We start from the raw sequence: 230,686 nt of genomic DNA, 5'->3' as shown, positions 1-230,686 counted from the left end.
CCAAGAAGAGCAGCAGTACTCAATCTGGTTGTGGTTGTGCTGTGAGTTCTAGCTCTAGCTGTTTTTGCTCTTGGCTATTGGATAATAATTGGGGAAGTTGCTCAATTTGGAAATATTGCTGAAATTTAGGCGTGACTTGTAACGAATACGAGCGAGACTCACTATCTCGGCGTTTTTTGACAAAACCGAGTTCGACGAGTTCTGAAACGTGTTGATACGCACCAGAACCGCGCAAGTTGATCAAGTCGCTTTGCAGTATTGGACTATTTAGGGCAATGGCTGCCAAAGTCCGCAATGCTCCCAGACCCAATTCTACTGGAATCAAAGTTTGTACCAAGTCATGAAAGTCTGACCTAAGTTGCAAACTATAACCATCTGAAGTTTCTACGACTTCTAAGGCGCTATCGCGGCGGGCATACTCATCAATGAGTTCGATGATGCCTTCCTGAACTGTGGTGCGATCGCAAAGGGCATACTCGGCAATTTCACTTATGGACAGGGGTTTACCCTTCAAATACAGAATTGCTTCTATCTTCGTCGATGCATTCATCACGGCATTATTCATCAGTCATCAGTCATGAGTTATTGGGAGGCAGTGCGGTGGTGAACCAGTGCTGCGGGAGGGTTTCCCTCCGCAGGCAACTGGTGAAAGGGTTTCCCGGCATAAAGCACCTGCCGTTCATTAGTCACTTGTATAAATAAAAAATGATGAATGAAGGATAATTACAAGTGTTTGGCACTTTAACATAATATTTGAAAAAAATCAAGTTTTATGCTGAAAATACCAAAGGTGAGCCTTCGGGATCTTCAAGAATTGTTATAACCCAGCTCAGTGCTGATCCAGTCTAGTTTTTAGGATGAATTCAGCGATCGCTAAATCTTGTGGAGTGGTCAACTTCAGATTCGTCTCTTCTCCCTCAACAATTCGCACACTATAGCCGCATTTTTCAAACAAAGCAGCATCGTCAGTCACTTCCCAGCCCTGACGGACTCCTTCGGCGTGGCACTTTTTCAATAATTTAACATCAAATCCTTGAGGAGTTTGTGCCGCCCACAATTGCCGTCGGTCAGGCGTGCTTTGAATTATGCGATTTTCATCTACGACTTTGATAGTATCCTTAACTGGTACGGCGGCAATTAAACCAGGACAATGTCGAATAGCTTCAGCACAAGAGTTGAATAAATTTGGTGTGGCGAGGCATCTGGCTCCATCGTGAATTAACACTTGCTCTGCGGAGCCGCTCAGCGCCTGCAATCCATTGTAAACCGATTCTTGACGGGTAGAACCCCCTTGAATCAGTTCCACTGGCTTAGTTAGCTTTAGAGAGGCAAGAATGGTTTTGAAATCTTCCCAGTCATAAGGTTGGGAGATAATGCCTATCCAACTTATTTGACTTGCTGCTTCAGCGGCAAGAAGAGTCCAAGCGATAATAGGCTGGGAGCCTACCACAAGCAGGAGTTTATTGCGGTGACTTCCCATTCTTCTGCCTGTTCCTGCAGCTGGAATTAATAAATGCACAGAATTCCTCAAGTTTGATATTAGGGACTGGGGACTGGGGATTGGGGATTGGGGACAGTTATCAGTTATCAGTTACCAGTTATCAGTTATCAAGTACCATGCTGGTACTGTTCACTGTTCACTGTTCACTGTTGACTATCCCTAATCCTCAATCTCTAATTTCCAATCCCTATCTTCCCCTAAAATAATGAGCGAGTAAGCGTGAAGATATATTATGCGAATAGTAGCCCTTGTTCCCGGCGGAATTGGCGACCAAATTCTCTTCTTCCCGACCCTAGATGACCTGAAGCGCTATTACCCCAATGCTCAGGTAGATGTTGTTGTGGAACCCCGTTCAAAGGCTGCTTACCGGGTGAGTAAGTCAGTTAATGAGGTTATTGGGTTTGACTACAAAGACCGTAACAGTATGGCAGATTGGGGCAACTTGGTAGGCACGATACGCGATCGCGAGTACGATATTGCCATTGCCCTAGGGCAAAGCGCTTTAGTGGGTCTTTTCCTCTGGTTAACCGGAATCCCCACACGAATTGGCTATAGGAGCAAAGGAGGTGCTTTTCTCACCAATCCAGTTCCTCTGAGAACAGAACAGTATGCTGCTAGTATGTACCATGACTTGCTGCAAGGGTTGGGTATTAACTCCTCTTGTCCAGAGTTAGCAATCAATGTGCCAAAACCAGATATTGACTGTGCAACTGTGGAACAACAACGGTTGGGAATAAAAGAAACTGGTTACATTTTGATTCACGGTGGTTCTAGCAAGCTAGCCCAGACCAAAGGTCTAGATAAAATTTACCCTGTCAGGAATTGGCAGCAAATTATTCAAGACATCCAGCAAAAGCAGCCGGAAATGCCTGTGGTGGTTATCCAAGGACCAGAAGATGAAGAGTTTGTGCGTAGCCTCAAAGAGTCCACACCCAATATCAAAGTCACTTCTCCTGATGATATTGGCAAGTTGGCGGCGATGATTGCTGGGGCAAATTTAATGCTGTGTACGGACAGCGCCCCCATGCACTTGAGTGTGGCGGTACAGACTTATACCATTGCCTTATTTGGTCCAACAGACCCAGCGAAGTTATTGCCTAGAAGCGATAAATTCCTTGCCATTAAATCCCCCACGGGGAAAATGGCAGATATCGTGCCTAACACTGTGTTGGAGAAAATTTGGGGTGGCTAAACCTGCTGTATTCCTTGACCGCGATGGCGTGTTAAATGTTGAGGCTGGCTACATTCACTCGGTAGAAGATTTACATTTAATTCCCGGTGTTGCACTTTCCGTGCGCCAGCTCAATGACCAAGGTATTTTTTGCTGCCTTGTTTCCAATCAATCTGGACCAGCTAGAGGTTATTATCCAGACACTCACGTACAAGCGTTACATGATCGACTTTGCCAATTGTTGGCACAAGAGGCTGAGGCAAAATTAGACGCTTTGTATTATTGTCCCTACCTCAGTCCACCAGAAGGCGGTAAAGACCCAGCATACACTCGCTGGTCTACCTGGCGTAAACCAAACACAGGAATGTTGGTCGCGGCGGCTTGGGAACACGATTTGGATCTCAGGCACAGTTTTATGGTGGGAGATAAAGCGACTGATGTTGATATGGCACACAATGCTGGTTGTGTGGGAATTTTGGTGCAAACAGGGTTTGGCGATCGCGTTTTGGCTGGTGATTACCAGCACCACACAAAACCCGATTACATTGCCAAAGATTTGGCTGTAGCTGTTGAATGGATTTTGCACCAGCTACAAATTTAAAAAAAATACAACAAATCAAGCGCTACTGAGCTTCACCTCGGTACCACTTGTAGCAAAACTTTTGCGAACGCCCGTATATTGCCAAGCCTGTTCTTCCAGAACAGGCTTCCTGAAAGCTCCGCTTTGAGGCAACCGCACGGAGTGCTGTTGGGCAATAGGGCGCGCTACGCGATCGTCTCTTGGGGGCGATCGCTATTTAAAATCTGAATCAGGCAATTCTAAATTATTTCTGAACAACAAAATTCCCGACTACTTCAAAAAGTCAGGAATTTGAGCGAATTGATTTTCACAACTCTTGACTTTTGGTTCCTCTTAACGGTTCTGTATACAAATTAAATATCTAAAAATATGTAACAGGTGAGGAATTTAGAAAAAAGATTTTTTGCTAAAGGCTAATATAAATCAAACTTTTATGTAAAATTTTGTAAATAACGAATAACTATGTGTAACCTAGTACACATTAGTTGTGCCTTATCATAATGAAGAATAGGTTAAAAGTTAAGCTTGGGCGCAACTTCGAGCCTAATTTTTGAAGGTCACACTGAGTGATTGAATAGAAAACCTGACAATAGCTCTTGAAAATCAAAGAAACAGGGAGTTTAAAGCTTTGTTACGAAACTGATCAGCTGCAACTAAAAATTTACGTTAGAACAAAGATTAATGACCTCAGTGCAGCAGGCTGAGGATTCTCGGCTACATGGCATCTGCTTGTTGCCATTATTATTAGGTGTGAATAGCTTACAGCTGGATCTAGCACGCCATGTTATGTGTTCCTTCACTTCCCTCTTGCTGTCAGGTTGGTGCATTGAAAAAAGAATGTGAAGAAAGATTACAAGGAAAAACAGATGGCGATTCGATTACATAGCTTTGTGAGCAGTGGAAAACGTTACATCCAAGTAGAGAGCCAACCTCACCACATTACTGGCATTTTTAGAACGCTTATGCGCTTTTCAAAAAATATGCATCACTGTACGTTAACAGATGCAGAAAGTGCATATTTTCGCTGTGAAGAAGATGGAACAATGACCTTCTACCAAGCTGGAAGTTCCGATGTTGGTGATTCAGAAGGAATTTGGACGTATCTTGTCTATGAATGTCCAGAAGGTGAGGAAAAAGTTTTCCCTGACTCATCTATTGATACAAGTGCAAATTCTTTAAAGCAATTGTTTGCTGGTTACAAAATAGTTCAAGTCGCTGTAGATATAAAGGAGTATCTTAAATATCAATACGTCGAAGATGAATATCTGGATGTTCAACTACCTTATGATTGGAATACTCTAGAAGGAAGAAAAATTGCTAACCTTCTGTTAGAAGAATTTCAGGCGTTGAAATCATCTCCTGTGTTTGCAGAACGTGCTGGTAGAGAATACATGAAAGCCGTTTTGAATGGCTTTATTAAAGCTGGACAAGAAGTATTGGAAAATGGTGGCATCTTGAGAGATTTTGAATCGACTCAATACGATGTCCTAAAAAAGACCAAAATTGATGAGATGGCTAATTTGATTCTTGAATATAATGATTATCGTATTTGGAAAGCGGCATTACCGAGTAAATCGAAAGCAGTAGAATACGCTTTTAGTACAGCATTAAAACTTATATGCCGTATTAAGTGATAAGAAGAGTGCATGTACAAATTGCATAATGACTCTTCATGGTCGTTGAGTGTTAAGTGTTAACAGTTAACACTCAACACTCACAACAAGTTAATTTTGATTCCCATAGCATCTAATAAAATGCTTTATAAGACATTTTATTAAATGCTATACTTTCTCTTTGTTCTGAGCCAATGAGGGCATCCGCCGCCTTTTGTTCACCAGTTACCTTTTCAAAACATCTCAAATAAGGCATCATCTAACTCATAGCCCAGAAGTTGCGCCATCGACTGGAGGCGAGATTTACTGGGAATGCCTTGCTGTTGTAACCAGTCGTTTAAAACAAACAGCTTGTGCATCAAAAAGATTTCTAAAGCTTCAGGATTATACTGAATACCTTCTCTGGTACTGAACTGGTGCGGTACAAGCATAGCTGCATAACGAGCGAATTCCCCAGCTTTCCAATCTAGTAGAAATGGCAACCAGGGATACCGAGTATCCAGGCGGATGAACCACATCCGCACTTCTGGGATTTCTGAAAGTTCCCGTGGATCGCCTGGTTCCAAGGAATAGTCAATATCAAAACGCAGCTGCTGCTCTTCGGATGCGATCGTCCCGTCTTGCAGCAGTTTTTCAATCTCTGTGACTATAGGGGACAGATCCAAGGAGTTAATGTGGTCAGTATTGATTGCGATGGTGATTGTCATCGAGTCAAAAAATAGCCTCGACAATTCATACTACTCTTTTCCTGCATACAAATCACAAAATCAATCGGCACGTATGTTTTGAACCACAGTTAAGCACTCAAGGCTTGTGGAATGGGGACTCATGGGGGGAATAACTCAAGGCTCTGAAGAAACACTGTTGAGGGAAGGAGTGAGAAACAGAGGGAGGGAGTGAAAGAGGGAAGCGTTTCTTTCATTCGTAGCGGGTGGTGGGCCGCCAGTGCGCCTGCTCCTAACTAAAAGTAAATGAATCATAAATCGTGGCTCTTGACAAGACAAAAGCCTTCAGGTAGACGTTGGCAACCATTTTAAGCTAAAGTTGTAATGAGTTTGTTTTAGAAGAGAGTGTGATCGAGCAGTTAAAAAGTATAACCATCCCCTTAAACCAACCTGTAATTTCCTCAAGCAAAAAAGCAAAAACACAGGCAAAGCGGAACGTGCAGGGTGCAAAACCTTTGAATATATAAAATAACAAACAAACTTTCAAAAGGGAAAATTAGCCCCTAAGTTAAGAAACTTATAAAATATGCAAAAGCAAGAGATATCTACAAAACCAATTCGTTCACTGGAAGATGCTCTTGAGCAGTGTCAGGCATTAGGTATGCGCGTGAGTCGTCAGCGTCGCTTTATTCTGGAACTGCTTTGGGACGCAAGAGAGCATCTTTCCGCGAGAGAGATTTATGATCGCCTGAACCAGCAAGGCAAAGAGATCGGACATACTTCTGTTTATCAAAATTTAGAAGCGTTATCCAGTCAGGGCATCATTGAATGTATTGAACGCTGTGATGGACGTTTATACGGCAATATTAGTGATTCCCACAGTCATGTTAACTGTTTGGATACAAATCAAATCTTGGATGTTCACTTAGAATTACCAGAAGAATTTCTCCGCAAAGTTGAAGAACAAACAGGGGTGCGGATTACTGACTACAGTATTAACTTTTACGGTTACCGTAACTCACAAGAAACCAAATGATGGTTGTGATCAATTGCGGTGCTGATGGAATTAGGCGATGGCGCTTTTCTCCGGGTGAGTCCTCCGGACACGCTACGCCTGCGCTTTGCGCTTAGGCTCCGGAGCAAAGCCCCGCCTTGGGCGATTGCGCAAAGCGCACCTAGAGGAGGCAATCGCAATCACCAACCTATCACCGATGACCATATTTAGTTATACTTCTCGTCTACAGCTGTTTCATCATCAGCATAATTGTCGTACAAATCTTCTGGCATCATCGGTTCACCTTCTGCGCTTTCAATTAGCCCTTTCTGGGGTGCATTCTTAGACCAAGCTGCTGTGTCTTCTGTTGCCTGAGCAATGTAAAAATGAGACTGCTGGGACAGTAAATTTTTGATGGCTTGAAACTGCTCTAATGAGAATAAGGCGGTAGTTCATCGAGACCATCCAAAATCAGCAAACACCTTGGATGCTCTAGCTCTAGCCACTCTAAAAGACTGAGGTGAAAATTATTTCCTTTAAAACCAGAATCTGCTTGTGTGTCAGTGAGTTTCCCTGGACGGAGAGTTTTGAGTAGCTCTTGCAGTTGAGCATCTTGCAGGGGACGCATCAAAGATGAGGGAGATGAGGAGGATGAGGGAGATGAGGGAGAAATTTCGCTCTCTACTCTCATTCTTTGTGTGTCCCATACGATTGCTCGGTCTAGCCAAGGTCGCTGTAGGCTTTTTTCTTGGTTAAGAACTTGTTGTAGACCAAGAAGATAGGCAATTTGAAAGGCTAGCCATGTGCCTTCGTTGCGTTTCAAGGGTTTTTTCTTGCTCAGCGCATTCACCAAGCTTTGAGTGATGTGGGCGAATACACTGATTTCCTAGCAAACACTCCCTAGGGGTAGTTCTAAAATTTCTGCTAAGGTACAAATATCAAAAAACATAAGGCTTTTGACTTCCATATCCTGAACAATACGGAATGCCAAGCCTGCTATCTCCCCTGGTGAAAACTCTCTTATTTGGGGTAGTTCAATGTGGTGTTCTGCTAAGGTGTGCCGAATACTCAAAGTCATTGAATCAAAGGGTAAATGCCTGCCTATGGCAATTATGGTTCATTTATCTGTCTACGGAAACAACTCCTAGTCAGGTAACAAAGCTAATTTGTCAAGGTTATTTGTTACCAAAAGAAAAAAAGCCTGCGTTTTTAAGCCGATTATGAGCGATCGCCCTCTAAAACTATTGTTAGTAGACCAAGACCCTATCTTCCGGCTAGGGCTACGAGTGGCTTTGGAAGAATTTCCTGATTTGCAAGTGGTCTCGGAAGCTCAAACAGATACTGCTGCATTGCAAATTTTAGCCAAACTTGCACAAGAAGACCCTAATCAAGTGAACTTACTTGTTTTGGAATTGGGAAATGGTCGCTCCCTCTCTAGTCAGCAGCTCGGTTTACAACTTTGTCGGCATTTGAAAATCCAGTACCCCAATCTGCCCTTATTGCTTCTAAGTTCTGTTCAAGAACAAGGGTTGCTTTTAGCAGCAAGATCTGCTGGGGTTAATGGTTACTGTCCCAAAGGTACGCCTGTTTCTGAATTAGTCACCACTATGCACGAGATAGTAGCAGGTGGCTCATGCTGGGGTAGGGAGATAAGAGAGGACACAGGGTATGCTCTTGAAAACCTTTCCACTTCTTCTCGACTGCCTTTCGCTCAAGTGCGGAAGCATCTACGCTTATCAGGAATCGGTTACATTGACGCTACCTTGGCAGAAGTAACGGCACAATTACAAGTCCCCGGGTTACCTTTACTTGATAGAGCAGTTTTAGCTGGGCAAAGACGAGAATTGCTAGCAGCTCGTTGGCTGCTGAATCGATTATTAGCTTCAGCACTGGAAAGGCGAGAGGTACCACGTTGGCGTAACGTTCCTACAGAAAATAATTTCGCGTCTGTACAGTTGCAGCCTCCTGCAAATCCCCGAGTCAGTACTTCTATTTCCAAATCTGAACCAAACAAGCAAAATACCCCTTCTCTACTCAGCCCGCGATCGCTGCAAGCGGCATTGTTTGCATCTTGTATTACCAAACTTCAGCTTCCTTTACAAAACTTGACAGCTACCCCTCTAGAAATTGATATTTTACGTGAAGACAAAAAACGTGATTTACTTTATCTAGTTCTCCAAAAAGTTGCTGATACCCTAGATGAAATACGAGCTTCTCGGGTAGAAATCAACCAATTATCGGAATTAAAAAATACTTTACTCATTGATGCCTGGGAAGCTGCAACTACAGAGTTCTTTGGAAAGTTTGCTAGGGTAAGAGTTGGCAATAACAATTTAGAAATCGTCAATTTTCTACTACAAAATTCTGCAATTGTGCAAACAGAGATTTTTCAGAAAATTCCTCTTGCTGAGGAGTTATTTTCTTATCTGTTATTTCAAACTGATTTGCAAATTGATAATGCCTCATATCCAGCAGGAAGCTCTGAAGCAAAAGAGTACGCAGAAATGCTCCTAGAGAATTTGTTAATTCAGATAGCAAATGGTGTGATACAACCGCTGCTCAACTCTTTAGCGGATGTCGAAGAAATTAAACAAAGTTTTTATGATCGCCAATTGATTTCTACGCGGGAAATCGAACGTTTTAGAAATAATTTGTCGTGGAGATATCGCCTAAGGAATTATGTCAATGAGCCTCAGGCAATTTTTGAAAGCCGCTATGAGCTATTTGTTTTTGCACCTCGCGGTATTGCGACAATTTCTATTTATGCGCCGCGTCGACAAGAGCTAGCTCAACTTTCTGGTATCCCGCTAGTTATCACCCTAGCGATAGAATTTCGTGATGCGATCGCCCCTCGTCTACAATCATTATTATCTTTTTTAGGAAGTGGTGTTGTTTTTGTTCTGACGCAAGTTATTGGACGTGGTATAGGTTTGGTTGGTCGTGGGATTCTTCAAGGAATTGGCAGTGTTTCTTTAACCGAAAAAAAGAATAAAAAGTTATGATTTGGGTATCAGCAATGTAGAGACGCGGTGTTTGAAGCGTCTCTATACATCACCAAATCTCACTAAAAATCCTTAACTGAACCGTATTGAGCTATCACTAATCAACAGAATTTGATATTAAATGCGTAGCTTCGCTTGCAGGTACTTTTGCATCCAAGTTGGGTGTAGGGATATGCTTCATTTCCCAAACTTTTAGCAGAATCAGGTATTCGTAGAAAGCTTGCAAGGTACACCAAGCAAAACCAGCGCGTCCATCTAAGCAGCCGCCTAAAAGAAAATACATATACAAAAAACGTGTGAGTGGTCTGGCTGGTAAGCGTAAGGACAAATCTTTTAAAGCGCGGCGTCGTTCGACTTCTGACTTCCCAAAAAATAAGCTGCGCCAGCTGACTGTTCCATTCTCTAATTGATGCAGGGTTTCTCTGGCTTCATCTGTGGAGTAACGATTGTGCTTTTCAATCCACCGGCTTAAACCCTTGCTAGAAGTGTAATGGGGATATGTTTCTTTTAAAAAGCCTGTTGAACCGTCACAAACTTCTCGTTCTGTGTGACCGTAGTCTGTAAACCAAACTTTACCGTGGCGGAAAAGGCGCAACTGGTAACGGGGATACTGGGTACTGCGGCGAATCCAACGATTCATGAAAATCACGCGTTCAGCGACGTAGTAACCGATGTAGTCTGGATTCTGACTTGCTTTTTCGCATTCTGCAAACAGTTCTGGCGTCATGCGTTCGTCAGCTTCTAAAATGTAAACCCATTCATGCTTGGGAGGTATATTTTCTAGCATCCAAGTACGCTGACGACCGTGGCTTTCAAAAGGGTGCTGAATGACACGAACCGGGTAGCGATTGGCGATTTCGACGGTGCGATCGCTACTGCATGAATCTACAACAATAATGTCATCTGATAGCATCGCCGACTCAATACAAGCGGCAATATCGATTTCTTCGTTATAAGTCAATATGTAAATTGAAAACATTCCCAACGTTAGTCATATAAGTTCTCTTGTGCCAGATTATACTTTTTTATAGTGAATATCTGCAAGAAACACGAATTGATTTTCATCAAGGAATGAGTCAAAGTGGCAGTATGAGCCTTTGTTAAATTTTTGATGCGTCATACCGCCTTTGAGGATAATGAACTAGCGTGCAGGTACTTTGCGTTTTGCACTTTGGAAAGCACCCATACTTCTTAATCCTGACCAGCCAATAATGATGTAAGCAACAGACAACAGCAAACTATTCACGACAATCCTTAAACCAGGCTTCCAATTTTCTTGAGCTTGTTTTTCCAGTTCTTCCCGGCGAGTGCGAATTTGAGCTAGTCTTTGATTGGCAAGTTGCTGTGGATCTGTTTGTTGGGCGATAAATTTGTCAAGCTCCTGAGGATTTGCCTTAAACTTCTTAAGTAAATCTTTTGTAGCTTGGGGAACATTTGGGTTATTCAGTGCTTGGTTGTACCGCTGCTGATCTTGAAGGAGTTCACTGTACTGAGTTTTGACTTGAGTTCTCTGCTTTTCTACAGCTGCTTTGACTTGATCATTACCCAGTTGAGCTTGCACTTGGTTGAGCTGGGTTTTCAATTGGTTTTCTGCTACTTGCGCATCCCTAGTGATTTGGTCCACGACTTGAGTTCTTTGGTTAATAATATTCATCGCGTGGACAGGAGCAATAACCAAAAAGAGTAACCCCAAGATACTTGATATAATCAGAGCCGGCATTCTAAAGTCTAGGGGCTGTGGTTGATTGCCATCATCAAAACTGTCAATCCAATACGCCGCGAATAGCATACCCAAACCTACTAATGGTACGACTCCCCGCTCAACCATACTTGCTGCCCATCTTAGTTGCAACTGTTTATCAGTAGGGCTGAAGTCAAGGCTGAGAATGATAAAGTCAATCAAAAAGGACAATATTAAGATTATCCCAATTACCTTAAGTGTACGGGCGGCGATCGCAGCAGCAAAACGGTTATTCATAGTTTTTTGTCTCGTAGTCAATCAGAGTGAATATTCTATATAAAGGTACTGGAATATTGTTTCCATGACGCTATCTATTGTTTATGATTCCGAGATTCTTTTTTGGGTGATATATTTTCTACCCTTTGGATTGAGCTACACCACGGTAGCATCTGTATTCTAGCTTGTCTTCTGGAGATCCCTGTGTTAGAAAATACCAGATATAGATTGACACCATTGATAACCGTAGTAAATACTCCATTAGAGGGGTTTCGTGTGCATTTTTGTGGTGTATGAGGTAGGGTGTGAGCAAAGAAATGATTACACACCCAGCTACCAGACACAAGTTTAGTGCGTAAGTCCGAGAAGCTTTTCCCAAATTGGCAAATCCTCCGGACGATCAATATCAGCCAACAAAGCCAAGTAATCTACCAATAAATTAAGCGTCTGGGCAGTATCTATAGTCTGTTGCAATACTTGAGAGGTTCCCCAATCTATATTGATAAATAATTCTGGGACAGGACGCTGCAAACCAATCAAGTAATAGCCACCATCTACCGCTGGACCAAGCACAAGGTCGCACTGCTGAAGTTGCTCAAAAGCTTCTGCTAAAATCTGGTCATTGACATCAGGGCAGTCAGTACCGATAGTCAGGACTTTTTCTGCACCTGATTGAAAAGCATTGTAGAAAGATTGTGCCATCCGCGAACCCAAATCTCCCTCACCTTGAGGTTGGTAAGCGATGTCATATCCCAGCCACTCTTGCATGAGTTGCAAATGACCGCCCGCAAACCGCACCTCAAAAGAGATGGCAGAAGTCTTTTGCAACTGTTTCACTTGAGATAGGGTGTGTTCCGTCATTTGACGCTGAAGATTTGCCGCGCCTTCAGCTCCCAAAGCAGGTATGAGTCGGGTTTTCGTTTTACCTGGTTCTGGATAGCGGGTGAAAATAATGAGATGCTGTTTTGCTGTTTCTGGTAGATTTAGCACGGGGTACCTAATTTAAATTAACCAGAAATATATTAATAGCAATAATCACCATCGCTGTCAGGTGTATCCTGTTCTTTTGCGGTTCGCATTGCGCCTAAAATTGTAGAAATATAGACGCAACGCTTAGCTTTACCACCATTTCTGTTAGATAAAGTTATGTGTTGTAGTGGTGCTTGACCTCTGTCATTAAATTGGATGTACCCGTCCTGTTGTAAGTTTGTTTCCGCATCTAAGCGCACATTTGGATCTAAATTATTCCAGGTACTGTCAGATGGGTTGGCTGTCGTAGCAGGATGAACTGCCCATTGCACAATACCGTTTTGTTCACGAAAACTAACTTGCCAGGTTAATTTGTTTGTACTCGCTTGTCTTTGAGCTTGACGTATAGCAAGATAAACTTCTTGTTGTGCAGTGTTGAGGCGCACAGTATTAACAAAACCTAGCCAACTGGGAACTGTGATCGCAGCTAAGATACCAATAATTATTATACTTACCAAAACCTCTAGCAGCGTGAAGCCACTGCTCGAAGGATTCTTAATTCGTAAATAAGAATCTATTTCCTTGGACTCGTATGCTTGCTTGAGGAAAATATGTTTTATTATTGCCATTGAAATCTATATTATTATTTTGAAGACGAGCCAGAGCATTACCACGCAAATAAACTTCCGCTACAACGTTTTGTGCATCCACACAAACGTAAAAACCTCGGGTTTTTACCTGACCAGTGGCAACAGAATCTCCAGTCTCAGAAAAAGTTGGCACCTGTTGACCTATTGTGCAATTAGGAGGTGCTGGATTTGTATTATTATTTGTTAGAGTTTGATCAATGTAATCAACTAAAGGTACAATATCTTGTGTGTAAGATTCGCCACTCCTTTTTGTCCATTGATTCATCTTAGTTTTAATATTTCCTGAAGCTTGCATATTAAACATCTGAAAACCTTTGCTTCGCCAAAATTTTTCATCATTAGCTTCAGTCTCTTCATAACCGTTTTTTATTTGAAATCTACCAATTCGAGCCGCGTTAGACCATGTAGAATCATGAGCTTTAATTAAATAATAGGCAACTAAAGAGTAGACGAAGCTATCATCTCTCACTTGTCTTCGTTTAGAACTAGAAATGATAAGTCCATTTGAAACAAACTGCCGCTTCCAGAATACAAGAACAGGAAAAAAAATATTTTTATTTTTATCATCGTATTTTGGTAGTTGCTTTCTAATTGCATTAATACCATCAGCATCATATATGTATATTGCCTGCTGCAAGTCTCGCGCAATATAATCAAGTGCTGCTTTGATTTCTTGCTCAGTAGTTGCCTTTGCTTGCTCTTGTCGGTCAGTTGTCATAATGTTAATCATGAATCCTAGTAAAGGCGTGACAACAAGGGTAGCGATGACTATGCCTACCAGCAACTCAACTAAGGTAAAACCATCACATTTCTGTTTCACGCTAAAGAGTTTTAGCTGATTAGGGTATTTCAACAAATAAATTATCCAATTTTTTGGGATGGGCATCTTGCCTGCCCAGTTTATAGGACGGGCAAGATGCCCATCCCACAAGAAAAAATTGGATATTTTTTTATTTAGAAGTTCCTTAATACCAAGCCATTTAAATGGACTCATAATATTAAACCTCTTTTCATTTGCGTCCATCTGCGTTCATACTGCGGTTAATTATTCATTTTGTTACATTTTTGTAATCTATTAATTTGAGCTAAAAAAAAGCATATATTTAGCAATTAGATTGAGGATTAGGATTACTGTGTAGAGGTTTCAGACGCGCACAGAAATCACTAAATGTCGTTACTTTACTTGATATTTCTGTAGTTGTTTCTAGTAATGGCGCTTTACGATCGCCCACTCTTCCAGTAAAAATCAATTGTTTATTTGGTGCTTTTTCTAGTAGGTTTGTGCCGTCAGTAGCAAACCCATCTGCCCTGTAGATACGTATTCCTAACTGGTAGTCGTCTTGAGGAGCGATAGAGCTTATGTTACGCCGAAAAGCTTGAATAACTAAGTCTCTGATGCTGCTCATCGTACAGCCACTTCCATCAGCATCACCATCGACACAGTATAAATTAGTTGCTGGTGCCGAACAGTAAGTATTTGCGGTGTTACAGGTCAAATTTCCTACTGTAGGAGCAGGGTAATTTCCTGATCTGTCAGTAGTGTCGGTGATAGGAGGAGGTGGAATTGTTCTTGATCTAACGCCATCAATATAGGTTTTAGCAGCGTCAGTTGCCAACTCAACGCGCCTTGCTTGCACTCGTGTGGCGACAGATAAGACAATAATAGGTGCGATCGCTGCTAGTAAAATGCCAACAACAACGATTGCTACTAATGACTCGATGATGGTAAAACCTGACTGATTGGATTGGATAAATGCTTGCTGCTGTTTTTGGTAAATCATATTTCAGCAATCAAAAGTAGAACTGAGTCAAATCAAGGACACGTACCGCGTTGGTCTTGGCTAACAGCGTATTTGAAGTTAGTACCATACCCAGAAGGAGCGTTTTCGTAACCGCCAACATTTCCATTTTGGGCAGCACATAGCAAAGTTTTCACCCAAGCATCGTCTCGCCCGACTTCCCTGTAAAACTCACTCGGCTGTTTTGTGGATGGTGTAGTAAAGCGTTGAGCAAACAAATCAGGTAACTGACTCAGCAACGCGACATCATAGCTCCAATAACGGTTAGGCGGAGTAAAGAAGGGTGTACGACCTAGAGTTTGACCGCTAGCGTTGGTTACAGTCAGTCTATAGCCTTGCGGGTATCCGAAAATCGTTTCTGAATTGCTGTAACCCGTACTAGTAAGCACTTGCCAAGGAGCTGTGGCATAGCTACTACGTTTAAACTGGATGAAAGAACCAGCTACTCTGTGATTTATACCTTCCCAGCGTTCTAAGTAACGCACAAAGTTTTCTAAACCACCATTGGTTTCGTTAGGGCGTCCTGGTGTGTTACCTTGAGCGAATATGAGATTTGTTTCTGTGTTTGTGGCGGTTTGCATCCAGTTGCCACTATTTTTTACATCTCTATTTTCGTTGAGGGTCGATGAGTCAGTTTGTTTTATAAACGAGTACTGAATTTGTAATACTGGCACTAAAAGCGGCTGTTCTGTTGGTCTTTTTCCAGTTAAAGTTAAGTTAGTGCTATTTTCAATCCGATTTGCAATCCATAAAGGATACTTAGGATCATAGTTTTCTTTGGAAGGGTTAGCATCTTTGTTAAATGTTCTAAACCAAAGAGTACTATTTTGTGTGCGAGGTGGTTTAGTGGAATATTTCTCATATAACAAACCGTTTATTTTAAGGTCGTTAGAGAACGGGACATATCCGACTTCTTGTTGGTTAACGGCACTATTAAATATCGCTAGAGGAATTGGAGTTTGATCCACTGGGTCTAGTACTAGTGTGTTTGGATCTCCAGGTATGGCATTACCATTACTGTTTTTTACTGTTAGATCAGCGGAGTGTCTTAGAAATGCAACTCGACGTGGATAGCGTTGAATTGCTGGCTCATCAGAATCTGTTGCGGGTACTGCTGTTGTCCCCGCTCTCAGCTTGTTTGTCTTAAAAGTAAAGTTAGCATTATCTGCCTTGGCATCAGCCAAAGCTCTAACTAATTGATTTGCCTTAATCTGTTTCTCATCGTAAGTTTTACTGTTGACAGTTACTGTTTTATATTTTCCATCCTCATCTAAGTCATAACCAACCACCCAGTCCTTAAATGTGCAAGCTGTGACTGTTAGCTTGGGGCAAATTTCCATAACATACTCTGAAAAGGGCACTCGACGCTGAATTGGAGTAACGAAGTTATTGAAGTAAGAGCTTTTAATTAAAGAAGGACTCACTGACACCTCAGATGGAAAACCATAGCCACTAGAACCACCAGCGTTAACGTTATCCTGCCAAGGGAAACTCGTAACAAAGTTATTATCCCAAAAGCCATTGATCTTAATAGCAGCTGACGCAGTAATGCTAGCTTCTGAAATATCATTAGGATCAATTGCGTCGTTACCATTGAGATCAAAGCCAAAATCAGATTCATTAACAGTTTTAAGCGAGCCGTCACCATTAGCATCGAAAGAGAGAGGAATCAGCTTACTGTCTTTATCAATTACGTCATAGTTATTTCTTAAGTCATAGTCTCCTTCATTACGGAAACCGAAGCGGAAATTATCAGATAAAACTGTAATGGCATCAGCAATAACTACTGCTTGTCGCCAAGTTTCACCAGTGTTGCAACCAGTAAATTGACCTGAGCGACAGGCGAAATGAGGATTCAACGATTGACGTGCGTAGAATTTGTTACTCCAATCCTTTTCGCCTTTTAAGGAGTTGTCTGTGAACTCTTCCTGGGTGTGAATATTGAAATTTCCTTTAATGTAAACTGGTAGGTTGGATACCAAAATTAGACCCTTTTCATTTTCCTCTGGCTTGTCTAGATTGTAAGTAGCGTTACGGCTTAAGTTACTGCCATTGATTAGCATGATGGCATTAGGTCGCCGAGTCGGGTCTAGGTTGAAGTCAGTAGCACTAACATCTATATTTTCTCGTTCACTTTTGTCTTGCAGTGCATCATCACCGGTAGCGTAAATAATTCCACTATTTGGAAATAGAAACTCTCCATTAGTTCTTGATTGTCTTCGTAACAAATCCAGATCCAAAACAGTGGCACGAATTTCTAAAGGCTGACGCAGTTCAACATCCAAATTGTACCTTCCTGGAGTTGATGCAGGTTTATCAATTGTTTTAATTTGTCTTGCATCAAGAAAAGCGGTTTCCATAATAGCGCCATGAGGAATGGCAGTGTCTGTCGGACTGCCGATAGTGCCGTCTAATATTTTTAAGGCGCACATAGCAGAATCAACTGCTGATTGTTCTGAAAGAGATCTATTAGCTGGAATTTTTACCAAAGCTTTTTTAAGTGGTTCATTTACCCAACGTCCACTTGAGTATTTCAACTGTGCTTGGTAATTCAGCACTGCCTCATAACCTGTTGTTGACAGGGAAGAAGGTAAGTAGACAACACCGTTGTTGGAGTCACCTGCATTACTAGTAGTAACATTGGGTAGCCCAGTTAAGTTTCTGTTTGTATCTCTTAAGCTAACGTCTGGCAACCCACCCCCGTTTTTAGCTGTAGTGCTATTTGTGGGGTTGTAGTAGCTGCTGACACAGGCAATTGGGCTTTGGTGGTAATAAACTGCCGTACCCCGCATTTGCAGGAAGGGTGTATATGCTTTATTAGGCAGAATATCAATGACACTCGTATCAGATGAATTCAGACGCATTGGCATCGAATCTGCCCACACTTTATCTGTAGCTGCGATCGCACTATTGAATTGAGCTTGGCTACTTCTAGGAGTGTAAGCGTTAGGTAAATAAATTCCTGCACCTGTGACGACTCGCAAGCCCCCAACAACATCCAGAGGACTTTGAGGTTTTTGTGCTGCTGACTTTTCCCAAAAGCCGTCTCGGTTCGCCCCTAAATCTTTTAACTGATAATCTTCTAATTGATATGCTTGAGAAAAGCGATCACGAGTCGCAGTGCTATTATCTCCATTATTATCAACATCCCATTGCTTACCAACAATAGTCTGTCCTTCTGGCGAACTCACAAATCTGCCTTTGGTTGTGTCAAACCACAATTGCGGTAAATTATTGCCAACCAAAATGCGATCGCCAATTTTTTGTTCTCTACCTGCTTTTGCTTGTTCTACTGGTTCTGTAGCAGGCAGGTAAATTTTACTACCATTTTCTTTAATCCCTATTTCTGCATAATTATTAGCAGTTTTCCCATCAGCAGGATCATAAGGAAATATCCATGCATCTACTGGTCGTAGAGAGTTACCACTTCCTTGAAGAGGACTGTTTGTCTTAAAGTCATAACTTCCATAGACAAGAGGTTCATCACCAGATACGATTTCAGGAACTTCAGCGTATGGAACGCGGCGTGTTCGCTTTCTGAAGTAAATTCTTAACTTTTCATTACGAACATCATCACGATTTAAAGTGGGGTCAGTACCTAAATCTCGTTCTACTTGCTGTGTAACTTCATCTGGGAGACCTGCAATATTTGTTGCTTGCACTAAACGTTCAATTCGTTTGGCATATGCCTCATCGTTATATGCTGCTGTATTTCCATAAACAGATGGAGGTACAGTTTTATTTGTGTTATTTATAAATTCACTTCTAATTCTGCTGCTAGGCGTATAAGATTGGTCAAATAAATCTATCTGTACATTATTACCGCCAGAAGTTCCTGTAATAGTACTATCTATTACATTTCCACCGATAATAATCTTGCTGTTTTCTTCTTTGAAATAGCAAGAGTTAGGACTACTGACTAGATAATACCTAATAGGATTTGTTCCCGCTTTTGTTAGTAAGTTACCATTAGTGAAGACGCGTCCATTGAGATTGATACCTTGTTCAACAGCAATTTCTAAATCATTGTTAAAAACAACAAAAATATTATTAAGAGGTATTCTTTCTCGGTCTTGCTGATATTCTAGAGCTATAAAAGTATTATTACCTGTAAATTGTTCATATTTAGAAATATCTAGCCCTGTTAAATCAGTAATCGGTACAGTTGTGGTAAAAACAAAAATGCTTTTTTTTAGGTTATCACCGACTTTGTACCAACCTTGAGTACTGACCAAGTTTCCACTAGTGGCAAACAAGCTCTTACATTGAGTACTAAAACTACTCTCGTCCATCGGTGGTGTTCTTGCTTCTAAAACAGTTCTGGCTCTGTTAGTAGTTGGAGCCCGGAAGTAAATCCCATACAGAGTATAACTATCAAATTTACTGTTATTATCCGTATCTACGGGATACTTCCAAGCACTTTTTAAAGTCTCTTCATCTTCTTGAATATTCGTTTTACCGTTAAATTCTTTAACAAGTTTTAACTGTATTTCATCACCAAAAGTGAACTGGTTAAGATTGCCGTTAATAACTTGACTGAGTAAATCGTCTGAAGGAGTTGTGCTTGGTAATCTCGGGTCTCTAAATAACTGTTCTATTTTTGCTTTTGCTCTTTCAATAGCTGGTGATGCTGCGTTTAAAACAGCCTCATTCACTCGGACATTACTAGCATTCTTTGCACGTTCAAAAGACCGAAATAAAATAGCCGTTGTCAGTAGCACAACTACGAGCGCTACCATTGCCACAGTTGGTAAGACAAAACCAGCATTCGCACTTGCTCGTCGTCTTCTTTTAGTGACCAACAAAGTCCTTAACAGCCAAATAATTTGCTTTTTAATTGCAGATACATTTTTTTTTATAATTTCTCTATAAAATTTATCTATCTTGTTTAATATCCGACAGTGGTGAGACATAGTTGCTTCCCTGGCAAGTTTTATAATGATAAAACAAGAGATAAACACAGATGGTCAACTTATAGTACCCACTTGTTAGATAAAACGTATCAATCACAAATTAATATTAGGTAAATAAAAACCTCCCTGGAATCGGGAGGCGTAAGAGAAAATGAAAATTTGAAACAATAACAAAGCCTATCTCCTAGTAGGAGATGGGTTGGGGAGAGGTTACAGTGTTAGTAATGATTCAGGTTAATTCCAGCTTCTTTCGCCATTGCTTCTAACCCTTTGAGTTGTAGGGTTTTGATTGCTTTAGTAGATATGCGCAGTTTGACCCAACGGTTTCCACTTTCCCACCAAATGCGCTTAGTTTGTAGGTTCACTTGCTGAAGACGCTTGGTGCGGCGGTGGGAGTGGGAGATTGCAAAGGCGTTATTTGCCTTTTTGCCTGTTAATTCACAACGACGGGACATTATTTGAAACTCCTATTTTTTTCTTTAGCACAATCTCTCATTATATAAAATTGCCTTCCAAGCGGGATGCAATTTATCCTTTTGCTAGGCTCAGCCTAGCAATGCATTTTCAGAGGCTTTGCCTCCTGTTAAGATGAGGGGGAGCCTCACTGTAGGGATTCCCCGGCGGAGCCAGGGAACGAGAGAGTATGGTTCTTTTACTTTGTAGCTTCCTGTGTCAGCTTGGTAAGTACCTCATTGGAACGCTCAACGAATGATTTCATTCCTTCAGCGTCAAAACCCTTTTGAGACATCAGCGCCAAATCATATATATGTTGGCAAACTAAGTTCACGAGCTGTCCGGTAGGCGATTGAACATCACCTTGAATAATACTACCTTGACTCAGATCCGCTAAATTTTGAATCAGTGGGTGAGCAGTATTGACTAGGAAAATGTGGTCTTCGGGAAACTCTGCTGTTTGCTGCTGCATTAAAGCGTTCATTTCCCGCAGGCGGCGCAAAATCTCTGGTAAAAGCACCATTGCAGGTGGTGTCCCTTGCGGATCGTCGGCTTTCAAAGCTTCGGTGCGGATATTCAGCTTGGGTTTGTTGAGAGCTTTCTCAAATAGCTCTTTGATAACCTCAGTTCTAGTTTTATTCGTCTTCGGATCAACAATTTCCCCAGCTTTGTCTTGATCGAGCAGAGTGCTATCTAAGTCGGAGTCTACCCGCGTAAATTTGACATCCTGATGTTCCCTCTCCAAGAAGTTGATGAAGTGGGTGTCAATAAAGGAGTCTAGAAACAGGACTTCTAAACCTTGATTTTTGTGCAGTTCTATGTATGGAGCTTGCGCCGCTTCATCGGTGGCGTAGAAGACACGGTTTTCGTGACGTTCTTTATTGCGTTCTAGGTACTCCTTCAGGGTTGTGTACGGCAATTTTGGAGTGTCTTTCTCCTCGTTTGCTGAACTCACATCTTGCCAAACATCGCCTTCTTGAGATTGTACCTCAACTGCTGGGGCAGGTGTTGACTGTTGAGTGCTGCTTGGTTGATAGGTGCTGCGGAAGACAATGATATCTTCGACTTGTTTTTTGAATTTCTCGTCGTTGAGAACGCCGAATTTTACGAAGGTACCCAAGTCTTTCCAAGTGCTGATGTATTGTTCGCGGTTGTCGCGGTAAAGTTCTTTGAGGCGATCGCCTACTTTCTTGGCAATGTAGTCACCAATTTTGCGCACAGTGCGATCAGTTTGCAAAGCACTCCGCGATACGTTCAGCGGAATATCTGCGCTATCAATCACACCCCGCATGGGTAGAAGAAATTGTGGGATAATTTCCTCACAGTGGTCACTCACAAAAACCTGGTTGCAGAAGAGCTTGATTTGCCCCTTGGTGACATCCACATCCGGTCTCATTTTGGGGAAATACAGAATACCGTTGATGATAAAGGGATAGTCAGTATTCAGATGCACCCAAAGCAACGGCTCTTCTTGGAAAGGATACAGGTAGCGGTAAAACTCTAAATAATCTTCTTGACTCAGGCTATTGGGAGTCTCTCGCCATACTGCTCTTTGCTTATTTAACACCTCGCCATCAAGTTTGATGGGTACTGGCATGAAGTCGCAGTATGTTTTAATAAGCTGCTTAATACGTGCTGCTTCTAAATACTCCTGTTCTTCCTCTTGCAGAGTCAGGGTAATCGTAGTACCACGAGTTGTACGAGAAGATTCTTCTAGGGTGAACTCTGGAGAACCGTCGCAACTCCAGTGAACCGCTTGCGCCCCTTCTTTGTAGGACAAGGTATCGATTTCTACCTTTTGTGCCACCATGAAGGAGGAGTAGAAGCCAAGACCAAAGTGACCGATTATCGGTTGGTCTGATTTGCCTTCGTACTTCTGTATAAATTCCTCAGCACTAGAGAAGGCTACCTGGTTAATGTATTTCTTGACCTCCTCTGCCGTCAGTCCGATACCATTGTCGGTAATTGAGAGGGTCTTTTTGTCTTTGTCTATAGCAATTAGAATTTCCGGTTCGCCGATTTCATCAGAATACTCCCCAGCGCGAGATACCATTTTCAACTTTTGGATGGCATCTACAGCGTTGGAAACCAGTTCCCGCAAGAAGATTTCATGGTCGGAGTAGAGGGACTTCTTGATAATCGGGAAAATATTCTCAGTATGAATACTGATTGTGCCTTGTTCTAACATAACTGACATAACTGATAATCTTCAATGCAAGTATCTGAATGATAACTGAGGCAAAACCCCGTAGCACCCCTATCTACACCTAAAGCCTAATTTAGGTGGTTGGTTAATAACTACCCTCATCTGAAAGGGCAGATATGGGATTCTACTCATTAGGATTTTATGGTGCGTGTAAGGGCGATCGCTCTTAGTTTGCAGCATTGATTACCCGATAGCAGTGATTCGGATTTCCCTACCAAATGGGTAAAAGCTACTAATATCACAACACACCCAACAACGCCTGTTTGAACTTAGTCGCACTCTTAAAGTAAAGTTCTGGCTTCTCCACCAACGCTAAATCAATCACCTCCGCCAGCTTTTGCGGAATAGACGCATCACGCTGACGAATAGGTACGGGGTCATTTTCCAAGACTGCAATAAAGAGGTCTTTTCCAGTGAAATTACGGGGTAAAGTTCCTGTAAGCATATAGTAGAGACAAGCCGCAGCAGCCCACACATCGACTTCTGGCTGCACATGCTTAAAATGTAAGAGTTGCTGGCGACACATAAAAACGGGAGTACCCGCTTTACTACCTGTTAAAGTTTGACCGCTTAAACCTGCTAAATCAAAAGCCTTTGCTAAACCATAATCTCCAATTTTTACTGTTAGTCTACCATTAACATTGCCCAGGAAAATATTACTTGGTTTGAGATCACGGTGAACCAAACCCCTACCTTTACCAAATCCACCATTACCTAATTTGACATTAGGAATTTCTGCGTTGTGGGTGTATTCTAAACCGTCTAAAACTTGGAGAATAATTGGGACGGCAATATCTATTGATAACTTTCCTCCCTGTCGCTGCATTAAATCAGCAACAGTACCACCTTCACAATACTCCATTGTGAAAAAGAAAATGCTATTGGAGTAACCATAGTCAAGCAATTTCACCACATGAGGATGTCGCAACGCTTTCGTATTTTCTGTCTCCCGCAGAAACATTTGTATTGCCCTGTCATTAGCAGCAACGGCTGGTAACATGACTTTTAGGGCGACAAAATTGTTGGTTTGATTATGCTGTGCTAAATAAACTTCGCCAAAACCACCTTTTCCTAATAGTTTGATAATACTATAACCACGAATTGCTATGAGATTTTCGTCGCCTTTCTCTGCTAAACCCAACAAGCGTTTAATCAATTCCAAGAAATTAGGCGAGTGTGTTGGGCGTTGGTTGACATTATGGATGTTAGCTGTACCAGGGACGAAAGCAGGAATGTTAAGTGATTCTAATTCAACTTCAATTCCAACGACAAATACTGTATTACCGAGTTTAATTTCATCTCCATCTTGCAAATCATACTCTGTCAATTCCAACTTTGCAGCTTCTTCTGGAGTTTGCTTTGATGGGCGTTGTCCAATTTTTTTACCATTTACATAAGTTCCATTTCTACTACCAAAATCCCGCACGCGAATATTTGGCGGGTTGATATCTAATAAGCAGTGATAGCGGGAAATGGTAAGATGATCATCATCATGTGGTAGTTGCGGGTTGCAGTCTTTTGCTCTGCCAATTATACAAGTTGTGCGGGAGTCGAAAGTATATTGTCGTCCTGGTGATTTGCCTTCAGTAATTGTGAGAGTGACTTTGGCCGGCATATTATATTTTTATATGTATTTTTACGGCTTTGATTTTTTATTATAGTCATTCTTCGTTCCATCCTAGACTCGATATACAGTAATAAGTAGGTCAACATAAAAAAACATAAGATACGATTCTTGCGATTGCTTTGCTTCACTGCGTTCCGCTCGCAATAACATTTCACGTTTAATTAGGTTGAGCTACTTAATAACTTTGTTGAGATTAGTGCAAAATATTATAAGAAGATAAGCTGACAGACTTTGGGAGGAAAAATGAAAGCACAAGAAGTCATGGGAAGCGTTGACGAAAACGGTACACTGTGTTTGGATGAACCGCTGACAGTTCAAAAGCATAGCCGCGTTAAAGTGATTGTGCTATTTGTGGAAGATGAGATGGATGAAGATGATGAACCAAAAGAATCTGTGTTAAACAGTCTTCGCACTTCATTGCAACAAGCAAAAACAGGAAAAACTAAACCTGTTTCAGAACTGTGGGATGGAATTGATGCAGAGTGAACCACCCTCAGTTCAAGTTAATTTTACAGATGAATTCCAGCGCCGACTACGCACCCTATCTAAAAGGTATCGCCACATTCGATCTGATATTCAGCCGATAATTGCACAACTACAAGCAGGAGAGTTTGTTGGCGATCAAATATCTGGAACAGGAAACACTGTTTTCAAGGTACGAGTTCGTAATAGTGATATCCAAAAAGGTAAAAGTGGTGGTTATCGCCTCATCTATCAGCTGGAATCACCTACAAAGGTGATCCTCCTGTTAATCTATTCCAAAAGTGAACAAGTAGATGTTACAGCAGAGGAGATTAAGTTAGTTATCGAAGAGTTTCACCAAAGAGAGTGGTAGTTCGTCTGAAACATTGGGATAACTGGGAAGTAAACAACGAAGAAATAGAGAAAGTCGCAGAACAATTTATCCTCGCCAACTGCTACAATCCGCAGTTCGTTGGTGGCGTCGTACTACAAAACTCATCATAAATTACGAGAGTACACAGTGCCAGGTATCCCAAAGCCAGAACCCGCAAGACTTCGTGGAAAGCGACTCGTTTAAAAAACTTAATAAAAATCTGTAAGCTCTAGATGTTACACTTTACAAGTCTCGACGCGAGAGAAGAGACCACCACCCCCCCACTGATCACCCATCCACCCCACCCACCTAACCATAACCCCGACTCCTCCGGGAGGTGTCCTTGGGGTGCTCTTAGATCAAAAGTAATATCGTGGTGGTACAACCACTTTCCTCCTTTTCTCCAACCGACGCGATCGCCGAAAGCCTGCCAAATTTTCTCGTCGTACTGTCTGGTTCCACCCAGACTTTGATAAATGCGCTTTTGCACAGAAAAGCCAAAGTGCCCATTGCTGTATTTTACCCAAAGTTGGTCAATCGTGCGGAGGTCTTCACAAGGAAAAATATCAATATGTTCAACATCAAGCCAACCTTCCTTTTCTCTCCCAGCTACCGCTAGCATAACTCGCCTTGTTTCTTCATCAGCTTGTTTCCACGTTCGTACTGCGAGTAAATCCCGCAGTCGGGTGTAGTCCATCTTCGCTGTGATTAACTTAATCTCACCATCTGATTTCGGCGGGGTTGCAATATTTTTTGATGGTTGATTTTGGATTTTCGGTTGTGGATTGGAGATTGGTGCTTGAGGAATTGGAAGATTTACCTTTCTGGGTAACACTAATTCTACCCACTCCCGCACTGTCTGCACTCTATCTTGTGGTTCCAACGTCATCCCGAGGAGAATCGCCTCATTTACTCTGTCGCTAATCTGCGAATTAAATTGTTTTGGCGGTGGTAATTGCGCGTACTTACGAAAATTAGCAGGAATCGGAACCTCAGCAGTCAGCAAAGTATACAGCGTTGCGGCTAAAGCATAAACATCAGTGCAAGGAGCAAAGTTACCGCGTCGTTCGTACTGTTCAATTGGTGCATAACCTTCCGTCTTTGCATTCGTCATGCTTCCTGTTTTCCCAAGGTTAAACTCACGCGCTAACCCAAAGTCAATTAATACTGCTTCTTGCGTCCCTCGTCGTAACAGAATATTATTCGGTTTGATATCCCGATGTAAAAACCCCTGTTTGTGGACATCTTCCAAAGCTTGCCCAACTTGGTCAATGTAGCGTAGAGCTTCATCTTCTGGCAACTGTCCGCGCCGATCAATATAAACTGCTAAATCTTGCCCTTCAATATATTCCATCACCATGCCCCACAGTCCAACTTCCCGTATCATTTCGTAAACTTGGACGATGTGGGGATGAGTACACCCTCGTAACCGCAAAGCTTCGTTGACAAATTTTTCTTGTTCTTCCTCAAAGTCAGGCTGACTTTGCTGCATGGGGTTAAGGGTTTTGATAGCGATGATTTTATTTGTGTTATTATCTATCGCGCTGTAGGTGACACCATAGCCACCACCACCGAGAATTTTTTGAATGATGAATCTACCGTTTTTGATAGTTTGGTTTGGTTGCCAGTATTGCATTATTCGCTGCTTGCAGCTGAGAGACTATACTTAGAGCTTAATACGATCGCGTGGAAAAATGTTTCCTGACAACAGGTTTGTGATTCAAGATATGGCAAAGCCTGTATGTTGACGTAAATTCTCTGGATGAAAACCCAAAACAATCTCTTCACGAGGGATACCAGCTTCCATGAGTGCTTCTGCTACTGGGTAAGAACTACCGTCATACTGAATCCAAACTTTATCACCAATAATGTCGATATGCACCGTACAACCATGTACACGACGGATTCCATCCCAACCTACTTGTAGGACTTGGTAACGATCGCGTTCAGAATCTATAATAGCTCCAACATCAATTTGACCGTGATAAGGCTTGTGGGTGGTATATTCGGATATAACTTTCCGGACTATTTCACGATACTTTGCTAGTTTATCCATCGCACAATCCTCGCTTGTTGCTCATCAAAAACAATTAAGCAAATTTGTATCCGATTGAGGATTAACTGACCAAAGCGTTCTGAAAATAAACTTTCATAGACTCGCTGGGGAATTGCCAGATAAAGTAAGCGTTCTGCTTCTAATTCTAAAAGTACAGTGCGATAGATATCATATTGTCCCACTGCCTCCTGAAGGTCACGTATAGGGGAAAGGCTGAGAAAACTTTTAATTTCAACGGCGATTTTTTGAGAATCTTTTTCAGCAGCTATCGTATCACGTTCTGCACCCAGGTCTACATACAAATTTCGACCCCCATAAGCTAAATATAAGGGGTCATCGGTAATTGTCCAGCCATCCGCTATCAGTGCCTGCACAACTACATCATGATATATATCTTTTGCAGGCATTGGTTTGCGAAGGTTCTTTGGCTCCTAGAATACAGCTTGGAATAATGTAGCTTATATAGCAACAGCCAAGGTGCGTACGACGCTAACAGATGATAAAACCTAGACACAAAAAGACTTTTCACCCAGTCCCCAGTCCCGAGTCCCTAGTCCCCTGCTATATCACGGATATGCAGGATGTGAATCAAGCAATGCGCCTTACACACCCTGCTACTGCTCACACCTCTTGGGATGCCTCAATTAAGAAGGTCTTATTTTGCTGGGCTGGCACTTTAACCACCACTTTCTTACTAAATGTCAACCCATGTTCGCCCTTGTCAATCACAATCGTGTCGCCAAGGACAAAAGTGTTCTCCAACAACTTGGTAGCAACGGGATTTTCGACTTCTCGCTGAATTGCCCGTTTGATGGGACGTGCGCCGTATACTGGGTCATAACCCACTTCCACCAAGTAATCGCAAGCGGCTGATGATATTTCCAATGAGATTTTTTGTTCTTGTAGAAGATTTTCCACTCGGTTGAGTTGGATGCGGACGATTTGCCGCAATTCGCTGCGGTTGAGGGTGTGGAAGAGAATAATGTCATCAACGCGGTTGAGAAATTCGGGGCGGAAGTGCGATCGCAAAGCATCCATTACCCGGCTGCGCATTTTTTCATACTTGGAGTCATCACCCGAGACATCTAAGATATATTCGCTACCGATGTTACTGGTCATCACAATCACAGTGTTCCGAAAATCAACCGTTCGCCCTTGCGAATCCGTAATTCTGCCGTCATCCAACACTTGCAACAGAATATTGAACACATCGGGGTGAGCTTTTTCTACTTCATCCAACAGCACCACCGAATAGGGACGGCGGCGAATCGCCTCAGAAAGTTGACCGCCTTCTTCGTAACCCACGTATCCCGGAGGCGCACCCACCAAGCGGGAAACTGAGTGTTTCTCCATATACTCGGACATATCCAGACGCACCAAGGCGTCATCGGAATCAAAGAGAAACTGTGCCAAAGCACGGGCGAGTTCCGTTTTACCAACTCCTGTTGGTCCCATAAACAAGAATGAACCAATTGGGCGACCAGGGTCTTTCATTCCTGCACGGGCGCGACGAATTGCCGCTGAGACCGCAGAAACGGCTTCCTCTTGTCCAATAACTTTTTGGTGGAGGTGATTTTCAAGTTGCAGCAACTTTTGCCGTTCAGATTCCAGCAGCCGATTTACGGGAATTCCCGTCCATTTGGCGACGATTTCCGCAATATCTGCTTCTGTCACCTGTTCTCGTAGCAGGGTTTCCCCTTTACTTTGAATTTCCAGCAACTGCACTTCTTTTGCTTCGCGATCGTGCAGGACACTCTCCAACTTGCCAAACTTTAACTGAGCAGCTTTGTTAAGGTCGTAGGCGCGTTCTGCTTGTTCAATTTGCACCCGCAGCTTTTCTTCTTCTTGCTTTAATGCACTAATCGCTTCCAAGAGCTGCTTTTCACCTTGCCACTGGTCATTAAATTCCTGCTGTTTTTCCGTCAAATTGGCAATTTCTTGCTCAATTCGCAGCAAACGCTCTTTCGTCTGGGCTGTAGCTTTCTCTTCTCCTGCCAAAGACAGCTTTTCCATTTCTAGCTGCATCAACCGTCGGTCGATGGTTTCCAATTCCGCTGGTTTGGAGGTAATCTCCATTTTCAACTGCGCGGCTGCTTCATCCACCAAGTCAATTGCCTTATCTGGTAAGAAACGGTCAGAAATGTAACGCGCAGACAGTGTTGCTGCTGCTACCAACGCCGAATCAGAAATTTTGACGTTGTGATGAACTTCGTAGCGTTCTTTCAAACCTCGCAGAATGGAAATTGTATTTTCCACACTCGGCTGATCGACAAAGACTTGCTGAAAACGCCGTTCTAAAGCCGCGTCTTTTTCAATATATTTGCGGTATTCATCCAAGGTGGTTGCGCCAATACAGCGCAGTTCTCCCCGCGCCAGCATGGGTTTGAGCAAATTTCCTGCATCCATCGCCCCTTGTTGGGTGGAACCAGTCCCCACAACGGTGTGCAGTTCATCAATAAACAGCACAATTTGACCATTCGATTCTGTGACTTCTTTGAGGACGGATTTCAAGCGGTCTTCAAATTCACCCCGGTATTTTGCCCCAGCAATCAAGCTGCCGATATCTAAAGCCATGAGTTGGCGATTTTTCAAAGATTCTGGAACATCGCCATTGACAATACGCTGTGCCAACGCCTCGGCGATCGCCGTCTTACCTACCCCAGGTTCACCAATTAGTACAGGATTATTTTTGCTGCGACGGGACAATACCTGTATAACTCGGCGAATCTCATCATCTCTTCCGATAACGGGGTCTAGCTTACCAGCTTTTGCCTGTTCTGTCAAGTCTCTGCCAAACTTTTGCAAAGCTTCATAACGAGATTCTGGGTTTTGGTCTGTCACCTTTTGACTACCACGAACGGTTTTAATACTAGCTTCTAGCTTTGCGGTGTCTAGGTTAACGCTTTTGAATATCTTTCGTCCGATGCGTTCATCCTCAACAAAAGCTAAGAGTAAGTGTTCAATAGATATGTAGGAATCTTTCATTCTAGCTCTAGCTTCTTCCGCTCGGTCTAGCAATGTGTCTAAACTACGACCGAGGTAGAGTTGATCGGCTTTACCTACTTTAGGCTGACGTTGGGTAAATGCTTCTAGTTGCTGTTGCAAGCGCAAGGCGTCAACTTCACAACGACCGAGGATGCGTGTTGCTAGCCCAGTAGGTTCTTCTAATAAAGCAATCAGTAAATGTTCGACATCAAGTTGCTGTTGTTGATACGCTCGGACAATATCCTGTGATTTGACAATTGCTTCCCAGGCTTTATCAGTAAATTTATTTGGATCTGTAGGCTGCATCTTTACAATTTTGGATTTTAGATTTTGAATTTTAAACTATGGATGTAGGTATTTCTTTGAACGCACTCCAACGAAATTAAGGATGGTACTATTGTTTCAAAAGAGAAATTGTTAGATTCCTCTGTTAAATTCCTCAAGGTTTCCAGAGTTACTGGCGTTCTCAGTGCGTACTTAGTAATTTTGCTAACAAACGCTTTAGAAATACTTTTATCTGCTAACGGCAGATAATATCAATATCTTAGTTTTTGAGTTCGTTCTTTTGTGACTCACGGTTTCGACCTCAACCTTAACTACACTAAAATGTTACTTCGCTTTTCTAGACTGATTCACTCACCCTACCTAAATCAAAGATTATAAATAAGGACTGCACTCAACAACTTTGTTCAAATTAATATCCAACCATCATTGGAGTGCATTTGCTTGTATCTGCGGTTGCAATTTGGCGAAAGTTTGTAGTAAGGGCTTAAGCCCTTACTACAAACCTACTCTAATTTAAAATGAAATCACTGTTCTGAAGGTGCCTTGCCAAATAGTGTTGTTGGAGCTATCGTTATCTGCATTTGTTACCACCGAAAGCGTGGGGGTAATACTAACATTGTCGCTTAGCTCCAGATTATAGAATGCCTCATAATTTATCTGAGTGGCATTTCCCAGACCATCAGTGATGAAAGGTTGACCAACGGCGATACCCCCAACAGTACCGGGAAGCAGGAGGTTACGAATACCAAATCCTACCGTCCAACTAAAGGGATGTAAATCTAAATCCTGGTTAATGGCGTTGTTGAACCCTTGGTAAGTACCAAATCCCACACGAGTAAAAATCCCTATGTTTCGATTAAGGGCATATTCGGCATTAACCCCAAAGGCGTTAATGTCGGTGTTGTTGATTTCAGCTTTAGTATATTGTAGTCTTAATGCAAACTGATTGCTAAGTGAGTATTCCAGTTCTGCACTCGCTTGATATCTATCTTTAAATAAGCCACCGCTGGCATTTGAATTGACAAGATTTGCATCAGCGGCGATGTAAAGAGAACGCAAAGTCAATTGACCACCGCCTGGATTCCAAGCTAGCGCCACTCCTGCACCGCCATTTCGGTCAATTTGGTTTTGGACAATCAGAGGGTTATTGAGAAAAAAGCTGGAACTAAAATCAATCGCCTCGTTGTTAGCATATCTGTTACGGTCAATAAAATCGCGTGGAGACATTTTTGCCCCAACAGTCACAGCCAAATCTGACACGGGATGAAACGAGTAGTACAAGCGTCTGAGTTTCAAACGATCATCAACTTCCGCATAATCAAGTCCGCCACCATTGGCGATTAAACCAGTCGTTCCTAACAGGTTAAAGTTCTTCTTTTGTTTTCGACCAATAGCATCATCGCCATTGTTACCAGCTTCTAGCTGAGTGAGGAGTAAATCTTTGCTGTCGAAGCTTGTTAAAAGATTTAACCGTAGGCGGGCGACAATGGTAGCGTTTGCATGACTACCTTGTGTTGAAGCAACAATAGCTTGACCTTGGAGTTTTGTTGTGGTCGAAAATTCATTTGCTTCGAGTTGAGGGACGCGATCGCCAATTCTCTTGACACTCTGCTGCAATTCATCCAAGGCGGAACGATATTCTCTTTGTAACCGTCGTAAAGTCATCAAGTCTTGTTGAATAAACTGATTGCCAATACGATTAGCAATCAAGCTATCGACTTTATCTAAGGTAGCCGCCAAGCCAGCAGCAAATTCATAACGAGACACAGGGCGGTTACCACGAAAAGTGCCATCCTGATAACCAGAGAGGACACCATAACGTTCCATGAGCGATCGCAATGCCTGATAAGCCCAGTCTGTGGGTTGAACATCAGACAATTCAGAAACCGCAGGCTGCTGAGGTGACGGTTGAGGATTCATCTCAAGATTACCAGGCTCATTTGCACCAGGCGATTGTGTTAATGACTGGTTCTTTCGCAACTCCCCGTTGCTAGCGGGGCGCGTGGAGTCTTCGTATTGTGGTTCCTGAGACGAACTTGAAACAACAGAGGCAGCAGATTCTGTAGCGGATGTCACAAATAAGTTATCTGCTGCACCCGCAGACAGTTCAAATTTCTCTGGTATCTTGCCATCACCGAGGTCATCCTGGTGATCAGAAATTGCAATAGCAGTTTCTGGCTGCTGTAGAGAAGGCAAAGAATTCGCTGCTTTTGGGAAGCAGATAATTTGGCTGAGAATTCCACAAATGAGTAAATTTTTAGCCAACAATTTTCGAGAACGAATTCTTTGCCGTAGACATTGCTTTAGGCTGAACTCCATCACACCCATGTTTTTAATTAGATTTACTGAGCAATCATTTGCTGCTCCGTTTCTTGTTTAACACTAGAACTGTGACTACTCAGTTGAATAAGTTCTACCTTATATCCATTTGGATCTTCCACAAAAGCAATGACCGTAGAACCGTGTTTCATGGGTCCTGGTTCGCGCACAACTTTACCACCAAGTTTTTTGATGTTCTCGCAAGTGGCATAAATATCATCAACACCAATGGCGATGTGACCGTAAGCATCGCCCAAGTCATACTTTTCCACACCCCAGTTATAAGTAAGTTCTAGCACCGTATTTTCACTTTCGTCACCGTAGCCAATAAAAGCCAGAGTAAACTCTCCCCCGGGGTAATCTTTTTGACGCAGTAGCTTCATTCCCAAAAGATCACAGTAGAACTTCAGAGATTCCTCAAGATTACCTACCCGTAGCATCGTGTGCAGGAGTCGCATAATTATCTCCTTTGGCTTAATTTTTTGTGCTTCCGCTCAATATTGTAATCTGGTAACCGACTCCATATTGGGAGGATGAGGCGAATGAGGAGGATGAGGGGGAATCATAATTGTTCTTTTGCTTGCCCTGCCCCCTGCCCCCTGCCCGCTTATCCCTCAGACAACTCCAACCCTCCTCGGTAGCCAGTGATCAGACGGCTACCATCTTTGAAAATATGAACTTCTATTTGGTCGCTTGCCCAGGTAATCTGGTCTTCTAAGGCGGGATTAAAGACGTGAACCCGTTGATTGCTGGACGAAACAGGAGAATCAGGTGAGTTAATTGCTAGCGACTCGATGTAAGGACCATCAATCAGGATGTCCAACTGTTCCAATAAGTCTTGAGCGCCAGCTGGTGGATACTGGGATTGTAACTGTTCCAAAGTAAAACCAGAAAAAGACATCACATTCAATCCACCCGCTTTTACCTTGCGTGCAACAGCAGCCAATGCAGGGGCTTGCCAAAAGGGTTCCCCTCCAGAAAATGTCACTCCTTGATTGCGAGGATTGCTAAGAATTTTTTCCGCAAGGCTGTCAACGGATATCAATTGATTCATTTCAAATGACCAGGATTCAGTATTAAAACAACCAGGACACTCCCGCAAACACCCTTGCACCCAAACAACAGCACGACATCCAGGACCATTCACCTCTGATTCATCGATATAGCCCATAATGTTGAGGTATCCGGCGGGAATTTCCATCAAAGCTGGGTAAGGGTTAGTTTTCTTTTGGGTCATTGTTTTTCTCTCTCTATGTTGGGGAAGGATTTACTTGCAGGCTAGAGGGAAAATTTGAGGAACTTTTGAGGAACTAGAGTAGAATCGGCATTGCTGACTACTCCCTTCCCGCTATAAGATTACCGAACCTTCGTCTTTTCTTTCTTCGTGTCCTTCTCCTGACGGAGACGCTGCGCGTATGCCTAGCGGCACGCTTTGCGCTTACGTGCCTTCGCGGTTCGTTACATTAGGTATTCTTAGGGCGGGAAGGGAGTAAAAAAGGTGTAGATATAGTCGGCAGTGCCTAGCCTAGGAAAATTTCATTCGACTGGTCGCAAAAATCCGCGTTTAGTATGTGACGTTCTCTCCCGTTAAGCTTGCGCTATAACAACGGGAGCTTCTCAAGATTAAAATAGAGAGAGCTGCACTCCATTCAAACCCCAAGCTTCTGGCTTCACGGGCTGTCTATTGACTAAGCCTCCACCAGCAGGCAAAATGAGTCCCACCTCGCTTAATGCTCGCTCCTTAATGTTCAGAGCGGCATTTTGGTCTCTATCCATTTGCAGTCCACATTTATCGCACTCATGCAATCGGATAGAGAGGGTTTTCGGTACTTTCGCGCCACATTTAGAGCAATTCTGGGTTATACCATGAGGACTTACTTTCACTACTCGGACTCCGCATTTGACTGCCACTGATTCCAGAATTGTGATGAACTGACCCCAGGCTGCATCTAGAATTGACTTGCTCAATCGTGTACGCGCAAGTCCCTTGATATTCAATTCTTCAACCGCAATTAAATCATACTTTTTTGCCAGTTTGTGTGCTGTGTTGTAATGAAAATCTTTGCGCTGCCTACCAATACGTTGGTGGATTCTGCTTATTTTGTTCTGTTGAGCAGTAAACCCTCTAGATCCTTTCTGCTTGCGTGCCAAGAAGCGTTGCTGACGAGCTAGGTGAGACTGGGCTTTCCGATAGTGTTGCTTAATTGGGACTGTTTCACCTTCGGACGTAACAAGAAACTCCTTCAACCCTACATCAACGCCAACAGATGTCTTGACTTGTTCGAGCGGTAGTGGCTCTGGTATGGTGTCGTCCGCCATAGAAATACAGGCATACCAACCATCAGCTTTGTGGACAATCGTACAGGTCTTTAAAGTAAAACCATCCGGAATAGGGCGATGCACAATAATTCGCATTTCCCCTATTTTTGAGAGCTTTAAAATGCTGTTATTGAGATATGCTGCAGCTTTTGGGCAGTTAACTCGCGGGTAAACAAATGACCGTAATTCTCCAATTTTCTTGTATTTGGGTCTCCCGCCTCGTTTCCCTGATTTATCTGGGAATAACCAACGTTCCCATGCTTTATTTAACCGTTGCAGATTAACCTGCTGTAATTCTGCCCAGATGTTTTTGTACTCTGGGAACAGTTCCTTGGTTTGCTTTAAATCAGCTTGTTGAGTGTAGTAGTTGACAGAAACAGGAATTTCCCCGATAGGCTCGCTTACAAGGCTACATCGGTCTAGTTGACAACGAGTTCGTCGCAGCCAATCTAAACGCTGACCAAGTGCATAATTCCAATGGCGACGTAATAGCTCCAGTGTGTGGAGCATTGCCGCTTCTTGTTCTGCATTAGGTTTGATTTTGTAGCTGTAAGTTAAAATCCTAATTGCTATTTTAAAACTTACCGCTAATTATGACAAGTCTATACGATAAGGGTTTTAGGTCTGTATACTCTCTTGCCGCTCATATAGTATTTGTTACAAAGTACCGAAAGAAAGTCATCAATAAAGATATTCATAGTAGACTTGCTACTATTTTTGATGAAACTTGTTCCAAATGGGAAACAACACTGCTAGAGTTTAACGGGGAGGATGATCATGTACATCTACTAATTCGCTATCATCCTCAAATTGAACTGAGTAAGTTTATTGCTAATCTAAAGACCGTTTCCAGCCGCCTGATCCGCAAAGAGTTTGGTGACTATCTAGACAAAATTTACTGCAAACCCGTTTTCTGGACTGGTTCGTATTTTGTCGCTAGTTGCGGAGGAGTAACTGTTGAACAACTTAAAAAGTATGTTGAGCAACAAGCAACACCTGAATAATGATTCGCTATCGCTCAGTTTATTAACTGGTCGGTATTCCCCTCCCGCTAACACGCGCGGGTATAACAGGAGACCCCTACCGACATTTAGTTGGAAGCACAGATGGACACAGATGGACGCAGATAATTTATCGGTGTGCATCTGTGTTTATCTGTGGTTTCATAGACAAAAATCTGCTTTTGCAAGAGGGGTTTTGCCTCACAAGTCCATATTTTTTCTGCCAATCTCCTGTTGATCCCAGACTTAGATAGACCATATCGCTGGAAATCTTCCTTAATCTCAGCCTATAAAGTCACTTAAACGCCCTATGCTAGATTCTCGGGTTAACCATTGGACTATTAGCCATTTGTCATTATTCCTTAACAAAAGAGTAATGACAAAGGACGAAGAACAAAGAACAAATGACAAAGGACGAAGAACAAATGTTTGACACTGCCATAGAAGCTATTGTCGCCCGCGAAATTCTTGACTCTCGCGGTAGACCAACAGTTGAAGCAGAAGTGCATTTGGTCAACGGTGTTGTAGGATTGGCGCAGGTTCCCAGTGGTGCGTCTACTGGCACTTTTGAAGCGCACGAACTGCGCGATCAGGATAAGGCGCGTTACGGGGGTAAGGGCGTACTCAAGGCGGTGCAAAACGTTAAAGAAGCACTTGCTCCAAAATTGATAGACTTGGATGCCCTCAACCAGGAATTGCTCGATCGCACGATGATTGCCTTGGATGGTTCTCCTAACAAATCCCAGCTTGGCGCTAATGCGATTTTAGCGGTTTCCCTGGCAGCAGCCAAAGCCGGTGCTGAGTCCTTGGGAATTCCCCTTTATCGGTACTTAGGCGGTCCACTCGCGAATTTGTTACCTGTACCGCTGATGAATTTGATTAATGGTGGTGCGCACGCAGCTAATAACGTGGATTTTCAAGAGTTTATGATTGTCCCCGTTGGCGCACCTTCTTTCCGGGAAGCATTGCGTTGGGGTGCGGAGGTGTTTGCCACCCTCAGTTCTGTGTTGGATGAGAAAGGTTTATTGACTGGTGTGGGGGATGAAGGCGGCTTTGCCCCCAATTTGGAGTCAAATCAGGTGGCTTTGGAATTGCTGGTGGCGGCGATTGAGAAGGCTGGGTACAAACCGGGTGAACAAGTGGCTTTGGCGTTGGATGTTGCTGCAAGTGAATTTTACAAAGATGGGCAGTATGTCTACGATGGCAAACCTCACTCTCCTGCTGAGTTTGTTGACTACCTCGGGCAACTGGTTGACCAATACCCGATTGTGTCAATTGAGGATGGCTTGCATGAGGAAGATTGGCAAAATTGGCAGTTACTGACTCAGAAGTTAGGTTCCCGCGTGCAGTTGGTAGGGGATGACTTGTTTGTCACCAACGTCACGCGCTTGCAAAAAGGAATTGAGACCAAAGCTGGTAACGCGATTTTGATTAAACTTAATCAAATTGGTTCGCTGACAGAAACGCTGCAAACAATTGACTTGGCAACTCGCAGCGGTTTCCGGTCAATCATCAGCCATCGTTCTGGAGAAACAGAAGACACAACTATTGCTGATTTAGCAGTCGCAACTCGTGCCGGTCAAATCAAAACGGGTTCCCTGTGTCGCAGCGAACGGGTAGCAAAATACAACCGTTTGCTACGAATTGAGGATGAATTAGGCGATCGCGCTGTTTATGCCGGTGCTGCGGGATTAGGACCGAAGTAAGAGCAGCTTGGTGACAGTTATATCTAAACGCAAGTCGATACATTGTTAATGCATCGGCTTGCATTGTTTAGTGAACAGTTATCAGTTATCAGTTACCAGTTAATCCCCATGAATGAATTGCTGGGGATTTTAAGGCGGAATAACTTTTCTTTTTTTCCACAAATCAATTTGGGGGCAAGACCCGGAATGTGAACAGCTCAATTGTGCTCCCGTTATCTGATAACTGCGGCTGGTACTGTTCACTGATTTGGTCACAAAGGGTCATAGTGCTCTTACTCATTATTCAGATCGAATAACTGGACAAAACCCTTCCTTTGCAACCCCTCTTTAAGTTTTTTATCTCCTGTCCAAAGCAAGCCACCTAATTCTATCGTCGCAGCGAACGGGTAGCAAAATACAACCGTTTGCTACGAATTGAGGATGAACTGGGCGATCGCGCAAAGCAACAGACGCAATCATGGGTATCGCCAACAAGCAAGGAAAACATTTGCCTCGTTTCCAGCCCAAAAGCTGGGAATGTATTTCGAGAGGCTCTGCCGAAGCAAGTTTTGCCTGGTGGAGGCGGAGCCTCCGGTGGATGGGTTCCCAGCCTGGAGGCTGGGAACCAGTCAAAAACATACAGCAGATTGCAGGTTTATGAGGTACAGGTTTTCAACTCAAAAGCCAGATATAGAGCCAAGTTTACTTCTGACTCCTGACTCCTGACTCCTGAATTCTGCTGTAATTCTGATGAGATTGCTTCCCCACACTGCGTTTCGGTCGCAATGACATTTTACGTTTAATTTGGTTACTCTACTTAATAAACCAATTTTCAACCCTTAAATCATTAAAAAACTCAAAATCAGAAACATTATTAGTTACCAAAATTCAATTATTACTGTAAGCAATACTCGCAATTTGACCATCTACAAAAGCAGGAGTTTTACCAATCTTGCATAATCTAGCCCTTTCTTGAGCGTGCCATTGTGCCGTCTTTAAGTCATAACCAAAGACTGGTAAATTTAAGATAAACTCATGAATATAATTCCAAAGAAACTCTCGCCGCTTAGATTATGGCAACCGCAAACAACCATGTAGAAGATCATGAACAATAACACTCTTAACGACAAGTTCTAACTTATGAATATCTAGTTTGTGCAAAACATTGGCATTAGGAATAGGACGTGCTGGTTCTGAAAGAATATTGGTATCAAATAAGAATTTCCAGAGCATAGATCAATTTCTCTTCCCACACTAGGATCTCGTAAATCAGCGAAATCCTCATCAGTAAAGATAATCCCCTCGCTTTCGATTACCTTTCTAAATTTTTGTAATCCCTCCCAAAAATTATCTCCTCTAGATTCCTCCTTTTTTTTCCGCAGAAACTCAAATAAATAGTCCCGTTCTTCTGTGGACAAAGTGTTAATAGAATTAATAATTTCTTGTAAAGTCATCAAGTGAAGCTCCTCTAAACTGAACTCCCATCTTATACCGTTTCACTTTAAGGTAAATACAAATGGGCAGCAGGGGGAGCACCCGGTGCAGGGGAAGCAGGGGGAGATGAGGGAGATAGGGGAGAAATCAATTCAAAATTCAAAATTCAAAATTCACGCATTAAAAGTTTCTCCCTCATCCTCCTCATCCTCCTCATCTCCCTTATCCCCAATTACGGATAAAACCCCAATTTTGGCAAGCCCAGTGTCTCATCCCAGCCCATCATAATATTGAGGCACTGGATGGCTTGACCCGCCTGCCCTTTGATTAAGTTATCGATCACTGACATGACGATCGCCCGACCAGTACGGGGGTCAACTTCTATGCCTATGTAACATAGGTTACTGCCGCCTGCCCATTTAGTTTGGGGGTAAACTCCTGGATCACAAACTGTCACCCAAGGAGAGTTACGGTAAAAGGCTCGGTAAATGGTGATTAAGTCATCTCGCACCAAACCAGGATCCCGTAGCGTAGCATACACTGTTGCTAAGATGCCCCGCACCATCGGAATCAGGTGTGGTGTAAATTGGATGGTGACTTCGTGTCCCGCCAAATCACTGCAAATCTGCTCTATTTCTGGCGTGTGGCGATGACGGGCAACATTGTAAGCACCCAAGGAGTTATCTGCCTCGGCAAGTAACATATTGACTTTCGCTTGACGCCCGCCGCCAGATGTGCCTGATTTGGCATCAACTATGGCTGTTTCTGGGACAATCAGCCCTTGCTTGAGGAGTGGTGAAAGTGCCAGGAGGCTAGCGGTGGGGTAGCAACCAGGACAGCCTATGAGTTGTGCTTCTGCAATGCGATCGCGGTACAGTTCTGGTAATCCATAAACGGACTGTGCTGCGGTTGCAAGATCTGTTCTCTGGACACCATACCAGCTTGTGTAAGTTGTTAAATCGCTAAAGCGATAGTCGGCACTCAGATCGAGGACTTTACATCCTTTTTCCAAGAGTTGCGGAGCCATCTTGCAAGCCAGACCATTTGGCAAAGACAGAAAAACTACCTCACAACGCCCTGCAATTGTTTCTGGGTCAACAGGCTCAATCTGTTGGTTAATTATATGAGCCAGATGCGGGTAGAGATCCGCCAACGGTTTTCCTGCGCTACTCTCTCCACCTAAGTAAACCAGTTCGACTTCTGGATGATCCATCAATAGTCGCACTAACTGAACTCCGCCGTAGCCTGACGCGCCAACAATCCCAACGGGTACGCGTCTAAAATTACCCATAACTATAAAATCCTTTTTGAATCTGGACAACTGTCATTACCAGTATTCTGCCGCTAAAGGCTTATTGCTGTTTCACTGTTACTACCAAGAGCGATCATAAATCCTACTTTAGCCGCAGATATTTATCGGTATGTTACCGAATCTTTGCTTCTGGTGCTTCTGCAATATTCCAAAAGAGCTACAATCAAAAACAAGGATTTATTAAAAAAAATTTACGTTTGGTAGCTGGAAATTCTCTGTGTCGCAGCTTAACACGACCTTAAACCCAAGCTTTGTATTTGACTCGATTGACGCCGCCTTGGCTGACTTGAAAGCTGGTCGCCAGATTGTGGTGGTGGATGACGAAAATCGAGAAAATGAAGGCGACCTGATTTGTGCTGCTCAATTTGCTACCCCTGACATCATTAATTTTATGGCAGTGGAAGCCCGAGGGCTCATTTGTCTGGCAATGACGGGCGATCGCCTGGATGAATTAGACTTGCCATTGATGGTGACTAACATTACCGACACCAACCAAACTGCTTTCACCGTCAGTATTGACGCTGGACCTCACCTAGGGGTAAGTACTGGCATTTCAGCAGAAGATCGCGCCCGGACGATCCAGGTTGCTATTAACCCAGCAACACAACCATTAGATTTGCGTCGTCCCGGTCATATTTTTCCCATTCGCGCCAAGGAAGGAGGCGTACTCAAACGGGCAGGACATACAGAAGCTGCTGTTGATTTAGCCCGATTGGCTGGATTATACCCTGCTGGCGTCATTTGTGAGATTCAAAACTCCGACGGTTCGATGGCGCGGTTACCCCAGTTGATTTCCTACGCCAAACAGCACAATCTGAAAATTATTAGTATCGCGGACTTAATTAGTTACCGCCTCCAGCACGATCGCCTGATTAAGCGCGAAACTGTTGCTGATTTACCCACCCAGTTTGGTGTTTTTCAAATCTACGCTTACCGCCATACTCTTGATAATACAGAACACGTTGCAATTGTCAAGGGGAATCCTGCTGAATTTCAAGACAACCCAGTTATGGTGCGGATGCATTCCGAATGCCTCACGGGAGATGCTTTGGGTTCTTTGCGCTGCGACTGTCGGATGCAGTTACAAGCAGCACTGAAAATGATTGAAAATGCCGGACATGGTGTTGTCGTTTACCTGCGGCAAGAAGGACGGGGAATTGGGCTGATTAATAAGTTGAAGGCTTACTCGTTACAGGATTTGGGACTCGATACCGTAGAAGCGAATGAGCGATTGGGATTCCCCGCTGATTTGCGAGACTACGGTATGGGAGCGCAAATGCTGATGGATTTGGGGGTGCATAAGATTCGCTTGATTACCAATAATCCCCGTAAAATTGCTGGGTTGAAGGGATACAAGTTGGAAGTTGTGGATCGCGTGCCGTTGTTAATTGAAGCAAACGACTACAATTCTTATTACCTAACAACAAAAGCGAAAAAGCTGGGTCATATGCTGTTGCAGACTTATCTGGTGACAGTGGCGATCAACTGGCAAGATGATCCCGAAGCAGTGACGGAACGCTACGAACGCTTAGAAAAATTACGGCATTTAGCGAAAAGTCATGACTTATTGTTACAGGAAGAAGCACGTCCGTTGGCGATCGCCCTGTTTGATAAGCCATCGTTAATCGTACACTTGGGTTTCGATCAAGCGAACGTTGCAACACACGACTGGTATCAGCAGAAAGGTCATCCTTACGTACAGGCGATTAGTCAAATCTTGGATCAACTCGTCAGTTTACCTGACATTGAAAAGCTAGAATTTCTGATGTCACCAGGGGTTGATCCTTTGAGTAACCTGCAAGTGCAATTGGATCGACAGACGTTCCCCCTAGGGACATTGCCTTCGTCTATTTGTTGTGAGCAGTTGGGCACGCAAAAGATTTATAGTTTTAGTCGGTCTAATTGAGCTTTCGCTGCCTTAAACGATACTGTTGGCAATAATGTAGTAGGGTGAGCAATGCCCACCCTACAATGAAAAGTTTTCATAATTCGCCGACAACCTTTTATACCATTTCACTTTCAGGTTGCTACAAATTGGTAGCAGGGAGCAGAGGAGTACAACAGCACAACAGCATAACAGCATAACAGCAGGGGAGAATTATTTGTAGCCCTAAGTTAAGGAATTGGTATTAGAAGGAGAATTCAAGCCTACCCTGCCGGAGCAAAGATTTGAGACAGTGGTTAATAACCAATACAGTTTGATTAACCGCGTCTGTGATCTGACCATGATGCTTTTTCGTGATCTGTGTTGGCGTAGCGGCTGCTTTGCAGCATCGTTCCTCACAATCTCACCTTGGCATTACCCCTACCTTGTCGATAAAAGTTGTGGTGCTTCTTGCCCTTGCAGGAACGGGGCACTCACCACTTCAGCGAGTTCTGTACCCTGTGTCTTTAACAATGCTTCCCAATCAGCTTTTAATTCTGGATCATTGGGACGAGAGGTACGCAAACTGGCTAGGCTGGCAATACTGTCTTGCCAAATTCCAGCGTTTGCATACAAATGGGGAAGCTGTTGTGGGCTAGCATTTTTGAGTTGTGTTGCCAGTTGAGCTTGCGGTTGAATGCGTTTGATGGCTCCATCGACGACGCGATCATGGGAACGTGCTTTGGCATCGCAAATCACTGAGAATGACCAACGATACTGCTTCCCTACTTCTAGTGATGCCGTAGTTACAGGAATACTGACAACTCCAGCTTTGCCACTCGGTTTATAAGACTGCTTACTTACAACATTATTTTTATTCTCGTCCAAGATTACCAGTTCTAGTGCTGCTTGCGTAGAGGTTTTAGGAACATAAAATAGCAACACGGGATTTGCTACTGTTGTTAACCCTACGTTACTCTGAGGCATTATAGCTGTTAGACGCTTACTATTTGTATCTGTTAGGCATTGACTATCCCGTGCAGCACCAGCGACACGTCTAGCTGGTATTCCTAAAGCAGTTGGAGCCTTGAATGTTATCCGAGCTTCTGCAGGTGTAAAAGCGATCAGGACAGACGATAACCCTAAGGCGGCAGTCAAGGTGGCTGCTGTTAAAGAGCGGTCTTGTAAAAAGGTCTTCATAAGAATCACTGGTAAGGTGAAAACCTTGGTGGTAGATGCTAAAAAAAAGCTTACTCCACCATACGTTTTTTAGCTAACAATATTATTAGCTATAAGTATTATACGGGGAGTTCCTTAGAGATTATGCATCTCAAACTTTTGCTCTGACGTCTCCCAAAGCGTACTATTACTTGCTGCTATGGAATTTTAGCAATATTTTGTAGAAAGTTAGCAATATTCATGAACAACTATTAAAAGATTTATACTTTACTGTCATTTTGCAACTTGACACGTAAGAGAAATTGCGGTTAGTTAACCGTAATACTACAATATCAAACCCTCACACCTTTAAGCACGCTGAATTGATTTTTACCGAGCAGCGTTGGCACCGAGGGCATTTTTGATAGGTGATTAGTACCAACATAGCTACATATAGAAGCCAAAACAATGATTAGTCAAGTTTCAGAAACAAAGATGCACTTCATCAGGTGGCTGCTTGCTATCGGCTGGCTGATGCTAATCTTCTCTTTATTTTACGATCCAATTTCACCTTGGTTGACAAATCCCAGTGGTTTCGTCAGTTCTGTTGATCTTGATGCCAACAAGTACGTAGATGCATCAAATTGCTTGAAAGTTCAGGGAGCTTGTTTATCAAAACAACCCTACAGTATCGGCGCACGCATCTTTTGGACAGTCGTTATTCCAAGTGCGATCGTTATTTTGCTGGTGTTCGGTCATGAATTTTGGCGGCGGATTTGTCCATTGTATTTCTTCTCCCAGATTCCAAGGGCGCTAGGAATCCAACGCAAACGCAAAACGGTTTACTCAGATACAGGTAGCGTTCGTTCGGAATTGGCAGGTATAGAAAAAGAGTCTTGGCTAGGTCGCAATTACCTATTCATGCAATTTGGTTTATTTTACTTGGGATTAAATATCCGCATTTTGTTTGTGAATGGCGATCGCATCGTGATGGGGTTTTTCCTGCTATTTACGATCGCCTCAGCCATTACTGTGGGTTTTCTTTACAAAGGAAAAAGCTGGTGTCAGTATTTTTGCCCAATGGCACCTGTACAAATGTTTTTCACAGGACGACGGGGCTTACTAGGCAGCGAAGCTCACCTCCAGCCGCCACAAAGTATAACTCAGTCAACTTGTAGGACAGTTGATAGTTCTGGTAACGAGAAGAGTGCCTGTGTCAGTTGCCAATCTCCTTGTATTGATATTGACGCAGAGCGTTCTTATTGGGAAGGAATTACCAGACCAGATCAGAAGCTAGTCTTTTACGGTTACTTCGGTTTGCTGGTGGGATACTACGTCTTTTTTTACTTGTATTCTGGGAACTGGGAATATTATTTTTCTGGTGGATGGCTGTATGACCAAAATCCCTTAAGCACACTCTTGGGGCCAGGATTTTACATCTTTGATCGCCCAATTCCGATTCCCAAGATCATTGCAGCTCCCCTCACACTCGCTGTTTTTTGCGCTGCTAGCTATTTAGGATGCGAATTTTTAGAAAGACTTTATAGAGCTTATCTGAAAAAGAAAAACAAATACCTCAATGAAGAACAAGTCCTGCACGTCTGTTTTGTCTTGTGTACTTTTGTATCCTTTAATGTCTTTTTTATCTTTGGCATTCGCCCGATTTTAAACCCACTGCCAAATTGGCTAATCATCGGATTCAACATACTCAGCGTGCTCGTCAGTAGCTTATGGCTGGAGCGCAGTTTAGGGGGTAGCAAAGAGCGTTATGCTCGTGAAAGTCTGGCAAATAGTTTGCGCCGACAGTTGAACAAACTAGCAGTAGATTGGTCTAAGTTGCTTGAAGGACGTTCATTGCAAGACCTGATTCCCGATGAGGTATACGTTTTGGCAAAAGTCCTCCCGGGTTTTAGACGTGTAGACCAAGTGCGAGTGTACCAAGGAGTTTTGCGTGATGCTTTAGAAGAGGGGAATGTGACTTATGGAGAGAGTTTACAAGCCCTCAAGGATTTGCGAAACCAATTGAACGTCACCGATGAGGACCATTACTCTGTTTTAGCAGAACTTGAGGTGGAAGACCCAACCTTACTCACTCCGCAAAAGCAACCCACCCGCGAAAATAAATTGCGTATTGAAAGCTATCGGCGGGCGTTAGATTTGCTGATCCAAAAAATGGTGGAAAGAGGGATACCTCTACCAGAGGTAATTGATCGCAAGCAAAAGCAAATCCAGGCATTGAGACAGGAGTATGCGATTACTGTAGATGAACAGGAACAAGTTTTAGCTGAAATGTTTAATCAAAACGGCGTACTACTGCGGACAGCAGAAACACTTTTGGCTCAGTTGCAAGAATTGGCAGTACGCGATCAGATCCTGTACAACTCAGTAGGAAACCCTCAAGCACCTGTTTATGTTTTGCTACGCAAAGCAGTGCAGGAAAAGAAAAAACTGATTGCCACCCAGTTACTGCGCATCTTAGAATTTTTAAAAGAATCTCCGGAAGCTCTCAATATTGCTCGTTCAACAGGTGTACTGGCGGCAAATGTGATTGCAGAAATTCTCGAAGTCAACGATGAGCAGCCAAGCTGGCAAAAGCGTTTAAATCCTAGAGTTCTCGCTTCATTACGACAACAAGACCAGCTCAGCCCGCCTCTGCAAATATCTACACAACTTGGTATTGACGCGAACATTCATCAGGACCCACAAAAAAAACGCTATTCTCTGGATGTGACCAATCCTTTAACGAATATGCGTCTATCTCGTTCAGAAGCAATTCATCAAGTCTTGGTCGAACTCTTAGAGGACTTAGATCCCTTAGTGCAAGCCGCCAGTCTTTATGCGTTGTATCAGCAGAATCATGCTGTTGGTATGCAGTATGCTCGTCAAATACTGAATGTTAAGCAAAATAAAGATTCACTCGTACAAGAAACAGCTCGAAGCATTCTTGGTCAAAGTCAGCACCAGAAGCAGCAGGATCATGTACCGACTTTGATTGTTCAGATCAAAGTCATGGGACGCACAGAAAGGCGGGTTTTCCAACAGCCGACAATTCAAGTCGGACGAGGACATGAGAATGATATTGTGATTTTGGATAACCGTGTTTCCCGACAGCACGCCATATTTTATTTAGATGAAACAGGAGTGAGTGTTAAAGATTTGGGAAGCAGCAATGGTCTGCGTATTGGTAAAGAAAATATTCACGACCAGCAAAAGCAACTCAAACAGGGAGAAATTATTCGCCTCAGCAGTGGAGATGACTTGGTTATCCTTGTGCAATGGCAAATGCAACCCGCACAAGATCAGGCGATCGCCCACTCAGCAGGAACTCTAGAAAAGCTGTTATGGCTATATGACAGCAGTTTCTTCCAAGGGCTGAAGGCAAATGTTTTGATTGAACTTGCTCGCAATGCAACTGTGCGGGAATATCAGCCGCAAGAAGAAATTTGCCGGATGGGAGCCACTGCTGTTGAACTCATAGTCCTGATTGATGGCGAGGCAATGGTACTCTCAGGCAATACAGCGAATAATCAGACGATTCTGCGTGGGCAGACTATAGGTGAACTAGAAGTCCTGACCCACAGCTATTATGTGGTAACAGTCGTAGCAGTAGCGGAAAAGACTCGAGCCTTAGCTATCAAGGCAAAAGACTTCGAGGCGGCGCTTTCACATAATCCACCACTCGCGATCAATGTCTTAGAAATGGTCAGTCATCGTCTTCAAGAAAGTTTAGGGCAAGCTGCAGCTGTGACTCAACTTTAAAGATATTGCCGCCGTTCAAAGTCCATACTTTCGCCTTGGGCTTTGGGCGGCGGCGTTTTTGACTTTTGAGCCACACGAGCTAGGGTGGATATGAGTATATTGCTAAAGACAAAGAAAATTTATATTCATTATTAACATTAACGTTTTTAAATACACATTAAGTATGCTCAAAATCAAGCTAGTAGATCCTAATACACCAGACCAGCTAAAAGAGGTAGACTTAAAACCAGAAACCAAGCCAAATCATGAGTGCCTGATTGGTCGCTTTGTAAACTGTGATTTAGTTCTAGACAGTGCTGAAGTCAGCCGGATGCATGGAAAAGTTTCCATGAAAAATGGAAATTATTATTTTGCTGATTTAGGTAGCAGGGGTGGTTCCCGGATTAATGGCGAAAAGGTGCAAATCAATCAGGATTACCAGCTCAACCCAAGCGACACGATTCAAATCGGTCGCTTTGTCCTGATGATTTCACAAATTGGGTCACAAGAAGACAAAACAGTTGTTGAAAAAAAAGGAGAACAACTCAGTCTTCGTCAGCCGAACTCTCAGGCAGTACCACTATCTTCTCCTGTCTCTGCCAAGAAATATATGCCTCTAGCGATGCTAGAACCAACCGAGTTGCAACGCTGGGTAAAGGGAGAGTTAACAGTAACCTGCATAAGTGTGATCGATGAAACAGATGATGTCAAAACCTTTCGCTTTGTGGCAGATCCTCCGGTATTGTTTACTTATAAACCAGGTCAGTTTGTCACCATCAAACTGGAAATCAATGGCAAACAGGTTTCGCGTTCCTACACCATTTCATCAAGCCCCTCTCGTCCCCATACCTTAGAAATCACCATCAAACGTATTCCTCCTCCTTCCGCTTCGCCATTGGCTGAACCAGAGGGTTTAGTTTCTCAGTGGTTGCACGATAATATCACCATTGGCAGTAAAATAAAGCTCTCAGGACCAGTAGGCAAGTTTAGCTGCTTAGCCAACCCCTTCCCAAAAATCTTATTTTTAAGCGCAGGTGTCGGTATCACACCGATGATGTCCATGTCCCGGTGGGTGTGTGACACTGGTTCTGATTGTGATATAATATTTTTCCACAGTGCTCGTACTCCGCGTGATTTCATTTTCCGGCAGGAACTAGAACTGATGTCAGCACGACATCAGAATTTTCATCTGGCGGTTTCCACGACTCGTAGAGAACCCGGACAGACATGGTTTGGTTTAACTGGCAGGTTGGATGCAACCATGCTCCAAGTTGTGGCACCGGATTTTCGGGAGCGTAGTGTGTATGTCTGTGGTCCACACGGTTTTATGGACAACGTCAAAGCGATGTTGCAAGCTCTTGGTTATCCAATGCAAAACTACCATGAGGAAAGCTTTGGACCTGTGCGTAAGACTTCCAAATCTACCATTTCCATGCACAAACAGACTGTGGTGGACAGTTCGCCTCATATTGTCAGCCGTGATATTGAGTATAACTCAAAACATAATTTTATACATCTGCCACGAGAAACTGTTTCTGACTCAAGTGTGAGCGATGCTGCAAGATATCGCACCAGCCAATGTTCTGTTCTTTTCTCTAGGTCAGGAATAGAAGTCAGCAGTGATGGGGAAGAATCAATTCTCAATTTGGCTGAACAGCAGGGATTAAAAATTCGCAATAGTTGCCGTTCTGGAGTGTGTGGTAGCTGCAAGAAGTTGAAGTTACACGGACAAGTCGATTTAGAAGGCGAACCTGAAGGCTTGGAAGAGAGTGAACGTCAGGAAGGCTACATTCTGACTTGCATCTCTTACCCTATTGGACGAGTTGTCATTGATGCATAATGATATGGAACAATGGAAACACGCAAACCCTGGAAAAGGAAAGCTCCGAACTGCTATGATCTTTTGGGCGATCGCCCGAGACTTCGCCGTGAAGCTTCGACGGTGAGATCAGCCGAACCGCGCAGTGGCAAAGCTAATCGCACGTAGTTCCCGCTTTTTGGAGGATGCTCCCTTTAAGAGCCGCCTGCCTACAAATCGCACTTTTGTTGAAAATTTATAACAGTCAAAGAAATATAATAATTTTTTTTATATTAAATTGATAATTGCTTATGCTTGCTAGTTTAAGAAATCTACTGACACAGCCTGCGGTTTTTGCTAGCGCAATTGTAGGTGTGTTGCTGGTTACGGCTCAACAGTTGGGAGTACTAGAGCACCCAGAATTAATAGCTTTTGACCAGATGATGCAAAGGCGTGCAGATGTGAATCCAGATCCTCGCCTTCTGATTGTGGCGTTTACTGAAAATGACATCCAAAAATTAAAGCAGTCATCGCCCAATGGCAATGTTTTGAGTACAGTCTTGAGCAAGCTAGAGCAATATCAAGCAAAAGTTATCGGTTTAGACTTTTTTCGTGATGTACCAGTGGAGCCAGGTCACAAAAAGCTCCTGACACGCCTCAAACAGAGTTCGCAGATTGTGAGCATTTGCAAACTTGGTGATGAAAGGGAGCCTGCTGTACCACCTCCAGAAGGTGTAGCACCCGAAGGCGTAGGATTCGCGGATCTGTTGGAAGATCGAGATGGGGTGATTCGCCGCAATCTACTTATTGTTTCCCCAGATGAGAAGTCAAAATGTGCAACTCCTGCTTCCCTTGGATTTCAACTGGCTCTCAATTACTTAAGGATTGAACCAAAATTCATCGACAAAGGAATGCAACTGGGTAATACCCTGTTTCAACCTCTAGAACCTCATTCAGGAGGGTACCGAAATATAGATACCCGAGGTTTTCAAATATTACTCAACTACCGTTCAAAGAAAAGCATTGCTCAGCAAGTCAGCATAACAGATGTGCTAGAGAACCGCATTAATCCTAGTTTGGTAAAAAACCGTATTGTCTTGATTGGCACAACTGCACCCAGTTCCCAAGACATTCGCGTCACACCTTATAGCGGTGGTTTACAGGATAATTCCGGCAAAATGCCTGGAGTTATCATCCATGCTCACGTAGTCAGTCAAATTCTGGATGCCGTTTCAAACCAACGACGACTTTTTTGGTTTTTTCCTGAATGGGGACAAATTCTCTGGATGTGGGGCTGGACTTTAGTAGGTGGAGTGGTAGCGTGGCGCATTCAGCATCCACTCTATTTGGGGCTAGCAACGATCACTTCCTTAGGGATACTGGTTTTAAGCTGTTTTGCTATCTTGACTCAGGCAGGGTGGGTACCGATAGTCTCTCCGATTTTAGGGTTTCTTGTGGCGGAAGCGGGTGTTGTTGCTTACACGGCATTCCAAAACAAGCAACAGAAAGAAAAAGTTGCCTTGCAGATTCAAGAGCAAAAGGAAACCATCTCGCTATTGCAAGCGCTGCTGCGGGACGGTGGAAGTCAGGGAACGCAGACACAAGCGGGAATGAGCGATGGCTTACAACTACAAGCAATACTGAATAAGCGTTATAAAATCGTTGAATTGCTTGGTTGTGGAGGATTTAGTTATACCTATCTGGCTGAAGATACTCATCGCCCTGGGAATCCTCAATGTGTGGTCAAGTACTTGCAACCTGCTCGTAAAGATGAGGTCTTTTTAGATGTAGCAAGACGTCTTTTTAAAAGTGAAGCAGAAATTTTAGAAGTTTTGGGTCAACACGAGCAGATTCCACAATTGATGGCTTATTTTGAAGAAAATAGGCAATTTTACCTTGTACAAGAGTATATTCAAGGGCATTGTTTAAATGAAGAACTGATTCCCGGTAAACGCTTTTCTGATGCTCAAGTGGTGGATTTCCTGAATGATGTTTTGCAGATATTAGAGTTTGTTCATACTCACGGTGTCATCCATCGAGATATAAAACCTAGCAACTTGATGCGTCGAGAAAAAGATCAACGAATTGTGCTGATTGACTTTGGCGCTGTCAAACAAATTCAGCCTCAGCACCCAACAGAGAACCCTACAGTAGCAGTGGGTACTGTAGGGTATGCACCTCCTGAGCAGTTTATGGGACAGCCAAGGCTGAATAGCGATATCTATGCTTTAGGAATGATTGCTATCCAAGCTTTAACTGGGACACCAGCTAAATACCTCGAACGAGACTCTACTACAGAACTTGTTTGGCGACATTTTGCAGAAACTACGCAAGAATTAGCTGGGGTTTTAGACAAAATGGTGTGCTTTGACTTCCAAAAGCGATACCAATCAGTAGAAGAAGTTTTATATGCTCTGCAAAGTTTCTAACCTGACTTGGGACTGGGGATTGGGGACCACCCCTTCGGGGAAGTCAAAATTCAAAATTCAAAATTCAAAAAAAGAATTTTACTTTTGACTTTTGACTTTTGAATTGTTTGGTCCCTAATCCCTAACCCCCAATCCTCTTTATAGCCAGTTGCCTACCAAAACATAGGGTGCCCAATAATACGGATGGTTGTACGAAGGATTCTTCAACAAGGACAGTTGAGCATCCTTTAAGGCTTGTGCTTTACTGATATCGGGTCTGCTTAACTGTTTGTAAAACTCACCCATGATGTCAGCAGTTGCTTGATCATCTACAACCCAAAGTGACGCTAATGTACTACGTGCCCCAGCCTGGATAGCAACTCCAGCAATCCCCAATGCGGCTCGATTGTCTCCTGCAGCCGTTGAGCAAGCACTCAGAACAAGTAGCTCAATTGCACCTCGTTGGTTGGTTGCTCTAGTTTTGAGTAACTCACTCAACTCGTTGACCTTGACGCGACCATCAAATGTCAAAATGAAGGTATCTTCTGCCTTAGAACTAAACTGACCATGAGTTGCCAGGTGAACTACTGGTGCATTCAAGGACTTAACAGCCTCTTTAATAGCTTCGGTGGTAAATTGCTTATCAAGCAGCACCTCACTCTGACGAACTGTTGATTCGATTTCCTCAAGTTCACGTTTGACAGCAGGGAGTGCTGGAAAGTTTTGCCTAGCTTCGCTGAGTCCACCTGCAATAGTTCGCCGTTCAGTACGTGCAAAAGGTTGGGGGTTTAATAGCTCTAAACCTGGTGTCAAAGCAATATTATATTTCTCGACAAGATAGCTCTTTCCATCATACAACGCCGCCATAGGGATGCTTCGCATCGGACCATCCAAGACAAACACCAAGTTTTTGATTTGGCGTTTTTCCAATTCCGATTCAATTGGTTGAATGATCCATTGATAAACTTCTTGGGACGGAACCAGAAACTCTGGAGTCTGGCGGGTTTCTAATTTTTGCCGCAGTTCCTCCAGCTTGTCTTCAACTTGGTTTTGGGGTAGATTCTTTGTGTAATGACGTAAGTCCTGATTCTGATTCTGTTTCTGTTTGGTTGAGGAGGAAGGCAGGGAGACGATAACTTCCAGGCGATCCGCTAAAATCACTGGATAAATGACTGCTGCTGTGCGATCAATTTGGTCAATCTGCACTGGTGTTGTGTCTACACAAGCTCTGCGGAAGAAGTTGTCTAACTCTGCTACTTTCAGTGATTCTATGACATTTCTAGCTGTGCTAAGGTCATCTTGGCTGGGTTGCTTATTTCCTGACTGCAACAACAAACTCACCAGTTCGCGATAGATTGGCTCAACTTCTTCTTGAAAAGAATATTGCACCTCGCGCATGGCAACTAAATCGCCGCGTATAGACTTGAGGTTACTAACAGCTTTGGTGTATGCTGCTTTCGCCGCTGTTTCATCTCCTCTAGTTTTCAAAATACGGCCCAACTGCCACTGCCAACGATAGCCAATATCCGGTGCTGGAATATTTTCAGCTAGTGCTGAGGCTTGCTGAGTGAGTTTTTGTGCATCATTCCACTGCTGAGTCTGCTCGTACAGTCCGCCCAAAGTCCCCAAGGCATAAGCTTCAGCACGCTTATCTTCCAGGCTTTTGGCTTGCTCAACAGCTGTTGCCACTATTTGGGCGATCGCCTTCCATTCTGGAATGTTGTTTGTTGTGATATTTTCTGCCGATGTCTGGTGTTTGGGGCAATTTACACTTGTTGCATTTATTGCCGTTCCTCTTGCCTCACTTTTTTGCCTCAGACAAGCCAGAGTTTGGGCATAATTAATCCTCGCATAAACCGTCTTACGACTAGGTGCTAAGCTGTCAAGCTGAGATTGAATTTCAGGCAATAAAGTTTGCTGCAAATTTTGGTAAGAAACCTTTTGCCCGACTTCTTTGGGCTGTTGTTGTGGCTCTTGTAAAGATAACCGCAGTTGATTAATTTGCGCCACCACCCGAGTTGTCGGCGAAGCAGAAGACGCAGCAGCTTGTCGGTAATCCTCCATTGCTTCATCAGTTCTTTGCAACGCTTGGGCTGTGTTTCCCAAACTCAGGTAAATTTGTGATACGAGTTCTCTAGAGTTGAGTTTAGAAGCTACATCCTTACTTTGCTCTAAAGCTTGTTTGGAACCAAAGTTTTCTATTTCCTGTGGCTGTGGCTGTTTCTGTTGCTGTTGCTGTTGCTGTTCCTGTGGTGTCTGGTCTAAAACTCCCACGACTCGTAGAGCATTACCCAAGCTCAACAGTCCTTTTGCCTTAAGCAGAGAGTCGGGTTGTGCCTGCAGCAGTTTATTTATATCTGTTAAGTTTAGGCGAGCGCGACGGTAAAGCCCTAACGCTTGCAGTGCCTGAACCTGGTTCATTTTGCTACCAATCTCGCCTTCTGAATCCCGGATTTTAGCGTAGAGGCTAGTTGCTTCCTCCCAACTGGCAAGAGCTTTTTCAGATTTCCCTTCGGCTAGTTGAATCTGACCTAAGTTATTAAGTGTCTGGGCGCGAACTTTTATGTATTCTTTAGAATTTCCCCGATTTTTTTGTAACAGATCCAAACTCTGTGCTATGGCTGTGTTTGCTTGGGGTAACTGTCCCAGCTGCTGATATGCCAATGCGGCATAGTTTAATGCTAAGACTTGATTCAGGAAATCGCCTTGAGTTTGAAATGTTTTAGCTGCTTGTTGTAAAATCTGCACAGACCTTGAGAACTGTTCTGTCTGGTAGAGTTGCAAGCCTTGCTGCAACAGTTGTCTGCCATCCCTTTGCTGTACTAAGTAAGTCGGCTGGCTTTGTTGATGGGGATAATTACCGCGATCAGCTGCCACAAGTGGGCTTGTAGCAACTGCAATTTGGGCAATTGCAGCTAGAAGAATAAGTCTAGACATAAGCTGTTAAACATTTGATTTTTATAGTGGTGGTTATGAGTGGTGGTTATTATTCAACCAGTACCAGCCGCGCCGTGCGCCGTGGGTAGTAAATTCGCTTGGTCTACCCATCTACCCAACTGAGAACTATTAAAATGATTGAGTATAAACAATGGAAAAATATAGACCCTTCTCTTGTAAACTTTCATCATCGCGTGATCTGACATACACAAGAGGAATGCCGTAGTCAAATCTGGCAGTTAAATTATTGCTTTGCCACAGTAATCCTACTCCTACGGAAGCGAGGTTACTAGGGTCGATATTGGGGTTTCCATACTGATTCGAGGCTGTTCCATAGTCAACAAATGGAGTAATTTGTAATATGCCACCCACTTGGGGAATTCGTAAAATAGGATACCTTAATTCAGCAGAAGCTAAAAAAGCATTATCTGTTAACAGCAGGTCTTGACGATAGCCGCGTACCGTGCGTTGTCCTCCCAAACCAAACTGCTCTAAAGGAACTAATGGTCTGTCGGCTATTTGAGCATCTGCACGGAGTAGCACTATGGTATCTCGAGCTAAAAGCCGCACCCACTGTGCCTGTCCTCGCCAGGAAAAAAAGCTACCATCTGGTCCGCTGTTGTTGCTGGTAGCATCGAAGACATCTAAGCCAAAGCTAAATTGCGATCGCGCCGCTAGCACTTGTTGACTACTGCGCTGAGTCCACTCTTGAAAAAACCGCAGTATTGATAAGCGAGTTTCTCCATTCCTATTAGCTCCTGGTTGAGGAAATCCCTGCCGGAAACCGATGAGCGATTCCAAATAGCCAACGTCACTTTCCCGCCGATTTATACTCAGCCCGAGGGCAAATTCTTCGGTGGGGGTTTGCACTATTGGTTGACGTAGTGTTAAAGCAAAATCTTGTGAGGTTCCTTCGATATCTAATACATCAAAGGGTTTTTCAATAACACTGCTGTCTGTATAGTTATAGGCAAATTCCAGCGTTCCATTATAGGCATTTATAGGAAAGGTATAGCGGGCTTCGACATCGTTGCTACCATCAGTATTGGCGTAGCCGACACTTAAACTATCTCCTTGTCCCAGCAGGTTGGCTTGGTTAAGTTGGATTTGCCGCTGAAAGCTCCCAATACTAGGGTTACGATTGTTGTCTAAGCTAATTTGGGCAGAAAATGTTTTTGCCTCCGTCACCGTGACATCTAGCACGTTACCACCAAGTGTTGAGCCAGCTGCAAGTTCCGCAGAGATATTTTGAATTAATGGATTGAGCTGAAGCAGTCGCAGTGCTTCTAGCAATCTATTCAAGTTCAGGGGTTTACCAGTCGCGATCTGCAAACGGCTGCGAATATAGTTGGGGTTCAACCGCTTCAACCCTCTAACCTGGATATTTTCCAAGCGACCTTCCACAACCTGAATTTTAACGACACTTCCTTTAACGTTGTAGGTTTGCTCTGCTGGAAGGAAAGCTGCAGAGGTGACGTAACCTTTGTCGCTGTAAAGTTTCGTTATAGCTTCAGAAGCCTGGAGCAATTCAGCAAAGGTAATCGGTCTGTTGATGAATTTTTTGGTTGCCTCAGCTAGTTTTTCACGGCTGAATACTGTGCTACCAACCACTTCAAAACGCTCAACTTGGATAGTTCCAGGAAAAGCATTCGGAACTCCTTGGGGACTGGGAGGAGATGGAAGTAAGTTTTCTGGAGGTGGGAGGACTGGAGGTGTTTCGGGTAGTAGGGGAGGATTTTCTCGTTCTGGTCGGTTGAAGATGTCTGATGGAGGTTCGGTTTGGGCAGTTTCCAATCCTGGCTGAGGAACAGCCAGCGTATTCACCGTTTGTGCTGACAACGGCTGTTGCTGCCAGCTGCTAAATAGCATCATGGTGAGTATAAATAGGCTGGACGAATGCCAGTTGTGATAGAAACTTGGGACGCTTTTATTTAGCATAACAACAAGCAGATGCCGGAAGGTCACAGAGATAAACGGTTGTAGCAAAGTTAGTCATAAGGACACATTGGCTTTCTTTAAAAGCCCAATGAGTCGTTGCTACAGTTAGCACAACATTAGGATGAGAGATGTTCTCTACCCTAAAGGGGTTTTTGAGGAAAGCCTGTTTCCTTGTGGACGCAGAAAAGCCCTTATATCTGCTACTTAGTGTGAGGTTTTCCTACACTACATTACTAGTTTTCGCTGTTGCACAAACAGCAGAAACGATATAAATAATGACTATAGTGTATTCCAACAGAATGCGGTTTCTTGTTAAAGAAAATATAAACAATTTTACTCAATAGGGATAGAAATCCCTTAAAAATTATCTCAACGGTAGTATCTTACTGCTAAAAACAGATTTACGCAATTCTACCGTGTTAGGCAGCAGGGTAACCTGGTATTTTCACGGCTGTATGCAACTAGTAGCAGTACTCAAACGCTCAGGAGTAGCACCAGATGCATGAGAAATCAGGGTAACTTGCCGTTTGCCGTTGAATACCCAGCCGGTAGCAGGTACGATCACAATTTCTTCGCTGGTTTTTATAACCCCAACCGATTGCACTTCTGTCTCCAGCCTCCAGCCATATCAGTCAGGTCTCCCTATGATACTTCAGTACTTTCACTTATTGCCTGAACTTGAGCAAGTTTGTAGTTGCAACTGGTATAAGTAATGCTGGCAGTATATCCTGGAGCTTGAAAATTTTTGTTAAAAATTTTGAAGAATGTTTCAAAAGAATCTTTCTATAGATAGGTGAAACATCGATAAGTTTTATAGATTTAGCTTTCCTCTTTATCTAAAAAGTTGTTTATTTACTAGTAGTAATCGTTCGTTTCGTGCAGTTAATAACACCTGCATTGTTGGAGGAGGGTGCTATGTCCAGAAAGAGTACTTGTTGGGGTTGGTACTTAGGGCTGGGGATGATCATCGCTAGTGCGTACGCTGGCTGGGCAAAGTGTGCGATTGGGCAAAGCCCAGTGCCTTCGGCAATCGCTCAAATCCCCCCTAATCAAATTACCCCTGATGGGACTCTACCCAATAATTCCACCATCAACATCAACGGGAATATCTTTAATATCACTGGCGGAACCCAAAGAGGAAATAACCTGTTCCACAGCTTCAAAGATTTTTCCGTTATCAATGGTAGCGAAGCTCACTTTAACAATGCAGTTGATATTAACAACATCATTAGCCGAGTCACAGGTTCATCAGTCTCAAATATTGATGGTTTAATCAAAGTTTTGCAAGGGAATGCCAACCTGTTTCTACTGAATCCTAATGGCATCGTCTTTGGACAAAATGCCCGTTTGGATATTCGCGGTTCATTTGTTGCAAGTACAGCAAACAGCATCAAATTTGCGGATGGCTTTGAGTTTAGTGCCAAGAATACTCAAACTACACCGCTACTGACAATCAGCGTTCCCCTTGGTTTGCAATTTGGGGCAAATCCGCAAAAGATTCAGGTGCAAGGCGATGGTCAAGGTGTAAGGAGTTTCAATGATCCGATTATTGACAATAATCAGGCTGCTGTGCGGGTGCCTGAGAATCAAACCCTAGCTTTGGTGGGTGGTGATGTCAGCTTAGAAGGAGCAACGCTCAAAACTGCTGGGGGACGGATAGAATTGGGCAGTGTTGCAGGTGAAGGTTTAGTTAGCCTCACGCCCATCAACAAAGGCTTTGCCTTGGGTTATGCCGCCGGGCAAAACTTTGGCAATATTGAACTATCCAGCCAGGCAACGGTTGATGCTTCTGGTGCAGGCGGTGGCGATGTCCTGTTAACAGGTAGGCGCGTCACCCTTAAAGGGGGTTCCCAGATTGAGGCAAGTACTCTCGGATTACAGCCTGGAGGAACTGTGGCACTGAACGCTAGTGAATTGGTGGAAGTAAGTAATCCTGGCAGTGGCTTATTTGTTGAAGTTTACGAAGGTGCCACAGGGGCGGGGGGAGACCTAACGATTAACACACCTGTGCTGCAAGTTCTAGACCGAGCAATTGTCAGTGCTAGCACATTTGGTGCAGGGGCAGGGGGAGACCTGACGATTAACACTGGTACTCTGCAACTGGAAAATGCCTCACAGGTTAGAGCTAGCACTTTTGGTGCAGGTCAGGGAGGAAATTTGTCTGTCATTGCTGACTCTGTCAAACTTTCAAACAGCTACTTGAGCGCACAAGTTCGCCAAAATGCTACCGGGAATGCAGGAGACCTCACAATTAAGACTGGTACTCTGCAACTGGAGAATGGAGCACAGGTCAGTGCTGGCACTTTTGGTGCAGGGAACGGAGGAAAGTTGACGGTAGATGCTTCTAAAACGGTGGAAGTGATTGGCACTTCCGCCAATGGTCGGTTTTCGAGTGGCTTGTTTACTCAAGCTGATCCAAACGCAACAGGGACGGCAGGAGACTTGACGATTAACACACCTGTGCTGCAAGTGAAGGATGGAGCAATTGTCAGTGCTAGGACTTTTGGTGCGGGCAAAGGAGGAAATTTAACGGTGAATGCTTCTGAAAAGGTGGAAGTGATTGGCACTGCTGCTAATGGTCGAAGAGCTTCATTGTCTAGCGATACTGATTCAGAGTCAAAAGAGGCGACAGCGGGAAATCTGACGATTAACACACCTGTGCTGCTAGTGGGGGATGGGGCATCTGTCAGTGCTAACACTTATGGTGCGGGCAAGGGTGGAAATTTAACGGTGAATGCCTTACAGGAAGTGCAAGTAATTGACACCAGAATTGATGGTAAAAATGGCAGCGACTTGGAAGCTGACACTTATGGCACAGGAAATGCAGGAAATTTAACTATCAACACTCGGCGTTTGGTTGTCAAAGATTCACAAGTAGGAACTACGACTTTTGGTCAAGGAGATGCAGGAATTCTCACAGTTAACGCTTCTGAATCAATAGAACTGAGCGGATACTTGTTTGATGAAGTTGATGAATATCCTGCTGGCTTGTTTGCTCAGGTAAACTCACAAGGTAGCGGTCGTGGGGGTACGCTGAACATCGAAACAGGGCGCTTGAGTATCAGTAATGGAGCCAAAGTGCAAGTTGCTACTTTTGGTCAAGGCGATGCTGGAGATTTGTTCATTAATGCTTCGGAAATAGACATATTTGAAACTTCTCAACCCAGATATACTTACTATCCTACAGGTATATTTGCTGGTGTTAGAAGTACCCGTTCAGCTACGCAACCACCTAAAGGTAACGGAGGTAGCGCAAAAATTGAAACGAATCGCTTGACAGTCAGAAATGGCGGAGTAGTCACAACAACTACTCAAGGGGTGGGCAATGCAGGATCATTGCGAATTCGTGCGACTGAATCTATAGAAGTTTTTGGTACAGCCCCAGGCGCACAATTTAGAGACTCTGAGGAGCCGCGTAATAGTGAAATTAGTGCTGCAAGTACATTCCGAAGCACAGGTAATGGAGGTTTGTTGAGCATTGACACTGGCAAGTTGATTGTCAGGGATAGGGGTACGGTGAGTGTCAGGAGTGAAGGAAAAGAGCAGGCAGCAGGTAACCTAGAAATCAACGCTCGCTCTATCAACCTAAACAATCAAGGAAGCATTACAGCTACCACCAACTCGGGTAACGGTGGGAATGTATTCTTAACAGTCAAAGATTTCTTACTCTTACGCAATCAAAGTACAATTTCCGCCACTGCGGGTACTGCACAACAACCTGGCGATGGCGGTAACATCAATATCCAGGCTCCCAATGGCTTTGTCGTCGCTGTTCCCAATGAAAATAGCGACATCACCGCCAATGCTTTTAGTGGCAGCGGTGGTAATATAACTATCAATACTACTGGTATATTTGGGTTTGCACTACGCAGTGGAACAGACATAGCGAGGTTGTTGGGAACAACTGATCCAACCCAACTAAACCCAGTTAACCTACAAACAAATGACATCACGGCGTTTTCTCAACAAAATCCTGACGTCAGCCAGTCGGTAAGAACTGTAGAAACAGATTTTAATTTTGAATTAGTGGAACTGCCCACAGTAGTCGTCGATACCTCAAACTTAATTGACACTAGCTGTGGTGCCCTTGCTAACAGAGAAGGCAATCAATTTACCGTTACCGGACGCGGCGGTTTGCCTCCTACCCCATACGAACCCCTCACTACTGATGTCGTTTGGTCAGATACTCGTTTGCCAGCTACCACAGCGCGGCAAGATCGACAGCAGACACCCAGCGCAAAACCAACTTCTAAACCTGAAGCTGTGGCAATTGTACCCGCCACTGGTTGGGTGTTCAACGGTAAGGGTCAAGTCACGCTGATCTCTCATACGTCAAGTGCTGCCAATTCCGGGTCTAGTGCTACTAGCTGCGCTCAACGGTGAAACAATATATTATCAGTTATCAGTTAATTATTCTGTAATTATTCTGGGTGTTCACTGTTCACTGTTCACTGATAACTGATTCGCTCAGCGTGTTAGTGAGTTTACGCTTGTTGGCGAGAAGTGATATACGGTGTCGTCAGGCGCAAGACGAATAGCTGTGTTATAATCTGTCATGGCTTTTAACATATCCCCTATTTCATGGTAAAGCTGACTGCGCCAAAGGTAGAAAAGGGCGTTGTCAGGATGGAGATGAATAGCTTGGGTGTAATCCTCAAGTGCGCCCTCTTTGTCCCCTAGATTCTTGCGACGAAACTTAGCTCGTTCAGTATAGAGGTAAGCATTCTGGGGATGAAGACGAATTGCATTATTCAATTCAGCAACCGCTTGTTGAACATCTCCTTGTCGCCAGGAAGTATAAGCTTTTTCAATGTATGTAGCCGGAGTAATCTGTTGACTACTAGATGTAGTATTTTCTGTAGTAGCAGGTATATGTTTCTCTTCTGCTGTACGCACAGAATCTGCGGTGCTTGAAGAAGGCTTGCTCGAATTAAGACTCGAATTAAGAGCTTTATGTACTACACAAACAGTCGAGCCTAGGGCTAATATAATTCCAACTGTCACAAGTACTGCTGCAAAATCATTCCCAACAGTGCTACTAGAGCTATGAAAGTCTTTTATATATTTTCCCACCAGAGGCTTTTCTTCAACTGTACTGGCTTCTGCCGATTGGAGAACACCCGTACCAATTAGTCCTGCTGTAGTTAGCAGTGGTTCGGTAGCAAGGATTTTTTGCTTTATCATCTGGTGTACTCCACTACATTGCACAGCGTTTGAATAAGTAACATAACTAAAAAATAATTGATTTGATAAGAAAATACTTTAGCCAGATTACACCTGATTTTTCACCAAACTCTTTATGCGGTAGGTCGCCATAGGATCTTATTCTCCCAAAGTCGGTCTTATTTGACTTCTCTAAATCGAACTAGTCCGAAGGAAAAATTATGACTCTATCTAAGGTAAGCTCTACCACCCTAGGGCAGGTATCACAGTATAGTCTCTGATAGACCATTATAGAAACTTGAGAGTTGATAAATAAAGTGCATCATAAATATATAGGGTACGTTAACATCCTCTGATGCACAGACTAAAATGGTGCGTTACGTCGCTGCAAACTTAGTCAAGAAGAAAAACTCTTGCATGAAAGCGCCTAAGGCACCCTGTAAAAATTTAATCTTTATTTTATAAATGACCTGCAAGGAAAAGATTTAGTTTCAATTTTAATCTTAATAGCAGCTTTGTATATATGAAGTCCTATTTCTCTAGTTAAAGATTTATAAGGAAATGTTATAAGAAAGAAATAAAACTGTCAAAGAAGACAAAGATTATTCTGAGCGATCGCAATAAACGCAATAAAGAATAAAAGAATACAAAGATTCTTCTGAGCGATCGCAATAAAGAACAATAGCCGTTCTCACTTGCATACAGTACAAGGTAGGGCATAGCTTCTTATTGTACCTTGTAGTATATAATACTAAATACAAAACGGCTATATATATAAAGTTAAAGTTCGGCTTGCTCTAAACCTTTAAAGAGAAAGTGAAACTAGCGAGATGCACAGGAAGCAGAATTTTGCAAACAAGGGTGAGGATTATTGGTGGATGCACTAGAGATGAGAGTGACTTCCGCTTTAGCGCTAAACACCCAACCAGTCGCAGGGACAATTTTTACAGCATCAGCTTGTTTGGATGGTGGTTTAACTACGGCGACTTCTGAAGGTTGCGGCTGTGCTGTAATCTTTGGAATGCTAGTATCTGACCAAACCACATCACAGCTGAGGGGTTCGTTAGGGCTGGGAGGCAAACCTCATGCACGTAAAGTTTATACATCCCTGATGACATTCGATTGTTCCCAAATACTAAAAATTCTGGAAAATAGTATATGTAGTCGAACATTTTAAGACTAACCCAATTTTCTGTTGGAGAATATGACTTCTACCTTCTTAGAACGCTTGCACAGTCCAACACACCCAGTCATCGTCTTCGACGGTGCAATGGGAACCAACTTGCAAACCCAAAACCTGACTGCTGAAGACTTCGGTGGCGCACAGTACGAAGGTTGCAACGAGTACCTCGTCTACACCAAGCCAGAAGCGATCGCCAAAGTTCACCGGGACTTTCTCGCCGCTGGTGCAGATGTGATTGAAACGGATACCTTTGGCGCTGCGTCGATTGTCTTGGCAGAATACGACTTAACAGATAAGGCGTATGAACTTAATAAAGCAGCGGCGGAACTGGCAAAGCGCGTTGCTGCAGAATTTTCCACTCCAGAAAAACCCCGGTTTGTAGCGGGTTCTATGGGACCAACCACGAAACTGCCAACTTTGGGACATATCGATTTTGACACGATGAAATCATCCTTCGCTGAACAAGCGGAAGGGCTATGGGATGGTGGCGTTGATTTATTCATCGTTGAGACTTGCCAAGATGTGCTGCAAATCAAAGCGGCGCTGAATGCTATCGAAGAAGTTTTTGCCAAAAAAGGCGATCGCCGTCCGCTCATGGTTTCTGTCACAATGGAATCTATGGGTACTATGCTGGTGGGGACGGAAATCAACGCCGTGCTGACAATTCTGGAACCTTACCCAATTGATATTCTCGGTCTGAACTGTGCCACAGGTCCAGACTTGATGAAACCACATATCAAGTATCTCTCGGAACATTCGCCTTTTGTGGTTTCCTGTATTCCCAACGCTGGTTTACCAGAGAACGTCGGCGGTCAAGCTCATTATCGCCTGACACCAACGGAATTGCGGATGTCATTAATGCATTTTGTTGAAGATTTGGGTGTCCAAGTGATCGGGGGTTGCTGTGGGACACGTCCAGAACACATTCAACAATTAGCAGAAATTGCCAAAGACTTAAGACCAAAACAGAGACAGCCTCAACAGGAACCAGCAGCAGCGTCAATTTACAGCACCCAACCTTACGACCAAGATAACTCTTTCTTGATTGTCGGCGAACGTCTCAACGCCAGTGGTTCCAAAAAGTGCCGCGAATTACTCAACGCCGAAGATTGGGATGGACTGGTGTCAATGGCGAGGGCGCAAGTCAAAGAAGGCGCACACATTTTGGATGTGAACGTGGATTATGTCGGACGCGACGGCGTGCGGGATATGCACGAACTCGTCTCACGCCTGGTAAATAATGTCACTCTGCCATTGATGCTCGATTCCACCGAATGGGAAAAGATGGAAGCGGGACTGAAAGTGGCAGGAGGTAAGTGTTTACTCAACTCCACCAACTATGAAGATGGAGAACCGCGTTTCTTGAAGGTGTTGGAAATTGCGAAGCAATACGGTGCTGGTGTCGTTATTGGTACCATAGATGAAGAAGGAATGGCGCGGACTGCTGAGAAAAAGTTTGCGATCGCCCAACGTGCATATCGTCAAGCAGTTGAATACGGCATCCCAGCGTACGAAATTTTCTTTGACCCCCTAGCACTCCCAATTTCTACGGGTATTGAAGAAGACCGGACCAACGGCAAAGGCACAATTGAAGCCATCCGCCGCATTCGTCAAGAATTGCCTGGATGTCATGTTATTTTGGGTGTTTCTAATATCTCCTTCGGGTTGAACCCAGCGGCGCGGGTTGTACTGAACTCAATGTTTTTGCATGAGGCGATCGCTGCTGGGATGGATGCAGCAATTGTCAGCCCTAACAAGATTTTACCACTGGCAAAAATTGAGGAACGCCATCAAGAAGTTTGTCACCAGTTGATTTATGATGAACGCAAGTTTGAAGGCGATGTCTGCGTTTATGACCCCTTAACACAACTGACAACACTGTTTGAAGGGGTGACAACGAAACGCGACAAAGGCGTTGACGAAAATCTACCCATCGAAGAACGCCTCAAGCGCCACATCATCGACGGCGAACGTATCGGTTTAGAACAACAACTCACCAAAGCTTTAGAAAAATATCCCCCTCTAGAGATTATCAACACCTTCCTGCTAGATGGCATGAAAGTGGTGGGTGAATTGTTCGGTTCTGGGCAAATGCAGCTACCTTTCGTATTACAATCTGCGGAAACCATGAAAGCAGCGGTTGCTTACTTAGAACCGTTCATGGAAAAGTCAGAATCTGGTAACAATGCTAAAGGGACATTTATCATTGCCACGGTGAAGGGGGATGTTCACGACATTGGTAAAAACCTGGTGGATATCATCTTGTCGAACAACGGCTACAAGGTGATTAACCTGGGAATTAAGCAGCCGGTGGAAAACATCATCGACGCGTACGAAAAGCACAAAGCTGATTGTATTGCTATGAGTGGCTTGCTGGTGAAATCCACCGCGTTCATGAAAGAAAATTTGGAAGTCTTCAACGAGAAGGGAATTACTGTGCCGGTAATTTTAGGCGGTGCAGCGCTAACTCCCAAGTTTGTCCATCAAGATTGTCAGAACACTTACAAAGGTAAGGTAGTTTACGGCAAAGATGCGTTTTCTGACTTGCACTTCATGGATAAATTAATGCCAGCGAAAGTGGCTGGTGAGTGGGATGATTTGCAGGGATTTTTGAATGAAACCACAGATGGACACAGATTAACACAGATAGAAGAAGCTCCTGAGCTATCTGTATCCAGCAATGGTTCTGCATCCAAGGTAGAACCGCAGGAAGTTGATACCCGCCGTTCCGAAGCTGTGGCGGTGGATATCGAACGTCCGACGCCGCCTTTCTGGGGAACGAAGCTACTCCAGCCGCAGGATATTCCTTTGGAAGAACTGTTCTGGCATATGGATTTACAAGCTTTGATTGCTGGACAATGGCAGTTCCGCAAGCCGAAGGAACAATCTAAGGAGGAATATCAGGCTTTCTTGGATGAGAAGGTGTATCCAATTTTGTCGGAGTGGAAGCAACGGGTTATTGAGGAGAATTTGTTGCATCCGCAGGTGATTTATGGGTATTTCCCTTGTCAAGCTGAGGGGAATACTTTGTATGTTTATGAAACGAACCGCACAGACGCAGAGGTAAGAGCAAGTTTTGAGTTTCCGAGGCAAAAGTCTATGAGGAGGCTGTGTATTGCAGATTTCTTTGTGCCGAAGGAGTCGGGAATTATTGATGTGTTCCCGATGCAGGCGGTGACGGTGGGGCATATTGCCACGGAGTTTGCTCAAAAGTTGTTTGCAGATAATCAATACAGGGATTATCTGTATTTTCACGGCTTAGCGGTGCAGGTAGCGGAAGCGTTGGCGGAGTGGACACATGCCCGTATTCGTCGTGAGTTGGGCTTTAGTGCTGAGGAACCGGATAATATCCGGGATATTTTGGCACAGCGTTATCGCGGCTCGCGGTATAGTTTTGGGTATCCGGCTTGTCCGAATATTCAGGATCAGTACAAGCAGCTGGAGTTGTTGGAAGCAGGACGTATCAATTTGTACATGGATGAAAGTGAACAAATTTATCCTGAACAGTCTACGACTGCGATTATTACTTATCACCCAGTAGCGAAGTACTTTAGCGCGTAACCTCACCCCCCTCCCCTCTCCGAACTCACGGAGAGGGGTGCCCGAGGGGTGAGGTAATTAAACGGATGCCAAAGCTAAATTGATCTGAATTGTGATAACCATCTGTGCAATTATAGATATCCCTATATGGCTAGCTGGGGTAAAGACTAATTTATAAATGTTTACAAAGTTGAGTACAATGACTTTATTCAAATATAAGTATTTTTGCTCTGTGTTATGGAAGTGGATCAATTTCCCTGGCTCACCATGATTGTGGTGCTGCCACTCCTTGCTGCCCTGCTTATTCCCGTACTACCCGATAAAGATGGCAAGCGCGTGCGCTGGTATGCACTAGGCGTAGGAATCGCGGATTTTGTCTTGATGTGCTATGCCTTTTGGAAGCATTACGATGCAAGCAACGCGACTTTTCAACTTGCACAGAAGTATGCCTGGGTGCCTCAGTTAGGTTTTAGCTGGGCAGTTTCAGTTGATGGACTATCTGTTCCACTCGTGCTTCTAGCAGGATTAGTAACGACACTTTCGATCTTTGCAGCTTGGCAGGTTAATGTTAAGCCCCGACTGTTCTATTTCCTAATGCTGGTGCTCTATTCTGCACAAATAGGGGTGTTTGTAGCCCAAGACTTGCTGCTGTTTTTCATTATGTGGGAGCTAGAATTGGTTCCCGTTTACTTGCTTGTCTCGATTTGGGGCGGGCAAAAGCGCCGCTACGCAGCAACTAAATTCTTATTGTATACCGCAGCTGCTTCTATATTTATTCTGGTGGCAGGGCTGGCAATGGCTCTTTACGGCGACAATATAACCTTCGATATCGCCGCGCTCAGCATGAAGAATTTCCCACTAGCGCTAGAATTGCCACTTTATGCAGGATTGCTGATTGCGTTTGGCGTCAAGCTGGCTATTTTCCCTCTGCACACTTGGTTGCCTGACGCACATGGTGAAGCTTCTGCTCCCGTATCGATGATTTTGGCTGGTGTGCTTTTGAAGATGGGCGGATACGGATTGATTCGCCTGAATCTGGAACTTCTGTCTGACGCACACATTTACTTTGCACCGATTCTAGCCACTCTGGGCGTTGTCAACATTATCTATGGTGCGTTGAACTCCTTTGCCCAATCGAACATGAAACGTCGCCTAGCATATTCGTCAGTTTCCCACATGGGTTTCGTACTGCTGGGTATTGCCTCCTTTACCGACTTGGGAGTCAGCGGGGCAATGTTGCAAATGATATCGCACGGTTTAATCGCAGCAGTGCTGTTCTTCCTGGCAGGCGTAACCTACGATCGCACTCACACGATGGCGATGGACAATATGGGTGGTGTTGGTCAGGTGATGCCCAAAGTGTTTGCTCTGTTCACAGTAGGTGCGATGGCGTCACTAGCTCTCCCCGGTATGAGTGGTTTTGTCAGCGAACTCTCGGTCTTTGTTGGCGTGACGACCAGTGATATCTACAGTTCGTCTTTTTGCACTGTGACAGTCTTCTTAGCCGCAGTGGGAGTCATCCTCACGCCGATTTATCTGCTGTCGATGTTGCGACAGGTATTTTACGGTTCTGGTGTCGCACTTAAGTGTGACATTAACAATGCAGGCTTAGAGAATCAAGAGGATGAGGGAACAGTTTGCTTCGGTACGGACTGTCTCCTACCTACCGAGGCAGTCTATATCGATGCTAAACCACGTGAGTTGTTTATTGCTGCCTGTTTTCTGCTGCCGATAATTGGCATTGGATTCTACCCTAAGCTGGCTACGCAGATATACGATGTGAAAACTGTCGCTGTGAATGCTCAACTTCGCCAATCCTATTCTCAAATCGCACAAACAAATCCGCAGATTTATGCTAAGGGATTCTTGGCTCCTAGAATTACAGAGCCTGAAGTAGCGCCCGTTTTGGGAATTGTCAAGTGAACTTATCGACTCTTACTTCTATGGAACATCGAGCGCTCGCCATGCAGGGCGGGCACTCTGTGCCATCGCTCTTTCAGGGGTGCTGGCAGGGTTTGAGCATTTTTGCAACTTTAGGTATGACAAAACTTTGCTCAAAATCTAGCAAAATATACACAAACATCTGAATTTTGCTAGACTAATTCTGAGAGTTCTACTACAGAACCACCTCGAAAAAGATTAAGTAGACCTTAATCTAAAACCAAAAGTAATCCCAAATAATTTAATTAATTAAGAGGGAATTAGGGTGTCTGGTAGTACATCCGAGGCGTAGAACTCAAAAGTTCCGTACAAAATTACGTTCTTCTTTTGAGTTGCTTAAAGCCGATGAACAAATGTCTGTTTATATTTGACTATGTGATTCGGAACTATAACGATCTGACTTTTCACGGGATGTGGAAAAGAAAGAGTGGTTCGCGACCTTCAATCGCGAACCAATCAGTTAATCTTTCTTATATTTAGAGGTTTTTTCAGCCAAATCTTTTAAACCTTGCTTGAGCGTTTCAAGGGAACGATCTATTGCTGAAGGGGAATTGGTTATTTACTCATTTCCGTCCTGGTTCTGACCCGTTTTACGCTTTGGCTGAAGCGCTGATTCCTCTTTATACCCCAAACTTAAATGCTACCAGGCGGATGGCGCAAACACCTAAGTTAGCTGACTATCTTGATAAAGGCGAAGTGACCCTGACTAAATCGAAAGAACGATTTGCTATCGGTTCGTTAACCAACGACCACAAGCGAACTGAAGAGTTGTAATTCGGGTGAGTAGGCGTTTGCATATACTCCAAGTGCAAACCCAAAGGAATCTCTAAATCTTTACTCGTATGCCATCCAGCTCGAGCAAGAGTTAATACGATGTGCTTATTTTCACGTAGTTGAAATTCCCGTGCGAAGTCGGCTAAAACTTGATTAAAAAGCTCGACGTTAACTTTGGGTAAAATCCAATAATACGTTTTTCCTTGGCATGGCGATTGCGCTCCGCGCACTGCCCTTTGGGCAATCGCCTGAATTATGCACCCTTTACTTCTTAGTTGCAATCATATCAATTCAAAATTCACGCATTTAAAATTCAAAATAAAGAAAGCTAGATCTAACCAGGGTTTAGCAGTGTGTATCTGTCGCATTCTTTTTTCACGCTTGGTATTACGGCTGCGCCTAATCTACTCTACAAAGTTTAATTAGCTACTATTTGTGTATAGGCTCCATTGTTTCTAAATTTAGGCAAGCCTAAAAACTTTATCCGCGCTTCAACCAAGCAAAGACTTGATCAACGGATAGTATTAGATTTATACCTTCTAATACTGGTAAAACATCTGCTCCAGCTAATAAATCGGGCAAGCGATCGCGATGATAAATAAAGATAGAGCGTTCACTCGGATCAATCAACCATCCTAGTTGGCTGCCATGTTTGAGACAATGTAGAATATTGCCTGTTACCTTCGTCTGACTTTGAGCGGGGCAAAGGATTTCAATGATCCAAGCTGGGGCAAACTCAATACCAGTGCTAATTATATCACCGCTATCATCCACTGGTAGTTGATGAGTGGGGACAACAACGACATCAGGAACTACTGAACGATTACCGACAGTACAGCGCAATTCTGGAAAGGCTTCGTAGTGACTCCCTGCTGCATCAATCACTGCAACTAAACGTTTCTGCAACAGGCTGTGTTTACCTCCTCCCATCGGTTTTTGAACTGCTTCTCCGTTAATATACTCCCAAGCTGGTGACTCATCAACGTATGGAAGTTTCAAAAACTCCTTTAGTGTAGTGGTTCCTGGAACTGTGATTGTCATTTCCATCACCAACTTTTTATTCGACTTTAGTTACATTATTTAAGTAAGCCATGAGCTAATCTTACCATTGATTGGCATACAAAAACGCTGATGGCAACAAGAGAAAAATACTTCATTGCTGTTGTATCTGCTGTTGCACCCAAAGGCGAAAAGCCTTGATAGTTGCATTTCTGCCTGCGGTTTTACTTTGTTGCAGATATTCAGGAATCGCCTCAATTAGTGCTAATCTAGGAAAATTCAAGCTTTCCTGAGACTCTACATAATGCCCATCTCGCAGTAGATTAATTTGTAATTTACCTTTATCAAAACGCCAAAGCTCAACCACTTTTAGTGCTTCATAAATATTAGGATGAGTGCGAGAAGTGATATCCACTTCTAGGGCTAAATCTGGAGGGGGGTCTACTGTTAAATCTAGTCGCTTTTTCCCACGAATTCTGGATTCGTTTTTTATATAGAAACACTGATCAGGTTCTATACCTTGAGCCATTGCTTGGTTTTTGAAAGTCGTAGAACCAAGGCATCTAAACTCAATATCCAGCTCTTCCAGAAGCGCTTTGACTAAATCGCCAATAATTTCTTTATCGTCTTCATGTTCTGGCAATGGTGCCATAATCTCAAGTATTCCCCTATTATAAGCAATTCGTGCTGCACGATGTTCTCCTAAATCCTCTAGAATTGTTTCCAATTCTTGCCAGGTAACATCACAAAACAGCACTCGTTGTCCCGGTGGAACATGGATGCGCTTCAATTCCAACAACATCATCTCCCCTCCCAGCAGTTCATTAAATTTAGGTTACTCGAGTTGAGTGATGTGCTGCTATAAGTTTTGGTGCTTTATGACTGGAGTTGTTGGGTGCGGAGCGTATAGATTTGTACATGGATGAAAGTAAGCAGCTTTATCCGGAACAGTCTGCGACGGCGATTATTGTCTATCATCTAGTTGCGAAATTTCAGCGCGTAGTACCCCACCCCTAACCCCTCCCCGCAAGCGAGAAGGGGGAATTAAACGAACTGCGAAGGCGCGTAGACGCGTCCGCGAAGCAACTTTGCGGCGTGCCGAAGGCTAGGACGCGAAGAAAGAAACACAGAGAGGGCGGGTAACGCACTCTATTTTTAGTGTATAACCGACTTTGCACTGTGGTTAATGACGTATTTTTTACTGGTCAAGGAAATATATCTAATTTTTACGAGAAAGGGCAATATGATTATGATGATTCCAATCAAGAGCAACATGAGAATAAATAAAGTTGTAATTTTAAGGAAGTAATTTATGGCAAATAACTCAATTGGTATCGGTGGAAATTTTGACGGAAATATGATTGCAGGTAGTAGCGTTCAAGGAAATGTATCTGCTAGTATTAAAAAACAATCTGGCTCTCATAATCCTGAGAAATTGGGAATTCAAGAACTGCTAACTCAACTGAAAGAAGCAATTGAAGCCGAACCCACTTTGGATGAGAAAAACAAAGTAAAAGCATTGAGGCAAGTAGAAGCTTTGAAAAAAGCTGGGGAAAAATCAAAAGATTCAGATATAAAGGAACAGGCAGAAGATGCCATTACAATGTTAAAAGGAATTTTCTCTGGGTTAACAACAGGCGCGAGTTTACTGTTAGAGTGGCATAAGTTACTACCTGAATTGTCTAACTTATTTAGTATCGGATAGCCCGTAGGCTGGGTTGAACCAAGTCAAACCCAACTATAGCCATCAACACCACAACCTACCAGTTGTACTGGTTAAAAACTATAAACTGTCCTGCCCAAGATAATCCTGTTTTTTCGAGGTTTGCGTTCGGCTTTGGCTGATGCTTTGTGCGATCGCGTTAACTATAGCAGCGTAACTCAATCAATTAGCAGCCTTAGAATGTCCCCATAATGCTGACTCAGCAGAGGATTAGGTTTTTATGCCTGCGAGGTTTTATCCTAGAAATAAACAAGGAACAGGAATATGCAAGCTTACAAACTCAAGGGAAAAATCGACGCCGCAGGTAACTTAGTAACTACGGAATCAGTTAAGATGCTACCTGGAGATGTGGAAGTGATTGTCTTACAGGCAGTTGAAACGTTTGATAATTCTACGGTGCCAAAAACCGAATCACAGCTAAAGACACCTAAAAGACCAACTAAAATCAAGGCTTTGCAAAACTGGTTTGAAAAAACCCAGCCCGCCCCTCCTGATTTTGACCCAGATCAAGCAAAATGGGAATATTTGAAGGAGAAACATAACCTGTGAAAGTTCTGCTAGACACCAATGTAATTGTGGATGTTGCCCTTGAGCGACAGCCCTATTTCGGTGATAGCGAGACAGTTTTATCAATTGTTGAACAGGGACAACTAGAGGGCTATATTTCAGCATCGACCTTTAGTGACCTTTACTACATTATCCCTAAAGACAAAGGTCGAGATTTAACTCTTGAGTTCTTGAGGGAAATATCCACCTTCTGCCAAATTGCTACAGTGGATCGGGCAGCAATAAGAATGGCACTAACTGCCAACTTCAAAGATTTTGAAGATGCTATTCAATACAGCACTGCTGTCATTAATCAATTGGATGCAATTGTGACTCGCAATCCTCAAGATTTTCCAATTGCAACTCCTAGAATACTGACTCCTGGGCAATTGATTCAAGAATTAACAAATCCCCCATAGGGACACAACATTGCTGTGTCCCTACCCTGGGGGTGTTAATCTAAACAGAAGCTTTCAACTGTTCCTCAGAAACCCAAGTACCGTGGAACCCATATGGTACTCGCTGGGGAATTAACACCCGCGCCACTGGTTCACCTGTGATATCCTGAGCATTAACCACCACCAGTTCAGAAGTTTCCTCTACGGTATCGTAAACAAAAGTCACCAGCCAGCCATCATCTTCTGCTGTTGCACTAGGACGCGGTACAAATACAGCTTCACCGCCATAACGTCCCCTTCCAAATTCATGGGTTTGGGACTTGCCAGCGCTGAGGTCGTACTTAATGATACCCTCGAACAAAGGCATGGTACCTTTCGCCATTTTGCCAGTGTATCCGTATCGGGTTTTTTGCCCTAACAGATTTTCATTGACACGAGGAAATTCGGAGGCGATATCATCTAGCATCTCTTCGCTGACTTTGCCCGTTTTCACGTTAAACCGCCAACGATGCAAGCGGGGGATATCTCCTTCCGAATCAGTGTGTGTGTCTTGTGGCACATCCAAAACAGTGGTAGAATTCATGCGACAAGCAATCAGCACCACCTCGTCTCCTTCTTCGTAGGCATTGAGAGTGTGGAAGATATAGCAAGCAGGACTCTCAAACCAGAGAATGTTACTGTTATTACCGTAACGGGGAACAATACCAAAGCGACTGGGTTTGTCGCGCTCAAACTTCATCATTGGTTCGCCCCGTTTCATCCTTTCGATGTTGAAAGTCAGTGGCAAATCCATAAAAATTGTGTAATCTTCAGTGATGGCAAAATCATGCATCATCACCGCCATTGGTATGTCAATAGGTTCCGTCTGCAAAAGTTCGCCTTCTGGTGAAACAACGCTGTATTGCAGGTATGGTGGTGTAAAACCGTAACCAAAGAACATCATCTCACCCGTTACTGGGTCTACCTTGGGATGAGCAGTCACCGCTGAAACGAGCTTGCCATTGTAGGTATATTCACCAATCGTCTTTAACTCAGGAACCCTAATTGCGTGAGGCGCACCCCCCTCCCAGAGCGCTAAGAGTTGACCTGCATGCCATACAAGAGCTGTGTTAGCCGGATTCTTGATTGGTTTGGGAAGACTGTTCTTTTTGGGCGGTTCTAGTACGCCAGTCCAAACAGCTTTACCCACTTCGTTCTCGATTTTCCAAGCTTTTGTCCGCACATAGCGGTTGCGATAGGTAGCTTTGCTGTTGCTAATTCGTACCCCATGCAACATTCCATCTCCATCAAACCAATGATACTTTCCGATGGGTGTCCATTGGGGATTAGGACCATTGCGCACGAACATTCCTGATAAGTCGGGAGGTAGTTCACCTATGACTTGCAGAGTGTTAGCGGTGATTTCTTCATCCACTGGCGCAAAATTACCATCAAGATAAGGATTGACTTTTGTTGTTGCCATGATTCCTGTCCGAAGCTGAAATGACTATATATCGGCACTTCGTTATATTAGCCATAGCCCTTACTATAGATAACATTTCCAGGAATTTGAAAAACTGCCAATAGTACATGGGAGTACAAGCACGACGTGTGTGGTAGGCAAAGAAATAACTCTTGACAGATGACAAAGATGTAGAGACGCTTTCATTCACCGCGTCTCTACAATGACAATGACTAGTGACGGCGTAATCTAAAATCTCAATAGCTATGAGTCTAACTCTTTATTTCCTCCGTCATGGACAGACACAATACAGCCGTAATAATTTCTTCTGTGGTTCGATAGATCCAGAACTTACGCCAGATGGCTTGGAAATGGCTAAGGCTTTTGCTGCTGCATACAGTTCTACTCCTTGGAAGGCAATTTTTTCCAGTCCTGTGGGACGAACGCTCGCCACAGCAAAACCTTTGTGTGAAGCAATAGAAATGCAACCACACGACTGCGGGATGGCTTGAAGGAAATCAACTACGGCAAATGGGAAGGCAAAACACCAGAAACGGTGAACCAGGAATTTCATGATGATTATATTCGCTGGTTAGCAGATCCGGCTTGGTATGCGCCGACGGGTGGGGAAATGGCAGTTGCGATCGCATCTCGTGCTACGCAGGTTATTGAAGAAATCAAGCAACTTTACAGTAGTGGCAATGTTTTAATTGTTTCCCACAAAGCAACTATTAGAATTATGCTGTGCAGTTTATTGGGAATTGATGTAGGACGCTTTCGCTACCGATTGGGATGCCCAGTAGGGTCTGTCAGTGTTGTAGAATTTGGCTCACATGGTCCTTTATTAAAGGCGTTGGCTGAGCGTACTCATTTTAATGAGCGGTTGCGTAATCTACCTGGGACTTAATTGAGATATGGCAGGCAAGATGCCTGCCCTACAAGAAAAGACTAATATTGTGGGGTGAGCGTCTCGCCATTGGTGTCAACTTAAGCCAAAACTCTTCTAAAATCTCGTTTCCAGGTCGAAGCTGGAAATGCGCTTGGGGCGGCTCTGCCGCAAGTAACGGAGGCAGAGCCTCCCAATGGTATTCTAAGCCTCTGACTGGGAACAAGGTAATCTCTCAAAGCATTACAAACGAGCGCTTTCACCTTAAGTTGACACATATGGCGTCTCGCCCGCCCTAATTTACTCAGTTTCGCCAATCAGTGTAAATGCTGCCCAGTCCCGAGGATGGTAATGCTTTTTCATTCTTGAGAGCATAGCATTTCGCAATGCAACAGCTTTATCTGGGTTTCGCCGCAGATTTTGATAAAACTCCGTCATCAGCATTGCTGTAGAATCATCCGACACTGCCCATAAAGATACGATAATACTGGGTGCGCCCGCAGTAATCAAAGAGCGAGACAAACCGATAACACCATCGCTTTTGATGTCCCCTCTGCCAGTATCGCAAGCACTCAGGACTACTAAATTAGCATCAAGTTTCATGTCGAAAATTTCACCGCTTGTTAGCAAGCCATCATCTTGACCGTGATGCACCGGAATATTCCTTAATTTTGCAACTACATGATGACTGTCTTACTTTTATATCTGTGGTTTTTTGAATAAATTACGCAAGTTTGGCAAAAAAAGCTGTGGAACTCAAGTTCCTCTGACTTTTCACGCTATCTGGAAAAATCCACTTCTTACCTAACCCCCAGCCCCCTTCCCTACAAGGGAAGGGGGAAAAATCAAAGCCTCTCTCCTTGTAGGAGAGAGGAATGGAAGCGAGGTTTTCCATATCCGGTGAAAAATAAGAAGTGCCTGACTTATAGCTGAAGTTTATTAAAATGGACTAAAACCCAAATTTTGCAAAGATTTAGTCCTTTTAAGAGGACTTTCGCAATTACCCAAGGGTTTATAACCCCTGATATAATGTCCGGCAAATTACCCATAATTACAGAACCCACCCCTAACCCCTCCCCCTCCGGGTATCTCCTGAGCCCTTCGGGCACGGCTTGAGGCCGAACGGAGACGCTACGCGTTCGCCCTTGGCGTGCGCTTGCGCTTACGCCAGTCGCCTACGGCGGAAACCCGCCTGCAGCGCTGGACTCACCGCAAGCGGGGAGGGGAACTTTGGCGTCGCCACTCATTGGGCTGGGGTTTTCCAGGATTTGTCGGTAATTGAGCGGACATGATATGGCGGGTGATCACACAGGTGCAAAATATCAGTCAACCAATTTTTACCATGCTCCCCACTATTTCTACCATTCCACTGCGCCACATGGCTTCAGGCGATGTCTTATCCCTGCAAGTCTACAAATTTATTGGCGCTCAACCGGGCAAAAAAGTTTATATCCAATCTAATTTGCACGGTGCTGAAATCGCTGGTAATGCTGTTATTTACCAACTCATTGAGTTTTTGCAGACAATCAATGAGACAGATTTATCTGGGGAAATTTGGTTAGTTCCTGTTTGTAACCCAATCAGCACTAATGAGCGATCGCACATTTTTTCCTCAGGACGATTCTGTAGTTATGAAGGAAAAGATTGGAACCGCATATTTTGGGACTACGAAAAACATGCTGATGATTTATTGGCGTTTGCTAAATCTCAAATTAATTTTGAACTAGAGGTTGTGAGAAAAAAACTACCTCAATCAAATTCAGGAGGAATTTGCCCAATTTTTAGAAAAAATTAACTCCTCCAGTGGAGTTCCTTACACAGAACGATTTAGCTACAAGCTGCAATCTCTCTGTTTAGACGCAGATTATTTGATTGACTTACACAGTCATACCAATCAAGGATTAAACTATCTTTATCTCTTCCCTAACAGAGAAGACAGTGCAAAACATTTCTTACTGGAATTTGGTATTCAATTTGATTTTTGTGATGAAGATGGTTTTGATAAAGCCTTTATCCAACCTTGGTTAGCTTTGGAACAGTATTTCAAACAGTTTGGTAGAGAAATTAGGTTTGATATAGAGGCTTGGACACTCGAACTTGGTACGGGAATGCAAATGAACCCAGATTCAGTCAAGAAAGGTCTTCGAGGTGTGAAAAACTATTTAGCACACAAAGGAGTTTTGCGAATCTCTGGGTTTCCTCTCAAGGAAAGCGCATCTTATGAGATGAGTTTGAAACCAAGAACTCAGATGAAAAGATATTATGCCCCAATAGGTGGAATGATTCAATCAAGAGTAGAATTGGGAAGTTCTGTAAAAGCTGGAGAACGACTTTATCAAATCTTGAATTTTAATAAAGAAGGTAAGTTACCTACTGTGATTGATGTTAGTGCAGAACAAGATGGATTAGTTTATGATATTTCTGCGAATCAGGCGGTAAACGAAGGCGAGTTGGTACTAGGAATTATTGAGTAGTCTGTTACGGCTTCAACCTAGGAATGAATATCACAAGGGTGTGCTTGAACCAAAGCTCCTCCATTGGAGATAATTATAATATTTTGCTTTTTGCTATACCTAGTGGGCAGCGATAGATAATTAATAGTAAAGTGACATTCTCCCCATCCTGCCTTGCGGCTGAGGATGAGGCTTCTCCAAATCGCTTTGAAGCGAAGCGGTTCCTTTTAGGAACTAGAAATTTCCTGCTTCATTGGTCGTTACTCCAGATGCCCTAAGGACAAGCCATACAGCAACATCCACGTTCTGATACCTCCACAGGCAGTTTAGAGATTCCTGATGCCCCACGGAATCTTGTACAAGGAACAAAAGTTCTGTACAACCAAACCAAACTGGTTTTACGCATTGATGGTTTCATGCACAAGCAATCTTTTTCAATGCAACCCACTACCAATTGTCATGGTTCTGTACCGTTCCTAGCATTCGCACTGTTCACCTGCATTGCAGTTCGTTTGTGTCGAGCTAGTCAGTGGTTAGCTGATATAGCTATGATAGCAGATGTTTAGACGTTGTGTAGACGTATCTATCATGAAAACTAAAGGATTGCATATCAGAATTAGTGAGGGTAGATTGAATAAAATACGGTTATATGCCGCGAACAAAGAAAAAACAATTACTCAAATTATTGAGGACGACATTGATCGACTACCGACCTCGGAGATTGACAACTACTCGGACACCCACAAAGGGTATACCTCCTAGTTGTCCCACTATCCATCCCCACCGCATTCAGGGATGGGGAATTCCGTGGAATCAGTTAAACTTAAGCCAAGGCAATTGCTAGAAATTCCAGGGTGATTTCATGTTTGTTTTGTGTTTGCACAGAAAAGTCAGTAATTATAAATGTAAAATATGACGGTGGAGCCACAGGTGAATAGTAGTCAATTTGACATCTTCTCTATGTCAGGAGAAGTGATGATTCCACAGGCTCCTCCTGATTTCAGGTCAGGTTTTATCGGCATTATTGGTCGCCCAAATGTCGGTAAATCTACGTTAATGAATGAATTAGTAGGACAAAAAATTGCCATTACATCACCAGTAGCACAAACGACACGCAATCGGTTACGTGGAATTTTAACCACTCCAGAGGCGCAGCTGATTTTTGTGGATACCCCAGGAATTCATAAACCCCATCATCAATTGGGGCAAGTACTGGTGCAAAATGCGAAAATAGCCATTGAGTCGGTGGATGTGCTGTTGTTTGTGGTGGATGGATCGGTTCCTTGTGGGACAGGCGATCGCTTTATTGCCGATTTACTCACTAACAGCCCAACACCAGTGATTTTGGGCTTAAACAAAATCGACCAACAACTGCAAGATTCCCAGATAATAGATGATAGCTACGTTCAACTGGCAAAGTCACATGAGTGGGAAACGGTAAAATTTTCTGCCAAAACAGGTGTAGGATTACCCGAACTGCAACAGTTATTGATTGAACAGTTAGAAAGTGGACCATACTACTATCCACCTGATTTAGTCACGGATCAACCAGAACGCTTTATTATGGGCGAATTGATTCGCGAACAGATTTTGCTGTTAACTCGTGAAGAAGTTCCTCATTCAGTAGCGATCGCCATTGACTTGGTGGAAGAAACACCAGCTCTTACCCGTGTCCTTGCTACCATACACGTTGAGCGCGATTCCCAAAAAGGAATTCTCCATCGGTAAAGGTGAGAATGTTAAAAGCAATTGGAAGTGCAGCGCGGGAACAAATCCAAAAGTTAATTGCTGGAAAAGTTTATTTGGAACTGTTCGTCAAAGTGCAACCAAATGGCGTCAGTCTCGGACACGTTTAGCAGAGTTGGGATATCGCGTGGAAGAATAAAAAAGAGACGCGCCATGGCGAGCCAGCGCTATGCAGGAGGACCTCCCTCCTGCCGCTCTGGCGTCGCGTCTGTACATTTTTGTAGAGACGCGCTGTTTGAAAGCGTCTGTACATCTTTGTCAGGAACTATAAAAGCTTATGTGATAGACATTTGAGATATTAGTAGGCAATGCCCACATTACAGAAAACTAAATTTAAAATTAAAAATTGATAGAAAATGTCTCAGGATAATAATTTTCGCTTAAATCTACCAGCCAATGTTTCTGTGCTGCGGATTTTAATTGTAGAAGATGATCCCATGATGCAACTGGGGTTAGAACAGTCATTAATGGCTCATCCGCAGTTGGAGATTGTCGGACAAGCGGAAGATGGTTACTTAGGTGTGCAAGCAGCACTCAAACTGAAACCCAATTTGGTGGTGATGGATATTGGTTTACCTCGGTTGGATGGGATAGCTGCAACACAGCAAATTAAAGCAGCTTTGCCAGAAACTCATGTCGTGATGCTGACATCGCACCAAACAGACACAGAAATTATTGCAGCGCTTTCCAGTGGTGCTGATGCGTATTGTATCAAAGGAGCGAGTGTAGAACGACTTTTGAGTGCGATCGCCGCCGCAGTTGAAGGTGCAACTTATCTTGATCCCCAAATAGCAAGGCGAGTCATTGACAATCTCAAACCACCTTCTCCTAGTGGAAATGCAGCAAATCTATCTCAGCGCGAGTTAGAAGTGTTGAGACTGATGGTAGAAGGTTTGAGTAACCCAGAAATTGCACAAAAGCTTTATTTGAGTCCCAACACTGTCAAAACTCATGTGCGCGGGATTATGAACAAATTATCTGTTGATGACCGCGTGCAAGCAGCAGTTGTTGCATTGCGTTCTGGGTTGGTGTGAAAAGCAAATGCCCACCCTAGGTGTATTTTTCATAATGCTCGATGACTATGAACAGCATTCCGCCTCCTTGGTAATTAATTGTTTTCAAAAAAAGCCAGGAACCCATGTTCCTGGCTTATCGCTTGAGTTAGTTAAAACTGAGATCTTGCAAGAGTTGCAACAGTCAGTCGACGAAGCCTCCAAACCCTCGTTACCAGGTTCAACCTGGTAACGAGATATTAGAGCCTCTGGCTCTTGTTGGGTGCAAGATTTGAGTTAAAACAGAATTAAGCTATGGAAGAGAATTTGTTCGCAAACAAGTTATGCCTGCTTATTTGGCTTTAGCGTACTGTTCGGCAACAAAGTCCCAGTTAATCAGCTGGTCTACAAAAGTTTGCAGGTAGTCTGGACGACGATTTTGGTAATCCAGATAGTACGCGTGTTCCCACACATCAGCAGTTAACAAAGGAGTTTGACCGCTGGTGATAGGGTTAGCAGCATTGGGTGTTTTCACAACCTTGAGTTCACCGTTCTCTACCACCAACCAAGCGTAACCACTGCCAAACTGGGTTGCTCCGGCTTCTTTGAATTGTTTTTTGAATTCATCCAAGCTACCGAAGGAGGCATTGATTTTTTCGGCTAATTCCCCAGAGGGACTGCCACCGTCTTTCTTCAAAACATGCCAGTAGAAGGTGTGGTTCCACACTTGCGCGGCATTGTTGAATATACCAGCTTTAGACGAGTCATTAGCAGTTGCCAATATGACTTCTTCCAGTGACTTGTTGGCAAGTTCTGTACCCTCGACAAGCTTGTTAAGGTTGGTAACGTAACCAGCGTGGTGCTTGTCGTGATGGAACTGTAGGGTCTGAGCCGAGATAAATGGCTCTAGAGCGTTGTAGTCGTATGGTAATGGGGGAAGTTCAAATGCCATTGTGTAAATCCTCTCTTTACCGTGATTTAGTTTAGAGCTTATGTGGTAGCTCTGGAAATGACAGATTTGTGCTTGGCAGTTCTTGCTGCTTCGCACTGCAATATAAAACTTAACAATTCGATTGTACTAGCAAATGTCGCTTTCATTGCCTCGTCAACAACTGGGATATGTTCAGAAGTACAGAGTTCTAGAGCCTTGAGTAAGAACGATAAGCGGAACTTTTTAACATTCATTGCTCAGGAAGCAGCACTCATACGGCTATTTTTTATAGCAAAACAAGCTCCCCGACTTCTTAGAGAAGTCGGGGTTCTGAAGGGTAGTCAATTTGAATTTTTCATAAAAAAAGCCTGTGTTGTCGTAACAACATAGACTTTCCTAAATTCCAACTGATAAATTGAATTAGAAAACTATACTTCAGCCGATACCTAAGCGAAAATCAATTAAGTCTGCCCACTCTGGAAAATCAATGAGTGGATTGCGATTACCTTGCTTTTGGGAACTGGCGATCGCCGCATTTCTGTGTTTTTCATGTTCAGTTACTGGATATTTCTTATGCCAATCAAGTAATATTTCCAGGTTTTCTGGTTTGTACTCTTGATTAGAATTATTAATGAAACCAGGGTAACGTAGCAAAAAGTAAAGAGTTGCACGTGCTGCTTCCCCTTTACCAAAGCCTGGTTCAAACTTTTGATTTTCTGATTTCCCACAATTGTTGCGGATTGCTTCTGAAAAGTCAGGAAAATCAGTGAAGGGGCTATTGCTTCGGAAGGAGTTACACTGTGTTTCACATGCAAATAAATGGTGCAAATCGCCTCTCATAGGCATAGCTTTGCCAAACCATGATTGTGGAACAACATGCTCGCAGTTGAAAGGTAAATTTGCTTCAAGGACATTAACATTTTCTATAAGTTTTGCTGTCGTGAGCGACTCTTTCAACATGATTTCTTGCAAACGAAATGCGCGCATTTTTTCTATTTGCAAGTCTTCTTTGATAATTTGTTCTGGTGTGAACTCAAGTTGCGAGTAAATACTTCTAATCTTTAAATCCGGCTGCACATCCACCCAAGGATATAAATGTTGTTTTGGATCATATGATAATTGTTTTTTATGAGTTGTCTTCAGCAACTGTTGCAGACGGTTATACAATTTAGACTTGTTTAACGAATTGAGTTCCGAGAGGATTTCGCTATAGTATTGATCGCGATCGCGCTTATCTTGAGCTTCATCATAGTAAGAAATCTCTCCTTGGCGCAGGCGCTGTAATTGTCTGAGTTGTGCGTGTAATTCAGAATCGCCTTCAATGTCTGGTAGTTCAGCAGCAGGTTGCTGAGTGTTGATAACTTGTGAATCTGGAGTTGGACTCACTGTCACTGAAGAAGGTTGAGTTGATGAAGCGATTGATGCTTGTCCAAAACTCACACTAACTTGAAGAGGAATCGTCCAGGTAACAATACCGTTATTTATGTTATTATTCATCGTTTGCTTGTCATTTTTAGTAGGTACGATAGGCTTTAGCGGTTGGCTTCCGTCAAACAACTGAGAACGCAAATTGCGTTGAATCTGAGATAGATTTTGCTGCTTTTTAATGTCTTCAACGATTCGACTGACACGAACTCCTTCATTAGCTATCCAAGCAATGCGATCTTCTCCCATTGCTGGAGTCCAGATACTTCCGTCAATGGTTAAGTAGTTACCTTGCTCATCCATTTTGGGAACTCCGGAATGATGGAGTCCCACAACTTCCCACTGGTCATTGAAAACAGGTGAACCAGAAGAACCCGGTGCTGTGTCAGTTTGATAATGCAAGAAATCATCTAACAAATCGACTAATTGATTTTCCCTTAGGGCGACTTGCTTGGGTTCCCCTCCTGGATGTTGAATAATGTTAAGGTATTCTCCTAATATGACTTTGCCTTGCTCTTCAATCAAAGGATTCCAGCCAAACTCACTTAACGAAAGACCATTTGGTTTTTCTTTAACAGCAACTAGGCTATAGTCAAGGTCTTTATTAGTAATAAAAAAAGTGATGGGATCTAATTCATAAGCAGAGGATTGCAACATTTGTCCATCTGTACTGCTTTGATAATTAAATTCTGCCAAAGCTGACGTAGCCTCTTCTATCGAAGACAGCACATGATTGTTAGTCAGTAGCAGACGAGGGGAAACCATACACCCAGTTCCATAGCCTACAACTCTCCCACTACGGCTACGTAAAATAATGCGACAGATAGACCGCGATACCCGCAACCCGTATTCTAAGTAAGAAATACTCATTAAATCTCTTTGACCAAGGATACGCTCTTGGACAATGCGATTAAACTCCTCGGTAGATAAATTATCTATGGAGATTTTGGCAGCTGACAATATTGAAGTCGCTACTGGATTACGAGCAATTCTCTCCAAACGCCTGTTGACACGTTCAGGTGTGTCTACATTGAGAACCGAACCAAGTGAAAGTTTACGAAAGTTGCGATCGCGAGATGCGGAACGTGTTTGATATCGTTCTATGGTTTCTTGAATGATCTGCTGAGGAAGAACCATTGAGAAATCCTTAAGTACAAACGTTTATAAATTCGTAACGTTATCTGTGCCGGAAACAAAAGTTGGCAAGAAGCGCTCTTTACTCTTACTACAAGCAACTCTCGAATCTTTACGGATTTATGCACTCCTGTACTTAGTTCGGTGACTTTTAATAATCTTAGGACTTAGGCGAAATCAACGTTTTGTAGGGGTAATTCGTGAATTGCCCCTACGTGAATTTGTTATTTCGGAAATTTTCTGCCTAAACCCTGAATCTCTTTCACATTATCATTTCTTGGACTTAGAGTTGATGGTCGAAAGTTAATCTTTTGACTTCCTTCCAACACAAGATTACCTATTTTTATCCAAAGTTAAGATTAAGTAAACCCCACTTTAACCTTACTTTTACCCTTTTTTCCTTGTAGATATTTTTGGGGGCGAAATAGGGCAATACAGTTCAGTTAAGGATTTTTGGTGGGATTTGCGTCTCTACATTGTCGTCGTGATAAGGGTTCTAGTCTTATCACCAAGCGTATTGATGCATTGGGTAGGTTAAAAGAAAGTAACGCACCATTAAAAATGGTACGTTACTAAAATTTAATCTTTACTTTATAAATGACTGCTAAAGCTACCGAACAAAAGTCCACTCTAAGGTTTTTATCGGTGCTGTTTGAAGCGCTTGTGTCAGTTCTTCGTTACTGTCAAACTTCAATTGCTCCAGGTAGGTGGCTTCGACATTGACAGTAAACTTTTCTTCAAGGAAGGGCCAGGGTTTTACTGTTACCCCATCAGCAGACTCTATCACATCGTAGCGGTTGCCGTCTGGTAGAGTCGCAATTTCTAAGGCACGTTCACCCACAGGTAACACGTGGTTGCAGAGGATGAGTGAAAGGCGATCGCACCATTGAAAAAACTCATAAGCTTGCGCTGCTTCGTCTTTTGTAATATTCAACTCATGACGCCATTTCTCTTGATGCTGGAGTTGTTCGTCTAAAAAGCTATCCAATTCTGGTGATTCTCCACGCTTACCTTCATTAAGAAAGCTCATGTGCATAGAAATCAGCATAGCTACCCATCGTCCGCGATATCGGGCATTTTGTGCAAGTTGCCGCAACTTGTTTACATCAGTTCCCTTGGCTAGGGTAAAATCTAGCGGTGCGCCAGCTTCAGTGAGGTGATTGCCTTCCCATTCCTTTTCCAAATCGTCGTGATGGGAAATTGCCGCAATTGTCTCTAGCCAACGCAGTGGGCGTTTATCTGGATGCCAATGTCCCGCTATTTGAGCAGCAAGTAAAGCGTGGGCGCGATGGTAAATAACTTCCCATCCTTTCTCATGTAAATTAGCAATCATGAATTAGGCTTAATGGCTTGTGTAATATTAATTTGCTCTTTCATCTTGCACTTATCCAAGGCGGTAATTCATCCCTCAACAGCACGAAAAAAAGCATCCTATGAATAGATTGACAGCCAAAGATTGGGTTCTGATCTCACAGCGACTGACTCCTTACTTATTTTTGCTGCCGGCAATGGTTATCTTGGCATTAACCGTCTTTTGGCCCGCACTGCAAGCGTTTTACCTCAGCTTTACCCGCTACGAATATGATTTGACTCAGATGCCGCAATGGGTGGGTTTTGCCAACTTCCAGCGCTTGTCGAAGGATCCAGTTTTTTGGCAAACCTTGGTTAACACCTTGCTGTACCTTGTGGGTGTCGTACCAATCTTAGTTATTGCTCCCTTAGCACTAGCAATTTTAGTCAATCAGAAACTGCGCTTAATGCACTGGTTTCGAGCTGCATACTACACGCCAGTAGTCATTTCAATGGTGGTTGCAGGAATTGCCTGGAAATGGCTGTATGCAGAAAATGGCTTACTCAATCAGTTGCTCAAGGGTATTTTCCCAGAAGGAATTCCCTGGCTTACGAGTCCCCGCTTTGCATTGTACAGCGTGATGGCTGTGACCATATGGAAAGGATTGGGCTACTACATGGTAATTTATTTAGCTGGGTTGCAATCCATCCCCACTGATATCTACGAAGCCGCAGCAATTGATGGTTCAGACGGTGTCCGTAAGCATTGGGATATCACTGTACCTTTGATGAAACCATATATAGCTCTGGTTGCCGTCATTTCCGCTATTTCTGCCACCAAAGTGTTTGAAGAAGTTTACATCATGACCCAAGGCGGACCACGCAATAGCTCGAAAACAATTGTTTACTATTTATATGAACAAGCATTTACCAATTTGGAAATTAGCTATGCTTGCACAATTGGGTTAGTGCTATTCCTAATCATTTTAGGGCTATCCATTGTGCGATTAATGATTAATCAACAAGGCGGCGATAATATCACAGCATGATAAGCTGAAAATCCTCTAATTTGCATACCATATTTAAATGAAATTCTTGTGGGGTGGGCATCGTGCCATGCGTGTCAATAATCACGTTTAAACCTTTATTCCACGTTGGCTTTACCCCACCCCGGTTTTGTCTTGCGCCAAAACCTCCCCTCCCCTTGCCAAGGGGAGGGGATTAAGGGAAGCCAGCGCTGCAGGAGGGTTTCCCTCCGCAGGCGACTGGCGTGTCGGGTAACTCAATGTGCGGTAAAACTTTAAGCGTTAAATAGACACCAATGGCATCCTATTCCCCAAATTGTGCTTTCTTAAAGGCACAACAGCTTAGAGCTTAGCGGGAACTGCATAAGTTAGGTTTGTCTGCAACTAATAATTAACAGCTTACAGAAGTATGAAACCACACCTCGCCCCCTTAACATAGAAAAGGGGGTTTTTATTTTCCTCAGGTGATGGGCGATCGCTCTCCTGATACTGGACTTGAGGCGATCGCTCAAACGACACTCCACTTCGGGCGATCGCTCTCGCAGCCTCAAAATTCGCTCAACTTTCACCTTATATATATTGAAAAATTTTTCTAGATTATGTACATGCACTTGCACAGGCGATCGCTCTCCTAACACTGCACTTGGGGCGATCGCTCTCCTGACACTGCACTTCGTGCGATCGCTCTCGCAACCTCAAAATTCGCTCAACTTTCACCTTATATATATTGAAAAATTTTTCTAGATTATGTACACGCATTCGCACAGGCGTGATCGCGTGCATATGACTGCGGATAGACGCGTATACAGCTTAAAACTTGATTTCTACCGTTGTAACAAATCGTGGTTTACTAAGTAATAGCACAACTGCAATCAAAGTGCTGGAGGGATGGAATGTTTGCCATAAGTACTCGTTGGGCTTGGTTGATCGGAATTCCAACAGCTTTCTGGTGCAATTGTGCCTTGGCTCAAATTACACCAGATGCCACTCTACCGAATAATTCTATCGTCACACCCTCTGGTAATATCATAAATATCACTGGCGGAACTCAAGCGGGTAGCAACTTGTTCCACAGCTTCAAAGAGTTTTCTGTTCCCACTGGTAGCGAAGCTTTCTTTAACAATACGGTTGACATTGGGAACATTATTAGCCGTGTAACAGGTGGGTCAATCTCTAATATTGATGGTTTAATCCGAGCGAACGGCACTGCTAACTTATTCCTGATAAATCCCAATGGCATTGTTTTTGGACCGAATGCACGGTTAAATATTGGAGGTTCGTTTATTGGTAGTACTGCCAGCAGTCTGAAGTTTGCCGATGGTACGGAATTTAGCGCAACCAATCCTGGTGCCACTCCTCTATTAACGATCAGCGTTCCACTGGGGTTGCAATTTGGGGCAAATCCTAAAGAAATTCAGGTGAACGGACCAGGGCACGAATTTTCATATGAAAAGGATATCATCGAGTATGATAACGGCTAAAGCCAATCAACCCAATCCCCGTCTTAACAGTAGCCAACCAGGATTGGAAGTGAGTGAGGGGAAAACCTTAGGACTGGTGGGAGGGAATGTGTCAATTTCGGGTGGCATTCTCAAGTCACCAGCAGGACGTATTGAAATCGGCAGTGTTGGTAGCAATGGGACCGTAAGTCTCGCGTCGATAGAACAAGGTTGGAAGCTGGGTTATGAAGGCACAACCAGTTTTGCAGACATCGGGTTAACAGAGAAATCGTTTCTAAGTGCAACAGGAGATGGCGGTGGTGCGATCGCAATTACTGGTAGAAATATCAATATAAGCTCTGAATCAATACTACGATCTGATACGCTGGGCGACAAAAATGGGCAACAAATTAGTATCCTTGGGGATGCGATCGATGTCGATAGATCCAACATCGGCGCTAACAGCTTCAGTTCTGGCAATGGCGGACAAATAAAGCTGGAAGCCAACAACATTACGTTGAAGAATAACGGTGGTGGAGGAACTCAGGCAACAGCATCGAGAAGCGCGGGAGACATTACCATCATAGCTAAGAATTCTTTTGTTGCCAGGGATTACAGTTGGCTAGTCAGCAAAACCTCTTCTGGAGCTACAGGGAATGGCGGAGCAATAAACATTAAAGCTAATTCTTTTGAAGTTAATAATAGTTGGCTAGTCAGCGATAACTATGGTGCAGGTAATGGCGGAGTGATAAACGTTGAAGCTAATTCTTTTGAAGTTAATAATAGTGGGCTACTCAGCTATAACTATGGTGCAGGTAATGGCGGAGTGATAAACGTTGAAGCTAATTCTTTTGAAGTTAATAATAGTGGGCTAGTCAGCTATAACTATGGTGCAGGTAATGGCGGAGTGATAAACGTTATTGCGGCAAATTCTTTGCTGATTGAAAACTCTTCGGTGCTCAGCAGTCGTACGGAGAACACAGGTCAAGCCGGAGAAATCAATCTTAATGTCGCAGACAGTATAGTATTAAAACGTTCAAGTATAAATACTGAGACCAATAGCACGGCCGATGCAGGAGATTTGACGTTAAACGCTCGTACATTGCTTGTACAAGATGGATCACAGGTAGCTACTAGCGCTTTAGGTAGCGGCAACGCAGGCGAAATAACTTTAAAAGCAGATACGATTTCACTCAGTGGCGCTAAAAGTGGCGTATACAACACACTTGGTTCTACATCAGCACCAGTAATTAAAGTAATTAATGTCGAATATGATGATAAGGGACCTGTTCCCAAAGTTACCATTGAACCTCGTCCGCAAACTATCTTGCCAAACGCACAAGGTAATAGTGGAAACATAAATATCTCCGCTAGGTTACTCAGTGTCACTGATGGTGCCCAGCTAACTACAAGCACCTATGGCAAGGGAAATGCAGGTACTATCAATGTTAATACTGTTAATTCAGTATTTAGTGGTGCTGACACCAGTGGCTCATCCAGTGGTGCTTTTAGTGCAGTGGAAGAAAACGCAGTGGGGAATGCCGGAGCCATTAAAATTACTACAAATGAACTGGCTGTGGATAATGGTGCTCAATTAGTTGCCAGCAGTTTAGGAGAAGGAGATGCAGGTACTATAACAATTCAAGCCTCAGATAAAGTTTCAGTGAATGGAGACAGTAGAAATAGCTCACCTACTGGTGTATTCGCGGAATCCACAACAGGTAGAGGTGGAGATATCGGGCTTACGATAGGAAACTTACTTTTGTTGCGTAGTAGAGGTTTAATATCTGCTACTAGTGGTGTTGCAGGTCAGGACGGGATTGACGGCAATATCGATATCAACACAAAATTCGTAATCGCTTTTCCTTTAGAAAACAGTGATATTATTGCAACTGGTTTTGGACGAAGTCCTGGTAGCAATATTCGAGTCAATGCTCAAGGAATCTTTGGCACTCAATTTCGGCAACAACTAACACCAGAAAGCGATATTGTTGCTACTGGAACCGTCACGTTGAACACACCCGATGTTGACCAAACCTTGGGATTTGTAGAACTGCCCATAGCGTTAACAGATACATCAGAGCTAATAGCAAGCACTAGCTGTGGTGCTATTGCCAGCACAGATTCTGACACACAAAAAAGCAGTTTTACGATCACCGGACGTGGCGGTTTACCTCCCAGCCCCTACGAACCCCTTAGTTCTGATGTCCTGTGGTCAGATAATCGCATACCAAATATCGCATCCCAACAGCGCACAGAGAAACCATCTACCAAACCACCGACTGCATATGATGCGGTGAAGATTGTACCTGCGACGGGGTGGGTATTTGACGGGAAGGGGCACGTTACCCTCATCTCCCATGCATCCAATGCCAATAACTTCGGTTCTACTCCTGCTTGTCAAAAGAAATGATTTGGACAGGAAAGGAGGGCGATTGCCCTGCATAGCACTGCGCTCTCGTCCCAAAGGGACACGCTACGCGAACGCGCAATCGCTCTGCCAACCTCAAAAATCGCCCAACTTTCACCTTTGAGCTTAAATTGAAAAATTTTTCTAGATTATGTACGCGTACCTGCGCAGGCGCGAGGACCGATATGAGTGCGGATAGGCGCGTATACAGCTTATAACCTGATTTCTTACGTTGTAACAAATCGTGGTTAACTGAAGTCAGGCGCAACTGCAATCAAGGTGCTGGAGGGTGCAATGTTTAGGATGAGTACTTGTGGGGCTTGGTTTATTGGAATTGCGACAGCTTTTTGGTGCAATTGCGCTTCTGCTCAAATTACCCCAGACGCCACTTTACCAAATAATTCCATTGTCAACATAAATGGCAATACCTTCAATATCACAGGTGGAACACAAGCAGGCACTAATCTGTTCCACAGCTTCCAACAGTTTTCTGTTCCCACTGGTGGCGGAGCTTTGTTTAACAATAGTGTAGATATTCAAAACATTATCAGTCGAGTGACAGGTGGGTCGATATCTAATATTGATGGGTTGATTCGCACCTTAGGGACAGCTAACCTGTTTTTGATAAATCCCAATGGAATTGTATTTGGACCGAATGCCAGTTTGAATATTGGGGGTTCGTTTATTGCAAGTACTGCTAACAGTGTAAATTTTGCTGATGGTACTAAATTCAGTGCGACTCCATCACAAGACTTACCCCTATTGACAATAACCGCACCTTTGGGGCTAAACATGGGCAGCAATCCAGGACCAATTCAGGTACAAGGACCTGGACACGATATTAATTATGAGAATATTGCCAAGGCAGAGGATGTTTCCATCAGACAAGCCAGTCCCCCAATTGACACTAGCTTTACGGGATTGCAAGTCAAAGAGGGGCAAACCTTAGCACTCGTGGGAGGTAATGTGTCTAGCTCCGGTGGCGTTCTCAAGTCACCATCCGGACGTATTGAAATCGGCAGTGTTGGCAGTAATGGAGTTGTGAGCCTCGCGCCAATACAACAAGGTTGGAAGCTCAGTTATGACGCTCCTAGTTTTGGCGACATTCAGTTTTCACAGAAAACGTTTATGAGTGCTACAGGAGTAGGTGGTGGTTCGATTGCGATGACTGGTAGGAACATCAGTTTCACTCAGCAGTCAATTGTACAAGCTGATACCCTTGGCGATAGAAATGGGGGAGAAATTAGCGTTGTCGGCGAGAAGATACTCCTCAATGAGTCCAACATCAGAGCGAACACCTACAGTTCGCTTAATGGCGGACAAATTAAACTGGTTGCCAACAACATCACGTTTGAGAATCTGGCTAAGGTGATCACTCAAGCATCAAGCACGGGTGACGGCGGACAAATTAACCTGGTTGCCGACAACATCAGGTTTGAAAATTTCGGTAACGTGGAAACTGCGGCATGGGGCACGGGTAAGGGCGGACAAGTTAACCTGGTTGCCAACAACATCACGATTGCGAATGAGAGTGGCGTGAGAACTCAAGCATGGGACACCGGTGGCGCTGGAAACATCAACATCAGCGCAAATTCTTTTTTGCTTGAAAGTTCAGGCGTCGAAAGCAGTACAGAGCGAAATAGCACAGCAAAAGCCGGAGACGTCAACATTCAAGTCGCCGGCTCTATGGTGGTCAATAGTGCAGGTATAATTAGCGATAGTGTCACGGATAACGCTGGAAAAGTCAACATTAGTGCAAATTCTTTACAACTTGATAACTCAGGAGTGTTTAGCCGTACAGCCAATCCAGGTAAAGTTGGAGAAATCAACATTCAAGTCGCCGACTCTTTGAAAGTACAAGACTCAGGTATAATTACTGAAAGCTTCGGGAGCGGTGATAATGGAAACATCAATATTAGTGCAAATTCTTTTTTGTTGGAGTATTCGGGAATCTTAGCTCAAAATGCCGAAAATATAAGTGGCATAGGAAAAGCTGGAGACATCAACATTAATGTCGCAGGCTCTTTTGTCATTTCCTATAGTGGTATAAAAACTAATATTTTTGGCGGGGGTGACGCTGGAAAAATCAACATCTCCGCAAATTCTTTACAAATGGACACTACAGGTATTGATAGTAACAGTTCAGGCACGGGTAACGCTGGACAAATTACTGTCAATGCTCAATTTTTAGAAATCAGTAATAGTGAAATCAGTGTGCAAACCACAGGCAGTGGCAATGCAGGAAACCTTCAGGTACGGGCAAAAACCGTAAATCTTGACAGTGAAGGAAAATTGCGAGTTTCAAGTACAGGTAATGGAAATGCTGGTACTTTGGAGATTGTAGCAGATACCATTAAGCTTGATAATCAGAGTCGGATTGATGCAAGCACTACCTCTGGCAATGGTGGCAATCTCAAATTAGATGTTGCTAACTTCTTGCTGTTACGCAATGGTAGTCAAATCTCTGCCACTGCGGGTAGTGCACAGCAGGGTGGTGATGGCGGCAACATCACTATTAACGCTCGTGATGGTATCATTGTCGCAGTCCCTAATGAAAATAGCGACATCACCGCGAACGCTTTTACTGGCATTGGTGGTCAAATCGAGATTAACACGTCTGGTCTGTTTGGAATCCAGCCTAGCTTTGAGTTAACGCCAAACAATGATATCACTGCTTTTTCTCAAAGTGGAATCAGTGGTGAGATAACAATTAATCGAGCCGATGTTGAGCAGAGGTTGGAATCTGTTGAACTGCCTACAGTAGTAGCCGATACATCAAATATCATAGACACTAGCTGTGCCGCCTTTGCCGAAGGAGAGGGTAATAGCTTTACTATAACTGGACGTGGCGGTTTACCTCCCAGCCCCTACGAACCCCTCAGTTCTGATGTCCTGTGGTCAGATAATCGCATACCAAATATCACATCCCAACAGCGCTCAGAGAAACCATCTACCAAACCACCAATTAAAGATGATGCGGTGAAGATTCTACCAGCTACGGGGTGGGTGTTCGACGGCAAGGGGAATGTTACCCTCATCTCCCATGCTTCCAATGCTAACTTGGGTTCTACTGCTGCTTGTCAAAAGAAATGATTTTGGCAGGGGAAAGAAGGGCGATCGCCCAAGAGCCAAATTACCCATAATCACAGCACCCCACCCCCCTTTTGGCTACACCAAACTTCCCCTCCTCGCTTGCGGGGAGGGGTTAGGGGTGGGGTTTTCCGGGTTTTGTGGGTAATTGAACGGACATGATATTACCAGATTTTTCCTAAAAATCTCATCATAAAAGTGCTGACAAAAACCTCTTTACTCATTAAACTTGCTGTGATCCCGCTTTTTGATAACTTGAGGAGCCAACACACAAAGGTTTAGCTGAGCGCAACACAGCGTCCAGCAACCCCGGAAAAAGTGCATCCAAATCTTCTGTGCGCAACATATTAATGTGCTGTGTTCCTTCTTTGCGAGTCAAGACGACACCTGACTCCCGCAAAATCTTGAAGTGATTGGACATGGTAGACTTGGCAATGGCAAAATCGAAGTCAGCACAGCAATGCTCTCCCTGAGTTGCCAACCGCCGCACAATTTCCAGCCGCACTGGATCACCTAACGCATACAGCACTGCTGCTAAAGAAATATGTTTTCGGTCTGGATGATATAGCAGTCTCATACTTGCATTATCTCATTAAGTAGACTATATTTTAATTATTCGATAATATCGAATTAACGAACTAATAGGAGGACGAATATGTCATCCGTTGCAAATGTCACAGAATCTACGTTCAAGCAAGAAGTCCTTGAAAGTGCAGTTCCAGTGTTGGTAGACTTTTGGGCACCTTGGTGTGGACCTTGTCGTATGGTGGCTCCCGTGGTAGATGAGATTGCTACTGAATACACAGGACAGGTAAAAGTAGTGAAGTTAAACACAGATGAAAATCCTACTGTTGCGAGCCATTATGGGATTCGCAGCATTCCTACGCTCTTAGTGTTTAAGGGGGGTCGGCAAGTCGATACGGTAGTGGGGGCAGTGCCAAAAACTACCTTGAGCAAGACCTTAGCCCAGTATCTGTAGTTATAATTTGTAATTGATAATTGCTACTTTGTCAGAAATCACTCAATTACGAATTAAGATTTGGACGGGTGTAGGAAATAAGGGATAAAATACTGAGCTTATACCTCACACCTCACACCAAGTCTTGACAGGCAAGCATAATGCGTAAATCCTATCATTTGCTGGAGTGAGCGCAATGGACTTGAAATTGCATGGTAAATCCGCGCTGGTGAGTGGTTCAACTGCAGGTATTGGTTTTGCGATCGCTCGAGGATTGGCACAAGAAGGTGCATCAGTTATTATTAATGGACGTTCTGTTGAACGAGTCGAACAGGCTATAGACAAAATTCAGCAAAGCCACCCAGAAGCAAAAGTTTCCGGTGTCGCCGCCGACCTTGCAAAAAAAGAAGGAGCAGAGCAAGTCTTTCAACAAGTTCCTAGCATTGATATTCTCGTCAACAATCTTGGTATTTTCGAGTTCAAGGCATTTTCCGATATTACCGATGAGGATTGGTTCGACTACTTTGAAGCTAACGTTCTCAGTGGAGTGCGCTTGAGTCGTCAATACCTGCCAAAGATGTTAGAGCAAGACTGGGGACGTATCATTTTTATTTCCAGTGAGTCCGGCATTCAAATTCCTGCCAATATGATTCACTACGGCATGACCAAAACGGCTCAGCTTGCCGTTGCCAGGGGTTTAGCAGAATTGACCGTTGGGACTCAAGTCACAGTAAACTCTGTTCTTCCAGGACCGACTCGGTCAGAGAACGTGGAAGGCTTTGTAGCAAAAATGGCAAAAGAGCGTGGTATCAGTCCTAGTGAAGCCGAAGCAGACTTTTTGAAGAATATTCGTCCAACTTCTCTGATCAAACGCTTTGCAACAACTGACGAAGTCGCGGCGATGGTTGTTTATCTATCCAGTCCCATAGCTTCAGCCACTAATGGTGCAGCTTTGCGGGTAGATGGCGGTGTTGTGCGGTCAGTTGTTTAACAGTTATCAGTTACCAGTTATCAGTTATCAGTTTCATCAGCCTGCTCACTGAGAACTAATGACTGATTGAACTGACATCTTGCACGAATATCAATAAGAGGCGGAGCCTCTATATTCTCGTTCCCAGGCTGAGCCTGGGAACGAGGGCTGGGAGGCTAGAGCCTCCTCCTTGTTGAGAATTGTGCAAGTTATCAGATTGAACTGACTTTGGTTGTCAACCAGGAATTTTAATTTTTGGCAAAACAAAATACACAATTTAGAGATTTAACCCATGAACAATAACATTAACTTACTTTCTCCCTACAAGTTAGGTCATTTAGAACTGCCCAACCGCATAGTGATGGCTCCCTTAACCCGACAACGGGCAGGTGAAGGTAATGTGCCGCACCAACTCAATGCCACCTACTACGTCCAACGTGCCTCTGCAGGGGTGATTATTGCTGAAGCAACTCAGGTTTCTCCACAAGGTCAAGGGTATCCTTACACACCAGGAATTCACTCACAAGAACAAGTAGAGGGTTGGAAGTTAGTCACAGATGCAGTGCATCAGCATGGAGGGAGAATTTTCTTGCAACTCTGGCATGTAGGACGCATTTCACACCCAGATTTCCAACCGAATGGCGAGTTACCGCTAGCACCTTCTGCGATCGCACCCAAGGGTCAGCTACTCACCTATCAAGGCATGAAACCATATGTGACTCCTCGCGCTTTGGAAACGTCAGAGATTCCCGAAATTATCGAACAATATCGCCAAGGGGCAGAAAATGCTCTGGCTGCAGGCTTTGATGGGGTGGAGGTTCACGGAGCTAATGGTTATTTACTTGACCAATTTCTCCGGGATGGTACGAATCAGCGCACAGATAACTATGGCGGTTCCGTGGAAAATCGTGCCCGACTACTTTTGGAGGTCACCGAGGCGGTTGTTGGTGTCTGGGGTGCAAAACGCGTAGGGGTACGCTTATCTCCCAGTGGAACATTTAACGATATCCAAGACTCGAATCCGCTAGTAACTTTTGGTTACGCAGCTCAAGCGTTGAACCAGTTTGATTTAGCATATCTGCACATCTTTGAGGCGATAGAAGCAGACATTAGGCATGGTGGGACAGTAGTGCCAACCAGTCACATACGGGAGCGTTACAAAGGTACATTGATAGTCAATGGTGGATATACCCGTGAAAAAGGCGATGCAGTCTTGGCAAAAGGAGAAGCAGACTTAGTTGCCTTTGGCACACTATTTATATCAAATCCGGATCTACCCCGACGCTTTGCTCTGAATGCACCGCTGACGGAGGCAGATACGACAACCTTTTATGGCGGTGGGGAAAAGGGGTATACCGATTATCCTACGGTGGAAGAGCAACACCCTTCTTTAGTAGGGGTGTAGGGGAAGAATGTGTTTTTTAAAGTATACTACAAAAAAATTCTTCCCCCTTACACCCTCACACCCTCACACCTTTACACCCTTACACCCTTATAATCTTCTTAAAAATTAACGGACAGATCCAATGGTTCAAGAACTTAGCCTTCAAACCAAACCTCTGGATGTACCTAGCGCGATTATTCAGCGTCGTTCTATCAAAAGTTTCAAACCAGACCCCATATCCCCAGAACTACTCAAGCAACTTGTTGAGCTAACTGTAGCAGCGCCCAGTAGCTATAACATTCAAGATTGGCGGATCATTCTTGTACAAGATGAAGAGCAAAAGGCAGCTCTTTCTGCAGCCGCTTGGAATCAAAAGCAAATTGTCGAAGCGCCTGTGACCTTTGTCTTTGCTGCTGACGCTACTGCTGGCGAACAAGACTTGACCCCTATTTATGAGCAAGGACTTGCAACTGGGGCATGGACTGAGGGCACGGTAAACTACTTTAAAACCGCTATCCCGCAGCATCAAGCAGGACTTGGAGACAAGCGGCGGGAATATGCAATTAAAGATGCTGTCATTGCTGCGACTCATTTGGTGCTAGCAGCAGAAAGCCTAGGCTTGTCCACCTGCTTTATGAATGGTTGGATTGAAGAGAAAGTCAAGGAGGTGATTGGTGCTGCAGACAATCCAGATATTGCGATCGCTCTTCTTGTACCTGTTGGATATGCAGCAGAATCGCGTCGCGATCCCGGACGTTTGCCATTTGCGTACAACGTCTTTGTAGATAAAGTAGGAAACCCTTATAAAGGTTGAACTAAATAATCTACCAAGATAAAAGAGATTCATGATAAGCATTGGCAGATAGGCAGTAGCGAAGTACAGTCTATTTGCCAATGCTCATCTGCAATTGACTTAGCTCCAAAGTCAATCGCACCAAAATCATCATCTACCAGAGAAAAAACCATGTCCATAGCCTCATATCTAGCTCTTAGTACAGCTTTGCCTAAGTTTGTAACGAATAGACAAAAAACAAACTTTGCGTTCCTTTGCGCTATACTCTGCGTCCCTCTGCGTTTAAACTTAAACTCTCAATTCACCACGAATTTATGAAACCGTGTACTTAGTTAGTGCTGAAATGATGAGGTGCAATTATGCATCGCGTTCCCGCAGAACAATTCACTTTGATAGCTGGCGAAGACTATCTTACCCTCTACCAATTTCATACAAAAACAGCAAAGCACTATTTCTGTAAGGTTTGCGGCATCTATCCCTTCCACAGACCCCGCGTTGCTCCCGATTTTTATGGAATTAATGTCGCCTGCTTGGAAGGCGTTGATACTTTTAAGCTAGAGCCTGGAGTAGTTGATGGTCGGTCATACGAGTAGCAGGGGTGCAGAATGCGTTCGTGCATCTCTAACACAGCATTCACCTAAACAAAACTATCACATAATTTAGGAGAAACAACCATGATTTCACTTTACTATTGGACAACACCAAACGGACATAAAATCACTATTTTCTTAGAAGAAGTCGGGCTACCCTACACGATTGTTCCTATCAACATTGGCGTTGGGGATCAGTTTAAACCGGAATTTCTCAAGATTTCTCCTAACAATCGTATCCCCGCGATTGTTGACCATGAACCTGCAGGAGGTGGCGAGCCAATTTCAGTGTTTGAATCGGGTGCAATTTTGTTGTATTTGGCAGAAAAAACTGGCAAGTTGATTCCAAGTGATTTGCACCAACGCGTTGAAGTCCTCCAATGGTTATTCTGGCAAATGGGGGGTTTGGGACCAATGGCGGGACAAAACCACCACTTCAGCAACTACGCTCCCGAAAAGATTGAGTATGCTATTAATCGCTACGTGAATGAGACGGGACGTTTATACGCTGTGCTGGATAAGCGACTCTCCGATAGAGAGTTTGTTGCTGGCAATTATTCCATCGCCGATATTGCTGCATATCCCTGGATTGTGCCATATGAGAGCCAAAGCCAAAAGTTAGAGGATTTTCCCAATTTGAAGCGCTGGTTCGAGACAATTAAGGCACGTCCGGCAACAATTCGTGCTTACGAAAAGGCAGAAGCGTTTAAAAATCAGGCACTTGATCCAGAAAAGTCTAGAGAATTGTTATTCAATCAGTCGGCGAAAACGATTCACAATTGATGCATATATTGCATGCAGTGTCAATAGAATAACTCATCGTTCCCCACACCCTTCTCAAAGCCTCCTGGATTTAGAGGATGAAACAAACCACAGATGGACACAGATGGACACAGATAAAAGTGCATCTGTGTTTATTTGTGGTATTGTCGATTCACTGCACCTTCTTAGGCGATTGCAAGGGAAAGCAGTGGGCTAAAGCCCAATCGCCCCTTGGGCACTGCGCTCTGCGCAATCGCGTGATTCATATTTTGGTTCAGCAACGCCAAAATATGAGTGACTATGCCTAAAATTCAGGTTAACGGAATTGAGCTATTCTACGATATTCAGGGAACGGGTGGACTTTTGAAGAATGATTGCTGGCTTTATGTGCGACCATATCTACTGGTCGCTACTGATGCGCTCAGTTGTAAAGCAATATCAGGTCATTCGGTTGGATAACCCAGGAATTAGGCAAAGTTCTGCTTTCAACTGGTCGCGCTTCGGAGTCCCGCACCATACGTACTCGTTGGTGAGGGAGGAAGGCGTGCTCCTCTCCTTGGGTACTGGGGACTGGCTCAAGAGTGGAAATGCTCCCGACTTGGCTTCGGTCAATATTTCCCCGGACATAATTTTGAGGCTCCCTTACCATTACCCCAATCCAACAGTGCCCAATCCCCAGTCCCCTTTAGTAGCTCTTATACCATTAATTTGATGGATGTAAATTTATGAAATTCTTTATTGTTCACGCCCACCCAGAACCTAACAGTTTCAATGGTACATTGACTCGCTATGCCAAGGAAGTCCTGAAAGCCACAGGACATGAAGTCATTATTTCCGACCTTTATGCTATGCAGTTCAACCCAGTCTCGGATCAGCGCAACTTCACTTCTCAAAAAGACCCAAACTACTTTAAGCAACAAGCCGAAGAAATGTATGCAACCGAAGTTGATGGTTTCGCCCCGGACATCACAGCGGAGATGGAAAAACTCGACTGGTGCGATGTACTGATTTTTCAGTTTCCTCTTTGGTGGTTTGGACTTCCTGGTATCCTCAAGGGTTGGGTTGACCGAGTCTTTGCAATGGGGCGAATTTATGGCGGCGGTAGGTTTTATGACAATGGAGTATTCCAAGGCAAAAAAGCCATGCTGTCTCTCACCACAGGTGGTCCATTAACTATGTACACTGAAATAGGTATCAACGGTGATATTCATACCATCCTTTATCCCATTAATCACGGAATTTTTCGCTTTGTGGGTTTCGATGTTTTGCCACCTTTCATCGTTTGGAATGCGAGTCGGATTGGGGATGAACGTCGCCAAGCCTATTTGGAGGAGTACAAGCAGCGGTTGTTAATGGTAAATGCAACGCCTCCTATTGTCTATCCAGCGCTTGCAGACTTTGATGAAGATTTCCAACTCAAGCAGTGATGATAATTGGTTAAATAGTAAAGCCAACCTAGATTTAGTAGATTTTAGGACTTACGCACTGTACAAAGAGAGGATTATGTGCATTAACTAAACTGGAAACTTAACGGGTTTTTGTTCAAAAAATTTACAAAACCCTCTCCACTTCCTCACTTTTTATACATATTCTCAAGATAAAGGTTCTAAGTGAGACGAAGTCATGCATCTAAACAATACTTAAAACTCAAGATTGGGCTCAATTCACATAATCAATTTTTTGACAATGCGTAAGTTCTAGATTTATGTTAACTGCTACATCTAGGTATTTAACAATTTCAAACAGTACTGAGCCCAACTTGATATCAGTTTTTCTTGCTAGTAAGAAAAGTGCAAACTGTTACAAGTATTTGGGGCGGATGATTTTGTAGTCATTTAATGGGTAGATTGCAAAGCAGCCCAGCGTCGCAGGGGTACTACGCTAGAAGCGAAATAATAGCTTGACTTTCTCAAGGAATAAATTTTAGTTCAGGTATAGCTTTTTATAGCAATTTCAACTTTTATAAAAATTTCTTATAATATAGCAAAAGGCAGAGGGCAGAAGGCAGAAGGCAGAAGGGAAAAGATTGAGTGGTCGAGGTTTCAGAATTTGTCTTTGTCCTAATCACCTTGGCGATTGCTATATATGAGATAAATATTATTTTCGTATTTAAAATTTTCCATAAACTTATAGCATAACATATGAAAAAAAGATTCTCAACCTATTTCACGCTAAATTTTCCTAAAAATATTAGGAAATTAAGAATTGTCAAATGAAGCTTAAAAAAAAATGTTATATTTTTGTCATAAAAACCAAGAAGCCTAACTAGTCACTGAAAAATATCGACTAAATTTAATGTTATGACCAAAAAAGGATGAAGAGTAAAGTATAAAGAATGAAAAAATATTTACTTTATCTTCCATACTTAATTCTACGCTAAGAGAAACAGTTCTTACGCTAGGAGAGTTGTATGTTTAGATTCCCTCCATCCTTGCCAAGTATCCGTCGCCTCTAGATTTGACCTTTATTTGATCAAACTGCTATGAGTAGGTTAGTTGTTTTAAACTTAGGTCAGGGAAACCTACACGATGGCTTTGCCAGTGTTACGGCACAGCTTGGAGAAGCAGACAACCCTTACCTGACCAAATTTACTGCGAGTTTGCCACCTGCACCAAAAATTCCTGAACTCTACCAAAATTGGCAGTCGGTTTACTATGCTTTCTATCAACGTTTGAGTTGGCGTCTTGATATCGAGATAGACGATAATTTTGAAATTGAAGAAGGTTCTGTAACTAATATTTCAGAAGCTGACATTAATAACTTATGTCAGATGTTGTCAAAAAGAATGAATGCATGGCTCAACTCAACAAAGTTTCGCAAAATTGACCAGCAATTACGTACACAATTAAAACCATCTGAAGAGATTCGTTTCATTATTGAAACCAACGATAATTTGCTGCGACGACTTCCCTGGCATCTGTGGAAGTTCTTTGAGGATTATCCATATGCGGAAGTTGCCTTGAGTGGTGCTGAGTATCAAACCCCAAATAAATTGCTTGTAAATAATCGCAAAGATAAAGTTAGAATTTTAGCAATTTTTGGGAATAGTAAAGGAATTGATATCAGTCAGGATAGAAGTTTTTTAGAAAAATTATCAACTCGAGCAGAAATTCAATTTTTAGTAGAGCCGAATCTGAGTTATTTAAACGAGCAGCTTTGGCAACAAGGTTGGGATATTCTCTTTTTTGCAGGTCATAGTTGCAGTAAAGAAAAAGGTTTGTTGCAAATTAATCAAACAGACACGATAACCTTGGAGCAATTAAAATATGCTCTCAAGCAAGCTATTAGTCGTGGTTTGAAGCTAGCAATTTTCAACTCTTGTGATGGTTTAGGTTTGGCGCAACAGCTTCAGGATTTGCACATTCCACAAGTCATTGTCATGCGTGAGCCTGTACCAGACGTGGTTGCTCAAGAATTTTTAAAGTATTTTTTGGCTGAATTTTCGTCTGGAAAGTCTTTATACGCTGCGGTGCGTTCTGCACGCGAAAGACTGCAAGGATTAGAGGGGGAATATCCCTGTGCCACGTGGCTACCAGCTATTTTCCAAAATCCTGCTGAACCCCCTATGATTTGGTCACACAATGCACGGAATAAATGGAAACAGAAAACAGATTCCTCAATGCTGGCTTCGATGATGAATGCTACAGGGGTGAAAACAAATATTAGATTCCAACTAGCAACTCCCATTCTCTCCAAAACAACGACACTCGATTCACTCATAGAGACACTAAATGGCAAGCTACTAGAATTCCAGAATCGCCCCCTCAATCACACAGAAATTCTGGTTTTACAGGGCATTTGGCAAAGTCAAACTTACAACCAAATTGCTCAGCAGGGGGGCTACAGTGCTGCCTACTTTACTAACGTAGTCGCCCCAGAGTTGCGCCAAAAATTGTCTGAGCTCATCGGCAAGCGTGTGACTAAAAAGAATTGCCGGGTGTTGCTCGAGTCGTATGTCACTGAACAAACTTTTTCAAAAACAACACCACCAGAACAAAATCCTCCTACGGACTTTTTTCCCAATATCAAGCAGAAAATGTCGCCTCGCTTCCCCAGTGGTTTAGTTCCGCTTGACTCTCCTTATTACATTGAACACTCTTCAATTGAAGCACAGGTTTATGAAGAAATCATAAACCCAGGAGCTTTGATTCGCATTAAAGCTCCTCAGGAAATGGGTAAAACCTCGCTGCTGTTGAGGATTTTGGAATATGCTAAGCATATGGGCTACCAGACAGTGAGCCTGAACCTGCAGGAGCAAGTTGACCAAAGCATTGTGAGCGATTTGAATCGTTTTTTGCGCTGGTTGTGTGCCAACGTCTCGCGCCAGCTTGAGCTTGAGCCAAGATTAGACGAGTATTGGGATGATGATATTGGCAGCAAAGTGAGCTGCTCCCTCTACTTGCGAAATTATGTGCTAGAGCAAATTGACTCTCCTCTGGTTTTGGCTTTAGACGAAGTGAACCAGATTTTTGAGCATCCGCAAGTGGCGAAAGAATTTTTACCTCTGTTGCGTTCCTGGTATGAAGACGCCAAAAGACAGCCCATCTGGCAAAAGCTGCGCCTGATTGTGGTTCACTCAACTGAAGTTTATGTTCCCCTTCAGCTTCATCAGTCCCCGTTCAATGTCGGACTACCGATTCAGTTAACCTGTTTTAGTTTAGAGCAGGTGCAGCAGTTAGCCCAGCGCTTTGGACTGACTTGGACAGACGATGAGGAAGCAAGATTATTGATGGACGTCGTTGGAGGACATCCTGCATTAGTACACCTGGCACTCTATCACCTCAGCCGTGCAGAAGTCACTCTAACACAACTGCTGCAAAGTGCTTCCACACCCACAGGTATTTATTACCATCATATGCAGCGTCATTGGGCAACTTTGCAGGCGCAGCCAGAATTAGCATCTGCTCTTTATACGGTGATGAGTGCGTCTGAACCCGTACAATTAGAACCCATCGTTGCTTACAAGTTAAGCAGTATGGGGTTGATTAAATTAGATAACAATAAGTCTTTACCGAGTTGTCAGCTGTATCGGCAGTATTTTCAACCGATGTTCCTGACTGCAGCAAGCTAAGTATTACCTGAAACCTTCGATACGAGTCATTTATAATATTTTTGAAATTTTGAGATATTGTACGGCATAGCCCAATACGATTGCTGATTAGACAATTTGCAAAAACGATAACCAATACAATCTTACGTTGCATGCAACGTCTCTACATTTGTTAATATATATTACATTTGTGTTACGCTTCTTATTCACAAAAAATCCTTAACAGCAACAGTATTGCCGCATAGCCCTACTGAGAGAAAACCGCTGTAAACCATAAGAAAGTCAGATCAGCAAGATTAAGGTCAAACTGCATAAGTCAGATCAACTCACACCTATTACAGCTTACGTAGTGACAGTCAGGCTAATCTGGCTCTGGAAAACAGATGGCAGGAAAAGTCAGACTCACTTCAGCCCCGATCCAATACTGTACATCAGGTCAAATAAGTCAACGCTAAGCTGATATGACAAACGTAACTCCAAATTCGCTTGACATAGCGCCTCAGTCAAACACTCAGCAGCCTTTATCACCCTTCCCAAAGTCTATTGGGACTGTTAGCCAAGAAGAGCTACCAGACACCGAAATGATTATTGATGGAACATTACCGGATGACTTGTCTGGTCATGTTTTTATCCTAGCTCCAGTAGGACATGTAGACTCTAAACGCAATGGTAGTGTTGTCTACCCATCCAAGGACGGCACACCACTTCCCAATGGCAATGGAATGATTTATCGGCTTGACTTTAACAAAGCTGGAACAGTGGGGTTAAAGTCCAAGATTGCTAAAACGCCATGCTACTATGCCGATGAAGCAACAAAACCAGGAACCGAAGCTGATGAGTATAAATTCCGTAATTTTGGCTTGGCACGTCTCTCACCTTGGCTAGGCTTACGCAGTGTAGCAAATACAGCACTGGTGCCGATGAAATTTGGGGACGAAAATGAACGTATGCTCGTGACTTGTGACGTAGGTCGTCCCTACGAAATCGATACACATTCTCTTGAGGTTGTAACGCCTGTTGGATCGAACAAAGAGTGGAGTGAACAGCTGCCACTCAATCTTCCTTTTGAAATGGTGATGAATACGGCGCATCCTTACTTCGATGCCCACACGAATGAGCTGCTCACTGTTAATTACGGTAAGTCATTACGTACTCTTTTATCAACCATCTTCAAATCTGATGTGGAAAATTTGGCACAAGCCTTCAAAACAATCATTGAAAGGTTTGCAAAATTACCAAAAGATAAGCAGAATATAAAGAACTTAGAAATAGAAAAAGAACTTCCTGAAGAGATTTTAAACAAAGAAATTGAAGAAAGCCCGGAGCGTCTCCAGAGTTTTTGGCAAAGATTGCGAGAACTGCTCAAAAAAGAGAAACAAGAGATAGAAGAACAAGAAGAGATAGAAGAACAAGAAGAAAAAGAAGAAAATGTTCGTGAACTGTTCAATGAATTAAAACAGTTGATGGGACTTGTCAGGCAAATGCTGGCAGGATTGGATGAAATTGACGATTTTGTCTATCTGATTCGCTGGGATGGTAAAAGTGAACTGGAGAGATGGCAAGTGACGCTTCCTGATGGTTCACCAATTAAGATTAGGCAAACTATACATCAAATTGGGGTAACTCAGGATTATGTGGTATTGGTAGACACAGGTTTCAAAGTTGGTCCAGAGCAGCTGATTACCAAACCAGTTATCAAGAATAAGAAGCTACAAAGCCTCCTCAGAGATGTACTAAATGAGCCTGTATCATCCGAAACCAACTTATATATCGTGCGCCGCGCTGACCTGAAAGCCGGACAGCGCCGAGCATCTAGCCAAAAGGAAGTTAACGTTGTCGCGCAGCCGATCAAGATACCTGAAGCATTCATTCACTTTCAAGTTGACTATGAGAATCCTCAAAATCAAATCATTCTTCACGTTGCTCATAGTTCTGCCTGGGATGCATCTGAATGGCTAAGGGGTTATGACAAAACCTCACTTTCACCTTCAAACCCAAACCGTCCGGTGGGAATGATCTCTGGTCCAGTGGATATTCACTCGCTCGCAAGATATGTGATTGACGTGGAGAAGGGAAGGTTAGATGAGGAAAAAACTAGGGTAATTAGCGATCGCCAAGAACTACAGCAGTTGACTTGGGCTGTCGCAATCAATACCTACAACGAACACGCAGCCCCGAAAAAGCTTGACAATATTTACTGGAACTCTTGGGGATGCTCAGCGGATTTGCTATCCGATTTCGTTGTTGACCTGTATAAAAATGATAAAAATTATCCTCGTCGGAATTTATCAGTGGAGGAAGTCCGAGAAATCACAAAAGAGGGTAGACCTGCAAACATATGTCGGTTGGTGACAGACTCTAAAGAATCAATGGCGATCGCCGACAGTTACAAGTTTCAGCCAGGTTACTTTGGCAACTCAATTCAGTTCATACCACGGACTGGTAGCGACGGTAGCTCAACCGATGGTTATATTGCATCTACAGTTATCTCTGACAACCCTGAAAAAAGCGAAATCTGGATTTTTGACGCCAACGATCTGACTCGCGGTCCGGTTTGCAAGCTGAGTCATCCCCAACTCAACTTTGGATTTACTACCCACACCACTTGGTTACCCAAAATTGCACCCCGCACAGCAAGCTACTACATTCCTGTGCGTGAGGATTTTGAAGATCGGGTCAAACAACAGCATCCTGAAATCCAGAAACTGTTTGAAGAATCGGTCTACCCCAAATTTCCTCGAACAGCTTGGACATCTGTTCCTGATTCCGTCATCGACGCCACGCGGGAAGAACTCGACATTAAGCTGAATATTCTTGAGTCAAAATTGCCAGGTGGAAATTTACCAGATGGACTACACGGTCACGTTTTCATCATGGGTCCAGTGGGTTCTGTTGATTATTCTAAAGGTCTTCCCCGCCCGAATGGCGATCCAATCTTCAATAGTGATGGCATGATTTACCGACTCGACTTTAACCAAAAGGGAGAAGTTGGTTTAAAGACACGAATTACCAAACCGCCATGTTACTACGCTGACGAAGCAACTCAAGCTGAGACTAAATATGCTAAGCATAGATTCCACAATTTTGGCATCGCACGATTCTCGCGTTCCTTGGGTTCTCGCAACCAGTTAAATACTGCTTTTGTGCCGATTTATGGTGGAGAAGAACGCGATTGCGCAGAGCGCAGCGCCCTCACGGGCGATCGCTTGTTAGTTACTTGTGATGCAGGTCGTCCCTATGAGATTGATACAGAAACCCTTGAAGTTGTCACGCCTGTTGGAACAAACAAAGAGTGGCGTCCACAGATCAAGCTGAATTTGCCGTTTCCACCTGTCCTAACCACAGCCCATCCTGCCTTTGATGCTCACACTCGTGAGGTATTTACCGTCAATTATGGTCGGTCATTATCTAATTTTCTCGAAACTATACCTGCCATTGACAAGGCAGATGAATTTTTTGATCAAAAGGCAGATAAATTTCTTGATGAAGTTAATGAATCTCTAACAAATAACGTTTTCAAGACCTTTTCCCAGGTATCTGACAAACTTCGTCAATTCCGTAACAAATTTATTTCATCAGACATCAATCTAATACCTCAGGATTTTGTTTATCTCATTCGTTGGAATGGTGTTGGTGACTTAGAGCGATGGAAGTTAGTGCATGAGGATGGAAGTCCTGTTGAAATTGAGCAATCTCTGCATCAGATTGGAATAACTAGAGATTATGTTGTCCTCGTGGACACTAATTTCAAAGTTGGCATCGCTCAGGCATTCAACAATCTTTTTCCCTGGAATCATAAAGTAGAGGGACTCATAAGAAAGTTAGTGACCCTGCCAGTATTACCTGATACTACAATTTATATTATCCGCCGTAGAGACTTGAAAGACGGACAACGTCCAAAAGTTAGTCCGGAGGAAGTTAAAGTTGTAGCGCACAAGGCAGTCATCCCACAGGGTGTCATCCACTTTGTCTTAGATTACGAGAATCCTGACAACCAAATTACGCTCCACGCAACCCACAACAGTGCAGATGTTGCTGAGTGGCTGCGCCAGAACGACAATTTAGCCTCTAGCCCCGAAACTTCCGTACCGTCCAATTTAGTAGGTATGCTGACTAGTGTGACAGACGTTAGCCGTCTTGGTCGCTATGTCATAGATGGTGAAAGCGGAGAAATTCTTGAGTCAAAGGTGTTATATCATTCCAAGTACACTTGGGGTGTAGGGCTTTATACGTACTGTGACAGGTTATCAACAGGTCAAGCATCAGGGCAGCTAGAAAATATTTACTGGCAGTCTTCGGGGTTTTGGCAAGAGCTAAGTACAAAATTTGTCTTCGACCTGTACAAAGATGACAAAAACCGGGTAGTGTCACCGAAGAAACTACTTCAAGCAGACAATGGACAAAGCAAATCCTCTTGCTTATTCCGTCTAAATGCAATAGACATGAAAATTGCTGACGCCTATGAGTTTCCTGTCACTTCTGTTGACGGTAAATCGGATAGTTACATGGTATTGTCTCCGCAGTTTGTTCCCCGTGCTGATGGTGACGGTAGTTCAACTGATGGTTACATTGTTTGTACCGTTGCCTCAGAAAACCGCGATGAAATCTGGATCTTTGATGCCAAGAATCTTGCTCAAGGACCTCTTTGTAAGCTTGGTCATGACAAACTGAATTTTAGTTATACAATACACACAGCTTGGTTACCTAAAATTGCGCCTCGTACAGCAAGTTATAACTGTGGTGTGCGCGAGGATTATCAAGAGCAAGTGAAAAATTCTCCAAATATTCAGGAACTGTTTGAGACGAAAGTTTACCCGCATTTTGAGCGAAACTCAGCTAGCTGAACCACTAAATCTGCTGAATGGTAATTGTTGACAATATCATTTCAGCAAATATTTGTTTCATATTATTCCCCTAGACCCCTTTTGAAAGAGGGTTGGGGGAATCTAATTTGTTGCAAAGAGACAATACACCTCTTGCAGAATGTGAGTTCCATCTGTGTCCATCTGTGTCCAACTGTGGTTAATTATTCTTTTTTTCGACTTTCGCAAGAAGTCTAATAGACTTATTACAAAAGTATGATAAATAAATATTTAGAAGCGTAGATTAACACAAATGAGGACACAGCCGTGGCGAGAGAAGTTGCAAGGAGGGTTCCCCGCCGTTGAGGCAAGTGTCCGTTAAATTATCTGTGTTATTCTGTGTGCATCTGTGGTTTTATTTTGATAAATTTGATTTTTGCAAGAGATTTAATAATAAAACTTACAGAGTCAGTTTAGCGTCAATACCAAACTATGATTACAATTCCTGGCATTGAAGTCACAGCCCGCATTTATGAAAGTGCCAGTACCCTAGTTTATCGAGGTCTCCAAACTCAGGATAAAAAACCTGTTATTCTCAAGGTTTTGAACAAAGACTATCCCACTTTAGAGGAACTGGCTAGGTACAAGCAGGAATTTGAAATAATTAGCTCGTTAAACATATCTGGAGTGACAAAGGCGTACGGCTTAGTCAAATATGAAAGAACTTTAGTCATTATCTTGGAAGATTTTGGTGGCGAATCTTTAAAAAAATTGATAAAGACAAGAAAGTTAACGCTCTCAGAATTTCTCTTCATCGCCATACAGACTGTTGACAATCTAGCCAAAATCCACTCTGCTAATATTATCCACAAAGATATTAACCCTTCCAATATTGTTTTCAACTCAGAAAGCGGGGAAGTCAAACTTATTGACTTTGGTATTTCTACAGTTTTGTCCCCAGAAAATTCCACAATTAAAAATGCCAATATTTTAGAGGGAACTCCAGCCTATATTTCCCCAGAGTTAACTGGTAGAATCAATCGCCCATTCGATTACCGCACTGATTTTTACTCTCTGGGAATAACCTTTTATGAACTGCTAACCAATCAACTGCCTTTTCAAACGACGGATTTGATGGAATTGGTACATTCTCATATTGCTAAACAACCTGTACCTCTCCATGAAATTAATCCGGAAATTCCTCTGGCTATTTCCAATATTGTTATGAAATTGTTAGCTAAAAATGCTGATGATAGATACCAAACTGCTTGGGCAATTAAAGCAAATTTAGAAGAAAGCTTGCTCCAACTTCGGGTAAACGGCAAGATTTCCAACTTACCCATGGCTTCCCAAGATATTTCTAATAATTTTCAAATTTCCCAAAAACTATATCGTAGAGACCGAGAAATTGAAACTTTACTGACAGCATTTAAGAGAGTGGCGTCTGGTCAGGAGAAACGAGTCAGTCATGGAAATCCCCCTACGCCTCCTAAAAGTGAAATGATGCTGTTATCTGGATATTCGGGCGCTGGTAAGTCAGCGTTAGTTCGAGAAGTTTATAAATTGCTTGCACACCAGCCTGGTTATTTCATTTCTGGCAAATTTGACGAATTGCAACGCAATATTCCCTATTCAGGGTTGATTCAAGTATTTCGGGAATTAATCAAGCAACTGCTAACCGAAAGTGAATTACACCTCAATCAATGGAAAGAAAAATTGTTAGACGCATTTGAACCCAATGGTCAAATGCTTATTGATGTAATTCCTGAAGTAGAATTGATTGTCGGCAAGCAACCGCCAATAGCTGTATTGTCATCGAAAGAATTAGAAAATTGCTTTAATTTAGTATTTCAAAAGTTTGTTCAAGTTTTTACTCAACCAGAACATCCGCTAGTTATGTTTCTGGACGATTTACAGTGGGCAGATAGTGCTTCACTACAATTGATACAACTGCTAATGACGGCAGGGAATAGTCAATATTTGTTTTTCATTGGTGCCTACCGTGATAACGAAGTGAGTCCAAAACACCCATTGATAGTAACTTTAGATAAAATCCAACAATCAGGCACTATTCTAAATTCTCTTCACCTTTCACCTTTGGATTTGCAAAATCTTAATCAGTTAATTGCAGATACCTTAAATTGCTCATTGGAAAAAGGAAAACCACTGGCAGAGCTAATACTTCGCAAAACCAATGGTAATCCTTTCTTTATTAATCAGTTTTTGCAATCCCTTTATCAAGAAAAATTGTTATGTTTTGAGTTTTCTTCTCTTACCTATGAGGGAAAATGGCAATGGAATTTAGAGCAAATTCAGGCGCGGGGTTTTACAGATAACGTTGTTGAACTCATGGTTAGCAAGATTCAAAAGTTGTCCCGTGATACACAAGATGTGTTGAAGCTAGCAGCCTGCATCGGCTATCAGTTTGATATTCAAATAATTGTGATTTTAAACCAAAAATTAAATAAATCACCACAAGAAACAATGATGTTGCTACGTGAAGCAGTGGCAGAAGGTTTCATCTTGCCCCTGAACGATGCCAACAAGTCGAGTGAGCCAGATTTGTCACAACAAGAGCAACTCAAGGCTGAATACAAGTTTGCCCATGACAGGATTCAACAAGTAGCATATTATTTAATTCCACTAGACTGCAAGAGCGGCGTCCACCAAAAAGTCGGTCAACTGCTGCTGCAAAATACTCCACCAGATAAGCGAGAACGGAACATTTTTGACATTGTCAATCAATTGAACTTGAGCATTGAATTAATTAATTCTGAGTCAGAGCGGAATGAATTGGCTTCGCTTAATTTGATGGCTGGTCAGAGAGCGAAAGGGACAGTTGCCTATGAACCAGCATTGAGATACCTGAAAATCGGCATAGAATTGTTGGCGGAAAGTAGCTGGGAGAGGCAGTATGATCTGACGCTGGCTTTATATGTGGAAGCAACAGAGGTAGCATGTCTAGGCGCTAATTTTCAAGAGATGGAGAGACTGGCTGAAGTGGTACTGTGTAAAGCTAAAACGTTGCTGGACACAGTGAAAGTCTATGAGGTTAAAATCCAAGCCTATATGGCACAGAATCAGCCACTGGAAGCTTTAAAGATTGTGCTACCAGTGGTGAAATCTTTGGGAGTGAAATTTCCAGAAAAACCGAATCAATGGAATATTTGGATGAGTTTACTACGTACAAAAATCTCTTTGGCAGGACACCGAATTCAAAACTTAATTGACTTACCGGAAATGACCGATAGCCACAAACTTGCAGCAATAAACTTACTATCCAAAGTCAGGGTTGCCGCATATCTGGCTTTTCCCCAACTCTATTCACTTATTGTGTTTGAAGAAATTAATTTATTAGTTAAATATGGTAATGCTTTTAACTCTGCTTTTGTTTATGCTGCTTACGGTATGATTCTCTGTGGAGTCGTGGGAGATATTGATTCTGGGTATCAATTTGGTCAACTTGCTTTAAAAACTTTAGAGAAATTCAATATTAAAGAAAAAGAAACCAGGGTATTGCATCTCATGAATGGCTTTATAAGACACTGGAAGGAACATGGAAACAAAACATTAAAACCGCTGGCAGAAGCCTATAAAATGGCAAGAGAAAATGGAGATTTGGAGTTTGCCAGTTATTCGACATTTATGCATTCTTTAAATGCATATTGCATTGGTGAAAACTTGATAAAACTTGAACAGCAGATATGCTCATATAGTCATGCTATTAATCAGCTTAAACAACAAACAATTTTGAATTATCTTCAAATATTACATCAAGCAGTTTCGCAATTAATGAATAAATCAAAAGGAGAGTATTCTTGCCAATTAATGGGTGAATTCTACAACGAAGAAAGAATGCTATCGGTTCATCTCGAAGTTAACGATCAACCGGCACTTTTCCATGTGTATTTATACAAACTCGTCCTCTGTTACTTATTTCAGGATTACCCTCAAGCTGTTGAAAATGCAACCACTGCCCAAAAGTATTTAGCAGGTGTTACAGGCTCACTCCTTGTTCCTCTATTTTATCTGTACGATTCTTTGGCGCGGCTGGCAATTTTCGGTGACGTTCCCAACTTAGAACAAAAACCCCTCCTGAAGCAAGTTAGCAATAACCAGAAGAAAATGAGAAAATGGGCAGATAATGCCCCAATGAATTATTTACACAAATACTATTTAGTAGAGGGTGAACGCGCTCGTGTGTTGGGCAAAGATAAGGAAGCTAGGGAATATTATGATCGAGCGATCGCTCTAGCGCACGAAAACGAATATATCAACGAAGAGGCGATCGCTTACGAGCTAGCAGCCAAGTTTTATCTGGACACAAACCAACACCACGTAGCTCGCCACTACCTGCAAGATGCTCACTACACCTATGGGCGCTGGGGGGCTACAGCCAAAGTAAAAGACTTGGAAACGCGATATCCACAGTTTTTGAGTCAAGCCAATAAAGCTTATCTTGAGACTACTTTATCCACTTCGACCACAGGGCAAAATGCATCCCTAGTTTTAGATACTAACAGCGTACTTAAAGCCTCGCAGACTATTTCCGGCGAAATCGTCCCAGACAAGTTGCTGGAAAAGTTGATGAAAATTTTGATTGAAAATGCAGGCGCTCAAAAAGGTTTTATGATTCTAGAGCGGGAAGGTAACTGGGTTATTGAAGCTCAAGGAACTGTAGATTCAGATGACGTTACGATACTCCAATCCATTTCAGCAAACTTCATAGATCCTGAAACTCAAATTCCCCTCCTGTCAGCCGCCATCATCAACTATGTTGCTCGCACTCAGGAAAATGTGGTCTTAAATAATGCTGCCCATGAAGGACAATTTACCCGCGATCCCTACATTATCTCCACTCAACCCAAATCAATTCTCTGTACTCCTCTACTCAATGGCGGCAAACTCAGCGGCATTTTATATTTAGAAAATAATCTCACAACGGGTGCGTTTACGACCGAGCGCATTGAAGTTTTAAAAATCCTTTCTGCCCAAGCGGCTATCTCTATTGAAAATTCTCGTCTCTACGAACAGTTAGAGGATTACAGCCGGACTCTAGAACAGAAGGTGGAGACGAGAACCCAGGAATTACAAGAGAAAAATCAGGAGTTGGCAAATCTCCTGCAAAAGCTCAAAGCCACCCAAGCTCAAATTGTTGCCCAAGAAAAATTGGCTTCTCTGGGCGCTTTAACAGCGGGCATTGCTCATGAAATCAAAAATCCCTTAAACTTTGTTAACAACTTTGCTGAACTTTCTGTAGAGTTAACTCAAGAACTGCTCGAAGAGATTGAAAATCAAAAAGACCGATTAGATCCAGAATCTAGAGAATACATTGAAGAAATTTTAAATGATCTTAAACAAAACGCTAGAAAAATTAATGATCACGGCAAAAGAGCAGATAATATAGTGCGTGGGATGCTGATGCATTCTCGGGGGCAAAGTGGCGATCGCCAACAAACCGACATCAACGCAATGCTTGCAGAAGCTATTAGTTTAACTTATCACGGTATGCGTGCCAAAGATGCTGCTTTTAACATCGTTATAGAAACTGACTATGATGAGGACTTGGGTTTAATCAATGTTGTGCCGCAGAATATCAGTCGTGCTTTCATAAATATTATTAATAACGCTTGCTACGCTGCATATAAAAAGAAAATGCGTTTTCAAGCCGAGGGTAACCCTGAAGAATTCTTACCTAAAGTCATATTGAGTACAAAAGATTTAGCTAAGCACGTAGAAATACATATCCAAGATAACGGCGGAGGTATTCCGCAGAAATTGCGAGATCAGATTTTTAATCCTTTTTTCACCACGAAGCCACCTGGTGAAGGAACTGGTTTGGGTCTTTCTATTACTCATGATATTATTGTTCAGCAGCATCAAGGAAATATCAGAGTAGAAAGCGAAGTAAACTCTTATACAGTATTTATTATCACTTTGCCGAAGACTTTTCTCTAGGAAAAAAGAAATTTAAAAATGAAAATAATGGTTGTAGATGATGAACAAGACGTGCAATTTTTATTTGAGCAAAGATTTAGAAGAGAACTCAGGCAAAATCGAATTAGCTTATATTTTACTTTGTCAGCAGAGGATGCATTGGAACAATTACAAAATAACAAAAGTGAGTGTTTATCGCTGATATTAACAGATATCAATATGCCTGGAATGAACGGGCTAGAATTACTCAAAATTATTAAAGAAAATTTTCCTCATTTAAAAGTGTTTGTCATCACTGCTTATAACGATGAAAATAATTACCAAACAGCTCAACAATACGGAGCAGATGACTATATCACAAAACCAATAGAATTTAACAAACTTAAGGAAAAAATATTGAATTCGTAAACAATCCCAATCAGGACAAAACTATGCCAGCTAAAATACTGGTTGTGGATGATGAGCCTGACTTAGAACCGCTGCTTTGTCAGGTATTTAGAAAAAAAATTAGGCAAAAGCAATTTCAATTAATTTTTGCCCATGATGGTTTAGAAGCGCTCGAAAAGCTACAAGCCGAACCGGATATAGATATAGTTTTAACCGATATCTTTATGCCGGAGATGGATGGGCTAACTTTACTTACTAAACTTAATGAGTTATATCCCATCATCAAAGCAGTTATTATTTCTGCGTATGGCGATATAGAAAATATCAGAACGGCAATGAATCGGGGTGCTTTTGACTTCTTAACTAAGCCGATTAATTTTCAGGATTTAGAAATTACTACTAACAAAACTCTGCAACATGTGCAGCGGATGAAAGCGGTTCGCGAACAGGAACGTTTAGCACAGCAGGCTGAAGCAGAATTGTTGAGCCGTTTACAACAAGAGGTGATTGAACGCCAGCGAGCAGAGGAAGCATTGCGCGAAAGTGAGAGAAGGTTGGCGCAATTTTTGGAAGCTGTGCCAGTAGGTATATTTGTCATTGATGCTAACGCTCAACCCTACTACGCTAATCAAACGGCAAAGCAGATACTGGGCAAAGGAATTGAACCTGGAGCTAGAATTGCACAATTGACCGAGATTTATCACGCTTATCTAGCGGGGACGGAGCGGTTGTACCCCAACGAGCAGCAACCCATTGTGCAAGCATTGAATGGCGAAAGTACAACCGTTGATGATATGGTAATCCACCAAGCTGACAAAATTATCCCTTTAGAGGTGTCAGCTACACCAATTTATGATGAGAAGGGAGAAATTGTCTATGCCATCGCTGCTTTTACTGATATCACCCAACGCAAACAAGCGGAAGCGGAGCGAATTAAGTTTACCCAAGAACTAGCACTCAAAAACGCAGCTTTACAGCAGGCAAAAGACGCATTAGCTGAATCCAACCGTACCTTAGAACAAAAAGTCGAAGAGCGTACTCGCGAACTATCACAAACCCTAGAAATTCTTAAAGCTACTCAAGCTGAATTGGTATTTGAAAACGCTCTGCTTAAAAATGCAGAACAATCTTCAACTTTTGATTATCAAGTAGGCGGTAGTTTGCCAATGAATGCTCCTACATATGTGGTGCGTTCTGCGGATCGTTTGCTTTATCAAGCACTGAAGCGTGGAGAGTTTTGTTACATTTTGAACACACGCCAGATGGGCAAGTCAAGCCTCATGGTACACATGATGGACTATCTCCAAAAAGAGGGGTTTAGCTGTGCAGCGATTGATATCACTCGTCTTGGTAGTGAAAACGTCACTCCCGCTCAATGGTACAAGGGATTTGCGGTGGAGTTATGGCAAAATTTTAATTTGTTTGGAAAAGTCAATCTGAAAGCTTGGTGGAATGAGGAAAAAGATTTATCGCCTATCCAATGCTTGAGCAGATTTATAGAGGATATTATACTAGGTCAGGTTAAGAATCAAAAGGTATTTATTTTTGTAGATGAAATTGATACTGTCTTGGGCTTAAATTTTCCAGTAAATGACTTTTTTGCTCTCATTCGTTCTTGCTATAACCAACGTAGTATTAACCCAGAGTATGAACGTTTAACTTTTGCTTTGTTTGGAGTAGCAACACCTTCAGATTTGATAACTGATCCCCAAAGAACGCCTTTTAACATTGGTCAAGCAATTCAACTTAATGGCTTTCAAATTCATGAAGCTCAACCTTTACTTTATGGATTGACAGAAAAAGTGAGCAATCCACAAGTGATGCTGAAAGAAGTGTTAGCTTGGACAAGCGGTCAACCTTTTCTGACTCAAAAACTTTGTAAACTCATACGCCGTGCTTCATCCCCGATTCCTACAAATAATGAAGCGCAATGGGTTGAACATTTGGTGCGAACTTGTGTGATAGACAATTGGGAATCTCAGGATGAGCCAGAGCATTTGAGAACTATACGCGATCGCATCCTTAACAGTGAGCAGCAACCTGTTCGGCTAGTAGAACTTTATCAACAAATTTTGCAGCAAGGAGAAGTTGTCTCTGTAGACTCTCCAGAGGAAAGGGAGTTGCTCTTATCGGGGCTAGTTGTCAAGCAACAGGGTTCTTTAAAAGTGCATAACCGTATTTATGAATTAATATTTAATCGTAGTTGGATCAATCTGCATATTTAAATCAAATAATTAGTTTTCTAGGCTTGTGTCTACTCAAATTCCTCACTCTCAATTACATCCTCCAAGTAATGTAGCCCAACCGCCAAAATTACCTCGCCCACGACTCAACTGGCTCCAACCCTTGGCATTGCTGGCACCTGCTGGAATTTGGTTGTTGCTTTTGCTGGTGCTGCCAACACTGATAATCTTTGAGTTGAGTTTGGTACCAAATATTCGCCCTGGAGATGTGGTGAATCCCAGTGGATTTGCGAACTACATCCGGATATTTGACCCCTTATACCTGCAAGTTATCGGGCGATCGCTCTTTTTTGCAGTCAGTTCGACAATCATTTGTTTAATCTTGGGTTTCCCCGTTGCCTATTGGATTGCTCAAATAGCACCTTGGCGCTGGCGAAATTTGCTCCTTATTGGCTTTATCTTGCCTTTATGGACTTCCTCTTTACTTCGCTCTTATGCTTGGATTACAATTCTCCGCCCTACTGGGCTACTCAATAGTATTCTTAGCAGTTTCAGCTTACCGACTTTAGATGTCCTTAACAGCAGCACAGCCGTCTTAATTGGCATGAGCTATAGCTTGCTGCCTTATATGGTTTTAATTTTATACGCTGCTCTAGAAAAACTAGACAAGCGTTTGCTAGAAGCCGCAGCTGATTTAGGCGCAAATGCTGTGCAAACTTTTTGGAAAGTCACTGTACCACAAACTCTCACAGGAATTGCTGCAGCTTCTTTTTTGGTCTTCATCACGGCATTTGGCGATTTTATCAATCCCGAATTACTTGGCGGTGCTTCCAGTATGACGGCGGCGCGGTTGGTTTACAACCAGTTTCTTGGACCAACCCAAAATTGGGGATTTGGTTCAGCTTTGAGTATGACAATAATTTTGGTTGTTAGTATGGCTATTGCTCTTTTAATTAAGTTTGGCGAAGCTACACCAAAGCAATAAAAAAATTCCTTAAAATACAACTGAAAATTTAACTCGCCTGAGCTTCATCGCTTAATGCCTCTGCCGCAGCAGCCAACCTAGCTGCCCCAGCTTGAACTATCTGAGCCACTTGAGTCAGAGGCAGATGATTTATTTGCCTAAGAATCAAACTTACATCTGAAGCTTCTGGTACTGGCTTACCTTCTAAGCAGCAGAGTAACTCCTCCAATGTATAGCCTGCTCGTGCTGCTATTTGAGCCAAATTTTCTGTATCTGGCACCTTAACGCCCTTTTCCCACATTTGAACAGCAGTCGCAGAAACTCCCAACAGCTTACCAAAAGCTCGCTGACTCATCGAACCACGAGCTAGCTTGATGATCTCAATCAGTTTTTGTCTGCTTTGTGTATTCACTGCTGAACTGCTACTCAACTTTAATTACAAGTTTACTTGCATTATTACAAGTTTACTTGTCTGTTGACAGCCCCCTGTTTCAGTAGTAGACTATTACTTTAGTTTTAAAATTACAACTTAAGTTGTCAAAATCAGGTACTGGGTGCGTCAGAATTATTGAGAATTTGAGTATTTTTGCTGACAACAGAAAAGGCGCGTTATGGTTCGCTATTCACGAAAGATTGGTCAATATCGTCGCAAAGGTCAAAGCTTAATTGCTGCCAATAAAATTAAACCAGAAAAATGGGACATTTCCAACACTGAGGCAAAAGAAGCACTGCAAGCACAAGGCTGTAACGTAAAAGAAATTAAGAAAATCCGCTGTTTAACCCATCAAGTGTGTATTTCTTACTGGGACGAAAAAGGTAACGTATGCAGTGGGTTTTTTAGCTACAGGATTTTTACCCGTTGGCAAATAGAAGTAGAAAAGTTAATTGAGCGCTGCCAAGATTTGAAGGAATGGCGTCACTTGAATCATATTATGCAGTACGAATTTGCTTATTATCCATATCCCAAAAATATGGATAATGCACTCCACAAGACATTAGAAAACCGCCTGTGTGTGTTAAAAGAAACAACACAACAAGCGGTCTTCCAAGATATTGAAAGCGAAGTGGTTAGTCGTTAATGGTAAAAAAACTCATAATTAACAACTAACAACAACCTTGAAGATTAATTACTAGCACCAGAAGCGGCAAGTTCCGCTAACCGTTCTTGCTGGTCTTGAGAAATACAAGCCTGAATCACAGGCTCAAGTTCGCCTTCAAGAAATGAATTGAGCGAATAGTTTTGACCTAAACGATGGTCGGTGACGCGGTTATCTTTGTAGTTATAAGTGCGAATCTTTTCAGAACGCGATCCTGTACCTACTTGCGATCGCCGCATAGAAGTCACAGCTTCCTGTTGTTCGCGTAACTTCATTTCATACAACTTTGCCCGCAAGATTTGCATTGCCCGTTCTTTGTTTTGCAACTGGCTGCGTTCTTCGGTACAGAAAATGCGGATACCAGTAGGTTTGTGAAACAAGTCAGCCGCTGTTTCTACCTTGTTGACGTTTTGTCCACCAGCACCGCCGGAACGAGCTGTACTCATTTCAATATCCTTCGGGTCGATGTGGATTTCTACGTCATCCACTTCTGGCATGATCGCTACAGTTGCTGTAGAAGTGTGAACTCTTCCCCCAGCTTCGGTAACAGGTACGCGCTGTACCCGATGCACGCCAGCTTCAAACTTCAGCTTGCTGTAAACATTGTCACCCTGAATTTCCAATATCGCTTCTTTGAAGCCGCCCATTTCCGCCAGCGACTCGCTCACAAGCTTCACTTTCCAATTCTGGACATCAGCATATCGCGAGTACATACGTACTAAATCACCCGCCCAGATACTTGCTTCATCACCGCCTGTACCCGCACGAATTTCCAGCATGATGTTTTTATCATCATTGGGGTCACGCGGTAGGAGCAATATCTTCAGGCGATTTTCTAGGTATTCTATTTTTTGCTCAAGTTCTTGAACTTCCAGGGCTGCCATTTCTTGCAGTTCTGGATCGCCTTGAGCTTCTTTTAACACCTCACGCGCCCCGATGAATTCTTCCTGAGCCGTTTTCCAGGTTTCATAGGTATCTACGACTTCTTCCAAAGAAGAGCGTGCCTTTGCGATTGTTTGATACTCATCAGGGTTTTTGGCAGTATCGGGATCCGCAAGGCGACGAGTCAATTCATTAAAAGTTTGTTCAACTGATTTTAATTTCTCCAGCAGATATGTTTCAGCCATGACGAATGCAGCGCTCCTTAAAAAATAGCAAATTGGCTTGAGCATTAAATACAACAATCGACCCGGCTGATGCAGGGTCGTCGTTAACAGCTAAAGCCAGCCCGCTACTTTTTCCTTCTGCCGCCTTTGGATTGACCACCTTCGCTCATGCCGTATTTACGGAGGAAGCGTTCTACGCGACCTTCGGTGTCAATAATCTTCTGAGTTCCTGTGTAGAATGGGTGGTTTCCAGACCAAACATCTACGTGCAGTTCTGGCTTAGTGGAGCCTACGGTCATCACAAGTTGACCATTGCAGTAAACTTTTGCCTCTGGATACCACTCGGGATGAATTTCTGGTTTAGCCATTTTTCCTTCCGTGGTTTATCTATATATATTATAACTTCTCGCCTTGCGTCGGGAAAAGGGACTGGCGAGGTGGAGATTAGCGATCGAGCAAGAATTTTCCCAATACCTAATCCCCAATCTCATCCCCAGTCGTTTAACGCTTGGAGTATTGAGGTGCTTTGCGAGCCTTGTGCAAACCGTATTTTTTACGCTCTTTCGCCCGTGGATCACGAGTCAGGTAGCCTTCGGTTTTTAAAGGAGGACGGTTTTCTGGGTCGAGTTGACACAGGGCGCGAGCGACTCCCAGACGAACAGCATCTGATTGTCCGGTTAAACCGCCGCCTTCAGCTTTTACGATAATGTCGTATTCGTTTTCCAAACCTAGAGTGTCTAGAGGTGCTTTGGCAACAGAGAGGTAGTTAGGGTTGAATTGGAAGTAAAGGTCTCCTGGTTTGCCATTAACAATCAATTGTCCGGTACCAGGAACTAAGCGTACCCGCGCTATTGCGTTTTTACGACGACCTGTGCCCCAGTACACGGCACGACCGCTATCAGTATCTGTTGCTTGCATTAGTTTTGTACTCCTGGAATTGTCTGAATCTTTAACTCTTTTGGTTGCTGTGCTGTATGGGGATGAGTGGGTCCAGCATAGACTTTTAGCTTAGTAAACAACTGCCTTCCCAAGCTATTTTTCGGTAGCATACCTTTGATGGCATGTTCCACAATCCGTTCTGGCAAACGTTGTTGCAGCTTGTCAAAGGTTTCAGTCTTCATACCGCCGGGACGACCGGAGTGACGACGGTAAACCTTTTGAGTGCGCTTTTTACCTGTGACTTCCACTTTTTCAGCATTTACAACGATCACGAAGTCACCTGTGTCCAAGTGAGGGGTGTATTCGGGTTTATTTTTCCCTCTAAGAATGATGGCGATTTCGCTTGCTAGGCGACCTAGACGTTGGTCAGTAGCGTCTACTATGTACCAATTGCGCTCAAGAGTATCTTGAGGAGGAAGGTATGTTTTGTCGTTTGTCATTTGTCGTTTGTCCTTTGTCATTTGTCATTTGTCTTTTGTCTTTTGTTATTTGTCTTTTGTTATTTGTTGTTAGTTGTTCTACTAACGACCAAGCACTCACAAATAACTAATAACCAAAGACTAATTTGGGTTGGGCGTCAAACCAAATCTTTGGGGGAAAGGGGAAATCAGGATAGCCGACTCGCAACAAGCATAAGCCGTGAGGGGGTGCGGCATATTTCACTTCTTGGCGGCGTTGATGTTTCCAAAGGTCCGTGAAGTCAGCGACTGTCCGCTGTCCGGAACCAACCTGTACGAGCATCCCCACCAACAACCGCACCATACCATACAAAAATCCATTTGCTTGAATTTCAATATGAAGAAATGGTCCGGTGCGATAGCACTCTGCTGCTTGTACTTCTACCCAGGAATCCTTGCGACTTGAGTTTGCTCGGTGAAAAGCAGCCAGATCATGGTGTCCAATCAGAGGTTTGAGTGCTGAGAGGATGAGAGATTCATCGAGGGGTGCATGATAATAATGCCAACTAAAGGGTTTGGCAAACAAGTTCGGTAGCTCTTCAGTATAAAGCGTATAACGATACCGTCTATAAGTAGCACTAAAGCGAGCATGCCAATTTTGACTCACTTGTGCGGAAGCTCGAATCAGTATATCTTTGGGCAAATAGCTGTTAAGAATGGTTGCCCATTTGTGAGCTGGTATCATACTCGTGACATTAAAATGTGCCACTTGAGCAGCAGCGTGAACTCCAGCATCAGTTCGTCCTGCACCGTGCAGTGTCGTTGGATGACCGAGTAGATGAGAAAGAACTTTTTCTATCTCTTCTTGGACACTGCGATGTTGCGCTTGCCGTTGCCAGCCATGAAAATGAGTGCCCAGGTATTGAATTACCAGGGCGACTCTATAAGTTGGTGTCAGCTGGTGGCAATCTAACATACAGTTAATAGTCATTGGTCATTAGTCATTAATCATCAGCGACGAATCTGGGAGTACTAGATAGATGACAAACGACATATGACCAAATCCTAAATCCACAATAGAATTAGACGAGTTCGAGGATTGCCATCTCAGAATTATCACCCCGACGAGGTACGGTATGCAGAATGCGGGTATAACCTCCTTGGCGATTACCATACCGAGTGGGAACTTGCTCAAACAAAGCATGAACCAGTTCTTTGTCGTATATGTAGCCCAGGGCTTGACGGCGTGCTGCTAGAGAACCGTCTTTGGCTAAAGTAATCATTTTGTCTACTTCGGAGCGTACCACCTTAGCTCGAGCTAAAGTGGTAGTGATTCGTCCATGACGGATCACTTCCGTAGTAAGCGCTCGCAACAGGGCGCGACGCTGGTCAGCTGGTTTGCTGAGTTTTTTAATCCCATTACGGTGACGCATAATTATGCACTACAAATGAAAATTATCTAAGGTTTTCTCTTAGGTGTGTTTGGAAGCTCTTTCAGTCGGCAAAGTAATTCCTAAGCGTCGCTGTAAAGCTTCAACGACCTCTTCAGCTGACTTCTGACCGAAGTTTTTAATTTCTAATAGGTCTTCTTGGGTGTAATCCAACAAGTCAGCAACAGAGTTAACTTGTGCCCGTTTGAGACAGTTATACGCTCGCACAGAAAGTTGCAACTCTTCAATTGGAATTTGGGCAGTTGGGTCCTCTGAGACTTCTGCGCCTATATCGGGTGTATCAAGCGAGATATCTTTCAACGGATTGAATAGGTCCACCAGGATAGTCGCGGCAGAAGACAGTGCTTCTTGGGGGCTTAGACTGCCATTTGTCCAAACTTCCAACAGCAGACGGTCTTTTGGTATCCCAGTATCTCCACGGGTTTCCTCAACGCTGTAGTTCACTTTCCGCACTGGCATAAATACCGAGTCGATTTGCAGAAAGTCCAACGATGTCGCTTCTTCACGACTCCGTTCTACAGTGCGATATCCTTTGCCTCTTTCAATCCGAAACTCCATTTCCAGCTTGCCACCTTCAGCTATAGTGGCTACATACTGGGTCGGATCGATGACTTCGACTTCACTTGGCAAATCAAAATGTGCCGCAGTAATTGTTGTTGGACCTGTAACGAGTAAGCGACCAATCTGGGGTTGAGCAGAATAGCTTTTGAGGACGACTTCCTTCATTTTCATTAGGATTTCCAGCACGTCTTCCCGTACGCCCGAAACTGTGGCAAACTCGTGTGAAACGCCTGCAATCCGAACTGCTGTGACTGCTGTACCCTCTAGGTTAGACAGTAAAACCCGTCTCAGGGCATTGCCAACTGTCGTTCCTTGACCACGCTCGAGAGGTTCCAAGACAAATTTACTGTAGTGGCTCCTATTTTCCTCAGAATTTGACTCTACACATTCAATTTGAAACTGCGCCACGGAGTAGCCTCCCTTGTTATAAGGTCCTGCTAGCAGGGAAAATCTTTGCCTATACAGACACTTGGTTGCGACGAAAACCGTCTTTCCCAGTGTCCTCGCTTTCTTTACTTAATGCCCTGTTGACCTACTTTGGTCTATCAAACTGGATTTTTCGATGGCGGTGAAGTTTGAATCCCCAAAGAGCCAGCGGGCGCTAATAGTGTTTTGGGTTGTTTGAAGTTTTGAGTTTCTTGCAGAAGTTGCTTTCTGGTTGGTGAAGGAAACTCCCCATATTGGAGGTATCCTCCATAATTTTCTGCAACGAAGGCGCTCCTCAAACTCTTTGCCCTCACCGCCCAATCATTTTGTATCTATACTCGGCGGCGTTTGGGCGGACGGCAACCATTATGAGGAATCGGGGTAATATCCCGAATCAGCGTGATTTCCAGTCCTGCTCCTTGGAGGGCTCGGATAGCCGTTTCTCGACCTGCTCCTGGACCTGAGACCATAACTTCAATTTGGCGCATCCCTTGGTCGATCGCTCGACGTGCAGCACTTTCCGCTGCGGTCTGTGCTGCAAAAGGAGTTCCCTTCTTTGCTCCCTTAAAACCGCTAGAGCCAGCACTTGCCCAGGAGATGACATCTCCATTTTGATCGGTAATGGTGACAATGCTATTGTTGAAAGTAGACTGGATGTAACCCAGCCCATTTGGGACGTTGCGTTTTTGCTTTTTGCTTCCGGATTTTTTGCTGTTTTGCTGTCGCGCCATATTACACTCAGTTAAATTAAGATTAAGTATTGCTGTAGGTAAGCAAAGAAAAAATTACTTGGATGGTGCTTTCTTCTTACCAGCCACTGTTTGCCGTCTTCCTCGACGAGTTCTGGCATTAGTACGAGTCCTTTGTCCTCTGACTGGTAATCCCATCCGGTGACGGCGACCCCTATAGGTGCCAATGTCGATTAAGCGCTTGATGTTCATTGCCTCCCAGCGCCTTAGATCACCTTCTACTTGGTAGTTGCTTTCTATTTCTCCGCGCAGGGCTGCTACATCAGCATCGCTCAGGTCTTTAACACGGGTATCAGGATTAACAGCCGTAGCCTCTAAAATCTCTTTCGACAGAGATAACCCTATTCCATAAATGTAAGTGAGACCGATTTCAACCCGTTTGTCACGTGGAAGGTCTACTCCGGCAATACGTGCCACAACAATCTCCCTATTTCTAAAAGCTAGTGGTGTAAATGTTTGTCGGTTAGCAGTCAACAGTTATCAGATGACGCACCGACGATGAATGTTCACTCTAAGTGCTGTGTTATCCTTGACGCTGCTTATGCTTGGGATTCACACAAATCACCATGACGCGACCACGACGTCTAATCACGGTACACTTTTCACAGATTTTCTTGACAGAGGCTCTGACTTTCATCGCTTTTCTTTTGACTCCAAATGGTAGATTATAACATTTTAGGGTAAATTAATCAGTAAAAAGCATCGTAAAAACAAAAAAAGTTTTATGGTATGATTTATTACATATATTTACTCTTGTCACATTTGATGACTCATTTGACTTTTGGTTATATCGTTGTGTTTGAGGCGTTGTGTTTGAGGCTAACTTTGAGGCGATGGCGCAGAGCGCCCGCTTCGCGCTTGCAAGAAATTCCAGTGTCGAAGGCGACTGCCTTTTTGCTATTGTTCAGGCGGTCACTCTTGGAAAAACTTCCTTATGTCCGATACTTTCATGCCTTGGTAAACTAGGACATGAGAGCCATTGTTCACATCGACGCCGAAAATTTCATAAAGGAAACTCTCACAAGGTCATACCTGAGTTACAGTAACTTCTATTTGAATCGCATCTTGGTTAATCAATAATTCATTTGCCTCCTGTAAAGAGTTTGAGAATTGCCTATTTCTTACGTAGTCGATAAGTAATTCTACCTTTTGTCAAGTCGTAAGGTGTCAGTTCTACTTTGACGCGATCGCCAGGTAAAATTTTGATATAGTTACGGCGAATCTTGCCAGAAATGTGAGCCAAGACATTAAAGCCGTTATCCAGATCAACGCGAAACATTGCATTTGGCAGGGACTCTGTGACCGTGCCTTCCATTTCAATCAAATCTTGCTTAGACAAGTTTTTTCCTCAACTCAACAGTCTCCTGGTTTGTTGCAGCGTGTTGTAGCCTGCTAAAAAACATAATTCGGAGAATATATCAACAGTTTATTAATATATCTTATCCAATCTTGACATAGATCTGTCGGGACAGGGAACAGGGAACAAGCGACAGGGAAAAACCTGTTACCTCAAACTTGTAACCTATTCCCTCTTTCTAGGCGATGAGCTTGTGCAATTCGCTAGTGACTTCTTCTGGGGACTGATCGCCGTTGACACTGAGCAGAGTCTGGCGACTGCTGTAAAAGTCAATCAAGGGTGCCGTTTCAGAGCGGTAGACTTCTAAGCGGCGACGAATCACCTCTTCGGTGTCATCTTTTCTTCCTCGCTGCAGCAAGCGCGCTATCAGAATTTCGTCTGGCACTTCCAGATTGACCACCTTTTCGCCATGCTGGTTTAGCTTTTGCAGCAACTCCTCTAAGAAAACTGCTTGATTAACGGTACGGGGAAAGCCATCCAAAATCCAACCTGATTGAGTATCAGGCTGACTCAAACGTTCCTGCACCATTTCCTGCACTAGCTGATCAGGAACCAACTCACCTTTGTCCATATAACCTTGAGCCTTGACACCCAAAGGCGTTTGCTCTTTTAGGGCTTGGCGTAGTATGTCACCCGTAGAAATATGGGCAATATTCCAGTTGTCAGCTAGCGTTTTCGCTTGCGTTCCCTTACCAGCTCCAGGCGGTCCCAAGAAGATTACTCGTGTCACTATTGTTTCACCATTCCTTCATAGCGCTGAGAGATAACATAGGTTTGGATTTGTCTTGATGTATCAATCGCTACACCCACTAAAATCAAGAGAGAGGTAGCACCTAGTCCCCTAAAGGTTCGCACATTCAAAGCACTTTCAACAGCGGTAGGGATAATCGCAATCAAGCCCAAGAAGATAGCACCTAAAAAAGTGAGTCGATTAAGAACGCGCTCAATATACTCGCTAGTTGCCTTTCCCGGACGAATCCCTGGTATACTAGATCCCATCTTCTTCAAGTTCTGCGCCACATCAACTGGGTTGACAATCAACGAAGAATAGAAGTAGCTAAAGAACACAATCGAAACTAGGTAGATAAGGGCATATACCCAAGGCTGAGAACCACCTGGGATCAGATAAGTGTTAACTATTTTTGAATACTCTGGATTGCGGATGAAGTTTTCTGCCAAAAGGGGCAAACTCAGAATTGCAGTTGCAAAAATAATCGGCATGACGCCCCCTTGATTGAGTCGTAGGGGTAGGTAGTTACGCTGCTCTGCAAAAATTCTGCGACCAACTTGACGGCGAGCAGAAATAATCGGAATGCGGCGGATTCCTTCTTGGACAAACACAATTCCAACAATCGTGGCGATGAAAAGCAGCAGTAGTACGATAACGCGACCTACTGTTTCTCGGCTTCCGCTTTGTACAAAATCGATAGTGTCGCCCAAGGCTTTTGGCAGTGTTGCCACAATATTGACAAAAATCAATAAAGATGCACCATTGCCAACACCTTGCTCTGTAATGACTTCTGATGCCCACATGACAAACATCGAACCAGCTACAAGAGCGAGCGCTGTCTCAATGACAAAAATCGGTCCGTAGTTGAAGGCAAAGGGTTTGAGCCAGAACGCTGCTAGGAAGACACTTTGAATAATCCCCCAACCCAAAGACACATAGCGTGTAATTTGGGAAATCTTGCGCCGTCCTGCTTCACCTTCATTTTTCTGTAAATTTTCTAAAGCTGGGATGGCAGCGGTGAGCAATTGGATGATAATCGAAGCGTTAATGTAAGGCAAAATACCCAAGGCAAAGACTCCCAAAGCAGAGAGTCCACCTCCAGAAAAGATATCCAAAAAGCTTAATATTTGGTTATTACCTTGGATAGCTCTGGCAAACTCGTCTCGATTAATATTTGGTATGGGCAAATGTATGCCAAGACGAATCAAAAAGAGAATACCGAGGGTGACAAGCAGCCGACCTCGCAGCCCTGCTGCTTGCGCCATCTGCATAAAAGTTTCTTGAGCCGTTGGGGCTTTGTCTCGACTGATCATAAAGGGCTACCTTGCTAGTTAAGTGAGGCGCTTGGCTGGGGTAGGCTTGTCGTAGGTGCGCGCTTTTTGGCTTACTTTGAAACTACTTCGCAACTCCCACCAGCTGCCTCAATTTTGCTACGAGCTGTACCTGTAAAAGCAGCCGCTTGCACCTTGAGCGGAACGCTCAATTCCCCATCCCCCAAAATCTTCAAAGATCCTCGACTCCCAGTGAGAATACCAGCTTCTTTTAAGGAGCTCAGTGTGACTTCTGTATTTGCAGGCAGGGAGGCTAGCTTTTCTACATTAATCGTAGTGTACTTCTTAGGATTAATGAGGGGAAAGCCTTTCAACTTAGGAATACGGCGGTACAATGGCTGTTGACCCCCTTCAAATCCAGGTCGGGTACCGCCACCAGAACGCGCGTTTTGACCACGCATACCTTTACCGGCACTAGCGCCTTGACCGGCAGAAACCCCCCTACCTAAACGACGAGGGCGTTTCTTAGAGCCTTTTTGAGGACGAACATCAGTGAGTCTCATAGTCGAAACCTTATGTAAAATTAGTCACCTATGATTTGTCCTTTGTCATTTGCCAAGGACTAAGGACAAATATCGATTTTTAAATGTAAAGATTTTCAACAGGAATGCCTCGGTCTTCGGCAACTTCTGCAAAGGTTCGCAAGGTACCTAGGGCATTAATTGCGGCTCTGGCATTATTGAGAGGATTATTTGATCCAAGTTGCTTAGCGAGGATATTACGAATTCCTGCCAATTCGAGTACTGTACGCACAGCACCACCAGCAATTACCCCAGTACCAGGAGCAGCAGGTCGCATCATCACTTTAGCGCCGCCGCCGATACCATCAATAGGATGGGGTATGGAGTTGGATTTGGTCATGGGGATATCTATGAGATGCTTTTTGCCGTCGGCTACGCCTTTTTTTACAGCACCAATCACATCTGAGGCTTTGCCTACTCCCACGCCAACTTGACCACGTTCATTACCGACAACGACTATCGCCCGGAAGCTAAGTTTTTTACCTCCTTTGACGACTTTACTGACGCGTCGGATTTGGATGACTCGCTCTTGCCAGTTGGTTTCTTCTTTTTTTGTACGGTTAGTTTTACGACGACCAGTTGCCATTTTAATTACCTCGTGATGGTCAGAAGTCATGAGTCATTAGTCATTAGTTAATGACGCTAGACCAATGACTTCCTTTAAAAATCTAGACCCGCTTCGCGAGCTGCTTCTGCTAGTGCTTTCACACGACCGTGGTAAAGGTTGCCACCTCGGTCAAAGACAACTTTGGTGATCCCTTTTTCTAGAGAGCGAGCTGCAATTAATTTGCCGACTTCAACAGAAGCATTGCAATTAGAACCGGAAGCTAATTTAGATTTCAACTCTGGTTCTACAGTTGAAGCTGCCACCAAGGTATGATGCTGGGTATCATCAATGATTTGAGCATAAATATGTTGGTGGGAGCGAAAGACGGCTAAGCGTGGGCGTTCTGTAGAACCACTGACTCTGCCACGAATGCGTCTATGGCGACGCTCTTTTGATTCTCTACCTGTAAGCTTCATTTTTACTTCTTACTCTTACCAGTTTTACCAGCTTTACGTCTTACCGCTTCACCGGCGTAACGAATACCTTTGCCTTTGTAAGGTTCTGGTGGGCGAACAGCACGAATTTTCGCTGCTGTGTTGCCTACCACTTCTTTGTCATAGCCGCTGACAATAACGTTGGTATTATTTTCAACGACAAACTGAATGCCGTCAGGTGGAGCGATTTGCACTTGATGGCTATAACCCATGTTCAAAACCAGGTTCCGACCTTGAACTTGCGCCCTGTAGCCAACCCCTTGAATTTCCAAACGACGTTGAAAGCCTGTGGAAACTCCTTCAACCATATTGGCAACCAAGGTGCGGCACAAACCGTGCATTTGGCGCGATGTGCGAGAATCGTCGCGACGGTTGACTTGTAATGTTTCTCCTTCTTGGGAGACTGTGACATGAGTAGGCAAATCGCGAGATAGTTCCCCTTTAGGACCTTTGACAAGCACTTTTGTGCCGTCAATGGTCACTTGCACTTTGGCAGGAACTGTAATTGGGCGTTTACCAATTCGAGACATAACTTTTTGTCCTTTGTTATTTGTCCTACCCTTCGGGAAGCCGCCCTCCGGGCGTCTATGTTATTTGTCCTTTGTTATTTGTCTTTTACGAATGACAAATGACTTATGACAAATGACTCATGACTACCAAACGTAGCAAAGTACTTCACCACCCAAGTTTTGACGTCGTGCTTCACGGTCAGTCATAATGCCACTTGATGTCGAAATAATGGCAATACCGATACCGCCTAGTACTCTTGGTAGTTCTTTTTTATTCGAGTAAACGCGCAAACCTGGTTTACTCACTCGCTTTAAGGCGGTGATCAGAGGCTGGCGATTCTTGCCCTTGTATTTCAAGGAAATCACTAAATTGCCCTTCACGCCTTCTCCTGCTTCTTCAAACTCAGCAATAAAGCCTTCATCGCGCAGCACTTTTGCAATGCTACGAGTCAATTTTGTGGATGGCACGTGTGTTGTTTGATGCCGCGCCATGTTGGCATTGCGGATGCGCGTGAGCATATCTGCAATTGTGTCGTTAACCGCCATCGTTCCCTCTTTAGATGAACTTATTGATCCCGAAAGGGCATTCCCATTTCTTTAAGTAAGGCGCGACCCTCTTCGTCAGTTTTTGCCGTGGTGATGATGGAAATATCCATCCCACGGATTTGGTCAATCCTGTCGTACTCAACTTCTGGAAAAATGAGTTGCTCTCTGACACCTAGAGTATAGTTGCCGCGACCATCAAAGCTTTTGGGACTAATCCCGCGAAAGTCCCGAATTCTTGGTAGTGACAGATTGATTAAACGGTCGAGAAAGGAATACATCCTTTCGCTTCTTAAGGTCACCATGATACCAACGGGCATACCTTGGCGAATTTTGAAGCCAGCGATCGCCTTTTTCGCTCGCGTCACTACAGGCTTTTGACCGGTAATCAGGGCAATTTCGCTTAAAGACGCTTCTAGCGCTTTCGCATTTTGAGATGCTTCCCCTAAACCACGGTTTACCGTGACTTTCACCACTTTCGGGACTTGATGAACGTTGGTGTACTGAAACTGTTGTATCAGTTTGGGGACAATTGTTTCTTGGTATACAGTTTTAAGTCTTATTGCTGCCATAGTTTTTTGTCCTTTTTATCCCTGGGCTTGGTCAGGGAACAATGAAGTTTTGAGTTGTAAGTTATGAGTTCTATTCCTAACTCCTAACTTCTCCTTAGCTTCTATTTATCTATGATTTCGCCAGTTTTCTTAAGCATCCTGACTTTCTTGCCTTCTTCTGTGAAGGTGTAGGAAATGCGACTGGCAACGTTTTGCTTGGTGGAATATAGCATCACGTTAGAGCTGTGGATTGGGTATTCCTGATTAACAATCCGTCCAGATTCTCCTTCTTGCTGGGGTTTAACGTGCTTAGTTTTAATATTTACACCTTTGACAATGACTTGACTTACTTGGGGAAGCGCTTTAATCACTTCACCAACTTTGCCTTTGTCTTTCCCAGCAATGACTTGTACAGTATCGCCAGTTTTTACGTGCATTTTGTAAAAAACTTTCGGCTGATTTCTCTTCTGAGTTACCATTACAGCACCTCCGGAGCCAGAGAAACAATTTTGGTAAAGCTTTTGTCACGTAGTTCCCGCGCCACTGGTCCGAAAACCCGTGTTCCTTTGGGGTTACCGTCTTTGTTAATGATCACTGCGGCATTGTCATCAAAACGAATACTCATACCGCTGTCTCGATTAATGTTATGTCGGGTGCGGACAATGACTGCCTCGACAACATCAGACTTCTTGACAGCCATATTTGGCTGGGCATCTTTGACTACGGCGATAATACGATCGCCAACAAAGCCGTAACGGCGGTTCCCAGCTCCTAATACGCGGATGCACATGAGTTTACGGGCACCGCTATTATCTGCGACATTGAGGTAGGTTTGGGGTTGAATCACAATTGTTCTCCCTTTTTATGTTGTTAGCTATCTAACAACTAGTTAATTATGTTTAGCTAATTCTGGTTGTCAGGATTTCTGCCACTGCCCAGCGCTTGGTTTTACTCAGGGGTCGTGTTTCCTGAATGCGAACGCGATCGCCCACTTTACATTTATTTTCTTCATCATGCGCCTTATAGCGCCGGGTTTTCACGACTATCTTGCCGTATTTGGGATGGGGAGCGCGGTTTTCGATGGCGACTACGACCGTTTTTTGCATTTTGTCGCTCACTACCAACCCAACTCGTTCTTTAACTGCCATAATCTTTTACTCTGATTCTTTCACCGATTGACTTGAGGAAGACGCCCGTTTCCGCTCTGCTTCCACAGTCATTAATTGAGCCAGGCGGTGGCGGGCGTGTCTGAACTTGTGGGGTTTGTCTAGCTGCCTGGTTGCTTGTTGCAAGCGCAACTGAAACAGTTCCTTTTTGACGGCGGTAATTTGCTGCGCCAGTTGCTCGTCACTTAATTCTCTGGCTTCGGAAATCTTGGGAAGAGGCATAACTTACACCTGCTGTTCCTCTTGGGAGCGTGTAATGAACTTGGTTTTAATGGGCAACTTGTAAGCTGCCAATCGCATTGCTTCGCGCGCGGTTTCTTCGGCAACGCCTGCAATTTCAAACAAAATTCGTCCGGGTTTGACGACTGCTACCCAGTACTCGGGCGAACCCTTACCAGAACCCATCCGGGTTTCTGCAGGACGCATAGTGACTGGTTTATCGGGGAAAATCCGAATCCAAATTTTCCCACCCCGGCGGATATAACGAGTCATTGCCCGACGAGAAGCTTCGATTTGGCGGGAGGTGATCCAACAGGGTTCTAGAGCTTGGAGAGCAAAATCCCCAAAGTTGAGGCTGCTGCCGCGAGTGGCGAGACCATTCATCCGTCCGCGCTGTTGTTTACGGAATTTCGTTCTTCTTGGACTTAGCATGATTTGTCTTTTGTCCTTTGTCTTTTGTCTAGTGTCATTTGTCTAGTGCATTTGTCCTTTGTCACAAAGCGCCGGACTCATGACTGATGACTCATGACTATCCTTCATTTGAGCGGTCTTCAAATTGTTGGCGACGGCGTTGTTGTTGGCGGCGAGATGGAGGGCGATCGCGATCACGATCGCGAGTCGTTGCTGCGGGAGTCGTTTCTTCCTGTCCGGGAATAATTTCTCCCTTGAACACCCACACCTTAATGCCGAGAATTCCGTAAACAGTTTTTGCCGTGCAGTATGAGTAGTCAATGTCAGCTCGCAACGTGTGTAGAGGTACTCTACCTTCACGAGTCCACTCTGTCCGGGCGATTTCTGCCCCGTTGAGCCGTCCGCTGACTTGAATTTTGATCCCTTGTATGCCGGCGCGTTGAGCACGCTGAATCGCTTGCCGTACGACACGCCGGAAGGAAACGCGGCGTTCGAGTTGCTGAGCAATATATTCAGCAATCAAGAAGGCATCCGCATCAACTCGTTGTACTTCAACTACGTTAATACGAATTTGGCGATTGCTGCCCAGCAGTTGCTGGAGACCGGTACGTAAAGATTCAATGCCTTGCCCACCTCGACCTACAACGACACCAGGTCGAGCTGTACGTACCTCTAAATCGATTTGGTCTGCTTTGCGGTCAATCCGCACTTCAGAAATTCCGGCATTATTTTGGGCGTATCTACCCAGTTTTCGTTCTATGTACTGACGAAGTTTGTAGTCTTCTTGTAGAAGTTCTGGATAGCGACTCGGGTCAGCAAACCAACGAGATTGATGTTCTTGGGTTACGCCCAAGCGAAAACCGACTGGATGTATCTTCTGTCCCACAAATGCTTCCTCTAAAAATTCTTTCTGTAGGTAATTTTTTATTCGCCTGCGGCGCTGTCAGCTGCGACAGCCACAGTGATATGACATGTCGGTTTGCGAATCTGGTAAGCACGACCTTGCGCCCTAGGTTGGAACCGTTTTAGTACCGGACCTTGATCCGCGTACGCCTGAGTAATGACCAAATTCGTTCTATCTAACCCCGCGTTATGCTCCGCATTAGCAGCAGCGCTTCTGAGAACCTTCAACACTGGCTCGCAGGATCGATAGGGCATGAATTCTAGAATAATCAGCGCTTCTCGGTACGAGCGCCCCCGGATTTGGTCGAGTACGCGACGCACTTTATAGGGAGACATCCGTATATAACGGGCGATCGCTTTCACTTCTGTCGTATTATCTACTGCCATATTTTTCTCCATTTGTCAAGAGGATGACCCTTGCAAAGCGTCCGTTCGAGAGTCAACCACTCATTTTGACTGTTTTCACTCTGGATTTTGGGCTTTTAACTATCTATTTGATTTTTTGTCACTCTTGGCGTGACCTCTAAAAGTACGCGTCGGGGCAAATTCCCCTAGTTTGTGTCCCACCATTTGGTCAGAGATAAAAATTGGCACGTGCTGGCGTCCGTTATGAACGGCAATGGTATGACCTACCATGACGGGTAAAATTGTCGAAGCCCGGGACCAAGTTTTAATGACTTCTTTTTTGTTGTTTTCGTTGAGCTTTTCAATTTTCGTCATCAGATGATCCGCAACGAACGGACCTTTTTTTAGAGAACGACCCATAATTACTAAGTTTTTAGCTTCTTCTTTGAATGAATTTTGAGCGCTGAGTCCCAACTGCCAAGCCCCGAGTTTTCTTGACTCAGTACTTGGCACTCTTTCTCAGCACCTATTAAGATTCACGACCGCCACGACCGCGTTTAGAAGATTTACGGCGACGGCGCACAATTAACTTGCTACTGGGTTTCTTACGCTTGCGTGTTTTATAGCCCAAAGCAGGTTTACCCCAAGGTGTCACAGGTCCTGGTCTACCGATGGGTGCCCGACCTTCACCACCACCATGTGGGTGGTCAACTGGGTTCATGACGCTACCTCTGACTTGAGGACGGCGACCCTTCCAGCGAGTTCTACCGGCTTTACCAGCACTCAGGTTTCTAGCATCGAGATTACCGACTTGTCCAATAGTGGCATAGCATTCGCGGCGCACCAGGCGGACTTCTCCAGAAGGCAACTTGAGTGTAACGTAGTTACCTTCTTTTGCCACAACTTGAGCAGTCGCACCAGCAGCGCGAACGATTTGACCGCCCTTACCCGGTTTCAATTCTACGTTATGAACGCCGGTTCCTAAGGGAATGTTGGATAGGGGTAAAGCGTTGCCATCTTCGATGGGAGAATCTGGACCTGCAACAACTGTTGTCCCGACTTTCAAACCATTGGGTTGAAGGATGTAACGCTTTTCGCCGTCTTCGTATTGCAAAAGGGCAATCCGCGCGTTGCGGTTGGGGTCGTATTCAATTGCCGTCACTGTGGCACGAATACCACGCTTATCTCGTTTAAAGTCGATGATCCGGTAAAGGCGCTTGTGACCGCCACCCCGGTGCCGAACTGTGATCCGCCCTTGATTATTTCTACCTTTGGCACGATGTATCGATACTGTTAGCGATTTTTCTGGCTCGGTTTTGGTAATTTCCGAGAAGTCAGAAATCGTAACTTGGCGAGTACTGGGGGTGTAAGGGCGATAAGAACGAGTACCCATTTTCTTAAACCTCTGGGAAGAGAACTTGTCTAATCTTGTCTACGTCCCCAGCTGCCACTGTAACAATAGCTCGCTTGTATTGGGGCTTGAAACCAATAAACTTACCAACACGCCGCTTTTTGCGCGGTGGTCTTGAAGTGTTGACTTTTTCGACCTTGACGTCAAATAAATCTTCAATTGCGGCTCTGATTTGTGGTTTTGTTGCTTTTGGAACCACTTCAAAGGTGTATTTATTTTGCTCCATCAAAATCGTCGCTTTTTCAGTGACAATTGGGCGACGCACAAGGTCGGGAAGGTTGCGGGGGTCAAATCTAGTCACCGTAGACCTCCTGAATTTTTTCGAGTGCTGATGCTGTCACAACAATCTTGTCGGCGTGGAGCAAATCGTAAACATTTAACTGATCAGCGGCAAGTAGCTTTAATTTTTCTACGTTGCGAGCTGATAAATATACGTTTTCTGTACGTTCGGACAAGATTAACAAGGTATTATTTTCTGGATCTGAACCCCAACGGGCGATCGCTCCCACTAACTCTTTGGTCTTGGGACGCTGGATCTGATCTCCAAATTCTTCTACCACAATTAAATCGTCAATCCGACTCGCAAAAGCCGTTCGCAAAGCTAAACGCCGCTCTTTGCGGTTCATCTTGATCTCAAAATCTCGCGGTTTCGGTCCAAAAATCACACCACCACCACGCCACAACGGTGAACGAATAGATCCAGCACGCGCACGACCTGTCCCTTTTTGCCGCCAAGGTTTGCGACCGCCACCTCTCACTTCAGAACGGGTTTTGGTACTTGCAGTTCCTTGGCGAGCATTGGTCATTTGTCTTACCAACGCTCGATGTACGACATGAGATGCCGTTTCCTGTTTGGCAACCTTGAGGTCGAACGTTTTTTGTTCGACTTGTTCTCCTTGCCAATTTTTGACTACATACTCAAACATTTCTCTGTCTACCTCTTCATAGCTATCAGCTATCTACTTCTAGCCATCAGCGAAAAGCAAGCTGACTGCTATTTACTACGACCAACTAGTGTTGCCGGGACAATATCTACTAAGGCACCTGGCTTACCAGGAATACCTCCCTTGATGAGTATTAAGTTGCGTTCTGGGTCTACTCGTACCACAGTCAGTTTGCGAATTGTGACGCGCGTACCCCCCAAACGTCCTGCCATCCGCTTACCTGGATAGACACGACCGGGAGTTGTACCAGCACCAATCGAACCTGGTTCTCTGTGGTTTTTGGAACCGTGCGACATTGGTCCTCGACCAAAATTGTTGCGTTTTTGGTTACCAGCAAAACCCTTACCAATACTTGTACCAATTACGTCTACAGTTTGACCGGCACTAAAAATATCTGCTTTAATCTGTTGACCTAAAGCATAGTCACCGGAGTTATCTATGCGATACTCCTGTAAATGACGCAGCGCTGGGGCAGATGCTTTATTCAGGTGTCCCAGCAGTGGTTTATTCAGCGCTTTTGGCTTGACTTCGCCATAACCTACTTGGATGGCGGAGTAACCGTCGGTCTGTTTTGTTTTAACTTGGGTAACGGTGCATGGTCCCGCTTGAATGACAGTAACAGGAATGGCTACTCCTGCTTCGTCAAATATTTGGGTCATGCCCAGTTTGGTGCCGAGAATACCTACAGACACAGTTACTGGATCTCCTTTTTACTTACTTGTTTTGGAATCGGATTCTTATCGGGTACGCTGTTTCAACGCCCGTCAAGAGGAGTTCCGGCTTTTTGTGAACTGACCTGTGAAGTCGATCTGTTTAGGTAATGACAGATTCAACTTCTTTGGATCTTCACCAAAGATTCCGTACTGTTTAATCAATCCGTTTACTTGTTATTCGTCACCAGAACAGCCAAAAGTACCTTCCTTCTAGGAAGAGATAACTTCTAGATTTTTTGCAAGGCGCTATAGCTTTGCGCTTTGTGCAGCAATGCTTTTGTCCAAGCAATTGCTCTGGCACGTTTTTGTTGTAGTAGGACTTGTGCAGCTAGCTGCCCAGTATCCATTCACTGAGACTTGTGCAATGCTACAAACCAACATTACTGCTCAGTTTCTACTTCATCCTCTACCTTAAACAATAATTCAAGCTTATTTAAGGTTTTGCCTTGTTGTGAGCTTCAGGAGTGAATGCTGCTTATGCCCTAAGGCAAGCATTAGTTTTTTAACTAACCACTCCTAAGTTGTCGTCGCAGCTTTTCTAGTTTACCAGTCTCTTACCAATTTCTGCTATTTTATTCCATATGGAATTCAATGATCAGTTTTTGATGCTAACACTAGCTAGAAATGACAGTAAGACGATAACCTGATTTTTATTTTTGACCACAATCTAATAATATAGCTCATAAATTTATCTTTGTCTACTATTTGTCTACAAATTTTTCTGGTGTTTTTGGACAAAATAAGGAAAATGCAGACGGCTGGTATATACGGAAAAATTTAATCTAGCCCATAAGTTAATTTGTAGAACTTAATCTATTGCTTAACGGTAAATAATAGAGATATCGAAGTGGGATAGGACAAAAATCAAATTATGGCACTAATTACCACTGGCAACGGTTTAATTCGTGATCTGGAAAAATTCGGCTCTCTTGGTGTGTATGTACCTTTAGAAGGGGGCTTTGAAGGTCGGTACAGACGCCGACTGCGTGCAGCAGGTTATGTCAGCCTCCACATGAGTGCAAAAGGATTGGGAGATGTAGCTGCCTATCTTACAGGAGTTCATGGTGTGAGACCTCCTCATCTTGGCAAAAAAAGCACTGGCAGTGGCGCGGCAGTAGGTTATGTGTATTATGTGCCGCCAATTGTTGGCTATCAACTCGAACAGCTCCCACCCAAGTCAAAGGGCTTAGTGTTGTGGATTATTGAAGGGCATATTCTTTCTGATCAGGAAATTGAGTATTTGGTGACGTTACCCAGCTTGGAACCACGAGTGAAGGTGGTGATTGAGAGGGGTGGCGATCGCGCCTTCCGTTGGACGCCTTTACAAAAAACCCTTTTAGCGGGTTAGGACAGGGAACAGGGAAAAAAACTGTAACCTATTCCCTGTCATCTATTGTGAAAATCGAGCAGATTCAGATTCCCGGCTTTTTCAAGAAGTCGGGAATTTTGTTCAGAAAATTCAAAATCTCGTTAGTCTTGTTGGTGCGAAAAGACGTAAGCACCCCAAAGCGAAAGAGCGATCGCCATCACCAGTAAAATCGGCACGCTATACCAAGGAAACTGAGACAATGGCATATAAACAGCTGCACGCAATCCGATGCTGGCGTAAGTCAGGGGTAACAAGTAAACTACGAATTTCAAGGCTGTTGGTAATGTACTCGGGTCAAAAAACGTTGCTCCTAAGAATGACATAGGGATAATAATAAAGTTGTTGTAGAGTCCGACTGATTCAAGAGATTTCACCGTCAAACCTACAATGACTCCTAACCCCGCAAAAACGGCACAACTAAGCACCAGTATCAACACAAACAACGGGTTGAGAAAATTCCAATTCCCAGTAAAGAGCAGCGCCACCAAAATCACACCCAACGAAGTCATTAATCCCCGCGTCACTCCCGCCAGCATTTTACCTGTATGTAGTGCTAGGGGATGCACGGGTACAAGCAATAATTCGTCGAAGTTTTTGGTAAATAGTCTGTCCCCGCAGATGGAAAACGTTGTTCCAACAAAGCTGACTGTCATTGACGACAGGGCTACCATCCCCGGCAAAATAAATTCCAAATAGTTATCATAATTAGCACTAATTCCTGCCCCTGGTTTGATGGAACTACCTAAACCGAAACCAAAAGCCAAAATATATATCAGTGGAGATATTAATCCCGACGAAGCGATTTGTACAATTCGTACACGTAAGTCTAGCCAATCCCCCCAAAAAATTGTCAGGCTATCGGCTACGAGGGTTTGAAATTGTGAGATTTTTATACTCTTGCCCAAGGCTCGTTGAAATGTCACTTTACTTGTAGTGTATGTATTAATATTTTCTTAATTTTTATTTTACATTTCTTGACGACACCAGTATCAAAGGTAATAAAAAGCTCTCATACAGTCAATTTATCAGTACCTTTTGTACATAGTAACTTTTTAGTCTAAGACTCATGATTAAATACTTGGTTAAAAGTTGAATTTTGAATGAACCAATAGACGAAAAATGCGTGGCAATTATTGTAGATAAAAATAATGGTTAAAGTTAAGCCTAAATGTCTAGCGGATTTGCTGATGATGCCAATTGGTAGGAACATAAGAGAAAAAGTTACAGACAATGACACTCAAGAATCGGCATACTGAAAGAAGGGGAGCAGTTGAACCCACTCCCTGCTGTCCAAAACCTAAAGTTGATTAAACGAAAATGAGACGAAAATCCACTGGTAGAACAGCTACTACTACTCCTAAACCCTCTATCTTGCAATCGCCTATCTTTAATTTCACCACCATAGCAATTTTGGGAGGGGTGTTTGTTTTGGGTATTGGGATTGGTATTGCTTTTAGCTCCACGGCTACCTTTACTCCAAACAACGTAGCGAGCCGAGAATTCATTGATACCAAAGCACCAAATGCTGAGATTTGCGTGCAGTATGGAGCCAGCGCTATGGTGATGGACACCAGACTGTTTGTGACTCTCAACCCCTTTAAAGTCTACGTCGGGCAGCCCAGTATGCGTCCGGGATGTGTTTTACGTTCGAGTAACTGGGCGATTTTAGAGCAACGAAAGCTTGTGACATCAAACCAGGTAAGCGAATGCAAAAATCGTCTGAACCACTTTGCCTATGCGGGTGACTTGAACAGCGACAAACCCGATATTAGCTGCACCTACGAAAACGATGATGCGAAAAACTTCTTCATCAATACTCCAGGAGCATCAGCTCCAACACTGGAAACAGAGAAATTCTAGAAAAGAACGAAGACAGAAGAAGGAAGAAAGAACACTTACCGCTCCCAAAAACCTATACAAATCTACTCAACAGCCTAAAAAGCTTGTGTGGTAGGGTGTATGGGTTTTTGAGTACAAGCGTGGATCAACTAGCAAAGGCATAAACCGCAATGCCTTTATTCCCTGCTCAAAGACATCAGGAGTTACCTAGTACCGTTGGGAAAGGGATCACCAAACTCAATCACTCTAGAATTTGGATAACTCGGTGGATAGCTGGGGGCGTTTGGCACTGGAAAATTTGGCGTACCCACAGAAGGAATAGCGTTGTTAGGATTTCTGGGCTGATATGGAGAAGAAGGCGGGGGAACAATAGAACTAGGGAGTTGAGAGGGATTATTAGGAGTGAAAGGCGGTACTCGCACAGATGGTGTTTGTGGAAAGTTAGTGTTAGTCGGGGGTAGGGTTGTTAATGGTGGCGGTACGCTGAAATCGCTAGCTTGAGGCGGATTGTACACGCCAGGTGGTAAGTTACCTGGTGGCTGAGGCGGATTGTACATGCCAGGTGGTAAGTTACCTGGTGGCTGAGGCGGATTGTACATGCCAGTTGGTAAGTTACCTGGTGGCTGAGGCGGATTGTACATGCCAGGTGGTAAGTTACCTGGTGGCTGAGGCGGATTGTACATGCCAGGTGGTAAGTTACCTGGTGGCTGAGGCGGATTGTACATGCCAGGTGGTAAGTTACCTGGTAGAGATGGCAAGTTTCCTTGAGGTAAATAGGTACCGTTACTAGCAATTAAGGGACGTAATACCCAACGGTTGGGATTTTCTCTAGAAACGGGTTGCAGTTGCACTTGGTTTGGATTGATGACAGTTCCTGGTGCTAAATCCATGACAATACGAGTAACATCTGCGTTGAGTTGGGAAACGCGAATGGTTCGGATTGCTCCAGAAAAATTTTGCTGAGTGGGAATTCTACCCAACTTAGTACCAGGTAAATCTATAACAATGCGCGGGGGTTGAGCGAGGTAAAAGTGGCGGGGCTGTGAAGCTGCTGAGAGCGACATTTCTAGTTGTAACGCCTCTGGGTAAAAGCGCCAATCTTCCAGTCTGGCTACTGGCGCTACATAACGATTAGCTTTTTTAACTACTGGCGCTGCATTACGATTAGTTTTTTTGGTACTATTGCCAGTTTCAAGGGCGTACACGCTTAAAGTGTTGCCGTAAAGCATCGTTGCATACAAGCTAAACAAGCAAACCCGAAACAGATAGTTGCAAAACCGGAAAAAATGCTTATTCATTAATCGCTTATCCATACTCCTCACTGCTCCAGAAAACTCATTCACAATTGTCCATGACAACTGTTTTTTTTTGCTTGTCGGTTCTACCAGAGGTGTCAGATGGTAGTACGCTCAAATGTGGGGCGAATGCCCTACGTACTTTTACTAGACCTCTTGCAAAAGTCATTTTTGTGTATATGAAACCGCAGATGGACACAGATCAATACTAGTTAATTCTCTGCGTCCAATGCTTTGTGCATCTGCGGTTCCAAATAGCTTTCAATCTGATTTTTGCAAGAAATCTATTGAATATGAGGAAAGAACCTCTATAGCTAATTAACGATTTATGGTTAATGACTGTTTGACTGCTCAGATTGTTCATTTTCCTTTTGTGGTATTGCTATTAATCCAATTGCTTTGGAAGTGCCAGTCACATTTATTTCTCCTCTTAAATCTTCTTTATCCGTCAGTTGGATTTGTATGTTAACTGGAATAGAGGAATTATCTTTCTGACTGATGTTTTCTTGTGTTTGAGAAGTTGAAAGATTACATAAGATGTACCTGGGAGCTTTTCCAGATAAACTCAATTGTCGATTTTCAAGTCTACCTGTCAGAGAAGAGGTAGTTTCAGATAATTTAGAACTTTTGGTATAAGAGCTAGCTGGAAGTAAAAATCCATTTAAGTAAATTCCTGACTGTTGAATATTTAATACTAGGACATTTGATTTCTCGCATATTGGGAATTTTTCATTAAACACAAGACCATAACGACTTTTCATTGCCGGGGGTGCTTTGAGGTTGCTTTCTCCATAAGCAGTTACAACTTTAAACAAAAGTAAAACTGAACTGATTGCCACACCATAAAAGGTTAAAGATTTCAAGTTAAAATGATGCATTGTAATAGAAAAAGAGTGTAATTTAAACATAAATAAATGATGAATTATGAATGCTGAATAATGAAAAAGAAAATTACATTATTTCATAATTCATCATTTATCTAACTTTGGACTTCTGATTTATCGTTAGAAAGTACTGAGGCTAGGTGAGATGTGAATTGACTGTAGCGACGGGTAATAAGTAGTGAGGAGCGACACTTAATGGCGAGTTCATCTGTGTATCGTCCTAGGGAGTGACGTTCGATACCCCAAGCGCGGCTAGTACCAGCAATGGTGAGGTCAACGGCTTCTGAGGCTGCGACTACGGCTTGAATTGGCTCTGTGGCTTCGACTATTTGAATGTCAATGCGATCGCGTAAACTTTGAGGCATTTGCTCCATGATGGTCTGAAACTCGTAACTGAGTTCATTTTTGATTTGATTATCTTCCACCACGTGTAAAATCACCAAACGACAAGTTGGGCGGTTGACTAGCAATCTCAGAGCAAGTATGAGTGCTAAATCATCATGAATGTTTCCTGAATAAGGAACCAACAAGCTTTCTAAACGCTCTTCTCCCCGATCTATAAACACCGCCACATCCACTGGCGCAGTAGTGAGAATTTGACCGACTCGTCCACCCAAGCGATTTTGACTAAAAGCTGGGCGGTGCCATCCCATTAGAATTAAATTAGCTTGTTTGAGTAAGGAAATTTGTGCTGTTTCCCGTGCAACATTGTTTGATATGCGAACAATTGGATGTACGTAGGAGGCTGCTTCTGATGGTTCTAGACGTGAAATCAATTCTTCTAGCTGTTGGCGGCGCTCTGCAATCAGTCTATCTGCTTCTAGTGGGGTACTTTCAAAGGCATAGTTTTCTTCGAGCTCAATCAAACTGAGGGGATGAATAACGGCGGGTTGTTGGTAGTTGACAGCAATTGCTACAGCTAACTGCATCAAATCTTTTTGGCTAGTGGGATTTGCGACTGGAACCAAAATTCTGTAAGGACGATTGCTCTGATCCTCATCAGTAGAAGTGTCTATACCTGTTTCTTCTGGTTCTTGCTCAACCATATCTAACTTAATGAGCTTTTTCGGATAGGTTAGCTCTAGCAGTGGCGAGGTCATAAATGTTGTTACCAATGCCATAATCACCAGCATGGTAAACAGTAGCGGCGAAATGACTCCGAGACTCAGACCAATATTTAGTACGATAAGCTCAGTCAAGCCGCGAGTATTCATTAACCAACCGAGTGCTGAGGCTTGTCGGTTATCTATGCCACTGACGCGAGCTGCTACATACGTGCCAACGTATTTACCTATGATTGCGACTGCTAGCACAGCAAAGCACAGCGCCCATAACCCTGGACTGTTGAGCAAACCAATTTGCGTCTGCAGACCACTGTAAGCAAAAAACATTGGTAGCAGAACTATCAGGACAAAATCTTCTGTTTTGACTGCTATTTCCCGCACTAAACCTGCATTCTTGGGCATTATTGCCCCTACTAAAAACGCTCCAAATATGAGGTGAATGCCAATCAGTTCGGTAATTAAAGCAGAAGCCACTACTCCCACATAAATCAAAGCTAGGACAAATTGGCTCAGGCGTCTGGTGCGGCGGTAGTACTTGGCAAGGCGTTGCAAGAAAGTTCGCCCCACTGTCACCATCAAACCGATGTAGATCAGGGAATAGACGATGGTGGGGATAGCTTTGACAATGCTACCAGTATGTGCAACGGCGATCGCCACCGCCAACAAACACCAAGCGGTCACATCATCCACTGCTGCACAAGTGAGCGCCAAAGTTCCCAAACGAGTTCCTTGCAAGTTGTTTTCAGTAATAATACGTGCCAGTACCGGAAAAGCGGTAATCGACATTGCCGCACCCAAAAACAGAGCAAAGGCGGTAAACGAGACGCTCGCATTGGAAACTAAAGGATACAGCAGAACCGCTAGCAGCGTTCCCAGTGAAAACGGTACTAATATACTGACGTGAGATGTTAATATCGCTACTTCTAAATTGCCGCTCAGGTATTTGGGGTTTAACTCTAGCCCAATCAAAAACATGAAAAATATCAGCCCTACCTGAGACAGCACATTGAGGAAGGGAATTGTCTCAGGTGGAAACAAGGTAGCTGCTAACCCCGGAGCAACCAAACCAAAAAGAGATGGTCCGAGCATAATCCCAGCAACAATCTCTCCAATAACGAGTGGTTGGTTAATCCACCGGAAGGCAAGCCCTACTAACCGTGATAGTCCAATAACAATCACTACCTCAACCAGAACAAGAACAACTGTGTGCATGTTTTCCTTACAAGCGACTATCCGGTGTTCCTAAGATGATTCTTTATATCGCTGAAATCTGTCAACCTTCTGTGGCTAAATTCGGATGTTTTACTGCTTGGATTGGATGTTAATTGTTATTAACACACAGTTTCAAATGTGATAGGTTATTTGCTGTATGTTTTAGTTTGAAAAATAAAAATAATAACGTATTGTATGAACAAGTGAATGAGTATGTAGCTGTGCTTGGGAACTACAAACTTGAGAACTGAATTTTTTGCTTAGCTTGCCATCAATTGAAAATTTTCATAACTTGTCCCATGCAATAAAAAGGCAAGTCATAGTGAGGCTATAAACGTAGTATCATATTGTAGTAAATTATCCTTACCTAATTCGCTTTTCATTAGCCAAATCCAAACTAGGTTGGTAATAAAAAATAACGGTTTGAACCATGTTAATGGTATAGTACAAGCTTTTGTTTTAGGCAAAGTAGTAAGCTAAAGACATTTAATTTGTATGTTGCTTATAAATCAATATTTTGTGGGTAGGGCATCTTCCCCGCCCTGACTATCCAAGTTAAAAGTTTATGAACTTACTACTTTGCTCTTAGTGGAACGAACCCTAAATTTACTCCAACAAGTCGTTAAGTGGAGTTAATACTAATATTAAGTTGCACTCAAAGGTAGTACCCAAGGTTATACTGTTTTCCGCAATAAGCTGACATAAAAGAAAATGGACAACTCTAAAGCAGTGATATCCCTATGACGAAGTGAGCTGGTAGGAGGAACTGTAATTGTAGGAAGCAAAAGCTTCCCAATTCATCACATCCTCTAACAGAGTTTGATACCCTAGGGTATTAGGGTGAAGACCGTCGTCGCTTATGCGTTTGAGTCTCCAAGCTTCACCGCGATTTATCCATTGCTGGAAAATATCGAGATAAGGAATCCCCCGTTCGGTGCAAGCGACTTTAAGAGCTTCTTTGTAGCGGTATTGGTCAGCGTGATTGTAGTACAAGCAATCCAGAAATGGCATCTTAGCTTCATCAACTGGAACCATTCCTACAAATAAAACTGGACATAGTTGCTGCGCCTGATCAAGCAAAGATGCAATTTGCGATTCAAAAACGGCAAAATCTGTATAGTTTCGTCCATTTGGACGACCTAACCGTGCTGAATCATTGACTCCTACCGACAGGATAATCAAGTCGGGAACATGGTTTCGCAGTTCACCTCGATGGCGAAATTCCACTTCTAGCCTTTGCGCTACTTGCAGGATGCGATCGCCCCGCACTCCCAAATTATAAAGAACATGACCGGCGCTGTCAGGTAGCATCCAACACCGTCGCAGTCTCTCGACCCAGCCACCTCCTTCTGGATCGCCAAACCCATATATTAAACTATCTCCTAGGGCGATAATCTTTAGAGGCTGGGAATGTCTTGGCACAACTGACAGATGCATTGAGGAATTTGCTTCAAATGTCTGCATCTTTAAAATATATATTTTATATCTCTATAGAATTCTATACATATCTATACCATTGAGCATTACCTTTCTTGTTCTTTCATGACTCTTTTTGAAAAGAGTTGATGAAATAAGGGACAGATGCATTTTTGCGCGGCCAGTTTTGAGACACAAAGCGTACCAGCACAGGTAGTGAGAGAACTATAAACAGGATACCGAACCACAAGCTATAACGTAATTGTTCTAACCTGTTCACGGCTGAGACAGTCTTCGAGCCATTTGAGAACAGTTCCATTGCGACTACAAAAGAATTATTCAAAGCATGGCAGGCGATCGGCACGATCAGCGAGCGTGTCTTGATATATAACAGCCCCAAAACCATTCCAACCATAGACAATCCCACGACATTCGCGTGTCCAATTCCGAACAACAGCGACGAACTCAACAATCCTGCTCGAATACCCCACTTGCTTGCCCAGCGCTGCAAAATAATCCCCCTAAAAAGGAATTCTTCAGTAATCGGCGCAACCACTACCAACACAATTACTCCCAGCAGGTTGAACAACAGTGGCGCACTTCTGTAAGGTGTTGGGTTGTTGGCAACGTCGCGTAAAATTGCTTCTATAAATGATGGAGCCACTAATGACAGTAGGTAAAACAGTACTAAGTAGGAACCCATGGAAAACAGGAGCAACAGAATAACTAAGCCTACCATCGGCAACCATCTATAGTTACTTGGCAAACGACCAACTACATACCGCAGGTGAACTCCTAAGCGCTTAAAATCTGCCAATGTCCAAAGGCAAAGTAACCCGAACACGAAGATGTAAAGGATTAAATTCAAAACTAGAGGGTTGAATTTTAAGCCAATAGTGGCTTGAATTACTCCTAGCCCAATCCCAAGAACGATAGATATGAGTAAAAGCCGCAGCAGCAAAGAGCGAACCTTGAGATGGAGAAATGGATGATTGATATTTTCAGAATTCATCTAAAAAACTCCAAGAGTGTGGAAACCTTGTGTCTTCAAGCGATCGCCTGCAAGTTCTTGCATTTCAGCTACTAGGGTGACTGATTTACCACCCACTTCAACCATTGTCCACAAGAACTTCGCTAGTTTTACCGTTATCTGTTAGACGCTAGTTTATCGGCGATGCGTGTTGTTTCTGGCAACCGATATTTTGTTGTGCAACGCAATACGTAATCAATTGCTGTTGGTAGACTGACTTTATGACCGCTAGAGACGTAGATTGGCTTGACTCCTACTCGTGTCCGTAAAACTGCTCCAATTGTTTCTCCTCTATGTATTAATGGTTGCCAGCTACCTCGTATATCTGGGATCTCCTCATGCTTACCAACTAATAACGATTTTGCTACACCAATTGTAGGCATATCCACAATTAATCCTAGATGACAAGCTATGCCAAATCTTCTGGGATGTGCAATTCCCTGTCCATCACATAAGATAATGTCTGGTATTATTTTAATCTTTTCAAGTGCGTCTAAGACTGCGGGTATTTCCCGGAATGAAAGGAATCCAGGGATGTAGGGAAATGTTGTAGGACGGCGTGCGAGGCTGGTTTCTTGCAGCTGCAAATCAGGAAAACTTAGCACCGCTACAGCTGCACGGCTAATCGTACCATCTTCTTCAAAACCCATATCTACCCCTGCTACGTACTGCACAGGTTCTTTGAGTTTGTCTTCAGTTATGACTTCATCTTTTAGCTTTTCTTGAATTTTGATAGCTTCATCTACTGTCAAAGGCCAAGGATGACGTTGAGAAATCTTCATATTTATAGCTTGAGTTTAAATTTTGTGGCTGGCAAAATTGTGACTCATAACGGTATATTTACGGTTATGATGACACAATAAAAATAATTTCGCGCAAAGCCGCAAAGACGAGCGAGCCCGAATGATGGCTTTCCCGAGGGAAGCGAGTGGCGTTGTAAAGTAGTATAAATGCGTTAAGGCAGTGTCACGCATTCCATACTATTTATATTTGGTAGATATGCTTTACAAATTTGCTGTCACCTGATTTGGCAAAAGAGAATTTAACAAACTATTAAAACTGGTATTCGATAAATCAGGTATGGATAGCGATCGCTCTACTTTTGTAAAGTCCCGTTTCATGGATTTACTATACGTTGGATCGTAGTGGAACTGTAACATATCTTGTACAAATAATTCCCATTTTTGAGCATTAATCAACTGATACCATTCGCTTAATTTTTCTTTTCCATAGCGGGATTTAAGTTTTTCTAGCTTGGCTTTTAAAATATCGGGATGAGTTGTTAAATGTGGGTATTCTTGTAAGAGAAACTGGACTCTTTGGGCAATAGGTAACTGAATTTCTACACAGCTAGCCTGTTTCATTTTCTCCCACAAAGACTGAGGTAGATAAACTTTTCCAATTTTGTTGCTTTCTGATTCTAACCACACCGTTTCAGCAGGATTAAAGCTTTGCAGTTGTTGCAATAACAAAGATTCAAAATATTTTTGAGAGGGTTGGGGTGAAGGTTTCCCTTCCCATTCTTCGCCAAGCAAAGAGCCGCGATGGTTAGCTAAAGCTTCCAAATCTAAAACTTGAGCACCGCTTAAGCGCATTTGCTGTAAAATATGGGTTTTGCCACTGCCAGTTAGACCACATAATATCTGATAAGTAAATTTTTCTGGCAAATTTTCTAATTGCTGGCGGACATAAGCGCGATAAGTTTTGTAACCGCCTTCAAGTAACGTTACGCGCCAACCAATTTGCGCCAGCACCAAAGCCATACTATTGGAACGTTGTCCACCCCGCCAGCAGTAAACCAGAGGATGGTAGTCCTTTTGTTTTTCGGCAAAATGTTGAGTGAGATGTTGGGAGATGTTTTTTGAAACCAAAGCAGCACCGATTTTCCGGGCGGTGAAGGGGCACACTTGTTTGTATATCGTTCCTACTTGGGCGCGTTCTTCATCATCTAGCACTGGTAAATTAATAGCACCAGGGATGTGATCTTCCGCAAATTCGCTGCTTGAACGAACATCAATTATTTCACTGTATGTTTCTGTCCAAGGTTGCTGAGTGTATTTGGGTAAAGGTGGCATTAAGCAATTCTAAATTCAAAATTCATGCATTGAGAAAGCCTGTTTCTCTTCCTCATTGTCTTTAGATGCTGGGCAAATTAAATGTGCATCATCTTTCTCGATTTTGACACTTCCATAACTTGATGTGTGGAAGGGTATAATTTCGCTCTTTTCGGCAATTCTTTTTAAAATCAAACTTGAGACAGATGTAATTATTTATAAAATTTACTATTACTCCCATTGGTTGCTTATTGGCAGCGTAGTATTATTGAATGCAATAACGAGGTTTTATGTTCGATATGATACAGCATAATCTGAAAATGGTAATGTCTGAGAAATTCATGTAATGAAAGTGCATGCACTTTCATTACGCTGTCTTTTTCTAAAAGCGCAGAAATCAGTTCACTTAAGTAAACAGAGTAGGTGTGAGATGAGATTTGGATTACCCACATGGTTTCCTTACCCCAGTGCTTGGTTAAACGCTTTGATGCTATCGATGTTGATGACTGGGTTGTTAGCCTTGACGAGACGTAGCAATGGTTTGGACTCGTATTTTGCGAAATGGTCAGACAACCCAGAACTGTTGACTGTGCTCGTAATATTGTTACTAATATTACCAATACCAGCGATCGCCTTTTTTCATCACTTTTTTCTCGGTCGCCTCATCCCCGCCATTCCAGGAGAACGGACAAATAACATCAAGGGATTAGTTCCTGGACTCATAAGTTGGTGGGAAAGTTTATATAGCTGGCTTGTGTTTGTCCTCTCTACTCTGATTGCAATATTGCTTTCAACTCCTTTTTTACCTCTATTTCAACTCAACTACGAAAAAATTCTTGACACCTACAACCAACCTCACAAAAATCTGCAAGCCATCTTTGCTATTTCCTGGATACTCAGCGCTGCTATTTTTTACCAAATCGAGTATTTATTTAAGTACCGTCTGATTTTTGCCGATGCTATTAGTAATGAACCAGAAAACACGGCTGAAAAAATTGATGAAGAAACAAATGTAAAAACGGAAAATAATCAGCCGAGTGAAGTCAATGCCACTGAAATTGAACAAAATGACAAAATATCTGCAAAAAAGCCAACCGTGGTTGACTTAATTGTTAAATATCGCAAGTTACCAAAAAGAGTTTTCACACTTGTTTTGATTTCTTTAATATCTTTATGGATATACTTGTTTACTAATTTGCCAGAGGTTCAACAAAGTATGTCATATGTCAATCAATCTCTGGAAAATCGATTAGAAGTAACTCCGGAACCTACTCCCAAAGATGACACTTTTGAGAAGGCAATTAACAAAGGTAAAATTGCAGCTCAGTTAACAAAGTCAGCACAAAGTACAGATGAGTGGAAAATAGTTGTCAAACGGTGGGAACAAGCGATTAGACTTTTGGAAGAAGTGCCAACGTCTAGCGATAATTATGCAATGGCGCAGCAAAAAATTTTGCAGTATCAACTTCATCGGGATTTTGCTAGGAAAAATGCAACATTGAATTAGTCAATTGAAATGTCCGAACTAAATTTCACGGGAGATCGCGAAATTTCGCGTCTTTACTTTGTTATAAAATGCGATCGCTTAACGTAGGGGATTCCTTAGAGGATGTTTTAAAAGTCCTACTGTCGGTAGCAAAGTGTTCTAGATCCCCCTAAATCCCCCTTTCCAAGGGGGACTTTGATTCCGCGGTTCCCCCTTTCCAAGGGGGGCTAGGGGGGATCAATGTGCAAAAATCACAGCCAACCACTTTTCAAACAACCTCTTAGGTAACATACCTAAAATGACGCGGGAGGCAGATAGCCCCAAAGTATGAGGTTCAAGAAATTAAATGAATTGAACCTCATACGTTATTTATGTCGGGGTGGAATGCCCTTCTGGTTCACCAGTCCCCTAGGTTGGGAAACCCGCCGTAAGGGCTGGGTTCACCGATACAAGCTGATTTATCAGCCTTCGATCTTTCTTGCCAATAACTCAATAACTTCGCTAACACTTGTATTCTGAACTTTCGCAGTATCTTGTAATATTTTCCATGCCGTGGGAGTCAACATTATTCTATGTGGTTCTTTTATCTCTTCATAAAAAACTGGTTGATTTCTTACCCTTTTTTGACCTTTTGTCGTTGACATTTTTAGAACATAGCCATATACTAAAAACAGATTAACAAATATAGGAGGTGATTGCAAGTTATGCCACGGAGTACTAAACCATCGTTCGTGTTAGAACTACCTCTTAAGGTGAGCAGCAAGCAAGATTCAGAATTACAGTCACGGTTTAATGCAGCCTTGAGACTGTATAACAATGTGCTTGGAGAAGCTAAAACCCGGATGGAGTTAGTGCGTAAATCCGAGGCATATCAAGCAGCAAAAGGGATATCTCGTGACCGGAAAAAGGAGCGTAGTGACGCTTTTAAGGGCGCTCGTGAGCAAAAGCGATTTACGGACTATGACCTACAGTCCTACGCCAACAAAGCAGCCAAGGACTCAAAATGGATTGCTCAAAAGATAGACGCTCAGGTTCAACAGAAATTAGCAACTCGTGCATTTAAAGCGGTTGAGCGTGTGTTATTTGGTAAAGCAAAAGATGTGCGCTTTAAAGTTGAATCTAGATTTCGTTGTATTGAAGGCAAGACTAACAAGCAAGGCATTAAATGGAAAGACAACCGTGTTATGTGGTTTGGATTAGAACTTCCAGCAATCATTGATACCGAGAATGTTGTCAATCAGTATAGTCTTTCCTGCCCTGTTAAGTACTGCCGCCTTATCCGACGGCACCTTTGTGGTAAGCGTCGTTGGTACTGTCAGCTTGTTAATGAGGGTGTGCCTTACCAAAAACCTCAGAACTATGTTTCTGACGGGATAGTTGGTTTAGACCTTAATGTTTCTAATATTGCTTTTGTTGCAGATAGTCACGCTGGTTTGTTGCCCTTTGCGGATAGAGTCCCTACCTTTTTTAAGGAAATAACCAGACTACAGCGGCAGATGCAACGCTCTCAACGTGCCAATAATCCCAATAACTTTGAGCAGGACTTTGAAGCTAGCATTGGACGTAAAACTGTTGTCAAAAAAGGTAAACCCAAGAAAGGTAAGCAGCAATGGAAAAAGTCCAACAATTACCGCAAAGCCGCAAAGAAGAAACGTGAACTAGAACGTCGTAAAACAGCACATGCTGAAACTAGGAACCGTCGTGTCGTCAACGAAATTTTGAGACATGGCAAACATATCAAAACTGAAAATGTAAGTGTTAAGGGATGGCAGAAACGATATGGTAAAGCAATTTCTGCCAAGTCACCCGGATTTGTTCAATCTGAATTGAAACGCAAGGCTGAAAGTGCCAACGGTTCATTCATTAAGTTCTCTACTCAAAAGACAGCGCTGTCTCAGACTCATTTAGACGGTAGGCGCATCAAAAAATCACTGTCAGAACGAGTTCACCGGGATATAACTGGTATTCCAGAACATCATCGTGATTTGTTCAGTGCATTTTTGAGTAGACACGTCAATCAGGATAAGTTGATGTTGCGAGATGCTCAAAACGAGTATCTGAGGCTGGAACCAGTCTTGTTGGAGGCGTATCAACGACATTTAACCCGCAAGCAAGTAAGCCCGTCTGAAAGCAGGCAGTCTGATTCTCCCTCGGAGCGGGTCTCCAACGAGTCACTAATCGCTAGCCAGATAGCCGAATCGGGCGAAAAGCTAGCCCTTGAATGTGGCGTGAATCCGCGTCTCAAGAGAGCGCGGAGGGTTCAAAAAAAGAACACCGGATTTACCCTTGAAGCAAACTATGTCAGGAAACACGACGCGGCGTAACTTCCTCATTACTAGTGTTGCGGTTGCAGGCGGTGTAGTAGGAGCATCTGCCTTGCAACAACAAGCAGCTGACACTGCTACACCACCAGCGACGATGCTAGAACGAGTGCTGGGACGCACAGGAGTGAAAGTCCCCATTTTTGGGTTGGGAGGAGCTGGTCAAACGCCACTCTCCTGGCAAGGAAGAGAACGTGATGCTGTAGCAATTATCGAGAAAGCGCTTGACCTTGGCATTCGTTATTTTGATACTGCTGCTGGTTATGGACCAAGTGAAGATTATTTTGGGAAAGTACTACCACCCCATCGCTCAAAAATTTTTCTAGCAAGTAAAACAGATAAAAGAGACCGTGATGGTGCATGGCGGGAATTGGAAAGAAGCCTCAAACGTCTAAACACAGATCATCTTGACTTGTGGCAATTGCATCACGTCTCTTTCCGTGAAGAACTCAACACTATCTTTAGTTCATCTGGCGCAGTCAAAGCTTTAGAAGAGGCGATGCAGCAAAAACTCGTCCGGTTTGTTGGCATAACCGGACATCATGATCCACAGGTGATTGCTGAAGGATTGCGTCGCTATCCCTTCCACACAACGCTTATCCCTGTTAATGCTGCCGACAAACACCACCCACGCCCATTTCTCCCAGTCGTTCTTCCTTTAGCACAACAAAAAAATGTCGGCGTGATTGCTATGAAAGTACCGGCTTATGGTCGGTTGTTCAAACCAGGCGGATTGGATGGTATGCAGCAAGCTATGGGATACAGTTTGTCCCAGCCTGGTGTTCACTCTTGCGTCATTGCGGCGGAAACGGTCAAGCAATTGGAAGAAAATGTGAATGTAGCCCGGGCTTTCCAACCTCTTAGCAATAAGGTATTAGCTGCAATTGAGCAACGTACTGCCGCAGTTTGGGAGGATGGCACATTTTTCCGAGCTTGGACTTAGTATTAACTGTGGGTGTGTTAGCGCGGTTGCTAAAGCACCCTACAGCTTACTCGTAAATCCTGTAGTTTTTTAAATCTGTTTCGGAAATTTGCTCTGCGAGGACTAGCCTGTAGTGTTTTTCTTGTACTACCTTGACTTTCTCGCTCTTGGTTCTATAATTTGCGGATTTACCCCATAATATCTAGCTGCTTGAGACATATCAAACATTAGTAAATTTTCGTTTCCTAACTCTTGTATCATTCCAGGTTTAGATAAACATACATCAAGAACTTTAAGAATTTCTGATGCTACTGCCTTAGCTAATAACGGTGGAACAGAATTTCCTATCTGCCGAAATCCATGCCATTTTGTCACATGAAATCTGAACCAATCTGGATAAGAATGTAAACGCGCAGCTTCGCGCACAGTAATACATCTTGGGGTAAATGGATGAATTGGTCTAGCAGAAGTAAAAGCTCCTCTATTGCTAGCAGTTCCTGCTCTAAGTGTGTTGCATATTCCTTCAGGAGCAAGTTTATAAAAGCGGCTGACAGGTTCTGTTTTCCCAGCGGGAGTAAACTCAAACCTTTTGATAGATTCTAAAGTATGCTTTGTTCTTAAACTTGAGGTGAGCATTCTATAGTCATATTTACGCTCATATGAATAATCGTTATCTGTGGAGCAAAGACCACGAAGTTGTCTTCCGTAATCACTTGGCTTTCCAAAGTTGGCAATTACCGAGTCTTTTTCAAAAAGCTCTATATAATCTTCGACTTCAGGTAGGTCGCCAATTGCATCCCAAACTGTAGGACTTAATGGAACTTGGTTATTTAACCCTGCTTTCTTTAATTTTGCCAATCTAGTCATTGGATCGGGATAATTTGGTAATTCCAAATCTTGACGACAACCTAGCAAAAATAATCTTTCCCGATTCTGCGGCACTCCATATTCAGCAGCATTTAAGACTTTATAATCTTTACGAATCTTATAACCGTTTTGCTCAAATTCATTGATGATGATTGAAATAAACTCTTTGTGCTTTCCCAGGACCATGCCTTTAACATTTTCTAAAACAAAGTACTTTGGCTGTAATTGTAAAACTAACCGAATAAAATGATTGACTAGGGAATTACGAGGGTCGTCAAAAACACGTTTACCTATCAATGAGAAACCTTGACATGGTGGTCCACCAAACACCACATCGATTTCTCTATCACCAATAGAGGAGCGACTTCTAATTTCTGCTGCTGTAATATCCACGACACTTTTACATAAAATAGTCCAAAAAGGAAAATTAAACTCATGTGTCGCACAATGAATTGGATCAATTTCTATAGATGCAAGTACGTCAAATCCTGCTTGCTCAAAACCAAGAGTCATGCCACCAGCACCAGCAAATAAATCAACAGCGATAGGTCTTTGTTTGTGGTTACTGTAAATCATCTTGGATTTTTAAGCTACCAATTCGGGATTTTAGATGAAAAATGCGTAAGGGCGCTGTTAGCAGCGCCTCTACTCTGGATTGTTGAGTTGTAGCCTAATTTAACGTAAGTTCGACCGGTTGAAAACAGCACGAAAAAAGGCTGAAGGTGGAATTATACCAATTCGCCATGAAGATGCACTTAATATTAGAAAACGTAGACGCGCAACGGTAAGGCAGTGCTGCAGGACAGTTTCCTAAGCTCTGATTTTTCCGTTAGTCATTTTCATGAATTCTGAACTATTGAGAATAATTCTGTGGAAGAAGCCACGCTGCGTAGTGGTTTGAGGAGTTGCCGTGAAAAATCGCATGGCAACAAATACCCCAGCTACGAGCGATGCCTGGAGAACGCCGTACTCGTACGTATGCGGAATCCAAGAAGAACATGAAAAATCGCCTGGTTGGGTTGATCTTTTTTAGTTCGCTCAACTCAGAGGTTGTTTCAAAAGTGTAAGAAGGTATAAATTTGCCATTCTGAGCGGATCGGTAGTGGAGCGTGCCTCCTGGGGCGGAGCTGCGAATTGCGCTTAGCGCGCGCATGATTGCGCTTAGAATCTAGGGTTTTAGGGAGATACTGAAATGCTCACTAAGCTTTGCTGCGTGCCTCGTAGAGGGAGGAGCTACGCTAACAGCATGACAGCAAAAGGCACTTTTAAAACATCCTCTCACGTAAGTTTAAGAAAAATCTGCATGATGACAAATGTCATGGTGCGCTCGTGACATTTATTAGATGGTTGTGAAAAATTTTACGGATATCTTAAAACTATCGAGTGAAGGGACGAGAGCAAACCTCAAACAAAACCAGGCAGTCTCAGTCTCAAAGCTATTTTCTTCTACATTATATTGCACAAAAGGAAATTCATATGGCAGTCATTAAAGGCACTTCTTTCAACGACAACGGTACATTTTTTCCTGTAATTCACGGTACTGGAGAAAACGACACCATCTACGGTTATGAAGGCAACGATATTATCTTTGCTGGTGCAGGTGATGATCTTGTCTTTGGTGGTTCAGATAATGACAGTCTCTATGGAGGTGGTGGCAATGACAGTCTCTATGGAGGTGATGGCATTGATAGTCTCTATGGTGAACTAGGCAATGACACCCTCTCTGGTGGCAAAGGTATAGACACACTTGTTGGTGGTGTCGGTGATGATATTTACTATGTAGATACTGTCGAGTCCGTCAAAACAGGCGATACACTTTTCCCCACTTATACTTATGACAAAGTCGTTGAGAAATCGGGAGAAGGAATCGATACAGTTAAGTCTTACGTGGATGGTTACACCTTAGCCGCTAATGTTGAAAACTTGGAGTTAATTGGCAGCGCTGCGATCGCAGGTTACGGCAACGAACTCGATAATAAAATTACTGGTAACGCATTCGACAACATTTTATCTGGTGGTAAAGGTAACGATACCCTATATGGTATGAATGGCAATGATACGCTTGTCGGTTACGGCGGTGGAACCAACGAACAGGACACCCTTATTGGTGGTAGTGGAAAAGATACCTTCGTTTTGGGTTCCTGGACTGAAGTGTATTACTACAATCAAGGTAATAACTATGCCAAGATTGTCGATTGGGAAGTAGGTGTAGATAAAATCCAAGTCCGTGAAGGGAACTATACTCTTGCAGAAAGCAATTTCAGTCTTGGCAGTAGCAGTAAATTAGATACTGGAATTTACTATCAAAATGACCTCATTGCTGTGTTGCAAGATATCAGTAAGAGTCAGATTAACATACAACAAGATTTCGAGTTTTTGAAAGTTCCAGGCTAATGCTTAAACACAGATACTCAGGTCTTAGCTCAGCTATTAGCCAAAATGGTTTGACTGATGATTTGACCGGAAATTGGAGGGCGCAAGCCCCTAGTTTCTAATTATGGGCGACGCCAAGGGGAATTTATTCCCACTGTCGTATATAATATTCATGTTGGCTTGCCACAGGTGAGAATTCGTCGGTATCACCGATAAAACTACGACGTAAAATGATGGCAACAGCAAGGGCGCGAACAACCCTTAAAACGCATGGACTCAAAAGAGTACCAACCACCAGGAAACGTGAGTTTTTGTGCATAAAAAGGTAGGGCGGGGCACGCCCAAACTCTGGACTACGTATTCCAGTACGCTTGTGGAGAGCAAACCCCTGGGTACACTTGCTCAAACTAGATGATGCGTTCATACACGGTCATTCGGTGAGAGGAACGGCAGCGCCCTTGTGTATTAAAGTTAGCTCTGTGAAACTAGAATCCCCTGGGTTCTACGCATGGGGAGTGTCAATACAGTACACCAAAATCTTAGGGGTGCCGCGACTTGATTCTGTTAGACAATGTAGAGACGCGCTCTCATGAAAGCGTCTCTACACAATCTTTTTGATGAAAACAGAGGTTTTACCTCCAATTTTCCAACAGTCCAATGTTTTTGTATTAATTTACACTCTAGTCTTTGTTGGCAACTCAGAGTTCTTCAGCCAACATAGAAAGGTATTAGCAAAAATCGCGGCTTGAGTGCGATCGCGTAAATTGAGTCGAGTCAGAATATGAGTGATGTGATTTCTGACTGTCCCTTCAGAAAGAAAGAGAGTTTGGGCAATTTCTCGATTGCTTAAACCCGTTGCAATCAAACACAAAACTTCTCGTTCTCTGAGAGTGAGTTGCCCGAGTTCCTCTGGTGGCTCTTTTTGTGCTTCTGGCTCAGAAACTGGTACGACACTTAGCATCTTTTCCAAAATTCCGGGTCCGAAGTAAGTATACCCTTTGTGAATCGAACGAATTGCTGCTGCTAGTTCCTGTGCCGGTGTATCCTTCAATAAGTATCCTTTAGCTCCAAAGCGTAAGGCTCTGGAGACATATGGAGTATCATCAAAGGTTGTAAGAATCAGAATCTTTGTGTCTGGAAACTGCTTGCAAATCTGCTCGGTAGCAGCAACTCCATCCATTACGGGCATTCGGATGTCCATCAACACGACATCGGGTTGAAAATTCCTACCATAAAGACTTTCCATCTGATGAATCGCTTTTTGACCGTTTTCTGCTTCTGCCACTATTTCTAAATCGGGCTGAATCTCTAATAGAGTTTTCAAGCCACGACGGACAATCTCTTGGTCTTCAACCAGCAATACCCGAATCATAAGTGAGTTAGTTATAAGTGAGTTATAAGAAATAATTTAAGAACCCATCAAGAACCCATCCGCTTTTAACGGTGGGACACAACAAGGCAAGTTTTTTAGCAACCGTAAAATTATTAAACTTGATATTGGGCTAATAAAACCTAAATTTACGAAATTTTAGTAAATATTTTACAATAATATTCGGTAATTCCCTCAAGGCTCAAATTTGCTCTTTGTTGGTTCTCAATAGACATCTCCAGAAATTAATTGTGCGTTGTCTACAACCCTTGTACCAGACGTGCCATGGCACGTCTCTACATTGTTTTTTGGAGAGGTCTAATCTGCTATTGTGGGAAATTTAGCTGCAATGAGACAACCTGTATTTGGTTCGCTGACAATCTCCAACTGACCGTTCAAAGCAGTGACTCGTTCCTGCATTCCCCTGAGTCCAAATCCCTTTGTATTGCGCTCCACCTGAAAGCCTTTGCCATTATCCTGAAGCATTAGAAATACACCAGAAGCTGTAGACTGAAGCTGAATCTGGACAGCACTTGCCTGGGCATACTTGCAAATGTTCGTCAGTCCTTCCTGTAAAATTCGGTAAATTGCTGTGTTTATCGAATCGGGTAAATTGGGCGTAACGTCAATATGGCACTCTGGCTTCACACCAGTTAGGCGATGAAATTCATCTGTAAGACTTGCGATCGCCCTTTCTAAGGAATGACCTTGCAGTGGCTCAGACCTGATCAGCGTGACTGATTCGCGTACTGCTTTCAACGTCTCTGACCCCAGTTGTTTTGCCTCCAACACAAATGCATGAGCTTTGTCCAAGTCCTCGTGCCATAGAGCCAAAGCAGCTTCAATTTGAATATTGAGTGCAACCAGCGAATGCCCTAAGGAGTCATGAATGTCACGGGCAATTCGATTGCGCTCTTCCACAGCCGTCATTTCCTGAATCCGCTGGTTAAGTTCCCGTTCTTGCTCCAAAGCTTTGAGGAGTTCTTTCTCTGCAAGCTGCAAACGGGAATTTTGAAGTTGAAGTTGTTCTCGCAATCTACGGCTTGTGAGTTGAGTTTCAACACGGGCGAAGACTTCCTCTAGTTGAAAAGGCTTGGTAATGTAATCTACACCTCCAACTGAGAACGCTTTTACCTTATCAAAGGCTTCAGTTAAAGCGCTGAGGAAAATGACCGGAATCTCGGAAGTTTGGGCATTTGCTTTCAACTGCTGGCAAACTTCATAGCCATTGAGTCCTGGCATATTGATGTCGAGCAAAATCAAATCCGGTGGTTGAGCGGTGGCACCCATTAACGCCATTGAGCCGTTTGTCACCCCCCGCACCTCATACCCCTGCTCGGTAAGTATGTTAGATAAGAGGCGCAGGTTATCAAGGGTGTCGTCAACAATAAGGATATCTCCCTTGTGTAATTGACTATTGTTCATCTTCAGCCTGAGTCAAAACCAACGAACAAGTATCTGTGAGAGCATCCGTCAATATTCGTCCCATATTTCCAGGCTTTTATCCTTATTATTTGACTTTTAAAGAAGAAAAATAGCAAACTTTGAGGGCTGAGGAATTGCTAAATGCATGAGGCAAACACTAAGTCAATAGTTCTTTATTTTACTCTAACTCAAGTCACAAAAGAACGTTTATAGTGTAAAAATACATATATCAATTTTTTCTTATTAAAAGAATCAAAGCTGTTCCATGAAAAGTATTAATGACATGAGGTTAGAAACTGAATTTCCAGTTGTTCTGACCGACCAAGAAGGATTTATCAATTATGTCAATGATTCTTTTAAAACTGTTTTTGGCTGGAGTTCGGAGGAGATAGTTGGCTTACCCCTCGAAGTCATTATTCCCAGCAGCCTTCACGATTCCCATCGACTCAGTTTTTCCCGCTTTGTTATGACGGAAAAGTCTCATGTTCTCAATCATCCTCTCCTACTGAAAGCCGTAACCAAGGATGGAAAAGAATTCGAGAGCGAACATTTGATTACGGCACACAAGCAAGGAGAACATTGGTTGTTTGGAGCAATGATTCGTCCTTTGTAAAGCAATAATAATTTTGCAATAAGGTTGTATTTAAGGTTGTATTTATGGAGAACGATCTTGCCCTTCAGTTGAGCCGACTGCGTTCAACTTTAGGAAAGATGGAGGTTGCACTAGGAGCTATTGATAACGCGATCGTTTGGACGAGTGAAGACACCGTTGTGCAATGGTGCAACACAGTCTTTGATCGCCTGCTTGACAGACCTCATATCACTATTCTGGGAAGGCAACTGATTGAGCTACTACCATTAGCACAGCAGGGTCAAGAGATTCTACCCTCAACACATCCAGCGGTAAAGGCACTCCAAAATGAACTTAAAGCCACTGAATATGAATTTCAACAATACGAGCAAACCTTAATCCTGGAAATTTCTGGCAGCTGTATTCAATTGGTCGGAGGCGAGAAATGTGCTGTTTTGGTGATTCGCGATATCACGGTGCGCAAACAGATAGAAGTCGCACTCAACCAGGCTAAAGAAGCAGCGGATGTAGCAAACAATGCCAAAAGTCAGTTCTTGGCAAACATGAGCCACGAACTGCGAACTCCTCTCAATATTATCCTGGGCTTTACTCAATTGCTTGCTAGGAGTAGCACTGTTCATGCTCAGCAACAGGAGTACTTGGAGGCGATCGCCCGCAGTGGCGAACACTTGTTGAATTTGATTGATGATGTCTTGGAAATGTCCAAAATTGAGGCGGGCAAAACCATATTTCATCAAACTAACTTCGACTTAAAGTATCTTTTGGACAGTTTGCAACAGATGTTTCGGTTAAAAGCCGAGTCTAAAGGATTGAAGCTGATCTTTGAATTAGCCCCTGACCTTCCTCAATATATTCGCAGCGATCAGAGCAAACTGCGCCAGGTTTTCATTAACTTGTTAGGCAATGCTGTTAAGTTCACCCAAGCAGGCAGAGTTATTTTGCGAGGAAAGCGGGGGAATGAGGAACAAGACAGACGATTGCGCTTGTTTTTTGAAGTCGAAGATACCGGTCCTGGTATTGATTTCACTGAACTTGAGTGTTTATTTGAGCCGTTCGTGCAAACTCAGACTGGTCAAAACTCTCAAGAGGGGGGAACTGGGCTGGGCTTGCCGATCAGTCAGAAATTTGTCCGCTTGATGGGAGGAGAGATTACCGCAGACAGCACCTTGGAGATCGGAACCATTTTTAAGTTTGATATCCAAACCCAGGAGGTTGAAGCCTCGGAGGTACAGGTTCAAAAATCGACTCAGCAAGTCAGCGCTTTGGCTCCGGGGCAACCGCATTATCGCATTCTAGTCGTAGAGGACAAACAGGAAATTCGCCAACTTATGATCGAGTTGCTGCAACCTGTGGGTTTTGACGTGCGGGAAGCTAACAACGGGCAAGAAGCGATCAAATTGTCTGCGAGTTGGCGTCCCCATCTAGTCTGGATGGATATGCGAATGCCTTTGATGGATGGGTATGAAGCAACCAAACGGATAAAATCGGCAGGGGATTGTGCCCCTGTTGTGATTGCTTTGACGGGCAGTGCTTTTGAAGAGGATCGGCTCATAGCTTTGTCTATAGGCTGTGACGATTTCGTCCGCAAGCCCTTTTCCGCTGAAACCATATTTGAAAAGATGGCTGAATACTTGGGTGCCAAGTATATCTATGCCACGCACGAAACAAAACTGCACCAACAGCCGATTCTCTCGACAGAGGAGATCGCAGATGCGATCGCACAAATGCCTGTTGAGTGGGTGGAACAATTGCACCAGGCTGCGACAAGAGTTAATGCCAAGCACGTTCTCAAGCTCGTTAACGAGATTCCTCAGTCACACGCTTGTTTAGCTAAAGCCTTGACTAACCTAGTTCATGATTTTTCTTTTGAAGAAATTATTGCTTTAACTAATGCACGCTAATTCCCTATTTGTCAATCGTCCTGGGGATGTAAACCGAGTTTAAACGTGCAGTGCGTTACAGTTCAAAATAATTCTTGTCGAGCCGTAATATCAGGTTTGGTTGATTACTTATCATTCCTGAAGAACCCCACCCCGCCAAAGCTGCGCTTAGGCTCCCTGCCCCTAATCCCCAGAGGGGACCCCGAGTTCCCCGCTTGCGGGGAGGGGATAAAGGGGTGGGGTGCAGTCAACGTGGAAATCATAACTAATTAGCCGAACATGATATAACACACGCGAATTAAGGTTTTCTTTATAAGCACGCTCTAATGTTAAAAATTTGGTAGCATTTGCAAAATTTCTTTGGCAGCGCGATCGCACACTCCCACTTCTCCCAAACGCTGCTGCATTTCTTGATAGTCTGCCAACATTTGCTGTTTACGCTCAGAATTGAGCAATAATTCCAGCGCTGCTTGGGTAATGTTCTCTGGTGTTGCTTGCTCTTGTAACAACTCTGGCACAATTGGCTTCATCACCACTAAATTGGTTGGCGATGCGAAAGGTATAGAACCTTTGAGGACAGTACGGGCAATCCACGCGGTAATCGGATGAAGTCGGTAGAGGACAACTTGGGGTACGTTCAACAGTGCCAGTTCCAGGTTAACTGTGCCAGATTTGGTGATTGCCATATCAGCCGCGGCGAGGACTTCCTGAGTTTTGCCGGATACCACAGAACCTTGTAAACCGTAACGCTGTATTGCCTGTTCAATTGGTTTTCGGTAGATTTCCAGAGATAAAGGTATCCAAAAATGTACCTGAGGCAACTTGGCTTGAATCACTTGAGCTGCCTGGAACATCACAGGCAGAAGATGTTTAAGTTCTTGGCGACGAGACGCGGGCAGAAGAGCCACACTTATGACATCCTCCGCAATTCCTAACTGCGTACGCGCCGTCTCGCGACTCGGAAAGCTTTGAACTCTATCTACTAAAGGATGCCCTACCCAGGTTACATTTGCTCCTTTTTCTTGGAAATACCGGGCTTCCCCTGGAAAGACTGCTAGCAGCTTATCTGTTATGCCAACAATTAAGTTGGTATTACGTGAATTCAGTGACCAAACCCACTCTTGTGGTGCTATATAAAATACAACAGGTATTTGTGGCAGATTTTGACGAAGATAGTTGCCTATGACAATATTTGGTGTCATGTAGTCAATTAGCACCACCAAGTCAGGTGGATTTTGCTTGAGATAGGCGATCGCCCGTCGCTGAATCTGGAGTGTTGGTAACACGTAAGGCAGTGATTCCAGAATACCCACTGAGCCAATTCTAGTAGTATTTTCTAAAAGGGTAGCTCCAACATTTGCCATCTTTTCGCCACCCAGCGCCACAATTTCTAATTCCAATCCAGCCAATGCCGCTTGACGCTTAAGCGCAGCAACTAGCAGCGACCCTTGCAAGTCGCCAGACACTTCGCCAGTACTAATAAATATTCGCATTTATAAATTTAGGAATAGGAAATTGGAGATGAGGGAGATGGGGAGGTGGGGAGAAATTCTAAATGTTGAATGAGCGAATTTTGAATTGATTCGTCCCCTTGTCCCCTTGTCTCATAACTTATGATTCGTCACTCACGACAGCTTTCCCCTTTCCAGGAATTAAGCCGCGTCTTCCTGGCATTTGAGAAAGTAGCAAAAAGCGACGCAGATGCTGTAACTGTTGGGTATCCCCTAGTAGTTCCAACTGTTCCAAGGATTCCTTAAAAACCATCTCAGAACGGTAAAGAATACGAAAGGCTTTTTTCAGGATTTGAAACTCATCAGTGCTAAAACCAGCGCGTTTGAGTCCTACAAGATTCAGAGCTCGCACTCGCGATGGATTTCCTTCTACAAGCATATATGGAGGGACATCTCGCTCAATGCGGCTCATGCCCCCCACCATTGCCAAAGTCCCAATATGCACAAATTGATGAATTCCCAGAACCCCGCTTATGACTGCTCGTGACTCTATGTGGACGTGTCCGGCGATCGCTACAGAATTAGAAATAGTGACATTGTCTTCTATGACAGAATTATGACCCACATGAACATAAGCCATGAGTAGGTTACCGTTGCCAATACGAGTTTCTTTACCTGTACCAGTGGCGCGGTTAATCGTGACGTATTCGCGAATGCGGTTATCATCTCCGATTTTGACCCAGCTAAATTCGCCATCGTATTTCCGATCTTGGGGTTCCATGCCAATAACGGTTCCCGGAAAAATTTGATTTCGTGCCCCAATCTCCAAAGGTCCTTCTAGTACGGCGTGAGCGCCGATGGTGGTTTCAGGACCGACTTTGACATGCCCTCCAATCACAGCATAAGCACCGACTTGCACTGTAGGGTGCAATTCTGCATTAGGATGAATTACAGCAGTTTGATGAATTAGGGTTTTCAAGGGTGCATCTCCACAAGAGTCTTGAATGCTGAGAGTTTAGTTATTTAGTAGCCGAAAGTATCAGGTGAGCTACTTATGTGTGAGGGCGTCGAAAATATAAAACTAAAATAATAATGCTGTTGTGAGTTGTTTCTTTTACTGATATCCTTATTCAGAATTCAGTAAAAGGTTCAGGAAAGGCACGTCACGGTCGTGCCTCTACCACAAAAGCAAATTTTCAGGTTACTAGGGAAAACATCAGTTCGCCTTCAGTAGCGAGCTGACCGTCTACTTCGGCACGCGCTTGCATTTTACCGAAACGACGTTGTTTTACCCACAACAGTTCCACAGTCATAACCAGTTGATCTCCTGGTACGACTTGACGGCGGAAGCGAACTTTATCGATACCAGCAAAGACAAAGAGTCCGCCTTCCATCTCTGGAAGTTGAGTCAAGACAACACCGCCAACTTGTGCCATTGCTTCTACAATCAGCACTCCTGGCATAATAGGACGTCCTGGAAAATGCCCTTGAAAATGGGGTTCATTGATAGTGACGTTCTTAATGCCAACAGCTCGTTTTCCCGGCACATATTCAATAATCCGGTCTACGAGCGCAAAAGGGTAGCGGTGAGGTAGCAGCTTTTGGATGTCTTCTATAGAGTAAATGACCTGGTTGTCAGACTTGCCTGTGGTGGCATTATCTGGCTGGTCATTGGTAGATGCTGGTGTTGTGGGAATATCGATGGTATTGACTTCTTTGGTGACGCTTGACATTGACAGTACGATTTATTTTCTATTGTTCTTTTTTGCGTAGGTGCTTGTTTGACCCTCCCCCTAAAAATGTGGATTGTGGATTGAGAATTGGCTTGTAGTGAGCGCTGAAGCGCTTACTACGAACCAACTTCCAAATCTAAAATCCTTTGCGCCAGTTGAATGTGTAAATTGTGGCTGGCTTTGTACGCCAAAAAATGAGCGCAAGGGAAAATTGCAAGCAAGCTTAAATCTCCTACTAAATCCAAGATTTTATGACGTACTGGCTCATTTGCAAATCTTAATGGCGGATTTACCCAACCGTCTGGTCCACAAACCAGAGCATTATCCAAGCTGCCACCTTTAATCAACCCCGACTGCTGCAAGTGTTCTATTTGATGCAGTAAACCAAAGGTACGGGCAGGAGCAATTTCTAGAGCAAAGGTATCATCAGGGTTTTCCTTATTGGGAGCGAACGACCAGCTGTGCCATTGATTACCAATTGCCGGGAAATCGAAATCAATACCGTAGGTAAAGCGAGTTTCTGGGGCTGGAATGGCACAGACAAAAGCATCACCCTGACGCACCCAAATTGGTTGGTCGATGAGGTGAGGAACTTTTTCCTCGCTCAGGGTTTGTGACACTAAGCCAACTTGGGCGATCGCCTCTGTCCACACCTTCGCTGATCCATCCAAAAGTGGCACTTCTGGACCGTCAATTTCAATTCGGGCGTTATCGACTTTCATTGCAGCAAGAGCTGCTAGCAAATGCTCTACCGTGCGGACAGATGCCTCTCCTTTACCTAATTGAGTGGAAAGCACGGTTTGATTCACCGCTGCGACTTGGGCTGGAATGATTGGAGTATCGGGCAAATCCACGCGCACAAAGTAGCGTCCACTTCCCGCTTCGGCTGGTTTTACCCGAACTTGGGTAGTGACTCCGCTGTGCAGTCCCACTCCTGTTTGGTTAATTTGCGCTGCTAATGTATGTTCTTGCATATTGTTTTTTGTCCTTTGTCATTTGTCCTTTGTCCTTTGTCCTTGGTCCTTAGTCATTTGTCGTGAAGAATGACTAATGACTAATGACTAATGACTAATGACTAATGACTAATGACTAATGACTACTTAGAACCTTTCGCCAATACCAAAGTTGATCCGGCTATCTCCATCATCGTTAATGCCGTAGTCAATACGAATTGGTCCCAAAGGAGACTGCACGCGCACGCCAACACCGTAGCCGTAACCAGTACCATTTTTGTTCAGCAACTGAGATGCTCTATTACCAGTTCCGAAATCGGAACCAACATCAAAAAATAGTGCGCCGCTGACGACGGAGAAAACTGGGAAGCGATACTCAACCGATGCTTGTACGAAACTACGTCCACTGGCTAAGCCTCCTTCGTCATATCCTCGAACAGAGTTGCTACCACCGAGAGAAAAGGCTTCGTAGGGAGGTAAGTCACCAAGGATTGTTCCCGCTTGAAGATTAAAAGCAAGGGTTTGCGGTCCTTTAGTGAAGTTAATAAAGCTTACAGGGAAGTATTGGCTGTAGCTACCCCGCAACCTGGTTAAGAGAATATTGCCCAGTCCTATCGGCACCGACTGGTCAAGACCAACGCGGAAGTAAGAACCACTGGTAGGTTGCAAGGGGTTATTTCTCAGATCGCGTGCAGCACCTAGTTGCAATAGCAACAAATCGTCTTCACCTTCCCCAGATTGGGTCAACTCAATGAGCTCATTTGTGCCCTCGGGTGGGCGCTCGAGACGCCCCAGACTTCTAGTATCGCCATCAGCATCTTTGGTAGTTACTCGTTGATACTGCAAACCAGCTGAAGCTGTCCATTCTGACCTTTCGTAGGGATTTCTGGACAAGGGACGGGTGAAGTTAACACCGCCTCCCAAACGCACAATACGGGGGCGATCGCCATCAGCATTGGGATTGTTGGGGTTGAAAGTCTCAATGTTTCTATCGTCGCCTTCAAAAATCAATGAAATCGACTGACGGCGGAAGAGATTTGCCGTATAAGAAGTCCGGAAGGGGTCACCACCTATCCAGGGATCTGTAAAGCGCAGATCAAACAGAAACTCTCCCCTTGTTCCTACCTGCGCCTCTGCCCCTAATTTTTGATTTCTGCCATTGAGGTTTTGCTCCTGATAGCTGATTGAACCAAACAATCCACTGGCAGAACTCAAACCAGCACCCGCACCAATAGAACCACTGTTACGCTCAACCACGTTGACGACCACATTCACCTTGCTGGGGTCTGTACCAGGGTCAAGAGAAACATTCACATCTTCAAACAGCCCCAGTCCGAAGACCCTTTGCAAGTCTTTTTGCACTGTGTTGCGGTTGAAAACTGTTCCGGGCTTGATCTGCAGTTCTCGCGTCACGATATAGGGTTGCGTCCGTCCCCGGATCGGTTGTCCCTTGTCGTTTGTCACCTGACCTTCTTTATTGCGGAACTGAACTCGGATATTTTCTACCACCCCTTCTGTCACTTGCAAAGTGACAACTCCGTTTTCAGAGACTTGCGGTGCTCCAATTACGTTTGCCAGCACATAACCTTGGTCTTGATAGCGCTTGCTTAATTGCTTGATGCCCTCTTGTAAATCACGCAAGTTAAGGATTTTGCCATACTGGTTTTTAAATATTTCATCTGCAGTAGTAGCAGGTAGTACAGAGGGAACATTTGCGCCGGCATTTGCCTGCACTTGCACCTTAGTCAGCACGGGGTTAGGTCGTACAACAAAGCTTACCCGTACTCCCACAGGCGTATCTTCTGGCACTGCTTGGACGTTGGAGAAGAAGCCAGTGCCAAAAATGGAGTTAATATCTTCTTGCAGTTGGGAACGGGTTGTTGTTCGTCCTGGTTGCGTGCGAATGGCTCTATACACTTGCTCTTCCAGTTCCGGCACGAGTTGCCCGCTTTCAGATCTAACCAAGACTTCAGAGACGAGCACGCGGGGTTCAGCAGCTTCTGGGGATTGCTCTGGTTGGGGGCTTCCTGGAGCTTGTGGAGATGTAGGTTCAGCCCCGGGTTGATTGGTACCATTTGGTGTAGTGGGAGTACCAGGAGCTTGGGGAGGTGTTTGCTGCTGTTGAATGCTTGGGAAAGGTGTTTGCCCAGGATTTTGTCCCGGTTCAGCCCCGGGTTGATTGGTACCATTTGGTGTAGTGGGAGTACCAGGAGCTTGGGGAGGTGTTTGCTGCTGTTGAATGCTTGGGAAAGGTGTTTGCCCGGGATTTTGTCCCGGTTCAGTCGCAGGTTGATTGGTACCACCTTGGGGAGGTGTTTGCTGCTGTTGAGTGTCAGGAGCGGGTGTTTGTTGTTGAATGCTTGGAAAAGGTGTTTGCCCAGGATTTTGTCCCGGTTCAGCCCCAGGCTGGTTGATATTTTCCGGTGCAGGAGTGGGATTGGGAGCTTGGGGAGATGTTTGCTGTTGTTGAGTGTCAGGAGCGGGCGTTTGCAGAGGATTTTGTGCAATTGTTGAAGATCTGGAGCTTCTTGGCAATATGACCTTTTTTGTCGCTGTTGATGCTGAAGCTGGGAAGATCCCGACTTTGTACTGTTGATTGCTTAAAGGTTTTAAACCCTCTGCTGTCTGTTTAGAACTGTTGGGGAACCCTGTCGTTGTTGACTTTTCTGTGGAACTTGGCAGTACGAGTTCCGGCTTCGCTATTGCTGCTGACGAAGCTGGGAAGATCCCGACTTTGTACTGTTGATTAGTTAAAGGTTTTAAACCCTCTGCTGTCTGGTTTAAATTTGAAGTGTTGGGCGTTTGTGCATTTGCACTCAGCGAACTGCCAAAAGGGGCTGCAATCGCCACAACTGTGACTAAAACGGGAGATAAGCGCATTTTTTTTGGATTCCTCTTCACGTCCACACACCATCACTAGGCAATCATGCTCTCAACCAAAGGTTAATGTAAAAATTACATTCTTAATTTTTGCCTTTTACCTTTATAAGGCAAATTGCAAAAGGCAAAAGTGGATAAGAATCATTTGTTTTTCTTTTTTACCAAAGTATTAGGCATTGGGGATCAACAATTGGGAATTGGGAATGACTTAGTCGCCACTCGCCAATTCCTTATCTGCTTCAATTGCTTTCCACAGCTTTAAGTACTCGTTGTAAAACCTCCTGGTAGGCATTCTCTACATTCCCCAAATCTTGACGGAAGCGGTCTTTGTCCAGTACCCGGAGATTCGGGTCACCTACAGCAGAATTGTCCCATAAACGACAAGTGTCCGGACTAATTTCATCTGCCAATAGCAATTGCTGTTGTGAGTCCAAGCCAAACTCCAGTTTGAAGTCCACTAAGGTAATGTCGCACCGCCGGAAAAAGTCACAAAGAAACTTGTTGATTTGTAATGCTAGATGGGTAATGGTATCTACTTGTTCCGGAGTCGCGAGTTCTAACAGGAAAAGGCGATCGCCTGTTAACAATGGATCTCCCAATTCATCGTTTTTGTAATAAAACTCGACCAATGGCTGTTTTAACACAGTCCCCAGTGCTAATCCTGTTTGTTTGCAAAGACTTCCAGCAGCAATATTCCTCACCACGACTTCCAATGGCAAAATCTTCAACGCCTTTACCCGCATTTGATTCGGAGCAGGGCTGTCTATATAGTGAGTCTTTATACCATGCGCTTCTAGCTGTTGAAATAGTTTACTAGAAATGCTATTATTCATATTTCCCTTGCCCTGGATGCTACCCCGTTTTTGGGCGTTAAAGGCAGTTGCATCGTCTTTAAAATCAGCTAATAAAATTTCAGGATCATCCGTTGTGTAGAGGATTTTAGCTTTGCCTTCGTATACTTTTGTTTGAACAGACATGGCGAAAGGTAAAGTTATGGGCGATGAGCAGCTTTTATGCTTTTAGGCTTAACCATTTTATCTTTAGTCATCAGTTATTAGTCATAAGTCATAGACAAATGATCTATGCACCCACAAGTTCGCTTGCTTTGGGGTGAGACGCTAGTCTTTGATTAGTCAGTCAATTGGTAGATAAAAGTATAACTGTTTACAGTATTTTGTAATAATTTTTCGCTAAATAAATTGGTAAAATAAAATAAAAAAGTATATAAAAATACCTTTTTTTGTGGCAGTTTCCACTCAAGTTGAATACAATCATCGTTTAAAGGCACAAAAAGTCACTAAGCAACCAAAGGAAACTCAACCAAAGTTGCCAACTATTGACTTCAAAGCCGAATACAGGGGGGGATTGAGTAAATGGAGAGAAGAATGGTAGATAAAGAAAATTTTCTCTATCCTCGTGGTCGCTACTACGGTCAAGTGAAGCCAGAAAACTTAGTTTTCAATGCTAACTTACAGGAATTTGCCCAAAGAATAAGTTACATTTGTAACTTAGAAACATCAGGGAAAATACCACCGGATCAAGCCTATGAGCAAATCAAGGAGCTTTGGAAAAACTTAAAACGCTCAAAACAAGAACTGGGAATCGGTGAAAACCCTTTCCAGACTGACGATGGAAAAAGTGAATAAATAAAAGTGAATAAATTATGAATCATTAATAGCGGGAGCCTTCCAGTTTCATAATTTTTTGATTACTTTGTCAGCCTACTGTAGACACCATCCCAAGAATCACTGGGAGCCTGATTAAGATAATGATGAGCGCGTTCTAAGTAGATAGCAACGGCTTGGTCTTTGGGTTGAATTTTTTTGGCGGCTTCAAAGCAGGCAATAGCACAGTGGAAATTGCGCGACAAATAAGCAGTACGTCCATTCTGGTAATAAAACAAAAATTCCTGAATGTTGGCATCTAAGGGAGTACGGCGATCGCCTATCAACTCATAGATACTAACTGCTTGATGTTTTCCTTTAACTCTAATTCTGTCTAACTCACGTACCCAAATCAGGTCACTGCACAACTCGTACGTAAATTCACTTAAAATGATATCACAACCATATTCCTTAGTGACTCCTTCTAGGCGGGAACTCAAATTCACGCTATCTCCGATAACGGTGTAATCCATCCGTTTTTGTGAACCAATATTGCCGGAAACCACTTCTCCGGAACTAATGCCAATACCAACATGGATTTGTGGCTGTTCCAGGATAATTCGCCGCTGATTAAATTCTGCTAATCGTTGTCGCATTTCCAACGCCGATTGTACTGCCCGCCAAGCATGATTATCGGTCAACGGCAGCGGCGCACCAAATACTGCCATTAAGGCATCACCAATAAACTTATCCAGGGTGCCTTCGTGGTTAAAAACAGCTTCGACCATTGTTTCAAAATACTGATTCAGCAAGGAGACCACTTCGGCAGCACCGAGATTTTCTGTCAATGTGGTGTAACCTCTGATATCAGAAAACAAGATAGTCACGTCTTTGCGTTCACCCACCATCAAAGCATCTTCCCCTAGTGCCATGACTTGTTCTGCGACGCGGGGAGTCAGGTAGCGGTACATGGTGGTTTTCATGCGTTTTTCCTGACTGATATCTTCCAATACCACCAAACCGCCCCGTACGCCTCCTTCTGGGTTAGTCAAGGGGTTGACAGTCAGATTGATACTGCGTTCGATTTTCTCGACACTACTTGCATCAAGGAACGTCAACCGAGGTGAAATAGGGAGATTCCAGGGAATGAAAAAATTTGGGTTGGTGCGATCGCGTATTGCCAGAATATAAAGTTTTGATTCTTGAGGAGTTAACCGTGTGGACATATCCCCCAACTTGAAAGCACTGCCGTTATTCAGTCCTGAGTTTTTCGTTTCACTCACCATTTGGCACTCAGCACTCGGTACTAATACCAGTCCTACCGTCAAACTTTGCTCTGGAACATAATGTTTTGCCCCAGTTTTTAAACTATCTTGGAGACGGAATTGGAGATTGTCAATTGGCACAACTTCCCACACGAAACGACCAATCAAGTTTTGTTCCCAAAGATGCTTGTTGTTCTTAGGGTTTGCTTCTTCCAAGGGACAACCCAAGAGCTGCAACGCTGCATCATTAATAGTAACAATTTTACCTTCCATATCCGTAGAGATTACGGCATCCGAAAGACTTTGGAGAATATCTTTTTGATACTGTTTTTCTAATAATACATTTTCAAACAAGCGGGCATTTTCTAGAGCAATTCCTGCCTGGATATTAAAAGCCCGCATAAATTCTTCATCAGAGGCGGTAAAACTACCTTGATGCTTATTAATTAACTGCGTCACGCCAATCAATTCATTGGCGGAATTAAACACTGGCAAACACAGGATATTACGAGTGACATATCTCGTCTTCTGGTCTGTCGTGGGGTCAAAACGCGGATCTTTATAAGCATCGGCAATATTCAGCGCTTCACCAGTGGACGCTACATATCCTGCAATGCCTTTGTTATCCGGCATACGGATTTCCATCATCGTTTTATCATCCGCAGTTGCCACTTTAGTCCACAGTTCCCCCATTTCTTTACGATATAAAAATAGAGTGCTGCGGTCTGCTTGCATGAGAATCCGGGCTTGCTCCATGACGATTTGCAAAGTGGCTTCTAAATCCAAACTTTGCCCCAAAGTCTGAGTCGCGCGTAAAAGAGCAGTTGCGCCTCGTTGATTGCGAGCTGCAACATAGAAAGACTGGCAACTTTCCAAAATAATGCCGATAGAAGAGGCAAAGTCTCGAAAGTGCGCTTCATCTTCGTGATTAAAGGGAATACCTCCAGCTTTATTTGCCAGTTGCACCACTGCGACAACCTGGTTTTTGCTGCTCAAAACTGGCATACAGAGTATATTACGAAACTTGTAGCCCATTTGTTTTTCCAGTTCTGGGCTAAAGAGGGGGTGAGTAGAGGTATCAGATATGTTCAAATATTGAGCTGTACTGGCAACATGACCAGGTATACCAACGGTAATCGGAGTACGAATTTCTATAGCTTTTTGTGTGTTATCTTGGGGAACTTTTGACCAAAGCTGACCTTTGTCATGGTCAACTAAAAAAATCGTGGTTTGCTCTGCCTGGAGAATTTGACCAATTTTGAGTGTAATTGCCTCCAGTACCTTCTCCAACATAGTTTCTAGAGCTTCATTGTTAATCAGTTCAATGGCCCTGAGAAATTGCTGAAATTCGGCTGTGATAAAGTCGAGCAAGCAAACAAATTCGTTAACAGAAAGGTCTTTGACACGACGCAGTAACGAGTGAGTGCGATTAACTTGAGTCAGTTCAGTTAATGTAGCCAGGACGCTACCAGCATTTAGGAGGGACATGGGGATTTAGAATTTTAGATTTTAGATTTTAGATTGAGGAATGGGGAATGGGGTATGCCCTATTCCCTATTCCCTGATCATGCTTATGCCGCCCTTGGCAATTGAGAATAAATAACCCTTTGATAGTAGGTTTCTAGCTGGCGTGTAGCAGCAGCCCATCCCCAACGTTCTGCTTCCCGACGCGCGTTTTGACGGATAGTTTCTCGTTCTTGTTGCTGTTGCAAAAGACGAACAGTCGCTCTTATAGCGCTTTGAACATCTGCTTGGGGCTCAAAAAGATATCCATTCACCCCGTCTGTCACAATATCCGGAATGCCGCCAGAACGCGCTGCAACTACCGGACACCCACCTGCCATAGCTTCTAGTAGAACTAATCCTAGTGTCTCCGTCCGAGAAGGAAAAATAAACGCATCAGCACTTGCAAAGGCAGAGGCTAATTCTGTACCGCCAAGATACCCAACAAAGTGAGTATTTGTTCCAGCAAAGTGTTTTTCCAGCGCTTGGCGGTGGGGACCATCTCCCACTAACGCCAGCCGTGCTGAGGGTATAGCTTCTAAAATTGGTTTGATGCGCTCAATTTCTTTTTCGGCAGAAAGACGCCCGATGTACAGTAATAAGTGGCTCTCGGGATGATTTTGGGACAAGCGCGATCGCATTTCAAGACTTGCAAAGTCAGGATGAAACGATTCCGTATCCACCCCTCTTTGCCACAAATCTACCCTTTCAATACCGTGTGCTATCAATTCCTGCATCATTGCTGTGGAGGTACACAGATTTAAAGCTGCTTGATTGTGACCTGCCTTTAGTAGTTCCCACAATAACCCTTCCAGCATTCCTAAACCGTAATGCTGAAGATACTGAGGCAGGTGTGTATGATAAGATGCAACCAAGGGAACATTCAGGGTTTTGCTATAAAATATACCAGCTACCCCCAAGACAGCTGGGTTCACGACGTGAATAATATCTGGCTTAAACTCCTCCAGAGTATCACCAATTGCTGGACGAGGTAGTGCCATTTTTAACTCTGGATACAGTGGCAGGGGAAAACCCGAGACACCATATACTTTAGCTCCTTTGTATTCAGTAATGCCACCATCTGGGGCAATTACCAGGACTTGGTTAGCATTGCGCTGAAGATGGTCAATAGTATGACGTAGGCGTGTTACAATGCCATCAACCTTAGGCAAAAAGGTTTCGGTAAATAGGGCGATCCGCATAAAAAAATAGTCAGTACCACCGAAATTTGTAATATAAAATAAAGGCAAAAATCAATGTGTAGACGCCAGGTACACTTTGCTTTGGTCACAGGGAACCTCTGCAAAACAGCTTTCCGTAGGGTAGTATAAAATTATCAAGTGAAGAATCGCGTATTTCACTGTTGATTCTTCTCATTCATCATTTTAAAAACACTGGTCGTCATACTGCGCGAGAATATGACGACCAGATTTAGACAACCGATTAACCAACACTCTTGCTAGGCTAATACGAACGCAGGCAACTGGTATTCGTCGTTTATGTACCCTAAAAAAGCGCTTTGCGGTTTGCGACCAGCCATGACGCAGAACTTATCTTTTTCGGGTCAAGCTTAGAAAAAAGAGCCAGCCGTTAGAGCAACTTTATCTCATAGCCGTGTGAGTGAACTAGTCAATAAAGGAAGGCTGGCTCATTTTTTGACCCAATGCGACGAAACCCTGAAATGGTAAGAACCTGCCATTTTGAAATGGATCAGCCCAAAGGCATGCTATCTCCACTTTCCACCATGTCCAACACAACTGATACTGAATTTGAATTACAACAGTTGTGAGTTGTTTGTTTGTGATCAGCCGCATTCAAAATTTACCTAATTTCTCCGCCAAGAGACTTTAGGCAAGATTTGATTTTGATCAACTCGATGCTGGTACTTAATAGCAAAGTTCAACAAAGAATCGAGAAGCGAATCAGAAAGATAATGGGGCTGCAAGCCAAGATCTAGCAGTCTAGTGTTTTTGGCGTTGAAGTAATGTTCTTCTGTCTCAACTCTGGGATTATCTAAATGATTGATTTCCACATTCAGTCCCATTGCGTTACCCGCTTTTTTCACCATCAGCGCCAAGTCGCCGACGCTAAATTGTTCGGTAAACTGGTTGAACACGCGGAATTCACCAGGTTGGGCTGGGTTAGCTACAGCTAGTTCAATACATCGCACGGTATCTCGAATATCCAAAAATCCCCGAGTTTGTCCGCCTTTACCGTAAACAGTCAAGGGGTGACTAATGGCTGCTTGAATACAGAAACGGTTCAGCGCCGTTCCAAACACGCCATCGTAATCAAGGCGGTTAATCAACAGCTCGTCCATCCCTGTTTCTTCGGTTAAAACACCGTAAACAACACCCTGATTTAAGTCTGTTGCCCTTAATCCCCAAATTCGGCAAGCAAAGTGGATATTGTGGCTGTCATGGACTTTGCTGAGATGATACATTGAACCGGGCTGCTTGGGATAAGGTAGGGTATCTTTACGCCCGTTGTGTTCTATGGTGATGTACCCTTCTTCAATATCAATGTTGGGCGTGCCGTATTCACCCATTGTCCCCAGTTTGACCAAGTGACAGTTGGGAAAATCTTCCCGCATCGCATACAACAAATTTAACGTACCAACTACGTTGTTCACTTGGGTGAGAACTGCGTGTTCGCGGTCAATCATCGAAAAAGGTGCTGAACGCTGTTCGCCAAAATGCACAAGTGCTTCTGGCTCAAATTTTTGCAGCACCTTCTTCAGGAACTCGTAATTAGTAATGTCGCCAACAAAAAGGTCGATTGATTTACCTGTCAAATCGTGCCAGCGCTGTATGCGTTGCTGAATGGGCGTAATTGGGGTAAGAGTTTGCACTCCCAACTCATTATCCCAGTGCCGCCGCACTAAACTATCTAAAATACCAACTTCATAACCGCGATTTGAAAGGTAAAGTGCGGTTGCCCAACCGCAATATCCATCTCCACCAATAACCAGGACTTTCATTTTGACCAGTTTTTACTCGCTGATAGCTAAATCTAGCAGGTTTGTGTCACCTCTCAACTATCTTTAGATGGGGGAATAAGCAAGCGGGGGAAATAAAAATGCTCTTTATCTCCCCTTGTCTTGTTTCACTCAGGACTTATGACCGAGGAGTGCGATAGTGCTGAGCAATCTCGTAAAACAAGAAGTTAACTTGGGTCTACGATTTGCCGATTTTCAGTTTTGAGCCAAAACTTTGGCTTATGACAGAGTTGAATTAAGAAATGTAACAATATTGCCGTCAAAACATTTTGCTGTCTTGACAAGCAAAAGGGAAGCCGATATCGTAAGATACATACCCGGGTAAGACCGTTAAAGAGTAATATGCAAGCTAAGCAAAAGGTAACACTGTATCTGTCGCCAGAACTGCACAGGAAGTTGAAGGTTCGTTCAGCAATTGACTCCGAACCGATGTCAGAACTTGCTCAACGCGCCTTAGATTTCTATTTGGCAAACTCAGAGTTAGTAGAAGAAGTAGAAGCATCATCATATGGAAGGACGCACAGAGTTCACTCCTGTCCAACTTGTGAAAGTTCATTAGTGCTACGCGATGGGGAATTGGTCACATTGGGTAAGCAGCCAGGAGTGGTAGCTCAAAAAGAGCGTTTTGCCATTGATGATATGGAAAGAGATGAAACTAATCAGAAGGGTAAGGAAGAGTTAGTTCCTTGCTAAATAGGAATTATGAATTTTAAATTCATAATAATAGCCTCATCTCTATTAAAAAAAGCGATGTCTGTACTGTCTGTAAAGGTCTCAAGTAGGTCGATTGTATGAAAGAAGAGCTCAACATCCTCATTCAAGCTCAATACCCTCTAATCTACCTTGTGACCTCCGAGGAAGAGCGGGCTGAGCAGGCAATTTTTACAATCGCTCAATCCTCAAAGCCGCAGCGAAGGGTCTATGTGTGGACAGTAACGCACGGCATCGTGGAGTATGGTCAACCCCGGAATGTCACCCAACACAATACCGTTTCTCCAGAGGCGGCAATTGAATGGATCATCCGGCAGAGAGAACCAGGTATATTTATTCTTAAAGATTTACATCCATTTATTGATGCGCCAGCGACAACAAGATCATTACGTGATGCGATCGCTGGGTTTAAAGGCACTCAGAAAAACATTATCTTGATGTCGCCTATGCAGCAAGTTCCCATTGAACTGGAAAAGGAAGTTGTCGTTCTCGATTTTCCGCTTCCAGACATGGGTGAATTAAATAAAGTTTTAACGAGCCATATAGAACAAAACCGTGGGCGACGGCTAGCAACAGAAGCGCGTGAAAAGCTTCTTAGAGCGGCGTTAGGATTGACTAAAGATGAATCTGAAAAAGTCTACCGTAAGGCACAGGTAACTAAGGGGCGTCTGACGGAAGATGAAGTAGATATCATTTTATCTGAGAAAAAGCAGCTTATTCGGCGTAATGGTATATTAGAATACATAGAAGAAGACGCAACGATTGATGCTGTCGGTGGCTTGGATGAATTAAAGAAGTGGCTAAAACAACGTTCTAACGCCTTTACAGAAAGAGCGCGCGAATACGGTTTGCCTCAACCGAAAGGAATGCTGATCTTGGGAGTTCCAGGATGTGGTAAATCTTTAATTGCCAAAACGACCTCTAGGCTATGGAGTTTGCCACTACTCCGGTTAGATATGGGGCGAGTGTACGATGGCTCTATGGTGGGTCGTTCGGAAGCCAACTTGCGTAATGCTCTAAAAACAGCAGAATCGATTTCCCCAGCAATTTTGTTTATCGATGAATTAGATAAATCATTTGCTGGTACGACAGGCTCTTCTGACTCAGATGGTGGTACTTCCAGCAGGATTTTCGGATCTTTCCTCACCTGGATGCAAGAGAAAAAATCCCCAGTATTTGTTATGGCGACTGCTAACCGAGTTGAGCGCCTCCCGGGTGAGTTCTTGAGGAAGGGTCGGTTTGATGAGATTTTCTTTGTCGATCTCCCCACACCTGAAGAACGCCAGCATATTTTCAATATACACCTCTCCAGCCGTCGGGAAGACATCTCGCGATTTGACTTAGAACAGCTATCTAAGATGTCTGATGGATTTTCGGGAGCAGAAATTGAACAAGCGATTGTTGCGGCAATGTACGAAGCTTTTGCCCAAGATCGGGAGTTCACACAATTAGATATTATTGCGGCACTTAAAGCCACGCTACCGCTGTCTCGTACGATGCAAGAACAGGTCACAGCTCTTCGAGACTGGGCTAGACAGCGAGCAAGACCAGCCGCATCCTCCGTTGCTGAATATCAGCGAATGGAGTTCTAAAAGCTTTCTCCTGCTACCACAGGGGGAAAGGCTAGCGTCAAAAGCTAGCAGTTATGAAAAAACCGCGTCTTGGTAAACGCGGCTTCGCTTAAAACAAACCGTTGTCTTTTTCTCTACTTTCTCTTTGGAGGAAACCCAAATGTCTCACTTTAGCACTCTGCGTACCAAAATCACCGATGCAGAAATCCTCAAGGCTTCCCTGCGCGACTTGGGCATCACTGTAAAGACCGAAGCTGATGTTCGTGGCTACAACGGTCAACGTGTTCGTTCCGACATCGTTGCAGTTTTGGAAGGCGAATATGACCTCGGTTGGTCTCGCAACAGCGACGGTTCCTTCGATCTGATTGCAGACCTGTGGGGCGTTGCTAAGAAGCACAATCAAACCGAATTGATCAACTCGATCAACCAGAAGTATGCCGTTAACAAGACCCTGGCAGAAGTGAAGCAGCGCGGTCTACAAAATGCCAACGTTAAGTTGGTATTGCAATAGTCATTTCTCTGCGCGTTCCCAAAGCTGCACGGGTTAACCAGGTCTATAGCGGTTAACCCGCTTTTTTTACCGGACTGAGTTTGCGCTCAGTCCGTTAATCTTTTTTTCCTTTTATGAATTTACCATAATAGAGACGCATTTTTCTTAACAAACTTTTTTTCCAAGTAGGGAGTAGGGAGTCGAATTCCCGATTCCCTACTCCCGAGAACCTTGAGCTAAGCCTTGGCGACAGGAAACTGCACTTCCGTTACATATGACTCGTTGTCCTGTTCATTTCCACCAATAATATAAACCTCGCGGTTAGAACCGATTATTTTATATCCATTCGTTTCAATCCAAGCTGGTAAGGCAGCATAGGCTTGGTTAATCGTGTTGTAACTGCCGTGATGAACTACAGTTGCCATTTTTTCTACACCCGGTAATTCATAAATCAACACGCGGTCAGTACTGGATACCTCACCCTCAAATGAGATCACAGCTTCGCCATCCACATCAGACTGTTTGTATCCAGGATCGTGCCATATCGCGCCGCAATAATCACCTTCTTTCACTCCGTGTTGCTTGAAATACTCTAATAACTCATCGTATAGTCGTCCTATACAGGGATAATTTGGTAACGTTTCCCTGATCGCTGCAACTTTTATCGGCTCCACGGTTTTAAGTACAACTTCGTAATTAGGCATAGTATCCTCCTGTTCAATTTGCTTAAGTCTTGCTTCCACACGTAATAGCCGCGCCTGTTGTTCCTCAACTAACCTGTGAAGTTCCGCTTACTTGAAAAGTCGCAACATCCCACCAATTTCTGCCTATGGCAATTTCTATCTAGCAACTTGGCAATTTGCTCGAGAGAAAAGCCCAAGTCTTTAAACGCCAAAATCCGATTGAGTTGAGGTAACCGGTTAGCCAAATAGTACCCATACCCAGTAAAGTGGTCTACATGAGATGGTTTAAAGCAGTCCCAGTTGGTCGTAAAGGCGCAGTGCTTTTACCGTTACATGGCTGAGTTTGGAAAAGTCGCCAATTTTTAGCATTACTTGACCTCTCGCCTTGCTGGAGTTATGAGTGATGAGTTATTATTCTTAGTTCTCAAATGCTGATTCCTAACTCTTGCTACCAGTACACACCCTCCTGTAAGGGCAAAGTCAAGGGCGGTATCAGGGAATTTTTCATGTGAGCAAATGAATTAGTTACATGGGATGCTAGTTGATTAATTAGTTTTTACGTGCTGATGTCTGTTATTTCTTCTGTATCTGTAACTGTTCCAGCGACAACTGCCAATTTAGGACCAGGTTTTGATTGTATTGGTGCGGCTTTAACGCTGTACAACGAGTTCGGCTCCTCGCCTCAACACGGGGAAATGGAAATTACTGTCTCGGGTGCGGAAGCTGAACGAGTTGTGACTGATGAAAGTAATTTGCTCTATCAAGCGTTTGTGAAGTTTTATCAACACATAGAGCAGACACCGCCACCGGTACAAATCGATATTAATCTTGGTGTTCCACTGGCGCGGGGTTTGGGGAGTTCGGCGACAGCAATAGTCGGTGGGTTGGTTGGTGCCAATTTGTTGGCGGGGAACCTTTGAGTCAGTTGCAAGTCATGGAGTTGGCGATCGCTCTGGAAGGACATCCAGATAATGTCGTGCCGGCTTTGTTGGGGGGATGTCGTTTGGCGGCGACGGGGGTAGAAAATGAACCGCCAAGGCTCCAAGAACGCCAAGAGTGGGAAATTTGTGAGGTTCCTTGGAGTGAGGATGTTGTGCCGGTGGTGGCAATTCCGGATTTTGAGCTTTCAACGAAGGAGGCGCGGCGGGTTTTGCCAACTGAGGTGAGTCGTGCGGATGCGATTTTTAATACGGCACATCTGGGGTTGTTGTTGCGAGGTTTGGAAACTGGTACGGGTGATTGGTTGAGGGCTGCTTTGCAAGATAGGTTACATCAGCCTTATCGGAAAGCATTGATTCGAGGTTATGATGCTCTGCATTCTGCTGCTGTTGCTGCTGGCGCTTATGGCATGGTCATTAGTGGTGCAGGTCCAACGCTGTTGGCTTTGACGAATAAGGCTGATTCTCAAGCTGTGGCGGCGGCGATGGTAGCTGCTTGGATGGAGGAGGGAATTAAGGCAGAGGTGCGATCGCTTTCTGTTGATACTCAAGGGGCAAAAGCAATTCAAAATTCAAAATTATAAATTCAAAATTATTTTTTTGAATTTTTCTACATCTGTTTTTTGGGAACTTGCAACACTAATATATGTCTTTGAGGTTTGTGCAATATCCTGAAACCACCTTTTATCGGTTCAAGACGATTCCGGTTCCTAAGGTTTTAGGAATTTAAAATTTTGATAGATTTGTCAACCGTATCATAAAGTTTTCATTTGTTAACTTTATCTATCTTTTGGCTTCAGTAACGATAAGTCGCATTGCCAAATATCCCTCTTAAAACAGAGCTAATATTACAATTTTTGACGGTGGCTGGAGCCACCGTTTTTTGTTGACTTAGTAAAACTTTACATTTAGAATGAATTTTGAGAGATCTTAGTAGGTATTTATTCTTATCGATTCTAAAGATTTGATTTTTTTAGAGGAATCGCCTTCACAAAAGTATGAATTCCTTAATATAATGTAATTAAAAAGAAAAACGTAAAACGATTGTCAGTGATGAACGCTATTGAGTTTCCTTGGATAACAACCATAATTCTGTTGCCGATAGTGGCTGCTATAGCCATTCCCTTAATCCCAGATAAGGAAGGCAGAACTGTTCGCTGGTACGGTTTGGGAGTTGCGCTCACGAACTTTGCGTTGATTATTTACGCCTTTTGGCAGGACTACGATTTTCACAGTTCTGCATATCAACTGGTTGAGAAATATGCTTGGGTTCCTCAGTTGGGTTTGAACTGGTCTGTTGCAGTTGATGGTTTGTCGATGCCTTTGATACTGCTGACAGGCTTGATTAACACACTTGCAATATTCGCGGCTTGGAAAGTTACCAACAAGCCGCGTTTGTTTTATGGTTTGATGCTGGTGATGTACAGCGCCCAAATTGGCGTGTTTGTCGCCCAGGATTTGTTGTTGTTCTTCCTGATGTGGGAAATTGAGTTGGTGCCAGTGTACCTGCTGATTTCGATTTGGGGAGGAGAAAAGCGCCGCTACGCAGCTACCAAATTCATTCTCTACACTGCTGCTGCATCAATATTCATCTTGGTAGCAGGCTTTGCAATGGCATTCTCTGGAGATACTGTCAGCTTCGACATGGCAACTCTGGGAATGAAGGAATATCCCAAAGCTTTTGAACTTCTGGTTTATGCTTGCTTCTTGATTGCCTTTGGTGTCAAGCTACCGATTTTCCCGCTGCACACCTGGCTACCTGATGCTCATGGTGAAGCGTCAGCACCTGGTTCGATGATTTTGGCTGGTGTGTTGTTGAAGATGGGCGGTTATGCACTCATCCGCATCAACATGGAGATGTTACCCAACGCTCATGCTTCCTTTGCTCCAGTCCTAGCAATTTTGGGTGTGGTGAACATTGTTTACGGTGCTTGCTGTGCCTTTGCTCAAACTAATCTCAAGCGTCGCTTGGCTTACTCCTCGATAGCGCACATGGGGTTTGTCTTGATTGGTATTGCTTCGTATACAGAGTTGGGGATTAGCGGTGCAATGCTCCAGATGGTTTCCCACGGTTTGATTGCTGCTAGTTTGTTCTTCCTCTCTGGAGTCACTTACGAGCGTACCCACACCTTGATGATGGACAAAATGGGTGGTATCGCAAAAGTCATGCCCAAAAGCTTTGCTTTGTTCACAGCCGGTGCAATGGCTTCTCTAGCTTTACCCGGAATGAGTGGTTTTGTCGGAGAGTTGATGGTATTCATCGGTATTGCCACAAGCGATGTCTACAGTTCTAGCTTCAAAGTCGTCGTCGTGCTGCTATCAGCTGTTGGTGTGATTCTGACTCCGATTTACTTACTGTCGATGCTGCGTGAAGTGTTCTACGGTAAGCAAAACGAAGAGTTAGTGCTAGATGCAGTGGTAGCGGATGTCAAACCCCGCGAACTGTTCATCACCGCTTGTCTGTTGCTTCCCATCATCGGAATCGGCTTGTATCCCAAATTGGCGACACAAACATACGATGTGAAGACTATGCAAGTCGCAAGTCATGCCCGTCAAGTTCTACCAATTGTCGCCCAGCAGCAACCATCAAGTTTATATTCCCGTATATTTACAGCCCCAACATTGGCTGATTCACAAGTTCCAGGTTTGGTTAATATTGCTGAGTAATATCTGTTCACAGAAGGCTGGTGCTATTAAAGAATCGTAAAAAGATAATATGGGGGTGATTCTGAAATCACCCCCTAAAATTTTTAGTACTTTTGTCACATCGGGTTCATGACTTTTGTCTCATGAAATCGCTCAGTAGAATCTTTATTATGAACACGGCATTAACATCAAGCACTCTAAACCTGACCCGAATTAGATACGGGTTAGGTTTTTTTTATAGAATCCAATATAAGACCTCAATGTTTACGGTCTTGTGGTTGTAAACTATAAAAGCCGTACCAATGACGAACCGCAAGCCAGATAGCTGAAAGCAAACCTGCCAGGCTGAGGGTGAGACCACTAAATGATACTAATAATCCAAAGACAGGTAGCACAGCGCCAGCAATTGTGCAGATGACAGCAGCTAGGGAAACACTGCGGTTTTTTGACCCCAAACCCCATGTCAATCCTAGTAAGATAAGCGAAATGAGAGTCCAAGCGAACTGAGGATTTATAAAGCGGCTGAGATAAGTTAAAGTCAGCAAACAAGCAAAAAAGATACTACCTGCAATTGCCAAATTTCTCAAGCTCATAGGTAGCGACAAATACAGTAGCAATATCCACCACAAAAATATTGTCGGTGCTAGCAATAGCAGTCGAGGAAGGACACCAGTGTGACGAATGGGGTTAGTGTAGGTATACACCCCAAATGGGTTTTTGACTGAAACATTATCATCAAATACCCAAGTAAATTGAGTCCCTTGTCTGTCATTTTTAATTTCACTGGGTACAATACCACTCGCAAAATCAGCTCCAGTGAAGTTGGCGATCGCCCTAAGGCGAAAGTTGGAAAGCAACTGCCCGTTAGAATTATAAACCCAACGCGGTCCACCTTGAGCTTTATAAGTGACTCTTAAACTCGTTTCTTCACCCGGTTGCAGTTGAAATGGAAAGCCATAGTCACCCGGATTTTTTTGTTGAAGTCTAGTACCGTTACGCTCTACTTTATAGCTTTGTAATAAAGAGTAACCAACGGGTGGCGGTGCTTCAAAGAAAAAACTATTAATATCTTTGAGTTGGTTAACAATTTTGTAGTCAGCAGTATAATCTATTTTATAAATGGCGCGACGACCTTGAACATCAGGGCTTTGGTCAATCTTGACTTGAATTTGCGACCCACTTAATGTTAGGAAGCGGCTAACCTTTTGTTTATCATTTATCTTGACTATCTTATTATTAACTTGAGTCGTGTATGTGTATGGCTCTTCAGTAACATACCGTATTTGAGGCGCTATTTGTTCTAACTTTTCACCTGCCACACTCTCGGCAACTTGAGTCACCTTTGCCTGTTCCCAATGATGGTAGCGATTGCTCAAAGTTGAACAAAGAAAAAATCCTCCCACCAGCAGAATTAACACCAAGGTTAAATGCTGTAATCCCCGCAAGAGTTGGGAGTAACTAACAGCCCATTCGCCAATCAAAATATCTTGCTGCTGTTGATTTCGACGAAGGGCAAAGCTCAACAGAGCAATTGCAACTCCCAAAGCGACAACCAGGAATACGAATAACAGTGAAGCTTTTAGTAAATGGGTTCCAAATTGGATAAGCTCGTTAGCATGCGTTAAGTCGGGCAATCCTGGGATGCCTTGGGCAGATTCAGACATTGGCAAGTTTTTGCAGAATTTGGAGATTCAGACTCAAAAAATCTACCAAAAGTTTCTTGCCAAAAATCAAACTTTATTGTCATCCAGAATTGTGCCTTCTAGATTTGCGTCATTCAAGTTGGCTTGGTTCAAGTTAGTCTCGTTCAATTGGGCGTGACTCAGATCTGCTTGGGTGAGATCTGCTTTAGCTAAGTCAGCATGAGTGAGATCTGCTTCATTCAGAGAAACTGCATTCAAGTTAGCTTCTTGTAGCTCAGCATCACGGAATTGAGCGCCAACCAACTTTGCGATCGTCAAGTCGGCTTGATTCAAATTTGCACCATCCAAAATGGCTCCTTCTAGAATTGCTCCATCTAGGATGGCTCCACTCAAATTAGCTTGGCTGAGATTTGCCTGATTTAAATTAGCTCCATTTAAGTCAGCTTCAATGAGGCTTGCTTGACTAAGATTCACTCTGCTTAAATCAGCTCCATCCAAAATGGCTCTATCTAAAATTGCTCCACTTAGGTTAGCTTCTTGCAAGTATGCTTCGCTCAGGTTTACCCCAGTAAAATCTCTTGTGCCTTTCTCGTATTGTGCCAATAGTTCATTTGCTTTCATTGCTTCCGCTCCAACAAGTTTCTACTTCTTTTGCCACCTACAATAGGGGACGTTTTGAGGGCAGAGTATCATTGTGCCCTCTAAGATGAAATTGGCTAGTTTCCGAGCGGGTTCATTGCGACTAAAAACTTTATATCTTCCCTTGGCACTTTGGCATACAGGTCCTTTCCTGGAAGAGGAAACCGAACATCAAAGTCATCTTTATCGCATTGTAAAACCATTCCTACTAGACCTTCTGGCAGATCATGATTTACGTTACGGGTCAGTCCAACTAAATCGCTCTTTTCGATGGTTGTCATAGTTCCGACCTCCATTTACTACTCTTTGAGTGGGCTGCCTTTAGATTGAATAAGCATTCTGCTAATCATGACCCATCACTTGCTCAATCCACGTCCTACCTTGGCAAGAACTTCGACGCTTGGTACCATGCCTTTGGACGTACCGAAAAAGAAAGAGTTGAACTGTCAACTACCTACACTGTACCGAAGGTCAGTGTAGGCTTGCAGGAAACTGTAAGCCTTGTTGACCAGCTTTAGTTCCTAATAGGAACTTCGTTATTTGAGTCATGACACCCTAAGATGCGTGCCAGTTTTAGGCTCTGTCGTCTGAAGTTAAACAGGCTATAGGAAAAACCAGTGCTTCAGACTCAAAAAGCTTTTATAACATTAGCGAGGCAAACGTTACCAGTCATGAGAGGCAGCAGTAATGCGAGTTTTCGTACTAGATAAAAACTTGAATCCTCTTGACCCCTGCCATCCAGCACGGGCAAGAGAATTACTACAAAAAGGGAGGGCTAAAGTATTCAAGCGTTATCCGTTTACTATTGTTTTGCAAGATAGAACCGTTGAGGAATCTACAGTCCATCCTCACCGAATCAAAATCGACCCAGGAAGCAAAACCACTGGGATTGCGGTTGTCCAAGAAGAGACTGGGCGTATCACAACCGCCTTAGAAGTCTCGCACCGAGGGCAGCAAATTAAAGATGCTCTTGAGTCTCGTAGAGCATTAAGAAGAGGTCGTCGTAACCGTAAGACCCGATACCGTAAACCTCGCTTCTTGAACAGAACTCGTAAATCAGGATGGTTACCCCCATCTCTGGAGAGTCGAGTTACTAACATTGAAACCTGGGTGAGACGGATTAGAAAAGTCTGTCCAGTTACCGCAATTTCTCAAGAGTTGGTTCGATTTGACTTACAGCAAATGCAAAACCCTGAGATTAGCGGAGTAGAGTACCAAAGAGGTGAATTATTCGGCTTTGAAGTCAAAGAGTATTTACTTCAAAAATGGGGTAGGAAATGTCCCTACTGCGGCGTTGAAAATGTTCCGTTCGAGATTGAACACATCCTTGCCAAAAGCAAAGGAGGCTCTAATCGAGTCAGCAACCTCTGCCTTAGTTGCCATTCCTGTAACCAAGCCAAAGGAAATAAACCTGTTGAGGAGTTCCTGAAAAAGAAGCCGGAAGTTCTTAAGAAAGTGCTAGCTCAAGCAAAAGCACCACTTAAAGATGCTACCGCAGTTAATGCTACTCGTTGGGAGCTTTACAGAAGACTTCAGTCAACTGGTTTACCTGTAGAGGTAGGCTCTGGAGGGCGAACTAAGTTCAACCGCAAAACTAGAGGAATTGAGAAAACTCATTGGACTGATGCTGCTTGTGTTGGGGAATCAACTCCAAGTCAATTACTGCTCAAAGGTGTTAAGCCACTGTTAGTTAAGGCTAAAGGACATGGTAGAAGACAGCGTTGCGGCACTGACCGCTACGGGTTTCCAATTCGTCATGCTCCTGCCCAAAAGTTCTTCATGGGATTTCAAACTGGGGATTTAGTAAAAGCCGAGGTTTTAGCTGGCAAGTATGCAGGGACTTACACAGGGCGAATCGCTATTCGATTCAAACCTAGTTTTAAGCTAACTACAGGAGGTAAAAGTTTTGACGTGCATGCAAAATACCTGAAAACAATTCATAGATCTGACGGATATGAATACACATTCTGAATCAAAGGATTCGCACTCCGCTCAATTTATTATTTGGCGGCAATTCCCCAGACGCTGACCTTTCAGGTACAGGCGTCCGCCCCCTTGCCGCATTCAAGGTGGGAGTTTTAAGTCTTTTGATTATCTGACTTAAACCGACCTGCAACAAACTCTCGCCTTTGTAAATGCTTGCTCTTGCGTCCACTAACACGTTCCCGCCACATCTGAAAACTGGATGCTTTCATTTCACGGCGCATCAGGTCAATAACCTGCTTTTCTTGCAAACCGAATTGTTCTTCAATTGCCTCAAATGGTGTTCGGTCTTCCCATGCCATTTCAATGATACGGTCGATAGTTTCGGAACCAAGTTCTGGTAACTTCATACGATTTTAGATTTTAGATTTGAAATTTTGAATTGACGACCCGCAGGTATTTGATAGTGAAACCCAACATACCGTAACAAAAAAATCAGGGCAACAATGGAAGATTCCAGAATTACCCTGACTTTAAAGAGTGAAGAATCAAGAGTGAACAATGAAGAAATTATTTTCTCTTTTCTCTTCTATCTTCTATCTTGTTTCTTATTTATTAAGCAAACGTTGCGGTTTTCACATCGTTATTTGCCAACAGTTCTTGCAACTCCTCGGCATCCACTGTTTCTTTTTCAACCAGTATTTGCGCGAGTTGATCGAGAATGTGGCGGTTATTTTCCAACACTTCTTTGGAGCGTTGGTAAGCTGTTTCTACCAGCTTGCGGACTTCTTCATCAATAGCAGCAGCAGTTTCTTCAGAGAAGTCGCGTTCTGCCATGATGTCTCGACCGAGGAACATATTGCCTTGCTGACGACCGAGAGCAACAGGACCTAAGCGATCGCTCATTCCAAAGCGTGTTACCATCTGACGAGCGACACGAGCAACTTGTTGCAAGTCTTGAGCTGCACCAGTGGTCACTTCTTCTTCACCAAAGATGAGTTCTTCAGCGAGACGACCACCTAAGGCAACTGCCATCTGGTTTTCCAGATAAGCACGGCTGTACAAGCCAGTGTCCATCCGGTCTTCACTGGGGGTAAACCAAGTTAAACCACCAGCTCTACCGCGAGGAATAATGCTAATCTTCTGCACTGGGTCGTAGTCTGGCATCAGCGCACCAACAAGAGCGTGACCTGCTTCGTGGTATGCTACAAGAGTTTTGCGCTTTTCGCTCATCACTCGGTCTTTCTTCTCTGGACCTGCTAGCACGCGATCGATGGCGTCGTTAATTTCATCCATCGAAATTTCGGTTAAATTCCGACGTGCAGCCAGAATTGCAGCTTCATTGAGCAGGTTGGAAAGGTCTGCACCAGTGAACCCAGGGGTACGACGGGCAATTCTATCCAAGTCCACATCTTTTGCCAAGGTCTTTCCACGGGCGTGAACTTTGAGAATTTCCCCACGTCCGGCATAATCTGGGCGATCCACAACGACTTGACGGTCGAAACGACCAGGACGCAACAATGCTGCATCCAGAACGTCGGGACGGTTGGTGGCGGCAATAATGATAATGCCTGTGTTGCCTTCAAAGCCGTCCATTTCTGTGAGCAACTGGTTGAGGGTTTGTTCCCGCTCATCGTTACCACCCCCTAAACCTGCACCCCGCTGACGACCTACGGCGTCAATTTCATCGATGAAGACGATGCAGGGAGCATTTGTCTTTGCTTGCTCGAACAAATCGCGGACGCGGGATGCACCCACACCGACGAACATTTCTACAAACTCAGAACCAGAGATAGAGAAGAAGGGGACACCAGCCTCGCCTGCTACTGCACGAGCAAGCAGAGTTTTACCTGTTCCTGGAGGACCAACGAGCAGCACGCCTTTGGGAATTTTTGCTCCAACAGCTGTGAAGCGATCGGCATTTTTCAGAAAGTCTACGACTTCGTTGAGTTCTAGCTTTGCTTGGTCAATACCAGCGACATCGTTAAATGTCACTTGGGTTTGTGGCTCCATTTGGACTCTAGCTCTGGATTTGCCAAAGTTCATTGCTTGGCTACCAGGACCATTTTGAGCGCGGCGTAGCAAGAAGAATAAGCCAACCAGAAGCAATACAGGGAAAAATAAGCTACTTAGTGCCTTAAACCAAAATCCTTCATCGGTTTGCGGCAAAACACTAATATCTACGCCATGTTGGGTGAGAGTGTTGATCAGGTCAGGGTCGTTGACCAAAGTCACGAGCTTCTTACTGCCGTCGCCTGGCGTCACAAGAGCTGTAGACCGATCTGCACTTAAACTGACTTTTGCGACTCTGCCATTTTCAACTTCTTGAATAAACTGACTGTACCGCCATGTATCTCTACTTTGTGGTTGTTTGTCAAAAAACGCTGTCCCCAGCGCAATGACAACAATAAACAGCAGTGCGTACAGCCCCGCATTTCTCCATCGTTTGTTATTCACCCAGGTCAATCCTCCTAGATCTCTTGTGCTTTCCCGTAGCGTCTCTGTAAAGAGAGGGCTTTTTAAGAATTATGTTAACTTATCTTAACGTATACCAAATTTTGCACCTACAATGCTATAAAAAACATCCGCAGTTGTTGAAAACAGGGATGGTGGGGATTACATTCTAGCTTTCCTGTAGGCTGTATAACGGTATGAATCGGGACGGTTTCCACTACACTATTGCTGTAGGCAATTGCCTCAAATCCTTTGACTAGCTCTGGTGTCCAAGGTTCCTCTCGAACAATGTGCTGTTTCAATAGCCAGTCTCTAAGCTGTCCTCGCACGACTCCAGGCAAAATCCCTGCTGTTAAAGGCGGTGTCCACCAACTGCCATCCCGCCATCCCCAGAGGTTGCCTGTACTCGTTTCTAGCCAATTTCCCGCCGCATCGACTAATATCGCTTCTTGGGTGTTTAACTTTTGGGCGTTAGCCTTTGCCAACCATGCGCTGAGGTAGTTTCCCGTTTTATGAGCGGGTAGACAGCGAACAAATTCCGACGCAGCAAGATTTGTTAAAATACCATTTCTTTGCATTTCTGTCAAGTTGTTTTGCAGGAACCTACCCGTTATCCACTCCCGTCCATCAGGAAAGATGGTGATTCTGAGAACGGGAAAGTGTGCCATCATAACTTGTGCCCCTTGACGCAATCGCTCTTCATCTGGTAAGCGCCAATCAAAGGTTTGCAAGCTCAATTTTAGGCGATCGCAGTGGGATTGCCAGTAAGTTAACCGACTATCAAGCGAGTTATCATAAACCCGCAGCGTAGTAAAAACGGTTGCTCCATAGAGTAACCCTGGGTCGTCAATTTCTAATTCTAGAGTTTGAGACTCAATCAATTTGCCGTTGTACCAGAAAATAACCGTAACCTCACTGAGGATGGGTTAATACTAAACGCTTAAGCGTCTACTACAAGCCTATCAATTCAATCATTTTCAGATAATTTAATTTTGTAAATACCGTCAGGATTGGTGATAACCTTTCCTCCCAAAGCTTCAATTTCATTGATTGCTCGCTGACGAGTTGTTTGATCAACTTGATTATTTAATATCATTGTCCAACTAGCAATTCTAGCCAATTTACTGTTAGGATTTTTCTTGAGGAATTCAGCGGTTTTCTGCGAAACCGATGCCGCTTGTTTGCTTTCTTGATCTGTATGCTGGCTAGCCCAATCTGCTGCTATTTCAAAGGAGTCTTGAGCCGTTGATGATTTTCCTAAAAACAATAACTCATCAATGCCTTTATACCGCCACACATAATAAGACTTTTCCGGAACCCAAGGAGATAGTGACTTTAAAGCTTTCTGTGTTAATTTTATAGAACGTTCTGGCATACCTGCATACATGGAAGTACTGGTAGAAAGGCTTAGATAGGCAGGTATAAATCGCGGATCGCGTCCCAAAATGACTTCAAAGTATTCTGGGCTTAGACTGTAACCTGTTTTGGCACGAGCTTCATCATCGCCAAAGTATTGCACAAAATTGAGATAAACCCAATTGGCAATGATGTTATTGTAACCAAAACTTGGCATTCTTTTTAAGAAATTTAGACGCACCTTTTCTGAGTCAATTGTTCTTTGTATTTCTAATGAAGGAGTTTTGTTACTATGAAGTAGTTTTTGCATTTTTGGAAATTGGAGCAAGCCAACTCCCAATATACACAAACAGGCTGCAAAAGATGCAGTGATTTGACGAGATAGGGCAAACATCTTAGCTGACTGGTACAGTATTAGACTACAGCTATATAGTTCCCTTTCATCTCCTCAAATTAACAGTGGCTCGCTCTATATTTAGCAAAAGATAAAGAAGCTTTTATACAACTATTTTAATTATTTTAATTATTTTAATACTCACGTCAAAATCAACCCGTACTGGTTGAGTCGCTTTCCTAAGTTTCAGAATCTCGATTCACAGTCTCAGGTGAAAAGGCTGGAAGACAGACGGAAATATATTCTGCACCTTCCTGAGTAGGAGTACTGTAGCGAACCGATTCACCTGCACGTGCAATCACTGCCTGTCCCGCTTGAACGTCCATTTGACCGCCCTCATATTCAACCCGAAGCATTCCTTTAAGAACAACAGTGAACTCGTCGAAATCGGGTTTTTGTCCAGGTTCTATCCAACCACCAGGGGAACGCATATGGGCAATACTAACAGCTGCGGTTTGAGTTGATACTCGACCGATATACTCATCAATCAATTTGGGCTTATTTCCTGCGGCTTCAATCCGATTTGGTTGAGGTATAAGTTGCGGCATGGTCGTTTTATACAATTCTTGTCATTGTTAAAGTAAAAGTTTACTCTAATCTCAGTTTCTTTAATAAACTGGTTATAGCCGATACAGCAAAATTCTGGAAAGTTCTGGTAAAGTTTTTGGAAGTAGTTTTGCTTAGCTCATAGAAATACGCTTATACGTCCAGATTTTTGTCAACTGGACGTATAAACCTTCCTATGCAAGAGCCGGGATTATTACTCAAAAACCCTATCAAAACATAGCGGGAGGGTGAGAACCCTTATCTTTTAAGGAAGGGATGAAACCCGACTCGTAGGGCTTTAGCCCTTTGTTTCTTTTGGTTTTCCCATTTTCTACAAAATTTGTTAGTATTTTGTAGGAGCTGAGAAACAGTGTTAACTTTAACTTACGAATACAAAGCAAAACCTACACTAGAGCAAATTCGCGTGATTGAACACACGTTGGATGTGTGTCGAAAAGTATGGAATTTTGCGCTTCGTGAGCGAAAAGACTGGCTTGATTCTCGAAAATGCCAAGTACAGCATTGTTCACTAACCTCTAAATATATTATTCCAGCCTCGGAGCCGTATCCGAATTACAACAGTCAAGCCAAATCATTAACTTTAGCAAAAGAACAATATCCAGAACTCAAAACAGTAAATGCTCAAGTATTACAGCAAGTTTTGAGAAAACTGGAGACGGCGTTCATTGATATGAAAACGTAAAGGAATGGGATTCCCTCGCTTCAAAAATCGATATAGAATGCGGTCTGATGTTGGTAATGACAAGCCTTAAAAATTAATAAAAATAGGTTTCGAGAAGAAAAGTTCTTTACGCACTGTATTAATAGACACAATCTTTTGTAACTTGAACTCCAGCTTTAGAAAGGGTATTTACAAATATCGACATCGATAGTATTGAGAGAAATGGATATGGTTGAGCATAAGCCTCCAGTAGTAGCACCTACTGGGGGCTTTTAATTGTAAGCTGTGGATCATGATTGGTTCTCGGTATTGCCAAGGGTTTCGTGCGAGAAATAATTTTGGGTCAAGCCAGGGTGTGTGGACAGTAGCCCAATCCCCTGATGAAATGTTGCCGGAACGCTTCTATCTCCTCTTTTTCTGGCTTACCATGAGAAACTACAGCAACCTGATAGCGACGCATGACATCAACGGGGGACACTCCGCCAGCCAAACTCCAAAGTGCCAATTGTATCCGCTTTGGTGGTGAGTAGCTAATTCCTAATTCACTTAAGAATGCCCTCAAATTACCATCTTCTTGAGGCGAGACCTGATGCTTTAGTCTGACTCTAACCACCCAGCCGTCAATAGTATTAATTACAGTGACGAAGCTGACTCTGAGTTCAGGTTTCCTGTGCAGGTATTCAACCAACCGCAGTGTAAGGCTGGCATTAGCAAGATAGCAGAGGTATTCCATATGAGTGTTGGTGAATTGGGGTTAGTTCACTTTCAAGATAGGGAAACAATTTGAGGAACTTGTGAGCAAGAGATTTATCAGTTTTAGGATGTTTTTATTTGACTGACAAAGAGTATCAGGCTTTACAAAAAGCAGCAGAAGATAAGCAGGTACCCATGTCTGAAATAGTTAGATTTGCTATTCAGCCAGTACTAAAAAAATATCTAGACGGTGACTAAAGTCACTTGCGGGTTCATCCCACGCCTAAAGGACTACTAAGACTCTACGCGGTGCTACGAGTCTTAGTCTCGTGGGCTTTCCCCTTTAATTGCTGTAAAAAGTCCGCACCCCTTCCAGGATGACCTTGAAGGGGTGGCGACGGATGAGGGCTGGCGAAGGCTGGCGACCAAAAGATGGCGACGGATGAATGCGATCGCGATTCGCTTCTGTGGCAAAGCCAATCGCGCTGGCTCTTATCCCGGAACAGCAGGCACCTCTCGCAGCAAGTCGGGTTGGTTGTGTACAAATGTAATTTGTAATGTCCCTACTAGCTCTTTCTCTTTCTGCGTCGAGTCATTAGCACCCATGAGTTGATCCAGGCTCTCTTGGCTCAAATGCAGGCCTGTCTCTTGCAGAGATACAGCGAGTTTGTCCAAGTTGGCGCTCGGCAACTCAAAGTTGATGCACGTTAAGATGTTCGAGTACAGGTGGAAGTCGGTAATCCAAGCTCCTGCTTGGTTAATCGCCTCACTCACATGAGCAGTCATCTGAATCCGTTCTGCTTTGGTAAACCCATCCAGGCGTAGAAAGTGTTGCTTAAACACAAGCTAACCTCCGAAGTGAATCAGATTCAATATAGGGGAGTGACGAGAGAGTTGTCTTCATCCTGTCAGTTCACCTACTTGGGTGATATGAAGACAGCAGTGACATACTCCCCACGCCGCCTCTTCGAGGACGGCGGGGGCTTCTCAGTGACTCCCGGTACACGACGCGGACATTTCCTGAGCTTTGCAGAACGGGATGCCCCTCCGCTCTTTTCGCTATATTTATCGCTGCATTATGGTCGCGGTCGAGACTGCATCCACAGTTCGGGCAGTCGTGCCAGCGAACGTGCAGCTTTTTGGGAACCTTGACACCACAACTTGAGCAGTCTTGACTAGTACCGTTTGGATTTACCGCAATCGTTAACAGCCCAGCATTCGCGGCTTTGACTGATAAGATTTGTAGAAATTGACCCCATCCGGCATCCGTCATTGACTTTGCCAATCGTGTACGTGCAAGTCCTTTGATGTTTAAATCTTCGTGAGCGATAACATCGTGTTTCGCCAATAATTGACCAGCTGTCTTGAAATGAAAATCCTTGCGTTTGTCAGCAACTTTTTTATGCTGCTTGGCAAGTTGGTGAATCGCCTTCGCTCTACGCTTACTCCCCTTTTTGCGCCGTGATACCCGTTTTTGAGTAACTCGTAATCGTTTCTGCGCCTTGCGATAGTGCTGAGGGATAGCAACAACATCGCCCGTGGAGGTAGTGAGGAACTCTTTTAAACCTAAATCAATACCAGCACATTTGTCTGGATTGATATCTGGTTTTAAAATCGGTACTGATGAATCCTCTAGACTTAAACTGACATACCAACCATCGCTTTTACAAGTCACAGTTGCAGTTTTGATTTTAAAGCCATCAGGAATACGGCGATGCATCACCATCTTCACATCACCAATCTTGGGTAGATGGAGAAATTTACCCTTGAGGTGATGTGCCTTGATTGGGTCAGGAAAAGTTAGTGAGCGATAGCGCCCTTTAGCCTTGAACCGTGGACGCCCAGAACGCTTCCCGTTGCTATCACCTTTTAACCAACGGTCGAAAGTTTTCTCTACCCGTGCTATCACATCTTGCAGAGTGTGGGAAGGTAACTCCTTGTATTCGGGAAACAGTTTCTTGGAATTGACCAAATCCCGTTTCTGAGAATAAAAGTCGGGACGGTCTTTTAACTCTGGTAAATGGCTAATTAATGGACAAGCATTGATATCACAGCGATTCTGCTCGTACCAATTAAACCGTTCCGCCAACCGATAATTATACTGACGACGAGCAAGTTCAAGCCATTGGTCAATTGTGGCTTGTTGTGATGTCGTCAATCGTAATCGGTATTGATAAGCGGTTCTCATGTGAGCGTTATTTATTTGAGCTACGCTAATTATAGCAAGTATACTTGAAAGTGGCTATGAAAAACGATTTTGTCTCTAGTGGTAGAGCCGTATCTGACATGAAGGCACATCTAGTCTTAACAACCAAGTATCGACGTAAAGCTTTCACCAGCGAGATGCTGAAACGATTGAATGAGATTCTGTCTGACCTCTGCCAGAAATGGGATTGCAAACTGATTGAATTTAACGGTGAAGAAGACCATATCCATCTACTGTTCCAGTACTATCCGCAAATGGATTTATCCAAATTCGTCAACAACATTAAATCTGTGTCCAGTCGTAGAATCCGAAGTGAATTTGCAGATCACATCAACAGCATTTATTGGAAGGATGTTTTGTGGAATGAATCGTATTTTATTGCGTCATGTGGCGGGGTTACTGTCTCGGTTTTGCGTCAATACATTGAAAATCAAAACGCACCCGTCTAGCGGCACAATCTTATTTGCTCGTTTCCTCCATCTTCACGAACCTCGCCTCCGGCATTGGTCAGGGGAGTGTCGTCAACTCGCTCGCATTCTTCCCGACGCTCATGCAACGCAATTGAGCGCGGGGCTGCTGCTGATAAAGCTCAATGTTGTGACCGTCGCGTTCCGGATGCATAGCTACCGACAACAGAGGGGGCTGGCTACCAAGCTTATAACTGCAAATAATTTGATACTTGAGGGCTAACTACAGGGTGAGCGAGGGCTGACGGAGGGGCGGGCACTTCGTGCGATCGCCCTTTGGGCGGGTACTTCGTGCCATCGCCGCATAACAATTCCAATGCACGCCGACTGTCGAAAGGTTATATCCTGAGCGTTATGAATGTTGCTCTCTTGCGGGTGATTGGAAACCTTAGGCTGATGCACCATCTTTAAAGTTAGTCTGATTTTCAATTAATTCAAAAAATTGCTCTATCTGTTTAGTCTCACGAATGTGATAAACACTTTTGATGCCTTGAGCCTGCTCGATATACTCACGATATTTTGGGGTCAAATATTTGTGACATAACCAAAGCACGCGGTAGCTAGTAAGCGAACTCCTCAATATTGGACTCTTGGACGGCCAACCTTCTGGCGGTTTAAAGAAACCTGTGATGAGTCGTTTAGTTACCCACCATCCATGTATATATAGCGGTAGATCGACAAAAACCAGACTATCCGCCTCGTCCAGTCGTAGCCAGAGGGTTTCCATGCAACCAAACCCGTCAATAATCCATCGGTCAGTAACTAAAATTTGCTGATGGGCGCGCTTATAGTCTTCATGTGGAACCTCAGTACCCCCTGATTGATATTGAATCTTATCCAAAACGTGAAGTGGCAAACCAGTGATTTGGGATAATCTCTTGCTTAGTGTTGATTTACCGCCTCCAGTATTGCCAAACACCGCTACTTTTTTCATCACGACTTTCCTTTTAGTACAATCAAGTCACCTCGTAGACTAGATTGAGTTATGAAACCCACCATGGTATTCGTACGTATATTAGTTTGATAGTTTTGCCAAGACATCACCCAACTGGGTCACCTAACTGGGTGAGTAGACTTTACCCAACTAAGTACAGCATTTCATTAATTCGTAACGTTTTTAAACGCACCAGGTAGCGGAGGTAAACGCAGCGAAAAGTTCTGCAGGAGGTGAGACCAGTGCTGCAGGAGGGTTTCCCGACCTAGGCAACTGGCGAACCCGAAGGGGTTTCCCGACCTAGGAAACTTTTCAAGACAAAGGTACACAGAGTCTTCGTTCAAGTTTTCGCTATGAATTTATGCAAAGCTCTACTAAGTACTAAGCGGGGAAAATAAAGTTACCATTCATGCAGAGACAAAAAGCTTACTGTACAAGCATTTTTACCTTCAGCATAGCTGATATCAAATCCGTTTGTATCGGAATTATTCCTCGTTGCTCTCCCTCTGCGTCAAGAGCGTCTCTGCGGTTTTTTAATTATTCAGATGCTACCGGATTTGATATGACGAATTGTGCTAGATGCTTAGTCATGAATACTATCTAGCATTTTTGCACGAGTCAGATTAGCATCTGTTAAGTCTACCTTACTCAAATTAGTACCATTGAGGTTGGCATTGCTCAAGTTGACCCTTCTGTCATTCAGATAACTCAGGTCATATATTCCCAGTTTTCCAAAATTTGGCGATCCCACCAAGTTGGCTCCGCTTAGGTTTGCATATGTGAGATTAGCATCGCTGAAATCTGCTCCTCTCAAATCTGCCTTGCTGAGATCTGCGCCAAAGAGGTTGGCTCCCCTCAAATCTGCTGCACAAAGATCTGCTCCAGAAAGGTTAGCGCCACAGAGATTAGCTCTGTTGAGGTCGGCAAATCTTAGACTAGCCTGACTCAGATTTGCATGGCTGAGGTTCACTCCACTGAGACTAGCCCGAAAAAAAAGACCGTGATTTATAACGCATATACCTAAGTCTGCCCTTGTAAGGTTCACTCCACTCAAGTTGGCTCCATTAAACTCGATTGAACCTAAAAATAGTCCATCACTAAGGTCTGCATGAGTGAGGTCTGCTCCACTCATATCTACCATAGTAAAATCTGCTCCTCTCAAGTCTGCATCGCTAAGATTTGCGTTTCGCAGTTCCGCAAAGTAAATTTTTGCACACTTGAGGTTCGCATGACTGAGATTCACATCGTCTAAAATCGCAGACAATTCTACATAACTTAGGTCAGGCTTAAAGTCTGGGTTGCTCTCCCTCCTTTTGTTCCAGACTTGAACTCCTAGCTCAAGTAGCGTCAAGTCATCGACATCTACCATAACAGTACTACTATGAATATTTCTGAAGATAAGTTGCGATCGCAACTAGGATGAACAGCTATTATATGCAACCTTAAATCTTACATAAAAGTACTACGAGAGAAACTTTATAATGACTTTTCGATTCCTTTAATATCAATTCTTAAAGTCGCTCCCATTTTAGATTTAATTATGTCTTGTTTGCAAATTGTTCTGAATTTCCTGCTTTAAGTCTTGAATAAGTTCTGGTAGCTTTTGTCCGTTGCTTTTAAAAGGACTTTCACTATTATGATGCTATTTGTCCTAGAGTAGGCGATTGACTCAGCGCCGCTGGTGAGAGCGATTGCAAAGGTGCCAGTGCCGTAAGCGCAAAGCGCAGGCACTCTTGGCGCGTAAGCTCCCACCGCGTGAAGGCACGCGGTGCGTCTTTGCTACTGATAAGGCAATCGCCCAAGAACAAAAAATGAACCTTTTACCCTTAGATGTTTTCTCTGAGATTTATAAATTTTTTATAAACTTTATAAAAATAATATTATCTGTGTAGGGTTCAAAAATTAATTTTATTGTTGGTAGGAAATTTAGATAAACTTCCGGTAGGCATTTCGTTATTAAATTTACAAAAAAAACACAGAATTACACTGTCTTACATTAGAAAATATCTGGAGGAAAGTTAAGTTGAGACTTTATGTTGTGCAAAAGCCTTGAAGAGATGAAAATAGAGTACCGCCCTATTGATAATTATTCTGGAGGCGCTGGCTTTGAAAAAGACAACCTTGAACAATTAGAAATTCGTCAATGGAAGTGGGTGTTGCCAAGGCGAGAGCAGAATAGTAGTCCTTACCTAGGTACTTGGAAATGCTCGTTTTTCTCTGACGATCGCACTCGTCGGTATTTATTTGGCTACGTTTTAGTCTTTGAAAAAATTGAAACAATTCGGGCATTCATACACTTGTTTGACCGAAATTTAGATTTTGGATGGCAGCGTCAGGAATTAGAAAGTGAACATTTCGATGTAGAATGCGCGAAGAAATGGTGTGAAACCACAGCACAGGAAATATTAAATCAGATTGAACTACAGCGACAGAAGTTTGACGAATTGGTCAGAATAACATAGTAAAATACAACTTGGTATCAAGCTCTACGTACGTGCATCTACCTTTCTTTTAAGCTAAATCCAAGTACTACACTGGTTTTTATTCTTCAACCTAGCCGCCTTAATATATGCGCTTCGTGGGGTTCTTAATGCCCTATCTTATGAATTTATAATTTTGAATTAAGCAAAGCGGTTGACGAATCAGTTTGCCCCTAATAAATCCGCATGGTGGCGAATGTGATCCTCGATAAAACTGGCGATGAAATAATAACTGTGGTCGTACCCTTGCTGATAACGCAAGTTGAGTGGCTGATTGACTGCTGCACAAGCTTGCTCAAACACCTGGGGTAGCAACTGCTCTTTGAGAAATTTATCAGCAGTACCTTGGTCGATGAGAATGGAACTGTGGTATCCTAATTGCCTGACCAATTCACTTGCATCGTAGGCACGCCAACTTTCTTTCTCCTCGCCAAGGTAACGGCTAAACGCCTTTTCACCCCAAGGACAGCGCATTGGTGCGGCGATGGGTGCAAAAGCAGAAACTGATTTGTATTGCTGGGGGTTTCGTATCGCGCACACAATAGCACCGTGTCCCCCCATTGAATGACCGAAAATCCCTTGTTGCTCTGGTTGTACGGGGAAATGTTGAGCAATCAAACTAGGCAACTCATGCACGACATAGCTATACATTCGGTAGTGTGATGCCCAAGGTTCAACAGTCGCATCCACATAAAAACCAGCACCAGTGCCAAAGTCCCAGTCGTCATCCTCGCCAGGTATACCAGTATTGCGGGGGCTAGTATCCGGTGCTACGACCATTAAGCCGTATTTTGCCGCGTATTTTTGTACTCCGGATTTTATCATAAAAGTTTCTTCAGTGCAAGTCAAACCCGAGAGGAAATAGAGAACTGGCACAGGTTTCTGAGTGGCTTGCGGTGGTTGGTAAACGGCGAATCGCATTTCCCCGTTGCAGGTAGAGGAGGAATGAGAGTAAAAGCCGAGTTTGCCACCGAAGGATTTGTATTCTGAGACGAGGTTTAGATTAATCATCACTCATGAGTCATTAGGCATTTCAATTGAGGGTACGTTAGCGATCGCCTAACATACCAACCTACCCAACTTCCTTATACGGCAATATGGTTGCCGATAAGACTATTTGCAAAAACAATAACCAATGCCATCTTACGTTGCATCCGAAAGTTCTACACGTGTGAAATCCCTATATTGGCAACTTTGGTAAGCTAAAACGTTACCACACTCCGAATCGATTCACCCCTGTGCATCAAATCAAAAGCATCATTGATGCGTTCAATGGGCATCACATGAGTAATTAAATCGTCAATGTTGATTTTGCCCTGCATATACCAATCAACAATTTTCGGCACATCGGTACGTCCTCTTGCCCCACCAAACGCCGAACCTTTCCAAACGCGCCCAGTCACAAGTTGAAAAGGACGGGTACGAATCTCCTCGCCAGCACCAGCGACGCCGATAATCACGCTGACGCCCCAACCTTTGTGACAACATTCCAAGGCTTGGCGCATGATATTCACATTGCCGATGCATTCAAAGCTGTAATCAGCACCGCCTTTAGTTAAGTCAACCAGATAAGGAACCAAATCTCCCTCAACTTCCTTGGGGTTGACGAAGTGAGTCATGCCAAACTTTTCTGCCAAAGCTTTCTTGTTGGGATTGATATCTACCCCCACAATCATATTGGCTCCCACCATCCGTGCTGCTTGAATGACATTTAAACCAATACCGCCCAAACCGAAAACCACCACATTAGCTCCCGGTTCGACTTTGGCTGTATTAATGACTGCACCAATTCCCGTTGTCACACCGCAGCCAATGTAACAAACTTTATCAAACGGCGCATCTTCGCGAATTTTTGCCACGGCAATTTCCGGCAACACCGTATAGTTGGAAAAGGTGGATGTTCCCATGTAGTGATGAATCATCTGCCCATCAATAAAAAAGCGGCTGCTGCCATCGGGCATGACACCACGCCCTTGTGTAGCGCGAATTGCTTGACAAAGATTGGTTTTGAAGCTAAGGCAATATTCGCACTGACGGCATTCTGGGGTGTATAAGGGAATAACATGATCCCCTGGCTTGACACTGGTGACGCCTTCCCCTACCTCCACAACAACGCCAGCGCCTTCATGTCCCAAAATAGCCGGGAATAAACCTTCGGGATCCGCACCAGAAAGAGTGTAAGCATCGGTATGGCAAACCCCGCTCGCTTTAATCTCCACCATCACTTCCCCAGCATGGGGTCCCTCTAGTTGAACTGTTTCAATCCTCAACGGCTTACCAGACTCATAAGCGACTGCTGCTTTAACTTCCACTTTTTAGCCCTCCTATGCAGGTTTCGTCAATCCTGTTATAAATCTAAGCCCCAACTGTTTTGGCAATACTGAATTTATCTGCCTCAAACCAGTATTAAAAATAGCAGAAAATTCTATGAATGCTAGTCTTTGCTTGAGCATCTCGTTTGGCAAATCGCTATTTAGATCTGTGGATCTTGTCCCAATTCACGCAGCAAAGCTGCCAATCGTTCAGCCCGGAGATGTTCTGCATCAGCCCGTCAAGGTCTTGGCTTCGCCACGCCCTTCGGTCTACGTTATCCACAGGTGTATCGTCAGAACAGGGCAGTTGCTCGCTATTGGGCAGGGATTGCTGGAGTTGAGATTCAGCCATAAAATGGTGCTGTGCTGCACAGTTTGCTATTTCTAGGTTATCTTCTCTCAGGTAAATAATGCCCATGCGCAAGTAATGAGTTGTCGGTTCGCTATTTTTTCATAGAACAATATTAATTAGCGCGATCGCGCTGGAGACAGGCACTCCCTGCCGTTGCCTCAACCGCACCAGCAAAACTGCTCGCATCTAAACATTTGATGATGGCAAATCAGACTGTTGCTTTAGTTGTATACACTTAGGCAAAGAAATAACGACAAATATTACAAAAAACTACAAAAAGAGCTTAGCGGACGAGTAGTGGGTATGAGACGAATAATAGTACAGTACTATTGGTTCTTGCTAAATTCTGTACCTTTTTTCTGTGAATAAGAACCGCTATAAATATAGTGTTGCTGTACGATAGTGCCATTCTCTAGTTACATTGGATAAAAGCAGTAGCAGCTCTTTTGGCAACAGCATGTCAGCAGCAACTACTAAATAATTTGTCCACCACTAGATTACACCTGTATTTTAATAGCCTATGAACCCTGCCCTGACTCAATTCGGCGCTCATATGTCCAAGCTGACCGGCGTTAGAGCCATTATGAAGGACATTATCGAAACTTTACGATCTGGTGCGGGGCAGCAATTCATTAATTTGAGTGCTGGCAATCCGTTAATTTTGCCGGAAGTAGAACAATTATGGCGCGATTGCACCGCACAATTGCTAGCTAGCCCAGAATATGGTGAAGTCGTTTGTCGCTACGGGTCAAGTCAGGGCTATGCACCACTCGTTGAAGCAGTTGTGGAGGATTTTAATCGGCGATTTGGGTTAAATTTGAGCGAACGCAACATCCTTGTCACCCCAGGTAGTCAAAGTCTCTACTTCTACGCTGCTAATGCTTTTGGCGGGTACACCACCAGCGGTGAACTCAAGCAAATCGTTCTACCCCTCAGTCCTGACTACACAGGTTACGGTGGTGTCACTTTAGTGCCAGAAGCCTTGATTGCCTATAAACCCACTCTAGATATCGACGCCGCCGCCCACAAGTTTAAATATCGCCCCGACTTCAGCAAACTGTCGATTACAGAAAAAACTGGTTGCGTCATCTTCTCTCGCCCCTGCAACCCCACTGGTAATGTCCTCACAGATGATGAGGTGAAAAAAATTGCTGCCCTTGCTGCACCTTACGATGTGCCGGTATTTATTGACTCGGCATATGGTCCTCCCTTCCCCGCGTTAAACTTTACGCAAATGACGCCAATCTTCGGCGATAACATCATCCACTGCATGAGTTTATCGAAAGCTGGGTTGCCAGGAGAACGCATTGGGATTGCTATTGGGGATGAACAGGTGATTGAAGTTCTAGAGTCTTTCCAAACAAATGCCTGTCTCCACGCATCACGCTACGGACAAGCCATAGCAGCGCGTGCTATTACCTCTGGTGGGCTGGCGGACATTTCTGAACAAGTTATCCGCTCCTTTTACCAGAATAAGTTTACTGTTTTGGAAAGCACGTTAAACGAGGCGATGCCCAAGGATTTACCTTGGTTCCTTCATCGGGGTGAAGGGGCAATTTTTGCTTGGTTGTGGTTGCCAGATCTGCCAATAACTGACTGGGAGTTTTACCAAGAACTCAAGCGGGTGGGTGTCATAGTTGTGCCTGGTAGTACTTTCTTCCCTGGTTTGGAGGAAGAGTGGAAACACAAGCAGGAGTGCGTCCGTATTAGCCTCACCGGAAGTGATGAGGAAATTGCTACGGGTATGCAGCGTCTGGCAAAAGTCGTACAACAGCTTTATCAGGTTTCGGCTGTGAGTGCTTAAAAAAACCGCAGAGTACGCAGGGTACGCAGAGGGAAAGTTCAACAACCTCGCCCTGAAAGGGACGAGGATTGTCCGAACCAATTCGGACAACGTAAGCGTTGAATAGCCCATAGAGACTCAACTTAGTACAGACTTCCGAGTACTTCCCTAGCTCGGATCACTCTAAGCCTGATTGGTTCAGGCGTTGGGAAAGCCAAGACATGTTAGTTGGGTTGGGCGAAGGGACTTAAAACAAGTAATTGGGTTATACGAATCATGCGAATTCCAGTTGTAGACAAAGACAATGAGGAATAAGGGGACAAGGGGAGATAAGGAAAATAAAACAGATAAGGGAGATAACGGAGCAACATCCCCCTCATCCCCCTCATCCTCCCTACTCCCCACTGCAATACCAGAAGGCTGGCTGCAAATTGGTACGATTGTTGCACCTCAAGGGTTGCGTGGGGAAATGCGGGTTTACCCTGACACGGACTTCCCCGAACGCTTTGAGGTGCCTGGAAAACGGTGGTTGTTGCGTCCGGGCGAGACGGAACCGCAACCGATAGAATTGCTATCAGGACGTTACGTTGAAGGAAAAAACTTATGCATCGTCAAACTGGCTGGAGTGGAAAATCGTGAGCAAGTAGAGGAGTTGCGCGGTTGTAAGTTGTTGGTTCCAGAGAGCGATCGCCCTCAATTGGGAGAAGATGAATATCACGTCGTAGATTTGATTGGCTTGCAAGTTTTCATGCAAGAATCTGGCGAACTCGTTGGTACAGTGGTAGATGTGATCCCGGCTGGTCATGATTTATTGGAAGTAGAGTTGCAACAGCAACAGGACAAAGGTCAAACGACAAAAGACAAAAAACAGAAGACTGTTTTGATTCCATTTGTGAAAGCGATCGCGCCAGTTGTAGACTTAGAAGCCGATCGGATTGAAATTACGCCACCAGATGGGTTATTGGAAATAAACGATTAGAGAATGGGGAATTAAATTACTTGTCAATAAGAAAATGTTCCTCTACCTAAAGATAGAATTTAATTTTTATCAAGCTTTAGAAGTAAAAAAGTTATCTGAATTTCTAGACTGAGATTAAATGATTCTTAAATAAAAGCCGAGGTAACACCTGGGTTGGTAGCGTTTTATAGAGGTTTTTAACCGCATTTGTTCAGGTTTTTTTAGATACGACAGAATAGCTACTACTTCGACATTTTCCAGTTAACTACTGGAAAGATTGGTCATGAGTAAGATGATCATCATGCCGAAGACAACTAAACTTCCAGGTGATTTCGTCTACATCCTTTTGTAATGGAGTTTTGGCATGACTTTAGCAAGTCCTCCACAGACAAAGCCTTTAACAGATGAAGAACTGCGGAAAATGAACGCCTATTGGCGTGCAGCGAATTATCTTTCAGTTGGACAAATATATCTACTCGACAATCCGCTGCTAAAAGAACCACTTAAGCTAGAACACATCAAACCCAGACTTTTGGGTCACTGGGGAACAACTCCTGGTCTTAACTTCCTTTACGTTCACCTCAACCGGATCATCAAAAAGTATGACCAGAACATGATCTACATTGCTGGTCCTGGTCACGGTGGTCCCGGAGTCGTTGCAAACGTTTACTTAGAAGGCACTTACAGCGAGTATTATCCCAACATCTCCCAAGATGCTGAGGGTATAAAGAAACTCTTCGTACAGTTCTCTTTCCCTGGTGGTGTTGGCAGCCATTGCACCCCGGAACTTCCTGGTTCCATCCACGAAGGTGGTGAACTCGGATATTCCCTGTTCCACGCCTACGGTGCTGCCTTCGACAACCGCGACCTGATCGTTGCTTGCGTTATCGGTGATGGCGAAGCGGAAACCGGACCTCTAGCCACAAGCTGGCACTCGAACAAGTTCCTCAACCCCGTGTATGATGGGGCTGTTCTCCCGATCCTTCACCTTAACGGCTACAAGATTGCCAACCCGACGGTACTGTCACGGATCAGTCATAAGGAGTTGGAAAGCTTATTTGTAGGCTACGGTTATAAACCCTACTTTGTGGAAGGTTCTGATCCGGAAACTATGCACCAGTTGATGGCAGCAACTCTGGAGACTGCGATTAACGAAATCAAAGAAATTCAGGAAGACGCGCGGAACAATGGCTTCCGTGAACGTCCACAATGGCCGGTAATTATCCTGAGAAGCCCCAAAGGTTGGACGGGACCCAAGGAAGTCGATGGCGAGAAAACGGAGAATTATTGGCGATCGCACCAAGTTCCTTTTGGGGAGTTGGCAAGCAAGCCAGAACACCTCAAACTCCTAGAAGAGTGGTTGAGGAGTTACAAACCACAAGAACTTTTCGATGAGAACGGCAAGTTCATTCCAGAACTAGCACAATTGGCTCCCAAGGGACAGCGACGCATGGGTGATAACCCCCATGCCAACGGCGGTCTTCTGCTGCGCGACTTGAAAATACCCGACTTTGAGAATTATGCCCTCAAGGTTACCGAACGAGGCAGAGATGTTGGCGAAGCGACTAAAGTGATGGCAAAGTTCCTGCGGGATGTGATGAAACTCAACCTGCAAAGCCGCAACTTCCGCATCTTCGGTCCAGACGAAACCAAATCAAACCGCTTAGATGCTGTGTTTGAGACAACAGACCGCACTTGGGTAGCCGAGAGACTTCCTGAAGACGCAAACTTGTCTCCTGAAGGTCGGGTGATGGAAATTCTTAGCGAAAATGCCTGTCAGGGGTGGTTAGAAGGATACCTCCTTACAGGTCGCCACGGCTTCTTCTCCTGCTACGAAGCGTTCATCCACATCGTAGACTCCCAGTTCAACCAACACGCCAAGTGGCTTGACACGAGTCAGGACGTTCCCTGGCGCAGACCCATTGCTTCCCTTAACTATCTCCTCACCTCGCATGTTTGGCGGCAAGACCACAACGGCTTTTCTCACCAAGACCCCGGTTTTATCGACGTTGTAGTTAACAAGAAAGCAAAAGTTGTTCGGGTGTATTTGCCCCCCGATGCCAATTGTTTGCTGTCGGTAACAGACCACTGTCTGCGAAGCCGTGACTATGTCAACGTCATCGTTGCTGGGAAGCAACCCGCTCTACAATACCTGGATATGGATGCAGCAATTAAGCACTGCACCAAAGGTCTCGGTATTTGGGAATGGGCAAGCAATGACAAAGGTGGTGAACCAGATGTGGTGATGGCATCTGCAGGAGACATTCCCACTATGGAAAGCTTGGCGGCGGTGGACATTTTGCGGCAGAACTTCCCCGACCTCAAGGTGCGGGTAGTGAACGTGGTGGACTTAATGAAACTTCAGCCTGAAAGCGAACACCCGCACGGACTCAGCGACAAAGACTTCGATAGTATTTTTACCACGGACAAGCCGATTATCTTTGCCTTCCACGGTTATCCTTGGCTGATTCACCGTCTAACATATCGCCGGACAAATCATGCAAATCTTCATGTGCGGGGTTACAAAGAGGAGGGAACGACCACCACGCCTTTTGATATGACCGTAGTTAACGATTTAGATCGCTTCCACCTAGCGATAGACGTGATTAATCGCGTACCACATCTAGGGTACAAAGCGGCTTATGTCAAGCAGATGCTGCAAGACAAGCTGATCGAACACAAGCACTACATTAACAAGTACGGCGAGGATATGCCAGAAATCCAGAACTGGAAGTGGCCCCACTAAAGGAACTAGGGACTAGTGATTGGGGACTGGGTGAATTCGTGACACTCCTACACCGACCGCAAGCGGTCGGTGTAGGCTTCTGGCAGATTTTATCTTTCCAGAGCTTCGTTCGTGGTACTCCAACTGTTTCCCATTACCGCAGTTTATAGTCAGGTTCGTGTCCTGCCCGACTTGAATGATTTCAAAACCATTGACCTACGTTCCTTAAAGATTTTACGCACCGGAGGCAGTAGTCGGCTATTAATAGCAATTTAAGACCGCACTTCCCGATGCAACCCCTTATCTTTAGTTGTCTAGGTACGGATAGTTGACCAGCTTTTTAGTATGCGTCAACACCTCTCTATGTTAGCAGATTGGGTAGATACTGCCTACCCACTTATGAAAGAATCAAAGGTTAAACTTGAGGATATCAACAAAGCAGGTTAAACAAGTTGCGGTCATATGCAGCAAGCAAAGATAAGACAATCACTCAAATTGTCGAAGACGCTTGTTGATAGGTTGCCCAACACGGAGATTGGCGCTCATTGCACTGTCCCCACTCCCGAATCAACCGACAGTTGATATTGGTCGCTTTACGTACAATGAGCACCCCGGCATTCATCCCACACCTCCTGACGGTAGGATGTGGGGCTTCTGCCGGAGCTAGCTAAGTCCTCAAACCTTAACAAACCTTAAAAGATGCCAATTAAATCCGCCTTCTGTTGCATATACTGTCAGGATTGGGTCAAGAAGATATTGAAGAGCCAGGGGAAGATGAGGGAAATGAAGAAGAATTTGCTCCTCCTACTCCCCGCGACTCTCTTTTGGGGCCAAAACCCCCAGAAATCCCTAGTGTTGTGATTTTCAACAACAGGAGTTTTCAAATTGACTAAGTTGAAAGTTGGTATTAATGGATTTGGTCGGATTGGGCGACTTGTGTTTCGCGCTGGCATCAATAACCCCAACATCGAGTTTGTCGGCATTAATGACCTGGTACCACCAGATAACCTCGCTTACCTTCTCAGGTACGACTCAACCCACGGAACCTTTAAAGGCAAAGTTGAAGCAAAGGATGATGGCATTGTTGTCAACGGACATTTCATTCCTTGTGTGTCAATTAGGAATCCAGCAGAATTGCCTTGGGGGAAATCTGGTGCAGATTATGTAGTAGAATCTACAGGGCTTTTCACTAATCATGAAGGAGCAGCAAATCACCTCAAAGCAGGAGCAAAGCGGGTGATTATTTCCGCTCCCACGAAAGATCCAGACAGGGTTCCTACTCTGCTGGTAGGTGTCAATCATCACTTATTTGACCCCGCTAAAGACACCATCGTCTCTAATGCTAGCTGTACCACAAACTGTTTGGCTCCTGTCGCTAAGGTCATCAACGACAACTTTGGATTAACTGAAGGGCTGATGACTACAGTACACGCCATGACCGCCACTCAACCAACTGTGGACGGTCCCAGCAAAAAGGACTGGCGAGGAGGTCGCAGTGCGGCGCAGAACATTATTCCCTCTTCTACAGGTGCAGCAAAAGCCGTAGCACTCGTTTTGCCGGAGTTGAAGGGCAAGTTGACCGGTATGGCATTCCGGGTTCCTACGCCCGATGTTTCAGTCGTTGATTTGACTTTTAAAACTGCCAAAGCCACCAGCTACAAAGAAATTTGCGCTGTGATGAAGGCGGCTTCCGAAGGAGAGCTTCAAGGTATCTTGGGCTACACGGAAGACGAAGTTGTTTCTACAGATTTTCAGGGCGATATCCGTTCTAGCATCTTTGATGCGGGTGCTGGTATTGAACTGAATTCTAACTTCTTCAAAGTAGTTGCCTGGTACGACAACGAGTGGGGTTACTCGAATCGCGTTATTGACCTCATGTTGTCTATGGCACAAAAAGAAGGACTGTTGGAACGCGTAGCGGCGGCTGTAGCTTAACAGTTATCAGTTAACAGTTACCAGTGATCAGTTAACACTAACAACTGTTAACTACATTTGTAGCAACAATCCGGTAATACGTTATTTGAAACCGCCGATGCACGCAGATATACGCAGATAATTTATCTGTGTGCATTTCTTGTTTAGTAAGAAGTGTAGTGCTGATTCATCCGTGAGAAAATAATTGTAAATGTATAATTTTTAATTTTCCCAAAAGGTAACATTTGCCAGCAGTCTGTTGCTCATCTAAATATTTCATCTCAGGAGTTAATATGTCTAAAAATTTACTGGAACAATTGCGGAAAATGACTGTGGTGGTTGCAGATACGGGGGATATTCAGGCGATAGAAAAGTTTAAGCCACAAGATGCGACAACTAACCCCTCTCTGATTACTGCTGCGGCACAGATGCCAAACTATCGAGAAATTGTGAACCAGACTTTACTCCAAGCAAAGAAAGATGCAGGTTCGCAAGCAAGCCAAAAGGAAGTGGCAACTCTGGCGTTTGACCGATTGGCAGTGTCTTTTGGGTTGAAGATTTTGCAAATTATTCCTGGTCGAGTGTCTACGGAAGTTGATGCACGCCTTTCCTACGATACGGAAGGTACTGTTGCTAAGGCACACGATTTGATTGCTCAGTACGAAGCGGCTGGTGTTTCGCGCGATCGCGTTCTCATCAAAATCGCCTCTACTTGGGAAGGGATTAAGGCTGCGGAAATCTTGGAGAAAGAGGGTATTCATTGCAACTTAACTCTTTTGTTTGGAATTCATCAGGCGATCGCCTGTGCGGAAGCTGGCGTAACTCTGATTTCCCCATTTGTTGGGCGCATTCTCGACTGGTACAAAAAAGAAACCGGACGCGATAGTTACTCTCCTGCGGAAGACCCAGGAGTCGTGTCTGTGACTAAAATTTACAATTACTATAAGAAATTTGGCTATCAAACCCAAGTTATGGGAGCCAGTTTCCGCAATGTTGGTGAAATTACACAACTAGCTGGCTGTGACTTGCTGACCATTTCTCCTGCACTGTTAGCTGAATTGAACGCAACAACTGGGGAACTACCTCGTAAACTTGACCCCGCCAAAGCAGCCGCAACAGACATCGAAAAGATACCGATGGACAAAGCTACCTTTGACAAGATGCACGCTGCTGACCGGATGGCATCCGAAAAATTGGAAGAAGGTATCAAAGGTTTTACCAAGGCACTGGAAACCTTAGAAACATTACTGGCAGAACGACTTGCCCGTTTGGACGGAGAAGATACCCTCAGCCATGCCACTCAGGATATTTTTCATATCTACGATTTGGATGGTGATGGCTTCATCACCCGCGAAGAATGGATGGGAACCGACGCCGTGTTTGATGCGCTAGATGTCAACAAAGACGGCAAAATTACACCACAAGAAATGAGCGCTGGGTTGGGCGCAGTTATTCAGATGGTGGAAGTCGCAAAAGCTTGATTTTTGTCGTCTAAATCAGAATCAGAGATTGCAGGGGCGTCAAGCTCCTGCTGACACACCTTAATAATTCTTCACCGTACGTACACCCCCTGACTCCTTTATCTGTTGTATTGCCTGACTGGTCGATAGACTCGTTGAGTTCGATTTCGCCTGACTGGTCGATAGACTCGTTGAACTCGATTTCGCCCAACTGGTCGTACACGAACTCGTCTAACTTGATTTCGCCTGACTGGTCCGCCAATGATTATTCTACGAACTCGGGATCTTCTGTCGTATCTTCTAGCGACGACGAATGGTTGAGGCTGATCTCCAACTGGGTTGACTCCTAGCTCTAAACTTCTTTGTCCAAAAGTATTGTTGAAATGGTTCTTATTTGACTGAGCCGCTTGAGCAAATGAGGACGGATAAACTATGGCAAACAGCAATATTGCTGTGGCAAATAATTTGTGTATGCCTTGTGACTGAGAAATAGCAAGATTTAGCTGGAAAAATTTCTGATTAGCCATTGCCAATCTCCTTATTGATAAGAGTCATCTGTGACTCAGGAGTGTGTGCTGATTGATTGTGCTGAGCGTGCGAGTAAAGTGTTATATGATGTCCGGCAAATTATCCATAAATAGACACACCCCACCCCAACCCCTCCCCCTTCGGGTTTGCCAGTTGCCTGCTGTCGGGGAACCCTCCTGCAGCACCGGTTTCACCGCTTGCGGTTCGGGGACGTGAAGCGTAGCTTTACGGGACTCGGGGTCCTCTTGGGGATAGGGGAGGGGGTTTTCCAGGATTTGTTGGTAATTGAGCGGACATGATCTTAAATATATGTAGTAAATTTGACAATCTAGCAGGTATGCAGTTTGTTTTGATAACAAAACATAATTAGGCAAAATGCCTATCTCAAACATACCGTTAAATGAGATTGAAGCTCCATTAAGATTCGACCTGAGGAAGGAAATTAGAACTTAACACGAGGTTGTTGCGGCAACATCTGCTTAAGTAGTGTTAGGACTATCAAGCAATTTTTGTTGTGAACTCTGCCTCAAATATCGCTATGGTTAGCAAAACTATACAAACCCAACCGTTTACCGACCAGAAACCAGGTACTTCTGGACTCAGAAAGAAAGTTTCTGTCTTCCAAAAGCCTCATTACTTAGAAAATTTTGTGCAGTCCATCTTTGATAGCCTGCAAGGATATCAAGGTCAGACTCTGGTTTTGGGAGGCGATGGTCGCTACTATAATCGTCAGGCAATTCAAATTATCCTGAAAATGGCAGCCGCTAATGGCTTTGGTCGAGTGCTGGTCGGTCAAGGTGGGATTCTTTCTACCCCGGCTACTTCTGCTATTATTCGCAAGTATGGCACTTTTGGTGGTATAATCCTTTCCGCAAGCCACAACCCTGGTGGTCCAGAAGGTGATTTTGGAATAAAATACAACATTGATAATGGTGGACCAGCCCCAGAAAAAGTGACTGAAGCCATGTATCAACGTAGCAAAGAGATTGATAGCTACAAAATATTGGAAGCTCCTGATGTCAATCTTGATACATTAGGAAATTTCAATATAGGCGATATGGCGGTGGAGGTCATTGATTCTGTCGCAGACTACGCAGAGTTAATGCAGTCGCTGTTTGACTTTGACCGTATCCGCGAACTGGTAACAAACGGACAGTTCCGTATGTGCATCGACTCCTTGCATGCTGTGACTGGTCCTTATGCTCACAATATTTTTGAGGAGCGTTTGGGCGCACCGCAAGGGACTGTCACGAATGGCACACCTCTGGAGGACTTTGGCGGTGGACATCCCGACCCCAACCTCGTTTACGCTCATGATTTGGTGGAAGTTCTGTTCGGGGAAAATGCTCCTGACTTCGGTGCAGCTTCTGATGGAGATGGCGATCGCAATATGATTTTGGGTAGCCGATTTTTCGTCACTCCCAGCGATAGCTTAGCAATACTCGCAGCAAATGCCAAATTGGTTCCTGGATATAGTTCTGGTCTTGCTGGAATTGCCCGCTCTATGCCCACCAGTCAAGCAGCAGACCGTGTAGCGAAACATCTGGGAATTGAAAGTTATGAAACTCCCACAGGCTGGAAATTCTTTGGGAATCTGCTAGATGCAGGTAGAGCAACCTTGTGCGGTGAAGAGAGTTTCGGTACAGGTTCCAACCATATCCGCGAGAAAGATGGACTCTGGGCAGTGTTGTTCTGGCTAAATATCTTAGCAGTGCGGCAACAGTCAGTAGAGCAGATTGTCACAGAACATTGGCAAACCTACGGGCGGAATTATTACTCTCGCCATGACTATGAAGAGGTAGATAGCGATCGCGCGAACAACTTAATCACAAGTCTGCGTGCTATTGCGCCAAACCTCAAAGGGAAGCGGTATGGTTCCTACGAGGTTGAGTACGGTGATGACTTCAGCTATACCGACCCAATTGATGGTAGCGTTAGTCAAAAGCAAGGTGTTCGCATTGGCTTCACCGATGGTTCGCGGATTGTCTTCCGGCTATCTGGTACAGGTACACAAGGCGCGACATTAAGGCTTTATTTAGAAAGCTACGAACCCGATCCCGCAAAGCAGAATCTTGACCCCCAGCAAGCACTGGCAGAACTTATCACCATTGCAGATGAGATTGCCCAAATTCGTACTTTAACTGGAATGGACAAGCCAACTGTGATTACCTGATATCTAGGGGTGGGCATTGAGCAATAGATAATATCAAGTCCGGATGAATACTTGTCATTACCCTAGGAACCCCACCCCCGTAAAGCTACGCTTCACGTCCCCTCCCCGCAAGCGGGGAGGGGATAAAGGGGTGGGGTGCACCTAATCCCATCCTCGCAATTTTTGGTGTATGGCAGCCACGTGCCACATATAATCGTCAATCTCGTATTCGTTGAATGCTTGAATCATGTAGTGTCGCGCTTCGTCTGTGCGGTTCTCTGCTTCAAAATACAATCCTACGTAAAGATAACCGTAAAACTTGGCACGCTTGTCGTTGTTCGTACCAACAGCCAGGACATCATCTGTTGAACAATCTCCTGCATACAAATCGTATACACGCCGCATCACAAGTCGGGGATCATTTTTCACTGGTAACAAAGACTGACGTGCTTTGGCAGCACCGTAAAGGCGGGCGATGCAAAGATAGCGCCATATTGTTTCTTCCACATCTTGAGAGTTAACGCTCAAGTCCACCTCAAATTGTTTGGCACCATCAGCAAATTTTTCAGCGTAGTAGTATGATAGCCCCCGCTGCCACAAGTATGGTGTTAAACGAGAGTCCAGTTGTTCTGCAATGTCGAAGTCAGCAATGGACTCATCGATGTTAGCTAACTTAAAATGAACCATCCCCCGGTGTATGTAAGCTCTGGGATTATTCGTACGGATAGAAATAATATCATTCCATCGGGCAAGTTCTTTTTCCAGTAAATTGCTTAAGTTCATCTTTTCTTTGTTGTTCGTAATATTATTTGTTAAAAATATTTAGGACACGACACATTAGACAGATGTTCGTCGAGTGAAATCATCTCATAATTGTTTCTGCCATAGCCACTGTGAAAATGAGTTTCTGCCTCCTCATGAAAATACTGGTACTGAATGCCGGATCTAGCAGTCAAAAGAGTTGTGTGTACGAGATTACGGGTGACATCCCCGAAGAACCGCTCAAACCGCTTTGGGAAGCGAAAGTAGACTGGACTCACCAACAAGGCTTTGCAGAAATCGAGGTCAAAACAGCCAAGGGTGAATTGCAAGAGAAAATCCCAGCAGACTCACGAGATCAAGTCATGGCTCGTATGCTTGATACACTGTGCAACGGTTCCACTCAGGTGATTACTCAGCCATCAGAAATTGATGTGGTGGGGCATCGCGTGGTACATGGTGGGCAAGATTACCGTGAGAGTGTGGTGATTACTGAGGATGTGAAAAAGGCGATCGCCCATCTTGCAACTCTTGCCCCTGCCCATAATCCAGCCAATTTGGAAGGCATAAAAGCGATTGAACAACATTGGGGATCTGTTCCTCAAATTGCAGTATTTGATACCGCATTTCATTCTCATCTCCCTGATGCAGCAGCCATCTATCCTGGTCCCTATGAGTGGGTAGAGCAAGGTATCCGTCGCTATGGCTTTCATGGCATCAGTCATCAGTACTGCGCTGCGCGTGCTGCTCGCATCCTCGGTCGAGAATTAGCATCTGTGCGACTCATTACCTGTCATTTGGGCAACGGTTGCTCTTTAGCCGCGATAAAAAACGGTCGCAGCGTTGACACGACTATGGGATTTACACCCCTAGATGGATTGATGATGGGCACTCGTTCTGGTGCTGTAGATCCAGGGATTCTGATTCACCTGTTGCGGCAATCGGATAACTCGGTTGAGCATCTTGACCATGTGCTAAATCGTGCGTCTGGCTTACGTGGAATTTCTGGTATCTCTAATGATATGCGACAGATTAGGGAGGCAATTTCTCAAGGTAATTCCCGTGCTCAACTGGCGTGGGATATCTACGTGCATCACCTACGGTCTTATATCGGTGCGATGCTCGCTAGTTTAGGGGGATTAGATGCATTGGTGTTTACCGCAGGTGTAGGTGAAAATACTCCTGACATTCGCGCCGCCGCTTGCGAAGCTTTTGCATTTTTAGGGCTAAAACTTGACGACGAAAAAAATGCACACAAGCCTGTTGATATCGATATTGCCACCGCTGACTCAGCAGTACGCGTATTGGTGATTCACACTGAAGAAGATTGGGAAATTGCTTGTGAATGTTGGCGACTTGTGAGGCGTTCTTGTTGAGCGACAAATAAAGCGATAAATAATTTGACCGTCGTGAATGTACTTTTTGGGCGATCGCCTCAACAAATTGTCTTTAACAATGTATTTGAACTGCTGTAATTATATTTACCATACCAAGTTGCATTCAAACAGCTAACTTGAGACTGTTGAGTGGTAACACTCAGCAGTCAACAGCTATCACCAAATACGCGTTCAGCTCTTGGTGTAGTTATCAATAATCTTAGCTAACCCTGGTACCGCCTCCTCCACGTGCTTTTTAGCTGAGTTACGGAGTTTGCCATATACCCCTTTCACGGTTGTGTTTCTGCTTTTCTCGATCTTTGCGTCAGTGATGCCCAGCAATGCGTCCGCCGTGCGAGAGCGGTTCTGGATCAGGTGTTCAGCCGGGTTCCCCGTTTGTACGCCCTCACTCCAAATCGGATCAAGTGCCGTGAAAGAGTCCGGCAAAAGACGCTCGATGGCTTCGGCACAATAACTGGGCGCGATCCCTTTTACAGCCGCGTAACCGGCTTTCAAAGCGAGACCAGAAACTCCTCCCATTGAAGCAACCTGCGTGTCTAACAACTTTGTGCAGTCAGCCACCACCATATTCTTTTTATTTGGATCTGACAGACCATTGCTAAGTCCCATTTCGATTCTCCTTAATGTGAAAGCCCGTCATTCTATTCAATTAATTTTAATAGTGAACAGGAAACAACAGGAAATCATATGAGAAATGCAGGATGAGCATCAAATTTTTCAGAAGTTCTTCATAAAAAGTTTAATATGAGTTTTACAGGAAAAAGTGAGCAAAAAGAAAACTATAGCAGTCCGATTTGACTTGTGAAACGCACAATCTGGGTCGTCAAAACTCAAGATCTCACTTGTCAAAACTGATTTTGGGCTTAAGACTTGCTTAACGATAAGTTCACAATTCCCGCATGGATTGCTATATAGCAACCCTAAATCATTCCTGAGAAACAAGATATCCGACTTTTCAAAGAAGTCGGGTATCTGTGGCTTTCAATTCTCACAAATCAATTAGGATTACTATAGTAAGGATTTCAGTAGCTATTAATTTTTTTTATGATTACGTATTGTATAGCAGTCCGCTTTGATTTCTGTTCGCTTGCGTGGCGTTAGGTGCTAGCCGTGGCGTCAGCCATAGCCATACTTATTTATATGGGTAGGGAACAGGCAACAGGAAAAAAAGCTCTTCGAGTTGTACTGAGTTTTTTCAAAAATCAAATAGGAGTCCTATGTGATGTTCTTAGAGTTGCAGCCTTGCTAATTTTTCCATGAAATGAAAAATCATATAAAGATATAAATATATTCGAGATACTAAGTCAAATTAATTTTTCTTTCATCACTCCTTTGCAGTCATAGATTACTAAGAAAGACTCCAGAACTTGGAAAAATTATCGCGTTCCTCCGACCTCCTAGCCCTCAAAGTTAGTAGGGAAGGGGCTACGGTAAAAGCCTCTCCCCTTGCAACGTGAGTTCGGTCAATTTAATTCGACCATTACCAATTACAAATTACGCTGCGCCTTTTCCAAGCAATCGTTCAATTTCTCTGCTAGTACCCGTACATTGGGTTCGTCAAGAAAGGTAAAGTGACCACCGGGAATATAATGGATATCTACTCCGCCAGTGACTACATCGCCCCAACCAAATTGCGGATCGTATTGTTCCCCTACTGCGTCAGTTCGACTTTTATCGTCAGTCCGCAAGAGGGTCATTCGACCGGGGTAATCTTGCAAGGTATATGCGGTCACAGCCTGCATATTAGCATTTACGATCTCCCAGTACTTGTCATCCTTAGATGAAGGCTCCTTTATTCCCAACAAACGCATATATTTCTCTCTCAGATGGTACATACCCCACTTGTACCAGCCCACAAGCTTTTTCTTAAGGTAGGCAGGTCCAGTGCGTAACAAATTGTCTAGATGCACGAAAACTCGCTTCCAAAATGGCAATCGCGTGCTGTAACCCGGACGGCAAGTATCAAGCATAGCTAAAATAGCGACTTCCTGACCCTGTGTAGAAAGTTGCTGAGCCATCTCGAAGGCAACCATACCGCCAAAGGAGTACCCGACAAGAAAATAAGGACCATTGGGTTGAATAGTTTGGATTTCCTTAATATAAAGCGCTGCCATGTCTTCCACCCGGGTTAAGAGAGGGAGTTTTCCATCTAGCCCTTGTGGTTGTAGCCCATAAACTGGTTGGTCTGTCCCCAAATGCAGCGCTAAAGGGCGGTAACACAGAATTTCTCCACCAATTGGGTGGATGAAGAACACAGGCGGCTTGGAACCCTTGGGTTGAATTTCTACCAAGCATGACCAAGGAGCAACAGATTTCTCCTCTTCATGTCCTGCTCTGGAAACCTGATGACCAACTGCTTTTTCTTGTTCCTGAGAAAGTATCTTGGCAAGAGATTCTACTGTATTTGCAGTGAAGAGGGTAGCTAGGGGCAGCTTGAAGCCAAATTTCTTCTCGATTTGCGCGAACAACTTTACAGCTAGCAAGGAATGTCCGCCTAAGTCAAAGAAATTATCTGTGATACCAATCGATTGTACACCAAGTTGTACAGCTAAAATTTCTTGCCAAATTTGTGTCAGCTCTTGTTCTAACTCATTGCGGGGGGCAACAAAGGTTGCTTGTGGCTCTTGCAAAGCTAAGTCAAGCGCATCCAAGGCGCGGCGGTCTACCTTACCATTGGGGTTTAATGGCATCACGTCCAAGAAGGCAAAGGTTTTTGGCACCATGTACTCGGGTAGCTGACCCTGCAAAAAGCCGCGCAATTCACTTGGGCTAGGGGCAATGTGTTCTGGGTGTAGTACGACATATGCCACGAGCCGCTTGTCACCGGGAACATCCTCTTTTACCATAACTAAAGTCTGTTGCACGGCAGGATGTTCACCTAGGGCGGTTTCAATTTCTCCCAACTCAATACGGAAGCCACGAATCTTGACTTGGTGGTCAATACGACCAAGGAACTCTATGTTCCTGTCCGGTAAGTAACGCGCCAAGTCTCCAGTTTTATAAAGACGTGCGCCCGGTACGCTACTAAAGGGGTTGGGAATAAACTTTTCTTTTGTCAGTTCCAAACGGTTGAGATAACCTCGCGCCAAACCAACACCGCCAATGTGCAACTCACCCGATTGACCAACAGGCACAGGCTGTAAATTTTCATCTAATATATAAACTTGTACATTGGCGATCGCCCGACCAATAGGAGCAATAGTGTGATCAGTCCCGCGCTGGCAAATCCAGAACGTGGTATCAATCGAAGCTTCTGTTGGACCATAGCAATTAATCAGAACATTTTCCAAATTTAAACGCTCAACGAAGCGCTCTATAAGTTCAACCCCTAAAGCTTCACCGCCACTGGTAACGTGTCTAAGGCTAGTACAATTCTCAATTCGCTTTTCCTCAAGTAAAACGCGGATCAGGGATGGTACCAAAGCAGCTACAGTAATCTGCTGTTCGGTAATGACCTTCACCAGGTAAGCAGGGTCTTGATGTCCACCGGGGCGAGCCATAATCAATTGTCCCCCAAATAACAATGGCCAGAATATCTGCCATACTGAGGGGTCAAAGCTCAAAGAAATGGTTTGTAAGACTTTGTCTTGTTGAGTTAGTTTAAACGTTGCTTGTCGCCAGTGGAGCATATTGCAAACTCCACGGTGCGGAATCATCACACCTTTAGGCTTGCCTGTAGACCCAGAGGTATAAATGACGTAAACTAGGTTATCAACTGTTGCCTCACACATCGGATTTTCTTGGCTGTTGTTGGCAATCAGTTCCCAATCAGAATCTAAACATATTACTTGCGACCCAAGATGTAAGTTGTTGACCAATTTTTCTTGGGTGAGCATGACTGGTGTTTGAGTGTCCTCCAAAATGAAGGTTAAGCGCTCTTTTGGATACGCTGGATCTATTGGCACATAAGCCCCACCTGCTTTGAGAATTCCCAGTAGTCCTACTACCATCTCTAAGGAACGTTCCATGCAAATGCCAACGAGGACATCGGGACCGACACCCAGAGTGTTTAAGTGATGTGCCAATTGGTTAGCCCGATTGTTCAACTGTTGGTAGGTCAGTTGCTCATCTTCAAACACCACCGCCACGGCGTTAGGCGTCTTTTCCACCTGCTGCTCAAACAACTGATGAATACACTGGTGTTGATAATCTGCTTGGGTATCGTTCCACTCTACCAGTAATTGCTGTCTTTCAGTTGCTGTGAGTAGTGGTAATTTGTTAACGTGCTGCTGTGGGTTAGCTGTCACCTCTTCTAGAAGTGTCTGGAAATGCCCGCTCATCCGGCGTATTGTATCAGCCTCAAACAAGTCGGTGCTGTATTCCCACACTCCTCGCAGTCCTTGTTCGGTTTCCTCAATCGACAAGGTCAAATCAAACTGCGATGCGAAATTATCCACTTCAAGAGCACAGATGCTGAGTCCTGGCAACTCTAATGTTTGTCTGGGTACATTCTGCAAAACAAACATAACTTGGAACAGGGGGTGATAGCTCAAGGAACGCTCTGGTTGCAGTTCTTCGACTAGCTTTTCAAAAGGCAGGTCTTGGTTGGCATAGGCGGACATTCCTTGCGATCGCACTCTTTGCAACAGTTCCCGAAAACTGGGGTTGCCTGACAAATCGGTACGCAGTACTAAGGTATTGACAAAAAAGCCAATTAACCCTTCTATCTCTTCTCGATTGCGTCCGGCGGTAGGAGAACCAACTAGGATATCTTGTTGCCCGCTATAGCGATACAGCAGGGTTTGGAACGCCGCCAACAATGTCATGAACAGCGTTACTCCCTCTTGCCGTGACAGTAAGCTCAATGATACAGATAAATTTTTGGGGAGTACGAAAAATTGTTTTGCACCTTGGCGAGTTTGTACTGGAGGGCGCGGTCTATCAGTGGGCAATTCTAGGGCTGGGGTTGCACCTGCTAACTGCTGTTTCCAATACTTGAGTTGCTTTTCTACCACTTCACCAGAAAGCCATTGGCGCTGCCAAACAGCATAATCGCCGTACTGGATGGGCAGTTCTGGCAAAGGATTTCGCCTTCCTTCAAGGAATGCTTGGTACAGCGTTGTCAACTGCTCAAATAAAACGCCCATCGACCAGCCATCAGTGGCGATGTGGTGCATGACCAATTGCAAGATGTGCTCTTGTGGTGATATCTGCAACAAGCACGCACGCAGCATCAAATCTGATGAGAGGTTGAAGGGACGTTGCGCTTCCTGTTGTAATCGTTGTACAACGGTTGTGCGTTCATCCGGACAATCCATCAAGTCAATCACTTTTAGTTCCACTGACTGAGGTTCACGAATCACCTGCACCGGGTTGCCATCTTCTGCAATAAAGTTGGTTCGCAAAACTTCGTGATGGGCAACAATCGCATCCAATGACTGTTGCAATACATCGACGTTGAGGTTGCCTTGCAACTGCATCGCATCCACAACATTATATGCTGCACTGTCTGGCTCTAGTTGTGCCAAAAACCACAGTCTTGCTTGTGCAAAGGAGAGAGGGGCTGATTGTCGGTTGGCTTGTCGGGTAATGCTTTGGTGTTGCTGAGTCCCTTGGTTTAGACTGGTGGTAATTGCATTTGCTAATTGTGCGATCGTTGCTCTCTCAAACAGCAACTGCAAGGAAATTTCTACACCAAGGGCTTGGCGTATCCGAGACATCACCTGTATTGCTAGCAGTGAATGTCCCCCCAATTCAAAGAAGTTGTCGTAAATGCCTACTTGCTCCAAGCCCAAAACTTGCGCCCAAATAGCCGCTAAAACCTCTTGTGTAGGGTTGCGGGGTGGCACATAGCTGTTGGTATCGTTGAAATGGGATGTATCTGCTGCTGGTAAGGCGCGGCGGTCTACCTTGCCATTGGGTGTTAATGGTAGGGCTTCTAAGAAGACAAAGGCTCTTGGTACCATGTAATCGGGTAGTTGCTCCTTCAAAAAGCCGCGCAATTCACTTGAGCTTGGGGCAACTTGCTCCGGTTTGACTACAATATATGCCATCAACCACTTGTCCCCAGGAACATCTTCACGGGCAATCGCCACAGTCTCTTGCACCGCTGGGTGTTGAGCGAGTGTTGCTTCAATTTCCCCCAGTTCAATCCGGAAGCCTCGAATCTTGACTTGTTGGTCGATGCGACCAAGGAATTGAATATTGCCGTCGGGTAAGTAGCGTCCTAAATCGCCAGTTTTATAAAGCCGATCAGAAGCGATGTTCGTAAATGGATTGATAATAAATCGTTCTTGAGTCAGTTCATCACTGCCAACGTAACCGGAGGCTAGGTAAGGAGTGCGGACATAAATTTCTCCAACCTCTCCAATCTCAGCTAACTGCAACTTGCTGGTGACAACCAGTAATTGTACATCCTCAATGCCTCGACCCAAAGGAATCGTCTGTTTGAAACTGCTTTCTTCTGCTGCCAAAACACGATCATCATGATTAGGGATCATGAAATAACCCATTGCTTGAGGTGTTTCGGTAGCTCCATAGAAATTGACACAGGTAACCTTTGGAGCAAAATTGCGGATTTTAGTCACATCTTGCTGTGTTAACACATCACCAGCAAAAAAGACATAACGGAGGTCTGTTGTGTTGCTATTGGTGTTTGCAGTCAAGAGTTGTGCCATAGCTGGTGTGAGGTGAGCAATGCTAATTTGCATATATCTCATCCAATCAGCCAGCTTACCTGGTGTTTCTATATCTTGTTGGTTGGGAATACATAAAGTCGCACCCAGCGACAGTGGCGTGAAAATATCCCGTAACAAGGGATCATGAGACAGCCCCGAGAGCATACTAAATTTATCTGACTCAGAAAAACCAAAGGTCTTGCCATGCCATTGCAGAAAATGAGATAGGGGTCTGTGGGTGCCTTTAATGCCCTTGGGTTTTCCTGTTGACCCAGAAGTAAAGGCGACATAGGCTAAATCATCAGGATGAACCGTCACTTCCGGGTCAACAGTGGCATAATCCTGCAATAAAACCGATATTGAGTCAGAGGAAAGCTGAAGGCGACAGTGACAAGATAAAGTTTCCACATACTCTTGAAGAGCTGCGGGAAGTTCTCCTGTGGCAGCAATTTGCAGCCAAGCGCGAGGCTTTTTAAGCTGGAGGCAATCAATCAAGCGGGAAGCAGGATAAGCCGGATCGAGAATCATGAAAGCAGCACCCGCCTTGAGAACGCCCAGTATTGCCCAAACTAGCTCGGCACTACGGTGTCCGTAGATAGCAACTACATCTTGCGATTGAATGTGATTCGCCAACAGATAGTGAGCGAGTTGGTTGGCACGTTCCTCTAGTTCGGCGTAAGTCCAAGTGACCTGTGCATCCACCACCGCCAGTTGTTGCGATACCCGTTGAACTTGTTGGGAAAACAAGGTATGAACGGCGGGTTGCCATTGCACAAGAAGTTGCTGCTGTGGATTGGGTAATTCTGCTTTGGGGATGACCACAGATAAATCGGCTTGCTCAGCAAAGGATAGGGGGATTGATAATTCGTTTGCCACCACCCCCTTGTCACCGAGAACGTCCTGCTGAATATTGGACTGAAGGTATAAATTTTTCTCTGTTAAGCTCTTGGACATAATGTAAATCAAATTACTGACGTATCTTTAATGCAGAAATAATTGCTGGTAATTTCCAATTTAGTTACACTCAGCAAAAAAAATTAATTGCTAAATTAGCAAGCAAAGTTTCTCTTGCTCTACTCCTCATAAGAGCTACATCGCTGCTGCATATGGACAACGTAAATGCACTAAATTTTCTTGATGAGTTTGCTCTCGTGCTAACGCCAATGCTTGACGAGCATTGTTTAAATTTTTGTTATCTCTACCCTGATTATCAAAACGCTGTAAATAAGCTTCGAGATACTTAATACGTAAGCCAAGATCATCTGCATTTATTAGAAAAGGTAGATCAGATTCCACCATAAAGCGGATAGCTAAGAGGGGAATAGGGCTACGCAGTGGACGAAAGTTTGAGTTGTGTAGACCAGGAGTTTCATTACGCTTGTGAAATTCTCCTAACATGAGTCCTGCTTCCACAAAAAAAAGTTTAAGTTTTTGTTGAACACCATCAACTAGTTTGGCAGTTTCTTCTGCATCAAGTTCAGGAAAGATGAGTAAGATGGTTTTGTTGATTGCGGTTTCTCTGTGTTGTGGCTCTATTTCCAGGAAGTTATTTCGGTAGCGCAAAACAATTTCTTCAACTTGTTGCTGCTCCAAATTTTTAGCATGAATAACTCCCATCTGGATGCTGTTTGACTTGATGGAGTGAGGTACGAAAGGACAAACAGGACCTGCTCTCCCTAAGTCTGGGTGAGGCTTTGCCAAAAAACTCTGAACCCATTGCATAATGTGAACTACGTAGGGAAGGTCTTGTTGGATCTGGTCAATTTCGCTAGGTTTGTACAGTAGCATTACACTTACGTTACTAGAGAGTAATTATCAAGTTTTTCTTCGCTAGGAGCCTAGGCTACGCAGAATGAAGGTAATCATAACCCACACAAAATGCGTTGATTTATGATAGATACTTCCATGTTTGTATTTCTTAGGAAGACCTAAAAGTAACGCTGCAACAAGTATTAGTAATTTAAGGTAGTTTAGCTCAGGTAAATCTCAAAGGATGAGTTTACTGAATATGCAATTCCCTGATGTTTGGTTAGTGTAGATGTTAAACAGTAGGCTGAGAACTAATTACTTTTCCTAATAAAAGGATAAAAGTTCTTTACCAAATAACCACACTGATATTTGCTTGACTACACACTTATTATTAATATCAAAAGTAATGTAAAGTTTGTATGTAGAGCGTTATTTAAAATGTAAAATTTTAGTGCAAAAACAAAAGTATTAAAATAATGAAAGAAAACTCGTAAGGTTTTAATAATTATTTTTTAAGCTAAATACTGACAGTAATAGTAATTTTAAATTAAAAGCTGCCTGCCATATTATCTTTAAGTAAAATAATATCTGCGTCAAATTTAAAACATTAATAGAAAAAACCATTTTAAACTAAATTCAAGAAATATTGTGTGTCATTAGTTAGACAGAGATATGACAAATTGTCATAACTTATGTTGATAGTGGTAAAGTAAAATTTTAGTAGAGAAAAAACTTTAGGCTTCAGCGAAAATACGTAGCTTTAGCTAAAGGCATAAGGGGGTTCCCGCCGCAGATATCTAAAATTGGTTTCCTTGACAAACTAAGCTCACACACAGCGTGTGTGAGCGATCCTGTCCGTAGAACTTACCGAAGATCCTTATCAAATAAGCGTCAACGACCTCTAGTTGAGTGCAATCCCCATGCCTGATATTTTGCACCAAGAAAATTTGATGTTATTTCAATACTAATTACGAATCTTGAAGCCCTTATTTTACTGATAAAAGCCAAGAAAAGATACGTAACTTGATTGCGCTGCTTTTGACTAAATCCAGGGTTATACCCAGAGGTGCAAGATCTGAGATGCCTAAATTATGAAGAAAAACTTAACAAGAAAAAACCTAATTTAAAACAATGTCAATTAATTTGATGTAGAAAAGCTGTCAAAATTGGCAAAAAAGAAGGATGATTTGGAATGAGTCTGGAAAAAATAAAAACCGTCGAAAAACTGCTCTAGGCATAACAGGATAATTCCCAGACGCAGAATGAAGCGCAAAAACCCAAAAGGAGCAATGGCAAGGAAGCAGATTTTGACGGTAAAAGAGAAAAACTAACAGAGAACGTAGAATATTATGAACATCAGCAGTGCAAACACCGCAGCTTTGGCGCTGCGTGAGAAATTACCTTTTCCACTCAAGCGGTTAGCAGATTTGGCTTATAACTATTGGTGGAGTTGGACGAGCGATCGCATTACGCTGTTCCAAACCATTGATCCCCAGGCATGGGAACGCTGCGGGCATAATCCAGTAGAAATCTTAAACTCAGCGACACACGAACGCCTCACACAGCTTGCAGAAGACCCCTTTTACCTCAAGCAGATCGGGGCGCTGGTGCGTGAGTTTGACGAATACATCACCACAAAAGAGACTTGGGTGAGTCGCGTAGCACCGCAGATTACCCAACGCCTATTGCTTACTTTTGCGCCGAATTTGGTATTCATGAATCTCTCCCTGTTTACTCTGGGGGTTTGGGCATTCTCGCAGGGGATCACCTGAAATCAGCATCCGATTTGGGAGTCCCAATGGTCGGTGTGGGCTTGCTGTATCGCCAAGGTTACTTTAGGCAGCGGTTGAACCGCAACGGTTGGCAAGAAGATTATTATGTTGACAACGCGTTCCCCCAGATGCCTTTGGAGTTAATCAAAAATGAGCAAGGGGAACCAATCACAATAGAGGTAGAAGTTCGCCAACGATTGGTGAAAGTGCAGATTTGGCGAGTGCAAGTGGGGCGCGTCAGTCTGTATTTATTGGATAGCGATCGCCACGACAATGATCCCATCGACCGCTGGCTGACTGGACACCTTTACGGCGGTAACCAAGAAACTCGCATTGCCCAAGAAGTCGTCTTAGGAATTGGCGGAGTGAAAGCCCTGACTGCCTTGGGAATTCAACCTTCTGTCCATCACCTTAACGAAGGTCACGCGGCATTCTGTACCCTAGAAATTGCCAGACAAGAAATTGAGCGCACTGGCAGATCCTTCTACGACATTGAAGCCAGTGTACGAAATCGTTGCGTGTTCACCACCCACACACCCGTTCCCGCAGGACACGATGTCTTCTCGCCAGATTTGATAGACTCCTTCTTTGCCCATTACTGGACTCAGTTACGCCTATCCCGCGAGCAATTCCTTGCCTTGGGCGCACGACGACTAGGCGACCCTTGGGAACCCTTTGGCATGACAGTTTTGGCACTGCGGATGTGTCGTGCTGCTAATGGCGTGAGTGAATTGCACGGTCAGGTTTCTCGCAAAATGTGGACAATTCTGTATCCAGAACGTTCTGAAGACAAAGTGCCTATCGGTTACATTACCAATGGTGTGCATGCGCCCACTTGGACTGCTCCCTTGTTAGCAGAGTTGTACGCTCAATACTTAGGCGCAGACTGGAAAACTCGTGTCATTGATCCCAAGACATGGGAGAAAATTGACGAAATTCCAAATGAGGAACTGTGGTGGCGGCACCTAGTCCTCAAAGAGCGACTCATTGCTCACACCCGCTATAAAATTAAGAAAGCACGCGAACAGCGCGGTGAAGAATACGAAAAAATTCAGGCAACAGAAACACTGCTTGATCCCAACGTGTTGACTATCGGATTTGCTAGACGCTTTAGCCCATATAAACGAGGTCATCTGCTTTTACGTGACGCCGAACGGGCGCTAAGAATTTTTGGTAATGCCCAACGTCCCGTACAAATTATCTTTGCAGGTAAAGCTCACCCAGCAGACGAAGAAGGCAAACGGATTATTCAACGCTTGATGGAGTGGTGTCAACATTCAGCAATTCAGCATCGAGTTGCATTTATTGAAGACTACGATATTTACGTTGGTCAGAAACTCGTGCAGGGCGTTGATGTCTGGTTGAACAATCCCCGTCGCCCTTTAGAAGCATCTGGCACAAGTGGGCAAAAAGTCTGCTTTAATGGTGGCATCAATTGCAGCGTCCTAGATGGCTGGTGGTGCGAAGGATACAAAACAGATGCCAATGGTCAAGGGATAAATGGTTGGGCAATTGGTGAGGACGCTCACACCAGCGATCAGGATTTACAAGATAGGATAGATTCGGAATCACTTTATAAGCTCTTGGAAGAGCAAATAGTGCCTTTGTACTATGACCAGGATGCTAACGGCACTCCTCACCGCTGGGTGCAGATGATGAAGGCATCAATCAAGACGAATGCACCGCTGTTCAACACAGATAGGATGATTGCTGATTACGTGTCCCAGGTCTACGTTCCAGAAATCGCCACTCGTGTTGGACCGATTTTAGCGAAGGTTCTGGTTTAGAGAATTTTAAGTTTTCTGGTTCAGCATCCGGGCAGGTTTTAAACCTGCCCTTTTCTTATGTTATGAGTACCTCAGATTCCCGACTTCTTGAAGAAGTCGGGAATCTTGTTGCTTACGTGTCTCCTATCCAAGGAGCTTACGGTAACAAAGTAGCGTGCCCGTAGGGCTTATGATTTAAGATTGCTATATCTGGATAATATAGCGCTTCTCGTTTAGATGAAGTAATTATCTATCTGTGTCCATCTGTGTCCATCTGTGGTTCTTATTTCTTGATGTAATGATTGTTAAGATGCGCTTACGCTGCTCTTACCCTGAGGCATAAAGTGAGCGGTAGAACTTAAAAAATTAAGAAAATCTTGGCTCTCAGTTAGACAGGGTAGCTTCTTCTGCCCTGGGTTCCATTCACCAACTTTTGTTTTTGCCAAAATATATCTGTCAAATTCTCCTGCTGGTAGACTGATTACACGCAATGGCTGAAGCGCATTCGCTTTTCGTACATCAGCATACGACACATTTAATTCAAAGATAGATTGCTCCATATCCGTTGCGAATTGATCTAAATCCTGTGGAGGAGTAGAAAAATCAATGGCAACAACGTAGTGTGGACGTGGTTCAGTCACCGCCGTGCATAAATACTCCCGATGCACACACTCATTCTTTCTTATTGCTTCACTTAGAGCTACTTTTATGTGAGTTTCACTCATTTTTTCTGCTGCTATGTTAACCTCTTTTACCAGCCGTCGTGAATATAAAAATAACAGAGGCTGAGTAGAAACAATTTTAATAATGTCGCCAGGAATATAGGTGGTAAAACCAAGATAATTAGAGATGCAAAATACATACTCCTTACCAGGTTTGACATCAGCTACTGTGTATCGGGTTGGAGTAGTTCCATTCTCAAACTTCCAATTGATATACTCATCAACATCTAGAAACTCGTAGAAAGCATTGTTTGGCGTGAAAACCATCGCCGGATTGTTTATATCATACTGAAATCCATAAGAACCTTCTGAACCAACGTAACTCTGAAAAATTAGACTATTAGGCAAAATTTCATCTATCCAACTTCTATATTTATATGGATCTACACCAGCTAGTTGTAGACATAATAAGTTAGGCCAGATTCTAGAGATTTTTAGCTTGCCATCTTCTCGATAGAATTGCTGTAACTCTGCTGCTCGTTCTAGATTCTTTTCTGCCAATACTGAAAATAGTTTGCCACCAAAAGCATTTTCTATTTCTTGTAAAAACATTAATACGTAATTTGTAATCCCCCCGATGCGCGTGAGATTTCTTTGCAGATAATAAACTCCTGTTTGCAGCATTCTCTCGTCCCAGTCTTCAATCGATTGAATGCCTATAGGAGGTGCAAAAGGATTTTCTGGAGAACTATGTTTTGCTATCCACCCACTAACAAATGCTAGAGTTTTTTTTGTGGTTCCAGTTCCTACAGTGCCACAATTACCACTAGCGTGTATTAATAAACTTTCACCTTCTAATATTTTTAAAGCTTGAGAGCCAACACGATAGATAAAACAATTAAGAGTAGTATTGCCAGAAGTAAAAAAAGTTTTTTCAAACTCTGTATTATAAGGAAACAGTTTAGGTGAACCAGTTGTGCCTGAAGTTTGAATCCAATGAGTAGGTGGTTCCGGATAAAGTACATTGGTTTCACCTGCAACAATCCGCTCAATATAAGGTTTTAAATCGCTGTAATGCTGAATAGGGGTTTGAGCTTGGAATTGTTCAATACTTTTAATATCAGCGTAGCCTCTTTCTTTACCTACAGCAGTGTCTTTGAGTTTATTTAATAGAGAAAACAGAAAGTTTTCTTGAGTGATGAAAATATTATTATATTCTTTGAACCAAGCTGACATTTCACTTTTAATTTGTTCGTACATAATAGCACCTGGCAATTAATGTCTTCACGAAGTTTACCTAACTAGAGTTTAACCTAACCTGCACTACCTCCTGCTGTTTTTTAGTTCAGTCGAACTCACGTTAAATTTAATAAAGTAAGAAAACTACTGTAGGCAGAACCATGCAATCGTTAAAGTCAAAACCTTTTATTTATTAGATGCAAATGAAATCAACTTATGCACTTAATTTAATAAAGGCGTTGTGTTCGCACCAGCAGAGGTTCTGCCGATGGCGGTGACTACAACGCAGTCTCAAAATGAGCGGATACTTCAGACTCAGTCTCATTAAGTGCTAAATTGAACTGCCAACAGGCTGACTAGGTTGCTTTTGACCAAGAATCATAGTGTAGGGGGTAGG

At 43.7% G+C, this 230,686-nt stretch carries 188 protein-coding genes and 11 pseudogenes; 77 read left to right on the top strand and 122 right to left on the bottom strand.

Features of this window, described 5'->3' with window-relative positions:
- Nucleotides 1-19: 19 nt before the first annotated feature.
- On the bottom strand, nucleotides 20-550 hold the full coding sequence (gene scpB, locus V5G28_RS22950) for an SMC-Scp complex subunit ScpB (protein ID WP_073633509.1): 531 nt from the start codon (nucleotides 548-550) through the stop codon (nucleotides 20-22).
- 279 nt (nucleotides 551-829) lie between these two features.
- Nucleotides 830-1,519 carry a 2-C-methyl-D-erythritol 4-phosphate cytidylyltransferase gene (gene ispD / locus V5G28_RS22945; protein ID WP_096567221.1) on the bottom strand — a complete coding sequence of 230 codons (690 nt, stop codon included), beginning with the start codon at nucleotides 1,517-1,519 and terminating at the stop codon, nucleotides 830-832.
- A 214-nt stretch (nucleotides 1,520-1,733) separates the two neighbouring features.
- Between ispD and V5G28_RS22940 the strand changes: the two genes are divergently transcribed.
- From V5G28_RS22940 to V5G28_RS22930, 3 genes are all read left to right on the top strand, one after another.
- Entirely contained in the window at nucleotides 1,734-2,693 is a 960-nt protein-coding gene (locus V5G28_RS22940) for a glycosyltransferase family 9 protein (RefSeq protein WP_332987761.1), read from the top strand.
- Nucleotides 2,686-3,273, top strand: coding sequence for a D-glycero-alpha-D-manno-heptose-1,7-bisphosphate 7-phosphatase (locus V5G28_RS22935; protein WP_096567217.1), 588 nt, complete (start codon nucleotides 2,686-2,688; stop codon nucleotides 3,271-3,273). The genes V5G28_RS22940 and V5G28_RS22935 overlap by 8 nt, the downstream gene beginning before the upstream one ends.
- Nucleotides 3,274-4,118: 845 nt before the next feature.
- Nucleotides 4,119-4,886, top strand: a complete 768-nt coding sequence (locus V5G28_RS22930; RefSeq protein WP_096567215.1) for a hypothetical protein — start codon at nucleotides 4,119-4,121, stop codon at nucleotides 4,884-4,886.
- 212 nt (nucleotides 4,887-5,098) lie between these two features.
- Here V5G28_RS22930 and V5G28_RS22925 read toward each other — a convergent pair whose 3' ends face one another.
- A complete protein-coding gene (locus V5G28_RS22925; RefSeq protein ID WP_332987760.1) occupies nucleotides 5,099-5,572 on the bottom strand; it encodes a CRR6 family NdhI maturation factor in 474 nt (157 codons plus the stop codon).
- A 544-nt stretch (nucleotides 5,573-6,116) separates the two neighbouring features.
- On the opposite strand from V5G28_RS22925, the gene V5G28_RS22920 reads away from it, so the two are divergent.
- Nucleotides 6,117-6,566 (top strand): Fur family transcriptional regulator, encoded by a 450-nt coding sequence (locus V5G28_RS22920; RefSeq protein ID WP_332987759.1) that lies wholly within the window; start codon nucleotides 6,117-6,119, stop codon nucleotides 6,564-6,566.
- A gap of 505 nt (nucleotides 6,567-7,071) precedes the next feature.
- Here the strand turns inward: V5G28_RS22920 and V5G28_RS36835 are convergent.
- Nucleotides 7,072-7,602, bottom strand: a pseudogene (locus tag V5G28_RS36835) (pentapeptide repeat-containing protein); the annotation flags it as partial.
- Between the two features lie 142 nt (nucleotides 7,603-7,744).
- Here V5G28_RS36835 and V5G28_RS22905 point away from each other — a divergent pair.
- Entirely contained in the window at nucleotides 7,745-9,526 is a 1,782-nt protein-coding gene (locus V5G28_RS22905) for a DUF3685 domain-containing protein (RefSeq protein WP_332987756.1), read from the top strand.
- Nucleotides 9,527-9,623: 97 nt separating this feature from the next.
- On the opposite strand, the gene V5G28_RS22900 is transcribed toward V5G28_RS22905, so the two are convergent.
- From V5G28_RS22900 to V5G28_RS22855, 10 genes are all read right to left on the bottom strand, one after another.
- Nucleotides 9,624-10,505 carry a glycosyltransferase family 2 protein gene (locus V5G28_RS22900; RefSeq protein WP_332987755.1) on the bottom strand — a complete coding sequence of 294 codons (882 nt, stop codon included), beginning with the start codon at nucleotides 10,503-10,505 and terminating at the stop codon, nucleotides 9,624-9,626.
- Between the two features lie 162 nt (nucleotides 10,506-10,667).
- Entirely contained in the window at nucleotides 10,668-11,504 is an 837-nt protein-coding gene (gene hpsJ-B, locus V5G28_RS22895; protein ID WP_332987754.1) for a hormogonium polysaccharide biosynthesis protein HpsJ, read from the bottom strand.
- A 327-nt stretch (nucleotides 11,505-11,831) separates the two neighbouring features.
- Complete coding sequence (locus V5G28_RS22890) at nucleotides 11,832-12,473, bottom strand: TIGR04282 family arsenosugar biosynthesis glycosyltransferase (protein ID WP_332987753.1); 642 nt, start codon at nucleotides 12,471-12,473, stop codon at nucleotides 11,832-11,834.
- Nucleotides 12,474-12,505: 32 nt separating this feature from the next.
- The gene (locus V5G28_RS22885; protein WP_332987751.1) at nucleotides 12,506-13,081 is read right to left on the bottom strand and encodes a pilus assembly FimT family protein; all 576 of its coding nucleotides are present in this window, start codon (nucleotides 13,079-13,081) and stop codon (nucleotides 12,506-12,508) included.
- Nucleotides 13,008-13,988: a hormogonium polysaccharide secretion pseudopilin HpsC gene (gene hpsC / locus V5G28_RS22880; RefSeq protein WP_442994283.1), complete on the bottom strand. Its 981-nt coding sequence runs from the start codon at nucleotides 13,986-13,988 to the stop codon at nucleotides 13,008-13,010. The genes V5G28_RS22885 and hpsC overlap by 74 nt, the downstream gene beginning before the upstream one ends.
- Nucleotides 13,989-14,205: 217 nt before the next feature.
- On the bottom strand, nucleotides 14,206-14,883 hold the full coding sequence (hpsB, locus tag V5G28_RS22875) for a hormogonium polysaccharide secretion pseudopilin HpsB (protein ID WP_332987748.1): 678 nt from the start codon (nucleotides 14,881-14,883) through the stop codon (nucleotides 14,206-14,208).
- Between the two features lie 32 nt (nucleotides 14,884-14,915).
- Entirely contained in the window at nucleotides 14,916-19,814 is a 4,899-nt protein-coding gene (hpsA, locus tag V5G28_RS22870) for a hormogonium polysaccharide biosynthesis protein HpsA (RefSeq protein ID WP_332987747.1), read from the bottom strand.
- 218 nt (nucleotides 19,815-20,032) lie between these two features.
- Complete coding sequence (gene rpmB / locus V5G28_RS22865; protein WP_332987746.1) at nucleotides 20,033-20,269, bottom strand: 50S ribosomal protein L28; 237 nt, start codon at nucleotides 20,267-20,269, stop codon at nucleotides 20,033-20,035.
- 197 nt (nucleotides 20,270-20,466) lie between these two features.
- Entirely contained in the window at nucleotides 20,467-22,455 is a 1,989-nt protein-coding gene (htpG, locus tag V5G28_RS22860) for a molecular chaperone HtpG (RefSeq protein WP_332987785.1), read from the bottom strand.
- Between the two features lie 256 nt (nucleotides 22,456-22,711).
- The gene (locus tag V5G28_RS22855) at nucleotides 22,712-24,088 is read right to left on the bottom strand and encodes a protein kinase domain-containing protein (protein WP_332987744.1); all 1,377 of its coding nucleotides are present in this window, start codon (nucleotides 24,086-24,088) and stop codon (nucleotides 22,712-22,714) included.
- A gap of 255 nt (nucleotides 24,089-24,343) precedes the next feature.
- Here V5G28_RS22855 and V5G28_RS22850 point away from each other — a divergent pair, with 255 nt between their 5' ends.
- The 3 genes from V5G28_RS22850 to V5G28_RS22840 are packed head-to-tail and all read left to right on the top strand — an operon-like array spanning nucleotide 24,344 to nucleotide 25,066.
- The gene (locus V5G28_RS22850; protein WP_332987743.1) at nucleotides 24,344-24,586 is read left to right on the top strand and encodes a type II toxin-antitoxin system RelN family antitoxin; all 243 of its coding nucleotides are present in this window, start codon (nucleotides 24,344-24,346) and stop codon (nucleotides 24,584-24,586) included.
- A complete protein-coding gene (locus tag V5G28_RS22845) occupies nucleotides 24,576-24,935 on the top strand; it encodes a type II toxin-antitoxin system RelE family toxin (RefSeq protein ID WP_332987741.1) in 360 nt (119 codons plus the stop codon). Before V5G28_RS22850 ends, V5G28_RS22845 begins: the two co-directional genes overlap by 11 nt.
- Nucleotides 24,929-25,066, top strand: a complete 138-nt coding sequence (locus V5G28_RS22840) for a hypothetical protein (protein WP_332987740.1) — start codon at nucleotides 24,929-24,931, stop codon at nucleotides 25,064-25,066. Before V5G28_RS22845 ends, V5G28_RS22840 begins: the two co-directional genes overlap by 7 nt.
- Before the next feature lie 98 nt (nucleotides 25,067-25,164).
- On the opposite strand, the gene V5G28_RS22835 is transcribed toward V5G28_RS22840, so the two are convergent.
- The 8 genes from V5G28_RS22835 to V5G28_RS22800 form a co-directional block, all read right to left on the bottom strand.
- Nucleotides 25,165-26,571: a serine/threonine-protein kinase gene (locus V5G28_RS22835; RefSeq protein ID WP_332987739.1), complete on the bottom strand. Its 1,407-nt coding sequence runs from the start codon at nucleotides 26,569-26,571 to the stop codon at nucleotides 25,165-25,167.
- 84 nt (nucleotides 26,572-26,655) lie between these two features.
- On the bottom strand, nucleotides 26,656-26,991 hold the full coding sequence (locus V5G28_RS22830) for a XisI protein (RefSeq protein WP_332987738.1): 336 nt from the start codon (nucleotides 26,989-26,991) through the stop codon (nucleotides 26,656-26,658).
- Nucleotides 26,979-27,398 (bottom strand): element excision factor XisH family protein, encoded by a 420-nt coding sequence (locus V5G28_RS22825; RefSeq protein ID WP_332987737.1) that lies wholly within the window; start codon nucleotides 27,396-27,398, stop codon nucleotides 26,979-26,981. The genes V5G28_RS22830 and V5G28_RS22825 overlap by 13 nt, the downstream gene beginning before the upstream one ends.
- Nucleotides 27,399-27,612: 214 nt before the next feature.
- Nucleotides 27,613-30,282 (bottom strand): ATP-dependent chaperone ClpB, encoded by a 2,670-nt coding sequence (gene clpB / locus V5G28_RS22820; protein ID WP_332987736.1) that lies wholly within the window; start codon nucleotides 30,280-30,282, stop codon nucleotides 27,613-27,615.
- Between the two features lie 492 nt (nucleotides 30,283-30,774).
- Entirely contained in the window at nucleotides 30,775-32,580 is a 1,806-nt protein-coding gene (locus V5G28_RS22815; RefSeq protein ID WP_332987735.1) for an iron uptake porin, read from the bottom strand.
- 23 nt (nucleotides 32,581-32,603) lie between these two features.
- Nucleotides 32,604-33,038 carry a lactoylglutathione lyase gene (gene gloA / locus V5G28_RS22810; protein ID WP_332987734.1) on the bottom strand — a complete coding sequence of 145 codons (435 nt, stop codon included), beginning with the start codon at nucleotides 33,036-33,038 and terminating at the stop codon, nucleotides 32,604-32,606.
- A 149-nt stretch (nucleotides 33,039-33,187) separates the two neighbouring features.
- Nucleotides 33,188-33,817, bottom strand: coding sequence for a 4Fe-4S single cluster domain-containing protein (locus V5G28_RS22805; protein WP_096567180.1), 630 nt, complete (start codon nucleotides 33,815-33,817; stop codon nucleotides 33,188-33,190).
- 386 nt (nucleotides 33,818-34,203) lie between these two features.
- Nucleotides 34,204-35,460: an RNA-guided endonuclease InsQ/TnpB family protein gene (locus V5G28_RS22800; protein WP_332987784.1), complete on the bottom strand. Its 1,257-nt coding sequence runs from the start codon at nucleotides 35,458-35,460 to the stop codon at nucleotides 34,204-34,206.
- A gap of 32 nt (nucleotides 35,461-35,492) precedes the next feature.
- On the opposite strand from V5G28_RS22800, the gene tnpA (V5G28_RS22795) reads away from it, so the two are divergent.
- The 3 genes and pseudogenes from tnpA (V5G28_RS22795) to V5G28_RS36830 form a co-directional block, all read left to right on the top strand.
- Nucleotides 35,493-35,903 (top strand): IS200/IS605 family transposase, encoded by a 411-nt coding sequence (gene tnpA, locus V5G28_RS22795; RefSeq protein ID WP_096567176.1) that lies wholly within the window; start codon nucleotides 35,493-35,495, stop codon nucleotides 35,901-35,903.
- A 422-nt stretch (nucleotides 35,904-36,325) separates the two neighbouring features.
- Nucleotides 36,326-37,606 carry a phosphopyruvate hydratase gene (eno, locus tag V5G28_RS22790; RefSeq protein WP_332987783.1) on the top strand — a complete coding sequence of 427 codons (1,281 nt, stop codon included), beginning with the start codon at nucleotides 36,326-36,328 and terminating at the stop codon, nucleotides 37,604-37,606.
- Between the two features lie 374 nt (nucleotides 37,607-37,980).
- Nucleotides 37,981-38,046: pseudogene (locus V5G28_RS36830) on the top strand (hypothetical protein); the annotation flags it as partial.
- A gap of 352 nt (nucleotides 38,047-38,398) precedes the next feature.
- Here the strand turns inward: V5G28_RS36830 and V5G28_RS22780 are convergent.
- Together V5G28_RS22780 and argC are read right to left on the bottom strand one after the other, a co-directional pair.
- Nucleotides 38,399-38,818: pseudogene (locus tag V5G28_RS22780) on the bottom strand (type II toxin-antitoxin system VapC family toxin).
- Nucleotides 38,819-39,251: 433 nt separating this feature from the next.
- On the bottom strand, nucleotides 39,252-40,310 hold the full coding sequence (gene argC, locus V5G28_RS22770; RefSeq protein ID WP_332987732.1) for an N-acetyl-gamma-glutamyl-phosphate reductase: 1,059 nt from the start codon (nucleotides 40,308-40,310) through the stop codon (nucleotides 39,252-39,254).
- A 238-nt stretch (nucleotides 40,311-40,548) separates the two neighbouring features.
- On the opposite strand from argC, the gene ribBA reads away from it, so the two are divergent.
- On the top strand, nucleotides 40,549-42,237 hold the full coding sequence (gene ribBA, locus V5G28_RS22765; RefSeq protein ID WP_332987731.1) for a bifunctional 3,4-dihydroxy-2-butanone-4-phosphate synthase/GTP cyclohydrolase II: 1,689 nt from the start codon (nucleotides 40,549-40,551) through the stop codon (nucleotides 42,235-42,237).
- Nucleotides 42,238-42,636: 399 nt separating this feature from the next.
- Here ribBA and V5G28_RS22760 read toward each other — a convergent pair whose 3' ends face one another.
- Complete coding sequence (locus V5G28_RS22760; protein ID WP_332987730.1) at nucleotides 42,637-43,395, bottom strand: DUF928 domain-containing protein; 759 nt, start codon at nucleotides 43,393-43,395, stop codon at nucleotides 42,637-42,639.
- A 426-nt stretch (nucleotides 43,396-43,821) separates the two neighbouring features.
- On the opposite strand from V5G28_RS22760, the gene V5G28_RS22755 reads away from it, so the two are divergent.
- The 4 genes from V5G28_RS22755 (at nucleotide 43,822) to V5G28_RS22740 (ending at nucleotide 51,318) form a co-directional block, all read left to right on the top strand.
- Nucleotides 43,822-47,112, top strand: a complete 3,291-nt coding sequence (locus tag V5G28_RS22755) for an FHA domain-containing protein (protein ID WP_332987729.1) — start codon at nucleotides 43,822-43,824, stop codon at nucleotides 47,110-47,112.
- Between the two features lie 163 nt (nucleotides 47,113-47,275).
- Nucleotides 47,276-48,931, top strand: coding sequence for an FAD-binding oxidoreductase (locus V5G28_RS22750; protein WP_332987728.1), 1,656 nt, complete (start codon nucleotides 47,276-47,278; stop codon nucleotides 48,929-48,931).
- A 12-nt stretch (nucleotides 48,932-48,943) separates the two neighbouring features.
- The gene (locus tag V5G28_RS22745) at nucleotides 48,944-49,078 is read left to right on the top strand and encodes a hypothetical protein (RefSeq protein WP_332987726.1); all 135 of its coding nucleotides are present in this window, start codon (nucleotides 48,944-48,946) and stop codon (nucleotides 49,076-49,078) included.
- Between the two features lie 122 nt (nucleotides 49,079-49,200).
- The gene (locus V5G28_RS22740) at nucleotides 49,201-51,318 is read left to right on the top strand and encodes a CHASE2 domain-containing serine/threonine-protein kinase (protein WP_096567158.1); all 2,118 of its coding nucleotides are present in this window, start codon (nucleotides 49,201-49,203) and stop codon (nucleotides 51,316-51,318) included.
- 138 nt (nucleotides 51,319-51,456) lie between these two features.
- On the opposite strand, the gene V5G28_RS22735 is transcribed toward V5G28_RS22740, so the two are convergent.
- The 3 genes from V5G28_RS22735 to V5G28_RS22725 all read right to left on the bottom strand — a co-directional run bounded on the left by V5G28_RS22735 (nucleotide 51,457) and on the right by V5G28_RS22725 (nucleotide 56,776).
- Nucleotides 51,457-54,234 (bottom strand): CHAT domain-containing protein, encoded by a 2,778-nt coding sequence (locus V5G28_RS22735; protein WP_332987724.1) that lies wholly within the window; start codon nucleotides 54,232-54,234, stop codon nucleotides 51,457-51,459.
- 129 nt (nucleotides 54,235-54,363) lie between these two features.
- Nucleotides 54,364-56,106, bottom strand: a complete 1,743-nt coding sequence (locus V5G28_RS22730) for a ShlB/FhaC/HecB family hemolysin secretion/activation protein (protein WP_332987722.1) — start codon at nucleotides 56,104-56,106, stop codon at nucleotides 54,364-54,366.
- Between the two features lie 511 nt (nucleotides 56,107-56,617).
- Complete coding sequence (locus V5G28_RS22725) at nucleotides 56,618-56,776, bottom strand: hypothetical protein (RefSeq protein WP_332987720.1); 159 nt, start codon at nucleotides 56,774-56,776, stop codon at nucleotides 56,618-56,620.
- A 311-nt stretch (nucleotides 56,777-57,087) separates the two neighbouring features.
- On the opposite strand from V5G28_RS22725, the gene V5G28_RS22720 reads away from it, so the two are divergent.
- Nucleotides 57,088-60,555 (top strand): two-partner secretion domain-containing protein, encoded by a 3,468-nt coding sequence (locus tag V5G28_RS22720; protein ID WP_332987719.1) that lies wholly within the window; start codon nucleotides 57,088-57,090, stop codon nucleotides 60,553-60,555.
- 84 nt (nucleotides 60,556-60,639) lie between these two features.
- Here V5G28_RS22720 and V5G28_RS22715 read toward each other — a convergent pair whose 3' ends face one another.
- Together V5G28_RS22715 and V5G28_RS22710 are read right to left on the bottom strand one after the other, a co-directional pair.
- Nucleotides 60,640-61,356, bottom strand: a complete 717-nt coding sequence (locus V5G28_RS22715) for a tetratricopeptide repeat protein (RefSeq protein ID WP_332987717.1) — start codon at nucleotides 61,354-61,356, stop codon at nucleotides 60,640-60,642.
- A gap of 801 nt (nucleotides 61,357-62,157) precedes the next feature.
- A complete protein-coding gene (locus V5G28_RS22710; RefSeq protein ID WP_332987716.1) occupies nucleotides 62,158-62,415 on the bottom strand; it encodes a hypothetical protein in 258 nt (85 codons plus the stop codon).
- 124 nt (nucleotides 62,416-62,539) lie between these two features.
- On the opposite strand from V5G28_RS22710, the gene metH reads away from it, so the two are divergent.
- The 3 genes from metH (at nucleotide 62,540) to V5G28_RS22695 (ending at nucleotide 68,773) form a co-directional block, all read left to right on the top strand.
- Nucleotides 62,540-66,079 carry a methionine synthase gene (gene metH, locus V5G28_RS22705; RefSeq protein WP_332987714.1) on the top strand — a complete coding sequence of 1,180 codons (3,540 nt, stop codon included), beginning with the start codon at nucleotides 62,540-62,542 and terminating at the stop codon, nucleotides 66,077-66,079.
- Nucleotides 66,080-66,295: 216 nt separating this feature from the next.
- Entirely contained in the window at nucleotides 66,296-67,981 is a 1,686-nt protein-coding gene (locus V5G28_RS22700) for an NAD(P)H-quinone oxidoreductase subunit 4 (RefSeq protein ID WP_332987712.1), read from the top strand.
- 555 nt (nucleotides 67,982-68,536) lie between these two features.
- A complete protein-coding gene (locus V5G28_RS22695; RefSeq protein WP_332987710.1) occupies nucleotides 68,537-68,773 on the top strand; it encodes a hypothetical protein in 237 nt (78 codons plus the stop codon).
- Between the two features lie 480 nt (nucleotides 68,774-69,253).
- Here the strand turns inward: V5G28_RS22695 and V5G28_RS22690 are convergent, their stop codons facing one another.
- Nucleotides 69,254-69,814, bottom strand: coding sequence for a Uma2 family endonuclease (locus V5G28_RS22690; RefSeq protein ID WP_332987708.1), 561 nt, complete (start codon nucleotides 69,812-69,814; stop codon nucleotides 69,254-69,256).
- 112 nt (nucleotides 69,815-69,926) lie between these two features.
- The gene (locus tag V5G28_RS22685; protein WP_332987782.1) at nucleotides 69,927-70,574 is read right to left on the bottom strand and encodes a Uma2 family endonuclease; all 648 of its coding nucleotides are present in this window, start codon (nucleotides 70,572-70,574) and stop codon (nucleotides 69,927-69,929) included.
- Between the two features lie 510 nt (nucleotides 70,575-71,084).
- Here V5G28_RS22685 and V5G28_RS22680 point away from each other — a divergent pair.
- The 3 genes from V5G28_RS22680 to V5G28_RS22670 all read left to right on the top strand — a co-directional run bounded on the left by V5G28_RS22680 (nucleotide 71,085) and on the right by V5G28_RS22670 (nucleotide 72,460).
- The gene (locus V5G28_RS22680) at nucleotides 71,085-71,477 is read left to right on the top strand and encodes a hypothetical protein (RefSeq protein ID WP_332987706.1); all 393 of its coding nucleotides are present in this window, start codon (nucleotides 71,085-71,087) and stop codon (nucleotides 71,475-71,477) included.
- Nucleotides 71,478-71,759: 282 nt separating this feature from the next.
- Nucleotides 71,760-72,044, top strand: coding sequence for a hypothetical protein (locus tag V5G28_RS22675; RefSeq protein ID WP_332987705.1), 285 nt, complete (start codon nucleotides 71,760-71,762; stop codon nucleotides 72,042-72,044).
- Nucleotides 72,041-72,460, top strand: coding sequence for a type II toxin-antitoxin system VapC family toxin (locus V5G28_RS22670; protein WP_332987703.1), 420 nt, complete (start codon nucleotides 72,041-72,043; stop codon nucleotides 72,458-72,460). The genes V5G28_RS22675 and V5G28_RS22670 overlap by 4 nt, the downstream gene beginning before the upstream one ends.
- A 40-nt stretch (nucleotides 72,461-72,500) precedes the next feature.
- On the opposite strand, the gene V5G28_RS22665 is transcribed toward V5G28_RS22670, so the two are convergent.
- The gene (locus tag V5G28_RS22665) at nucleotides 72,501-73,901 is read right to left on the bottom strand and encodes a carotenoid oxygenase family protein (RefSeq protein ID WP_332987701.1); all 1,401 of its coding nucleotides are present in this window, start codon (nucleotides 73,899-73,901) and stop codon (nucleotides 72,501-72,503) included.
- 245 nt (nucleotides 73,902-74,146) lie between these two features.
- On the opposite strand from V5G28_RS22665, the pseudogene V5G28_RS22660 reads away from it, so the two are divergent.
- Nucleotides 74,147-74,787, top strand: a pseudogene (locus V5G28_RS22660) (histidine phosphatase family protein).
- Between the two features lie 279 nt (nucleotides 74,788-75,066).
- Here V5G28_RS22660 and V5G28_RS22655 read toward each other — a convergent pair.
- A pseudogene (locus V5G28_RS22655) lies at nucleotides 75,067-75,408 on the bottom strand (CHAT domain-containing protein); the annotation flags it as partial.
- A gap of 700 nt (nucleotides 75,409-76,108) precedes the next feature.
- On the opposite strand from V5G28_RS22655, the pseudogene V5G28_RS22650 reads away from it, so the two are divergent.
- The 4 genes and pseudogenes from V5G28_RS22650 (at nucleotide 76,109) to V5G28_RS22635 (ending at nucleotide 79,999) form a co-directional block, all read left to right on the top strand.
- Nucleotides 76,109-77,240: pseudogene (locus V5G28_RS22650) on the top strand (succinylglutamate desuccinylase/aspartoacylase family protein).
- A 416-nt stretch (nucleotides 77,241-77,656) separates the two neighbouring features.
- Nucleotides 77,657-77,785 carry a hypothetical protein gene (locus tag V5G28_RS22645; RefSeq protein ID WP_332987699.1) on the top strand — a complete coding sequence of 43 codons (129 nt, stop codon included), beginning with the start codon at nucleotides 77,657-77,659 and terminating at the stop codon, nucleotides 77,783-77,785.
- Nucleotides 77,786-78,179: 394 nt separating this feature from the next.
- A pseudogene (era, locus tag V5G28_RS22640) lies at nucleotides 78,180-79,104 on the top strand (GTPase Era).
- Between the two features lie 217 nt (nucleotides 79,105-79,321).
- Entirely contained in the window at nucleotides 79,322-79,999 is a 678-nt protein-coding gene (locus V5G28_RS22635) for a response regulator transcription factor (protein ID WP_332987697.1), read from the top strand.
- Between the two features lie 310 nt (nucleotides 80,000-80,309).
- On the opposite strand, the gene V5G28_RS22630 is transcribed toward V5G28_RS22635, so the two are convergent.
- From V5G28_RS22630 to V5G28_RS22615, 4 genes are all read right to left on the bottom strand, one after another.
- The gene (locus V5G28_RS22630) at nucleotides 80,310-80,909 is read right to left on the bottom strand and encodes a superoxide dismutase (protein ID WP_096567119.1); all 600 of its coding nucleotides are present in this window, start codon (nucleotides 80,907-80,909) and stop codon (nucleotides 80,310-80,312) included.
- A 38-nt stretch (nucleotides 80,910-80,947) separates the two neighbouring features.
- Complete coding sequence (locus tag V5G28_RS22625) at nucleotides 80,948-81,142, bottom strand: hypothetical protein (protein ID WP_332987695.1); 195 nt, start codon at nucleotides 81,140-81,142, stop codon at nucleotides 80,948-80,950.
- Between the two features lie 181 nt (nucleotides 81,143-81,323).
- Nucleotides 81,324-83,450: an endonuclease gene (locus V5G28_RS22620; RefSeq protein WP_332987693.1), complete on the bottom strand. Its 2,127-nt coding sequence runs from the start codon at nucleotides 83,448-83,450 to the stop codon at nucleotides 81,324-81,326.
- Nucleotides 83,451-84,057: 607 nt separating this feature from the next.
- Nucleotides 84,058-84,780, bottom strand: a complete 723-nt coding sequence (locus tag V5G28_RS22615; protein WP_332987691.1) for a DUF3891 family protein — start codon at nucleotides 84,778-84,780, stop codon at nucleotides 84,058-84,060.
- 100 nt (nucleotides 84,781-84,880) lie between these two features.
- Between V5G28_RS22615 and V5G28_RS22610 the strand changes: the two genes are divergently transcribed.
- Entirely contained in the window at nucleotides 84,881-85,786 is a 906-nt protein-coding gene (locus tag V5G28_RS22610; protein ID WP_332987690.1) for a carbohydrate ABC transporter permease, read from the top strand.
- Between the two features lie 443 nt (nucleotides 85,787-86,229).
- Entirely contained in the window at nucleotides 86,230-86,358 is a 129-nt protein-coding gene (locus V5G28_RS22605) for a hypothetical protein (RefSeq protein WP_332987688.1), read from the top strand.
- A 1-nt stretch (nucleotide 86,359) separates the two neighbouring features.
- Here V5G28_RS22605 and V5G28_RS22600 read toward each other — a convergent pair whose 3' ends face one another.
- Complete coding sequence (locus tag V5G28_RS22600; protein WP_332987686.1) at nucleotides 86,360-86,545, bottom strand: hypothetical protein; 186 nt, start codon at nucleotides 86,543-86,545, stop codon at nucleotides 86,360-86,362.
- A gap of 110 nt (nucleotides 86,546-86,655) precedes the next feature.
- Here V5G28_RS22600 and V5G28_RS22595 point away from each other — a divergent pair, with 110 nt between their 5' ends.
- The 3 genes from V5G28_RS22595 to V5G28_RS22585 all read left to right on the top strand — a co-directional run bounded on the left by V5G28_RS22595 (nucleotide 86,656) and on the right by V5G28_RS22585 (nucleotide 92,704).
- Nucleotides 86,656-87,243, top strand: a complete 588-nt coding sequence (locus tag V5G28_RS22595) for a filamentous hemagglutinin N-terminal domain-containing protein (RefSeq protein ID WP_336231290.1) — start codon at nucleotides 86,656-86,658, stop codon at nucleotides 87,241-87,243.
- Entirely contained in the window at nucleotides 87,230-89,614 is a 2,385-nt protein-coding gene (locus V5G28_RS22590) for an S-layer family protein (protein ID WP_336231289.1), read from the top strand. The genes V5G28_RS22595 and V5G28_RS22590 overlap by 14 nt, the downstream gene beginning before the upstream one ends.
- A gap of 300 nt (nucleotides 89,615-89,914) precedes the next feature.
- Entirely contained in the window at nucleotides 89,915-92,704 is a 2,790-nt protein-coding gene (locus V5G28_RS22585) for a two-partner secretion domain-containing protein (protein WP_332987681.1), read from the top strand.
- 220 nt (nucleotides 92,705-92,924) lie between these two features.
- Here V5G28_RS22585 and V5G28_RS22580 read toward each other — a convergent pair whose 3' ends face one another.
- Nucleotides 92,925-93,278 (bottom strand): ArsR/SmtB family transcription factor, encoded by a 354-nt coding sequence (locus V5G28_RS22580; protein WP_332987679.1) that lies wholly within the window; start codon nucleotides 93,276-93,278, stop codon nucleotides 92,925-92,927.
- Between the two features lie 78 nt (nucleotides 93,279-93,356).
- On the opposite strand from V5G28_RS22580, the gene trxA reads away from it, so the two are divergent.
- The 4 genes from trxA (at nucleotide 93,357) to V5G28_RS22560 (ending at nucleotide 96,827) form a co-directional block, all read left to right on the top strand.
- Entirely contained in the window at nucleotides 93,357-93,680 is a 324-nt protein-coding gene (trxA, locus tag V5G28_RS22575) for a thioredoxin (RefSeq protein WP_332987677.1), read from the top strand.
- A gap of 175 nt (nucleotides 93,681-93,855) precedes the next feature.
- On the top strand, nucleotides 93,856-94,650 hold the full coding sequence (locus tag V5G28_RS22570; protein WP_332987676.1) for an SDR family NAD(P)-dependent oxidoreductase: 795 nt from the start codon (nucleotides 93,856-93,858) through the stop codon (nucleotides 94,648-94,650).
- A 271-nt stretch (nucleotides 94,651-94,921) separates the two neighbouring features.
- On the top strand, nucleotides 94,922-96,034 hold the full coding sequence (locus tag V5G28_RS22565) for an alkene reductase (RefSeq protein WP_332987674.1): 1,113 nt from the start codon (nucleotides 94,922-94,924) through the stop codon (nucleotides 96,032-96,034).
- A gap of 121 nt (nucleotides 96,035-96,155) precedes the next feature.
- Nucleotides 96,156-96,827 (top strand): nitroreductase family protein, encoded by a 672-nt coding sequence (locus V5G28_RS22560; protein ID WP_332987672.1) that lies wholly within the window; start codon nucleotides 96,156-96,158, stop codon nucleotides 96,825-96,827.
- Nucleotides 96,828-96,856: 29 nt separating this feature from the next.
- Here the strand turns inward: V5G28_RS22560 and V5G28_RS22555 are convergent, their stop codons facing one another.
- Nucleotides 96,857-96,979 (bottom strand): hypothetical protein, encoded by a 123-nt coding sequence (locus tag V5G28_RS22555; RefSeq protein WP_332987671.1) that lies wholly within the window; start codon nucleotides 96,977-96,979, stop codon nucleotides 96,857-96,859.
- 186 nt (nucleotides 96,980-97,165) lie between these two features.
- On the opposite strand from V5G28_RS22555, the gene V5G28_RS22550 reads away from it, so the two are divergent.
- The 3 genes from V5G28_RS22550 (at nucleotide 97,166) to V5G28_RS22540 (ending at nucleotide 98,466) form a co-directional block, all read left to right on the top strand.
- Complete coding sequence (locus tag V5G28_RS22550; protein ID WP_332987669.1) at nucleotides 97,166-97,399, top strand: GFA family protein; 234 nt, start codon at nucleotides 97,166-97,168, stop codon at nucleotides 97,397-97,399.
- 81 nt (nucleotides 97,400-97,480) lie between these two features.
- Complete coding sequence (locus V5G28_RS22545; RefSeq protein ID WP_332987667.1) at nucleotides 97,481-98,179, top strand: glutathione binding-like protein; 699 nt, start codon at nucleotides 97,481-97,483, stop codon at nucleotides 98,177-98,179.
- A 77-nt stretch (nucleotides 98,180-98,256) separates the two neighbouring features.
- A complete protein-coding gene (locus V5G28_RS22540) occupies nucleotides 98,257-98,466 on the top strand; it encodes a hypothetical protein (protein ID WP_332987665.1) in 210 nt (69 codons plus the stop codon).
- A gap of 113 nt (nucleotides 98,467-98,579) precedes the next feature.
- On the opposite strand, the gene V5G28_RS22535 is transcribed toward V5G28_RS22540, so the two are convergent.
- Nucleotides 98,580-98,807: a hypothetical protein gene (locus V5G28_RS22535; protein WP_332987664.1), complete on the bottom strand. Its 228-nt coding sequence runs from the start codon at nucleotides 98,805-98,807 to the stop codon at nucleotides 98,580-98,582.
- 76 nt (nucleotides 98,808-98,883) lie between these two features.
- Between V5G28_RS22535 and V5G28_RS22530 the strand changes: the two genes are divergently transcribed.
- From V5G28_RS22530 to V5G28_RS22495, 8 genes and pseudogenes are all read left to right on the top strand, one after another.
- Nucleotides 98,884-99,585, top strand: a complete 702-nt coding sequence (locus tag V5G28_RS22530) for an NAD(P)H-dependent oxidoreductase (RefSeq protein WP_332987661.1) — start codon at nucleotides 98,884-98,886, stop codon at nucleotides 99,583-99,585.
- 1,055 nt (nucleotides 99,586-100,640) lie between these two features.
- A complete protein-coding gene (locus tag V5G28_RS22525) occupies nucleotides 100,641-103,229 on the top strand; it encodes an AAA-like domain-containing protein (protein ID WP_332987660.1) in 2,589 nt (862 codons plus the stop codon).
- Nucleotides 103,230-103,669: 440 nt separating this feature from the next.
- Entirely contained in the window at nucleotides 103,670-108,052 is a 4,383-nt protein-coding gene (locus V5G28_RS22520; RefSeq protein ID WP_332987659.1) for a carotenoid oxygenase family protein, read from the top strand.
- 450 nt (nucleotides 108,053-108,502) lie between these two features.
- Complete coding sequence (locus V5G28_RS22515) at nucleotides 108,503-113,968, top strand: trifunctional serine/threonine-protein kinase/ATP-binding protein/sensor histidine kinase (protein WP_332987657.1); 5,466 nt, start codon at nucleotides 108,503-108,505, stop codon at nucleotides 113,966-113,968.
- 27 nt (nucleotides 113,969-113,995) lie between these two features.
- Nucleotides 113,996-114,355, top strand: coding sequence for a response regulator (locus V5G28_RS22510; protein ID WP_332987656.1), 360 nt, complete (start codon nucleotides 113,996-113,998; stop codon nucleotides 114,353-114,355).
- Between the two features lie 23 nt (nucleotides 114,356-114,378).
- Nucleotides 114,379-114,714, top strand: a pseudogene (locus V5G28_RS22505) (response regulator); the annotation flags it as partial.
- A gap of 111 nt (nucleotides 114,715-114,825) precedes the next feature.
- A pseudogene (locus tag V5G28_RS22500) lies at nucleotides 114,826-116,559 on the top strand (AAA-like domain-containing protein); the annotation flags it as partial.
- Between the two features lie 25 nt (nucleotides 116,560-116,584).
- Complete coding sequence (locus V5G28_RS22495) at nucleotides 116,585-117,502, top strand: ABC transporter permease (protein WP_332987654.1); 918 nt, start codon at nucleotides 116,585-116,587, stop codon at nucleotides 117,500-117,502.
- Nucleotides 117,503-117,530: 28 nt separating this feature from the next.
- On the opposite strand, the gene V5G28_RS22490 is transcribed toward V5G28_RS22495, so the two are convergent.
- Nucleotides 117,531-117,893 carry a helix-turn-helix domain-containing protein gene (locus V5G28_RS22490; RefSeq protein WP_332987652.1) on the bottom strand — a complete coding sequence of 121 codons (363 nt, stop codon included), beginning with the start codon at nucleotides 117,891-117,893 and terminating at the stop codon, nucleotides 117,531-117,533.
- Nucleotides 117,894-118,092: 199 nt separating this feature from the next.
- Here V5G28_RS22490 and V5G28_RS22485 point away from each other — a divergent pair, with 199 nt between their 5' ends.
- Entirely contained in the window at nucleotides 118,093-118,560 is a 468-nt protein-coding gene (locus tag V5G28_RS22485; protein WP_096567078.1) for a hypothetical protein, read from the top strand.
- 44 nt (nucleotides 118,561-118,604) lie between these two features.
- Here the strand turns inward: V5G28_RS22485 and prfA are convergent, their stop codons facing one another.
- The 31 genes from prfA to rplC all read right to left on the bottom strand — a co-directional run bounded on the left by prfA (nucleotide 118,605) and on the right by rplC (nucleotide 136,882).
- On the bottom strand, nucleotides 118,605-119,705 hold the full coding sequence (gene prfA, locus V5G28_RS22480; RefSeq protein WP_073629564.1) for a peptide chain release factor 1: 1,101 nt from the start codon (nucleotides 119,703-119,705) through the stop codon (nucleotides 118,605-118,607).
- Nucleotides 119,706-119,809: 104 nt separating this feature from the next.
- On the bottom strand, nucleotides 119,810-120,052 hold the full coding sequence (gene rpmE / locus V5G28_RS22475; protein ID WP_096567076.1) for a 50S ribosomal protein L31: 243 nt from the start codon (nucleotides 120,050-120,052) through the stop codon (nucleotides 119,810-119,812).
- Nucleotides 120,053-120,185: 133 nt separating this feature from the next.
- Complete coding sequence (gene rpsI / locus V5G28_RS22470) at nucleotides 120,186-120,602, bottom strand: 30S ribosomal protein S9 (protein WP_073629568.1); 417 nt, start codon at nucleotides 120,600-120,602, stop codon at nucleotides 120,186-120,188.
- Complete coding sequence (gene rplM, locus V5G28_RS22465) at nucleotides 120,602-121,063, bottom strand: 50S ribosomal protein L13 (RefSeq protein WP_073629570.1); 462 nt, start codon at nucleotides 121,061-121,063, stop codon at nucleotides 120,602-120,604. Before rplM ends, rpsI begins: the two co-directional genes overlap by 1 nt.
- 106 nt (nucleotides 121,064-121,169) lie before the next feature.
- Entirely contained in the window at nucleotides 121,170-121,997 is an 828-nt protein-coding gene (gene truA, locus V5G28_RS22460) for a tRNA pseudouridine(38-40) synthase TruA (protein ID WP_332987781.1), read from the bottom strand.
- A gap of 106 nt (nucleotides 121,998-122,103) precedes the next feature.
- A complete protein-coding gene (gene rplQ, locus V5G28_RS22455; RefSeq protein ID WP_332987647.1) occupies nucleotides 122,104-122,454 on the bottom strand; it encodes a 50S ribosomal protein L17 in 351 nt (116 codons plus the stop codon).
- Nucleotides 122,455-122,493: 39 nt separating this feature from the next.
- The gene (locus tag V5G28_RS22450) at nucleotides 122,494-123,441 is read right to left on the bottom strand and encodes a DNA-directed RNA polymerase subunit alpha (RefSeq protein ID WP_096567072.1); all 948 of its coding nucleotides are present in this window, start codon (nucleotides 123,439-123,441) and stop codon (nucleotides 122,494-122,496) included.
- A gap of 350 nt (nucleotides 123,442-123,791) precedes the next feature.
- Nucleotides 123,792-124,190 (bottom strand): 30S ribosomal protein S11, encoded by a 399-nt coding sequence (gene rpsK / locus V5G28_RS22445; RefSeq protein ID WP_332987645.1) that lies wholly within the window; start codon nucleotides 124,188-124,190, stop codon nucleotides 123,792-123,794.
- Between the two features lie 54 nt (nucleotides 124,191-124,244).
- Complete coding sequence (gene rpsM / locus V5G28_RS22440) at nucleotides 124,245-124,625, bottom strand: 30S ribosomal protein S13 (protein WP_096567066.1); 381 nt, start codon at nucleotides 124,623-124,625, stop codon at nucleotides 124,245-124,247.
- 106 nt (nucleotides 124,626-124,731) lie between these two features.
- Nucleotides 124,732-124,845 (bottom strand): 50S ribosomal protein L36, encoded by a 114-nt coding sequence (gene rpmJ, locus V5G28_RS22435; protein WP_071599794.1) that lies wholly within the window; start codon nucleotides 124,843-124,845, stop codon nucleotides 124,732-124,734.
- Between the two features lie 477 nt (nucleotides 124,846-125,322).
- Nucleotides 125,323-125,547 carry a translation initiation factor IF-1 gene (infA, locus tag V5G28_RS22430; RefSeq protein ID WP_006276978.1) on the bottom strand — a complete coding sequence of 75 codons (225 nt, stop codon included), beginning with the start codon at nucleotides 125,545-125,547 and terminating at the stop codon, nucleotides 125,323-125,325.
- Nucleotides 125,548-125,743: 196 nt separating this feature from the next.
- Nucleotides 125,744-126,295, bottom strand: coding sequence for an adenylate kinase (locus tag V5G28_RS22425; RefSeq protein ID WP_096567064.1), 552 nt, complete (start codon nucleotides 126,293-126,295; stop codon nucleotides 125,744-125,746).
- A complete protein-coding gene (secY, locus tag V5G28_RS22420; protein WP_073629580.1) occupies nucleotides 126,295-127,608 on the bottom strand; it encodes a preprotein translocase subunit SecY in 1,314 nt (437 codons plus the stop codon). The genes V5G28_RS22425 and secY overlap by 1 nt, the downstream gene beginning before the upstream one ends.
- A gap of 71 nt (nucleotides 127,609-127,679) precedes the next feature.
- Nucleotides 127,680-128,129, bottom strand: a complete 450-nt coding sequence (gene rplO / locus V5G28_RS22415; protein ID WP_332987640.1) for a 50S ribosomal protein L15 — start codon at nucleotides 128,127-128,129, stop codon at nucleotides 127,680-127,682.
- Between the two features lie 79 nt (nucleotides 128,130-128,208).
- A complete protein-coding gene (gene rpsE, locus V5G28_RS22410; RefSeq protein ID WP_041037869.1) occupies nucleotides 128,209-128,733 on the bottom strand; it encodes a 30S ribosomal protein S5 in 525 nt (174 codons plus the stop codon).
- 74 nt (nucleotides 128,734-128,807) lie between these two features.
- On the bottom strand, nucleotides 128,808-129,170 hold the full coding sequence (gene rplR / locus V5G28_RS22405; RefSeq protein WP_332987638.1) for a 50S ribosomal protein L18: 363 nt from the start codon (nucleotides 129,168-129,170) through the stop codon (nucleotides 128,808-128,810).
- Nucleotides 129,171-129,172: 2 nt separating this feature from the next.
- The gene (gene rplF / locus V5G28_RS22400) at nucleotides 129,173-129,718 is read right to left on the bottom strand and encodes a 50S ribosomal protein L6 (RefSeq protein WP_073629586.1); all 546 of its coding nucleotides are present in this window, start codon (nucleotides 129,716-129,718) and stop codon (nucleotides 129,173-129,175) included.
- A 123-nt stretch (nucleotides 129,719-129,841) separates the two neighbouring features.
- Nucleotides 129,842-130,243: a 30S ribosomal protein S8 gene (rpsH, locus tag V5G28_RS22395; RefSeq protein WP_073629588.1), complete on the bottom strand. Its 402-nt coding sequence runs from the start codon at nucleotides 130,241-130,243 to the stop codon at nucleotides 129,842-129,844.
- A gap of 20 nt (nucleotides 130,244-130,263) precedes the next feature.
- Nucleotides 130,264-130,812: a 50S ribosomal protein L5 gene (gene rplE / locus V5G28_RS22390; protein WP_096567058.1), complete on the bottom strand. Its 549-nt coding sequence runs from the start codon at nucleotides 130,810-130,812 to the stop codon at nucleotides 130,264-130,266.
- Nucleotides 130,813-130,913: 101 nt separating this feature from the next.
- On the bottom strand, nucleotides 130,914-131,270 hold the full coding sequence (rplX, locus tag V5G28_RS22385) for a 50S ribosomal protein L24 (protein ID WP_096567056.1): 357 nt from the start codon (nucleotides 131,268-131,270) through the stop codon (nucleotides 130,914-130,916).
- The gene (rplN, locus tag V5G28_RS22380; RefSeq protein WP_096567054.1) at nucleotides 131,270-131,638 is read right to left on the bottom strand and encodes a 50S ribosomal protein L14; all 369 of its coding nucleotides are present in this window, start codon (nucleotides 131,636-131,638) and stop codon (nucleotides 131,270-131,272) included. Before rplN ends, rplX begins: the two co-directional genes overlap by 1 nt.
- Before the next feature lie 52 nt (nucleotides 131,639-131,690).
- Entirely contained in the window at nucleotides 131,691-131,939 is a 249-nt protein-coding gene (rpsQ, locus tag V5G28_RS22375) for a 30S ribosomal protein S17 (protein WP_096567053.1), read from the bottom strand.
- 6 nt (nucleotides 131,940-131,945) lie between these two features.
- A complete protein-coding gene (gene rpmC, locus V5G28_RS22370) occupies nucleotides 131,946-132,179 on the bottom strand; it encodes a 50S ribosomal protein L29 (protein ID WP_332987633.1) in 234 nt (77 codons plus the stop codon).
- A gap of 3 nt (nucleotides 132,180-132,182) precedes the next feature.
- A complete protein-coding gene (gene rplP / locus V5G28_RS22365) occupies nucleotides 132,183-132,608 on the bottom strand; it encodes a 50S ribosomal protein L16 (protein ID WP_073629598.1) in 426 nt (141 codons plus the stop codon).
- A 97-nt stretch (nucleotides 132,609-132,705) separates the two neighbouring features.
- Nucleotides 132,706-133,473 (bottom strand): 30S ribosomal protein S3, encoded by a 768-nt coding sequence (rpsC, locus tag V5G28_RS22360; protein WP_041036075.1) that lies wholly within the window; start codon nucleotides 133,471-133,473, stop codon nucleotides 132,706-132,708.
- Nucleotides 133,474-133,511: 38 nt separating this feature from the next.
- Nucleotides 133,512-133,877, bottom strand: coding sequence for a 50S ribosomal protein L22 (rplV, locus tag V5G28_RS22355; protein WP_073629602.1), 366 nt, complete (start codon nucleotides 133,875-133,877; stop codon nucleotides 133,512-133,514).
- A 99-nt stretch (nucleotides 133,878-133,976) separates the two neighbouring features.
- Nucleotides 133,977-134,255 carry a 30S ribosomal protein S19 gene (rpsS, locus tag V5G28_RS22350; RefSeq protein ID WP_096571328.1) on the bottom strand — a complete coding sequence of 93 codons (279 nt, stop codon included), beginning with the start codon at nucleotides 134,253-134,255 and terminating at the stop codon, nucleotides 133,977-133,979.
- Nucleotides 134,256-134,364: 109 nt separating this feature from the next.
- Nucleotides 134,365-135,228, bottom strand: coding sequence for a 50S ribosomal protein L2 (rplB, locus tag V5G28_RS22345; protein WP_096567048.1), 864 nt, complete (start codon nucleotides 135,226-135,228; stop codon nucleotides 134,365-134,367).
- A gap of 4 nt (nucleotides 135,229-135,232) precedes the next feature.
- Complete coding sequence (locus tag V5G28_RS22340; protein ID WP_096567046.1) at nucleotides 135,233-135,547, bottom strand: 50S ribosomal protein L23; 315 nt, start codon at nucleotides 135,545-135,547, stop codon at nucleotides 135,233-135,235.
- Nucleotides 135,540-136,172 carry a 50S ribosomal protein L4 gene (gene rplD / locus V5G28_RS22335; protein ID WP_332987627.1) on the bottom strand — a complete coding sequence of 211 codons (633 nt, stop codon included), beginning with the start codon at nucleotides 136,170-136,172 and terminating at the stop codon, nucleotides 135,540-135,542. Before rplD ends, V5G28_RS22340 begins: the two co-directional genes overlap by 8 nt.
- A 68-nt stretch (nucleotides 136,173-136,240) precedes the next feature.
- Nucleotides 136,241-136,882 (bottom strand): 50S ribosomal protein L3, encoded by a 642-nt coding sequence (rplC, locus tag V5G28_RS22330; RefSeq protein ID WP_041036085.1) that lies wholly within the window; start codon nucleotides 136,880-136,882, stop codon nucleotides 136,241-136,243.
- 892 nt (nucleotides 136,883-137,774) lie between these two features.
- Here rplC and V5G28_RS22325 point away from each other — a divergent pair.
- Complete coding sequence (locus V5G28_RS22325) at nucleotides 137,775-138,251, top strand: NAD(P)H-quinone oxidoreductase subunit N (RefSeq protein WP_332987625.1); 477 nt, start codon at nucleotides 137,775-137,777, stop codon at nucleotides 138,249-138,251.
- Nucleotides 138,252-138,373: 122 nt separating this feature from the next.
- Here V5G28_RS22325 and V5G28_RS22320 read toward each other — a convergent pair whose 3' ends face one another.
- A complete protein-coding gene (locus V5G28_RS22320) occupies nucleotides 138,374-139,195 on the bottom strand; it encodes an ABC transporter permease (protein ID WP_096567039.1) in 822 nt (273 codons plus the stop codon).
- Between the two features lie 394 nt (nucleotides 139,196-139,589).
- On the opposite strand from V5G28_RS22320, the gene V5G28_RS22315 reads away from it, so the two are divergent.
- Nucleotides 139,590-140,132 (top strand): DUF3172 domain-containing protein, encoded by a 543-nt coding sequence (locus tag V5G28_RS22315; RefSeq protein ID WP_073629618.1) that lies wholly within the window; start codon nucleotides 139,590-139,592, stop codon nucleotides 140,130-140,132.
- Nucleotides 140,133-140,314: 182 nt separating this feature from the next.
- Here V5G28_RS22315 and V5G28_RS22310 read toward each other — a convergent pair whose 3' ends face one another.
- From V5G28_RS22310 to mnmH, 7 genes are all read right to left on the bottom strand, one after another.
- Nucleotides 140,315-141,424 (bottom strand): AMIN domain-containing protein, encoded by a 1,110-nt coding sequence (locus V5G28_RS22310; protein WP_332987622.1) that lies wholly within the window; start codon nucleotides 141,422-141,424, stop codon nucleotides 140,315-140,317.
- A 314-nt stretch (nucleotides 141,425-141,738) separates the two neighbouring features.
- Nucleotides 141,739-142,314, bottom strand: coding sequence for a hypothetical protein (locus V5G28_RS22305; RefSeq protein ID WP_332987621.1), 576 nt, complete (start codon nucleotides 142,312-142,314; stop codon nucleotides 141,739-141,741).
- A 71-nt stretch (nucleotides 142,315-142,385) separates the two neighbouring features.
- Nucleotides 142,386-144,566: a cation:proton antiporter gene (locus tag V5G28_RS22300; RefSeq protein ID WP_096567033.1), complete on the bottom strand. Its 2,181-nt coding sequence runs from the start codon at nucleotides 144,564-144,566 to the stop codon at nucleotides 142,386-142,388.
- Nucleotides 144,567-145,304: 738 nt separating this feature from the next.
- A complete protein-coding gene (locus tag V5G28_RS22295) occupies nucleotides 145,305-146,030 on the bottom strand; it encodes a GDSL-type esterase/lipase family protein (protein WP_332987618.1) in 726 nt (241 codons plus the stop codon).
- A 76-nt stretch (nucleotides 146,031-146,106) separates the two neighbouring features.
- Nucleotides 146,107-146,994, bottom strand: a complete 888-nt coding sequence (locus V5G28_RS22290; protein WP_332987616.1) for a CPBP family intramembrane glutamic endopeptidase — start codon at nucleotides 146,992-146,994, stop codon at nucleotides 146,107-146,109.
- 134 nt (nucleotides 146,995-147,128) lie between these two features.
- Complete coding sequence (gene nfi / locus V5G28_RS22285; protein WP_332987614.1) at nucleotides 147,129-147,794, bottom strand: deoxyribonuclease V; 666 nt, start codon at nucleotides 147,792-147,794, stop codon at nucleotides 147,129-147,131.
- A gap of 222 nt (nucleotides 147,795-148,016) precedes the next feature.
- Nucleotides 148,017-149,087 (bottom strand): tRNA 2-selenouridine(34) synthase MnmH, encoded by a 1,071-nt coding sequence (gene mnmH, locus V5G28_RS22280; protein WP_332987613.1) that lies wholly within the window; start codon nucleotides 149,085-149,087, stop codon nucleotides 148,017-148,019.
- A gap of 409 nt (nucleotides 149,088-149,496) precedes the next feature.
- On the opposite strand from mnmH, the gene V5G28_RS22275 reads away from it, so the two are divergent.
- From V5G28_RS22275 to V5G28_RS22265, 3 genes are all read left to right on the top strand, one after another.
- Nucleotides 149,497-150,573, top strand: coding sequence for a hypothetical protein (locus V5G28_RS22275; protein WP_332987611.1), 1,077 nt, complete (start codon nucleotides 149,497-149,499; stop codon nucleotides 150,571-150,573).
- Between the two features lie 683 nt (nucleotides 150,574-151,256).
- Nucleotides 151,257-152,876: a transposase gene (locus tag V5G28_RS22270; protein ID WP_336231288.1), complete on the top strand. Its 1,620-nt coding sequence runs from the start codon at nucleotides 151,257-151,259 to the stop codon at nucleotides 152,874-152,876.
- Complete coding sequence (locus V5G28_RS22265; protein ID WP_332987606.1) at nucleotides 152,851-153,816, top strand: aldo/keto reductase; 966 nt, start codon at nucleotides 152,851-152,853, stop codon at nucleotides 153,814-153,816. The genes V5G28_RS22270 and V5G28_RS22265 overlap by 26 nt, the downstream gene beginning before the upstream one ends.
- Nucleotides 153,817-153,942: 126 nt before the next feature.
- Here the strand turns inward: V5G28_RS22265 and V5G28_RS22260 are convergent, their stop codons facing one another.
- Complete coding sequence (locus V5G28_RS22260; protein WP_332987604.1) at nucleotides 153,943-155,238, bottom strand: DNA cytosine methyltransferase; 1,296 nt, start codon at nucleotides 155,236-155,238, stop codon at nucleotides 153,943-153,945.
- A 900-nt stretch (nucleotides 155,239-156,138) separates the two neighbouring features.
- Between V5G28_RS22260 and V5G28_RS22255 the strand changes: the two genes are divergently transcribed.
- A complete protein-coding gene (locus V5G28_RS22255; RefSeq protein ID WP_332987603.1) occupies nucleotides 156,139-157,056 on the top strand; it encodes a calcium-binding protein in 918 nt (305 codons plus the stop codon).
- A 124-nt stretch (nucleotides 157,057-157,180) separates the two neighbouring features.
- Here V5G28_RS22255 and V5G28_RS22250 read toward each other — a convergent pair whose 3' ends face one another.
- The 3 genes from V5G28_RS22250 to V5G28_RS22240 form a co-directional block, all read right to left on the bottom strand.
- Nucleotides 157,181-157,459: a hypothetical protein gene (locus V5G28_RS22250; protein WP_332987601.1), complete on the bottom strand. Its 279-nt coding sequence runs from the start codon at nucleotides 157,457-157,459 to the stop codon at nucleotides 157,181-157,183.
- A 249-nt stretch (nucleotides 157,460-157,708) separates the two neighbouring features.
- Nucleotides 157,709-158,407, bottom strand: a complete 699-nt coding sequence (locus V5G28_RS22245) for a response regulator transcription factor (RefSeq protein ID WP_332987598.1) — start codon at nucleotides 158,405-158,407, stop codon at nucleotides 157,709-157,711.
- 315 nt (nucleotides 158,408-158,722) lie between these two features.
- A complete protein-coding gene (locus V5G28_RS22240) occupies nucleotides 158,723-159,829 on the bottom strand; it encodes an ATP-binding response regulator (protein ID WP_332987596.1) in 1,107 nt (368 codons plus the stop codon).
- A gap of 283 nt (nucleotides 159,830-160,112) precedes the next feature.
- Between V5G28_RS22240 and V5G28_RS22235 the strand changes: the two genes are divergently transcribed.
- The gene (locus V5G28_RS22235; RefSeq protein WP_336231287.1) at nucleotides 160,113-160,442 is read left to right on the top strand and encodes a PAS domain S-box protein; all 330 of its coding nucleotides are present in this window, start codon (nucleotides 160,113-160,115) and stop codon (nucleotides 160,440-160,442) included.
- 44 nt (nucleotides 160,443-160,486) lie between these two features.
- Entirely contained in the window at nucleotides 160,487-162,322 is a 1,836-nt protein-coding gene (locus V5G28_RS22230) for a response regulator (protein ID WP_332987593.1), read from the top strand.
- A 308-nt stretch (nucleotides 162,323-162,630) separates the two neighbouring features.
- On the opposite strand, the gene lpxB is transcribed toward V5G28_RS22230, so the two are convergent.
- The 6 genes from lpxB to purC form a co-directional block, all read right to left on the bottom strand.
- Nucleotides 162,631-163,794 (bottom strand): lipid-A-disaccharide synthase, encoded by a 1,164-nt coding sequence (gene lpxB / locus V5G28_RS22225; protein WP_332987591.1) that lies wholly within the window; start codon nucleotides 163,792-163,794, stop codon nucleotides 162,631-162,633.
- A 118-nt stretch (nucleotides 163,795-163,912) separates the two neighbouring features.
- Entirely contained in the window at nucleotides 163,913-164,731 is an 819-nt protein-coding gene (gene lpxA, locus V5G28_RS22220; RefSeq protein WP_332987590.1) for an acyl-ACP--UDP-N-acetylglucosamine O-acyltransferase, read from the bottom strand.
- 217 nt (nucleotides 164,732-164,948) lie between these two features.
- Nucleotides 164,949-165,485: a 3-hydroxyacyl-ACP dehydratase FabZ gene (fabZ, locus tag V5G28_RS22215; RefSeq protein WP_073629663.1), complete on the bottom strand. Its 537-nt coding sequence runs from the start codon at nucleotides 165,483-165,485 to the stop codon at nucleotides 164,949-164,951.
- A gap of 116 nt (nucleotides 165,486-165,601) precedes the next feature.
- On the bottom strand, nucleotides 165,602-166,459 hold the full coding sequence (lpxC, locus tag V5G28_RS22210; RefSeq protein WP_332987588.1) for a UDP-3-O-acyl-N-acetylglucosamine deacetylase: 858 nt from the start codon (nucleotides 166,457-166,459) through the stop codon (nucleotides 165,602-165,604).
- Between the two features lie 126 nt (nucleotides 166,460-166,585).
- On the bottom strand, nucleotides 166,586-169,318 hold the full coding sequence (locus V5G28_RS22205; RefSeq protein WP_332987587.1) for a BamA/TamA family outer membrane protein: 2,733 nt from the start codon (nucleotides 169,316-169,318) through the stop codon (nucleotides 166,586-166,588).
- 239 nt (nucleotides 169,319-169,557) lie between these two features.
- A complete protein-coding gene (purC, locus tag V5G28_RS22200) occupies nucleotides 169,558-170,295 on the bottom strand; it encodes a phosphoribosylaminoimidazolesuccinocarboxamide synthase (protein ID WP_332987585.1) in 738 nt (245 codons plus the stop codon).
- A gap of 408 nt (nucleotides 170,296-170,703) precedes the next feature.
- Between purC and V5G28_RS22195 the strand changes: the two genes are divergently transcribed.
- Nucleotides 170,704-170,964 carry a DUF7219 family protein gene (locus V5G28_RS22195; protein ID WP_332987583.1) on the top strand — a complete coding sequence of 87 codons (261 nt, stop codon included), beginning with the start codon at nucleotides 170,704-170,706 and terminating at the stop codon, nucleotides 170,962-170,964.
- 62 nt (nucleotides 170,965-171,026) lie between these two features.
- On the opposite strand, the gene V5G28_RS22190 is transcribed toward V5G28_RS22195, so the two are convergent.
- The 3 genes from V5G28_RS22190 to V5G28_RS22180 all read right to left on the bottom strand — a co-directional run bounded on the left by V5G28_RS22190 (nucleotide 171,027) and on the right by V5G28_RS22180 (nucleotide 176,670).
- Nucleotides 171,027-173,675: a GAF domain-containing protein gene (locus V5G28_RS22190; RefSeq protein ID WP_332987581.1), complete on the bottom strand. Its 2,649-nt coding sequence runs from the start codon at nucleotides 173,673-173,675 to the stop codon at nucleotides 171,027-171,029.
- An 83-nt stretch (nucleotides 173,676-173,758) separates the two neighbouring features.
- Complete coding sequence (locus V5G28_RS22185; protein ID WP_332987779.1) at nucleotides 173,759-174,892, bottom strand: glycosyltransferase family 4 protein; 1,134 nt, start codon at nucleotides 174,890-174,892, stop codon at nucleotides 173,759-173,761.
- A 623-nt stretch (nucleotides 174,893-175,515) separates the two neighbouring features.
- A complete protein-coding gene (locus V5G28_RS22180; RefSeq protein WP_332987580.1) occupies nucleotides 175,516-176,670 on the bottom strand; it encodes an NAD-dependent epimerase/dehydratase family protein in 1,155 nt (384 codons plus the stop codon).
- 360 nt (nucleotides 176,671-177,030) lie between these two features.
- On the opposite strand from V5G28_RS22180, the gene V5G28_RS22175 reads away from it, so the two are divergent.
- From V5G28_RS22175 to V5G28_RS22165, 3 genes are all read left to right on the top strand, one after another.
- A complete protein-coding gene (locus tag V5G28_RS22175; protein WP_096566986.1) occupies nucleotides 177,031-177,381 on the top strand; it encodes a hypothetical protein in 351 nt (116 codons plus the stop codon).
- Between the two features lie 98 nt (nucleotides 177,382-177,479).
- Nucleotides 177,480-178,991, top strand: a complete 1,512-nt coding sequence (gene ycf46 / locus V5G28_RS22170; RefSeq protein WP_041036125.1) for a stress-responsive protein Ycf46 — start codon at nucleotides 177,480-177,482, stop codon at nucleotides 178,989-178,991.
- A 139-nt stretch (nucleotides 178,992-179,130) separates the two neighbouring features.
- Nucleotides 179,131-179,481, top strand: coding sequence for a DUF1257 domain-containing protein (locus V5G28_RS22165; RefSeq protein ID WP_015113818.1), 351 nt, complete (start codon nucleotides 179,131-179,133; stop codon nucleotides 179,479-179,481).
- Between the two features lie 215 nt (nucleotides 179,482-179,696).
- On the opposite strand, the gene V5G28_RS22160 is transcribed toward V5G28_RS22165, so the two are convergent.
- The 3 genes from V5G28_RS22160 to V5G28_RS22155 all read right to left on the bottom strand — a co-directional run bounded on the left by V5G28_RS22160 (nucleotide 179,697) and on the right by V5G28_RS22155 (nucleotide 180,512).
- A complete protein-coding gene (locus V5G28_RS22160) occupies nucleotides 179,697-180,164 on the bottom strand; it encodes a GyrI-like domain-containing protein (RefSeq protein ID WP_332987573.1) in 468 nt (155 codons plus the stop codon).
- A 68-nt stretch (nucleotides 180,165-180,232) separates the two neighbouring features.
- The gene (locus V5G28_RS36825) at nucleotides 180,233-180,388 is read right to left on the bottom strand and encodes a hypothetical protein (RefSeq protein WP_442994282.1); all 156 of its coding nucleotides are present in this window, start codon (nucleotides 180,386-180,388) and stop codon (nucleotides 180,233-180,235) included.
- Nucleotides 180,389-180,428: 40 nt separating this feature from the next.
- Nucleotides 180,429-180,512: a MerR family DNA-binding transcriptional regulator gene (locus tag V5G28_RS22155; protein WP_336231293.1), complete on the bottom strand. Its 84-nt coding sequence runs from the start codon at nucleotides 180,510-180,512 to the stop codon at nucleotides 180,429-180,431.
- 197 nt (nucleotides 180,513-180,709) lie between these two features.
- On the opposite strand from V5G28_RS22155, the pseudogene thrB reads away from it, so the two are divergent.
- Nucleotides 180,710-181,665 (top strand): annotated as a pseudogene (gene thrB, locus V5G28_RS22150) (homoserine kinase).
- A 469-nt stretch (nucleotides 181,666-182,134) separates the two neighbouring features.
- Nucleotides 182,135-183,748: an NAD(P)H-quinone oxidoreductase subunit 4 gene (locus tag V5G28_RS22145; RefSeq protein ID WP_096566980.1), complete on the top strand. Its 1,614-nt coding sequence runs from the start codon at nucleotides 182,135-182,137 to the stop codon at nucleotides 183,746-183,748.
- A gap of 236 nt (nucleotides 183,749-183,984) precedes the next feature.
- Here V5G28_RS22145 and V5G28_RS22140 read toward each other — a convergent pair whose 3' ends face one another.
- The 3 genes from V5G28_RS22140 to V5G28_RS22130 form a co-directional block, all read right to left on the bottom strand.
- A complete protein-coding gene (locus V5G28_RS22140; RefSeq protein ID WP_332987570.1) occupies nucleotides 183,985-185,391 on the bottom strand; it encodes a hypothetical protein in 1,407 nt (468 codons plus the stop codon).
- A gap of 66 nt (nucleotides 185,392-185,457) precedes the next feature.
- A complete protein-coding gene (locus tag V5G28_RS22135; RefSeq protein WP_332987568.1) occupies nucleotides 185,458-185,991 on the bottom strand; it encodes a pentapeptide repeat-containing protein in 534 nt (177 codons plus the stop codon).
- Nucleotides 185,992-186,086: 95 nt separating this feature from the next.
- Nucleotides 186,087-186,290, bottom strand: coding sequence for a hypothetical protein (locus V5G28_RS22130; protein WP_332987566.1), 204 nt, complete (start codon nucleotides 186,288-186,290; stop codon nucleotides 186,087-186,089).
- Nucleotides 186,291-186,335: 45 nt separating this feature from the next.
- Between V5G28_RS22130 and V5G28_RS22125 the strand changes: the two genes are divergently transcribed.
- Both V5G28_RS22125 and iscB read left to right on the top strand, forming a co-directional pair.
- Nucleotides 186,336-186,527, top strand: a complete 192-nt coding sequence (locus V5G28_RS22125; protein WP_332987565.1) for a hypothetical protein — start codon at nucleotides 186,336-186,338, stop codon at nucleotides 186,525-186,527.
- Between the two features lie 169 nt (nucleotides 186,528-186,696).
- Complete coding sequence (gene iscB, locus V5G28_RS22120; protein WP_332987563.1) at nucleotides 186,697-187,980, top strand: RNA-guided endonuclease IscB; 1,284 nt, start codon at nucleotides 186,697-186,699, stop codon at nucleotides 187,978-187,980.
- 107 nt (nucleotides 187,981-188,087) lie between these two features.
- Here iscB and V5G28_RS22115 read toward each other — a convergent pair whose 3' ends face one another.
- From V5G28_RS22115 to V5G28_RS22095, 5 genes are all read right to left on the bottom strand, one after another.
- Nucleotides 188,088-188,342 carry a TIGR03643 family protein gene (locus V5G28_RS22115; protein ID WP_073636530.1) on the bottom strand — a complete coding sequence of 85 codons (255 nt, stop codon included), beginning with the start codon at nucleotides 188,340-188,342 and terminating at the stop codon, nucleotides 188,088-188,090.
- Between the two features lie 205 nt (nucleotides 188,343-188,547).
- The gene (gene ftsH3 / locus V5G28_RS22110; RefSeq protein WP_096566969.1) at nucleotides 188,548-190,389 is read right to left on the bottom strand and encodes an ATP-dependent zinc metalloprotease FtsH3; all 1,842 of its coding nucleotides are present in this window, start codon (nucleotides 190,387-190,389) and stop codon (nucleotides 188,548-188,550) included.
- Nucleotides 190,390-190,496: 107 nt separating this feature from the next.
- On the bottom strand, nucleotides 190,497-191,288 hold the full coding sequence (locus V5G28_RS22105; RefSeq protein ID WP_332987778.1) for an aminotransferase class IV: 792 nt from the start codon (nucleotides 191,286-191,288) through the stop codon (nucleotides 190,497-190,499).
- Between the two features lie 65 nt (nucleotides 191,289-191,353).
- Nucleotides 191,354-192,136 (bottom strand): hypothetical protein, encoded by a 783-nt coding sequence (locus V5G28_RS22100; protein WP_332987559.1) that lies wholly within the window; start codon nucleotides 192,134-192,136, stop codon nucleotides 191,354-191,356.
- A 179-nt stretch (nucleotides 192,137-192,315) separates the two neighbouring features.
- On the bottom strand, nucleotides 192,316-192,684 hold the full coding sequence (locus tag V5G28_RS22095) for a cupin domain-containing protein (RefSeq protein ID WP_332987558.1): 369 nt from the start codon (nucleotides 192,682-192,684) through the stop codon (nucleotides 192,316-192,318).
- 368 nt (nucleotides 192,685-193,052) lie between these two features.
- Here V5G28_RS22095 and V5G28_RS22090 point away from each other — a divergent pair, with 368 nt between their 5' ends.
- Entirely contained in the window at nucleotides 193,053-193,385 is a 333-nt protein-coding gene (locus tag V5G28_RS22090) for a helix-turn-helix domain-containing protein (RefSeq protein WP_332987557.1), read from the top strand.
- Nucleotides 193,386-193,707: 322 nt separating this feature from the next.
- Here the strand turns inward: V5G28_RS22090 and V5G28_RS22085 are convergent, their stop codons facing one another.
- On the bottom strand, nucleotides 193,708-194,097 hold the full coding sequence (locus V5G28_RS22085; RefSeq protein ID WP_332987556.1) for a hypothetical protein: 390 nt from the start codon (nucleotides 194,095-194,097) through the stop codon (nucleotides 193,708-193,710).
- A gap of 98 nt (nucleotides 194,098-194,195) precedes the next feature.
- Here V5G28_RS22085 and V5G28_RS22080 point away from each other — a divergent pair, with 98 nt between their 5' ends.
- Entirely contained in the window at nucleotides 194,196-194,315 is a 120-nt protein-coding gene (locus V5G28_RS22080) for a hypothetical protein (RefSeq protein WP_332987554.1), read from the top strand.
- A 234-nt stretch (nucleotides 194,316-194,549) separates the two neighbouring features.
- On the opposite strand, the gene V5G28_RS22075 is transcribed toward V5G28_RS22080, so the two are convergent.
- Both V5G28_RS22075 and V5G28_RS22070 read right to left on the bottom strand, forming a co-directional pair.
- Nucleotides 194,550-194,900, bottom strand: a complete 351-nt coding sequence (locus V5G28_RS22075; protein WP_332987553.1) for a hypothetical protein — start codon at nucleotides 194,898-194,900, stop codon at nucleotides 194,550-194,552.
- Nucleotides 194,901-194,970: 70 nt separating this feature from the next.
- The gene (locus V5G28_RS22070) at nucleotides 194,971-196,245 is read right to left on the bottom strand and encodes an RNA-guided endonuclease InsQ/TnpB family protein (RefSeq protein WP_332987552.1); all 1,275 of its coding nucleotides are present in this window, start codon (nucleotides 196,243-196,245) and stop codon (nucleotides 194,971-194,973) included.
- Between the two features lie 56 nt (nucleotides 196,246-196,301).
- On the opposite strand from V5G28_RS22070, the gene tnpA (V5G28_RS22065) reads away from it, so the two are divergent.
- Nucleotides 196,302-196,712: an IS200/IS605 family transposase gene (tnpA, locus tag V5G28_RS22065; RefSeq protein WP_332987550.1), complete on the top strand. Its 411-nt coding sequence runs from the start codon at nucleotides 196,302-196,304 to the stop codon at nucleotides 196,710-196,712.
- 237 nt (nucleotides 196,713-196,949) lie between these two features.
- Here the strand turns inward: tnpA (V5G28_RS22065) and V5G28_RS22060 are convergent, their stop codons facing one another.
- The 3 genes from V5G28_RS22060 to V5G28_RS22050 form a co-directional block, all read right to left on the bottom strand.
- On the bottom strand, nucleotides 196,950-197,135 hold the full coding sequence (locus tag V5G28_RS22060) for a hypothetical protein (RefSeq protein WP_336231286.1): 186 nt from the start codon (nucleotides 197,133-197,135) through the stop codon (nucleotides 196,950-196,952).
- Entirely contained in the window at nucleotides 197,119-197,664 is a 546-nt protein-coding gene (locus V5G28_RS22055; protein WP_332987548.1) for an isopentenyl transferase family protein, read from the bottom strand. Before V5G28_RS22055 ends, V5G28_RS22060 begins: the two co-directional genes overlap by 17 nt.
- Nucleotides 197,665-198,247: 583 nt before the next feature.
- Nucleotides 198,248-199,033 carry a pentapeptide repeat-containing protein gene (locus tag V5G28_RS22050; RefSeq protein WP_332987546.1) on the bottom strand — a complete coding sequence of 262 codons (786 nt, stop codon included), beginning with the start codon at nucleotides 199,031-199,033 and terminating at the stop codon, nucleotides 198,248-198,250.
- A gap of 688 nt (nucleotides 199,034-199,721) precedes the next feature.
- Between V5G28_RS22050 and V5G28_RS22045 the strand changes: the two genes are divergently transcribed.
- Entirely contained in the window at nucleotides 199,722-200,126 is a 405-nt protein-coding gene (locus V5G28_RS22045) for a hypothetical protein (protein ID WP_332987545.1), read from the top strand.
- Between the two features lie 180 nt (nucleotides 200,127-200,306).
- Here V5G28_RS22045 and fghA read toward each other — a convergent pair whose 3' ends face one another.
- The 3 genes from fghA to V5G28_RS22030 all read right to left on the bottom strand — a co-directional run bounded on the left by fghA (nucleotide 200,307) and on the right by V5G28_RS22030 (nucleotide 202,874).
- Nucleotides 200,307-201,155, bottom strand: a complete 849-nt coding sequence (gene fghA, locus V5G28_RS22040; RefSeq protein ID WP_332987544.1) for an S-formylglutathione hydrolase — start codon at nucleotides 201,153-201,155, stop codon at nucleotides 200,307-200,309.
- 191 nt (nucleotides 201,156-201,346) lie between these two features.
- Nucleotides 201,347-202,456: an S-(hydroxymethyl)glutathione dehydrogenase/class III alcohol dehydrogenase gene (locus tag V5G28_RS22035; RefSeq protein ID WP_332987542.1), complete on the bottom strand. Its 1,110-nt coding sequence runs from the start codon at nucleotides 202,454-202,456 to the stop codon at nucleotides 201,347-201,349.
- Nucleotides 202,457-202,613: 157 nt separating this feature from the next.
- Complete coding sequence (locus tag V5G28_RS22030) at nucleotides 202,614-202,874, bottom strand: hypothetical protein (RefSeq protein ID WP_332987541.1); 261 nt, start codon at nucleotides 202,872-202,874, stop codon at nucleotides 202,614-202,616.
- Nucleotides 202,875-203,328: 454 nt separating this feature from the next.
- Between V5G28_RS22030 and V5G28_RS22025 the strand changes: the two genes are divergently transcribed.
- The 3 genes from V5G28_RS22025 to V5G28_RS22015 all read left to right on the top strand — a co-directional run bounded on the left by V5G28_RS22025 (nucleotide 203,329) and on the right by V5G28_RS22015 (nucleotide 208,295).
- Nucleotides 203,329-204,612 (top strand): valine--pyruvate transaminase, encoded by a 1,284-nt coding sequence (locus tag V5G28_RS22025; protein ID WP_332987539.1) that lies wholly within the window; start codon nucleotides 203,329-203,331, stop codon nucleotides 204,610-204,612.
- Between the two features lie 283 nt (nucleotides 204,613-204,895).
- The gene (gene rimM, locus V5G28_RS22020) at nucleotides 204,896-205,570 is read left to right on the top strand and encodes a ribosome maturation factor RimM (RefSeq protein WP_332987538.1); all 675 of its coding nucleotides are present in this window, start codon (nucleotides 204,896-204,898) and stop codon (nucleotides 205,568-205,570) included.
- 343 nt (nucleotides 205,571-205,913) lie between these two features.
- Nucleotides 205,914-208,295, top strand: a complete 2,382-nt coding sequence (locus V5G28_RS22015; protein ID WP_332987536.1) for a phosphoketolase family protein — start codon at nucleotides 205,914-205,916, stop codon at nucleotides 208,293-208,295.
- A 469-nt stretch (nucleotides 208,296-208,764) separates the two neighbouring features.
- On the opposite strand, the gene V5G28_RS22010 is transcribed toward V5G28_RS22015, so the two are convergent.
- Nucleotides 208,765-208,896, bottom strand: a complete 132-nt coding sequence (locus V5G28_RS22010; protein ID WP_332987535.1) for a hypothetical protein — start codon at nucleotides 208,894-208,896, stop codon at nucleotides 208,765-208,767.
- A 263-nt stretch (nucleotides 208,897-209,159) separates the two neighbouring features.
- Here V5G28_RS22010 and gap point away from each other — a divergent pair, with 263 nt between their 5' ends.
- Together gap and V5G28_RS22000 are read left to right on the top strand one after the other, a co-directional pair.
- Nucleotides 209,160-210,209 carry a type I glyceraldehyde-3-phosphate dehydrogenase gene (gap, locus tag V5G28_RS22005; RefSeq protein ID WP_332987533.1) on the top strand — a complete coding sequence of 350 codons (1,050 nt, stop codon included), beginning with the start codon at nucleotides 209,160-209,162 and terminating at the stop codon, nucleotides 210,207-210,209.
- A 272-nt stretch (nucleotides 210,210-210,481) separates the two neighbouring features.
- Nucleotides 210,482-211,669: a transaldolase gene (locus tag V5G28_RS22000; RefSeq protein ID WP_332987531.1), complete on the top strand. Its 1,188-nt coding sequence runs from the start codon at nucleotides 210,482-210,484 to the stop codon at nucleotides 211,667-211,669.
- 98 nt (nucleotides 211,670-211,767) lie between these two features.
- On the opposite strand, the gene V5G28_RS21995 is transcribed toward V5G28_RS22000, so the two are convergent.
- Nucleotides 211,768-212,175, bottom strand: a complete 408-nt coding sequence (locus V5G28_RS21995; protein ID WP_332987529.1) for a hypothetical protein — start codon at nucleotides 212,173-212,175, stop codon at nucleotides 211,768-211,770.
- A gap of 539 nt (nucleotides 212,176-212,714) precedes the next feature.
- On the opposite strand from V5G28_RS21995, the gene V5G28_RS21990 reads away from it, so the two are divergent.
- Nucleotides 212,715-214,349: an alpha-D-glucose phosphate-specific phosphoglucomutase gene (locus tag V5G28_RS21990; protein WP_332987527.1), complete on the top strand. Its 1,635-nt coding sequence runs from the start codon at nucleotides 212,715-212,717 to the stop codon at nucleotides 214,347-214,349.
- Between the two features lie 141 nt (nucleotides 214,350-214,490).
- Here the strand turns inward: V5G28_RS21990 and V5G28_RS21985 are convergent, their stop codons facing one another.
- Nucleotides 214,491-215,111, bottom strand: a complete 621-nt coding sequence (locus tag V5G28_RS21985) for a tetratricopeptide repeat protein (RefSeq protein WP_332987526.1) — start codon at nucleotides 215,109-215,111, stop codon at nucleotides 214,491-214,493.
- A 134-nt stretch (nucleotides 215,112-215,245) separates the two neighbouring features.
- On the opposite strand from V5G28_RS21985, the gene V5G28_RS21980 reads away from it, so the two are divergent.
- The gene (locus V5G28_RS21980; RefSeq protein WP_332987525.1) at nucleotides 215,246-216,463 is read left to right on the top strand and encodes an acetate kinase; all 1,218 of its coding nucleotides are present in this window, start codon (nucleotides 215,246-215,248) and stop codon (nucleotides 216,461-216,463) included.
- A 192-nt stretch (nucleotides 216,464-216,655) separates the two neighbouring features.
- Here V5G28_RS21980 and V5G28_RS21975 read toward each other — a convergent pair whose 3' ends face one another.
- The 3 genes from V5G28_RS21975 to V5G28_RS21965 form a co-directional block, all read right to left on the bottom strand.
- On the bottom strand, nucleotides 216,656-217,093 hold the full coding sequence (locus V5G28_RS21975; RefSeq protein WP_096566905.1) for a DUF6918 family protein: 438 nt from the start codon (nucleotides 217,091-217,093) through the stop codon (nucleotides 216,656-216,658).
- Nucleotides 217,094-217,971: 878 nt separating this feature from the next.
- The gene (locus V5G28_RS21970) at nucleotides 217,972-224,055 is read right to left on the bottom strand and encodes an amino acid adenylation domain-containing protein (RefSeq protein ID WP_332987522.1); all 6,084 of its coding nucleotides are present in this window, start codon (nucleotides 224,053-224,055) and stop codon (nucleotides 217,972-217,974) included.
- A gap of 135 nt (nucleotides 224,056-224,190) precedes the next feature.
- A complete protein-coding gene (locus tag V5G28_RS21965) occupies nucleotides 224,191-224,889 on the bottom strand; it encodes a DUF6875 domain-containing protein (RefSeq protein WP_332987521.1) in 699 nt (232 codons plus the stop codon).
- Nucleotides 224,890-226,199: 1,310 nt separating this feature from the next.
- On the opposite strand from V5G28_RS21965, the pseudogene glgP reads away from it, so the two are divergent.
- Nucleotides 226,200-228,409, top strand: a pseudogene (gene glgP, locus V5G28_RS21960) (alpha-glucan family phosphorylase).
- Between the two features lie 284 nt (nucleotides 228,410-228,693).
- Here glgP and V5G28_RS21955 read toward each other — a convergent pair.
- Nucleotides 228,694-230,310 carry a GH3 family domain-containing protein gene (locus V5G28_RS21955; RefSeq protein WP_332987517.1) on the bottom strand — a complete coding sequence of 539 codons (1,617 nt, stop codon included), beginning with the start codon at nucleotides 230,308-230,310 and terminating at the stop codon, nucleotides 228,694-228,696.
- Nucleotides 230,311-230,686: the final 376 nt, after the last annotated feature.

Origin of the sequence: Scytonema sp. PRP1 (assembly GCF_036697665.2) — a bacterium.
GTDB lineage: Bacteria > Cyanobacteriota > Cyanobacteriia > Cyanobacteriales > Nostocaceae > Kalymmatonema > Kalymmatonema gypsitolerans.
Note: the sequence above shows the minus strand (reverse complement) of the source record. Positions and strands in the feature narration are given on the sequence as shown.

Bases quoted from the DNA above. Each gene is read 5' to 3' on its own strand.
- scpB (WP_073633509.1), bottom strand. From the start codon at position 550: ATGAATGCATCGACGAAGATAGAAGCAATTCTGTATTTGAAGGGTAAA.
- V5G28_RS22940 (WP_332987761.1), top strand. From the start codon at position 1,734: ATGCGAATAGTAGCCCTTGTTCCCGGCGGAATTGGCGACCAAATTCTC.
- V5G28_RS22930 (WP_096567215.1), top strand. From the start codon at position 4,119: ATGGCGATTCGATTACATAGCTTTGTGAGCAGTGGAAAACGTTACATC.
- V5G28_RS22925 (WP_332987760.1), bottom strand. From the start codon at position 5,572: ATGACAATCACCATCGCAATCAATACTGACCACATTAACTCCTTGGAT.
- V5G28_RS22920 (WP_332987759.1), top strand. From the start codon at position 6,117: ATGCAAAAGCAAGAGATATCTACAAAACCAATTCGTTCACTGGAAGAT.
- V5G28_RS22905 (WP_332987756.1), top strand. From the start codon at position 7,745: ATGAGCGATCGCCCTCTAAAACTATTGTTAGTAGACCAAGACCCTATC.
- V5G28_RS22900 (WP_332987755.1), bottom strand. From the start codon at position 10,505: ATGTTTTCAATTTACATATTGACTTATAACGAAGAAATCGATATTGCC.
- hpsJ-B (WP_332987754.1), bottom strand. From the start codon at position 11,504: ATGAATAACCGTTTTGCTGCTGCGATCGCCGCCCGTACACTTAAGGTA.
- V5G28_RS22885 (WP_332987751.1), bottom strand. From the start codon at position 13,081: ATGGCAATAATAAAACATATTTTCCTCAAGCAAGCATACGAGTCCAAG.
- hpsC (WP_442994283.1), bottom strand. From the start codon at position 13,988: ATGCCCATCCCAAAAAATTGGATAATTTATTTGTTGAAATACCCTAAT.
- hpsB (WP_332987748.1), bottom strand. From the start codon at position 14,883: ATGATTTACCAAAAACAGCAGCAAGCATTTATCCAATCCAATCAGTCA.
- hpsA (WP_332987747.1), bottom strand. From the start codon at position 19,814: ATGTCTCACCACTGTCGGATATTAAACAAGATAGATAAATTTTATAGA.
- rpmB (WP_332987746.1), bottom strand. From the start codon at position 20,269: ATGTCCCGTCGTTGTGAATTAACAGGCAAAAAGGCAAATAACGCCTTT.
- htpG (WP_332987785.1), bottom strand. From the start codon at position 22,455: ATGTTAGAACAAGGCACAATCAGTATTCATACTGAGAATATTTTCCCG.
- V5G28_RS22855 (WP_332987744.1), bottom strand. From the start codon at position 24,088: ATGCCGGCCAAAGTCACTCTCACAATTACTGAAGGCAAATCACCAGGA.
- V5G28_RS22850 (WP_332987743.1), top strand. From the start codon at position 24,344: ATGAAAGCACAAGAAGTCATGGGAAGCGTTGACGAAAACGGTACACTG.
- V5G28_RS22845 (WP_332987741.1), top strand. From the start codon at position 24,576: ATGCAGAGTGAACCACCCTCAGTTCAAGTTAATTTTACAGATGAATTC.
- V5G28_RS22835 (WP_332987739.1), bottom strand. From the start codon at position 26,571: ATGCAATACTGGCAACCAAACCAAACTATCAAAAACGGTAGATTCATC.
- V5G28_RS22830 (WP_332987738.1), bottom strand. From the start codon at position 26,991: ATGGATAAACTAGCAAAGTATCGTGAAATAGTCCGGAAAGTTATATCC.
- V5G28_RS22825 (WP_332987737.1), bottom strand. From the start codon at position 27,398: ATGCCTGCAAAAGATATATATCATGATGTAGTTGTGCAGGCACTGATA.
- clpB (WP_332987736.1), bottom strand. From the start codon at position 30,282: ATGCAGCCTACAGATCCAAATAAATTTACTGATAAAGCCTGGGAAGCA.
- V5G28_RS22815 (WP_332987735.1), bottom strand. From the start codon at position 32,580: ATGGAGTTCAGCCTAAAGCAATGTCTACGGCAAAGAATTCGTTCTCGA.
- gloA (WP_332987734.1), bottom strand. From the start codon at position 33,038: ATGCGACTCCTGCACACGATGCTACGGGTAGGTAATCTTGAGGAATCT.
- V5G28_RS22805 (WP_096567180.1), bottom strand. From the start codon at position 33,817: ATGACCCAAAAGAAAACTAACCCTTACCCAGCTTTGATGGAAATTCCC.
- tnpA (WP_096567176.1), top strand. From the start codon at position 35,493: ATGACAAGTCTATACGATAAGGGTTTTAGGTCTGTATACTCTCTTGCC.
- eno (WP_332987783.1), top strand. From the start codon at position 36,326: ATGTTTGACACTGCCATAGAAGCTATTGTCGCCCGCGAAATTCTTGAC.
- argC (WP_332987732.1), bottom strand. From the start codon at position 40,310: ATGGGTAATTTTAGACGCGTACCCGTTGGGATTGTTGGCGCGTCAGGC.
- V5G28_RS22760 (WP_332987730.1), bottom strand. From the start codon at position 43,395: ATGAAGACCTTTTTACAAGACCGCTCTTTAACAGCAGCCACCTTGACT.
- V5G28_RS22755 (WP_332987729.1), top strand. From the start codon at position 43,822: ATGATTAGTCAAGTTTCAGAAACAAAGATGCACTTCATCAGGTGGCTG.
- V5G28_RS22750 (WP_332987728.1), top strand. From the start codon at position 47,276: ATGCTCAAAATCAAGCTAGTAGATCCTAATACACCAGACCAGCTAAAA.
- V5G28_RS22745 (WP_332987726.1), top strand. From the start codon at position 48,944: ATGGAAACACGCAAACCCTGGAAAAGGAAAGCTCCGAACTGCTATGAT.
- V5G28_RS22740 (WP_096567158.1), top strand. From the start codon at position 49,201: ATGCTTGCTAGTTTAAGAAATCTACTGACACAGCCTGCGGTTTTTGCT.
- V5G28_RS22735 (WP_332987724.1), bottom strand. From the start codon at position 54,234: ATGTCTAGACTTATTCTTCTAGCTGCAATTGCCCAAATTGCAGTTGCT.
- V5G28_RS22730 (WP_332987722.1), bottom strand. From the start codon at position 56,106: ATGATGCTATTTAGCAGCTGGCAGCAACAGCCGTTGTCAGCACAAACG.
- V5G28_RS22720 (WP_332987719.1), top strand. From the start codon at position 57,088: ATGTCCAGAAAGAGTACTTGTTGGGGTTGGTACTTAGGGCTGGGGATG.
- V5G28_RS22715 (WP_332987717.1), bottom strand. From the start codon at position 61,356: ATGATAAAGCAAAAAATCCTTGCTACCGAACCACTGCTAACTACAGCA.
- metH (WP_332987714.1), top strand. From the start codon at position 62,540: ATGACTTCTACCTTCTTAGAACGCTTGCACAGTCCAACACACCCAGTC.
- V5G28_RS22700 (WP_332987712.1), top strand. From the start codon at position 66,296: ATGGAAGTGGATCAATTTCCCTGGCTCACCATGATTGTGGTGCTGCCA.
- V5G28_RS22690 (WP_332987708.1), bottom strand. From the start codon at position 69,814: ATGACAATCACAGTTCCAGGAACCACTACACTAAAGGAGTTTTTGAAA.
- V5G28_RS22685 (WP_332987782.1), bottom strand. From the start codon at position 70,574: ATGTTGTTGGAATTGAAGCGCATCCATGTTCCACCGGGACAACGAGTG.
- V5G28_RS22680 (WP_332987706.1), top strand. From the start codon at position 71,085: ATGGCAAATAACTCAATTGGTATCGGTGGAAATTTTGACGGAAATATG.
- V5G28_RS22675 (WP_332987705.1), top strand. From the start codon at position 71,760: ATGCAAGCTTACAAACTCAAGGGAAAAATCGACGCCGCAGGTAACTTA.
- V5G28_RS22665 (WP_332987701.1), bottom strand. From the start codon at position 73,901: ATGGCAACAACAAAAGTCAATCCTTATCTTGATGGTAATTTTGCGCCA.
- V5G28_RS22645 (WP_332987699.1), top strand. From the start codon at position 77,657: ATGCAACCCACTACCAATTGTCATGGTTCTGTACCGTTCCTAGCATTC.
- V5G28_RS22635 (WP_332987697.1), top strand. From the start codon at position 79,322: ATGTCTCAGGATAATAATTTTCGCTTAAATCTACCAGCCAATGTTTCT.
- V5G28_RS22630 (WP_096567119.1), bottom strand. From the start codon at position 80,909: ATGGCATTTGAACTTCCCCCATTACCATACGACTACAACGCTCTAGAG.
- V5G28_RS22625 (WP_332987695.1), bottom strand. From the start codon at position 81,142: ATGAATGTTAAAAAGTTCCGCTTATCGTTCTTACTCAAGGCTCTAGAA.
- V5G28_RS22620 (WP_332987693.1), bottom strand. From the start codon at position 83,450: ATGGTTCTTCCTCAGCAGATCATTCAAGAAACCATAGAACGATATCAA.
- V5G28_RS22615 (WP_332987691.1), bottom strand. From the start codon at position 84,780: ATGATTGCTAATTTACATGAGAAAGGATGGGAAGTTATTTACCATCGC.
- V5G28_RS22610 (WP_332987690.1), top strand. From the start codon at position 84,881: ATGAATAGATTGACAGCCAAAGATTGGGTTCTGATCTCACAGCGACTG.
- V5G28_RS22605 (WP_332987688.1), top strand. From the start codon at position 86,230: ATGGGCGATCGCTCTCCTGATACTGGACTTGAGGCGATCGCTCAAACG.
- V5G28_RS22600 (WP_332987686.1), bottom strand. From the start codon at position 86,545: ATGCACGCGATCACGCCTGTGCGAATGCGTGTACATAATCTAGAAAAA.
- V5G28_RS22595 (WP_336231290.1), top strand. From the start codon at position 86,656: ATGTTTGCCATAAGTACTCGTTGGGCTTGGTTGATCGGAATTCCAACA.
- V5G28_RS22590 (WP_336231289.1), top strand. From the start codon at position 87,230: ATGATAACGGCTAAAGCCAATCAACCCAATCCCCGTCTTAACAGTAGC.
- V5G28_RS22585 (WP_332987681.1), top strand. From the start codon at position 89,915: ATGAGTACTTGTGGGGCTTGGTTTATTGGAATTGCGACAGCTTTTTGG.
- V5G28_RS22580 (WP_332987679.1), bottom strand. From the start codon at position 93,278: ATGAGACTGCTATATCATCCAGACCGAAAACATATTTCTTTAGCAGCA.
- trxA (WP_332987677.1), top strand. From the start codon at position 93,357: ATGTCATCCGTTGCAAATGTCACAGAATCTACGTTCAAGCAAGAAGTC.
- V5G28_RS22570 (WP_332987676.1), top strand. From the start codon at position 93,856: ATGGACTTGAAATTGCATGGTAAATCCGCGCTGGTGAGTGGTTCAACT.
- V5G28_RS22565 (WP_332987674.1), top strand. From the start codon at position 94,922: ATGAACAATAACATTAACTTACTTTCTCCCTACAAGTTAGGTCATTTA.
- V5G28_RS22560 (WP_332987672.1), top strand. From the start codon at position 96,156: ATGGTTCAAGAACTTAGCCTTCAAACCAAACCTCTGGATGTACCTAGC.
- V5G28_RS22555 (WP_332987671.1), bottom strand. From the start codon at position 96,979: ATGGTTTTTTCTCTGGTAGATGATGATTTTGGTGCGATTGACTTTGGA.
- V5G28_RS22550 (WP_332987669.1), top strand. From the start codon at position 97,166: ATGCATCGCGTTCCCGCAGAACAATTCACTTTGATAGCTGGCGAAGAC.
- V5G28_RS22545 (WP_332987667.1), top strand. From the start codon at position 97,481: ATGATTTCACTTTACTATTGGACAACACCAAACGGACATAAAATCACT.
- V5G28_RS22540 (WP_332987665.1), top strand. From the start codon at position 98,257: ATGAAACAAACCACAGATGGACACAGATGGACACAGATAAAAGTGCAT.
- V5G28_RS22535 (WP_332987664.1), bottom strand. From the start codon at position 98,807: ATGGTAAGGGAGCCTCAAAATTATGTCCGGGGAAATATTGACCGAAGC.
- V5G28_RS22530 (WP_332987661.1), top strand. From the start codon at position 98,884: ATGAAATTCTTTATTGTTCACGCCCACCCAGAACCTAACAGTTTCAAT.
- V5G28_RS22525 (WP_332987660.1), top strand. From the start codon at position 100,641: ATGAGTAGGTTAGTTGTTTTAAACTTAGGTCAGGGAAACCTACACGAT.
- V5G28_RS22520 (WP_332987659.1), top strand. From the start codon at position 103,670: ATGACAAACGTAACTCCAAATTCGCTTGACATAGCGCCTCAGTCAAAC.
- V5G28_RS22515 (WP_332987657.1), top strand. From the start codon at position 108,503: ATGATTACAATTCCTGGCATTGAAGTCACAGCCCGCATTTATGAAAGT.
- V5G28_RS22510 (WP_332987656.1), top strand. From the start codon at position 113,996: ATGGTTGTAGATGATGAACAAGACGTGCAATTTTTATTTGAGCAAAGA.
- V5G28_RS22485 (WP_096567078.1), top strand. From the start codon at position 118,093: ATGGTTCGCTATTCACGAAAGATTGGTCAATATCGTCGCAAAGGTCAA.
- prfA (WP_073629564.1), bottom strand. From the start codon at position 119,705: ATGGCTGAAACATATCTGCTGGAGAAATTAAAATCAGTTGAACAAACT.
- rpmE (WP_096567076.1), bottom strand. From the start codon at position 120,052: ATGGCTAAACCAGAAATTCATCCCGAGTGGTATCCAGAGGCAAAAGTT.
- rpsI (WP_073629568.1), bottom strand. From the start codon at position 120,602: ATGCAAGCAACAGATACTGATAGCGGTCGTGCCGTGTACTGGGGCACA.
- rplM (WP_073629570.1), bottom strand. From the start codon at position 121,063: ATGACAAACGACAAAACATACCTTCCTCCTCAAGATACTCTTGAGCGC.
- truA (WP_332987781.1), bottom strand. From the start codon at position 121,997: ATGTTAGATTGCCACCAGCTGACACCAACTTATAGAGTCGCCCTGGTA.
- rplQ (WP_332987647.1), bottom strand. From the start codon at position 122,454: ATGCGTCACCGTAATGGGATTAAAAAACTCAGCAAACCAGCTGACCAG.
- rpsK (WP_332987645.1), bottom strand. From the start codon at position 124,190: ATGGCGCGACAGCAAAACAGCAAAAAATCCGGAAGCAAAAAGCAAAAA.
- rpmJ (WP_071599794.1), bottom strand. From the start codon at position 124,845: ATGAAAGTCAGAGCCTCTGTCAAGAAAATCTGTGAAAAGTGTACCGTG.
- secY (WP_073629580.1), bottom strand. From the start codon at position 127,608: ATGATCAGTCGAGACAAAGCCCCAACGGCTCAAGAAACTTTTATGCAG.
- rplO (WP_332987640.1), bottom strand. From the start codon at position 128,129: ATGAGACTCACTGATGTTCGTCCTCAAAAAGGCTCTAAGAAACGCCCT.
- rpsE (WP_041037869.1), bottom strand. From the start codon at position 128,733: ATGGCAACTGGTCGTCGTAAAACTAACCGTACAAAAAAAGAAGAAACC.
- rplR (WP_332987638.1), bottom strand. From the start codon at position 129,170: ATGAAGCTTACAGGTAGAGAATCAAAAGAGCGTCGCCATAGACGCATT.
- rplF (WP_073629586.1), bottom strand. From the start codon at position 129,718: ATGTCTCGAATTGGTAAACGCCCAATTACAGTTCCTGCCAAAGTGCAA.
- rpsH (WP_073629588.1), bottom strand. From the start codon at position 130,243: ATGGCGGTTAACGACACAATTGCAGATATGCTCACGCGCATCCGCAAT.
- rplE (WP_096567058.1), bottom strand. From the start codon at position 130,812: ATGGCAGCAATAAGACTTAAAACTGTATACCAAGAAACAATTGTCCCC.
- rplX (WP_096567056.1), bottom strand. From the start codon at position 131,270: ATGGTAACTCAGAAGAGAAATCAGCCGAAAGTTTTTTACAAAATGCAC.
- rpsQ (WP_096567053.1), bottom strand. From the start codon at position 131,939: ATGGCAGTTAAAGAACGAGTTGGGTTGGTAGTGAGCGACAAAATGCAA.
- rpmC (WP_332987633.1), bottom strand. From the start codon at position 132,179: ATGCCTCTTCCCAAGATTTCCGAAGCCAGAGAATTAAGTGACGAGCAA.
- rplP (WP_073629598.1), bottom strand. From the start codon at position 132,608: ATGCTAAGTCCAAGAAGAACGAAATTCCGTAAACAACAGCGCGGACGG.
- rplV (WP_073629602.1), bottom strand. From the start codon at position 133,877: ATGGCAGTAGATAATACGACAGAAGTGAAAGCGATCGCCCGTTATATA.
- rpsS (WP_096571328.1), bottom strand. From the start codon at position 134,255: ATGGGTCGTTCTCTAAAAAAAGGTCCGTTCGTTGCGGATCATCTGATG.
- rplB (WP_096567048.1), bottom strand. From the start codon at position 135,228: ATGGGTACTCGTTCTTATCGCCCTTACACCCCCAGTACTCGCCAAGTT.
- rplD (WP_332987627.1), bottom strand. From the start codon at position 136,172: ATGTTTGAGTATGTAGTCAAAAATTGGCAAGGAGAACAAGTCGAACAA.
- V5G28_RS22325 (WP_332987625.1), top strand. From the start codon at position 137,775: ATGGCACTAATTACCACTGGCAACGGTTTAATTCGTGATCTGGAAAAA.
- V5G28_RS22315 (WP_073629618.1), top strand. From the start codon at position 139,590: ATGAGACGAAAATCCACTGGTAGAACAGCTACTACTACTCCTAAACCC.
- V5G28_RS22310 (WP_332987622.1), bottom strand. From the start codon at position 141,424: ATGGATAAGCGATTAATGAATAAGCATTTTTTCCGGTTTTGCAACTAT.
- V5G28_RS22305 (WP_332987621.1), bottom strand. From the start codon at position 142,314: ATGTTTAAATTACACTCTTTTTCTATTACAATGCATCATTTTAACTTG.
- V5G28_RS22300 (WP_096567033.1), bottom strand. From the start codon at position 144,566: ATGCACACAGTTGTTCTTGTTCTGGTTGAGGTAGTGATTGTTATTGGA.
- V5G28_RS22295 (WP_332987618.1), bottom strand. From the start codon at position 146,030: ATGCAGACATTTGAAGCAAATTCCTCAATGCATCTGTCAGTTGTGCCA.
- V5G28_RS22290 (WP_332987616.1), bottom strand. From the start codon at position 146,994: ATGAATTCTGAAAATATCAATCATCCATTTCTCCATCTCAAGGTTCGC.
- nfi (WP_332987614.1), bottom strand. From the start codon at position 147,794: ATGAAGATTTCTCAACGTCATCCTTGGCCTTTGACAGTAGATGAAGCT.
- mnmH (WP_332987613.1), bottom strand. From the start codon at position 149,087: ATGCCACCTTTACCCAAATACACTCAGCAACCTTGGACAGAAACATAC.
- V5G28_RS22275 (WP_332987611.1), top strand. From the start codon at position 149,497: ATGAGATTTGGATTACCCACATGGTTTCCTTACCCCAGTGCTTGGTTA.
- V5G28_RS22270 (WP_336231288.1), top strand. From the start codon at position 151,257: ATGCCACGGAGTACTAAACCATCGTTCGTGTTAGAACTACCTCTTAAG.
- V5G28_RS22265 (WP_332987606.1), top strand. From the start codon at position 152,851: ATGTCAGGAAACACGACGCGGCGTAACTTCCTCATTACTAGTGTTGCG.
- V5G28_RS22260 (WP_332987604.1), bottom strand. From the start codon at position 155,238: ATGATTTACAGTAACCACAAACAAAGACCTATCGCTGTTGATTTATTT.
- V5G28_RS22255 (WP_332987603.1), top strand. From the start codon at position 156,139: ATGGCAGTCATTAAAGGCACTTCTTTCAACGACAACGGTACATTTTTT.
- V5G28_RS22250 (WP_332987601.1), bottom strand. From the start codon at position 157,459: ATGAACGCATCATCTAGTTTGAGCAAGTGTACCCAGGGGTTTGCTCTC.
- V5G28_RS22245 (WP_332987598.1), bottom strand. From the start codon at position 158,407: ATGATTCGGGTATTGCTGGTTGAAGACCAAGAGATTGTCCGTCGTGGC.
- V5G28_RS22240 (WP_332987596.1), bottom strand. From the start codon at position 159,829: ATGAACAATAGTCAATTACACAAGGGAGATATCCTTATTGTTGACGAC.
- V5G28_RS22235 (WP_336231287.1), top strand. From the start codon at position 160,113: ATGAGGTTAGAAACTGAATTTCCAGTTGTTCTGACCGACCAAGAAGGA.
- V5G28_RS22230 (WP_332987593.1), top strand. From the start codon at position 160,487: ATGGAGAACGATCTTGCCCTTCAGTTGAGCCGACTGCGTTCAACTTTA.
- lpxB (WP_332987591.1), bottom strand. From the start codon at position 163,794: ATGCGAATATTTATTAGTACTGGCGAAGTGTCTGGCGACTTGCAAGGG.
- fabZ (WP_073629663.1), bottom strand. From the start codon at position 165,485: ATGTCAAGCGTCACCAAAGAAGTCAATACCATCGATATTCCCACAACA.
- lpxC (WP_332987588.1), bottom strand. From the start codon at position 166,459: ATGCAAGAACATACATTAGCAGCGCAAATTAACCAAACAGGAGTGGGA.
- V5G28_RS22205 (WP_332987587.1), bottom strand. From the start codon at position 169,318: ATGCGCTTATCTCCCGTTTTAGTCACAGTTGTGGCGATTGCAGCCCCT.
- purC (WP_332987585.1), bottom strand. From the start codon at position 170,295: ATGTCTGTTCAAACAAAAGTATACGAAGGCAAAGCTAAAATCCTCTAC.
- V5G28_RS22195 (WP_332987583.1), top strand. From the start codon at position 170,704: ATGGTAGATAAAGAAAATTTTCTCTATCCTCGTGGTCGCTACTACGGT.
- V5G28_RS22190 (WP_332987581.1), bottom strand. From the start codon at position 173,675: ATGTCCCTCCTAAATGCTGGTAGCGTCCTGGCTACATTAACTGAACTG.
- V5G28_RS22185 (WP_332987779.1), bottom strand. From the start codon at position 174,892: ATGCGGATCGCCCTATTTACCGAAACCTTTTTGCCTAAGGTTGATGGC.
- V5G28_RS22180 (WP_332987580.1), bottom strand. From the start codon at position 176,670: ATGAAAGTCCTGGTTATTGGTGGAGATGGATATTGCGGTTGGGCAACC.
- V5G28_RS22175 (WP_096566986.1), top strand. From the start codon at position 177,031: ATGCAAGCTAAGCAAAAGGTAACACTGTATCTGTCGCCAGAACTGCAC.
- ycf46 (WP_041036125.1), top strand. From the start codon at position 177,480: ATGAAAGAAGAGCTCAACATCCTCATTCAAGCTCAATACCCTCTAATC.
- V5G28_RS22165 (WP_015113818.1), top strand. From the start codon at position 179,131: ATGTCTCACTTTAGCACTCTGCGTACCAAAATCACCGATGCAGAAATC.
- V5G28_RS22160 (WP_332987573.1), bottom strand. From the start codon at position 180,164: ATGCCTAATTACGAAGTTGTACTTAAAACCGTGGAGCCGATAAAAGTT.
- V5G28_RS22155 (WP_336231293.1), bottom strand. From the start codon at position 180,512: ATGCTAAAAATTGGCGACTTTTCCAAACTCAGCCATGTAACGGTAAAA.
- V5G28_RS22145 (WP_096566980.1), top strand. From the start codon at position 182,135: ATGAACGCTATTGAGTTTCCTTGGATAACAACCATAATTCTGTTGCCG.
- V5G28_RS22140 (WP_332987570.1), bottom strand. From the start codon at position 185,391: ATGTCTGAATCTGCCCAAGGCATCCCAGGATTGCCCGACTTAACGCAT.
- V5G28_RS22135 (WP_332987568.1), bottom strand. From the start codon at position 185,991: ATGAAAGCAAATGAACTATTGGCACAATACGAGAAAGGCACAAGAGAT.
- V5G28_RS22130 (WP_332987566.1), bottom strand. From the start codon at position 186,290: ATGACAACCATCGAAAAGAGCGATTTAGTTGGACTGACCCGTAACGTA.
- iscB (WP_332987563.1), top strand. From the start codon at position 186,697: ATGCGAGTTTTCGTACTAGATAAAAACTTGAATCCTCTTGACCCCTGC.
- V5G28_RS22115 (WP_073636530.1), bottom strand. From the start codon at position 188,342: ATGAAGTTACCAGAACTTGGTTCCGAAACTATCGACCGTATCATTGAA.
- V5G28_RS22100 (WP_332987559.1), bottom strand. From the start codon at position 192,136: ATGTTTGCCCTATCTCGTCAAATCACTGCATCTTTTGCAGCCTGTTTG.
- V5G28_RS22095 (WP_332987558.1), bottom strand. From the start codon at position 192,684: ATGCCGCAACTTATACCTCAACCAAATCGGATTGAAGCCGCAGGAAAT.
- V5G28_RS22085 (WP_332987556.1), bottom strand. From the start codon at position 194,097: ATGGAATACCTCTGCTATCTTGCTAATGCCAGCCTTACACTGCGGTTG.
- V5G28_RS22070 (WP_332987552.1), bottom strand. From the start codon at position 196,245: ATGAGAACCGCTTATCAATACCGATTACGATTGACGACATCACAACAA.
- tnpA (WP_332987550.1), top strand. From the start codon at position 196,302: ATGAAAAACGATTTTGTCTCTAGTGGTAGAGCCGTATCTGACATGAAG.
- V5G28_RS22060 (WP_336231286.1), bottom strand. From the start codon at position 197,135: ATGGTGCATCAGCCTAAGGTTTCCAATCACCCGCAAGAGAGCAACATT.
- V5G28_RS22055 (WP_332987548.1), bottom strand. From the start codon at position 197,664: ATGAAAAAAGTAGCGGTGTTTGGCAATACTGGAGGCGGTAAATCAACA.
- V5G28_RS22050 (WP_332987546.1), bottom strand. From the start codon at position 199,033: ATGGTAGATGTCGATGACTTGACGCTACTTGAGCTAGGAGTTCAAGTC.
- V5G28_RS22045 (WP_332987545.1), top strand. From the start codon at position 199,722: ATGAAAATAGAGTACCGCCCTATTGATAATTATTCTGGAGGCGCTGGC.
- fghA (WP_332987544.1), bottom strand. From the start codon at position 201,155: ATGATTAATCTAAACCTCGTCTCAGAATACAAATCCTTCGGTGGCAAA.
- V5G28_RS22030 (WP_332987541.1), bottom strand. From the start codon at position 202,874: ATGGGCATTATTTACCTGAGAGAAGATAACCTAGAAATAGCAAACTGT.
- V5G28_RS22025 (WP_332987539.1), top strand. From the start codon at position 203,329: ATGAACCCTGCCCTGACTCAATTCGGCGCTCATATGTCCAAGCTGACC.
- rimM (WP_332987538.1), top strand. From the start codon at position 204,896: ATGAGGAATAAGGGGACAAGGGGAGATAAGGAAAATAAAACAGATAAG.
- V5G28_RS22015 (WP_332987536.1), top strand. From the start codon at position 205,914: ATGACTTTAGCAAGTCCTCCACAGACAAAGCCTTTAACAGATGAAGAA.
- V5G28_RS22010 (WP_332987535.1), bottom strand. From the start codon at position 208,896: ATGAATGCCGGGGTGCTCATTGTACGTAAAGCGACCAATATCAACTGT.
- V5G28_RS22000 (WP_332987531.1), top strand. From the start codon at position 210,482: ATGTCTAAAAATTTACTGGAACAATTGCGGAAAATGACTGTGGTGGTT.
- V5G28_RS21995 (WP_332987529.1), bottom strand. From the start codon at position 212,175: ATGGCTAATCAGAAATTTTTCCAGCTAAATCTTGCTATTTCTCAGTCA.
- V5G28_RS21990 (WP_332987527.1), top strand. From the start codon at position 212,715: ATGGTTAGCAAAACTATACAAACCCAACCGTTTACCGACCAGAAACCA.
- V5G28_RS21985 (WP_332987526.1), bottom strand. From the start codon at position 215,111: ATGAACTTAAGCAATTTACTGGAAAAAGAACTTGCCCGATGGAATGAT.
- V5G28_RS21980 (WP_332987525.1), top strand. From the start codon at position 215,246: ATGAAAATACTGGTACTGAATGCCGGATCTAGCAGTCAAAAGAGTTGT.
- V5G28_RS21975 (WP_096566905.1), bottom strand. From the start codon at position 217,093: ATGGGACTTAGCAATGGTCTGTCAGATCCAAATAAAAAGAATATGGTG.
- V5G28_RS21970 (WP_332987522.1), bottom strand. From the start codon at position 224,055: ATGTCCAAGAGCTTAACAGAGAAAAATTTATACCTTCAGTCCAATATT.
- V5G28_RS21965 (WP_332987521.1), bottom strand. From the start codon at position 224,889: ATGCTACTGTACAAACCTAGCGAAATTGACCAGATCCAACAAGACCTT.
- V5G28_RS21955 (WP_332987517.1), bottom strand. From the start codon at position 230,310: ATGTACGAACAAATTAAAAGTGAAATGTCAGCTTGGTTCAAAGAATAT.